Consider the following 228,953-nt stretch of genomic DNA (forward strand, 5'->3'; position numbering starts at 1 on the left):
CCGATCAATCGCCCGTAGCCCCGCTGCTTCCTCTGTCGAATGCGTGCCGAAGTCAGGTCACCGGAAAGCCGATTACGGGACGGGGAGCAGGTCAACGGGGGTGTGGCGCTGGAGTCACCAAGTGCCTTCTAAGCACTTGGCCGCAGGTTCGAGTCCTGCCGGGGGCGCAAGACCGGGACCCTCCTTCGGGAGGGTCTTTTTGCTGGTCAGGGCAGGATTCGGGGTCGTCCGGCCGACCGGGCGCGCGGGTGAGCGTGTCGGCTTGTCGACCGACCGGCCGGCCGAGGGCCCGAGCGACCTTCTCGTCCTCAAGGGCGCGGTTCTGCGTCGCCGGGCGCGGATCGGGTCCGCATCACGGCCGGGTGGCGACTGCCGGGGGGAATCTTCGGGAGCGGCGGCCTCGACCTCGTGGCCTTCGAGCGGGTGCGCTCTCTGCTCGACGAGTCGGCCGAAGTTCGTTGCCGCTGGCGCCCGTTGGCCTCCGGTGGCGGTACGGATGCGCTGCCCCTGGAGGCCGACCGGTACCCATCGCCTGAGCAGGTGACCGGACCCTTGGCGCCCCCTTCCCGCAGCGAACCGGCGCGGCGGGGGGCGAGCGGGCGCGGTGGGACGATGCGCCGCATCGGTCACGTGGATCGACCGCACCGACCCCGCCCGTTACGCGCTCATCCCGGAGGAGCTACGTCCGGCCTGGGCGGGGGCGGAGGCGGAGGCGGAGGCGGAGGCGGATGAAGCGATCACGGAGTCCGTCTCCGCGGTGCGGCTGGCGGACCATGACGTCCTGACGCTCGGCGGCGGGCCGCTGCTCCCGGGCCTTCTCGGGGCGTGGTCGGAGTCGCGGGACGGCGGCGGCGGGGCGTGGTTAGGATCGCGGTATGGGCCTCAGCGTGAGTGACGTGCAGCGGTTCGAGGGCGCGCGGGCGCGGCTGGAGGCCATCGCCTACCGGATGCTCGGTTCGGCGAGCGAGGCCGAGGACGCCGTGCAGGAGACGTTCCTGCGCTGGCAGGCCGCCGACGTCGGGCGGATCGAGGTGCCCGAGGCGTGGCTCACCAAGGTCCTCACCAACATCTGCCTCAACACGCTCACTTCCGCGCGCGTCCGCCGTGAGGCGTACGTCGGCGCGTGGCTCCCCGAGCCGCTGCTCGCCGGGGACCCGATGCTCGGGCCCGCCGACACCGCCGAGCAGCGCGAGTCGGTGTCGTACGCCGTCCTCGTGCTGATGGAGCGGCTCTCGCCCGCCGAGCGGGCGGTGTACGTGCTGCGCGAGGCCTTCGACTACCCGCACCGGGAGATCGCCGCGATCCTCGACGTCACCGAGGCCGCCAGCCAGCAGCTCCTCCACCGGGCGCGCAAGCACGTCGCCGACGGCCGGACGCGCACGGAGGTCGACGAGGCGGCGGCCCGCAGGATCGTCGAGGAGTTCCTGGCCGCCGCCACCAGCGGCCGGACCGAACCCCTCGTACGCCTGCTCACCCAGGACGCGGTCGCCGTCGGCGACGGCGGCGGCAAGGTGCCGGCCCGTACGAAGGCGTTCGAGGGCGCCCTCGCGGTCGCCACGTTCCTGCGCGGCCTGTTCAAGCCCGCCCCCGCGAAGCGGGCCTACGTCGGCGGCGTGCCCGGCATCTACGCCACGACCGCCAACGGCGACCCCGCCATCGTGGCGGTCGTGGACGGCCGGGTTGTCGCCGTCGGCTGCCTGGAGGTCACCGCGGAGGGCATCGCCGCGGTGCGCAACCAGGTCAACCCCGACAAGCTGGTGCGCGCGACCGCCCTGTGGGCCGCCGGGGGCTTCGGCGGGACCCCGCTCCACACGCTCTGACCAGCGGGCCGCACCCCGAGCGGGAGTGTGGCGCGCCTCACATCCTGCTCCTGTCAGGGATCGCGGGGCTGCCCGGTTCAAGGGGCGAGACCGCGCCGGACGGCGTGGAGCCCGCAGACAGGAGCAGGATCATGCAGCAGCACCGCATCGTCGTTCTCGGAGCCGGCTACGCCGGGGCCTCCGCCGCCGGACGCCTCGCCCGTCGGCTCCACCGCCAGGACGTCGCCCTCACCCTCGTCAACGCCGAGCCCGACTTCGTCGAGCGCGTCCGGCTGCACCAGCTCGCCGCGGGGCAGGAACTGCGGCCCCGGCCGCTGCGCGAGATGTTCGGCGGTACGGGCGTGGAACTGCGGGTGGCCCGGGTGACCGCCGTCGACGTGGACCGCAAGACGGTCGCGGTCACCGGCGCCGACGGCGCCGCGCGGGAGGAGATCGCGTACGACACCCTCGTCTACGCCCTCGGCAGCCAGTGGGACCACGGCGGCGTCTCCGGCGTCGCCGAGCACGCCCACGACGTCGCGTCCCACGCCGGCGCCCTGCGGCTGCGCGACCGCCTGGCCGCCCTGGCCGCCGGGCGGCCGGTGGTCGTGGTCGGCGGCGGCCTGACCGGTCTGGAGACCGTGACGGAGATCGCCGAGGCCCGCCCCGACCTCGCCGTCGCCCTCGCCGTCCGCGGCGCCCTCGGCGACTGGTTGTCCGCGAAGGCCCGCACCCATCTGCGGACGGTGCTGGACGGACTCGGCGTCACGGTCCACGAGCACGCCGACGTCACCTCCGTGGAGGCGGACCGTGTGACGACGGCCCGGGGCGCCGACCTCCCCTCCGACGCCACGGTCTGGACGACCGGCTTCGCCGTCCACCCGCTCGCTGCGGCCACCTCCCTGCGGCTCACCGACGCGGGGCAGATCGCCGTCGAGGCGACGACCATGCGCTCCCTCTCGCACCCGGACGTGTACGCCGTCGGGGACGCGGCGGTGACGGCGGGGCCGGGCGGCAAGCCCCTGCGCATGTCCTGCGCCTCGGGCACCCCCATGGCCTGGCAGGCCGCCGACGCCATCGCCGCCCGCCTCACCGGTACCAGGGTCCCCCGGATCCCCATCCGCTACTACCAGCAGTGCGTCTCCCTCGGGCGCCGGGACGGCCTCATCCAGTTCACCACCGCCGACGACCGCGCCGTCGAACGGGCGCTGACGGGCCGTCCGGCTGTCCTCTACAAGGAGCTGGTCTGCAAGGGGGCCGCCTGGGCCGTCGCCCATCCGACGCTGGGTCTGCCCACGCGTCGCCGCCGCGGTGCCGTCCGGGCGGTCGCGACGGAGGGGCGGACGGAAGGACGGACGGAGGAGCGGGCGCAGGGGCGGACGGAAGGACGGACGCAGGGGCGGACGGAGGCAGGGGTCTGAGGCGGGGGTGAAAGGGAGAACGGGGTGAGGGGGCTGAGGCCGGGGTGAGGGGCTGAGGCGGGGTGAGGGGCTGAGGTGGTGCCTCAAGGGGGTTCTGGCCCAGGGTCAGGCGTAGGGGGTCCGCTGCCGGGCGGGCCCCCTAGGGGGGCGCGGGGGTCCGGCGGGGGCGGCGCGGGGGCGGCGTGTGCGGGGGTCCGGGGTGGGGCCGTCCGGTATGAGAGGACGGCCCCCCGGTATGTGGGGAAGTGTGAGAGCCGGGTGCGCGTCCGCACATATCCGTGCCCTGCGCATGAAGCCCTGATGGGGAACGTTTGCAGGTCTTCTTTGCTTTCGCTTCGCACTCATGGTCTCTTTTCGGCCGACTCCTCGTGACGGCCAGTGGCGCACAGCAGGTCCATGGAGCCTCGGGTCGACCGCCTGCGCCCTGACGAGCTGGGGTTGACGGTCACTCACGCACTGTCCGGCCGACGGCCTGATGTGGTGGCGGCGCGTGGCTGGTTCTCAGTTGTTCAGCCTCCTTGCGTAAGTCGCAGCTGCACCGACCCCCTTGATCTGCGCTTGTCAATCGGTCAGGGTTTCGAGCCAGCCCCCGGAGCTGTTCCTCCACGGGGCCCACCCCCCACACCCGATGACGAGGAGTCCCCTCTTCATGGCATCCCACAAGCGCACGAGCCGGATCAAGCTCACCGCCGCCCTCACCGCCGTCACGGCGGCGGCGGGCGCCACCCTGCTCGGCACGTCCTTCGCCGGGGCCGCCGCCCCGGCCGAGGGAAAGATCTACGGCGCGAACGCCGAAGGCGCCGTCTCCGGCAGCTACATCGTCATCCTCGACGAGAAGACCGACAAGGAGGACCTGGCGAAGGAGTACGGCGGCGAGCTGAAGCGCGAGTACGGCTCGGCCCTCAACGGGTTCTCCGCCAGCGGCCTGTCCGAGACGGAGGCCAAGCGCCTCGCCGCCGACCCGGCCGTCGCCAAGGTCGTGCAGAACAAGAAGTTCACCATCAGCGCCACCCAGGACGACCCGCCGTCCTGGGGTCTGGACCGGGTCGACCAGGCCGACACGGCCGGCGACGGCAAGTACACCTACCCGGACGGCGGCGGCGAGGGCGTCACCGCGTACGTCATCGACACCGGTGTCCGCGTCACCCACAAGGACTTCGAGGGCCGCGCCACCCACGGCTTCGACGCCGTGGACAACGACGACACCGCCGACGACGGCAACGGCCACGGCACGCACGTCGCCGGCACCATCGCGGGCGCGGCGCACGGCGTCGCCAAGAAGGCCAAGATCGTCGCCGTGCGGGTGCTCGACGACAGCGGCTCCGGCACCACCGACCAGGTCATCGCGGGCATCGACTGGGTGACCCAGAACGCCCAGGGCCCGTCCGTCGCCAACATGAGCCTCGGTGGCGGCGCCGACGAGGCGATAGACGAGGCCGTGCGCAAGGCCATCGCCGCGGGCATCACCTTCGGCGTGGCGGCCGGCAACGAGTCCTCGGACGCCGGCCAGGGCTCCCCCGCGCGGGTCGAGGAGGCCATCACGGTCGCCTCCTCCACCCGGAACGACGCCCAGTCGGACTTCTCCAACTTCGGTTCGGTCGTGGACATCTACGCCCCCGGCTCCGACATCACCTCCACCTGGAACGACAGCGACGAGGGCACCAAGACGATCTCCGGTACGTCGATGGCGACCCCGCACGTCGTCGGCGCCGCGGCCGTCTACCTCTCCGGCCACCGGGACGCCACGCCCGACCAGGTCGCCACGGCCCTCGTGGGCGGCGCGACCACCGACAAGATCACCAACCCCAGCCAGGGCACGGCGAACAAGCTGCTCAAGGTCGTCGAGTAACCGGCCTGCGGCCGGACCGGGCGACATCCGCGGTCGCCGCGCCCCTCGGGGTGCGGCGACCGCTCCCGTACGTACCGGGCCGCACCTTCCCGAACGCGCCTGGCCACACGGGCGCGAGCGCTTCCGCGCGTACCGGCTCGCACCGGGCGCGGCCGGCCGGAAGAGGGCGGGAGCCCGCCGCGCGGTGGGGTCAGCCGAGGTCCTGGAGGGCCTGCTCGACCGTCCGGTGGAAGGTGGGGTACGCGTACATCATGTGCCGCAGCCGGGGCAGCGGTACCTCCGCGTGGACGGCGACGGCCAGTCCGTAGAGGACCTCGCCGCCCATGGGGCCGGCCGACGTCGCGCCGACCAGGACGTCCCGGTCGGCGTCCGCGACCAGCTTGACCAGGCCCTCGTTGCCGGCCTTGTGGATCCAGCCGCGCGTCGACGACGGTACCCGCGCCAGCCCGGTCCGCACCCGGACGCCCCGCTCGCGGGCGGCCTCCTCTGTGAGGCCCACCGCGCCCACCTCGGGGTCGGTGAACGTGACGCGGGGCAGCGCCCGGTAGTCGGCGTCCGGTCCGGGGTCGCCCAGGATGTCGCGGGCGGCCAGCTCCCCCTGGTACATCGCCACATGGGTGAACGCCCCGTGACCGGTGACGTCCCCGACCGCCCACGCGGCGTCGGCGGCCCGCATCCGCCCGTCCACCTCGACGGCCGAGGCGTCCGGGTCCAGGCCCAGGTGCTCGACCCCCAGCCCGGACAGCGCGGCGCGGCGGCCGGTCGCCACCAGCAGCCGGCGCCCGGTCAGCTCCTCCCCGCCCTCCAGGGTCAGCCGGAACTCGCCGCCCTCGTGCCGTACGGCCGTGGCCCGCGCCCCCGCCCGTACGTCGACGCCCTCCCGCCCGAGGACGCCGGCGACGAGCTCGGCCGCCTCGGGCTCCTCGGCGGACAGCAGCCGGTCGGCCGCCTCCACGAGCGTGACGGCGGTGCCGAACCGGGCGTACGCCTGCGCCAGTTCCGCGCCGATGGGCCCGCCGCCGAGGACGAGCAGCGACGGCGGGGCCTCCTTGGCCGAGACGGCGTCCCGGTTGGTCCAGTACGGCACGTCGGCGAGGCCCGGCACGGGCGGGACGCGGGGACGGCTGCCGGTGGCGAGGACGACGCCGCGCCGCGCGGTGTACGTCCGCCCCTCGACCTCGACGCGCCGGGGCCCCGTCAGGCGGGCCCGGCCCCGCAGGAAACGGCCCCCCTTGCCGGTGAACCGCTCCACGGCGGCCGCGTCGTCCCAGTCGGCCGTGGCCTCGTCGCGGATGCGGGCGGCCACGGGGGCGAAGTCGGCGGTCACCTCCGCGCGGCCGGCCATGCCGGGGACGCGGCGGGCCTCGGCGAGCAGGTTGCCCGCGCGGATCATCATCTTGCTGGGCACGCAGGCCCAGTACGGGCACTCGCCGCCCACCAGTTCGGCCTCCACGCCCAGGACGGCGAGGCCCGCCTCGGCGAGGCGCCCGGCGACGTGCTCGCCGCCCACGCCCATGCCGATGACCACCACGTCGACCGTGTCGGTGCCGGTGTGCCCGGAGCCCGTCATCTGTGCCCTCCTCGGGTCGGTTCGGCCGTGTCCCCCCACCGCCCGATCCTCGCCCCTCCGGCCGGGCTCCGCCTCCGGAACGGTCCTGAACGGCCGTTATCGGTCATGACCGTTCAGGACCGGTCAGAGCCCGGCGGGGCCCCGGCCGCCCGGGAGCGCCGGTCCCACCGGGAACACCCGGGCCGCCGGGCCGCCGGGCCGCCGCGCGAACCCGGTACGCGAACCCGGTACGCGCAGCCGGGCCCGCCGTACCGGCCGCTCACCCCGGTACGCCGTACAGGACCAGGTTCTCCCCGTACGCCCGCGCCTCGGGGTCGAAGGCGCCCGCGCACGTGATGAGGACCAGCCGCGGCCGGCCCTCCGCCGAGAACAGGTCGCCCGGAAGCCCGCCGGACCGGTAGGTGCGGCGGGCCACGATCCGGTACGTGTGCCGGGTCCCGTCCGCCGCCGCCACGTGCGCGAGCGCGCCCAGGGGCAGCGAGTGCAGCGCCTCGAACGGGCCCGGCCCCTCCCGCGCCGAGTCCAGGTGCCCGGCCAGCAGCAGGGTGCCCGCCGCCGCGCCCGGCCGGGCGCCGAGCGCCCACCAGCCGAGCCGCGAAGGGGAGCCGGGCAGGTCCAGCGCTCCGTCCCCGGCGCGCCCGACCGGGTCGACGGGCAGCCGCTCCACATGGCCGGGCACGGTCAGCGCGACCGGCGGGGAGTGGGCGGCCGGTACGCCGGGGCCCGCGGAGGCGGAGCCGGAGGGGACGGCGCCCGCGTCCGGCGGCGGGGCGGGCGGGGCGGCCGCCGGGAGGAACAGCGCCAGGGCCGCCGAGGCGGCGCCCGCGACCCCGGCCCAGACCGGCAGGCGGCCGGGGCCGGGCTCGCCGGTCAGCCCCGGCCGGGGCCGCTGGGACCCGAGCCGGGGATGGGACCCGGGCCAGGCCCCGAGCCGGGCCCAGGGCCAGGGCCAGGGCCGGGACCCGGGCCCCAGCCGGAGCCCGGGCAGGAGCCGGGCTCCGGGCAGGAGCCGGGACCGCGGCGCGGACCGCCGGAGCCCGGCCCCGGACCCGAGCCGGAACCGGGTCCAGGGCCGGGGCCGGGCCCCGGACCCGAGCCGGGGGCCCATGGGTCAGCGGAGGTCGTTGCGGCGGATGCGGTTCGCCGCCCAGAAGGCGCCGCCCGCGACGAGTACCCCGCCGATGGCCATGGCCGGCACGGCGACGAACGCGGGGACGCCCTCGTCGGCGAGGGCGACCTGACCGCCGTTCCCGGCGTGGACGGTCTTCGGGACGGCCGCGGCGGGCTCGTGGCAGGTGCCGCCGCTGACCATCGACAGGTGGTGGGCGACGACCGGGCGGGCGGCCTTCGCGGCGGCCTTGACCTCGGCGTCCTTCCCGTTCGCGAGCTGGTGGTCGATCATGCCGAGGGTCTTGGTGTGCGCGGCGGCCATGGCCTTCAGCCAGTTCGCGTCGTACGAGTCGGCGCCGGCCGCGGCGAGTACGGCGGCGATCAGCTTCTGCTGCTCGGGCGTGGGCGCCGCGGGCAGGTCCACGCCGAGCTTGTCGGCGAGGGCGCGGGCCGCCGCGTCGAGCTTCGTGTGGTCGCGCACGAGGGCGGCGCCGACGTTCTTCACGCAGGCGGCGGTGGCGTTCTTCCGGGCGTGCTCGCCCGCCGCCATCTCGGTGAGGTGGCCCTGGTGCGCGGCGCGCAGGAACGCGTAGTCGACGGGCGGCTGGTCGGCGGCGAGCGCGGGGGCCGCGGCTATGCCGGAGAGGGTGAGGCAGGTGAGGGCCGTCGCGGCCCAGCGGTGCGTACGCATGGCGGTGTCGTCGTCCGTTTCGTGGTGGGGGCGTCTGCGTGGGGTGGGTGGGGTGGGTCGTCGGCGCGGCGGGCTTCGCCGGCCTCTGGCACCCATCCGGGCACGCGGCGGGGCGCGCCGCCATCGGCGGTACTGCGAAGCGGTTGCCCCGTCACCCGGACGGCGGGCGCGCGACCGGCCGAGTGGTGCGCGGGGGCGAACCGTACAGAGTGGCCGCCGCCGCGTGCTCTGCGCAGCGGTTGGCCGGGACTCGCCATCCCGAAGACCCACCCTTGTCACCGTACGGAGTCACGTGAGTACATGGAGTGGCGTACGTGTGTTCCGTGGGATGACGGGGGTGGTCGGCCGTGGCGAACGTCCAGGGCCCGGTACGGGGGCTGGTGGCCCCACGGGAGAGCGGCGAGGGCGCCCCCGCGCGGGCCGCGCCGCCGTCCGCCGCGCGCCCGCCCGGCCAGCCGGTGACGGGCGCGCGCCACATCTGCGCGGCGCTGGCCGCGCTGGTCGAGTCCGCCCGGCGGGAGGTGCTCACCTTCGACGACCCGGCCGTGGGGCTGCGGCGGCCGGTGCCGGAGCCGTTCCCGGAGCTGGCGGGGGCGTGCGTACGGACGGCCTCCGAGCGGGTGCGGACGGTCCGGCAGGTGCTGCCGCGCCAGGCGCTGGCCCGGCTGACGGCGCTCGATCCGGGCAGCGTGGCCCGGCTGCCGGGGCGGGCGCGGCTGACGGACGGCATCCCCTTCAAGATGGTCCTGGTCGACCGGTCGGTCGCGGCGATCCCGCTCGACCTGGAGGTCCTGCACAACGGGCTGCTGCTGGTCCGCGACCCGGTGGTCGTCCACGCGCTGGTCCGGACGCACCACGCCTGGTGGGAGGCGGGCGAGGACGTCGGGGCCGTCCGCCAGCAGGGCGCCGCCCTGCCGCCCCGGCTGCGCCCGGTGCTGGACGCGCTGCTGGCGGGGCTGACCGACGAGACGGCCGCGGCGCGGCTGGGCATATCGGCGCGCACGTACAGCAGACGGGTCGGTGAGCTGCTGAACGCCCTGGGGACGACCAGCCGCTTCCGCGCCGGTGCGGAGGCCGCCCGGCGCGGCTGGCTGTGACGGCCCCACCGGGCGGGCCCGCGGCGGCGCACCCGGCCCCGCGCAGGCGCCGGCCGGGCGCGCGCTCCCGCCTTGCGCGGGGGGGCGCCCTGCCTTTCGTACGGGGCCCAGCCGCTCGTACGGGGCCCAGCCGCCGCACGGGAACCCGCCCGCCGTACGGAAACCCACCAGGCCCGCCCGCCGTACGAAACCCCCGCCCGGCCCGCCCGGCGCGCGGAAGCGAGCCGGCCCGCCGCCGTACGAAAGCCCGCCCCGCGCACGGAAGCCCGCCCGGCGCACGGAAACCGCCCGCCCGGCGCGTCCGGCGCGTCCGGCCCGCCCGGCGCGCGGAGCCTGGCCGCCCGGTCTACGACACGATGTCCTTGCGGGCGAAGCCGCGGAAGGCGAGGGCGAACAGCACCAGCGCGTACGCCGAGGACACGGCCGCTCCCTTCACCATGCCGCCCCACTCCAGCTGCGGCTGGAGCGCGTCCACCCAGGCGTACTGCCAGTGCGCGGGCAGGAAGTCGCGCCAGTCGCCGAGCGCCGTCACGGCGTCCAGGACGTTGCCCACGATGGTGAGGCCGACGGCCCCGCCGACCGCGCCGAGCGGCGCGTCGGTCCGCGTGGACAGCCAGAACGCCAGCCCGGCGGTGACCAGCTGCGAGACGAAGACGAACGCGACGGCGACGCCCAGCCGCCCCAGGCTGTCGGCCGCGGGGAGCGACCCCCCGGTCGGCAGCCGCAGCGGCCCCCATCCGTAGGCGACGGCCCCGGCGGCGAGGGCGACCAGCGGCAGCAGCACCATCGCGGCGGCGCTGAAGGCGAGGGCCACGACGAGCTTGGACCACAGCAGCCGGGCGCGCGGTACGGGCGCGGCCAGCAGGTAGCGCAGGGAGGACCAGCCGGCCTCGGAGGCGACGGTGTCCCCGCAGAACAGCGCCACGGGGATCACCAGCAGGAAGCCGGCGGAGACGAACAGGCACGTCGCCGCGAAGTTCGCGGCGGACGCGGTGGCCGTGTCCATGAGGGTGATGCGGTTGTCCGGGCCGTCGTCCCGGTCGCCGCCGATGGCGAAGGCCGCGATCAGGACGAACGGCAGGACGGCGAGGATCGCGCCCATCACGGCCGTGCGGCGCCGCTTGAGCTGCCGTACCGCCTCGACGCGCAGGGGCAGGGTGTGCCCGGCGCGGTAGCCGGGCGCCGAGTCGAGCAGCGCGGTCATGCGGGTCCTCCTCCGATCAGGGTGAGGAACGCGTCCTCCAGGCGGCGGTGCGGCCCCACCCCGGTGACGGGCACGTCCAGCCGGACCAGCCCGGCGACGAGCGCGGCGGGTGTGCCCGTGGCGTCGAGCCGTACCAGCAGGCCGCCGTCCACGCGGGTCGCGGACGCCACGCCGGGCAGGGCGGCGGCCTTCTCGGCCAGCGGTTCCGCCAGGTCGCCCTCGGTGGTGACGAGCAGCGTGTCGCCGTTGCCGGTGATCTCCGCGACGGGTCCGGCCTGCACGAGGCGGCCGCGGTCCATGACCACGAGGTGGGTGCAGGACTGCTCGACCTCCGCGAGGAGGTGGCTGGAGACGATGACCGTGCGCCCGCCGGCCGCGTAGCGGATCATCACGTCCCGCATCTCGCGGATCTGCGGCGGGTCGAGGCCGTTCGTCGGCTCGTCCAGGATGAGCAGGTCGGGCAGGCCCAGCATGGCCTGGGCGATGGCGAGCCGCTGCCGCATGCCCTGCGAGTAGGTGCGCACGGCGCGGGCGAGGGCGGTGCCGAGCCCGGCGATCTCCAGCGCCTCGTCGATGTGGGCGTCCTCGGCGGGGCGGCCGGTGGCGCGCCAGTACAGCTCCAGGTTCTCCCGGCCGGACAGGTGCGGCAGGAAGCCGGCGCCCTCCACGAACGCGCCGACGCGGGAGAGGACGGGCGCGCCGGGCCGTACGGCGTGCCCGAACACCCGGATCTCGCCGCCGTCGGGCGTGATCAGGCCCATGAGCATGCGCAGCGTGGTCGTCTTGCCCGCGCCGTTGGGCCCGAGCAGCCCGAGGACCTGGCCCTTCTCGACGCGGAACGACAGGTCGCGCACGGCGTAGGCGTCGGCGGAGCGGCTGTACCGCTTCGTCAGGCCGTCGATGACGAGCGGCACGTCGGCGAGCGCGGGGTCGGGCGCGGGGGCGGCGGTCCGGCGGCGGGCGGTCAGCAGCAGCGCCGCCGCGGCGAGGGCGCCCCCGGCGGGCAGGCCCCACACCCACCAGGGCAGCCCGGCGGCCTGGGTGCGCACGGCGGGCGCGGTCGGCACGGACAGCCCGTCGCCGGCGAGGGCGACGGTGTACGCGGCGGGGGCGGCCGGGGAGGCGTAGCCGAGGTCGGTGGCGGCGAGGACCAGGCGCAGCCGGTGCCCGGCCGCCACCTCGTGGTCGATCGCCGGCAGCGTCAGTTCGACGGTCCGCCCGTCCCGTGCGCCGTCGACGCGCACGGGGGCGACGAGCTGGGCCGGGAGGACCTGGCGGCGGCCGTCCGGGCCGACGTCGTAGACCTTGGCGAACAGCACGGCCGTCCCGCTGTCGGAGGCGACCCGGACGCGGACGGTGGGCGTGCCGGTGATCCGCAGGGGCGCGTCGAGCGGGCGGGTGTCGAAGCGGGCGTGCTGGCCGGGGAAGTCGAGGGAGAGGCCGACGCCGAGCGTGGAGAGCTGGGACAGGCCGCCGCCGACGCCGGGGACGGCGGAGATGCCGGGCGGGTTGGCCCCGGCCGGGTTGCGAAAGGTCTGCGGGGGTCCGGCGAGCGGGAGGGTGCGGGTGCCGGCGCGCAGGCCGGGGTAGCGGTCGGCGGTGGCGCCGCGCAGGGTGGACCGGCCGTCCGTGGAGTCGACGCCGCCGCTGCGGGTGACGCGGAAGGCGGGGCCGGGGTCGGCGCCCGTGTCGTCCTTGAGGTACCGGTCGAACCAGGAGGCGACCCGCTCCTGGACGCGGTCCGCCTCGTCGGCGCCGCCGTCGTGGCCGCCGGCGGTCCAGTCGACGGCGACGGGGGCGCCGTTGCGGGCGATGGTGCCCGCCATCGCGTCGGCGTGGCCGAGCGGGAAGAGCGAGTCGGACCGGCCCTGCACGATGAGCGTCGGCACCTTGACGCGGTGGCCCACGGCGGAGGGGCTGCGGGCCTCCAGCAGCGCGCGGGCGGCCTGGTCGGGCACGCCCGTGACGGCGATCCGCTCGTACATGGCGCACAGCTCGGGCTGGAACCGGCCGCAGGCGGTGGCCTTCGGGGCGGCACCCGGCCCGCCGGGGCCCGCGGCCTCACGGGGGTCCGCCGCCGTACCGGGCTCCGCTGCCGTACCGGGCTCCGCTGCCGTGCCGGGGCCGTCGGGGCCCGCCGTGGCGTCTCGGCCGCCGGCCGCGGGGCCTCCGGAGCCCGCCGGCGCACCGGCGCCACCCGTGACCGCGCCCTCGCCCGCGCCCTCGCCGGTCCCCGTGTCCTCGCCCGCCCCCGTGCCCTCGCCGGTGCCCTCGGCGGGCACGGGGCCCGCCGGGCCCGCCGAGCCGGTCGTGAAGAAGATCCCGGCCCACAGCTTCTTGAACACGCCGTCGGGGAAGAGCGCGTCGGCGAGGTTCCAGTACGTGATCTGGGGCGCGATGGCGTCCACGCGCGGGTCGTACCCGGCGGCCAGCAGGGACACCGCGCCGCCGTAGGAGGCGCCGGTCACCCCGACGCGCGGGTCGCCGGCCTTGTCGAGCCGCACCTCGGGCCGCTTGGCCAGCCAGTCGATCAGCCGCTGGACGTCCTTGACCTCGTGGGCGGGGTCGTTGAGGCCGATGCGGCCCCCGGAGCGGCCGAACCCGCGCGCGGTCCAGGTCAGTACGGCGTACCCGTCGCGGGCCAGCCGCTCCGCCTGGGCGCGCACGTCGTCCTTGCTGCCGCCGAAGCCGTGGCCGAGGAGCACGGCGGGGCGGCGCCCGGAACCGGACGTGAAGAACGACGTGTCGATCTTCGCGCCCGGCATGGCGAGCGCCCTGTCCTCGCGGTGCACGGCGGCCTCGCCGTCGGAGGCGACGGCGGTGAAGGTGCCGGCGCCGCCGAGGAGCGCGCCCACCGCGGCGAGCGCCGCCCACCGCCGGGAAAGTCGGATCCGCATGCCTCGACCCTAGACGGCCGGGCGGCGTGTTCCGGCCGCCCGGGGTCGGATCCGGCGTTCTCCTCCGGGAGTACGCCCCGCCCGCCCGTGTACCGCGGACGCGGTACGGGCCGGGCCCGCGAGCGGCGCCGGCACCGGCAGGTACCACCGCACACCGGCCTGCACCCGGCGGTACCGGATCAGGCTGGGCCGCACGCGACCGCCCCGGACCACCCCGGGGTGCATCGCACCGCACCGGACCGCCCCGAACCACCCCGGGGTGCATCGGACCGCCCCGGGGTGCACCGGGCGGTCCGATGCGGCGCCGTGCGCGGTGGCCCGCCCCGGCGGTCGGTCCGGTGGCCCGCCCGGGGTCGGTCCGGCGGCGCGTTCAGTGGCTGCGGGGGAATCCGAGGTCGACGCCGGCCGGGGCCTCGGAGGGGTCGGGCCAGCGGGTGGTGACGACCTTGCCGCGGGTGTAGAAGCGGATGCCGTCGGTGCCGTAGACGTGGTGGTCGCCGAAGAGGGAGTCCTTCCAGCCACCGAAGGAGTGGTAGCCGACGGGCACCGGGATCGGCACGTTGACGCCGACCATGCCCGCCTCCACCTCCAGCTGGAAGCGGCGGGCGGCGCCGCCGTCGCGGGTGAAGATCGCGGTGCCGTTGCCGTACGGCGAGGCGTTGATCAGCGCGACGCCCTCCTCGTACGTGTCGGCCCGCAGGACGCACAGGACGGGCCCGAAGATCTCGTCCCGGTAGGCGCGGGCGGTGGCGGGCACCCGGTCGAGCAGCGACGGGCCCATCCAGTGGCCGTTCTCGTGGCCGTCGACGGTGAGGCCGGTGCCGTCGAGGACGGCCTCGCAGCCGTCGGCGGCGGCTCCGGTGACGTAGGAGGCGACCTTGTCGCGATGGTCGGCGGTGATGAGCGGGCCCATCTCGGAGGCCGGGTCGGAGCCGGGGCCGACCTTGATCTTCTCGGCGCGTTCGCGGATGCGCTCCACGAGCGCGTCGCCGGTGGCGCCGACCGCGACGACGGCGGAGACCGCCATGCAGCGCTCGCCCGCGGAGCCGTAGGCCGCGGAGACCGCGGCGTCGGCGGCGGCGTCGAGGTCGGCGTCGGGCAGGACGAGCATGTGGTTCTTGGCCCCGCCGAGCGCCTGGACGCGCTTGCCGTGGGCGGTCGCGGTCGTGTGCACGTACCGGGCGACGGGGGTGGAGCCGACGAACGAGACGGCGTCCACGCCGGGGTGGGTGAGCAGCGCCTCGACGGCGTCCCTGTCGCCCTGGACGACGTTGAACACCCCGTCCGGCAGGCCCGCCTCGGCGAGCAGTTCGGCGAGGCGGAGCGACGGCGAGGGGTCCTTCTCGCTGGGCTTGAGGACGAAGGTGTTCCCGCAGGCGACGGCGAGCGGGAACATCCACATCGGCACCATGGCGGGGAAGTTGAACGGGGTGATGCCGGCGACGACGCCGACGGGCTGGCGGATCGAGGCGACGTCGACCCGGCTGGACACCTGGGTGGACAGCTCGCCCTTGAGCTGGGTGGTGATCCCGCAGGCCAGCTCCACGATCTCCAGGCCGCGGGCGACCTCGCCGAGGGCGTCGGAGTGGACCTTGCCGTGCTCGGCGGTGATGAGCGCGGCGATCTCGTCGCGGTGGGCGTCCAGCAGGGCCCGGAAGCGGAACAGCACGGCGGTGCGCTGCGCCAGCGAGGAGGTCCCCCAGGTGGCGTAGGCGTCCCTGGCGGCGGCGACGGCCGCGTCGACCTCGCCGGCGGAGGCGAGCGCGACACGGGCGGTGACCGCGCCGGTCGCGGGGTCGGTGACCGGGCCCCAGCGGTCCGACGTGCCCTCGACGGGCTTGCCACCGATCCAGTGGTGGACGGTCTTCGTCATGGGTGCGCACTCCTTCGCAGACGGCGGCGTCGGGCCGATCCCACCACGCTCCGGGGCCGCGCCGCGCCCGACACTGTGTCGGGCGTTGGGGGGCGGCCGTAGACAGGTGCGTGCTGTTCTCCCAACGTGTCACATATGTCACCAAACAGCGGATGTACGGTCACGGCGGTTCAACAGCATGCCTCCGTACGGTCACTCTGCGTCGCCCGATGGGCACAGGGTGGGTGATCACCAGTCCGCGCCGCGGCTCCCCCGACGACCCTCCCCGTGGGTCGCGCCGCGGTGCGCGCAAGGAGGTGCCATCGAGATGACGGACCGCAGCCTCTGGTCGTACAAGGAGATCGCCGCGCACATCCGCGTGCAGCCGGACACCGTCCGCTCCTACCGCAAGCACGGCCTGATGCCGCCACCCGACCACGTGGAGGGAGGCAAGCCCTACTGGTACGCGGACACGGTCCGCACCTGGGTGGCCAACCGCCCCGGCAACCGGTCGAGGAGCACATGACCCGCCACCCCGCGGCGCGGCGCCCCCGCCGGACGGGCGCCGCCCCGCGGGCCCGGCCTCGGACCCGCCCCCCATCCCGGCCCCCGCCGCCGCCCTCGCCCCGCCCCTCGCGCCGGGAAAAGGCGTTGCCCCCGCCGCCCCGCGGGAACTTCCATCGGGGCATGGACGACTTCTCTCACAAGCCCACCCTCACCGGCGACAAGGTGGTCCTGCGGCCCTTCACCGAGGGCGACGCCGAGACGATGGCGGTGATCCTCGACGACCCGGAGACCCTGCGCCTCACCGGCAGCGCGGGCGCGCCGCCGTTCACCCCCGCCCGGCTGCGCGAGTGGTACGGGTCGCGGGGCGCGCAGCCGGACCGGCTGGACCTCGGGCTGGTCGACCGGGCCTCGGGCGCCCTCGTCGGGGAGCTGGTGCTCAACGACTGGGACGAGCCGAACCGGAGCTGCAACTTCCGCGTCCTCGTCGGCCCGCAGGGGCGCGACCGGGGGCTGGGGACGGAGGCGATCCGGCTGCTCCTCGCGTACGGCTTCGAGCGCCTCGGCCTGCACCGGATCCACCTCGGGGTGTACGCCTTCAACCCGCGCGCCCTCCGCGTCTACGAGCGCGTCGGCTTCGTCCGGGAGGGAATGGAGCGGCAGGCTCTGCTGCACGAGGGCGAGTGGATCGACCGCGTGCGCATGGCGGTCCTGGAGCCGGAGTGGGCGCGGCACCGGGGCCACGTTCGCCCTTATACCCCCTAGGGGTATAGAGTTGCGGTCACGGCCGGGGCTCCGCCCCATCCGCCGCCCGTCATCCGTCACCCGCTCCCAGAGGAGAGGCACCATGACCGCCGAGACGAACGCCGACGTCACCACCGTGTACGAGGTCAAGGGCATGACCTGCGGACACTGCGAGGGGGCCGTCACCAAGGAGCTGTCCGCCCTGCCGGGCGTCGCCTCGGTGCAGGCCGTGGCCGCCACCGGCCGGGTGACCGTGACGTCCGCCGCGCCGCTGGACGAGGAGGCCGTGCGCGCCGCCGTGGACGAGGCCGGCTACGAGCTGGCCGGCACGGCCGCCTGACCGGCCACCCGGGAGACCGCCCGGGATACCGGGGCCATCCGGGAGACCACCCGGGTGATCGCGCCACGCGGCGGGGGCCGTACCATGGCAAAGACCGCGATACGGCCCACGCTGCCCGGCGGACCGAACGGACGTTCACGTGAATTCACCTTCACGTGACTCACCAGACCTTCACAAAGAGATCTAGATCACAGATATTTGAGGGTAACCATTCGGGCCGCTCGCGGGTCTGAATGGGTGATGCCACGAACGTCTTGGGGGACGTTCATGGGATGTCTTGGGGGACGTCCCAGGCAAGCGTTGGCCGGGGCACGTGCACCGGGGAGCTTTGAGCGGCCCTCCCGTTCGTACGTACCCCGGCAGATCGCACTCGCGAGCCTCTGCCGGAATCCGGCAGACGCCCGGACCGGATCCCGTGGGGGGAATCCGAACCCGGGGTATGGAAAGCGCCCCGCTCGCCGACCCGTGGGGGGATCGGCAGGCGGGGCGCTTTCGCGTCCGCGGGGAGGCGCGCCGGCACGGAGGCGCCCGGCGCGAGGCGCGCCGGCGTGGGCGTGCCCGCGCCGGAGCCGTACCTCAGCCGAGGCCGTGCCCCGGCGGGACTCGGCCGGCCGGCGGGACTCGGCCGGCCGGCGGGATCCGGTCGGTCAGCGGGACTCGACCGGGACGAAGTCGCGCAGGACCTCGCCGGTGTAGATCTGGCGGGGGCGGCCGATGCGGGAGCCCGGCTCCTTGATCATCTCGTGCCACTGGGCGATCCAGCCCGGCAGGCGGCCGAGGGCGAACAGGACCGTGAACATCTCGGTCGGGAAGCCCATGGCGCGGTAGATCAGACCCGTGTAGAAGTCCACGTTCGGGTAGAGGTTGCGCGAGACGAAGTAGTCGTCGGCGAGCGCGTGCTCCTCCAGCTTGAGCGCGATGTCCAGCAGCTCGTCGCTCTTGCCGAGCGCCGAGAGGACGTCGTGCGCCGCCGCCTTGATGATCTTCGCGCGGGGGTCGAAGCTCTTGTAGACGCGGTGGCCGAAGCCCATCAGCCGGACGCCGTCCTCCTTGTTCTTCACCTTGCGGATGAAGGAGTCGACGTCGCCGCCGTTGGCCTGGATGCCCTGGAGCATCTCCAGCACCGACTGGTTGGCGCCGCCGTGCAGCGGGCCCCACAGGGCCGAGATGCCCGCGGAGATCGACGCGAACATGTTCGCCTGCGACGAGCCGACCAGGCGGACCGTGGAGGTCGAGCAGTTCTGCTCGTGGTCGGCGTGGAGGATCAGCAGCTTGTCGAGCGCCGAGACGACGACCGGGTCGAGCTCGTACTCCTGCGCCGGCACGGAGAACGTCATGCGCAGGAAGTTCTCGACGTACGACAGGTCGTTGCGCGGGTAGACGAACGGGTGGCCGATCGACTTCTTGTACGCGTAGGCGGCGATCGTCGGCAGCTTCGCCAGCAGCCGGATCGTCGACAGGTGGCGCTGCTTCTCGTCGAACGGGTTGTGGCTGTCCTGGTAGAACGTCGACAGCGCGCTGACCACCGACGACAGCATCGCCATCGGGTGGGCGTCGCGCGGGAAGCCGTCGAAGAACCGCTTGACGTCCTCGTGCAGCAGGGTGTGCTGCGTGATCTCGTTGGTGAAGACCTGGAGCTCGTCGGCCTTCGGAAGCTCACCGTTGATCAGCAGGTACGCCACCTCGAGGAAGGTGGAGCGCTCGGCGAGCTGCTCGATCGGGTAGCCCCGGTAGCGCAGGATGCCCTGCTCGCCGTCCAGATAGGTGATCGCGGATTTGTAGGCGGCCGTGTTGCCGTACCCGCTGTCCAGCGTCACCAGACCCGTCTGAGCGCGGAGCTTCCCGATGTCGAAGCCCTTGTCGCCGACGGTGCTCTCGACCACCGGGTAGGTGTACTCACCGTCCGCGTACCGCAGTACTACAGAGTTGTCGCTCACGTCATCCCTCACCGACGTTGTGCCTCTTCTTCGAGGTGCCCTGACTGTCTCTACCATCCCCCACTTGGCTCAGCGGAGTGCACTCGGGGTCGACCATTGGGCCTATTGGCGGCACTGAGTGCCGTCAACCTGCTCATCCTGCCCCCTTCGCCCCGGTTCCGAAAGTCCTAGGTGATGTTTCCCACGGGGCGTCCTCCTGTCAGCCGGTGATCGAGTGCGGTAAAGCGCCGACCGGCGGAAACCGTGCGGACGGCCTGCCCGAGCGCCTTGCGCGAACCGACGAGGACGACGAGCTTCCGGGCGCGGGTGACGGCCGTGTAGAGGAGGTTGCGCTGGAGCATCGTCCACGCGCTCGTCGTGACCGGGATCACGACGGCCGGGTACTCGCTGCCCTGCGAGCGGTGGATCGTCACGGCGTACGCGTGGGCCAGCTCGTCCAGCTCGTCGAAGTCGTAGGGCACCTCCTCGTCCTCGTCGGTCAGCACCGTCAGCCGCTGCTCGTCCGCGTCGAGGGCGGTGACCACCCCGACCGTGCCGTTGAAGACGCCGTTGGCGCCCTTCTCGTAGTTGTTGCGGATCTGCGTCACCTTGTCGCCGACGCGGAAGACCCGGCCGCCGAACCGCTTCTCCGGCAGTCCGGGGCGGGCCGGCGTGACGGCCTGCTGGAGCAGCCCGTTGAGCGTGCCCGCCCCGGCCGGGCCGCGGTGCATGGGCGCCAGGACCTGCACGTCCCGGCGCGGGTCGAGGCCGAACCGGGCGGGGACGCGCCGGGCGGCCACGTCCACCGTCAGCCTGCCGGCCTCCTCCGTGTCCTCGGCCACGAAGTGGAAGAAGTCCGGCAGCCCGCTGGTGACCGGGTACTCCCCCTTGTTGATCCGGTGGGCGTTGGTGACGACGCCCGACTTCTGCGCCTGCCGGAAGATCCGGGTGAGCCGCACCGACGGGACCGGGCTGCCCGGCGCCAGCAGATCCCCGAGCACCTGCCCCGCGCCGACGCTCGGCAACTGGTCCACGTCCCCCACCAGCAGCAGGTGCGCCCCCGGCGCGACGGCCTTGACCAGCTTGTTCGCCAGCAGCAGGTCCAGCATCGACGCCTCGTCGACCACCACCAGGTCCGCGTCCAGCGGCCGGTCCCGGTCGTACGCCGCGTCCCCGCCCGGCTTCAGCTCCAGCAGCCGGTGCACCGTGGACGCCTCGGCGCCGGTCAGCTCCGCGAGCCGCTTCGCCGCCCGGCCGGTCGGCGCGGCCAGCACCACCTTCGCCCGCTTGGCGCGCGCCAGCTCCACCACCGACCGCACCGTGAACGACTTGCCGCAGCCGGGCCCGCCGGTCAGCACGGCGACCTTCCGGGTGAGGGCGAGGCGCACGGCCGCCTCCTGCTCGGGCGCCAGCTCCGCCCCCGTGCGGTCCGCGAGCCACGCCAGCGCCTTGTCCCAGGCGACGTCCCGGAAGGCCGCCATCCGGTCCTCGTCGGCCCGCATCAGCCGCCCGACCGCCGCGGCGAGGGACACCTCCGCGCGGTGGAACGGCAGCAGGAACACCCCCGTGACCGGCTCGCCGTCCGGGCCGGGCACGCGCTCCCGCACGATCCCGCCCTCCTCCTCGTCCGCCGCCAGCTCGGCGAGGCAGTCGATGACCAGGCCGGTGTCGACCTGGAGCAGCTTGACCGCGTCGGCGATCAGCCGCTCCTCGGGCAGGAAGCAGTGCCCCTGGTCGGCCGACTGGGACAGGGCGTGCCGCAGCCCCGCCTTGGCGCGGTCGGGACTGTCGTGGGGTATCCCGACGGCCTGCGCGATGCGGTCGGCGGTGAGGAAGCCGATGCCCCACACGTCGGCGGCGAGCCGGTACGGCTGGTTCCGCACGACGGAGACCGACGCGTCGCCGTACTGCTTGTAGATCCGCACCGCGATCGAGGTGGACACCCCGACGCCCTGGAGGAAGACCATCACCTCCTTGATCGCCTTCTGCTCCTCCCACGCGGCGCCGATCATGCGGGTGCGCTTCGGCCCGAGGCCGGGCACCTCCACGAGGCGCTGCGGCTCGTGCTCGATGACGTCGAGCGTGTCCGTGCCGAAGTGCTCCGTGATCCGGTCGGCCATGCGCGGGCCGATGCCCTTGATCAGCCCGGAGCCCAGGTAGCGCCGGATGCCCTGGATCGTCGCGGGCAGCAGCGTCGTGTAGTTCTCCACTGTGAACTGCCGCCCATACTGCGGGTGGGAGCCCCAGCGGCCCTCCATCCGCAGCGACTCCCCCGGCTGCGCGCCGAGCAGCGAGCCGACGACGGTGAGCAGTTCGCCGCCGCCGCGCCCCGTGTCGACGCGGGCGACCGTGTACCCGGTCTCGTCGTTGCTGTACGTGATCCGTTCGAGGACGCCCTCGACCACCGCCATCTGCGACATGCCCCCGACGCTACCGACCCCCTCCGACACCGCGCCCGCCCTGTGGACAACCTCGTCCACAGGCGGAAACCGGCCAACGGGCCGCCGGTACGCGGGCCTTCCACGCCGCGGCGGAGGGGCGGGGCCCCCGGCGCGGGGCGCGGAGGCCGGGAGCCCCCGGCGCGACCCCGGCGAGGCCGGGAGCCCTCCGGTGCGAACCCGGGGGGCCAGGAGCCCCCGGCACGACCCCGGGGAGGCCGGGGGCCTCTCCGGCGGGGGGTCGGGGAGGCCGGGAGCCCCTCCGGCGCGGGCCGGGGAGGCCGGGGGCGAAAGGCCGGGGCGCGGCCCCCTACAGGACGTGCTCGGCGTACCGGCGCACCGTCTCCTCCAGCACCTCCGCCCCGTCCCGCGCCCACAGCGCGTCGTTGAACAGCTCCACCTCGACGGGCCCCGCGTACCCGGCCGCGTCGACCCGCTCGCGCCACGACCGCAGGTCGACGCAGCCGTCCCCGAGCTGTCCGCGCCCGTTGAGGACGCCCTCCGGCAGCGGTGTCGTCCAGTCGGCGACCTGGAAGGAGTGGAGGCGGCCCTGCGCGCCCGCGCGGGCGACCGCCGCCGGGGCCCGGTCGTCCCACCACACGTGGTAGGTGTCCACGACGACGCCGACCTGGGACGCCGGGAAGCGTTCGGCGAGGGCCAGCGCCTGGTCGAGGGTGGAGACCGCGCACCGGTCCGCCGCGTACATCGGGTGCAGCGGCTCGATCGCGAGGCGCACCCCGCGCTCGGCGGCGTACGGGGCGAGTTCGGCGAGGGCGTCCGCGATCCGCTCGCGGGCGGCGCCCAGGTCCCTCCCGCCGGGCGGGAGCCCCCCGGACACCAGGACCAGCGTGTCCGTGCCGAGCGCGGCGGCCTCGTCGATCGCCGCGCGGTTGTCGTCGAGGTCCGGCGCCGTGGTGAAGAACCCGCCCCGGCACAGGGTGGTGACGGCCAGCCCGGCGTCGCGGACCAGCTTCGCGGCCGCCTCCACGCCGTACAGCCGGACCGGCTCGCGCCACAGGCCGACCCCGGTGACGCCCAGGCGCGCGCACGCCCCGGTCAGCTCGGGGAGCGACAGCTGCCTGACGGTCATCTGGTTGATGCTGAGGCGGGTCGGGTCGGCTGCGCTCACCTGTTCACCCCGTACACGGCCAGGAGGGACGCCATGCGGGCCGCCGCCAGCTCCGGGTCGGGGAACAGGCCGAGCCCGTCGGCCAGTTCGTACGCGCGCGCCAGGTGCGGCAGGGAGCGCGCCGACTGGAGCCCGCCGACCATCGCGAAGTGGTCCTGGTGGCCGGCGAGCCAGGCCAGGAACACCACGCCGGTCTTGTAGAAGCGGGTGGGCGCCCGGAACAGGTGCCGGGACAGCTCCACCGTCGGGTCGAGGAGAGCACGGAAGCCCTCGGTGTCGCCGGTGTCGAGGACGCGGACCGCCTCGGCGGCGAGCGGGCCGAGCGGGTCGAAGACGCCGAGCAGGGCGTGGCTGAAGCCGCGCTCGTCGCCCGCGATCAGCTCCGGGTAGTGGAAGTCGTCGCCGGTGTAGCAGCGGACGCCCTCGGGGAGGCGGCGGCGCAGCTCGACCTCCCGTCCCGCGTCGAGGAGGGAGATCTTGACGCCGTCCACCTTGTCGGGGTGGGTGGCGACGACCTCCAGGAAGGTCTCCGTGGCCGCGTCGAGGTCGGTGGATCCCCAGTAGCCCTCCAGGGCGGGGTCGAACATGGGGCCGAGCCAGTGGAGGATGACCGGTTCGGCGGCCTGGCGCAGCAGATGGGCGTACAGCTCCAGGTAGTCGTCCGGGGTGCGGGCGGCGGCGGCCAGCGCGCGCGAGGCCATGACGATGGCCTGGGAGCCGGTCTCCTCGACGAGGGCCAGCTGCTCCTCGTAGGCGGCGCGGACGGCGTCCAGGCCGGCGGGGCCGGTCAGCGGGCCGGGCAGCTGGTCGGTGCCGACGCCGCAGGCGATCCGGCCGCCGACGGCCTTCGCCTCGGCGGCGGAGCGGCGGATCAGCTCGGCGGCGCCCGCCCAGTCCAGGCCCATCCCGCGCTGCGCGGTGTCCATGGCCTCCGCGACGCCGAGCCCGTGGGCCCACAGGTGGCGGCGGAAGGCGAGGGTGGCGTCCCAGTCGACGGCGGCCGGGGAGTCCGGGTCCGTGTCGGCGTACGGGTCGGCGACGACGTGCGCGGCGGAGAAGACCGTACGGGAGGCGAGCGGGGCGCCGGCCGCGAACGCGCGGGGCGCGGTGCGGGGCCGGTACGCGCGCGTGGTGCCGTCCGGGTTCGGCAGCCGCACCACGGCGGGGGCGGAGGCGGCCGGGGCGGTGCCGACGGGACTGGCGGCGGGGACACTACCGGCCGGGACGGCCGGGGCCGGGACGGCGGCCGGGGCGGCCGAGGCGGTCGGGGCCGAGGCGGCGGCCGGGGCGGGCCCGGGGGCGGCGGGGGTCACAGCGACAGCTCCGGCACCTCGAAGCGGCGGCCCTCGGCGGAGGACCTCAGGCCCAGCTCGGCCAGCTGCACGCCGCGGGCGCCCGCGAGGAGGTCCCAGTGGTACGGCTCGTCGAGGTACACATGGCGCAGGAACAGCTCCCACTGCGCCTTGAAGCCGTTGTCGAACACGGCGTTGTCCGGCACCCGCTGCCACTGGTCGCGGAAGGAGTGGTCGGCCGGCAGGTCCGGGTTCCAGACCGGCTTGGGCGTCATGGAGCGGTGCTGGACGCGGCACTCGCGCAGCCCGGCCACGGCGGAGCCGTGGGTGCCGTCGACCTGGAACTCGACCAGCTCGTCGCGGTGGACGCGCACCGCCCAGGAGGAGTTGATCTGGGCGACGGCGCCGCCCTCCAGCTCGAAGATCCCGTAGGCGGCGTCGTCGGCGGTGGCGGTGTACGGCTTGCCGTTCTCGTCCCAGCGCCGCGGGACGTGGGTGGTGACGTGGGCGCTCACGCCGGTGACGCGGCCGAACAGCTCGTGGAGCACGTACTCCCAGTGCGGGAACATGTCCACGACGATGCCGCCGCCGTCCTGCGCGCGGTAGTTCCAGCTGGGCCGCTGGGCGTCCTGCCAGTCGCCCTCGAAGACCCAGTAGCCGAACTCCCCGCGCACGGACAGGATCTCGCCGAAGAAGCCGCCGTCGACGAGCCGCTTCAGCTTCAGCAGGCCCGGCAGGAAGATCTTGTCCTGGACGACGCCGTGCCTGATCCCCGCCTCGCGCGCGCGGCGGGCCAGCCCGAGGGCGCCGGCGAGGTCGGCGGCGGTGGGCTTCTCGGTGTAGACGTGCTTGCCGGCGTCGATGGCCTTGGTCAGGGCGTCCACGCGCGCGGAGGTGACCTGCGCGTCGAAGTAGACGTCGGTGCGCCCGTCCGCGAGGACGGCGTCGAGGTCGGTGGAGCACTCCTCGAGCCCGTGGCGCTGCGCCAGCTCGCGCAGGGCGTGCTCCCGGCGGCCGACGAGGATCGGTTCGGGCCACAGCACGTCGCCGCCGCCGAGGTCGAGGCCGCCCTGCTCGCGGATGGCGAGGATGGAGCGCACCAGGTGCTGGCGGTAGCCCATCCGGCCGGTGACGCCGTTCATGGCGATCCGCACTGTCCTGCGTGTCACGAAGGTCCCTCCATGTCCGAGTTGGTCGTAGCAAGCGCTTTCTATCGCCGTTGACGCTAGCCTGCGGACAGCGGCCGTCACAAGAGCCGCGCCCGAGTTCCCCGACTGCTCTGCGGAGGGCCCGCGATGACAGTGACCCTGGCCGACGTGGCGGCACGCGCGCGTGTGTCGCCGGCGACCGTCTCGCGCGTCCTCAACGGCAACTACCCCGTCGCCGAGTCCACCCGCGAGCGGGTGCTGCGCGCGGTGGACGAGCTCGACTACGTCCTCAACGGCCCCGCCAGCGCCCTCGCCGCCGCCACCTCCGACCTGGTGGGCATCCTCGTCAACGACATCGCGGACCCCTTCTTCGGGATCATCGCGGGCGCCGCGCAGAGCGCCATCGGGGACACGGGTTCGGGCCGCGCGGGCGGCGAGAAGCTGGCCGTCGTCTGCAACACGGGCGGCTCGCCCGAGAAGGAGCTGACGTACCTGACGCTCCTCCAGCGCCAGCGCGCCACCGCCGTCGTCGTCACGGGCGGCGCGCCGGCCGACCCGGACCACATCGCGGCGCTGACCGCCAAACTGACCCGGCTCGGCGACGCCGGGACGCGCGTCGTCCTGTGCGGCCGGCCGCCCCTGCCGGGCGACGCGGCCACCGCGACGCTCGCCTTCGACAACCGGGGCGGCGCGCGCGGCCTCACCGGGCACCTGCTGGCCCTCGGCCACCGCCGGATCGGATACGTCGCCGGGCCGGCCGACCGGACCACCACCCGCGACCGGCTGGACGGCCATCGCGACGCCATGGCGGCGGCCGGGCTCGCCGGGCCGGAGCTCGACCGGCTCACCGTGTACGGGCAGTACACCCGCGCCTCCGGCTACGAGGCGACGCGGGAGCTGCTGGCCCGCGAACCGTCGCTGACGGCGGTCGTCGCCGCCAACGACACCGTGGCGCTCGGCGCGTGCGCGGCGCTGCGGGGGGCGGGGCTGCGCATCCCGGAGGACGTGTCCGTGGCGGGCTTCGACGACCTGCCGTTCTCGGTGGACGCGGTGCCGTCGCTCACGACGGTACGGCTGCCGCTGCACGAGGCGGGCGTGCGGGCGGGCCGCCTCGCCATGGGCGTGGAGGCGCCGCCGCCGGGCGGCACGGCGGTGATCCCGGGCGAGCTGACCCTGCGCGCCTCCACGGCACCCCCGCGCGCGTAGCGGGGCCGCTCGGGGCGGGCCCTCGCGCGCGTAGCGGGGCGGGGCGGCCCCGTGCGCACGGGGCCGCCCCGCGCGGGGGCCGAGCCGCTACGACCCCGCCCCGCACCGCCCCGATCGCGCCGAACCCCCATCCCGCGGGCGGCCTGTCCGCCACACGCCCCGGCGCCCCGGCTCGCCCTGCCCCGCCCCACGCCCCGCCTCCCCGTCGCGGGGCGGACGGAGCAGCGCATGCCCTCCGAAGAGGGCACGTCGCGGAGTCCTCGTGTCACTTTCGCCAGAACAGATGGTGCGTCACGCCGCTCGGGCTGGGCACGACCTCCAGGTGGAACCGGTCGAGCAGCTCATCGGGGGAGTCCCAGAGCCGCAGTCCGGTTCCGAGCTTCACCGGTGAGACCGCCACATGCATGGTGTCGACGAGGCCGGCGTCAAGGAACTGCCGGATGGTGGTGACGCCGCCGCCGAGTCGGACATCCTTGCCCTGAGCCGCCTCCCGCGCCTGCTCGAGGACCGTGGCCGGATCGCCGGCGACGAAGTGGAACGTGGTGTCGGAGAGCGTGAACGAAGGACGCTCGTGGTGGGTCATGACGAACACCGGGGTGCGGAACGGGGGCTCGTCACCCCACCAGCCGCGCCACTCGTGGTTCTCCCAGGGGCCACGCTGGGGGCCGAACTTGTTGCGGCCCATGATCTCGGCGCCGATGTTGCGTGCGTAGTCCCGCGTCAAGTAGTCGTCGAGGCCACGGCTGCCCCCAGGGGCCGTGCGCATGGGCCAGCTGGCCGTGGCGCCGGCCCACGCGAACAGCTTCGCGGGATCGACGCCGTGGCCGAACGGATTCTCGAGGGTCTGGTGCTCACCGGCACCGATGCCGTCACGTGAGACGTTGAAGTTCTGGACTCTCAGTAGCTGAGCCACGCATTTCCTCCTGCGTTGTCGATGGCGGTGATGAGACTCTCCAGACCGCGCGAACTCATCGCCGTGTCCGGGGCCGGCTCGGATCGTCGTCCGCTCCCGGCAGCTCGGCTCGGCCCCGAAACCCGTCGACCGCCTGTCGGTCTCATAGACCGCACCGTCCACCCGCCGAGCCTTTCACGGCCTCCCTGACCGCCGGGTGAACCAGCCCCGCCCACCGTCGGCGTCCACCGGCGCGGCCCCCCGCTCCGGACGGCCGGGGTGCAAGCCGGACACCTCGACCCGTACGGTCCGCGCACCCTCGTCCCGTACCGGCCGCAGCTCGAAGCCCGACCCCGGAGACCGCCCGTGCGGTGCGGCGTTCGCGGCCGGTTCGGCGACCACCGGCTCCACGGCCCGCCCGAGCCGGCTCCCGCAGGGGTGCCCCGCATGTACAGCCGATGCCCGGCCGGCAGCCGGGGAGCCGCCCCCCTGGCGAGCGGCGGAGAAGCGCTGGACGAACGCGCGGGCGGTACGGGCGCGTCGCTCCTAGGCCCGGCGCGGCAGGATCCGGAGCGCCCTCACCGCTCCTCGGGGTCCCGGAGGCCGACCGCGTCGTGCCGCCAGAACGGCTCCGCGTAGACCAGGGTGCCCGTCATCCACGGCTCGTACGCCGGAAGCCTGACGACCTGGAAGGCGCCGTCCGGGATGCGCAGGGACGGCTTGCGGAAGCCCAGGCCGGCGCCCGGCTCGAAGCCGAGGCGCGGGTAGTAGCCCGGATGCCCCTCCAGGAAGACGAGGGGGACGGCGCGCTCGGCGAGGACCCCCAGCCCGTGCCGGACCAGGGCCGAGCCGGCACCGCGCCCCTGGAACTCCGGCAGCACGGCCAAGGGGCTCAGGACCTGCACCTCGACCAGCCGCCGAGGGGCGTCGAGCAGGCTGCGGGTGAACATGACATGGCCGACGACCCGCCCGTCCCGCTCGGCCACCAGGGACAGGCCGTCCCCGGGCGTGAGGGTGTCGCGCAGGGACTCGACCAGGTCGGCCACGACCAGGCCGTGGTCCCCGAACGCCCGCAGATGCACGTCGCGCACGGCCTGTGCGTCGCCCGCCCGTTCCTCGCGAAGATCCATGCCCGGAGGGTAGGAGCCCCTTCGGCCGGCCCGCACGCGCTTTTCGGCACCGGAGGCGCAGGGCCGCCGGTGGTCTTCGGCTGGCCTGCTGGTCATGTCCTCCGCCTTCACCGGGCCCCGGGGGCACTGCCGCCGGGTGGCGCGCGTCCGCAAGCGGGTACCGCCGGGGCGGCCCCTCCCCGTCGGCCCCCGGCCCCGGTACCGGTACGGCCGGTCGTCCGGGCTCGCGCTGCGGGTGCTCCCCCGGACCCCGCGGGCGCGCCGGGGGGCGCACCGGCCGTAACCTGCCTGCATGAACGCGCAGTTGGTGAAGCCCGGGGAGGCGTGCGGGCCGTTGGCGCCCGCGACCGGCCGGTGGGTGGGGCGGTACCTCGCGCGCGGGGAGCGGATCGCCCGTGTCGTGCCGCTGCGCGGCGGGTGGACGTCCGAGATGCGGCGGCTGGACGTGGTGGGGCCGCAGGGGCGGCGGTCGCTGGTGCTGCGCCAGTTCGTGAAGCCGTTCTTCGTGCGGCACGCGGAGGGGCTGCTCGGACGGGAGGCCGAGGTGCTGCGGCTGCTCGGCCCTACCGGTGTGCCCGCCGCCGAACCGGTCGCCGTGGACCCGGCCGGGGAGCACTGCGCGTACCCGTCGCTGCTGATGTCGCTGCTGCCCGGCGCCGTACGGCTGGACGACGAGGGGGCCGGGGCCCGCGCGCCGCTGCTGGCCCGGCAGTTGGCGGTCATCCACCGGGTGGCCGTGGCGGAGGCCGGGAAGCCGCGCGTCTACCAGGCGTGGACGTCGCCGGAGCGGGTGACCCCGCCCGCCGGTACGGAACGCCCCGGCCTGTGGGCCCGCGCCGTGGACGTCATCCGGGGCGAGGCGCCCGCCTACCGGGGATGCTTCCTGCACCGGGACTTCCACCCCGGGAACGTCCTCTTCAGCGGGGGCGGTGCGCCCGACGGGGAGAGGGGCGGTGCGCCCGACGGTGGGAGGGGCGGTGCGGCGGCGGCCGGGGACGGTGCGGCCCGGATCGGTGATGCTGCCCGGAGCGGTGCGCGGGAGGCGGCGGCCGGGGACGGTGCGCTGCGGGTCAGCGGGGTCGTCGACTGGGTCGAGACCTCCTGGGGGCCCGCCGACCTGGACGTGGCCCACTGCTCGACCGCGCTCACCCTGCTGCACGGCGTCCCGGCGGGCATGGCCTTCGCCGACCTGTACGCGGCGGCGGGCGGCATCCTCGCCGAGGACCCGGCGGCCCATCTGTACTGGCGGCTGGTCGACGCGCTGGCGTACGCGCCCGACGCCGAGAAGGTCGCGGTGCCCTGGCGCGAGCTGGGCCGCACCGACCTGACGCCCGCCGTGCTGGCCGGGCGGCTCGAGGCGTACGTACAGGCCCTTCTGGACCGTTACGGCGGCTGAGACCCGGCGCGGTGGTGCCGCCGAGGGCGAGGCGGCGGCTGGGCTCGTGGTCACGGGCGGGCGGTGCGACGCGGAGGGGCCGCCCGCCACCGACGGCCCCGGCGCACGGCGCCCGGTGCCACGCTCGGTGCCGCGCCCGGTCCACGCCAGGCCCACGGGGCTTGGGGCTCCCGGGCCCCCGATCCCCCATGTGTCCCAGGTACCCGAGGCGCCCAAGACCCCTCGTCCGTCACGCAGTTCCCGCCGGTCTCCGAAAGTTTCCCTCCCGGACAACTGATTGACGTGCCCATGCCTCACTTCTAACTTGGCAAGCGCTTTCTATCGTCGACACCGAGGACGAGGACCCCCCATGAGCACCAGAACCGCACGGTACGCGCTCGCCTGCGCCACCGCCCTGGCCGCCGCCGGCACCGTCGTGATGCTGCCCGCCGCCACCGCCGCGGCCGCCCCCGTCGGGTACGAGGCCGAGCGCTCCCCCGCCACCTGCGACGGCACCCTCGACAGCAATCACGCCGGATACTCGGGCACCGGCTTCTGCAACGGCCGCAACGCCGTGGGCGCCGCCCTCCAGTTCACGGTCGACGCCCCGCAGGCCGGCACGGCGACGCTGACCTTCCGGTACGCCAACGGCACCACCGCGCCGCGCCCCGCCGCCCTCACCGTCGGCGGCGCCTCCGCCGGCCAGGTGTCGTTCGCGCCCACCGGCGCCTGGACCACCTGGGCGACCGCGACCCTGACCGTCCCGCTCGGCGCGGGCGCCAACACCGTCCGGCTCAGCCCCACCACGGGGGAGGGCCTGCCCAACATCGACCGCCTGGAGGTGGAGGCGGGCGGCACGAGCACCCCGCCGCCCGCGGCCGGCGCCCTGTACGTCGCGCCGAACGGCACCGACGGCGCCGCCGGTACGCCGTCGGCGCCCACCACCCTGACCTCCGCCATCAGCCGCGTCGCGCCGGGCGGGACCATCTACGTGCGCGGCGGGACGTACCGCTTCTCGCAGACCGTCACCATCCCGGCCGGCCGGAACGGCACCGCGAGCGCCCGCACCACGCTCGCCGCCTACCCGGGCGAGCGGCCCGTGCTGAACTTCTCCGCCCAGAGCGAGAACTCCGCCAACCGGGGCCTCGCCCTCAACGCCTCGTACTGGCACGTCAACGGCCTCACCGTCGAACGCGCCGGGGACAACGGCATCTTCGTCGGCGGCAGCCACAACGTCATCGAGCGGACGGTCACCCGCTTCAACCGCGACACCGGCCTGCAGCTCTCCCGCATGGCGTCCAGCACGCCCCGCGACCAGTGGCCGTCGCACAACCTCGTCCTCAGCGCCGAGTCGCACGACAACGCCGACTCCGACGGCGAGGACGCGGACGGCTTCGCCGCGAAGCTCACGGTCGGCCCCGGCAACGTCTTCCGGTACGCCGTGGCCCACAACAACATCGACGACGGCTGGGACCTGTACACCAAGTCCGACACCGGCCCCATCGGCGCGGTCACCATCGAGGACTCCCTCGCCTACGAGAACGGCACCCTCAGCGACGGCACGCAGAACTCCAGCGGCGACCGCAACGGCTACAAGCTGGGCGGCGAGGACATCGGCGTCGACCACGTCGTACGGCGCAGCATCGCGTACGACAACGGCAAGCACGGCTTCACCTACAACCGGAACCCCGGCTCCATGACGGTGTCGAACAACCTCAGCGTCGACAACGCCGAGCGCAACTACACCTGGGAGACGGGCTCCTCCGTCTTCCGCGGCAACACCTCGTGCCGCAGCGGCAGCGGCTCGAACGACAAGGTCGTCGGCAACGCCGACTCCTCGAACCAGTTCTGGTCCGGCACGAACGGCTCCCGCTGCTCCTCCTACTCGGGCGCCCTGACCTGGTCGTACGACTCCGACGGCCGCCTCCGCGTCGCCCTCGGCGGCCGCCCGGTCACCCTGTAGCCCCCACGACCCCGCCCCCTGCCCGCCCACACCCCCACCGGGCGGGCAGGGGGCGGGCGGCCACCGTCACGGGCCGGTGCGGGCCGGTGCGGGCCGATGGCGCGAGGGTGCGCCGCGCTCCTAAGCCGCGGCCAGGCCGAACGACCGCAGCACGGGCGCGGGGACGTCCGCGCGTTCCACTTCGTCCACCACACCCAGGATGTGGTCGGCCAGCACCACATCACGCGAGACCGGCGGGATGTCGTCACCGATGCCCCGCAGGTAGGAGGCGATCTTCGCCCAGGAGTAGAAAGCCGTCCCGCCCGTCTCCACCTCCGGCTCCGGGAAACCGCCGCTCCCGCGCTGCCCCCGTGAGAGCTGCACGAGCGACTGGCGAGACCGCGAGCACCTCTGGGCCGCCTCGCCCAGCGTGACGACGTCGTCGTGCCGGACCCCCACCGCGCGCAGACCGGGGATGAGCCGAACGTCCCGCGCGACCCGCGCCACGGCCTCCAGCAGCGTCGGCGCCTCCACGTCGCACATCAGCTCGCGCCGCGCCGGGTCGTCTGCCCTGTGATGCCCGCGGCGGTCAGGGTCCTCGGGGCCGAGCACGTAGGCGACGGAGCCGTCAGCGAAGGCCTCGCAGTGGTCAAACGCGTCGGCCTGCTCGGACGTGAGCGGCTGGTTAAGTCGGAGGACGAAGCTCCACTCGGGCATGGCACACACCTTCCGATCAGTGCTGGTGGGCGTGGACGAACCTGTCGATTCTCTTAGCCTCGTTGCCGGGACTGCGCGGCGTGCCGTGCACGGTGAGCCGGTCACCGCAGCCACAGCAGATCACCCAGCCCCAGCGATGGCCGTTCTTGTCCGGTTGCACCTGTAAGCCGGACTTCTTCGCGCGATCTAACGCGGCGGCGACATCTTGGCTCTGGTGCCGACCTTTGGAAATCACCAAGTCACGATACGCCATCGCGTTGCGAATGTGCAACAAAGTCGCCCTGGTTGGCGACTCCCGTCCGGACACATTCTCGTGAGCCAGTGCCGTCGCGCGGGTAGGTTCGGGGGATGAACTTCGCTTTTTCGACACTCGGGGTGCCCGGCATGGAGGTGCGGGACGTGGTGCGCACGGCCGCCGAGACGGGGTGCCGGGGGGTGGAGCTGCGGGCGCACCCGGAGGAGCCCGTGCATCCCGGCCTCCTCCCGCAGGAACGGCGGTCCGTCGTGCGGGAGTTCGCCGCCGCCGGGGTGGAGGTGCTGGCCGTCGCCGGGTACGCGCGGGTCGCCGCCGAGGGGGACGACGAGGCCGTGTACGAGGAGCTGTACCGGCTCGTCCACCTCGCCGCGGACCTGGGGGCGCCCTTCGTGCGGGTCTTCCCCGGTGGGGGCGGGCGACCCCAGGACGACGCCGACGCCACGGCCGCCCGGCGGCTGGGCGCCGCCGCGGAGGTCGCCGCCGACGCCGGGGTGCGGGTCCTGCTGGAGAACCACGACTCCCACCCCTCGGGCGCCGACACCGCACGGGTCGTCGCCGCCGTGGGCCACCCGCACGTGGGCGCCGTGTGGGACGTACTGCACTCCTGGCGCGCCGGTGAGGCACCCGCGCGGACACATGGGCTGCTGGCCCCGTACCTCGGGTACGTGCAGGTCAAGGACTGCGCCGACCGCGACGACCCGACGCCCCTGCCGCTCGGCGCGGGCACCCTGCCGCTGGGCGCGTGCGTGGCGGCCGCCGGGCCGGACGGCTGGTTCTGCTGGGAGTACGAGAAGCGCTGGTTCCCCGGCGTCCCCGCACTGCCGGGGCTCCTCGCCGCCGGACGCGCCCACGTCGAGGGGCTGCTCGCCGGGGGGTCGCGCTGAAACGCGGCCGGTCCACAGGCCGGGATCCGTTCCGGGGCCTTCCGCGCGTGCACCGTGCCGTGCCGATGCGATAGGAGTGGGGGTGCCGGTCGGCCGCGGGGGCGGCCGGAAGTGTTCGGGAGGGGCGTCGTCGTGGCGTACGGGGGGCAGGGTCCATACGGCGGGGACCCGTACGGGGGGAACCCGCACGGCGGCAGTCCGTACGGGGGGAACCCCTACGGGGCCTCCGGGGGCGGTGGGCCTCACGGCCCCCACGGGGGCGGCCCCTACGGGCAGGGCCACCCGTACGGGTACGGCGCGCCGTACGGCGGGCCCCACGTGCCGGGGCAGCGCCCGCCCTACCCCGGCCCCTACCCGTACCCCCGCCCCGGACGGCCGTCGCTGTGGCAGCGCTTCCGGGACGACGAGTGGCCGACGCTGCGGGAGTTGCTCGGGTACATGAGCGGCGGGCGCGCGCTGCTGTGGGTGCCGCTCCTGTGCTGTGTGTGGCCGGCCGTCGCCGTCCTGGTGGGGTACCCGATCGCCCGGCTGGCGCGCCGGAAGGCCCGGCAGGTCTTCCCGAACGACGGGCGCCGGTTCGGGGACCCGGACATCGCGCGCGTGCAGAAGGCGCGGGCCTGGGCGGCGGCCGTCGCGTCGCTGCTGATCCTCGCCGTCTACGGGACCTCGGAGGACTGGGACCAGGCCCAGGAGCAGTACCTCATGCGGCTCGCGCTCACCCCGTGGCTGCTGCTGCTCAGCACGCCCGTGGTGGTGCTCGTGCTGTTCCGGCTGTCGCCGCCGGAGGCGCGGCCGGTGATGCGGGCGGGGCTGCGGCCCGCCGTGCGGTCGGTGCTCTGGTACTTCGGCGTGCTGACGGCGACGCCGCTGCTGGTGTGGGCGAGCGTCCTGGCGGGCGACGCGGCGCGGGGCGCCGTACCGGGCCTGGTGGCCTCGCTGATCGGGTTCGCCGTGCTGATGGCGGCGGTGGGGACGGGGCTGTTCCTGGTGTTCGCGTCGGGGCGCGCGGTGCGCAGCGCGTTCAACACGACGGAGGTGCACCCCGCGCTGCCGGCGCTGCTGACGGGCGTGCTGGTGTGGGAGATGTCGGCGATCAACCTGTCCGCCGGGGGCCTGCCGCCGGGCCCGCCGCTGGTGCAGATCTGTGCGCTGCTGGGCGGCCCGGCGTCGGTGACGGCCGTGGCGTGGTGGGAGACCCGGCAACTGCGGCTGCGCCACGGGGTGAGGGTGCGGGGCCGGTCCCTGGGGTGAGGGTGCGGCGCCGGGCTCCGGCTCTCGGCACCCGGTCGGCCGGTGCGCGGCCGGTCAGTGGGCGTGGAAGCCGCCGTCCACGAACACCGACTGGCCCGTCACGTACGCCGAGGCGCGGCTCGCCAGGAACACGGCCGCGCCCGCGAAGTCGTCCGGCACGCCGTTCCGCCCGACGAGGGTCCGGCCGGCCAGGGCGGCGACGGTGTCCGGCCGCTCCTGGAGCCGGGCGTTGAGCGGCGTCAGGACGAAGCCGGGCACGAGGGTGTTGCAGGTGACGCCGTACGGGGACCATGCCTCCGCCTGCGAGCGGGCCAGCGACTCCAGACCGCCCTTGGACACCCCGTACGCGCCGCTCTGCACGAACGCCCGGTGCGCCTGCTGCGAGGTGACGTGGATGATCCGGCCGTGCCCGCGCTCCGCCATGCCGGGTCCGAACCGCTGGCCGAGCAGGAACGGGGCGTCCAGGTTCACCGCCATCGTCCGGTCCCACACCTCCTCGTCCAGCTCGCCCATGGGCGGGCGCAGGTTGATCCCGGCGCAGTTGACGAGGATGTCCGGCTCGCCGAAGACGGCGGCGGCGCGCTCGGCGGCGTCCCGGACGCCGGGGCGGGTGGACAGGTCGGCGGCGACGCGGGCGGCCCGGCAGCCCAGGGCCTCCAGTTCCCGGACCGTGTCGTCCAGTTCGGCCTCGCGGCGGGCGACGACCACCGTGTTCGCCCCGGCGCGGGCGAGGGCGGTGGCGACGGCCCGGCCGATGCCGGAGCTGCCGCCGGTGACGAGGGCGGTGTCGCCACGCAGCGAGAACAGTTCGGTGAGGTACGCCTGCGAGTCCATCGGCCCAGCCTAGAGCCCCGGCCCGGGGACGCCGGGCCTGGAAGGCGGCTTGGGGCCGACGGGCCCGGGTCGACGCTCCCGGGCCGACGGGGCTGGGACGACGAGCCTGGGCCGACGAGCCAGGGCCCGACGGGTCTGGCGGGTGGATGCGGGGGGCGGCTCGGGTGCGCCGGAGCTGACGGGGCCAGGCGGGTGGGCGTGCGGGGGGTTGTGTGCTGATGCTTGACCCGGCAGGTGCTTTCGCCTACCTGTGACTCCTCGGCAGTTTCCCCCATCCCCCTGCACCGCACGGCCGGAAGGAGCACCAGTGCACCACCGCGCCACGTCCCGACGCACCGTCCTCGCCGCCGCCACCGCGACGGCCGCCACCGCCACCGCCGCGGTCGCCGCCCCGCTGGCGACCGCCGCCTCCGCCTCCCCCGCCCCGTCCGGCACGGCCGCCCCACCGGCCGGGTCGCTCGACGCCGACGTGGCGGCCGCCGGCACCCTCGACTCCGACGCGCGGGAGCGGGCGCTCGCCCGGATCGTCGCCCGCATGAGCCTCGCGGAGAAGGTCGGCCAGCTCTTCGTGATGCGGGTGTACGGGCACTCCGCCACCCACCCCGACCAGGCCGACGTCGACGCCAACCTCCGCGAGATCGGCGTCCGCACCGCCGCCGAGCTGGTCGCCACGTACCACGTCGGCGGCATCATCTACTTCGCCTGGGCGCACAACACCCGCGACCCGCACCAGATCGCCGACCTGTCCAACGGCATCCAGCGCGCCGCGCTCGCGCAGCGCGTCCCCCTGCCCGTGCTGATCGCCACCGACCAGGAGCACGGCATCGTCGCACGGGTCGGCGAGCCCGCGACGCTGCTGCCCGGTGCGATGGCCCTCGGCGCGTCCGGCGCCCGTGACGCGGCCCGCCGGGCGGCGCACATCGCGGGCACCGAACTGGCCGCCCTCGGCATCCGCCAGAACTACGCCCCGGTCGCCGACGTCAACGTCAACCCGGCCAACCCCGTCATCGGCGTACGGTCCTTCGGCGCCGACCCGCGGGCCGTGGCCCGCATGGTCGCCGCGCAGGTGAAGGGGTACCAGGGCGCCGGGGTCGCCGCGGCGGCCAAGCACTTCCCCGGCCACGGCGACACGACCGACGACAGCCACACCAAGCTGCCGTACATCCGGCACACGCGCGAGGAGTGGGAGGCCCTCGACGCGCCGCCGTTCCGTTCCGCGGTCGCCGCCGGGATCGACGCGGTGATGACCGCGCACATCGTCGTCCCCTCCCTCGACCCGTCGGAGGACCCGGCGACCCTCTCGCGGCCGATCCTCACCGGCATCCTGCGCGAGCGCCTCGGCTACGACGGCGTGGTGGTGACCGACTCGCTCGGCATGGAGGGCGTGCGCACCAAGTACGGCGACGACCGGGTCCCGGTGCTCGCCCTCAAGGCCGGCTGCGACCAGCTCCTCAACCCGCCGGACCTCGACCTCGCCTGGAACGCCGTCCTGGACGCCGTACGCGGTGGCGAGATCTCCGAGGAACGGCTCGACGAATCGGTTCTGCGGGTGCTGCGGCTCAAGGCGCGGCTCGGCCTGCTGCGCGACCCGTACGTCACGCGCGCGGGGGTGGACCGGGTCGTCGGCAGGCGGGCCCACCTCGACGCGGCCGACCGCATCGCGGACGCCACGACGACGCTGCTGCTCAACGAGGGCGGGCTGCTGCCGCTGAACCGGCTCACCCACCGGAACGTGCTCGTGGTGGGCGCCGACCCGGCCTCGCCGTCCGGCACGACGGGGCCGCCCACCGCGACGCTCACCGCCGCCCTCGACGGGCTCGGTTTCACCGCGACCGCCCTGTCCACGGGCACCGCCCCCACCACGGCCCGCATCGAGCAGGCGGTCGCGGCGGCGGCCGGGAAGGACGCGGTCGTCGTCGCCACGTACAACGTGTCGGCGACCAGCACCCAGCGCACCCTCGTCGCACGGCTCGCCGCCACGGGCGTGCCCGTCGTGGTGGTCGCGATCCGCAACCCGTACGACGTCGCCCAGCTGACCGGCCAGCGGGCCGTGCTCGCCACGTACTCCTGGACCGACGTGGAACTGCGGGCCGCCGCACGGGTCGTCGCCGGGCGGGTCCGCCCCGAGGGGCGGCTGCCGGTGCCGGTCCCGCGGGCCGACGACCCGACGCGGGTGCTGTATCCGATCGGGTACGGGCTCTCGTACTGACCGGAGCCCGAGAACGCGTGCGGGGTGCGCGCCCGGCGTCGGCCGCCGGACGCGCACCCCGTCTGTCGTGGCGGCGAGCGCCACAGGTGGTGCGGGTGGTGCTGATGGTGGTGCCCATGGTGCGGGCACGGCGCGTGCCGTTCGCGCCTCGGGTCCTACGGCGCTACGGCGCCGCTACGGCGCTACGGCGCTACGGCAGGAACCGGGGCTCGCGCAGCAGGTCGCGCTTGTCGAGGCGGGCGTCGTAGCGGGCGAGCGGCTCGGCGCGGTCCGGGTTCGCCTTGACGGCGGCCGAGGCGACGCCGGTCCACTCCAGGAGCTTCGCCGTGGCGAAGTCCCGCTCCTTCTCGGTCAGTCCGGCGATGTTCGCGCCGTGGTTGGCGCCCGGCGCGGTGAGGACGTAGCTGTCCTTCGCGCCCCGGCCGACGCGGAACGGCTCGGCGCTCCACGGGTCGCGCTCGCCGTTGACGAACAGCATGCGGGTGGCGTTGTGGCGGACCCACGTGTCCACGTCGCGCATCACCCACGGCTTGAACCGGACCGGGATCTCGTCCGGCACGAAGGTGTGCGCCGGCTGGTAGCCGTAGCGGCTCAGGCCGTCGAGGTGGCGCATGCGCAGGCTGGGCGAGCCCAGCTCGGTGGCCGCCTGGTAGTAGTACGGGGTGTACGGCTCGAGGCCCTGGTCGGTGTAGAAGGACCAGCCGGAGTACGCGTCGATGGTGTCGTACACGGCGTCGTCCGTGGCGGTGGCGGCGTCCGGGATGCTCGCGCAGTCCTGCTCGCCCCAGTACTGCCAGAAGCCCCAGACGAAGTCGAGGACGACCGCCTCGTACGCCTTGTCGAGGCTGCCGACCGTGCGGAAGGTGGCGCCCTCGGCGGCGGCCCACTGCCGGTACTTCTCCTGCAGGGGGGCGCGGCGGACGAGGGCCTCGCGCTGGAGGGCGTTCAGCCGGTCGCGGCACTCCTTGGTGCCGACGGTGGCGAAGAACCGGTCGTACGCCGAGTCCTCGCGGTTGACGACGTCGTTGGGCGCCACGTACGCGACGACGGCGTCCATGTCGCGCGGGTAGAACCGCTCGTAGTAGGTGGCGGTCATGCCGCCCTTCGAGCCGCCGGTGGCGACCCACTTGCGGTCGTAGACCTGCTTCAGCGCGGTGAAGAGGCGGTGCTGGTCGGAGGCGGCCTGCCAGATGTCCAGCTTGGACCAGTCGGCGGGCTGCGGGCGGGACGGGGTGAAGAAGCGGTACTCCAGGGAGACCTGGTTCCCGTCGACGATCCGGGTCGGCTCGGAGCGGCGCGGGCTGGTGCTGAGGCCGTAGCCGCTGGTGAAGAAGACCGTGGGGCGGGTGGTGTCCTTGTGCAGCAGGGTGAGGCGCTGCTGGAAGGTGCCCTTGCCCGGCCGGCGGTGGTCGACCGGCTGGGTGTAGCCGAGGACGAAGAAGCGGTAGCCGGGGTAGGGCTTCTCCTCGATCAGGGACATGCCGGGGATCGCGAGGACGCGGTCCTTGATGTCCTGGCCGGCGGCGTCGGTGCCGGCGGTGTCCCGGCCGGCGCTGTCGGGGCCGGCGGCGGTGGCCGTTCCGGCCGCGCCCATGGTGCCTATCAGCACCACGAGCGACAGCAGCCATCTGAGCGTCGTGCGCATGCGCTGCCTTCCACTGGGTTCGGTGCGGTCGCCGTGAACCTAGCGGTGCGCGCGGGTGCGTGACCAGACCCGCGGGGTGGCCGGTGACGGTGTGTCGGGTGAGCGGCCACCATCCGGGTGTGCGGGGCTGAGGGGCGGTCAGCCGTGCGGGGGCCGGGGGGAGCGGCGGGGAGCGGCCGGCTCGTCGGGGTCGGCCGGCTCGGCGGGGTCGGCCGGCTCGGCGGGGTCGGCCGACCGGCTCAGCAGAGGATCCAGCCGGTGCTGCCGGCGCGTCCCGCCACGGCGCCGGTGGCGCGGACGCAGCGGTTCAGGGCGTGGACGCTGACCGGGCCCGCCTGGCGGGTGAACCGGCCGGAGTCCACGACGGCCCGGCCGCCGCGCGGCTGGAGGGTGACGGTCATGGTGCGCCGGGGGCCCGGCTTGGTGGCGACGGTGACGGCGCAGGCGTACTGGCGGTTCTTGTAGACGCGCAGCTCCCCGGTGGCGAACTTGACGCTCTTGGCGAGCCTGCCGGGGCACCCGCCCGGCGCGGCGGCCTCCGCGGCGGCCACACCGGGCCCGGCCACGCCGAGCACCCCGGCGGCGAGGACGGCGACCGCCCCGACCGCGATCCGCCCGCGCCACGCGCTCGTACTGAACCTGGACAACCGTCGGCCCTCTCGTCTCGCCCCCGTACAGGCGTACGACGCGAGAACGCCCCGGACGGTTGCCCGCCGCTCAAACGGCCCAGGTCAGGACCCACAGGACGGCGACGCAGGAGAAGAGGAGCTGCGCCCGGTACGCGACCCGGCGCACGCGCGCGTTTCGGGCGCCCCGGTCGGGCGCGACCAGCACCGTACAGCAGGCGATGACCACGGCGGCGAGGGCGAACTGCAGGGTCCCCTCCGGCCAGAGGGCGCCGCACACGGGGTCGGCCATCACGCACGCGGTGCCGCGCTCGGTGGACAGCGGCACCACCCAGGCCCCGAGCCACACGGGCACCAGGACGAGGGCCCACAGGAGGGACCTCCTCCTCAGCCGGCGGGCGGACGGGGGGCGGGGGGACGAGGGGCTGGGGGACGGGGACGGGGACGGGGACGGGGGCGGGGACGCGGGTCCGGGGGTGTCGGCACTCATGGCCCCACCCCATCCCGTGCGCGGCGGCCCGGACATGGGCGCGGCTACTCGGACGCGGCCGGGTACGGTACTCAGCCGCCCGGCGTCACCCCACACCCCCGCCCGGCGTCCCCCACGCCCCCGCCCGGCGTCACCCCACGCCCCTCACCGGCCCACTCCGCGCGACCCGCCGCTCCCTCCCGGCTTCCCGCGCCCGCCTCCCCCGCTCACCGCACCCGCGGTCCCCGCACGCCCGGCCCCCGCGCGCCCGGTTCCTCACCCCACGTGCTCGGGCTCCCCGACGAAGGTGCGCCACAGGGCGGCGTAGCGGCCGTCGCGGGCCAGCAGCTCCTCGTGGGTGCCGTCCTCGACGGCCCGTCCGCCGTCCATGACGACGACGCGGTCGGCGCGGGCGGCGGTGGTGAGGCGGTGGGCGACGACCAGGGTGGTGCGGCGGCCGGCGAGGCGCTGCGTGGCCGCGTTCACCTGGGCCTCCGTCGCCAGGTCGAGGGCCGCCGTCGCCTCGTCGAGCAGCAGGACGTCGGGGTCCACCAGCTCGGCGCGGGCGAGGGCGATGAGCTGCCGCTGCCCGGCGGAGAGGTTGCGTCCGCGCTCGGCGACGCCGTGCAGGTAGCCGCCCTCCAGGGTGGCGATCATGTCGTGCGCCCCGACCGCCCGCGCGGCGGCCTCCACCTCGGCGTCGGTGGCGTCCGGCCGCCCGTACGCGATGGCGTCCCGCACGGTGCCGGGGAAGAGGTACGCCTCCTGCGGGACGACGCCGAGGCGGCGCCGGTACGCCGTGAGGTCCAGCTCCCGCAGGTCCGTGCCGTCGGCGGTGACCCGCCCGGACGTCGGGTCGTAGAACCGGGCGACCAGCTTGACCAGCGTCGACTTGCCCGCGCCGGTCTCCCCGACGAACGCGACGGTCTGCCCGGCCGGGATGCGCAGGTCGATGCCGGTCAGGGCCTCCTCCTCGTCGCCGTACGCGAAGGAGACGTCCTCGAAGGCGATCTCGCCCTTCAGGGCCGGCACCGGCCGCGGGTCGGCGGCGGGCGGCGTGGAGGTCGGCTCGCGCAGCAGGTCCTGCACGCGGCGCAGCGACACGGCCGCCTGCTGGTAGCCGTCGAAGACCTGGGAGAGCTGCTGCACGGGCGCGAAGAACAGGTCGATGTAGAGCAGGTACGCGACGAGCGCGCCCGCCGTGAGCGTGCCCGCCTCGATCCGGCCCGCGCCGACGACCAGCACCGCGGCGGCGGCCAGCGACGACAGGAGCTGCACGAACGGGAAGTACACGGAGATCAGCCACTGGCCGCGCACCCGCGCCTGGCGGTACTCCAGGCTCCGCTCGGTGAACCGGTCGGCGCCGGACCGCTCGCGGCGGAACGCCTGCACGATGCGCAGGCCCGCCACGGTCTCCTGGAGGTCGGCGTTGACGACACCGATCCGCTCGCGGGCCAGCTCGTACGCCTTGACGCTGGCGCGCCGGAAGAAGAACGTCCCGATGATCAGCACCGGCAGCGTCGCGAAGACGACGAGGGCCAGCTGCACGTCGATGACGAGCAGCGCGACCATGATCCCGAAGAAGGTGACGACGGAGACGAAGGCGGTGACGAGGCCGGTCTGGAGGAACGTGGACAGGGCGTCCACGTCGGTCGTCATCCGGGTCATGATCCGGCCGGTCAGCTCGCGCTCGTAGTAGTCGAGGCCGAGCCGCTGGAGCTGGGCGAAGATCTTCAGGCGGAGCGCGTACAGCACGCGCTCGCCGGTCCGCCCGGTCATGCGGATCTCACCCGTCTGGGCGATCCACTGCACGACGACGGTGAGCAGCGCCAGCGCGGAGGCCGCCCACACCGCGCCGAGCGCGAGGCGGGTGACGCCCTCGTCGATGCCGTGCCGGATCAGCACGGGCAGCAGCAGGCCCATGCCCGCGTCGACGGCGACGAGGAGCAGGCTGAACAGCAGCGGCAGCCCGAAGCCGCGCAGCAGCCGGCGCAGCCCGTACGACTCCTCGGGCCGTACGGCGGCCGCCTCGTCCACCTCGGGCGTGTCGGCCGCCGGGGGCAGCGCCGCCACCTGGGCGAGCAGCTGCGGGGTGGCGCCGGGCGTCCGGTCGGGGCCGGGCCCGGCGGCGTCGCGGTCCCACAGGGCGGGGGTGATGCCGCGCTCGGCGTCGTACTCCGCGTCCAGCTCGTCGCGTACGGAGGTGTCGCCCTCCTCGTCCGCGCCGGCGGGCCGGAGGTGGCCGGGCGAGACGCCGCCCAGCTCGTCGGGGTCGGTGAGCAGCCGCCGGTACAGGGCGGAGCGCTCCTGGAGCTCCTCGTGGGTGCCGATGTCGGCGAGCCGGCCGCCGTCGAGGACGGCGATGCGGTCGGCGAGGTTCAGCGTGGAGCGGCGGTGGGCGATGAGCAGCGTGGTGCGCCCGGCCATGACGGAGCGCAGCGCCTCGTGGATCTCGTGCTCCACGCGGGCGTCGACGGCGGAGGTGGCGTCGTCGAGGAGGAGCAGCCGGGGGTCGGTGAGGATGGCGCGGGCCAGGGCGATGCGCTGGCGCTGCCCGCCGGAGAGGGTGAGGCCGTGCTCGCCGACGGTCGTGTCGTAGCCGCGGGGCAGGTCGGCGATGAAGCGGTCGGCGCGGGCGGCGCGCGCGGCGGCCTCGATCTCCGCGTCGGTGGCGTCGGGCCGCCCGTAGGCGATGTTGGCGCGGACCGTGTCGGAGAAGAGGAAGCTGTCCTCGGGGACGAGCCCGATGGCGTCGCGCAGGGAGCGCAGGGTCAGGTCGCGCACGTCGTGGCCGCCGACGCGGACGGCGCCGCCGGTGACGTCGTAGAAGCGGGGCAGGAGGAGGGAGACGGTGGACTTGCCGCTGCCGGACGCGCCGACGACGGCGACGGTCTCGCCGGGGCGGATGGTGAGGGAGAAGCCGTCGAGGACGGGCGGCACGCCGTCGCCGTCGTCGCCGTCCGGCCCGTCGCCGCTCCCACTCCTGTCCTTCGCCCCGCTTCCGCCCTGGTAGGAGAAGGTCACGTCGTCGAACTCGACGCCGGCGGGGGCGTCGGCGGGCAGGTCGCGGGCGCCGTCGGCCAGGGACGGCTCGGTGTCGATCAGCTCCAGGACGCGTTCGACGCCGGCGCGGGCCTGCTGGCCGACGGTGAGGACCATGGCGAGCATCCGGACCGGGCCGACGAGCTGGGCGAGGTACGTGGAGAACGCGACGAACGTACCGAGCGTGATCTCCCCGCGGGTGGCCAGCCAGCCGCCGAGGGCGAGCATGGCGACCTGTCCGAGCGCGGGGACCGCCTGGAGGGCGGGGGTGTAGCGGCTGTTGAGGCGGATGGTGCGCAGCCGCGCGGCGAACAGCTCACGGCTCGCCGTGCCGAGCTTGCCGGCCTCCTGGTCCTCCTGGCCGAAGCCCTTGACGACGCGTACGCCGCTGACGGCGCCGTCCACGACGCCCGCGACGTGCCCGGCCTGGGCCTGGGCGTACCAGGTGGAGGGGTGGAGGCGGACGCGGCTGCGCTTGGCGATGATCCACAGGGCGGGCGCGACGGCGAGGACGACGAGGGTGAGGGGGAGCGACAGCCAGGCCATGACGCCGAGGCTGAGGAAGAAGAGGAGGAAGTTCCCGATGGTCATCGGGAGCATGAAGAGCAGGCTCTGCACCAGTTGCAGGTCGCTGGTGGCGCGGCCGACGACCTGGCCGGTGGACAGCTCGTCCTGGCGCCGCCCGTCGAGGCGGGTGATCGTGCCGTACATCTCGGTGCGCAGGTCGTGCTGGACGTCGAGCGCGAGCCGCCCGCCGTAGTAGCGGCGGACGTACGTCAGGGCGTACACGGCGAGGGCGGCGGCGATCAGGACGCCGATCCACAGGCCGAGGGAGCCGCTGCCCTCACCGATCACGTCATCGATGACGATCTTGGTGACGAGGGGGACGAACGCCATGACGGCCATGCCGCCCAGCGAGGAGGCGAGGGCGAGCACGACGTCGAGCCGGTGCCGCCAGGCGTATCCCCACAGCCGCTTGGCCCACCCCTGCCCGGCCGCCCCCGCCGGCTGCCCGGCCGCCGGCTGCCCGGCCGGCCGCTGCCCGGCCGGCAGCGGTCCTGTGCGCTGCCCGGCCGCCCGTTGCCCCGCCGCCTGTTTGTCCCCCGCCGCCGACACCACGTTCCGGCCTCCCGTTTCGCCCGTTTCCGCTGATCTACCGCAAGGCACCAACAGGGCCCGATCCGATTTTCATCCCGGCACGGCCCCGACTCCCCCGAAGACCGTCCTTTCGGCCTAGGTCTCCCGCGGGGCGGGCCGGCCGGACCACCCCACGGAGGAGCCGAGGGCTACTGTCCGGAAGGTTCCGATAAGGGGGATTCGCGCGAACCATGGAGGCCGACCGATGTCCCAGGCACTCACCCCCAAGGGCGAGCTCGCCGTCCGCGCCGCCGCACCCCGGGAGTCGGGCCCCGGCGAGCTGACGGTGGCCCTCTACCCCTACGTCCCGGACCCCCAGCTCTTCCAGGACAAGGTGTCGCAGGCCTGGGCGGCGCTCGGCACGGGGTACGCGCTGTCGTTCCAGACGTACGACCCCTACAGCGGGCCACCGGCACCCACCATCGACGTCTTCGCCTTCGACTGCTCCTTCTCCGGCTCCCTCGTCGGGGAATACGCCGTCTCCCCTCTGCGGCCCGACGAGGTCGACAGCCCGGAGGACCTGTACCGGTTCGCACGGGACGCGGCGACGGGCCCCGACGGCCACTTCGTGGGAATCCCGTACCTGGGGTGCTGCAGCACCCTCTACTACCGGGACGGCGACCAGCCCCTCGGCAAGCCGGAGCTGTCACTCGACGCGCTGTTCGCCGTTCTCGGGGCGGCCCCGTACCCCGAGAAGGAGATTCCCGCGCCCGGACAGGGCCTCATCGTCGAGCTGAGGGGCTCCACCACCGACGCCTGCATGTACCAGCAGGCATGGGAGCAGCTGAACGGCGGATGCGTACCCGAGCCCCCGCTCCCGGCAGCCGACAGGCTCGACACCCGGGCGCTCGACGCGCTGCGCAAGCTCGTCAAGATGGCGGGCGTGGCCCAGGCGGCCTTCAGGGACCCCGGCTCGCAGCGCGTCAAGTGGTTCGAGGCGGGGCTCGGACGGGCGATGGTGGGCTTCACGGAGTGGCTGCCCTCCATGAGCCCCGGTCTGCGCAAGACCGTCGAGCTCCGCGCCCTGCCGCTCGGGCCGGGCAGGCCGACGCCGTGCTACGCGGACGCCATCGGCATCAGGCCCGGCCTCGAAGGCGAGGACCGCGCCGCGGCCGTGCGGCTGGCCAACCTCGTCGCCTCGTCGGACCTCCTCCAGAGCGCCGTGAGCTCCCAGTACCTGGTGCCGGCCCGCGTCAGCGCGCTGAGGAACCTGGCCCAGCGGGATCCGGTGTACGCGAGGATCCAGAGGATGCTGGACGCGGCCGACCCCTGCGGCTTCCGGCTCGGCCCAGGCGGCCGGCTGTGGATCAGGGAAGTGGGGCCGAAGATCGTGAGCGGCCTGCTCGGCATCTCCATGGTCACACCCCCGGTGTCGGCACTCTCCGCCGAGGCGCCGGACGCGTTCGAGTCCACCCCGGCCGGGATCTGGCGCCGCGGCTTCTAGCGTCGCGCCTCACGACGCGGGGCGGGGTCCGGCGCGCGGCCTGGTGAGCCGGGAGCGCGCCGGACCGGGGGCGGCCACGGACTCGCGCGACCGGGCGGGGCCGGGGCCCCGGGATGACGGGCGGCGGGGCGCCGCCACGGGGGGAGTCGCGCCCCACGGCGGGGCGGAGACGGAGGTACGGCGGACCCGGCGGGCGGAGTCGGGGGACGGCCGCCCCGGCGTGGACGGGGCACACCGCTCAGCCCCTCCGGGCCCTCAGCCCCTTCAACCCCTCCCGGCCCTGCCCCCCTTCAGCCCCCTCCCGGCCCTCGGGGCACTGCGGAGCCCTCGGGCACTGCGGAGCCCTCGGGCCCTGCGGAGCCCGCGAGACCCTCAGGGCGCCGTCGCCGCGCGTGCGGACCTGCGCGGCGGACCTGCGCGGCGGACCTGCGCGGCGGACCGCATGCCGCGCCGTCCGAGGCGGCGCCGCAGCCGACGGCGATCTTGCGCGGCGCGCCGCGCCGCACGGCGCGGAGTGCTGCCGCACAGGCCCTCGCGGGGCCATGCTCGCCACGTCCATGACAATGTCACAGGACCGACCCGTCCCGTTCACACGCGGGTCGGCGCCGGCATGGCAGTCTCCCCTTGCCCGGCGGTCAACTCGCGTAGATCGCCGAAACGTTTCCTCGCCGTGTCCCTTCGCGTCCCCCTCGTCCCCCCTCGTCCCCTCGTGTCCCCACCTCGGGAAAGGACTCCCCCATGCCGTCATCCCCGGCCGCCCCCGCCCGCCGCTGGAGGGTTCCCGTGCTGGCCGCCGCCGCGCTGCTGGTGGGCGTGACCGTACCGGGCGCCGCCGCGGCCCCGGCCCCGCTCCCGGCCCCCGAGGCGACCGCCTCGGCCGGCACGGCCACGGCGTCCGCCGCCGTCACCGCGTACGACGACACCTACTACGCGCCCGCCGTCGGCAAGACCGGCAGCAGCCTCAAGAGCGCCCTGCACTCGATCATCCGCGACCAGGCGAAGATCTCGTACTCGGCGGTGTGGACGGCCCTCAAGGAGACCGACGAGGACCCCGCCAACAGCGCCAACGTCCGCCTCCTCTACAGCGGCACCTCCCGCTCCAAGTCCCTCAACGGCGGCGACCTCGGCGACTGGAACCGCGAGCACGTGTGGGCCAAGTCCCACGGCGACTTCGGCACCGCCACGGGCCCCGGCACCGACCTCCACCACCTGCGCCCCGCCGACGTGAAGACCAACAGCATCCGGGGCAACAAGGACTTCGACATGGGCGGCAGCGCGGTCAGCGGCGCCCCCGGCAACTACACCGACTCGGACAGCTTCGAGCCGCGCGCCGCCGACAAGGGCGACGTCGCCCGCATGATCCTCTACATGGCCGTCCGGTACGAGGGCACCGACGGCTGGCCGGACCTGGAGCCCAACAACTCCGTCAGCAACGGCAGCGCCCCGCTCCACGGCCGCCTCTCGGTGCTCAAGCAGTGGAACGAGCAGGACCCGCCGGACGCGTTCGAGCGCAAGCGCAACGACCTGATCTTCAGCAAGTACCAGTACAACCGGAACCCGTTCATCGACCACCCGGAGTGGGTCGAGGCCATCTGGTGACCTCCTCCTGAGTGGTGACGCCCCGTCAGTCCTCCGTGTGGGTCGGCGCGAACATGCGGAGGACCGCCGGGAGCACCACCACCGAAGGACCGGGCGCCGCCAGGGCCTCGCGCAGGTCGCCCTCCAATTCCTCGGGCGTGGTCCGCCTCGCCGGCACGCCGAACGACTCCGCCAGCGCCTCGAAGTCGGGGCGCGCCAGCTCCGTGCCCGTGGCCCGGCCGTACGACTCCGTCATGTACTCGCGCAGGATGCCGTAGCCGCCGTCGTCCACGATCAGCCAGGTCACCGGCAGGTCGTGCTGGCGGGCCGTGGCCAGCTCGGCGACCGAGTAGAGGGCGCCGCCGTCGCCGGAGACCGCCAGGACCGGGCGGTCCGGGTCGGCCGCGGCGGCGCCCAGCGCGGCCGGGTAGGCGTAGCCGAGGCCGCCCGCGCCCTGCGCCGAGTGCATGGTGCCGGGCCGCCGCGGGTCGAACGCCGACCACGCCCAGTACGCCAGGATCGTCATGTCCCAGAAGGACGGCGCCGTGTCGGGCAGCGCCTTCCGCACGGCCGCGAGGACCTGCCGCTCCAGGGTGAGGCCCTGCGCGTCGATCCGCTCGCGTACGGCCTCCAGCACCGCCCGTACGCGCTCCGGCGCGGCCGGGTCGTGCCGCTCCTCCACCGTCTCCAGCAGCGCCGACAGGGCGAGGCGGGCGTCGGCGTGGATGCCGAGCGCCGGGTGGTTGGACTCCAGTTTCCCGAGGTCGGCCTCGATCTGCACGACCCGGCCGCGCGGGTGGAACGTGTGGTAGTTGGACGACAGTTCGCCCAGGCCGGAGCCGACGACCAGCAGGACGTCCGCGTCCTCGAGGAAGTCCGTGGTGTGCCGGTCCTCCAGCCACGACTGGAGCGACAGGGGGTGCTCCCACGGGAAGGCGCCCTTGCCCCCGAAGGTCGTCACGACCGGCGCCGACAGCCGCTCGGCCAGCGCCCGCAGCTTCGTGGCGGCGTCCGACCGCACGACCCCGCCGCCCGCGACGATCGCCGGGCGCTCGGCCCGCGACAGCCAGTGCGCGGCCAGCGCGGTCAGCTCCGGACGGGGCACCAGGTCGTGCGGGGTGGCGTCCGGCGCGGTCACGACCGGCAGGTCCGTCGGCGCGGCCAGCACGTCGGCCGGGATCTCCACCCACACGGGGCCGTGCGGGGCGGTCAGCGCCGACTCCCACGCCGCGGCGACGGCGGAGGGGATCTGGCTCGCCGTACGGGCCTCGTGCACGGACTTCACGACGTCCCGGAACGACGCCCGCTGGTCGCGCAGCTCGTGCAGGTACCCGTGGCGCCCGCCGCCGAGGCCCCGCGCGGGGACCTGCGCGCCGATGGCGACGACCGGTGCCGACGCCGCGGCGGCCTCCTGGAGGGCGGGCAGCGCGGTCAGCGCGCCGGGCCCGGCGGACAGCAGGAGCGGGGCGGCCTCGCCGGTGACCCGGCCGTACGCGTCGGCGGCGAAGCCCGCGTTGTTCTCGACGCGCAGCCCCACGTACGTGAGGTCGGAGCGGCCGAGCGCGTCGAACAGCGCCAGCGCGTGCTGCCCCGGCAGCCCGAACACGGTGGTCGCGCCGAGCCCGCGCAGGGTCTCGATCACGAGGTCCCCGCCGGTGCGGCCGGGCGGGGCGCTCAGCGCCGCGGCCGTCTGGGCGGCGGTGGGCCGCAGAACGAGGTCGTGGTCGTGCGTCATGGTCTCCGGGCTCCTGGGCGGTACGGCGGCACGCGACCGCGCGGCACGGTCCGGCCCCGCAGGGAGCGGTCATCCCCTGCGGGCGTGCCGGTCCTGTGACGGGCGGCCGTCCCGTACGAGGTGCGGGTCCCGTAGGGCCGGCGCGTCCCCTACGGGCGTTCCGGCCCCTAGGGGATGGTGCACCCCCCAAGGGGCGGTACGCCCCCTAGGGGCATGCTGATCCCGTAAGGGCCACCGGTGCCCCAAGAGGCGATCGGTCCCGCAGGGGGCGGGGCGACCCTACAAGACCGGCCGCGACCCGCACGGGAGCCGCGACCGCCCGTACGGCGAGGCGCTCCCCTGCCCGACGGTGTGGCTCACGCCCCGGCGGTGCGGGCCGCCGCGATCTGGCGGGACATGATCGTGGTCAGCTCGTACGCCGTGTGGGACGCGGCGACGGAGGTGATCTCGGCGTGGTCGTACGCGGGGGCGACCTCCACCACGTCGGCGGAGACCAGGTTGCAGGACGCCAGGCCGCGCAGGATCTCCAGCAGCTCGCGGGAGGTCATGCCGCCCGCCTCGGGCGTGCCGGTGCCGGGGGCGTGGGCCGGGTCGAGGCAGTCGATGTCGATGGAGATGTACAGCGGGCGGTCGCCGATGCGCTGGCGGAGCTGGTCGGCGACCTCGTCGACGCCCCGGCGGTACACGTCCGCGGAGGTGACGATGCCGAAGCCCATCTTCTCGTCGTCCGTGAGGTCCTGCTTGCCGTACAGCGGGCCGCGCGTGCCGACGTGGGAGAGCGCCTCGGTGTCGAGGATGCCCTCCTCGACGGCCCGGCGGAACGGCGTGCCGTGGGTGTACTCGGCGCCGAAGTAGGTGTCCCAGGTGTCGAGGTGGGCGTCGAAGTGGAGCAGCGCGACCGGGCCGTGCTTCTTGGCGACCGAGCGCAGCAGCGGCAGGGCGATGGTGTGGTCGCCGCCCAGCGTCATCAGGCGGGCGCCGGTGCCGAGGAGGTCGTCGGCGGCGGCCTCGATCGTCTCGACGGCCTCGTTGATGTTGAACGGGTTGACCGCGATGTCGCCGCCGTCCGCGACCTGGGCGAGCGCGAACGGGGAGGCGTCCTGGGCCGGGTTGTAGGGGCGCAGCAGGCGGGACGCCTCGCGGATGGCGTTGCCGCCGAAGCGGGCGCCGGGGCGGTAGGAGACGCCCGAGTCGAAGGGCACGCCGACCACGGCGACGTCGGCGGTGCCGACCTCGTCGAGGCGGGGCAGGCGGGCGAACGTCGCCGGTCCGGCGTAGCGCGGGACGCGGGAGGAGTCGATGGGACCGCGGGGCGTGCCGCTGGTGCTGCTCATGTGGGGTGCCTTCTTTCCTGCGCTCGCGCCGTACGTCGCACACACGGCGTCCATGGACACGACGGTACGGCCGCCGGACCCCCCGTAGAAGTGTACGTTTCTTCCATTCGGGGGTCGCGGAGTGGAGGAAGCGTCCATGACGGAGCGGACCGAGGCAGCGGAACCGGCGGGACCGGTGGGACCTGGGGGGCCGGCGGGGCCTGCGGAGGCGGTGGCGCCTGCGGGGCCGGCGGAGGCGGTGGTGCCGTTCGGGCCGCCCGTGCGGCTGGCGGCGCTGCTGGCCCGGCGCGAGCTGGGCCTGCGCCTGGTGGCGGGCGATCCGGGGGCCGAGCTGCACTGGGTGCACACCTCGGAGATGGCCGACCCGTACCCGTACCTGCTCGGCGGTGAGCTGCTGCTCACGGCGGGGGTGCAGCTGGCGGACGCGGGGGCGGACCCGGAGCGGTTCGTGGCGCGGGCGGCGCAGGCGGGCGCGGCGGCGCTGGGGTTCGGGGTGACACCGGTGTACGACACGGTGCCGGAGGCGCTGGCGGCGGCGTGCGCGCGGCACGGGCTGCCGCTGGTGGAGGTGGAACCGGGTACGACGTTCGCGGCGGTCGCGCGGGCGGTGTGGCGGCTGAGGGCGGACGCGCGGCTGCACGAGCTGCGCCGGGTGACGGACGCGCAGCGGGCGCTGGCGACGGCGGCGGCGCGGCCCGGTCCGGTGCCGGCGGTGCTGAAGGTGCTGGCGGGGCGGCTGGGCGGGTGGGCCGCGCTGTACGCGCCGGACGGCTCCGAGTACGCGGCGGCCGGGCGGGGGCTCACCCCGGAGGAGGCGGCGGCGCTGTCCCGGCTGGTGGCGGTGGTGGCACGGGCGGAGCGCCGCCCGTCGTCGGCGTCGGACACGGTCGCGGCCGGGGGCGCGGTGGGCCCCGGCGGTGGTGCGGGCGGCGCCGGGGGCGGGGCGGGTGCCCCCGGCACGGCAGGCGGTACGGGTGGCTCCGGTACGGAGGGCGACCCCGGCGCGGTGGCGGCACGCGGTACGGGCGGTCCCGGCACGGCAGGCGGTCCGGCCGGCCCCGGCCCCGGCACGGCAGGCGCTCCGGCCGGCCCCGGCCCCGGTGGCGCCTCCAGGGGCGTGCGGCTCGTCGCGTACAGCCTGGGCACCGGCCGGGAGGGCCTGACGCTCGGCCTGGCGCTGGCGCGGCACGAGGAGGCCGACCAGCGGATCGCCGAGACCGCCATGGTGCTGCTGTCCCTGCTGACCGCGCCCCACCAGGGCGCCGACGAGGCCACCCGGTCGGCCGCGCTGGTACGGCTCCTGCTGGGCGCCCGCCCCGAGGAGGTGGCGCCGCTGCTGGGCGAGGCGCCCTGGACGGTGGTGCACGCGCGCGGCGGCGACGGGCAGGCCCCGCCCGCGCTGGGCACCCCCCTCGTGGACGCGGCCGGGGGCACCGTACGGGCGCTGCTCCCGGCCGGCCGGGAGGCGGAGCCGCAGCCGGGCTGGACCCTGGGGGTGAGCGCCCCGGCCGGGCCCGGGTCGCTGGAGGCGGCCGACGCCCAGGCGGCCCGCGCCCTGCGCCGCGCGGAGGCCGCGCACACGGGCCTGGCCCGCCACCGGGCGGGCGGCCTGGACGCCCTGGTGGATCCGGCCGAGGCGGACGCGCACGCCCGCGCCCTGCTGGGCCCGCTCCTGGACAGCCCGGCCCTGCTGGAGACCCTGCGGGTGTGGCTGTCCCTGCACGGCGGCTGGGACCGCACGGCCACCGCCCTGGGCGTCCACCGCAACACGGTCCGCCAGCGCGTCGCCCGCTGCGCGACCCTGCTGGACGCGGACCTGGAGGACGCGCAGACCCGTATGGAGCTGTGGTTCGCGCTGCGGCGGCTGTGAGGTGGGGCGGGCGGGCGGGGCGTGCGGGGCCTGGCGGACCTGGGACGCCAGCTCCTGTGATCCGGCGAGGGAGAACACCACGTCCGTTCCGGGGTGCCGCCCGCGGGGCGGGCGGTTCGGCCCCTGGCGCGCCGGGAGCCGGACGGTGGCCGGAGGTCGCGCGGGGGCTCAGGTCCCGTGCGTCGCCAGGCAGAAGGGGTGGCCCGCCGGGTCCAGGAGCACCCGCCACACGTCGGGGCGCGGCTGGAAGGAGGGCAGGACGGCGCCCAGGGCGAGCATCCTCTCCTGCGCGGCGTCCAGGTCGTCGACGCCCAGTTCGAGGTGGGCCTGCTTGCTGTGGGAGGGGTCGGGCCAGGCCGGGGGTCGGTAGCCCGCCTGGCGGACGAAGCCCAGCCCCGGGGCCCCCTCCCGCCCCAGCAGGACGAAGTCGTCGCTGCGGTACAGCACGGGCAGGCCCAGGGCCTCGCCGTAGAAGCGGGCCAGCTCGGCCGGGTCGGGGCAGTCGAAGTCGCAGGAGAGGAGACGGATCTCTGGGGTGCTCATGGGACCGGACCGTAGGCCATGACCCTGACAGGACGTGTCCTGGTCGTACGGGACACTGGCTGCTCGTGACCACGACCTCCTCCCGCCTGCTGCGCCTGGTGTCGCTGCTGTCCGCGCGTCCCGAGTGGACCTGCCGCCAGCTGGCCGAACGCATGGCGGTCACCGACCGCACGGTCCGCCGCGACATCGCCCGGCTGCGGGACCTCGGCTACGGGGTCGAGTCCGCCCCCGGCCCCTGGGGCGGCTACCGGCTGAGCCCCGGCACCCGGACGCCGCCGCTGGTACTGGACGACGAGGAGACCCTGGCCGTCGCCGTCGCCCTGCGCGAAGCCGCGCTCAGCGGGGTCCTCGGCACCGGGCAGGCCGCCCTCTCCGCGCTGCTCAAGCTCCGCCAGAGCCTGCCCGCACGCCTCGCGGGCCGGCTGAGCACGATGGACGCGGCCCTCGAACACACCCCCCGCTCCGGCGAACCGCAGATCGACCCGCTCCTGCTGCTGGAACTGGCGCGGGCCTGCCACAGCGCCCTGCGCGTCACCCTCTCCTACCGGGACCACGCCGGCCGGGCCTCCGTGCGGGCCGCCGACCCGTACCGCCTGGTCCACACCGGCCAGCGCTGGTACCTGGTCGCCCGGGACGTCGCCCGACGGGAGTGGCGCACGTTCCGCGCCGACCGAGTGATGGGCGTGCGCTCCACCACCGAACCGGCCGACCTGACCGATCCGCCCGACGCCGCGGCGCTGGTCTCCCACGGGATAGCGAGCGTCGTGTACCCGGTGTACACGACGGTCCGCCTCCCCCTCCCCCTGGACCGCGCCCTGCGGAAGGTGCCCCCCACCATCGGCACCCACCACTCCGACGGCCCCGCGGCCACCGTGGTCCGGATCGGCGGCAACAGCGTCGACCAGCTCGCCGCCTACCTCCTCGGTCTGGCCACCCCGCTCACCGTGCTGTCCCCGGACGAGGTGCGCCAGGCACTCGTCCGCCACGCCCGCGCCCTCCTGGCGGCCAACCGCTGACCGCGACGGACACCGGGGCGGCGAACACCGGCTTCCGCTCGTCGCGTTGCGGTCGGGTGCCCGCCGGGCGAAGCCCCGGCAGCGTGCTGCCCCTCATACCAACCTCGACCTCATTCGTCTTTCTGCGTGAGGTCCCCCATCCACATGCGCCGCCCCAGCTCGTCGAGTTCCGCCTTGCGCTCCTCGTACTCGGGCAGGGCCCGTCCGAGCAGCGCCCAGAAGCCCGGGCCGTGGCCGTGGACCTTCACATGGGCGAGCTCGTGGGCGATGACGTAGTCCACGAGGTGCATGGGGAGCTGGAACAGCGGCCAGCCGAGGCTCATCCGCCCCTTCTCCCGGTTGTCGGGGCCGGGCCGGTAGCTCCCCCAGCGTCCCCCGAGGTCGGACACGTCCAGGGCGGGCTCGGGCACTCCCATGCGGGCCGCCCACGGCTGAAGGCGCCCCACGGCCCACCGACGGCCGGCTCGGCAGTACCAGGCGGTGAGCGCGGCCCGTCCCAGGGCGGCGTCGGAGGCCTGCGTCGCGCTGAGCACGAGCCGTCCGGCGACCAGCCGCACAGGGGCCTCCGCCGCGCACTCGTGGTCAACGGTGAGCCGGTACGTACGCCCCAGGTACCGGAAGACCTCGCCCTCCACGAGGCGCTTGGGCGGAGTCAGCGGACGGGTGCGCTCCCGGAGCGCGACCTTGTCCGCCACCCAGTCCCTATGCGCCCGGACGAAATCCACCGCGTCCGCCTTCGAGCACCCCTGAGGCGCGTGCAGGGTGACCGCGGCATCCAGCTCCACCGTGAGCGCGAACCGTCTGCGCCGGGGACTGACTCGCACTTTCAGCGCCAGACCGTCCACGGCGAGCCGGTCGCCCTCACTGAGGGCGACCGGCGCTGCGGAGTCGAGGATCGGGGCGGTCACCCCGCCTATTCTCCCCGCCCCCTCGCCAGGAACGACTTCCGGTTGCGGTTGGCGTGGGCGGCGAGTCCTTCCGCGAGCGCGCGAAGGGGCCCCCAGTCCGGCCCGGCAGGCAGCACCTGCCCCTGGATCAGCGTCGTCTCGATCTTGTTGGCGAGATGATCGATGTCCTGCCCCTGGCCCTGGTACGAGGCCTTGGACATGGTGCGTGCCGCCGTCTCGCACACCGCCTCGGCCACCTCCCGCAGGTTCACCTCGCTGGTGTTGAGGTCCGGGTTCTCCACCGCGTCCTTGTCCAGCATGCGGTACACCACCTGCTCCAGCGGCGTGAGCCCCGCCAGCCGCGGATCCTCCTCGGTCTCGCGGCGCACCTGCTCGAACAGCGGCCCGAACGCCTGGATCTGCTCCTCGAACCGGCCGGGCATCTCCCGCAGGATCTCCTCCAGCCGCTGCGAGAGCCGGGTGTACTTCTCCGGGTCCTCCCGCCTCACGCGTTCCTCCAGGTGGAAGCGAAGGGCGTGTCCCATCTCGGCGGCAGCCTCACGCGCGGGCATGGCCCGCACCCGCTCGTCGAACAGCGGCGACGCCAGCGACACGGGCGCGATCACCTGGTCGATCTCCGGACCCTCCAGGTGCTCGGCGATCAGAGAGCGGACCTTGCGCCCGTACAGGCGCAGCGTGAAAGCACCGCCCGGAGCGTCGCGGTGGAGCGTACGGATGCGCTTCTGCAACAGGCCCCATCGGCGGGCCTCGCCCACGTAGTCCAGGCCCCGCTCGTGGGGCAGCACCCGCTCCAGTGTGGCGAGGAACTCGTGCAGCACCGTGTCGAAGCCCATGCGGACGGCCTCGTCCTCGAAGGCCAGGGCGGCGGACCGCACGGCGGCGAAGTCGACGAGGTCGGCGTCGATGACACCGGCGTGCTCCTGGAGGTACCGGCGCACCTTCTCCGCCGCCGGTTCCAGGGCGCCGACCTCCACGGACATGCTGAGCATCGTGTCGTCCACGTCGGCCGCCTCGTAGTCGGCGAGCGCGTCGCTCAGATGCTCGAAGACTCCGTAGTAGTCGACGACGTATCCGATCTCCTTGCCCGGCATGGGCCGGTTCACCCGCGCCACGGCCTGGAGCAGTTCGGCGTCGCGGATCGGCCGGTCCAGGTACAGCACCTGCTCGCGCGGGGCGTCGAAGCCCGTGAGCAGCATGGACTTGACGATCAGGAAGGCGATGGGGCTCTCGGGGTGCACGGGGTCGGGCTCGGTCTCCGGCTTGCCCGGGTGTTCCGTGGCTCCCCGGGACCACGGGTTGCCGCCGGTGTTGGCCGGGCCCGACGGCTTGTTCACCGGGACGTGGAAAGGCGTGGTGACGACCCAGTCCGGTTCGGGCGGCAGGACGGGGAAAGCCTGGTGGAAGCGCTCGATGTACGCGGCCTGCCGCACCGGGTCCGTCCAGTGCAGCCACTGGCGCCGCTTGCGCTCCTTCCCGGGTGAGACGACCGGCACGAAGTCGATCCGGCGCAGCAGCGAACGGAACGGGTACGCCTGGAAGAGGTACCGGGTCCGCCGGTCCATCGCCTCGATCGGCGTCCCTGCGACCGACTCGGGACGGAACGCGGCGAGCTCCGCCAGCAGGGCGTCCCGTGCCGCCCGCAGCGCGTGGTGGTACTCGACGGCAGCCTTCCGGCTGACCGCCGCAACCTGCGCCTTGAAGCCGCCGCCCGGCAGCACCGTCGTCACCCAGTGCTCCAGCATGTCCGCGGCCTTGGCCCGGATCATCGGCGTCGATTCGGCGACGTCCCTCTCCGTAGGCCACCGGTGGAGCAGCCGGCGCCGCTCCTCGTCGGTGCGGTCGCGGATGAGGTCCTCGAAGCGCCGGTCCAGACCCTCCTGGTCCAGGACCGCCCCCTCACCGGTGCGGCCCTCGTACCGGATGCGGACGACCACGCCGTCGCGCTCGGCGTCCGCCATCCGGTACTCGTCCAGGAACCCCCGGCCGGGACCGCCGCTGAAGATCCGGCGGGTGTCCTCGGCCTCACCGGTGATGATGGGGGTGCCGGTGAAGCCGATCTTCGCCGCGTTGGGGATCGCCTTGCGCAGCGCGGCATGCAGCAGGTTCGTGTGGGACCGGTGCGCCTCGTCGACGAGGACGAGGATGTCCGGGGAGGTGTTGCACTCGGGGAAGTTCGGCACCTTGGGCCGCTTCGCCGCACGCCGCTCCCGCCGGGCCTTCTCCGCCTCGTCGTACTCCGCGGCGAAGTCCCGGTCGTCGCCGTCCCCCTCTGCCTCGCCCGCGAAGGTGAACCCGCCGGCCCCGTACTTCTGGATCATCGCGAAGACGACCCGCCGGCCGCCGTCCCGCAACAGCCCCTCCATCTGGGCCGCGGTCTTCGCGGTCTCCACCTCGGACTCGCTCAGCCGCAGCGTGCCGGCGAGCTGTTCCTGCAGCTGGGTGCGGTCGGTGACCACGACCACCATGAACTCGCTCAGCCGGTGGTGCAGATGCATCCGGCGGACGAGGAACGTCATGGTGAGGGACTTGCCGGAGCCCTGGGTGTGCCAGATGACGCCCCCTCGCTCGTCCTCGGTGTCCGGGCCGCCGCGCGCCCTGCCGGTGAGGAGCTTGCGGACCGCCTTCTCGGCCGCCCGGTACTGCTGGTGGCGCGCGACGGCCTTGACCGTCCGGGCGCCGCCCGACTCGGTCGGGACGGTCATCGGGATGATGTAGTGCCGGACGATCCTGAGCAGCGCCTCGGGGCGCAGGACTACACCCACCAGCTTGTGCCGCTCGTTGAGCTTGCCCGCACCGCCCGGCAGCTCGGCGGTCAGCGTCGCCGGGTCCTCCGGCTCGACGCTCCGCCAGGGGTGGAAGTGCTCCGGGGAGGAGGTGATCGTGCCGAGGTAGGCGGTCTCCGTCGTCGCGGCCACGAGCAGCTGCACCGTGCGGAAGAGTTCCGGGACCCCGGCGGGAAGCGGCAGGCCGCCGCCCTCCCGTTCGTCGTCGGGCAGGGGGGATCCGGCGTAGTGCCGCAGGTCGAGGACGGCGCTGCGGATGGGGTCCGCGAGGTCCGGGCTCTTGCACTCGAAGGCGACGAGCGGGATGCCGTTCACGAACAGGACGATGTCGAGGACCGACACCTCACCGGACCGGCTGCGGACGCGGAGCTGGTCGACGACGGTGAACTCGTTGCGGTCGGCACGCTTCTCATGCCACTCGACGTACTGGACGGTGGCGGACGACCCGCCGTGCGCGGCGGACGGGTTGAAGAGCGTCAGCCCGCTGAGGAGGAGGTCGGTGGCGGCGAAGTTGGCCCGGTCCACGCCCTCGCCGAGGGAGACGTCGGCCAGGGCGGCGATCGACCGCCTGACGTCGTCCTTCTCATCCATCCACGGCCGGCCGTCGTCGGCACGGAGGTTGATACGCCGCAGCGCCCTGGCGAGCTGGTCAGTGAGGAACGGTGCACCGGCGTCGAGCGTGCCGACGTCCTTGCCGGGGACGTGCTTCCAGCCCATCGCCTGCAGCTGCGCGACGGTCGGCCGCTCCACCTCGTCCCGCTCGGCCTGCAAAGCCGCCATTCCCCCACGCCCCTCGCCCGCTCACGACACCGTGCAGGCGATCCATTCTGCGCGATGGGCGCGGGGCGGGCGAGAGTTCAGGCCGCCGGAGGGTTCCGGCTATTCGGGGTGATCGGCACGAACGGCGGCTCCTTCCAGCCGTGCGCCCCGGCTCAGCGCGACGCGGTGCACGTCACGCAGGGACTCCGCCAGGCGGGCGACGACGTAGCGGAGCTGCTCGGGGGTCGCCGAACGGTCGCCCAGCATTTCCTCGACGTGACCGAGGAGATCGTCCGCCATGTCCAGCTGCACGCTCTCGACGTTGTCGGCGACGCGGGAGATGTATCCCCCACCGTCACCGATGAGGTAGCAGGGCTGGCCCTCGGCACCGGTCCAGGGGAGCAACCGGGCAGCCTCGGTGGCGTACCGGGTCACGACGTGACCTCCCTTCCGTGGATGAGGCGCGGGCCGATGTCGATGCCGTGCACGGCGAGCCAGAGGGCACGGCGGCGGCCTCGCTGGCGGCGGGCTTCCGCCTGGCGGCGCTCGTGCGCGAGGAGGTAGGGCCGAACAAGCGGGCTGTTCTCTCCCCAGAACCACGGCTCGGGCACGGGCGCGGCGGTGGGAGCGGGTGCGGGCGAAGGCGGTACGGGGAGGGGGTGGGCACACGGCTGGCGGTGGCGACCTGGCGGCGGCCACAAGAGCCGCAGCAGCGGGTCGAGCATCCGGGCGATACAGTGCAACACGTCGTCAACTCCTGACTAGTTGAGGGCCACGCCCCCGGACCGTTCACGTCGGTCGCGGGGGTCTCGCACGTTCGGCTCCGGCGGGCGCGCCCACCCACCGGAACTTCAGTCCGTAGCGATTCCCTCACAGCGTGAGACCGACAGGGCTACGCTGACCAGGGGGTTCGAGGTGACAGAGCTTTTGTCGCAGAGGGGTTGACGATGACGAACGTCTACGGGGAGTGGCTGAAAGCGCAGCGGGAGGCGGCCGGCCTCACCCAGCAGGAGCTGGCCGACCTCGCGATCATGACCCGCTCGCACATCGCCCACATCGAGGCGGGCCGCAGGATTCCCTCAGCGGAAGACGCACGGCGGCTGGACGGCGCGCTGGGCACGGGCAACGTCCTGCAAAGCTTCCTGCCGAAGCAGGACGTGGCGGTCGCGGACTACTTCGAGGCGGCGCTGGCGCTTGAGCGGCAGGCGACGGTGATCCGCGAGTTCGCCCTGTCTTTCGTGCCGGGCATCCTCCAGACGGAAAGGTACGCACGTGCGGTTCTGAGCACGTCGTACCCCCCTGTGAGTGAAGAGGAGTGTGACAGGCTCGTCGTCACACGACTGCAGCGCGCGAAGGTGCTAGTGGACCCGGTGAGCCCGGTGGTGTGGGCGCTGATCGACGAGGCGGTGCTGCGCCGGGTCGTGGGCAGTGAGGACGTCATGGCGGAGCAGATCACGCACCTGGTCCGCCTGGTGGAGTCGAGGCGAGTGCGGGTGCACGTGCTGCCGTTCGGAGTCGGCGCCTACCAGCTGCTCCAAGGCATGCTGAGCCTGATGTGGTTCGAGGACCAGCCGCCTCTCGCATACTCGGAGGGGAACAGCGTGGGCACGGTCCACGACTCCCCCGCCCTGGTCACCCGACTCCAAGGTGCCTACGATCTCGCACTGAGCGACGCGCTTCCGCTACGGGAATCGCTCGCCCTCTTAAGGGCAACGGCAAAGGACTACGAAGATCGTGACTGACCACACTATCCCCGACACTTCCACCCGCCAAGGCTGGCGTAAGTCGTCATACAGCGGTCCAGAGGGCGGCAGCTGCGTCGAGGTCTTGAACAGTTACCCCTCGGGGGTCCGTGTCCGCGATTCAAAGACTCCCTACGCCAAGGTCTTGATATTCTCGACGGATAGCTGGAAAAAATTCATCGCCACCATGCAGCCCGCAGACACCGAGACCAGCAATCTCTTTTAGCTCTCCGGTTCGCTCCTAATCGAGTCGGCTATATCAACCAGAGACCCTCGATCCGGAACAAACCATCTGCGTGTCCCTTGGACCGCTTTAGGAACGTCCTTACCCGCTAGTTCAAACATCACTTGCACAAGGCGACTTGGCGAATACCTGCCGCCATCCCACTCCCAGAGCAGCGGATTCGTTTTGTCATCCACCCAGGTCGCCCGCGACCTCCGGGGATCTTCGGACACCCAAGCGGATAGAGCCTTCCTCTCCGGTTTAGTAGCAGGGCGAAATTCGAGATGCACCCCTTCTTCGATTGCACCAGCATCAATAATTACGGTAACCGCGTTCGCTTGACGGGCTCGACGCTCTCGCTCCTCCGCCTTATAGTCAGGAGCGAGCTCGGGTGTCGGCCGTCCCGAAACCCAACCTTGCTTGACGAATTCGACAATCGCTACATACCTGCGCGCGGTCCGGAAGATACTCCACACCTGCAAAGTCTCAGCTGCACCAGAATCAATAGCCGCCATCACCCAGCGAAGGATCTCGCTTACCTGCACAGAAACGTCATCAAGAAGAATCCCCCATTCACTATCCGGGATAGTGGACCATTCAGGATTCTTTTGAAAGAAGAGATGCGAGATTAGGTTCCGGCCTTGATCGGCCAGAGATGCCGCCTTCCCTTCCCTATCAGATTGGGTACCCTGAAGGAATATACCCACTTCTCGAACTACCTGAACTGCACGCCAAGTCTTACGGGCATCTGGGTGGCGAAAAATTTCAAAGTAAGTATCATCACTCCAGATACGCCGCTCCTCCGAGTTAGAGCGGAACGACATCTCGGGGTTCGGGTGAGAGCACGCCAGCGCAACCGCGGCCTCAAGGATCCCGCACCCTTGCGACGCATCCGGCACTGACTCACCACGCTTGTTCGCATACTTCAGATCCAGCACCACATCGAATTCGTAGCGCAACCTAGCCTGGATCTTATCGAGGGCTCGAAAGTCCTGTTGAGCTACGCCATTCTGGGTGTTGGTAGCAACTGTCACTCTGCGATCAAAGTTTTGCGGCGTACCCTGAAGTGGGATCACTCTCACCGAAATGCGCGCCTTAGCCACAGAGGCAGGGTTACGCTCATAAGCTTCATGGATGGACGCAACCGTCTGAGCGCCGTTTACGACACTCGCGCCAAGGAGTTCCAGGTCACCCCTGAGGCCAGCCTCCATTCGATCACAAAGCACAGTAATACCGTTATGGAAGTACCAGAACTTTTCCGGCTCGGAAAGCAAGGTATCCACAATCCCAGAGTTCACCTTAGTCAGTCCAAGAGGGTGCCGAATGTTCCTCCTGAAGAGACGGTGCCTCTCTCCCGAATACCAGCTCGCAATCTGATCGGCAGAGATGTTTCCGAAGTAAGCAAGATAAGGCTCTTCAAGGAACCTCAGGTCGGTCATCTTGGCCCTGAGGTTAACCCTTGGGTCATGGATTCCTGCACGAATTGCAGCAATGAAATCCGAGAGTAGAAGCGGCTCGACTCGCATCACTTCTGGATCAAATTCATTACGCAGCTCCGTCAAGCCGCTTTGCACGTTCGGGGAAATGATTTGATCGCCAGCAAGCGCAGGAACCAGAACAATCTTGACCCGTGGATTATTCAGCGCAGAATCAAGATCCGGAACGAGTGGATCGATTCTTCGATTGAAACGATTATACTCACCCCTGACAAGCTTTCGCAGCCCATCTTCTAGCGCCCTTAGGGCATTCCCGTCAAAAGTCGCGTTTCCCTCCTTGCTCCACTTCGCCTGGATAATCCAAACTTGGGGAACCTCGCTGTCGGCATCGACAGCAATCGCATCGATACCCCAATCATCAAAGCTGTCAATTACACACTTCGCACTTTGCTCTGGGGTCATTCCTGTAAGGACATGCACAGAAAGAGCAGCCAATGCGCGACTAAGGAATGAGGAGCGCTTAATATGCTTCGGTCGATCGGTAAGGTCCGTCAAATCGATGAACTGAGAAAACTGGGCATCAAGTTCTGATTCGAGCTGTCGGACGTGAAGGTCTTTCATGCACTCACTCTCCTGATTTCCTAGAAATCACGGCAACACTGGGGTGCTGTCCACGGCTCCAGATAGAAGATTACCGATTACGCCGAGCTTAACCTCTCTAAGTTTGCTTAGCTCCGACACTTCGACGTCAATCAACCGATCACACGAGCGCAGCAAATCGATCAGCTGCTGCTGTTCACCGAGGCTGGACGGGAAATCAATCTCCAGCTCTCGGAGCTTCGTAGGGTTAACGTTGACCTGCTGGACGGCGACTGTCGAAATCGACCTGACTCTTTGACGAATTACGGGGTGCATGAGCCATTCAACCAGATATTCCGCAGAGAGTTGGGATGTGTCTGGGTTGATCCTTACAAGATAGGATGCGAAGGAAGCTCTTGGCAGTTCCCCTCGCCAAATTGCCGACTTTCCAATATGATCAATACTATTGGTTCGGTTAAACAAAACATCGCGATACTTAAGTTCCAGCTTGGCAGGAACAGGAGTGGGGCTATATCTCAGGTCTGACAACTCAAGTCGTCCGCCTTCAAGGTTGTTCATACGAAGAATGGGAACGCCGCGCGCATCACGGTTTAGAGCTTCGGAAACGCCGTACTCTGCCACAGGAACCACTTCTTTGAGTGGCACCCGGACCCACCCTTTCGGGGGTTCTCCCAGCTGCAAAGGGGACATAGCTGACAGCAGCGTGCCCTGACGCGCACTGCGCAGCTTCGCGATCGAAGTTAGGAGAGCACGCTCCTGCGCCGCCACCGCGTCGATCACCTCGACGATCCGCCGCTGCTCGGATAGGGTCCGCAGAGGGAAGAGCAGGGACCCAAACCGATTTCCGCCCAGGTGCGAGATGCTTGTCTTCTCTGCGATGCTGGCGAAAACTCCTTGCGCCCGCCATCGCACGAATACCGCTTGCGCGTACTCCGGAAGAACCTCGCCCCCCGGGCGAAATCTGATGAGCGTGTTCTGGAAGCAGAACGCTCCCGGCTCACCCGTATAGATGGCGCTCCTTCCCACCATCCGAAGGTTCTCCTGGCCTTCGTTGAGAAGAACGTCCCCGGGGCGCAGCCCGTATACCTCGCGTTCGGCCGACGAAAAGCCCATCGTCTTGACGTCGGACAGGTCGATCCGTCCCTCGTAGACGTTCGCGACTCGCAGGTAAGGGTGCTGCCCCGCCGCCTCCCGGCTGCTCGGCGAGAGCTGCTTGCCCATGCGGACTTCACCGACCTCCCGCACGGGAACCCATCGGATCTCGGCGTCAGTCGACATAGCCCAGCTCCTTCAGGAACCCGTCCAGCGTCGCCGCCGCGCGTTCGCGCTCCGCGCGGATCTCCCGCAGCGAAACCGCGTACTTGTCCGTCCACGCCGCGTACGCGTCGACCAACTCCCGTCGACGCTGCACCACGTGGCCCTCCAGCTTCCCCGCCAGGTCGTCCCGCAGCAGGTTCAGCACCACCCGGCGCTCACCCTCCGGGTCCTCCGCGTACCGCTTCCGCGCCGCGATCAGCCTCGGCGGGTCCTCCACCAGCTTGGACTGGTCCGGCCAGGGGAACCAGAACTCCGCCTCAAGCTTCTTGATGCGCGCCGCGGCCTTCGTCCGTTCCCTCTTCACGTGCGCCAGCTCCGCCAGCTGCTCCACGCTCAGCTCGACCTGTTCCCGTGTGACAGCATCCTCGTCACCCTCGGTCTCGCCGTCCTCCGATGCCTCCGGCTCGGCGTTGAGCTCCTTCCAGCGGGCGTCCAGCTCCGCCTTGCGGGCGTCCGCCTCGGCCAGTTCCGCCAGGAACTCCGGGACGATCGCCGCGACGACCTTGTGGTCGTACGCCTGGCGCCGCTCCGCCGCCGTGCGCTTGCGCAGCTTCCGCGTCTTCGGGTCCTGTTCGGGCGCGAGCATCGTCTCGACGTTCTCCACCCAGCCGTCGAGGACCCCGGCGAAGCCGTTCTCCGACAGGGCCAGCAGGTCGTACTTGGCCTCGTACCACCAGCCGGCCACCGCGCCCGCGAGCGCGTACCGGTCGAGCAGGCCGATCCCGCCGAGCCGCTCCACGAAGGAATCGATCAGCGAGCTCCGTACGGCCATCAGCGCCGCCTTGCGCTCCGAGGCCGTCAGGTCGGCCAGGCGCTCGTCCGTGGCGGCCACGGCCTCCAGGTGGCGGGCCTCCTCGTCCCACCACTTGGCGAAGGCTCGCCGCAGCTCCTCCTCGCGGGGCCGCGCCAGCTCCGCCAGCCGGGCGGCGTCCGGGCGCTCACCCTCCGGGAGGAAGTCCACATATGCCGGGTCCACCGGATCCCGCTCCGCGAACAGGTCCTCCAGCCGGATGCCGTAGGCGTCGAGCAGGTCCCGCCTGGCCTCGATCTCCGCGCGCGGCATGCCGCCCGTCAGGTGGGCCCGCACGTCCTGCGGCTCCGGCGGGGGCGTGTTGTCGACGTAGCGGCGGATGTTGAGGTTGTAGTCGTTCTCCCGCAGTTCCTCGCGCTCGACCACCCGCGCGAAGCCGGGCACGTCCTCGTACGCGCGGAACGTGGTGACGATCTTCTCCGCGTGCTCGGGCAGGAGCACGTTCTGCGCCCGCTCCGCGTGGTACTCGCGGTCGGCGTTGACAAAGAGGATCCGGCCCTCCCGGTCGCGGTCCTTCTTGCCGGGCGGGCGGAGCACCAGGATGCAGGCGGGGATGCCGGTGCCGTAGAAGAGGTTCGGGGCAAGGCCGATCACCGCCTCGATCGCGTCCTTCTCGATCAGCTCGGCGCGGATGTCCCGCTCGCCGCCGCCCCGGAAGAGCACACCGTGCGGCATGACCGTGATGACCATGCCGCCGCGCCCCTCCTGCTTTGTCATCCAGAGCATGTGCTGGAGGAACATCAGGTCGGCCTTGCCGCGCTCGCTCGTCGCGCCGTACTTCGCCCGCTCCGCCTTGTGCGGATAGTTCTCGTACGAGTAGTCCATGGAGAACGGCGGATTGCTGAGCACACCGTCGTACCGGTCGTCGTCCGACCTCGGGACGTGCGCCGGCTCCGACAGGGTGTCGCCGGTGCGCAGGTCGAAGCGGGTGCTGACGCCGTGGAGCACCATGTTCATCGTGGACATGATCCAGGAGCCGCTGTTGGCGTCCTGACCGGCGAAGAACATGTTCTCGGTGTCCCCGCCGTGCTCCTCCACGTACTCCTTGGCGTGGATGAGCATGCCGCCCGAGCCGACGCAGGGGTCGTAGATGCGCGTGCCGTCCTTGGGGTCGAGCAGCTCGACCATCATGCGGACCACCGCACGCGGGGTGTAGAACTCTCCGCCCTTCCGGCCGGCCGTGTCGGCGAACTCCTTGATCAGGTACTCGTAGGCTGCACCGATCAGGTCCGGGAACTCGAAGTCCTCCGTCCGCAGCCGTACCCGCCCGAAGTGGGCGATCAGCATCTTCAGCCGCTGGTCGGCGAGCTTCGCCGCGCCGGCCGTGGCGCCCGAGCCGCCGATACGGTTGAAGTCGAGCTGGTCGAAGAGGCCTCTAAGCTTGGCGTTCTGCCCTTCGAGGGCCTGGAGGGCGGGCCTCAGACGCGTCTCGTTGATGTTGTGGGTGCCGGACGCGATCCTGGCCCAGCGCGCCTCCTGCGGGACGAAGAGGGCCCCGCGCTCGCTGTACGGCGACGGGCGCTCCAGGTAGCCCTCCAGCCGCTCCCCGGTCATGCCCGGCACGGTCTTCGCGTGCTCTCTGATCCGCTCGCGCGCCGCCTCGAACTCGTCGTTGGCCCGCTTCAGGAACAGCAGGCCGAAGATGTAGTCCTTGTACTCGGAGGCGTCCATCGTGCCGCGGAGGATGTCCGCGGCGGCGAACAGATGCCGCTCCAGCTGCGCGAGCGTGAGCTTGGCCACGTCACCGTCTTCCCTACGACCCGATATGACGAGGGAACCCTACGGCGACTCGGGGCGGAGGTGGAAACCGCGGAACCTGCCGGTCGCGATCCGTCAGTATCCGGCGACCCTGAGGCCCTTCTCGACGAACTCGTACACGTCCGTGTACGGGTCGCGCTGGTCCATCGGCACGTGGGCGGGATGCTGCGCGTTGATCTTCTGCGCCCACTTCTTCGCCTGGGCGAAGCTGTTCTCCGGGAGCTCGTCCGGCCGCATGTGCTTGAGCGCCTCGGGCGTCCCCGCGAAGGGGAGCTGCCTCACGACCTCCCCGCACACACCGCTGAACCTGCCGTGCACCGGCTTGTGGTGGAGCAGCCGCCACAGCTCGAAGCACGGGTGCGAGAAGGCGACCCGCACCCCCGCCTCGTCGGCGAGCCTCAGGGCCGCCGGGATCTGCAGGTGTTCGTCGCGGTCGAAGAGGCACCAGACCTCCGGCCACAGCTTCTCGTCCAGCTTCGCCTTTCTCGCGGCCCGCGTCTCCTCGCGCATCAGCCGAACCGCTGCCTCGACCAGCACGATCGGCTTGCGCTGCGAGCCCGGCGCGGACGCGTTCGCGATCCGGACCTCGACACCCGTGTCGGCGGGCTTGCCTCGCACGACCTCGATGTACTCCGGCTCGGTCACCCGGCCCTCGGTGAAGACGTGGACGATCTTGTAGCGCCGTTGCCCCTTCTTCGCGGGGCCCAGCGAGTCCTTCCCCCTCGTACGTGCCATCAGCCGCCGCTCCGCTCCGCCCCGGAATCGCGTTCCCGCTCGGTCGCCGCCAGCAGCCTCCGGGCGATCTGGCCCTCCAGCAGCGAGGGGACCGCCCCGAAGGCGCCGGCCAGATAGGACTTCATCAGGTCCTCGTCCTCACCCGGGGAGGCGGCGGTGAGCGGGTACAGGTCGGTCGCCCCGTCCTCGTCCTTCTCGGTGAGCCACACCTGGGCGGGCTCCAGCAGGCGGCCCCCGCTCGGCGTGGTGAGGACGGAGGGGTCGTGCGAGGTGAAGACGAGCTGCGCCCCCTTGGCGTTGGCCTGGGGGTCGTGGAACAGCCGGATGACCTCGGCGGCGAAGCGGGGGTGCAGGCTGGCGTCGAGTTCGTCGACGAGCAGGACCGCCCCTTCGTCCAGGGCCAGCAGCAGCGGGCCGAGGAGGGCGAACCAGGAGCGGGTCCCATACGACTCGTCACGCCAGTCGAGGGGGACGTCGCCCGTGGCGGACCGGTGGGTGAGCCGGACCTCCGGGCGGCCTCCGGGGCCCTCCACGGACTGCGCGCCGGTGATGCCGAGATCGGCGACCGTCAGCAGCTCGTTGATGCGGCGGGCGCGCCTGCCGGCCAGCTCACGCGTCGTGAACGTCTCCCGTTCCTCCCGCTCGACCTCCGGGTTGACCAGCCAGAGGTTGCGGCGGAACCAGTGGAAGAGGGGGGTGAGCTGCGGGTGGTTGTCCGTGCCGGCGGTGGAGAGCACCAGGGCGTTCGGCCGGGTGCGGCGCTCCAGGCCCGCGCGGTCCCGCACGCGGGCGCCCGGCCAGTCGTAGACCTTGGTGCGCGAGGCGTCCCGGTCGAGCCACACCTGGCGATGGCCGCGCGGGTAGCAGTGCAGCCACTCGGCCTCGACCCGGTCCGGGCCCAGCTCGAAGCCGTACGTCCAGCGCACGCCGTCGAGGACGAGGTCCACCTCGTAGAAGCTGGGCTCCTCGCTCCCCCTGCCGTCCAGCGCGAAGGGGGTCCGGTCCGTCCCGTCGTAGGCGGCCCAGCGGGCGTAGGAATTCTGGACCGCGCCGCTCATGTCGGTCATCGCGGCGAGGACGTTCGACTTGCCGGAGGCGTTGGCGCCGAAGATGCCTACCAGGGGGAGCACGCCGACCGCGCCTCCCGCCAGCTCGACGCGCCGCGCCGCGCCGCCCCGCTCGTCCTCGGACACGACGAACGTCAGCTCCTGCTCGTCGCGCAGTGACCGCACATTGGCCGTGCGGAATCTCAGCAGCATGCCGGCCCCTCTCCGCCGTCAGCGTAGTGGCTGGGTGCGACGGCGTCCCCGTCCGGACGGCGGGCAGGCGCGCCGGGCAGGCGCGCGGAAGGGGTGCGGCCAGCGGTTCGGGACATGCCGGCGACCGTGCCGGACGTCACTCTGGACACCGGAGTGACCGCTGGGTAACTTGACTGTTCGACTGAGCAAGCGCTTAGCCATGCCCTGAGCCGGGGCAACACCAGAACAGCCCAGCCGCATCCAAGGAGGCGTCGGTGCGCCGTACCGTATTCAACGAGGACCACGAGGCGTTCCGGGACACCATCCGCGCCTTCATCGAGGCCGAGGTCGTCCCCGTCTACGACGAGTGGTTCGCCGCCGGCCAGGCGCCGCGCGACTTCTACTACAAGCTCGGCGAGCTGGGCATCTTCGGCATCAACGTCCCCGAGGAGTTCGGCGGCGCGGGCCTGGACACCCACAAGTTCGAGGCCGTCCTGTACGAGGAGACCGCGCGCGCGGGCGTCCAGTTCGGCGGGTCCGGCGTGCACGTGCTGCTCGCCCTGCCGTACATCAAGATGCTCGCCAACGACGAGCAGAAGCGGCGCTACCTGCCGAAGTTCGTCACCGGCGAGGAGATGTGGGCGCTGGCCATGACCGAGCCGGGCACCGGCTCCGACGTCGCGGGCATGAAGACCACCGCCAAGCTCTCCGAGGACGGCACGCACTACGTCCTCAACGGCGCCAAGACGTTCATCACCGGCGGCGTCCACGCCGACCGCGTCATCGTCTGCGCCCGCACCTCCGCCCCGTCGGCCGAGGACCGCCGCTTCGGCATCTCCCTCTTCGCGGTGGACACCAAGTCCGAGGGCTACTCCATCGGCCGCAAGCTCGACAAGCTGGGCCTGCGCACCTCCGACACCGCCGAGCTGGCGTTCGTCGACGTGAAGGTCCCCGTCGAGGACCTGCTGGGCGAGGAGGGCAAGGGCTTCTACTACCTCGGCCACAACCTGGCCTCCGAGCGCTGGGGCATCGCCTTCGGCGCGTACGCGCAGGCCAAGGCCGCCATCCGGTTCGCCCAGCAGTACGTGCAGGAGCGCACCGTCTTCGGCAAGCCGGTCGCGCACTTCCAGAACACCAAGTTCGAGCTGGCCGCCTGCCAGGCCGAGGTGGACGCCGCCGAGGCCGTCGCCGACCGCGCGCTGGAGGCCCTGGACGCCGGTGAGCTGACGCCCGCCGAGGCCGCGTCCGCCAAGCTGTTCTGCACCGAGGTCGCGCACCGCGTCATCGACCGGTGCCTCCAGCTCCACGGCGGCTACGGCTACATGAACGAGTACCCCATCGCCCGCCTGTACGCGGACAACCGCGTCAACCGCATCTACGGCGGCACCAGCGAGATCATGAAGTCGATCATCGCCAAGTCGATGGGCCTGTAACCGCAGGTGGACGAAGCACTCGACTACCTCCTCGACCTGCTCCGCCTGGAGCGGGTCGAGGAGGACATCTTCCGGGGCCGCTCGCGCAGCGCGGTCGTGCCCCGGGTCTTCGGCGGCCAGGTCGCGGCCCAGGCGCTGGCCGCGGCCGGCCGCACCGTGCCCGGGGGCCCCGACGGGCCGGTCGCGCACTCGCTCCACGCGTACTTCCTGCGCATGGGCGACCCGGACGCGCCGATCGTGTACACCGTGGACCGCATCCGCGACGGCCGCTCGTTCACCGCCCGGCGCGTGGTCGCCGTCCAGCACGGGAAGCCGATCTTCCACCTGTCGGCGTCGTTCCAGCGGTACGAGGACGGGCTCGACCACCAGGCGGTCATGCCGTCGGTGCCCGACCCCGAGACCCTGCCGACCGCCGAGGAGTCCCTGCCCCGCTACGCCGACCGGTTCACCGGCCCGGACGTGGTGGACCGGCTGCTGGAGGCCCGCGCGGCGGTGGACCTGCGGTACGTGGGGGCGCCGCCGTACGCCACGGCGGGCGAGCCGCGCGAGCCGCGCTCGCGGGTCTGGTTCCGCGCGAACGGCAAGCTCCCGGACGACCCCCGGCTGCACCTGTGCCTCGCCACGTACGTCTCCGACATGACCCTCCTCGACCCGGTGCTCCTCGCGCACGGGCGGGGCGGCTGGACGACCGGGGACGTGGTCGGGGCGTCGCTGGACCACGCGATGTGGTTCCACCGCCCGTTCCGGGCCGACGAGTGGCTGCTGTACGACCAGGAGTCCCCGTCCTCGTGGGGCGGCCGGGGCCTGGGGCAGGCCCGCATCTGGACGCGGGACGGGCGGCTGGCCGTGAGCGTCGTCCAGGAGGGCGTGATCCGCGTCCCGAAGTGACCGGGGCGGCACGCGGCGCCGTGCGCGCCCGCCCCGCCCTCCCCTGTGGGGCCCGGCGGGGGCCAGGGGCCGCCCTCCCCCGTGGGGCCCGGACCGGGACCCGCCCCCGTCCGGGGCCGCCCGGCGCCGGGCCGCGGACAGGGGCGGGTCCCCGCCGCGGCCCGCCCGGTCAGAGCAGCCCGGCGGCGTCCAGCAGGTAGGCGGTCATCGGCTCGTACGAGCGCGGGTCCAGGACGTGGTCGTCGAGCGGGACGGCGACCTGGAGGGTGCCCTCGGCCTCGCCGATGAAGAGGGCCGGGTCGTTGCAGTCCGCGTAGCCGACCGTGTCGATGCCGCGCTGCGCGGCGCGGCCCGCCCAGCCGTGGTCGGCGACGACCAGGCCGGGAAGCGGCTGGTCCAGGGCGCGCAGCCCGTCGAGGACCGCGTTCATGGGCCCCGGCGAGTGGGTGTGCCACAGGGTGGCGCCCCGCTCGAAGACGGCCACGTCGGCGAACTGGACGACGTACCCCTCGTCGGCGGTGAGCCCGCCGGGGATGCGCACGATGTCGCACCCGGCGGCCCGCAGCGCGGCGGCGGTGCGGGAGTGCACGTCGAGGAGCGCGCCGGGGTGGCCGGTGGCGAAGAGGACCCGGTCGCGGTCGGCGGCGGCCTTGCGCAGGCGGCCGGCCATCCGGTCCAGGGCGTCCACGGTCAGCTCGGGGTCGATGGTGTCCTGCCCGACCCGGTGCGCCGGGTCGTCGTCCACGCCGCACCGCTCGGCCATGACGGCGAGCACGTCCTGCTCGTCGGTCCAGCGGTCGCCCAGCTCCAGGCCGAGCCAGTAGTGCCGGTCGCCGTTCGCGAGCTTGCGGTAGTGGGCGAGGTTGTTGTCGCGGGGGGTGGCGACGTTTCCCGCGATGCGCGTACGGACGAGGTGCTCGACGAGGGCGGCGCGGCTGGGTATCGGCATTCCCCCATTGTGCCGCCCACCACAAGCCGCGGCCGAGGCGTTCCCCGGCGTGTGCGCCCGGCCCGTGCCGCCGTCGCCTCCCTCCGGAGGGGCCCGCCGGGTCCTCGGGCCCTCCCGGAGCGGGCGCCGCCGCACGACGGCCCCGCGGCCGGACGGGGCGGCTCGCCGGTGTTGACGCCCTCAACTCCGCTGCGTATACCGTCTCTTGTCGATACCGGGCAGCCGCCCGCCAGTGGTCCACCCGGTGGCGCGCGCCTGGCCGGTACAGCCGAGACGAACACCGGGGGGTACGTCGATGGTCTCCAAGACTCGTGTCGTGCTGGGCATGCTGGTGCTCGCGGCGCTGGCGTTCGGCTCCATCGCCCTGCTCGCGGCCGTGGGAGCCGGTGCCACCTGGTTCACGATCGTCCCGCTCGGCGTCCTCTCCGCCGGCGCGGTGCTCGCCCACTCACTGGGATGGTTCGACAAGAAGGCCGGTGACTGAGCCGGCGGCTCGCCGGCCGACGCCGCCGGGCACCCTGGTCGGGCGCCGAAGCGCCGGCACCGGGGGCCGTGGCGGGTGCCCGGCTCCCACCATCCCGCCACCGCCCGCGGCCCGGCCGTGCTCCGGCGTGTGCGCCCGGCCCGCGCGGGAGCGCGGAGGCCGCCGGGGCCGGTCGGCCCCCGGAGCGGGCCGCCCGGTCTCCGCCGGGCGACCCGCTCCGTTGCGCGGCGTGGGCGCCGCCGCATCGAGGGCCGTTCGGCCCTCTTCCGGCGAAACCCGCCGGTAGCCCCGTCGCGCACGGGCAGACTGGCGCCCGCCACCCCCACCGCCCGGGACGCGCACGTCCCCGAACGGCCGGGCCGCCGTGCCCGGCGCCGCTGGAGAAAGGCACCTTCTTTGAACCGTGCGATACGCGTCGTCGCCCTGTCGACGGCCGCCCTGTCCCTCGCCGCGCTGCAGTCCCCGGCCCAGGCGGCCTCCACGACGGGCGCGCTCATGATCACGCACGTCCGCCCCAACACCTCGGGCGCGGACGTCAGGAGCGGGACGCAGCTCAACCTGAACGGCGAGTACTTCCTCATCAGGAACGTCACCACGCGGACGGTGAACACGGGCGGATACGTCCCCGACATCACCAGCAACACCTACGGCCGGGCGCTGCCCTCGTACAACCTGCCCGCCGGGGCCAAGGCGTACGTGCACACCGGCAGCGGCCGCAACCACCGCGACAGCAGCGGCTGGCACCACATCTACCGGGGCTACGGGCGGCACGTCCTGCCCAACGACGCCCGGTCCCGCACCCCCGACCTGCGCCTGAAGAAGCCCGGCAGCCGGGACGACAACACGTCCACCGGCTCGATCAGCGCCTGCAACTGGAACCTGGCGAAGGACGGCACGACCTACGCCTGCTGACCCGGCGGGCCGCCGGGCACGACGCCTCCCCGTGCGATGATCTTGGTTCGACCAAGCGACAGGGGGAACTGTCATGCGCCTCACCACCAGGGCGGCCGCCGGGGCCGCCGCTCTCGGGCTTCTCGCGCTCGCCGCGGCGCCGGCGTCCGCCGCTCCGCGGGCCGGGTTCGGCGGCGCCGCGGCGGCTCGGGCGTCGGCGTGCTACGTGTACAACATCTCGGGCGGCGCGGTGAACATCCGCAGCGGTCCGGGGCAGCGCTACACCCAGATCGGCACGCTGGCCAAGGGCGCCAAGCTGCCGTGCGGCACGGACGGCGACTCGGGCACCAAGGGACAGCGGTACACGTCCTGCGGCGGCGGTGACTCCTGGTCCACCATCCGCGTCAACGGACGTGACGGCTGGGTGGCCTCGGAGTGCGTCGCCTTCGGCGTCTGACCGGCGCCGGCCGACGGCCCCGGCGCCCGCGCACCCGCGCGGGCGCCGGGGCCGTTCCGTTCGCGGTGCGGAGCCTTCCGGCATCACCCCGGCACCCCGCCGCACAGTCCCTCCCGGACACACGGGCCCGCAGGGGCAACCCGTACGGCCGGACGCCCGCCTTACGGGGGCACGCCGTACGGCCGGACGCCCGCCTTACGGGGGCACGCCGTACGGCCGGACGCACACCGTACGGCCGGTCGCACCCCGTACGGGTGCACCCCGACGGCCGGTCGCACCCCGTACGGGTCGACGCGCGACCCGCAGGGGTGTCGGAGCACGACCCGTACGGGTCAGGGCGCGGTCGGGACGTCCGGGGGCGCCGCGGCGAAGGCGCCTCGGGCCAGGCGGTGGAGGAGGGCGCCCGTGGTGGGGCGTCCGGTGAGGGCGCCGGCCAGGTGCGGGGTGGAGTTGAGCAGGCCGAAGACGGCGTGGACCGCGGCGCGGGCGTCGTCCTCGCCCAGCGGCGGGTAGGCCCGGCGCACCGCGTCCACCCACAGCTCGACGTACTGCCGCTGGAGCTGGCGGACGCGCTTGCGGTCGGCGTCCCGGAGGCGGTCCAGCTCGCGGTCGTGCAGGGTGATGAGCGACTGGTCGTGCAGGGCGAAGTCGATGTGGCCGTCGATCAGGGCGGACAGCAGGGCCTCGGGGTCCCCGCCGGACTCGGCGACGCGGCGGCGCCCGCCGTCGAGGAGGCGCTCGCTGATCCCGACGAGCAGCTCGGCCAGCATGGCGTCCTTGCCCGCGAAGTGGCGGTAGAGGCCGGGGCCGCTGATGCCGACGGCGGCGCCTATCTCGTCGACGCCCACGCCGTGGAAGCCGCGCTCGGCGAAGAGGCGGGCGGCCTCCCGCAGGATCTGCTCGCGGCGAGTCGGGGCGTCGGTCCTGGTCGTCATGGATCGATTCTAGACAAGGCGGTTAGCGGTCGTTAACCTGAGGAACACACGTTAACGCTCATTAACGCTCTCGTACGGGCAAGGGGGCTCGACACGATGCAGCAGGCACCTGTGCTGGCGAGCGCGGCTGATCCCGCGTCGGCGGCCTGGCAGGCCAACGAGGCGGCGCACCAGGAGCTGGCCGACGACCTCCGGGCGCGGCTGGCCGCCGCCCGGCTCGGCGGCGGCGAGAAGGCGCGCGCCCGGCACACCGCGCGCGGCAAGCTGCTGCCGCGCGACCGCGTCGACACGCTCCTCGATCCGGGCTCGCCCTTCCTGGAGCTGGCCCCGCTCGCGGCGAACGGCATGTACGACGACCAGGCGCCCGCCGCCGGGGTGATCGCCGGCATCGGCCGGGTCAGCGGCCGCGAGGTGGTCGTCGTCGCCAACGACGCCACGGTCAAGGGCGGCACGTACTACCCGATGACGGTCAAGAAGCACCTGCGCGCGCAGGAGGTGGCCCTGGAGAACCGGCTGCCCTGCGTGTACCTGGTGGACTCGGGCGGCGCGTTCCTGCCGATGCAGGACGAGGTGTTCCCCGACCGGGACCACTTCGGGCGGATCTTCTACAACCAGGCCCGCATGTCGGGCGCCGGCATCCCGCAGATCGCGGCCGTCCTCGGCTCGTGCACGGCGGGCGGGGCGTACGTCCCGGCCATGAGCGACGAGGCCGTGATCGTCCGCAACCAGGGCACGATCTTCCTGGGCGGCCCGCCGCTGGTGAAGGCCGCCACGGGCGAGGTCGTCACCGCCGAGGAGCTGGGCGGCGGCGAGGTCCACTCCCGGGTCTCCGGGGTGACCGACCACCTCGCCGAGGACGACGCGCACGCCCTGCGGATCGTGCGGAACATCGTGGCGACCCTCCCTGCGCGCGGGGCCCTGCCCTGGACGGTGGAGCCGGTCGAGGAGCCGAAGGCCGACCCGCTGGGCCTGTACGGGGCGGTGCCGGTCGACCCGCGCACCCCGTACGACGTGCGGGAGGTCATCGCGCGGATCACGGACGGCTCGCGCTTCGCGGAGTTCAAGTCCGAGTACGGGCAGACCCTGGTGACCGGCTTCGCCCGGATCCACGGGCACCCGGTGGGGATCGTCGCCAACAACGGCATCCTGTTCGCCGAGTCCGCCCAGAAGGGCGCCCACTTCATCGAGCTGTGCGACCAGCGCGGCATCCCGCTGCTGTTCCTCCAGAACATCTCCGGCTTCATGGTCGGCAGGGACTACGAGGCGGGCGGCATCGCCAAGCACGGCGCCAAGATGGTCACCGCCGTGGCCTGCACGCGCGTGCCGAAGCTGACGGTCGTCGTCGGCGGCTCGTACGGCGCGGGCAACTACTCGATGTGCGGCCGGGCCTACGGCCCCCGCTTCCTGTGGATGTGGCCCAACGCCAAGATCTCCGTCATGGGCGGCGAGCAGGCCGCCTCCGTGCTGGCCACGGTCAAGCGCGACCAGATCGAGGCGCGCGGCGAGGAGTGGCCGGCGGAGGCGGAGGAGGCGTTCAAGGCGCCGGTCCGCGCCCAGTACGAGCGGCAGGGCAGCGCGTACTACGCGACGGCCCGGCTGTGGGACGACGGGGTCATCGACCCGCTCGACACCCGCCAGGTAGTGGGCCTGGCCCTGACCGCCTGCGCCAACGCCCCCCTCCCCCAGCGGGAGCCCGGGGCGCCCGGCTTCGGCGTCTTCCGGATGTGAGGGACCTGACGACCATGACGATGTTCGACACTGTCCTCGTCGCCAACCGGGGCGAGATCGCGGTCCGCGTCATCCGGACGCTGCGGGCGCTCGGGGTGCGCTCGGTCGCCGTGTTCAGCGACGCCGACGCCGGGGCCCGGCACGTCCGGGAGGCCGACACGGCCGTGCGGATCGGCCCCCCGGCCGCCGGCGAGAGCTATCTGCGCGTCGACCGGCTGCTGGAGGCCGCCGAGCGGACGGGTGCCCAGGCCGTCCACCCCGGCTACGGCTTCCTCGCGGAGAACGCCGCCTTCGCGCGGGCCTGCGCCGACGCGGGGCTGGTCTTCATCGGGCCGCCCGCCGACGCGATCTCCCTGATGGGTGACAAGATCCGCGCCAAGGAGACGGTGCGCGCGGCCGGGGTGCCGGTCGTGCCGGGCTCCTCGGGCAGCGGCCTGACCGATGCCGAACTGGCCGCCGCCGCGCGGGAGATCGGCACACCGGTGCTGCTGAAGCCCTCGGCGGGCGGCGGCGGCAAGGGCATGCGCCTGGTGCGCGACGAGGCCGTGCTGGCCGACGAGATCGCGGCGGCCCGCCGGGAGGCGCGGGCCTCCTTCGGCGACGACACGCTCCTGGTGGAGCGGTGGATCGACCGGCCCCGGCACATCGAGATCCAGGTCCTCGCCGACGGCCACGGCAACGTGGTCCACCTCGGCGAGCGCGAGTGCTCCCTCCAGCGCCGCCACCAGAAGATCATCGAAGAGGCGCCGTCCGTCCTGCTGGACGAGGCGACGCGCGCCGCGATGGGCGAGGCGGCCGTGCAGGCGGCCCGCTCCTGCGGCTACCGGGGCGCGGGCACGGTCGAGTTCATCGTGCCGGGCGGCGACCCCTCCCAGTACTACTTCATGGAGATGAACACCCGCCTCCAGGTGGAGCACCCGGTGACCGAGCTGGTCACGGGCCTGGACCTGGTGGAGTGGCAGCTGCGGGTCGCGGCCGGCGAGGAGCTGCCCTTCCGGCAGGACGGCATCACCCTGACCGGGCACGCCGTGGAGGCCCGGCTGTGCGCCGAGGACCCCTCGCGCGGCTTCCTCCCCTCCGGCGGCACGGTCCTCGCGCTGCGCGAGCCGCAGGGCGCGGGGGTGCGCACGGACTCGGGGCTCAGCGTGGGCACCGAGGTGTCCAGCCTGTACGACCCGATGCTGTCGAAGGTCATCGTGCACGGCCCGGACCGGGCGACCGCGCTGCGCCGGCTGCGCGCCGCGCTCGCCGACACGGTGACGCTGGGCGTGCCGACGAACGCCGGGTTCCTGCGCCGCCTGCTGGCCCACCCGGACGTCGTGTCGGGCGAGATGGACACGGGCCTGGTGGAGCGGGAGGCCGACGGGCTGGTCCCGGACGGGGTGCCGGACGAGGTGTACGAGGCCGCCGCCGCCGTACGGGAGGACGCGCTGGCCGCGCGGCCCGACGCGGGCGGCTGGACCGACCCGTTCTCCGTGCCGAGCGGCTGGCGGATCGGCGGCGAGCGGCTGGCCGTCACCCACCACCTGCGGGTCGCGGGGCACGAGCCCGTGGCGCACCGGGCGCGGGCCGCGGACCGCGCGGTGACCGCCGACCGGGTGACGGTCACCCTGGACGGGGTCACCCACACCTTCCACCGCACGGGCACGTGGCTGGGCCGGGACGGCGACGCCTGGAACGTCCTGGACCACGACCCGGTCGCCGCCTCCCTCACCCGTTCGGCGTACTCGGGGGCCGATTCGCTGACCGCGCCGATGCCCGGCACGGTCACGGTGGTGAAGGTCGCCGTGGGCGACGAGGTGACCGCCGGGCAGGGGCTGCTCGTGGTGGAGGCGATGAAGATGGAGCACGTCGTCTCCGCCCCGCACGACGGCACGGTCGTCGAGCTGGACGTCACGCCCGGCACGACGGTCGCCATGGACCAGGTCCTGGCCGTCGTCGAACCGCACGCCCCGCGGGAGGAGTCGAAGTGAGCGACGGACTGCCGATGCGCGTGCCCGCGCCGGGGCTGCCCGCGCGGGTGCGCATCCACGAGGTCGGCCCCCGCGACGGCCTGCAGAACGAGCCGGGCACCGTCCCGACCGAGGTCAAGGCCGAGTTCATCCGGCGCCTCGCCGGCGCCGGCCTGGGCACGGTGGAGGCGACCAGCTTCGTCCACCCCAAGTGGGTGCCGCAGCTCGCCGACGCCGAGCGGCTGTACCCGCTCGTGAGCGGCCTGGACGTACGGCTGCCGGTGCTCGTGCCGAACGAGCGGGGCCTGGAGAGGGCGCTCGCGCTCGGCGCCCGCGAGGTCGCCGTCTTCGCCAGCGCGACGGAGTCCTTCTCCCGGGCCAACCTCAACCGCACGGTCGACGAGGCGCTCGCCATGTTCGAGCCGGTCGTCGCCCGCGCGAAGGCCGAGGGGCTGGCCGTGCGCGGCTACCTGTCGATGTGCTTCGGCGACCCGTGGGAGGGCCCCGTGCCGCTCGCGCAGGTCGTGCGGGTCACGCGCCGCCTGGCCGACCTGGGCTGCGACGAGCTGAGCCTCGGCGACACGATCGGCGTCGCCACGCCCGGCCACGTGACGGCCCTGCTGACCGCGCTGGACGAGGCCGGGCTGCCCGCCTCCCGGCTCGCCGTGCACTTCCACGACACCTACGGGCAGGCCCTCGCCAACACGCTCGCCGCGCTCCAGCACGGCGTGACCACCGTCGACGCCTCCGCGGGCGGGCTCGGCGGCTGCCCCTACGCCAAGTCCGCGACCGGGAACCTCGCCACCGAGGACCTCGTGTGGATGCTCCACGGCCTCGGCATCGAGACCGGGGTCGACCTGGGCCGGCTCACCGCCACGAGCGTGTGGATGGCCGAGGAGCTGGGCCGCCCGAGCCCGTCACGTACCGTCCGCGCCCTCTCCCACAAGGAGTGACCCCCATGTCCCTGGACCACCGGCTCTCCGCCGAGCACGAGGAACTGCGCCGCACCGTCGAGGAGTTCGCCCACGACGTGGTCGCGCCGAAGATCGGCGACTTCTACGAGCGCCACGAGTTCCCGTACGAGATCGTGCGGGAGATGGGCCGCATGGGCCTGTTCGGCCTGCCGTTCCCGGAGGAGTACGGCGGCATGGGCGGCGACTACCTGGCGCTCGGCATCGCCCTGGAGGAGCTGGCCCGCGTCGACTCGTCCGTCGCCATCACGCTGGAGGCGGGCGTCTCGCTGGGCGCCATGCCCGTGTACCGGTTCGGCACGGAGGAGCAGAAGCGGCGGTGGCTGCCGAAGCTGTGCTCCGGCGAGATGCTGGGAGCCTTCGGGCTGACGGAGCCGGAGTGCGGCTCGGACGCGGGCGGCACCCGCACCACGGCCGTGCGGGACGGCGACGAGTGGGTGATCAACGGCACCAAGTGCTTCATCACCAACTCGGGCACCGACATCACGGGCCTGGTGACCGTGACCGCCGTGACCGGCCGCAAGGCCGACGGGCGCCCGGAGATCTCCTCCATCATCGTCCCGTCGGGCACCCCGGGCTTCACGGTCGCCGCGCCGTACTCGAAGGTCGGCTGGAACGCCTCCGACACGCGTGAGCTGTCCTTCTCCGACGTGCGGGTGCCCGCGGCGAACCTGCTGGGCGAGGAGGGCCGCGGGTACGCGCAGTTCCTGCGCATCCTCGACGAGGGCCGCGTGGCCATCGCGGCGCTGGCCACGGGCCTGGCGCAGGGGTGTGTGGACGAGTCGGTCAGGTACGCGAAGGAACGTCACGCCTTCGGCCGGCCCATCGGCGACAACCAGGCCATCCAGTTCAAGCTCGCCGACATGGAGATGCGGGCGCACATGGCCCGGATCGGCTGGCGGGACGCGGCGTCGCGGCTGGTGCGCGGCGAGCCGTTCAAGAAGGAGGCGGCGCTGGCGAAGCTGTACTCCTCCACGGTCGCCGTCGACAACGCCCGTGACGCCACCCAGGTCCACGGCGGGTACGGCTTCATGAACGAGTACCCGGTCGCGCGGATGTGGCGCGACTCCAAGATCCTGGAGATCGGCGAGGGGACGAGCGAGGTGCAGCGCATGCTGATCGCCCGCGAGCTGGGCCTGTCCGCCTGACGGACCGGCACCCGAGGGCCCCGGCCGGGGCGCGGCCACCCACCGCGCCGCCCGGACCGGGGCCTTCGCGTGGGCGCCCGCGCCTCGGGGGGCCTTCGCGTGGGCGGGGCGCGCCCGCGCGAGCGTGGGCGGCTTCGTCGGAGGCGTACCGGGCCCGCGCGAGCGGTGGGCGGCTTCGTGGGAGCGCACCGGGCCCGCACACAGGCGTACCGGCCCCCGAACGGGCACCCGGGCCGCGCGTGCGGCGTCGCCCGGCGGTCAACGGCCGGGCGGGGCAGGGCACGTGACGTGATCGACACCGGCGCGCCCGATCTGCCCCCTGGACATGACCTGAGGTTAGGCTAACCTACCTTCGAACCAGCCCACTGGCCGGCTTCCGGCCGTACGAAAGCGACTCCGCCATGCCCAGCAGCGCCCGAGCCAGCCACCTGACCCGACGCGGACTCCTCGCCACCGGCGGCGCGCTGGGGCTGGGCGCCGCGCTCGCCGCGTGCGGCGGGGGCGACGACAAGGCGGCCGGGAAGCCGGCGGGCGAGGGCGGCGCGGAGAAGGCCGGTCCGTGGACGTTCACCGACGACCGCGGCGTCACGGCCGAGGCGAAGGCCACCCCGAAGAACATCGTCGCCTTCACCGGCATGGCCGCCGCCCTGCACGACTTCGGCGTCGAGGTGAAGGGCGTCTTCGGCCCCACGAAGACCGCCGACGGCAAGCCCGACGTCCAGGCCGGCGACCTCGACGTGAACAAGGTCGAGATCATCGGCAACGTCTGGGGCGAGTTCGACATCGAGAAGTACGTGGGGCTCCAGCCCGACGTCCTCATCACGGACATGTGGGAGAAGGACGCCCTCTGGTACGTGCCGGACGAGTCCAAGGACAAGATCCTCAAGCTGGCCCCGAGCGTCGCCCTCCGGGCCGCCGACCAGTCGATGCCGAAGGTGATCCAGCGCCACGTCGAACTGGCGGAGAGCCTGGGCGGCGACGTGAGGTCGAAGAAGGTCGCCGACAGCAAGGCCCGCTTCGAGGCGGCGGCGGCCCGGCTGCGCGCCGCCGCGAAGGCCAAGCCGGAGATCCGGGTCCTCATCGGCTCGGCCAGCCCCGACCTGTTCTACGTCTCCTCGCCGGCCCGCCCGACCGACACCCTGTACTTCAAGGAGCTCGGCGTGAACCTGGTCGTGCCCGGCAAGCTCGACGCGGGCGGCTGGTTCGAGAACCTGAGCTGGGAGAACGTCGGCACGCACAAGGCCGACATCATCATGATGGACAACCGCACCTCGGCCATCCAGCCCGAGGACCTCGCCTCCAAGCCGACGTGGGCGCAGCTCCCCGCCGTCAAGGCCGGCCAGGTCATCCCGCGCGTGACGGAGCCCGTCTACTCGTACGAGAAGTGCGCGCCGCTGCTGGAGGACCTCGCCGAGGCGATCGAGAACGCGAAGAAGGTGGCCTGACCCCATGACGACGACCGCCGTGACCGCCGCACCTCCCTTCGGATTCTTCCCCCTCCAGGTCGCGGCGACGCGGCGGCTCGGTCCGTCGCTGGTCCGCGTGACCTTCACCGGCGCCGGCGACGAGGACCTGTCCGGCTTCGCCTCCGGCGGCCGGGACCAGAGCCTGTCGCTGTTCCTGCCGCATCCGGGCCAGCCCGAGCCGGTCCTGCCCCCGGTCGTCGACGGCGACCTGTACGGGGCGCTGGGCGCCTGGCGGGCCATGCCGGACGACGTACGGGCCGTCATGCGCTCGTACACCGTGCGGGAGCAGCGCCGCACGGCGGACGGGGGCACGGAGGTCGACATCGACTTCGCCGTCCACGAGGACGGCGGCCCGGCCTGCCGCTGGGCGCTGCGCGCCGCCGCGGGCGACCGGGTGGCCGTGCTGGGGCCGGCGGTCGCCGACAACACCGGGGTGCGCTTCCGGCCGCCCGAGGACGCCGACGAGGTCCTGATGTGGGCCGACGAGACGGCGCTGCCCGCCGCGTCGGCGATCCTGGAGTGGCTGCCGGCCGGGACGCGGGCGCGGGTGTGGCTGGAGGTGCCGCACGCCGGTGACCGGATCGAGCCGCGCACGGCGGCCGACGCCGCGGTGACCTGGCTGGTGCGGGGCGAGGGCGCGCCCCCGGCCGTCGAGGCGGTCCGCGCGGCCGAGCTGTCGGGCTCGGCGCCGTACGTGTGGCTCGCGGGCGAGGCGGGCGCGGTGAAGGCGCTGCGGCGGCATTTCGTCAATGAGCGCCGGGTGGACCGCCGCCGGGTCACGTTCGTCGGATACTGGCGCGAGGGGATGAGCGAGGACGTCCTGCGCGAGGCCCCGGAGCCCGACACGGAGGCGTAGGCCGCCGGCGGCCTATGCCTCCGTACCACCCGGGCCGCCCCCGTACCGCCCGCCGCGCCGGCGGCCCCCGCGGCCCCGCGCCACCCGCCCGACCGCACCACCCGCCCGAGCGCCCGGCCCGCCCGACCGCACCGCCCGCCGGACCTCACCGGCAGCCCCCGCCGGCCGGCGGCCCCGCGCCACCCCGGCCCCGCACCACCCCCGCACCACTCCCGCGCCGCCCGTGCCCCGCACCACCCGCCCGCACCACCCGCCCGCGCCGGGCGCGGCCGTACGGCGGCCCCGGGCGCCCCCGGGCGGCCCCGCACCGAGAGGGGAGGACGACGTTGCAACATCAAGTTAGGCTAGGCTAACCTAACCACGCACCACGGTCCCTCGCCCCTCACCCTGTCCACGAGGGACGCCCAAGTCCCCGCATCCGGGAGGATGTTCGCATGCGCTCGCACCTGCTCAACGACGCGACGGCGGAGCAGTACCGACGTTCCGTCACCGATGGAGTCGAGCGGGTGGCGCGCAAACTCGCCACCACCCGGCGCCCGTTCACCGGCGCCACCCCCGACGACCTCGCCCCCGCCGTCTCGGCGGTCGACCTCGACCGGCCCCTCGGCGACACCGCCGCCGCCCTGGACGAGCTGGAGGACCTCTACCTCCGCGACGCCGTCTACTTCCACCACCCCCGCTACCTGGGCCACCTCAACTGCCCGGTCGTCATCCCGGCCGTCGTCGGCGAGGCCGTCCTCTCGGCGGTCAACTCCTCCCTGGACACCTGGGACCAGAGCGCGGGCGGCACGCTGATCGAGCGCCGCCTCGTCGACTGGACCGCCGGGCGCATCGGCCTCGGCCCGGCCGCCGACGGCGTCTTCACCAGCGGCGGCACCCAGTCCAACCTCCAGGCCCTGCTCCTCGCCCGCGAGGAGGCGCCGACCGGCGACCTGGCGAAGCTGCGGATCTTCACCTCCGAGTGCAGCCACTTCAGCGTCCAGAAGTCCGCGCGGCTCCTCGGCCTCGGCCGGTCCGCCGTCGTGTCCATCCCGTGCGACGGCGACAGGCGCATGCAGAGCGTCGTCCTCGCCGCCGAGCTGGCCCGCTGCGCCGCCGAGGGCCTCGTGCCCATGGCGATCGTCGCCACCGCCGGCACCACCGACTTCGGCTCCATCGACCCGCTGCCCGAGATCGCCGCCCTCGCCGCCGAGTACGGCGCCTGGATGCACGTCGACGCCGCCTACGGCTGCGGGCTGCTCGCCTCCCCCACCCGCCGCCACCTGCTGGACGGCATCGAGCGCGCCGACTCGGTCACGGTCGACTACCACAAGTCGTTCTTCCAGCCCGTCAGCTCCTCCGCCGTCCTCGTCCGCGACGGCGCGACCCTGCGCCACGCCACGTACCACGCGGACTACCTCAACCCGCGCCGCACGGTGGCGGAGCGCATCCCCAACCAGGTCGACAAGTCGCTCCAGACGACCCGCCGCTTCGACGCGCTCAAGCTGTGGATGACGCTGCGCGTCATGGGCGCCGACGGCGTCGGGCGGCTCTTCGACGAGGTGTGCGACCTGGCCGCCGAGGGCTACGGGCTGCTCGCCGCCGACCCCCGCTACGACGTGGTGGTCCGGCCCTCGCTGTCCACCCTGGTCTTCCGCTACGTGCCGGGCCCCGGCGCCTCCCCCGAGGAGGTCGACCGGGCCAACCTGCACGCCCGCAAGGCGCTGTTCGCGTCCGGAGAGGCCGTCGTCGCCGGGACGAAGGTCGACGGCCGCCAGTACCTCAAGTTCACCCTGCTCAACCCCGAGACGACCGCGCACGACATCGCCGCCGTCCTCGATCTGATAGCCGGCCACGCCGAGCAGTACCTGGGAGAGAACCTTGTCCACGCCTCTTGACCTCATCGGGATCGGACTGGGTCCGTTCAACCTGGGGCTGGCCTGCCTCACCGAGCCCATCGAGGAGCTCGACGGCCTGTTCCTGGAGTCGAAGCCGGACTTCGAGTGGCATTCGGGCATGTTCCTGGAGGGCGCCCACCTCCAGACGCCCTTCATGTCCGACCTCGTCACCCTCGCCGACCCCACCTCGCCGTACTCCTTCCTGAACTACCTGAAGGAGAAGGGCCGGCTGTACTCGTTCTACATCCGCGAGAACTTCTATCCGCTGCGCGCCGAGTACAACGACTACTGCCGCTGGGCCGCCGCCAAGCTCGGCAACGTCCGCTTCTCCACGACCGTCACGCGCGTCGAGTACGACGAGGCCGAGGGGGTGTACGCGGTCCACACGGACGGCGGCGAGACCTTCCGCGCCCGCCACCTCGTGCTCGGCACCGGCACCCCGCCGTACGTCCCGGAGCCCTGCCGCGACCTGGGCGGCGACGTCCTGCACAACTCCCGGTACATGACCAGCCGCGACGCGCTCAAGGCGAAGAAGTCCATCACGGTCGTCGGCAGCGGCCAGAGCGCGGCGGAGATCTACTTCGACCTGCTCTCCGAGATCGACGTCCACGGCTACCGGCTGAACTGGGTCACCCGCTCCCCGCGCTTCTTCCCGCTGGAGTACACCAAGCTCACGCTGGAGATGACCTCCCCCGAGTACGTCGACTACTTCCACGCGCTGCCGGAGGAGACCCGCTACCGCCTGGAGACCGCGCAGAAGGGCCTCTTCAAGGGCATCAACGGCGACCTGATCGACGCCATCTTCGACCTGCTGTACCAGAAGAGCGTCGAGACCGGCGGCCCCGTCCCCACCCGCCTGCTCACCAACTCCGCGCTGGAGTCCGCGTCGTACGACGAGGAGACCGGCACCTACACGCTGGGCCTGCGCCAGGAGGAGCAGGGCAGGGAGTTCGAGCTGCACACCGAGGGGCTCGTGCTGGCCACCGGGTACAAGTACCGCGTCCCCGAGTTCCTGGAGCCGGTGCGCGACCGGCTCAAGTGGGACGGGCACGGCCGCTTCGACATCGCCCGCAACTACTCCGTCGACGTCACCGGGCGCGGGGTCTTCCTGCAGAACGCGGGCGTCCACGCGCACTCCGTCACCTCGCCCGACCTCGGCATGGGGCCGTACCGCAACTCCTACATCATCCGCGAGCTGCTGGGCACCGAGTACTACCCCGTCGAGAAGTCCATCGCGTTCCAGGAGTTCACCGTATGAGCACCACCGGCATAGGCGCGCTCGCCTTCCGCCCGCTCGACCCCCTCGCCGACGCCGAGCTGGTGCACGGCTGGGTCACCCACCCCAAGGCGGCCTACTGGCTGATGCAGGACCACCGCCTGGAGGACGTCGAGCGCGACTACATGGCCATCGCCGCCCACCCGCACCACGACGCGTACATCGGCCTGCACGACGGGGAGCCGGCGTTCCTGATGGAGCGCTACGACCCCCGCGAGGTCGAGCTGGTCGGCCTGTACGAGCCCCTCCCCGGCGACGTGGGCATGCACTTCCTGGTCGCCCCGACCGACACCCCGGTCCACGGCTTCACCCGTGCCGTGATCACCGCCGTGATGGCCGAGCTGTTCCGCGACCCGGCCGTGCGGCGGGTCGTCGTCGAGCCGGACGTCCGCAACACCGCCGTCCACGCCCTCAACGAGGCCGTCGGCTTCGTCGCCGTCGACAAGATCACCAAGCCCGAGAAAGAGGCCCTGCTGAGCGTCTGCACCCGCGAGGCGTTCGAGGCGGCCGTGGGAGCCGCCCGATGAGCACCACCGCACACCCCACCACCGCGCACCCCACCGCCGCCCACCCCACCGACGCCCCGGCCGACGCCGCGCGGCCCACCGGCGCCGCCGCCGGTCCCGACGCCCCGGCCGCGCACCGCGCCGACGGCGCCGTCGCCCACCTCACCCCCGAGCGCTGGGCCCACGCCAACCGCCTCCTGATCCGCAAGGCGCTCGCCGAGTTCTCCCACGAGCGGCTGCTCGACCCGCAGCCCCTCGGCGAGGGCCGCTACCGGGTCCTGAGCGACGACGGCGCCACCGAGTACCGCTTCACCGCCGGCCGGTTCGCCCTGGACCACTGGCAGGTCTACGCCGACTCCGTCAGCCGCCACCGCGACGGCGCCGAGCTGCCGCTCGACGCGCTGGAGTTCGTCATCGAGCTGCGCGGCGCGCTGGGCCTGAGCGACGAGATCCTCCCGGTGTACCTGGAGGAGATCTCCTCGACGCTGGCCGGCGCGGCGTACAAGGCCGCCAAGCCGCCGGTCACCGCCGCCGAGCTGGCGAAGGCCGACTTCCAGGCCGTCGAGACCGGCATGACCGAGGGCCACCCCTGCTTCGTCGCCAACAACGGCCGCCTCGGCTTCGGCGGCGACGAGTACCACGCCTACGCGCCGGAGGCGGCGAGCCCGCTGCGGCTCGTCTGGCTCGCCGCGCACCGGGACCGCACCGCCTTCACGGCCGGCGCGGGCATCGAGTACGACGCCTTCGTCCGCGCCGAGCTGGGCGACGCCGCCGTGGACGGCTTCGCCCGCACCCTCGCCGAGCGCGGCCTGGACCCGGCCGACTACCTGCTGGTGCCGGTCCACCCCTGGCAGTGGTGGAACAAGCTGACGGTGACCTTCGCCGCCGAGATCGCCACGCGGCGGCTCGTCTACCTGGGCGAGGGCGAGGACCGGTACCTGGCGCAGCAGTCCATCCGCACCTTCTTCAACACCTCCGACCCGGCCAAGCACTACGTCAAGACGGCCCTGTCCGTGCTGAACATGGGCTTCATGCGGGGCCTGTCCGCCGCCTACATGGAGGCCACGCCCGCCATCAACGACTGGCTGGCCAGGCTGATCGACCAGGACGGCGTGCTGCGCGCCGCCCGCTTCTCGATCATCCGGGAGCGCGCCGCGGTCGGCTACCGGCACCTGGAGTACGAGGCCGCCACCGACCGGTACTCGCCGTACCGCAAGATGCTCGCCGCGCTGTGGCGGGAGAGCCCGGTGCCGTCCCTGGAGCCGGGGCAGCGGCTGGCCACGATGGCGTCGCTGCTGCACACCGACCACGAGGGCGCCTCCTTCGCGGGGGCGCTGATCGCGGAGTCCGGGCTCGCCCCGGACCGGTGGCTGCGCCGCTACCTGGACGCCTACCTCCTGCCGATCCTGCACACCTTCTACGCCTACGACCTGGCCTGGATGCCGCACGGCGAGAACGTGATCCTCGTCATCGAGGACGGCGCGGTCCAGCGGGCGATCTTCAAGGACATCGCCGAGGAGATCGTCGTCATGGACCCGGAGGCGGTGCTGCCGCCGGCCGTGGAGCGCATCCGGGTGGAGGTCCCCGAGGACCAGAAGCTGCTGTCGGTCTTCACCGACGTCTTCGACTGCTTCTTCCGGTTCCTCGGCGCCACGCTGGACGCCGAGGGCGTGCTGGACGAGGAGACGTTCTGGGCGACGGTCGCCGAGTGCGTCACGGCGTACCAGGCGTCGCGGCCGGAGCTGGCGGAGCGGTTCGCCCGGTACGACATCTTCGCGCCGGAGTTCACCCTCTCGTGCCTGAACCGGCTCCAGCTCCGCGACAACAGGCAGATGGTGGACCTGGCGGACCCGTCGGCGGCGCTCCAGCTCGTGGGAACCCTGACCAACCCGCTCGCCAAGCACCGCCCGTAGGGCGGGCCCACAGGCCCACAGGCCCACGGTCGCGCGGTCGCGCGGTCGCGCGGTCGCGCGGTCGTGGGCGGCGGGCCGCACGGGTCACCGCCCGCGGGAGTCACGCCCGCGGGCGGCCGGACCGGCCGGGGCCGGGAGGAGTACGGTCCTCCTCCGGGCCCCGGCTTTCGCCGTCCTGCGGCACGCGCGGAGGCCGGGACGGCGGCACGCGCACCGGCCCCGGGCGGCGGCCCCGGAAGCGGGCCCGGAGACGACCCGGGCGACGGCCCCGGGGGGCGGCCCGGGCGGCGGTCCCGGAGACGGTCCGGGCGACGGCCCCGGAAGCGGGCCCGGAGACGACCCGGGAGGCGGCCCCGGGGGCGGCCCCGGGGGGGGGCGGCCCGGGCGGCGGTCCCGGAGACGGCCCGGGCGGCGGTCGGGGCCCGGTTCGACGGGGCCCGGAAGCGGCCACTCCACCCCGCCCGGTCTAGACCAAGCGGGTTCTCGCCGCCGATCAAGCGGCTTCCTGCCCGATTACGGGCAGATTTCTTGCGTAGCGGCCCCCTCACCCCTCAGTATCTACGGGTGCTCGATCGCCGCCCGTCGCATGACGACCTCATCGACCACCTGGTGCGCAGCACCGCGCTCCAGCGCGGTGAGGCCGCCCGGGTGGTGCTCGACGTGCTGGCGTACTTCGACGAGACGACCGAGGAGTTCGTCCGCCGCCGCCACCGGGAACTCCAGGCGGCCGGCGCGGTGAACTCCGAGATCTTCGAGCGCATCGCGGCCGAGCTGCCGCACCGCGCGGTGGCGCCGCCGGAGCTGTCGCTCAGGCAACTGCGCCGCATCGTCTACGGCTGACGGCCGGACCGCCCGGTCCGCCACCGGACCACCGGGCACACACCCGAAACCAGGAGGGGTCACCAACTCTATGTGCGGAATTGTCGGTTATATCGGTAAGCGTGATGTCGCTCCGCTGCTGCTCGAAGGTCTGGCGCGGCTGGAGTACCGGGGTTACGACTCCGCGGGCATGGTCGTCACCAGCCCGAAGGCGTCCGGCCTGAAGATGGTCAAGGCCAAGGGCCGGGTCCGCGACCTGGAGGCCAAGCTCCCGAAGCGCTTCAACGGGACCACCGGCATCGCGCACACCCGCTGGGCCACCCACGGCGCGCCGAGCGACGTCAACTCGCACCCGCACCTGGACCCGGAGAACAAGGTCGCCGTCGTCCACAACGGCATCGTGGACAACGCCGCCGAGCTGCGCGCCAAGCTGGAGGCGGACGGCGTCGTCTTCGCGTCGGAGACCGACACCGAGGTCATCACCCACCTGATCGCCCGCTCCCAGGCCACCACCCTGGAGGAGAAGGTCCGCGAGGCGCTGAAGGTCGTCGAGGGCACCTACGGCATCGCCGTGATGCACGCCGACTTCAACGACCGCATCGTGGTCGCCCGCAACGGCTCCCCGGTGATCCTCGGCATCGGCGAGAAGGAGATGCTCGTCGCCTCCGACATCGCCGCCCTGATCGCCCACACCCGCCAGGTCGTCACCCTGAACGACGGCGAGATGGCCACCCTGAAGGCCGACGACTTCCGCACGTACACCACGTCGGGCGCGACCACCACCGCGACGCCGGAGACCGTGGAGTGGGAGGCCGCCTCGTACGACATGGGCGGCCACGACACGTACATGCACAAGGAGATCTCCGAGCAGCCCGACGCGGTCGACCGCGTGCTGCGCGGGCGCATCGACGACCGGTTCTCCACCGTGCACCTGGGCGGGCTGAACCTGGACGCCCGCGAGGCCCGCACCATCCGCCGCATCAAGATCCTGGGCTGCGGCACCTCGTACCACGCCGGCATGATCGGCGCGAGCCTCATCGAGGGCATGGCGCGCATCCCGGCGGACGCCGAGCCGGCCTCCGAGTTCCGCTACCGCAACCCGGTCGTGGACCCCGACACGCTGTACATCGCCGTCTCCCAGTCGGGTGAGACGTACGACGTGCTGGCCGCCGTGCAGGAGCTGAAGCGCAAGGGCGCCCGCGTCCTCGGCGTGGTGAACGTGGTCGGCTCGGCCATCGCCCGCGAGGCCGACGGCGGCGTGTACGTCCACGCCGGGCCGGAGGTCTGCGTGGTCTCCACCAAGTGCTTCACCAACACGGTCGTCGCGTTCGCGCTGCTCGCGCTGCACCTCGGCCGCATCCGGGACCTGTCGGTCACCGACGGCAAGCGGATCATCGAGGGCCTGCGCCGGCTGCCCGAGCAGATCAGCGAGATCCTCAAGCTGGAGGACGAGATCAAGGAGCTGGCCGCCGAGTACGCGGGCGCCCAGTCGATGATGTTCATCGGCCGGGTGCGCGGCTACCCGGTGGCGCTGGAGGCCTCCCTGAAGCTCAAGGAGATCTCGTACATCCACGCCGAGGCGTACCCGGCGTCCGAGCTGAAGCACGGCCCGCTCGCGCTCATCGAGCCGGCGCTGCCGACCGTCGCGATCGTCCCGGACGACGACCTGCTGGAGAAGAACCGCGCCGCGCTGGAGGAGATCAAGGCCCGCAGCGGCCGCATCCTCGCCGTCGCGCACCAGGAGCAGGAGAAGGCCGACCACACCATCGTCGTGCCGAAGAACGAGGACGAGCTGGACCCGATCCTCATGGGCATCCCGCTCCAGCTCTTCGCGTACCACACGGCGCTCGCCATGGGCCGCGACATCGACAAGCCGCGCAACCTGGCGAAGTCCGTCACGGTCGAGTAGGGGGCGCCCCGCGCCGCACCCCGGCCCGCGGCCCGGCCGTCTGGACACGGCCGGGCCGCGGGCCGCTTCGTCTCGGCACCCGCGGGTGTTCCGGGTCAGTCGGCCGGGTTGTTGAAGTGCACCTCCGGGTCGGCCGCCGCGGGGCCCTCCAGGATCGGCTGCGGCACCCCGCGCAGGTGCAGGTCGAAGAAGGCCGCCGTGTAGGCGCGGACCAGCTGCACCGCCCGCTCGGGCCGGATGGTCGGCTGGGTCTCGGCGTCGTACGGGATGCCGAGCTGGTCGAAGAGGACCGGCACGTCGGAGAAGGTCAGGTGGTCGGTGCCCTCGACGGTGAGCCAGCGCTTCCAGCCGTCCAGGTTCCGCCCGGCCTCGTCCCACGTCGGGTCCTGGCCGCCCGGCTCGTGCATGTCCGTGTGCGTGCCCAGCATCAGGAACGGCCGCCCGTCGAGCCCGTCGGCCGGCACCGGGTCCCCGAACGAGCCGTCCATGTTGATCCCGGCCCGCACGCGCGGGTCCCGCGCCATGACGGAGGCCGCGGCGGCGCCGCCCAGGGAGTGGCCGGACGCGCCGATCCGCTTGCGGTCGACGAGGGCGGCGTGCCGCCAGGCCGGGCGCGGCCCGGTGAGGCGGTCCAGCACGAAGGTGATGTCCTGGCCGCGCTGCACGGTGGCCTTGCGCATGTCCTCCAGCGTCTCGGCCTTCTCGCAGGCCACGCAGGTGAGCACCCGGCCGCCGGGGAAGACCGTGCCGAGCGACTCGTGGGCGTGGTCCACGACCGCGACGACGTAGCCCCGGCTGGCGAGGTCCTCGGCGACGGTGGTCAGGGTGTACCGGGGCCCGCCGAAGCCGGGCGACAGGACGACCAGCGGGTGCTTGCCGCGCCGCGGGCGGGCGCCCGCGACACTGTGGGTGCGGGTGGCGGTCAGCTTGGCGAGGGCGCCGGGATCGCTGTCGGGCACGGCCTCCAGCAGCAGCCGCGCCTCGCGCGGGTCGGCGTACGGGGCGGGGCTCCCGGCGGCGGACCGGGCGGGGTAGTACAGGTCGACCATCAGCTCCCGGCGCCGCTCGGGCACCCAGAGGTCGGCGCGGGACCGGTCGACGAGGTGGAGGGTGTCCCGCCCGACCGGATGCGCCCCGGTGGGCCGGGGCAGCACGACCCCGGCGGAGGCGCGGGCGTCCTGGGGCGCGGCGCCGGCGGGGGCGCTCTGGAGGGCGGGCCCGGCGGAGGCCCCCCGCGAAGCGGATCCGGAGGGGGCGGAGACGTCGTGGAGGGCCGCGGCCCGCGCCGGGGGCCGCTTCTGGAGCGGGGCCGGGCTCTGGGCGACGGCGGGGGCGGCGGCGGTGAGCGCGATGACGAGGGCCGCGGCGGCGGCCGTACGCAACGTACGTGGCGACTTCATGGCCAGGACGCTAGACGGGAGGCCGGTCCCGGAACGTCAGCCCCGGGTACGGCGGGGGTCAGCCCTCGGGGTGATCTCCCGTACGCCCGTGGCGGGTTGACGGACCGTCACCGTCCACCCGTGGACTGAGAGCCGCGCTCCGCACCGATCCCGGCGCCGCGCGGGCCCGGTACCGCGCGGCGCGGACCCGGGCGGCACGGGTCGGCGCAGATCAGTGCGGTGGCGCGCGGCCGCGGACAGAGCGGGAGGCACCCATCGCGCCGTCACCCGCGATGGCCTAATTCATTCGTCAACTATGTACGCTGCGCTACGGGATGACGACCAACGGTCGCTGCGCCCGGCGCGCGAGGCGCCCGGCGACGGAGCCGAAGAGGCGGCTGACGAGCCCGTGGGTGGAGCCGACGACGATGGCGTCGGCGGCGTACTCCCGGCCGACCTCCTCCAGCTCGTGGCAGATGTCGCCGCCGCGCTCCACGAGGATCCACGGCACCTCGGACAGGTGGTCGGCGCAGGCCAGCTCCAGGCCCAGGACCTCGGTGCGGTGGTCGGGGACGTCCACGAAGACGGGCGGCTCGCAGCCGGCCCAGACGGTGGTGGGAAGGCGGTTCGCCACATGCACGATGATCAGGCCGGAGCCGGACCGGCGGGCCATGCCGATCGCGTACGCGAGGGCCCGCTCGCTGGAGGTGGAGCCGTCGAAGCCGACGACGACACCGTGCTGGAACGCGGGGTCACAGGGGTGACGCGGGTCTGCCGCCGCCAGGGGGTCCACCGGCGAATCGGCGACCTGCCTGCGGTCGGCTCTCTCAGGGAATTCGTGACCGGCCATGGGTGTCTCGGCGAAGAAGGTCCTTGTGAGGAGGGTTCGAGGGACTGCCCCCAACGGAGCCCTGTCCGGGAATCATCTTCCCAACCCCATACCCCCAAGGGTACGGCGCCACTCCTCTCGTGCCCAGGTTCCGCCACCGCCCTCGCGGCGTTCCAGGGAGCATGCACGAGCCCGCGCCGGGGCGCAACGCCGCTTGGCCCCTACAAAAGTATCCCAGGGTGACCATCGGGCCTCCGACGGTGACCGGAGCGGCCCCCGGTCCGGCACCCCGGCACCCCTCAGACGCCTCCCGCCGCCCCCTCGGCACTTCCCCGGCACTCCCTCCGCGCCCCTCCGGCGCGGGGTCGCGGCGGGCGGCGCCGAGCCGGCGCCGAGCGTCCCCGCAAGGGCCGCACCACCGCCCGACCACCGCCCGGACCGGGCACCCCGAGGCACATCAGGGGCGCACCAGGGGACCGTCAGGGGCGCGACGGGGGTGCGTCCCGCAAGCGGCGGGTCCGGGTGCCGCCCCCGTAAGGGAGGTGTGGGACGGCGGTTCGGGGGCAGCGGGAGTGGCAGCCGGGTGGCGTCCCGGCCGAGGTGCCGGAGGACGTACCGGATCCGGTGACGGCTTCGCACATCCGCACCCATCTGTTTTCAGCCAACTTCTCGGACCCTGCCCATCCGCACCGGAATGGCCGGAGAACCCCCTTGCCACCTGGGAGATAAGGGCCGCAGAGGGCTCGCGCACCCTACGCGGATGGGCCATGAGCGCGAGAGGCACTTTCCTGCGGGCCCCCGAGGGTGAAACGCTTCGTGATCGAATGCTTCGCGCCAAGTTGCCTTGTCGACATAGCGCCGGATGCGGAACTTGTCACTCCGGCGCTGCGGGACCCAGTAGATTCGATCATGACTATCGGAGAACGGGGTCTCGTGCAAAACCGAGGGGAAACGTGCAGGAGCGACAGGACCTAGGAGACGCGAACACCGAGGGGGGCTTAGCGTCATGAGCCAGGACTCCGCCGCACCGGAGACCGGACGCAAACTGTCCGGACGCCGCCGTCGCGAGGTCGTCGCCGTCATGCTGTTCAGCGGCGGCCCCATCTTCGAGAGTTCCATCCCACTGTCGGTGTTCGGGGTTGACCGCCAGGACGCCGGAGTGCCGCGCTACAGGCTGCTCGTCTGTGCGGGCGAGGACGGGCCACTGCGCACGACCGGAGGACTGGAACTCTCCGCACCGTACGGCCTGGAGGCGATCAGCAGAGCGGGCACCGTCGTCGTACCGGCCTGGCGGTCGATCACCTCGCCGCCACCGGCCGAGGCGCTCGACGCGCTGCGCCGCGCACACGAGGAGGGCGCCAGGATCGTCGGCCTGTGCACCGGGGCGTTCGTCCTGGCCGCGGCCGGTTTACTGGACGGGCGGCCCGCCACCACGCACTGGATGTACGCGCCGACGCTCGCCAAGCGCTACCCGTCGGTCCACGTGGACCCGCGGGAGCTGTTCGTGGACGACGGCGACGTGCTGACGTCCGCGGGCACGGCGGCAGGCATCGACCTGTGCCTGCACATCGTGCGGACCGACCACGGCACGGAGGCGGCCGGCGCGCTCGCCCGGCGGCTCGTGGTGCCGCCGCGCCGCAGCGGCGGCCAGGAGCGGTACCTGGACCGGTCCCTCCCGGAGGAGATCGGCGCCGACCCGCTGGCCGAGGTCGTGGCGTGGGCGCTGGAGCACCTCCACGAGCAGTTCGACGTGGAGACGCTCGCCGCCCGCGCGTACATGAGCCGGCGGACCTTCGACCGGAGGTTCCGCTCGCTGACGGGCAGCGCGCCGCTGCAGTGGCTGATCACCCAGCGGGTGCTCCAGGCGCAGCGGCTGCTGGAGACGTCCGACTACTCGGTGGACGAGGTCGCCGGGCGCTGCGGCTTCCGCTCGCCGGTCGCGCTGCGCGGCCACTTCCGGCGCCAGCTCGGCTCCTCCCCCGCCGCGTACCGGGCCGCCTACCGGGCGCGCCGCCCGCAGGGCGACGGGGCGGCGATGGGTGACGCGGTCGTACCGGCGCAGGGCTCCGGCGGACACGGCAACCACGGCCACGGCGGTCCGGGCGGGCCCGGAGCCGGGATGCGGCGCCCCACGGCGGGCGCGGCGGCCGGCATGGGCGGCGAGCCGGGCAAGCCGCACCTGGACGCGCTGGCGTCCGGGCGGGCGTCGCTGCCGGGCCAGCGCAGCGCGCCGTAACGGCGGGACACGGCACGTCCCGAAGGGGCCGCCGGCGGCGAGGCGCGCGAGCGTCCCACCGCCGGCGGCCCCTTTAAGGTGGACGCATGAACGATCGCATGGTGTGGATCGACTGCGAGATGACCGGGCTCTCGCTGACGGACGACGCACTCATCGAGGTGGCCGCGCTGGTCACCGACTCGGAACTGAACGTGCTCGGGCAGGGCGTGGACATCGTGATCCGCCCGCCGGAGGCGGCGCTGGAGACGATGCCGGACGTGGTGCGCGAGATGCACACCGCTTCCGGGCTCCTCGACGAGCTCGCGGGCGGCACCACCCTCGCGGACGCGCAGGCGCAGGTCCTCGCGTACGTCCGCGAGCACGTCAAGGAGCCCGGCAAGGCCCCGCTGTGCGGCAACTCGGTCGGCACCGACCGCGGCTTCCTCGCGCGCGACATGCCCGAGCTGGAGGGCTACCTCCACTACCGGATCGTGGACGTCTCCTCCGTGAAGGAGCTGGCCCGGCGCTGGTACCCCAGGGCGTACTTCAACAGCCCGGAGAAGAGGGGCGGCCACCGGGCGCTCGCCGACATCCGCGAGTCCATCGCGGAGCTGCGCTACTACCGCGAGGCGGTCTTCGTCCCGCAGCCCGGCCCCGACTCCGAGACGGCGAAGACCATCGCCGCCCGCCACGTGCTCCCCGCCGAGCCGCGGAAGTAGCCCGGAGACGACCCGCGGGTCCGGTGCCCGACCAGGCCGGAGACGGCGCCGGACCCGCCCCGGGGAAACGTGTGCGCGAGCACCCTCCGGGACCCTGTACACTTTTTCTCGGCCGGTCAGGAAAAAGACCGGACATGGTGGGTGTAGCTCAGCTGGTAGAGCACCTGGTTGTGGTCCAGGATGCCGCGGGTTCGAGTCCCGTCACTCACCCTGGAGGATCAGCCTCTGACCTGGGAGAACAGGTCAGAGGCTGATCTTGTTTCAGCTCACGGTCCGCCCGTGGCCGCCCAAGCCGCCGCAGGGCCACCCCACGCGCCCGCCGCCTGTGCCCTGCGCCACAGTGTCGGCAGGTCGCCCGTAGGGCGTGTGCACGCAAGTGTCATCCGGGGGCGTCGTGGCGGGTGTTCGCCTCTGTGGTTCCGAGCCCCGTACGCGGAGCCGTTGCCGTGGGTAGCGTTCCCGTGGACGCTAGGAACGGAGTACAGCATGCCCCGCTGGAGTGACTACACCACAGGCGAGCGGATCAAGATCCTTCGCGGCAAGAGCATCCGCCAGTCCGACCTCGCCGAGATGACCGGCCTGTCCCTCCCCACCATCCAGCACGCCGAACAGGACAAGCGCCTCACGCTGCAGACCCTCCTGCTCATCGCCAACGCCCTCGGCGTCGACACCTCCGTGGTCCTCGGCCAGACAGCGCCCCGCCGCACCATGGAGCACGACGACCGCGCGATGATGCGGAACCTGTCGAGGGCGGTGCACGACATCGCCGCGGGGGAACTGCCCGACGATGCCGCCGCCCCCGGTCTCGACGAGATCGCCGCGGGCTGCTCCCACTGCTGGGACCTCTACTGGGCGGGCAGGTACGTCGAGGCCGGAGCGCTGGCGGCGCCCCTGCTGGGCGAGGCGGCGGCCCGGCTCCACGAGCAGCCGGCGGACGAGCGGGCCCGAGCGTGGGGCCTGCTGGCGGACGGCTACCGGCTCGCCGGTTACGTCGCCAACCTGATGGGGGCCCGCGACCTCGCGTACGCGGCCATCGGCCACGCGCAGGCGGCGGCGGAGAAGGCCGGGGACGACCTGCGCCAGGCTCTCGTCATGTCGGGACGCGCCTGGGTGTACCTGCGCGACGCACGCCTTCCCGAAGCGCTCGCCCTGGCCGAGCGGGCCGCCACGGACATCGAGCCCCGCTTCTCCAAGGCCACCACCGACCATCTCGTGGCGTACGGCTCACACATCAACTTCGCGGCGGTGGTCGCCTCGCGCGCGGGCGACAAGGAACGGGTGCGGGACTACCTCTCCCAGTCCCACGCCACCGGTGCGCGCATGGGCGAGGAAGCCCGCGCCCACGGCACGGTCTTCGGCCCGGTCACCGCCACCACCCAGGCGGTCGGCATCAACGTCGCGCTCGGCCAGACGGGCAAGGCGCTTGCCCTCATGAAGGGCATCACACCGGACCACGAAAGGACCCTGGCCGAGGCGTCCCTGCACCGGTACGCCATGGACAAGGCGATGGCGCAGGCCGACGCGAAGATGTGGGACGCGTCGCTCGACACCCTGGAGCAGGCCCTCGTCAAGGCCCCCCAGTGGGCCCGCCACCAGGCACTCCCCTCGATCATCGTCCAGAAGGTCGGCAGGGCGTCCACCGCGCGCCTCCGCCGCGTCTCCGAACTGATCGGCGCCACCGGACGCGGGGCGGGCCCGACCGCCTTCCTCCCGGCCACACCCCGCACGGCCCTCTAGCCGTACGGCCTATGTGAGACAAGGCTGTTGAAGGCCGAACGGCCATACGCCCCGTACGACTCCCAAGCTGATGAATCGTCAGAGTCGTACGGGGCTCTTCTTCGCCTACAGGCTGGCCAGCGGCATCGTGGTCGCATGACCCGAACCCGCCGAACCCACCAGCAGCGCCTCAGGAGAGCGTGCCTCAACGACGCGGCGTATGGCGTCCACCCAGTCGGAGCGAATCGTGTGTCCCGCATCCGCGTCGTCCTCTACGGCACCGCACCGCACAAGCTGCGCGCCTACGCGGATGCTCGCGACTGGACCGTCGTGGCCGAGTTCACGCGCGAGGGGGGCAGCACGGCCGATGCCGCGTGGCCCTACCTCTCCGCGCTGCTCGAAGCCCGCAGGGCTGACGGGGTCGTGACGGACGCCGAGCCGGGTTCCCTGGTCGGCGCCGAGGACCTCGACGTCTTCACCGTCCACGTACCCACTCCCTGACCACGCGACGAAAGACCCCGGCGCCGCTGTCACGGCCCGGGGCATGGCCGACTACGAGGAGTCGACATGTCATCTGTACCACGACCGGGTTCCCCCGGCAGGCGATCCCGGCAGGCGGGCGGAATGACCCTGCGGGTCTACCGCGTCCGGCCGGACGGGAGCACCGTCACGGTCCGCGAGCGCCGGGAGATCGAGCCGGCGGACGACGTACCGTGGGCGCAGGCCCTCCCGCCGTGCTCGTGCCCGCGCTGCACCAGTCGGGTGGCGGACCGGTGACCGGCCGCCTCCGCCACTCCCTGCACCGGGCCCGGTCGGCATCCCAGAGACCACCGCGCGCGCCCTCAACAGCCCGCCCCACACACGACTTGGCCCCCCTCGTAGCACGATCCACCGCGGCTTTCTCGTTCCCCAGACGTAGCACCGCCCCACACGGCAGCATGGCCCCGACACCGCACCCGCATCCCAGGGGAGACCATGCGCACCCGCACCACCACCGCCGGCATCGTCGCCGCTCTCGCTCTCGCCCTCACCGCCTGCGACGACGCCACCAAGACCGACTCAGCGCCACCAGCGAGCACGCAGGAGACCCGCAGCGCCCCTGCTCCCGACAGCGGTACGACGAAGGCAAGCAGCGCACAGCTCCCCGCCTTCACCGGTATGGGCCTGCAGTCTGCGCAGGACAAGGCCCAGGAGCTCGGCTTCTACACCCTCACCTCCCACGACGCTCTCGGCCGAGGACGCAACCAGATCGCGGACCGAAACTGGAAGGTCTGCTCGCAGACCCCGGCGCCCGGCATGCACTCCACCGACACGAAGATCGACTTCGGCACGGTCAAGCTGGAGGAGTCCTGCCCGGCCACGGACACGAGCGACAACACTCCTGCGGCCGGCGACAAGATGCCGAACTTCGCAGGCAAGTCCGTGAAGGTCGCCCGCCAGGCTTTGGACGCGGCCACCAGCCTCACCGTTGAAGACGCGCTGCCCGACGGCCGCATGGTCCTGGTGGAGTCGAACTGGAAGGTCTGCACGCAGACCCCCGCGCCGGGCACGGCGCTCAACGGCCAGCCCATCGCGCTGACCGCCGTGAAGTTCGAGGAGACCTGCCCGTAACGGCCGGTGTGACGCCTGCCAGCAGCGAGCAGCTCGTTCACTCCCCAGCGCCACCGCCAAGGGCTACGACGCCCGCTGGGCACGCATCCGTTCCGCCTGCCTGCGCGCCCCCACTGCTGCGAGCGCGACGAGTCCGAGGCCCACGCTCAAGCAGGAGGCGGGACCGGACCAGGATCAGTCAGCCACCGGCTCCGCCGCGTGGGCGCGGGCGATGGCGTCGATGCGCGCGGCCAGGTCGAAGTCGGCGGCGGTCAGCCGGTTCCCGGCGTCGTGGGTGGTGATGCCGAACCGAACCCGACCCCAGCGCAGGTCGATGTCCGCGTGGTGGCCGATCAGCCGTTGCACGTCCGCCACGTGCACGATCATCGCCACACCGCCGTGATAGCGGATCGCGTACGAGCGGCTGATCTCGTCGCCCGCCCGCCTCCACCCGGGCACCCCCGCCAGGGCGACCCCGATCTCCTCCTCCGTCAACGGAACCGGTGCTTCAGCCACGTCCATTCCCCTCCCGGACAGGCGCCAGGACGTCCGACAGGTCCTGACCGACTCGGGCATCGTGTCATGGCCGCATAGCCTGTCGATTCGTCCCGCCACGCCAGCCTCTGAATGCGTGTACCTCCAACCCGGTTGCCCCCATGGGCGTTTCGGGTCGACCGGGTGGCTGCGCGGGTACCGTTTCCGTGTCCAGCCGCACAGAGGGAGGGCAAGGCCGTGTCATCTGCTGCTACCCCGGACCCGTACGAGGACCCCGTCCGCTTCGGACAGCGCGTTCAGATCCTCCGCAGCCGTCGCGGGATGACCCGCGAGCAGCTGGCCGGGTTTCTCGGTCACCACGCGTCGTGGGTGAAGAAGGTGGAGACGGGCCGGATGAGGATGCCCCGCCTCCCGGAGATCCTGCGTATCGCCGAGGCTCTGCGGGTCCGCAGTCTCAACGAGCTGGTGGGAGATGTCTCCGAGGCGGATGTGCAGCTCTTCATCGGTCCCGGACACGAGAAGCTGCCCGCCGTGGCCGCCGCGATCAACGCCTTCCCGTTCGGCGTGGACGCGCCCCCGCCGCGCACGGACCATCTCCGTGCCCGCCTGGCCATGGCTTGGCGGGCACGGCACTCCTCCCCCAATCACCGGGCCGTGCTGGGGGACCTGCTGCCGGGGCTCATCCGCGACGCCCAGGTCGCCGTGCGGGCCGCCGAGTCGGCCGCCGAACGGCGAGCCGCGCAGGCGGCACTGAGCGAGGTGTACGCACTCGCCCAGTTCTTCCTCGCGTACCAGCCCGATGCGGCGCTGCTGTGGCGGGTGGCCGAGCGGGCTCTCGTGGCGGCACAGGAGTCGGAGGACCCGCACGCGATCGGCGTCACGGCATGGCTGGCCGCGCAGGCACACCGGGACAGCGGCCCGGCGCACTTCGACGCGGCGGACGATGTCGCCGAGCGGACGCTGCGCTTCCTCCGGCCGCTGCTCCCGGACGCGTCGACCGAGGTCCGCGCCATCGCGGGAGCGCTGACGTTCGAGGTCGCGTACACCGCCGCCCGCCGCCTCGAGACCGGGACGGCCTGGGGCTGGTGGGACCGCGCGGCGCGGATGGCGCAGGGCCTTCCCGCCGGCTACGTGCACCCGGTGACGAGCTTCGGGCGGCACATCATGGACGCCCACGCGGTGACCGTGGCCGTGGAACTGCGCAAGGGCGGCGAGTCGGCGAGGCAGGCCGCTCGGGCCGAGGCCGAGGCCATCCAGTCGCGACCGCGCCGGGCCCGGCACCGTATCGAGCAGGCTCGCGCGTACTACCTGGACGGACAGCACGAGACGGCCCTCTCGACGCTGGAGCAGGCGCACGAGGCGGCGCCGGAGACGATCCGCTACAACGGCTACGCCCGGAGGATCGTGCTGGAGGAGGCGGAGTCTCGATTCTCCGAGCGCCGTCAGCGGGCTGCGGCTCTCGCGGTGAGGATCGGTGTGCTCGCCGCATGAGGCATAGGGGCCCGAACCGGGCCCCTCACCCGTCCGCGTAGCTCCTACGGTCGGTGCCGGTCCACTCACCACCGGCACCGACGGAGAGCACATGCCCCACCACCGACGCCCGCCCACGCGTCTCCGGCGCGCCCTGCGCCGGGTCGCCGCCCTCCTGGCCGTGCGTCACACCCCCGCACGGGCCGTCCGGCCCCGTGACGGCAAGCCCGCTCCCGACCGGGCGCTCCACATCGTCGGCCGTACACCGGCGGCCCTGGGCCCCGTGTGCGCGCGGTTACGCCGACCGGCCGCTCAGGCGCCCCGCAGCACCGCCCGGCAACCCGCCCTGTTCGGGGGTGTCCTGTTCGAGGAGGCCTCGCCGGTGCGCCCGTACGTCCTGCCGCCCGCCGAGCGGGCCCGGATGCTGCGCGGGGGCGCCCGGTGACGGCCCCGACGCTTCCCCTGAGCGCCCGCCGCCGCATCCCCGTGCCGGACCGGGCCCGCCTCACCGGCGAGCAGCGGCACGGCACGGCCTGCGTCTGGTGCGCCGTCGTCCTCTCCCCGGAGACCGCCGCCGACCTGGGACACCGGCCCTACACCACGCCGTCCGTCGACTACGTGCTGACCTGGTGGCCGCGCGGCTGCCGGGCGTGCGTCGCGGCACGGGCACCGCTGCCGGTCGACACCGCGACGATGCGCGCCATGGCCCGGCAGGCCCTCGACGTCGACCTCCCGGCAGCCGTCGCCGCTTCCCTGGCCGTCATGTACCGGGGCATGCTGCGCGAGCTCGTCCCCGCCGTCCGGGACGCCGTCGACGGCCTCCCGTACGAGCACGCCGACCGGCGCGCCGCCGAGGCGGACGTCCACCGGGCGCTCGGTGACCTGGACCACCGGCCGCGCGGGCCCGGCGCCGAGGCGGCGCACGCCCTGCGGCTGGCGCACGCGCTGCTGGTCCTCACCGACCGCCTGGACCAGTCGACGCCCGGCCGGACGTCCGCCGTCCCCGGCACGCCGACGTAGCGGCCCCGCCCCGGTCACGCCGGCCGGGGCGGACGGCGGCCGGGGCGTGGCCGTTCACGTACGAAGAGGCGGGCCTGCCTGTGTCGGAGACCTTCACGCTGCACTTCTACGGCGGCGGGCGGCGCCTGCGACACCCGCAGATGCCCGCCTTGCTGCTGACCCGCCCTTGAACAGCTGAACGGGACGATGAGTATCCAGGCACCTCGGTCGGCAGACGGGACGGTCCAGGACAGCGGCTTCATCGGAATGCCTTGTGAGACCGCCCCTGGCAGGGCTCGAGCACTGATCACAGGCCGATGAGAACTTGCGCCGCCATCAACACAACTAGCTTGAAGTCAAAAGGAGTTGACGTCACGTCGACAGACACGACAGGGTTTCGATCGTCCTCGAAACAAATCGATAGGAGAGTCATCTTGCTCACCAAGAGACTGTCGGTCGGAGTTGGGCTCGTCGCCGGTATCGTCATGCTAGGCGTCGCGCCGGCCTCGGCCTACCAGTACATAGCGCTTTCCGGGACAGGCGAAGCGCGGGCCTACAACAACGCTGCGGGCAGCACCTCCGCCTACGCCGGGGCATGGGACAGCAGCCTGGACGGCGACGCCTACAACCCGGTCTACAACACCTACTACCGCACGGCCAGCCCGGACACCGAGCGCAACCTGTGGAACAAGACCGGTGCCGGAACCCTGACCACTTCCGGGTCCGGAAGCCGCCTGTACAAGATGCGCATCTGCGAGTCTGTGCCACTGCAGTTCGACCCCTGCTCCGGCTGGAAGTACATGTAGCACCCGCTGTGGTGGCGGCCTCGGCCGCCACCACGGTTGGTATCCGTTCCCCCACCCCGCAGAAGGCCACTCGGTGATCAACACACCACCCCCCGCCCTTGACATGCACGCCCTGCGCTATGCGGCCGCAGGCAGGACCCTGCTCGACGAGGTGGAGCTGCGCGTCCATCCGGGGGAGTCGGCCGCGGTGACAGGGCCGAGCGGCAGCGGCAAGAGCACGCTGCTCAACTGTGCCCTCGGTTTGATCCGCCCGGACGCCGGGCGGATCTCGATCGCCGGGACCGACCTGGCCGGGCTGAGCTCGCGGGCGCTCGCCCGGCACCGCCGGGACAGCGTGGGCATGGTGTTCCAGTTCGGAGAGCTGCTTCCGGAACTCACTCCGCTGGAGAACGTGGCTCTCGCCGCGCTCCTCGCCGGAGCGAAGCGGTCTGCCGCGTTCCGGCGGGCCAGGGAGCTTCTTGAGCAGCTTGGAGTGCCGGTGGAGGGGACCCCGACCGCGGATCTGTCCGGCGGAGAGCGGCAGCGGGCGGCGGTGGCGAGGGCACTGGTCAATCGGCCGACACTTCTGCTGGCTGACGAGCCCACCGGCTCGCTCGACGCGCGCAACCGCGAGAACGTGGCCGAGTTGCTCTTCTCACTGCCCAGGCGATGGGGATGCGCCGTCCTCGTCGTCACGCATGACGAGACCGTGGCGGCTAGGGCGGACCGCAGGTATGCCTTGGCAGAGGGGCGCCTGATCGAGAACACTTCGGCGACTCGGGTCGGCGGTGCCAGGTGACGCGCGAGGCAACGCTGGCCCGTCAGTTGCTCAGGACCGGGCGTGCCGCAGGCCGTGGCTCCCTGGACGGCCGCATCCGCTTCGTCGCGCTTCTCTGCGCCACGGTGGCACTCGCGTTGGCGCTTGCGGCCATGGCCGCCACATGGGCGACGTATCAGTCGCGCGAGACGCGCGGCGCGGCCCGGTCCCCGCTGCTGAACGCGGCAGAGGGCGGCGTGCAGTCTCCTTCACTGCTGTGGAAGGAGACGGGTGACCATGTGCGTGATCGGCAGTTCTCCGTCATCTTCATCGAGCCACTCGTCGATGGCGCCCCGCTGCCGCCCGGAGTCGAACGCTGGCCGGGACCAGGTGAGGCACTGATCTCTCCCGCTCTGCTGGCAGAAGGGGACGACGAGGGCATCACGACCCGATACGGCAAGCTGGTAGGTGAGATCGGGCCCGAAGGGCTGGCTGACCCCGGTGAGCGTCTGGCCTATGTGCGCCCTGCGGATGGGACGCTCGACGGCGACAGTGCGTACCGCATCCACGGGTTCGGCTCACCGTCGGCCTGGGCCCTCGGAGACGTGGCCTCCGTCAAGTCCCTGAGTGTGTTCCTCAGCCTTCTCATCGCCATGCTCTTGCTCCCGGCCGGACTACTGGCGGTCGTGGCTGCCAGGCTCGGTGCTGTCGGCCGGGACCGGCGTGTCGCGCTGATCGGCGCACTGGGCGGCTCACGGTGGCAGGTCTCCTTGCTCGGCCTCGGGGAAGCAGCAGCACCGATCCTGCTCGGCACCACGCTGATCGGGTCCCTCGTCATGGCCGCCTTCCTGACGGACATCCGGGTGCCGTGGACCGGCTACCTGCTGGCCGCTGCCGATCTCCGCGAGCATGCCCTGGTGCTGGTCGCCGCCGTGATCGCGGCTCCGCTGATCGTCGCGCTCGCCGTCGTGCTACTTCATCCCCCGGCTGTCTCGGGCCGGAGCACCCGCCCGCAGGGGCGTCCCCGCTCACGCGCCGTGAAGGCGCTGGCGTGCCTGTGTCCGCTCTGCCTGCTCGTCCTGAGCTGGTATCCGGCAGCGGCCGCCCGGTCCGGAGCCACCCCCGAGCTCACCCTGGTCCTTGTGGGCGGTTCGGTTGGCACCCTCGCCACCCTCCCCGCAGTCGCCGCGCTCCTGATCTCCGCCGCCGGACGAGGCGTCACCGCGCTCGGCCGGCGACGCGGAGCACCCGGCACCCTCCTGGCCGGGCGCTGGACGCAGGGACGGCCTGGATACCTCACCCGGCTGGTCGCCGGAGTCGTCGTAGCCGTGGGCCTGCTCTGCGTGGTGCAGGTGTATCCGAGTGTCAACGACAGCTTCGTCCGCGGTGCGCGTGAGGCTCGGGCCCAACTCGGCCTGAGCATGCTGATGGTCGATATCCCTCAGGGTGTGCCGCCAGCGCGTACAGAGCAGTGGGTCCGTGCGCTGCCCGTCGGCACACAGACCATCGCATACGGCACCACCATGAGCGGCGAGCGGCCGGACGGAGCCGACGGGTCCGGGACGGGCACCGAGGTACGCATGGACGTCGTCGTACGCGGGCAGTGCCCGGCTCTTGCCGCACTGGGACTCGCCTGCCCCGGCAGCGTGGGAGCCGGCTACATCACGGACCCGAACACGGCCGCACCGGCACTGCGCCGACTGGTGTCCGACTCGGGCACGGACCGGATCAGCGTCGAACGCGGATCTCCCATCGGCGAGGCGGGACAACTCGTGGTGTTCAACCAGGACGGCGAGGACCTGCCCCTGCGGGACCTCAAGCGCACCGCCTATGCCGGCATCGGCCCTCTAGCCACCGTGGAGCCATTGGGACAGAGCTGGATCGGCGGCGCGCAACTCCTCTCCGACCAGCTGCGCTGGATCCCGCTGCTCGGCACCCTCGGCGTGCTGCTCGTCGCCTTCGCCGCCACGATGAACAACCTGGCCGAGGTCATGCGCTTCACCCGTGCCATCGCCCCTGTGAGCGTGCTCGCGGGAAGCCGGAGGGTCTACGCGTCCGTCGCCGCCTGGACGCTGATGGCACCCCTGTGCGTGGCAGCTGCGATCGGCGTGATCGGCGGGGTCTGGATCACCCTGCCACTGACCACACCGCCACGCACCGGTGTGCTGCCGGGCTCCACGCTCGCCCTGGTCTCCGGGGCTCTGGTGACGCTGGCCGGAGTGATGGCGCTGTGTGCCGCTCGCGGTGCGGTACGCGAGTCGGATCGCTGGCGCCCGCATCATGACTGAGGGCGGGGCAGCACAGGGGAAGTGACGCGAGCTTCGGGCGCGACTTCACGAGGAAAGGGCTGGAGTGAGTGGCCCGCACTCGCGAGCGGCGGCGAGGAACTGCTCGGCGGAAGCTGGGGAAGCAGTCCGTGGGCGCTGGTCCACCTCCCATGGGCGGTGCGCGTACGTGCGCGGGCGGTGCGCGTGCGTACCCCGCCGAAGGGGCTTCGCCGACGCGGCAACCCTTCGGCGGGCGGGGGCGACTGGGAGGTACCCCCATCGCCTCTCCCTCCAGGAGGAACCACCGTGCAGCACAGGCGCAGAAGGACCGCCCGCCACGCCCTCGGGGCCGCCGCCCTCGCCGGGACGCTCGCCGGGGCCGCCGCGCTCGCCCTCACCGGACCGCCCGCCGGCGCCTCGGAGGCCGCCCCCGGCGCGGCGCAGCACGGCGCCCGCACCGCGCAGGCGCCCGGCGGGACCGGATCGTCCCCCGGCCGCACCGCGCGGGCCGCCGCCCGGCAGGTCGAGCGGCTGGACCGGGGGCTGGTCAGCGTCCACACCGGCACCGGCAACCTGGTGAGCTGGCGCTGGCTGGGCACCGACCCCGACAGTGTGGCCTTCAACCTCTACCGGGGCGGCACCAAGGTGAACGCCGCGCCCATCACCGGCTCCACGAACCACTTCCACGCCGGCGCCCCCGCCCACGCCGACTACACCGTCCGGGCCGTCGTCGGCGGCGCCGAGCAGGGCGACTCCCCGCACGCCGTCCAGTTCCGCGCCGGGTACCGGGACGTGCCGCTCTCGCCGCCCGCCGGGGGCACCACACCGGACGGGGTGGCGTACACGTACGAGGCCAACGACGCCTCCGTCGGCGACCTCGACGGTGACGGCGACCTCGACTTCGTCCTCAAGTGGCAGCCCACCAACGCCAAGGACAACTCCCAGCGCGGCCACACGGGGAACACCGTCGTGGACGGGATCACCCTGGAGGGCACCCGGCTGTGGCGGATCGACCTCGGGCGCAACATCCGCTCCGGGGCGCACTACACGCAGTTCCAGGTGTACGACTACGACGGCGACGGCCGCGCCGAGGTCGCCATGAAGACCGCCGACGGCACCAGGGACGGCGCGGGGCGCGTCATCGGCAGCGCGTCCGCCGACCACCGCAACGCGAGCGGCTACGTGCTGGCCGGGCCCGAGTACCTGACCATGTTCGACGGGCGCACCGGCGCCGCGCTCGGCACCACGGACTACGTGCCCGCCCGCGGCAGCGTCGCCTCCTGGGGCGACTCGTACGGCAACCGCGTCGACCGGTTCCTCGCCGGCACCGCGTACCTGGACGGGGCGCGGCCGTCGCTGATCACGGCGCGGGGCTACTACACGCGCAGCGTCATCGCCGCCTGGGACTGGCGCGACGGCCGGTTCACCCGGCGGTGGACGTTCGACACCGACTCCTCCACCAACGCCGGGAAGGGCTACGACGGGCAGGGCTCGCACAGCCTGTCCGTCGGCGATGTCGACGGCGACGGACGCGACGAGGTGGTGTACGGCTCCATGGCCGTCGACGACGACGGCCGCGGCCTGTGGACGACCCGCACCGGGCACGGCGACGCCCAGCACCTCGGCGATTTCGATCCGGGCAGGCCGGGCCTGGAGTACTTCAAGGTGTCGGAGTCGAGCGGCCAGCCCGCCGAGCTGTACGTCGACCCGGCCACCGGGGCGATCCGCTGGAAGCTCGCGGCCTGCTGCGACAACGGCCGCGGCGTCGCCGGGGACGTCTGGGCCGGCAACGACGGCGCCGAGGTGTGGTCCACCTCCGGCGGGAGCATCCGCGACGAGGCGGGCGCGGTGAAGGGGCGCCGCCCCTCGGCGGTCAACTTCCTCGCCTGGTGGGACGGCGACACGACCCGTGAACTGCTCGACGGCACCCGTGTCGACAAGTACGGCCCGAACGGCGACACGCGGCTGCTGACCGGGGCGGGCGTGGCGTCCAACAACGGCACGAAGGCCACCCCGGCGCTCTCCGGCGACATCCTCGGCGACTGGCGCGAGGAGGTGGTGTGGCGCACGTCGGACAACCGGGCGCTGCGGATCTACTCGACCCCGCACGCGACGGACACCCGGATCACGACGCTGCTGCACGACACCATGTACCGGACGGGCCTGGCCTGGCAGAACACCGGCTACAACCAGCCCGCGCACCCGAGCTTCCCCATCGGGTCCGGGATGCGCCCCGCACCGCGTCCGGCGGTCACGGCACCGTAGCCGGGGCGGGCCGGCCGGCCGGCACCGTCGCCGGGGCGGGCGGGCGGGCCGGTGACCGGAGCGAGAGGAAGCCGGGTGGGCCGTGCGGCCCACCCGGCTACCGGCGTGCGCGGAGCCGGCGCGGGGCTATTCGAGGAGCTCCGCGTACGCGCCCATGGCGAGCGCGATGTCCGCCTGCGCCCAGAAGCGGTGGTACGTGAAGACCGGCGCGGCGCCGCCCTTCAGGTACGCCTCCACCTTCGACCAGGCCGGGTCGTCCTGGTAGAAGGAGCGGATCGAGGCGAAGGTGGACGAGGAGTCGATCCGGTCGCCGTTCGGCATGGCGCCGGTCCAGCCGCTCGGCACGTACACCGGGTCGTCGAAGCGGTTGTAGTCGGCGCGGGTCTCCGGGACGGCGATGCCCAGCGGGTCCTGGTGGTGCTGCCACATGCCGTCGAGGAGCGCCTTGGCGACCCGCTTGGCCTCCGCGTCACCGGACTTGGCGGCGTAGTACGTCAGGGTCTTGGCGTACGCGCCGGCCACGCCGACGTCGTTGGTGTAGTCCGCGACGGTGACGTGCAGGCCGGCGTTGGGGCCGGGCGCGGCGGCGTTCCACGTGTCGGGCTTGCCGGACCACTGGAGGGTGGACGGGAAGCGGAAGGTGCCGTCGGGGTTGACGGTGGTCTCCGACAGGGCCCAGTCGACCCACTTGTCGAGGACGCTCTCGGCGAGGGCGTCGCCGCTCTGGTGGTAGTACTCGGCGACGCGCTCCATGGACCACGCCTGGAAGCCGAACCACTGGTTGGACGGCGGGTCGTGGTAGACGGGCTTCTCGTCGTAGAAGAGGCCGTGGAAGGTGGGCGTGCCGGCCGGCGGGGTGGCGTAGCGGCCCTGCCAGCTGTTGGTGGCGCCGCCCGCGATGGCGCCCTCGTCGGACTGGAGCCAGCGGTAGAACTCCACCTGCCGGTCCAGGCTGTTCGCCCAGTCCTGGGCGCCGGTCGCCGACTTGGGCTTGAGCGGGGCGTACTCGCTGAGCGCGTACGCGGCGAGCGGGTTCTGGTAGCCGCTGTGGGCGTGGCTGGAGCCGATGCGCCAGGCCCAGCCGGCGGAGGTGTCGGTGGCGCCGCCCCAGGCGTAGTACCAGGACATCAGGTAGTGGGCGCTGTCCTTGCCGGTGCCGGCGGGGCAGGTGGTCGGGCCGACGCAGTTCCCGGCCTTCTTGAAGTACTTGTCGAAGAACGAGTACCGCAGGTAGTCGCCCATCTTGGCGGCCTTGCCGACGACGCCGGAGACCGCGGAGCCCTTGCCCTGCTCCTTGGCCCAGATGTCGGCCCAGTAGGCGGCCTGCACCGCGCGGGCGTCGGCGTCGGGGGCGTTGGTGAACTTCCACTGCTTGGCGTACGAGGCGTCCCCGGTGAACAGGTCCAGGTAGCCGTTGCGTCCGCCGTAGGTGAAGTTGTCGCATGTCGGGTGGGTGACGGTCTCCCAGACGGACTCCTGCGAGCCGCGCTGGAAGGTGTTGATGTACGACGGGCCCTCGGCCGCCGGGCCGGCGGAGCACTTCCCGGGCTCGTTGCCGAAGCCGTAGACGTTGTCGACGTCCTGGAGCCAGTGCATGCCGTACACGTCGGAGGTGCCGTAGGTGGACCTCAGCTCACCGGCGATCGGGTCGCGGCCCGCGGCGACGCCGGAGTCGAGGGGCGCCGGGTACTGCGACGGCAGGTCCAGCTCGGGGGCGTAGGTGGCCGGCTTGGAGGCGTCGTACTTGTCGTTCGTCGGCTGGTCGGCGCGGGTGGGGATCATGTACTTCTCCATGGTGTCCCACGCGCCGTTGAACTTGGTCCAGTCGCCGGTGACCTTGCCGTACATGGCCTGGAGCCAGATCAGGTAGCTGTACGCCTCGGACGTCGTCTCGTGGCCGTGGTCGGGCGCCTCGACGATGAGCGTCTCGACCGAGTGGTACGGGATGCCCTCCGGCGAGAAGTAGCCGTTCGCCGGGTCGGTGATCTTGGCGTGCATGGCCAGGAAGCGGGCGTCGTACGTGGAGTCGCCGTCCAGCAGGGTGGCGGTGACCTCGGCCTTCGTGTGGCCGGGGGCGGTCACGGCGAAGACGGCCGAGCCGGTGCCAGAGGCGGCGCCGGTGACGGTCACCTTCCGGGCGGTGTCCCAGTCGGCCGGGGTGAAGGTGAGCGTGGCCGGGGCGGCGGTGAGCCCGGTGGTGCCCGAGGCGCGGGCGACGGCGACCGTGACGTCCGCGGCCGGGCGGGTGGACAGCCTCACCTCGAACGCGGCCGACTCGCCCTGGCGTACGGCCAGCTGGGCGGGGGTCGCCACGAGGGCGGGCCCGGCGGCGACGGTGATCCCGACGGGCGCCGACTCGGCGGCGGCGCCCCGGCTGTCGTACGCCTTGGCGTACAGCGAGTGGCTGCCCGCGGCCAGTTGCCCGGCGGTGAGGGTGTAGGGCTCGGTCGTGTCGGTGCCCAGCAGGGTCGTGTCGTCGTAGAACTCGACCTTGCTGACGGTGGCTCCGTCGGCGGCCGCCGCGGTGGCGGCCAGCGGGACCGGGTCGCCGGCCGTGTAGGTGGCGCCCGGCTCCGGGCTGGTCAGCACGGCGATGGGCGGCTGGTGGGCGCCCGCGCAGAGGGTGCCGTTGACGGTGAAGGCGGTGGGCGCGGCGTTGGTGCCGCTGTAGGTGAACTGGGCGCCGGTGGTGACGGCCTGGCCGGCGGCGACGGTCTTGTTCCAGTCGGCGTGGGTGACGGTGACGGTCTTGCCGGTCTGGGACCAGACGCCGCTCCAGCCGTTGGCCAGCCGCTGGTCGCCGGTCTGGTCGTAGCGGAGGGTCCAGCCGTCGATGGGGGCGGTGCCCCGGTTGGTGAGGGTGAGCTCGGCGGTGTAGCCGGAGCCCCAGTCGCTGGTCTTGTAGTCGACGCTGCACTGCACGGCCGCGGCGGCCCGTGCCTCGGCGGGGGCGCCGTCGGCCGCGCCCACGCCCAGCGGCAGGGCGAGGATCGCGGCGAGGGCGGTGGTCAGCCGTCTGCGGTGACCCGTACGAGGTCCTGGTGACATGCGGTGTCCCTCCTAGCGGCTCAGCGGGAGGAGCGGTGGGGGTGCTCGGGGTGACAAGCCTTGAACCGGTCGAACCAGTGGGAGCGCTCCCACTATGGGGAGGGGGCCGTGCGGGGTCAAGGTGCTTGAAGAGCCGAAGAAGTTCGAAAGAAAAACTCCGCTCTCCCTCTGTTGCTTGACGGCAGCGGAGCGCTACGGTCGGCGGCACCAGTGGGAGCGGTTCCACCCAGTCGGTGCGTCGTCAGGCACGCGCCAGAGCTGCGAGGAGTCGCTCATGTGACACCCCCCACCACCCCCGCGTCCCGTGGCACTCCCCACGGGACCCGCACACCGTGACGGCCGCGACGGGGCCCCGCGTCCCGTGGCGCTTCCGGCGGGGCCCGCGTCCCGTGGCCCTTCCGGCGGGACCCGCGTCCCGTGGCGCTCGGTCCACCTCCCGTCGCCGGCCGGCGACGCATCCCGTACGCATCCCCCTCGCCGTCCACACCGGCGGGGCGTACGGGGACGGGCGTACCGGCCGGGCCGCGACCAGGGCCGGCCGCGTCCGGGAGCCGTCGCGGTCGCGGCGCCTCCACACCGTCCGGTCCGGAGCCGGCCGCCGCCTGCCCGCGCGCCCTTCCGCGCGCCGGGTGGACCGGTCGGCACCGGCCGCACACCACCCCCACCCCGACCCCCCGGGGCACCGGGACGTCCGGGCGCACCCGCGCCCTCCCGGAGCACACGAGGAACAGCGCCACCGAGAAGCAGCCCAACGCAGAAGACAGCGGAACCAGAGAGGAACCCCACCCCCATGAGCCGCACCAGCACCACCCAGTCACCTCCCCGCCGCAGAACAGCCCTGCTGGCCGCCTCCACCCTGCTCCTCACCGCCGGCGCCACCGCGACCGTGCTGTCCCCGTCCGCCGGCGCCGCCGCCCCGGGCTGCACGGTCGACTACAAGGTCACCAACGAGTGGAGCAGCGGCTTCGGCGCCAACGTCACCGTCACCAACACCGGCGACCCCGTCAGCGGTTGGACGCTGGAGTGGTCCTTCGGCGGCAACCAGCAGGTGACGCAGCACTGGAACGCCGGGATCACGCAGTCCGGCGCGGCCGTCACCGCGAAGAACGTCTCGTGGAACGGCTCCCTGGCGACCGGCGCGTCCGCGTCGTTCGGCTTCAACGCCTCGCACAGCGGGACGAACGCGGTGCCGGCCGTCTTCAAGCTCAACGGCGTGACCTGCAACGGCGGCACCGGGCCGACCGACCCGCCCACCGACCCGCCGCCGGTCGGCAGCCGCGTCGACAACCCCTACGCGGGCGCCAAGGTCTACGTGAACCCGGAGTGGTCGGCGAAGGCCGCCGCCGAGCCGGGCGGCACGAAGGTCTCCGACCAGCCGACCGGCGTCTGGCTGGACCGGATCGCCGCCATCGAGGGCGTCAACGGCGGCATGGGGCTGCGCGACCACCTCGACGAGGCCCTGCGCCAGAAGGGCAGCGGCGAGCTCGCGATCCAGCTCGTGATCTACAACCTGCCGGGCCGCGACTGCGCCGCCCTCGCCTCCAACGGCGAGCTGGGCCCGACGGAGATCGGCCGGTACAAGACCGAGTACATCGACCCGATCGCGCAGATCCTCGCCGACCCGAAGTACGCCGGCCTGCGGATCGTCACGACCGTCGAGATCGACAGCCTGCCGAACCTGGTCACGAACGTCACCCCGCGCCCGACCGCCACGCCCAACTGCGACGTCATGAAGGCGAACGGCAACTACGTCAAGGGCGTCGGGTACGCGCTGGCCAAGCTCGGCGCGGTGAAGAACGTCTACAACTACGTGGACGCCGGGCACCACGGCTGGCTCGGCTGGGACGACAACTTCGGCGCGTCCGCCCAGATCTTCAAGCAGGCGGCGACGGCGGAGGGCTCGACCGTCGCCAACGTGCACGGCTTCATCGTCAACACGGCCAACTACAGCGCCCTGAAGGAGGACCACTTCACGATCAACGACACGGTCAACGGCCAGTCGGTGCGCACCTCGAAGTGGGTCGACTGGAACCGCTACACCGACGAGCTGTCGTACGCCCAGGCCATGCGCAACGAGCTGGTCCGCATCGGCTTCGACAGCAAGCTCGGCATGCTGATCGACACCTCCCGCAACGGCTGGGGCGGCACCGCCCGGCCCACCGGACCGGGCGCGACGACCAGCGTCGACACGTACGTCGACGGCGGGCGCTACGACCGCCGCATCCACCTCGGCAACTGGTGCAACCAGGCCGGCGCGGGCCTCGGCGAGCGGCCGCAGGCCGCCCCGGAGCCGGGCATCGACGCCTACGTGTGGATGAAGCCCCCGGGCGAGTCGGACGGGTCGAGCAAGGCCATCCCGAACGACGAGGGCAAGGGCTTCGACCGGATGTGCGACCCGACCTACACGGGCAACCCCCGCAACAACAACAACATGTCGGGCGCCCTCCCGGACGCCCCCGTCGCGGGCCACTGGTTCTCGGCCCAGTTCCAGGAGCTGCTGAAGAACGCCCACCCGGCGCTCTGACGCCCCGAGCCGGTCCCCGTACCGGCTCCTGAACCGGCCCCCGCACCCGGCGCGGTCCACGCCCGGGCGCGGGGGCTCCCCATGTCGGGGCGCCCGCTTCAGTCCTCTTCCAGTTCCCGCAGCCGCCGGAGGTCGTCCCGGGCCTCGCGCCGTCCGGCGCCGTCCAGGGCGACCGCCCGGGCGCGGGCGAGGGCATCGGCGGCGGTGCGCTCGTCCCCGAGGCGGCGGGCGACGTCGGCGCGCAGGACGAGCAGGCGCAGCAGCTCCACGGCGGTGGGCCGCGGGGCGGCGGGATCGGCGGGCTCCGGGCCGGCGGGCTCCGTACCGGACGGCTCCGGCCCGGCGGGCTCCGTACCGGACGGCTCCGGGCCGGCCGCGTCCCGTGTCCGGCCGGGCACGGGGCCGGGCACGCGGTCCAGAACCCGGTCCAGGACGCGGGCGGCGGCGGCCGGATCCTCCCGCGAGTCGGCGAACAGCGCCGCCTGGTGCAGGGCGCGGGCCACGGCCCCCGGCGGGGCGGGCCGGTGGTGCTGGTCGCCGCCGAGGTCCTGCGCGACGCGCACGCAGTTGCCGCCGGGGTCGGTCATCAGGAACTGCCGCACCCCGTGCGAGGCGGTCCGCAGCGCCCCGAGGCGCGGCAGCCCCCGCGTGGGCACCCGCCCGTACGCCGCCTTCAACCCGGCGCGGAACGCCTCGTGCAGGGCGTCGACGTCGTCGGTGCGCAGGACGCACGTGCTGTACGACGCGGCGGGCTCGTACCTCCGCATCCCGAAGAAGTGCAGCTGCACGGCGCCCCGGCTGACGACGGCGTACGGATTGGGGCTCGACTGGCGGAACGTCACGTCGAAGCCGAGCGCGGTGTAGAAGTCGAGTACGGGCTCAAGGGTCCGGCACGGCAGGACCGGAATCGTCAGCTCTCCCATGCAGGGCAGACTAGTCAAACTTGAGTAGCACCTCCAAGGGGGATACCCGGGACACCCGCAGGGAGATCGGCCGGAAACGCGTGGTCCGAACGATCACCTGCGGCCTAGGGTCGAGGCGTGACTGCCGGGTCGGCCCCGCGAGGGCCTGAGCGAGAGAAGTCCCCGGCCTCCTCGTGAGGGCGGGGCGGGCCAGGGGCCCGCCGGGAAGTGCCGCGCGCCGTCGCAGGCGCGCCGTCGCAGGCGCGCCGCCGTCCGCTCCGACACCCCCGCACACACGCACACACGCACTCACGCACTCACGCAGGAAAGGTCACCCATGGCCGCCGATCTCAACCACACCGTCGTCCACGCGTCCGACAGGACGGCCTCCGCGCACTTCCTCGCCGGCATCCTCGGCCTGGAGGTCGGGGCGCCCTTCGGGCCGTTCCTCCCCGTCGACACCGGCAACGGCGTGACGCTGGACTTCTACGCCGCCGACGGGCCCATCGCCTCGCAGCACTACGCGTTCCTCGTGCCCGACGAGGAGTTCGACACGATGATCGGCCGGCTGGAGGCGGCCGGCGTCACGTACTACGCCGACCCGCACCACAACGAGCCCGGCCGGACCAACAGCCTCTTCGGCGGCCGGGGCGCCTACTTCGAGGACCCCGACGGGCACAACATGGAGATCATCACGCGCCCGTACGCGCGCCCCGCCTGAGCGGCCGACCGGCCGACCGCACCACCGCGCCCGCCGCACCCCGCCCCCACCGGCGGGGCGCGGCGGGCGCGGCACGAAGCAGGGGGGCGGGAGCGGGGGCGCGCCCTACCGGAGCGGGATGCCGGACCCGCGCTCGTCCGCCCGCCGGGGGCCGCGGATGCGCCGGTCGGCCTCGGCGATGGGCGTGTCGTTGATGCTCGCCTCGCGCCGCCGCATGAGGCCGCGCTCGTCGAACTCCCACAGCTCGTTGCCGTAGGCGCGCCACCACCGGTCCTCCGCGTCGCGCCACTCGTACTGGAAGCGGACGGCGATGCGGTCGCCGTCGTACGCCCAGAGGCTCTTGCGCAACGCGTAGTCCCGCTCCCGCTCCCACTTGCGGGTCAGGAAGGCGACGATCTCCTCGCGGCCCTCGAGGAACACGTCCCTGTTCCGCCACACCGAGTCCGGCGTGTAGGCGAGCGCGACCCGCTCCGGATCGCGGGTGTTCCACGCGTCCTCGGCGGCCTGGACCTTGATCAGCGCCGCGTCGCGGTCGAACGGCGGACGAGGCGGACGATCTTCCTGCACGGTGACCTCCTCATGTAGAGAACGCACGTTCTCCACTGGTGCGGACTAAGGTAGGGAACGCCCGTTCTCTACGTCAAGGAGCCCTGGATGCCGGCCCCGATCACCGAGGAGCAGAACCGCCTGGACCGCGAGGCGCTGCTCGACGCGGCCGAGCGGGTCTTCTACGAGCGGGGCATCCAGGCCGTCGGCATGGACGAGGTGCGCGCGGCGTCCGGACTGCCGCTGAAGCGGATCTACCGGTTCTACGCGGCGAAGGAGGACCTGGTCGTCGCGGTGCTGCGGCGGCGCGACCTGCGGTGGAGGGGGGAGCTGACCGCCTCGGTGGAGCGGGTGCGCGACCCTCGGGAGCGGGTGCTGGCGGTCTTCGACTGGCTCGCCGAGTGGTTCGCGCGGCCCGGCTTCCGGGGGTGCGCCTGGATCAACGCCCACGGGGAGCTCGGCTCCTCCTCCCCGGCGGTGCTGGCCGAGGTCCGGGCGCACAAGCGGGCCTTCCACGACCAGGTCGCCGCATGGGTCGGCGCCACCGGGGTGCCGGTGGCCGACGCGGTCTGCCTCCTCGCCGAGGGGGCGATCGTGACGGCGGGCATCAGCGGGGACCCGGCCCCGGCCGGCCACGCCCGCGCGGCCGCCGCGACCCTGCTCGGGACACCCTGACCGGCGGGGCGCGGGGCCGGGCCCGAGCTGCGGAGGACCGGCCGGGCGTGCCTTGACGGGGTCGTAGCCGACGACCTCGTTGACGCCCGACTTGACGTACGTCTTGCCGGTCAGCCACGAGCCGGGGGCCGGGCCCGAGCCGCGGGCGGCCGGCCCGGCACGCGGTCAGGCCGAGTCGCGGACGACCAGCCTCGTGGGGAGCACCAGCTGGCGCGGCTCCGTCGCCGTGCCGGCGATCTCCTGGAGCAGGACGCGGGCCATCACACGGCCCATCTCCTCGATCGGCTGGCGCACGCTCGTCAGCGGCGGGTCCATGTGCCGGGCCACCGCCGAGTCGTCCACGCCGACCAGCGCCACGTCGTCGGGGACCCGCCGCCCCGCCTCCCGCAGCTCCATCCGCGCGCCCGCCGCCATCACGTCCGACGCCGCGAACACCGCGTCCAGGTCCGGGCACCGCCCCAGCAGCTCGCGCATCGCCCGCCGGCCGCCCTCCTCGGTGAAGTCGGCGGCGGCGACCAGCCGTTCGTCGGCCGTCAGGCCCGCCGCCGCCAGGCCCTGGCGGTAGCCGTCGAGGCGGCAGCGCGCCCCGTACATGTCCAGCGGGCCGGTGATCGTGGCGATCCGGCGGCGACCGCCCTCCGCGAGGTGCGCGACCGCCGAGCGGCCCGCGCCCACGTTGTCGGAGTCGACGTACGCCACCGGCTCCGCCTCCGAGCGGCGGCCGTTGAGCACCGCGGGGATGTCCAGCCCCCGCACCACCTCCGGCAGCGGGTCGTCGGCGTGCACCGACACGAGCAGCACCCCGTCGACGCGCTGCGCCGCCAGGTACTGCTCGAACCGCTGCCGCTCCTGGCTGGACCGGATCAGCGTGAGGAGCAGCTGCTTGTCGGCGTCGGCCAGTTCGGCGCTCACCCCGCGGATGATGTCGAGGAAGTAGGGCTCGGCGAACAGCCGGGCCTCCGTCTCCGGGATCACCAGCGCCACCGCGTCCGTACGGGCGCCGGCCAGCGCGCGGGCTGCGCGGTTGGGCACGTAGCCCAGCTCCGCGACGGCGCGGGAGACGGCGGCCTTCGCGCGGTCGCTGACCCGCGGCGAGCCGTTGATCACGCGGGACACCGTGCCCCGCCCGACGCCGGCCCGGGCCGCGACCTCCTCCAGGGTGGGCCTGCCCCCCTGCCGTCCGTTCACCGCCATCGCGTCACGTCTCCCGTCCAGTCCTCAGCCCGCCGGCCCGCCGCCGGGCGGGAGCCGGGAAGCCGCCGCGCGCCCGGCCGGGTCGCGAAGCCTCCGATGCAGTCAAAGTAGAGCCTGCACGCTCCCCGGCCGCAGCGGGAGGCCCGAAGTCCTGACCCTGGGTAGTGGGAGCGCTCCCACGCTAGCGGATCGTGGCGCCCGTCTCCAGTGGCTCCCCCGGAGATCCGAGGGCGGGCACCCCGGAGACCCGAGGGCAGGCACCTCCGAGGACCGAGGGCAGGCACCTCCGAGGACCGAGTGCGGGCGCCTCCGAGAACCGGGAAGGGGCGCCCCGGAGGGCAGAAGGGGGCCCCTCGGGGCAACCGGCCGCGACCCCCGGCGGCGACCCGCACCCCGCCCCTCCCGCACCAATTCGGGCCCATCCCTTGACACCCGCACCCGCCAGGCAGCAACCTTCCGGGCATGCGGTGTGGGAGCGCTCCCACAGCATCCCGTGCCCCTCGGCGTGCGAGCCGCCGCACGCCGCCCCATCCGCGGCACGACACGCGGTTCCCGGCCGCCCCCGGCGCCCGCCCTGCCCACCACACCCGGCGCACAACCAGCACCACCCTGGACGAGGAGAGTGGAGAATGCGCACTACCAGCAGCACCCGTGACCTGGCCCGCAGACGTCGGCCCGCCCTGGCGGCGACCGCCCTCCTGGCCTGCACGGCCCTGATCGCCGGGTGCGGCGGCGGGAGCGGCGACTCCGCCGACGGCGACGGCGGAAGCGGCGACGGCGGGAAGATCACCCTGCGGATCGGCACCTTCGGGTCGTTCGGCTACGACAACGAGAACGGCGCCAAGCTCTACGCCGAGTACGAGAAGCTCCACCCCAACATCAAGATCGTCGAGTCGAACGTCGCCGACGGCCAGAAGTACTGGGACACCCTGAAGCTGCGCCTCTCCCGCAACAGCGGCCTCGCCGACATCCAGGCCGTCGAGGTCGGCTACATCGCCGAGGCGACCGGCCCCACCATGGGGAGCAAGTGGGTCGACCTGTCGAAGACCGGCGGCGCCGACACCTCCGCGTTCCTGGACTGGAAGGTCAGGCAGGCCACCACCCCCGACGGCAAGGTCATCGGCCTGGGCACGGACATCGGCCCGATGGCCGTCTGCTACAACAAGGACCTCTTCGCCAAGGCCAAGCTGCCCACCGACCGCGAGCAGGTCGCGAAGCTGTGGGCGGGCGACTGGGCGAAGTTCGTCGCGACCGGCAAGACGTACCAGCGCAACGCGCCCGCCGGGACCGCCTTCCACGACTCCGCCAGCGGCCTGTTCAACGCCGTGCTGTCCAGCCAGCCCCGGCAGTACGCCGACGACAAGGGCGAACTGGACTGGGAGAACAGCCCCGGCGTGAAGACCGCCTGGAACCTCGCCGTCGACGCCGCCGGCAGCGGCATCACCGCGAAGCTGCGCCAGTTCGACGAGAAGGGCACCTGGAACGCCGGGTTCAAGAACAACCGGTTCGCCACCGTCGCCTGCCCGTCCTGGATGACCGGCATCATCAAGGACCAGGCCGGGCCCGCCAACCAGGGCAAGTGGGACATCGCCGCCCCGCCCGTCGCCGGGAACTGGGGCGGCTCCTTCCTCGCCGTCCCGAAGGCGGGCAAGCACGCCGAGGAGGCCGCCAAGCTGGCCGCCTGGCTGACCGCGCCCGAGCAGCACGCCAAGGTCTTCGGCGTCAACGGCAACATCCCGTCCACCAAGGACACGCTGGCCTCGCCGGCCGTCCAGAACGCCAAGATCGCGTACTTCGGGGACACCCCCGTCGGCCGGATCTACTCGTCGGCCGCGGCCGGGATCACCCCGGCGCCGGTCAGCCGCCACGACGGCCAGGTCAAGACGTTCATCACGGACAACGGCATCCTCGACATCGAGCAGCGCGGCACCTCGCCCGAGAAGGCGTGGGAGAACGTGCGGAAGCTGGTCGAGGACAAGATCGCCCAGTAGGGCGCCCGACCGCCCGCACCGCGCGACCGGCCGTGGGGGGCCGCGCGGTGCGGGCCCACCCCGGAGGACCGGGGGCCGGAGGACCGGGCGCGGGGCCGTACGGCCCACGGTGACCGGGCGCGGCGCCCGAGCGGGCCGGTACGCGCCCCGGTACGCCGCAACGCACCGCGGCGGTACGCCCAGCGCGCGAGCACGCCCCCGCACGCACCGGCCCCACCCCCCGCCGCACAGCCCCACCCGCGCGGACGAAACACCCCCGTGCACCCGGCCCCGTCCGGGCCCGCGCCCACCCGAGCGACGTCCAGACCGGCCCGCGCACCCACCCACCCGAGCGACGTCCAGACCGGCCCGCGCACCCACCCGGACACGTCGTCCAGGCCCGCCCGGACCCACCCGAGCCGGCGCGGGCAGGCACACCCGGACCCACCCGAGCCGGCGCGGGCAGGCACACCCGAGCCCGCGGGCAGTCCCGCCCGCCCCGGCCCTCCCCTCCCGCCCCAGTACGCACCGACCTGGAAGGACGCCCCTCGTGGCCACCTCCGTCCGGGCGGCGGCGGACGGCACCCCGCCGCCCGCCCCGCCTCCGCCCCCCGCATCCCGGAAACCCACACCGACCCCGGCGCACACCGGCTGGCGCAGCAGGCTCTACCGCTGGGACCTCAAGGCGACCCCGTACGCGTTCGTCGCGCCGTTCTTCCTCTGCTTCGCCGCGTTCGGGCTGTTCCCGCTGATCTACACCGGGTGGCTGTCGCTCCACCGGGTGGAGCTGGGCGGCGAGGCCGAGTGGCGCGGGTTCGACAACTACACCGGCCTCTGGGACAGCGACTTCTTCTGGAACGCGCTGGCGAACACCTTCACCATCGGCGTCATCTCCACCGTCCCGCAGCTCCTCATGGCCCTGGGCCTCGCGCACCTGCTCAACTACAAGCTGCGCGGCCGGGGCTTCTTCCGGGTCGCCGTCCTCGCCCCGTACGCCACCTCCATCGCGGCCGCCACACTGGTCTTCGCGCAGCTGTTCAACAGCGACTACGGGCTGATCAACACGGTGCTCGGCTGGGTCGGCTTCGAGCCGGTCAGCTGGGAGTCGTCCCGGTGGCCCGCGCAGATCGCCATCTCGGTGATCGTGACATGGCGGTGGACCGGCTACAACGCGCTGATCTACCTCGCCGCGATGCAGGCCGTCCCCCAGGACCTCTACGAGGCGGCCTCGCTGGACGGGGCGTCCCGCTGGCGGCAGTTCATCAGCATCACCATCCCCTCCATCCGCCCCACCATCCTCTTCACCATCGTCGTCTCGACCATCGGCGCGACGCAGCTGTTCGGCGAGCCGATGCTGTTCGGCGGCAGCCTCGGCGTCAGCGGCGGCAGCGGCAACCAGTTCCAGACACTGAGCCTGCTCATGTACGAGAAGGGCTGGGTGACCGGCGCGCTCGGCCAGGCGTCGGCCATCGCCTGGGTGATGCTGCTGCTCCTGCTGCTCATCGGCGGCCTGCGGCTGGTGGCCGGACGCGTCAACCGCCGGAAGTCGGGGGCCTGAACCATGAAGCTGAAGCAGACCGCCGGGCGCCAGCACCACGCCGGGCCCGTGACGTACGTCCTGCTGGGGCTCGCCGCCCTGGTGTCCCTCTTCCCGCTGTACTGGAACCTCGTCGCCGCCTCCCACTCGGGCGAGCGGGTGGTCGAGGCGCCGGCGCCGCTGCTGCCCGGCCCCCGGCTGTTCGAGAACCTCTCCTTCGCCTGGAACCAGGTGGACATGGGCGAGGCCCTGGTGAACACGACGATCGTGGCGGGGCTCGTGGCCGCCTCCACGGTGGTGTTCTCCACGCTCGCCGGGTTCGCCTTCGCCAAGCTGCCCTTCCGGGGCCGCAACGTCCTGCTCACCCTGGTCGTGGCGACGATGACGATCCCGCCCCAGCTCAGCGTCATCCCGCTCTACCAGATCATCACGGACCTGGGGTGGGTGGACCAGCTCCAGTCGGTCGTGCTGCCGTCGCTGGTCGCCGCGTTCGGCGTGTTCTTCATGCGGCAGTACCTGCTGGAGGCGCTGCCCGTCGAGCTGATCGAGGCGGCCCGCGTGGACGGCGCCCACAGCCTGCGGATCATCTGGCACGTGGTCTTCCCGGTGGCGCGGCCCGCGATGGCGGTGCTCGGCATGCTCGTCTTCGTCCAGGCGTGGAACGACTTCTTCTGGCCGTTCATCGCCCTCACCCCGGACGGCAACCCGACCCTCCAGGTCGCGCTCGCCGGCCTCGGCTCCGGCAACCACACCATCGACCAGGCCATCGTCCTGACCGGCGCCCTGATCTCCACGGTGCCGCTGCTGGTGGTCTTCGCCCTGCTCGGCAAGCACATCGTGGGCGGCATCACCTCGGGCGCGGTCAAGAACTGACGGACGTGTGCCGGCCGCCTGCCGGCCGGCACACGCCCGGTGGCCGCCCCGCCGCACCCCGCCCGTACCCCGTCACTCTCGCGTTGGGAGCGCTCTCCTATGACTGCGTCCGAAGCCCGGCCGCTCACCGCCGTCCGCCAGTTCCCGCCCGGTTTCCTGTGGGGCGCCGCCACCGCCGCGTACCAGATCGAGGGCGCGGCGGCGGAGGACGGCCGCACGCCCTCCATCTGGGACACGTTCTCCCACACCCCCGGCAAGGTGTTCGGCGGGCACACCGGGGACGTGGCCGTCGACCACTACCACCGGTTCCGCGACGACGTACGGCTCATGAAGGAGCTCGGCCTGACCGCGTACCGCTTCTCGGTCTCCTGGTCGCGGGTGCAGCCGACCGGGCGCGGCCCGGCGGTGCAGAAGGGCCTCGACTTCTACCGGGCGCTCGTGGACGAGCTGCTCGCGGCGGGCGTACGGCCCGCGCTGACCCTCTACCACTGGGACCTGCCGCAGGAGCTGGAGGACGCGGGCGGCTGGCCGGAGCGCGCCACGGCGGAGCGGTTCGCGGACTACGCGGCGCTCGTCGCCGATGCCCTGGGCGACCGCGTGGACCGGTGGACCACGCTCAACGAACCCTGGTGCAGCGCCTTCCTCGGGTACGGCTCCGGGGTGCACGCGCCGGGGCGCACGGACCCGGTCGCCGCGCTGCGCGCCGCCCACCACCTGAACCTCGGCCACGGGCTGGCCGTGCGGGCGCTGCGCGCGGCCCTCCCGGCGCGCGCCGAGGTCGGCGTGTCGCTCAACCTCCACGAGGTCAGGCCGCTGACGGCGGCGCCGCAGGACGTGGAGGCGGCGCGGCGCATCGACGCGGTCGGCAACCGCGTCTGGCTCGGCCCGATGCTCCGGGGCGCGTACCCGGAGGACCTCGTGGCGGACACGGCGGGGCTGACGGACTGGGCGTTCGTGCGGCCCGGCGACACGGCGGCGGCCCACCAGCCGCTGGACTTCCTGGGCGTCAACTACTACACGCCGACCCTGGTGTCGGCGCCGGGCGGCGCCGAGCCGGGCATGGCGGACGGCGGGCACGGCGGCGGCCCGTACTCGCCGTGGCCGGCGGCGGACGAGGTGGTGTTCCACCAGCCGCCGGGCGAGCGGACGGCGATGGGCTGGTCCGTGGACGCGTCGGGCCTGTACGACCTGCTGACGCGGGTGGCGCGGGCCCATCCGGACCTGCCGCTGTACGTGACGGAGAACGGCGCCGCCTACGAGGACGCGGTGGGCCCGGACGGCTCGGTCCACGACCCGGAGCGCACCGCGTACGTCCACGCCCATCTGGAGGCGGTGCACCGGGCGGTACAGGACGGCGCGGACGTGCGCGGGTACTTCCTGTGGTCGCTGCTGGACAACTTCGAGTGGGCGTACGGGTACGCGAAGCGGTTCGGCATCGTGCACGTGGACTACGCGGAGCAGACCCGCACGCCCAAGTCGAGCGCCCTCTGGTACGCGCGGGTGGCCCGCACCGGCGTCCTGCACGCCCCGGAGGCGGACGGCGCCCGCACGGCGGACGGCGCCGCGGAGGCGGTGCCGGTGCAGGTGGATGCGGTACCGGGAGAAGCGGTGCCGGTGCCGGTGGAGGCGGTGCCAGTGGAGGCGGTGCCGGTGGAGGCGGTGCCGGTGGAGACCGCCGGGCCCGCGGCCGGCGGCGCGGCGGGGGACGGCGCCCCCTGACACCCGCGGTCCCCGGCCGGGCGCGCCCCGTGCGGGCGTGGCTCCGGCCGGACGCGGCTGACCGGTGCCCGGGACCCTGGACCGCCGGTCACCGGTCACCGGCAACCGGGCCGGACCGCCGGCCGGTGCACCGGGCGGTGCTTGACCTCAACCACGGTTGATGCGCGAGCGTCGCGGCATGAGCGTTCACGAGACGACGACCCTGCTCTTCCGGAACACCATGCGCATCACCGACGGCCACATGGCGGGTTTCCGCGCCGCCGTCGCCCGGGCCGTGGCGTTCGCGGAGCGGCATGGGCCCCAGCTGATGGTGCAGACGTTCGTGGACGAGGAGCGGATGCTCGCCCACAGCTTCCAGCTCTACCGGGACTCCGACGCGGTCCGCGCCCACTGGAGGCTGGCGGACCCGTACATCCGGGAGGTGATGGAGCACTGCCGGGTGGAGTGCTTCGAGGTGTTCGGGGAGCCGGACGCCGATGTGGTGGCAGGCGTGCGGTCGGCGCTCGGCGACCAGTGCGTGCCGGCGTTCAGCCCGCGCGTCGCCGGGTTCGTCCGTTTCGCCACCGCACCCGGCGCCTAGCCCCCGCCTTCCCCGGTGCGGCAGCGGACACGCGTGCCGCACCGGGGCGGGCGCCGGAGCGGGCACGGCGGGGGCCCGTACGGGCGGCCGGGGCGCGGGTCTACGGCTCGAAGGCGGACGGCGGCGGCTCCGGGGACGCCTTCGCGGTGGCGTCGGTCACCGCGGACGCCCCGCCCGTGAAGTCCGCCAGCTCCCGCCCGTGCAGGACCCGCCCCGGATGCGGGTCGCCGGCCACGCGGCGGGTCAGCTCGGCGACCGGCAGGGGGACGGCCGAGGCGGCCAGCACGGCGTTGCCGAAGCGGCGGCCGCGCAGCACCACCGGGTCGGCGGCGAGCGCCAGCTCGGGGAAGACGGCGGCGGCGGTGGCGACCTGACCGCGCAGATGGGCCAGCGGCGGCCCGTCGGTGAGGTTGGCCGCGTACACCCCGCCGGGCCGCAGGACGCGCCGCGCCTCGGTCAGGAACTCGGTGCTGGTCAGGTGCGCGGGCGTGCGGGCGCCGCGGAACACGTCGGCGATCACCAGGTCCGCCCAGTCGTCCGGCACCCTCGCCAGCACGGCGCGGGCGTCGCCGCCGCGCACCCGTATCCGGGCGGCCGGGTCGAGCGGCAGGACCCGCCGCACGAGGCCGACGAGCGGCGCGTCGATCTCCGCGACCTGCTGGGTGGAGCGGGGCCGGGTCGCGGCGACGTACCGGGCGAGGGTGAACGCCCCGCCGCCGAGGTGCACGGCGTGCAGCGGGCGGCCGGGCGGCGCCGCGAGGTCGGCGACGTGGCCGAGCCGCCGCTGGTACGCGAAGTCGAGGCGGGCCGGGTCGTCGAGGTCGACGTGCGACTGGGGGGCGCCGTCGACGAGCAGCGTCCACGCGCGCGGCCGGTCCCGGTCGGGCACCAGCTCGGCGACCCCGCCGTCGACGGCCTCGCTGACCGTCCGATCCGCCGCCGCACGTCCGCCCCGCTGCCTGTTCCTCGCCACCCGCCCATTATCGGCCGCGGGACAGACCCCCGGTGAGGCGGCCACCGGGGCCGCCGTGGGCCGGCCGTCAGCGGCAGTCGTCGGCGACCCGGAGCAGGCGGGCCGCCTCGCCCAGGGCCCGGCGCAGCAGGGCCGGGTCGGTGACCGGTTCGGTGTCCGCCGGAGGGAGGAGCCAGCCGCTGCCGGGCACCGGCGGCTCCGGAGCGGCGCCGTGTCCGGCGTCCGGCGCGGCCGTCAGGCGCAGCCCCCGCCCGTCGGTCCCGGTGCAGGCGCTGCCCGGCACGTCCCAGTCGGCGGCCGTGCCGGGCGGGACGACGAAGCCGAGGGTGCCCCCGGCGCCGTCGTGCAGGACGGGGCCGACCGAGGGGGCGCCGCGCCGCAGGATGTCGACGGCCTCCAGACCCTGCCGCGCGGGGACGGTGACCAGGTCGCAGCCTTGGTGGAGACCCTGCTCGGGGACTTGGCGGGGGTCCTGCTCAGGTCCCTGGTGGGGGCCCTGGTGGGGGCCCTGGTGGGGCGGTGCGGCGGCCCGCCCGCGCGCCTCGTGAGTCCCGGCCTCGTGCACCTCGTGCACCTCGGGGGCCCCGGCCCCGTGCGATGCGCGGGCCGCGTGGGCCGGACGCGCCCCGGGCGCCTCGCACGGCCCGTGGTTGTCGCGGTGCGCGTCCCCCTTGGGGTGCGCGTCCCCCTTGCGCGCCTCGCGGACTTCGTGCGGTGCCCGGGCCTCCCCGTACGCCTCGCGGGTGCCGCGCGGCTCGTATGCCTCCCGGGTGCCGCGCGGCTCGTACGCCTCGTGGGGCGGGTGCTCGCGGGCGTCGCGACCGTCGCCCGGCCCCGGCGGGCGGGCGCTCTCGTCCCGTGTGGGCGCGTGCCGCAGGGTGGTGTGCGGCTCGCCGTCGCCACGCGGACCGGCCTCCATGCCGTCCTCCGACAAGGGATCCCCTCCTCGCTCAAGAGCCCCGTGGGGAGACACGTGCGGTCTCCGGGGGTTCAACGGCGGGAGGCGTCAACAGCTACGGCGAAATCCCGCCGCAAAGGATGGCACTTCATGGCGGATCGCGGGTGAGATATCCGGTTTGTAGCCAAACCACGGGTATGCCCACCACCGCAGCCGGTACGTTCGTGCCCCGCCGGAGCCTCGGCAGCACGCAGGAGAGGGCTCGCCATGACCTCGTCACGGGCAGTTCCGAATCTCGCCTTCCGCCGCCTGCGGGGGCAGCGCTCCCCCGCCGAGTTCGCCGCCGCCGTGCGCCGGGCGGCCCGGGAGATCGGCGAGCACGTGGCGTGCGACGCACGCTACGTCGGCCGGGTGGAGTCGGGGGAGATTCGCTGCCCCAACTACGCGTACGAACGGGTGTTCCTGCACATGTTCCCCGGCCGGTCCCTGGCCGACCTGGGCTTCATGGCGCGGGAAAGCGTCCGGGGCCGGGCCGCTCGCGCGGCGGCCGGCGCCCCGGCGCCCCCCACACCCCTCCGGAACGATGAGGAGAGCGACGTGCTGCGTCGCGCATTCATGACGGGCGGCACGGCCACCGTGGCGGCCGCCTCCCTGGGCCTGGGCCCCTCCCCCGCCCGTGCCCCGTCGGGGCGCGGCGGCGGGGCGGACCCGCTGGCGGTCGTCCCGGCCCCGCGCACGGGCGGCCGGTACGGCGAGACCGAGGCCGCCGCGGTGGAGGAGGCCGTACGGCGCATCCGCGTGCTCGACGACCGGCACGGCGCCGACGGGCTGTACGCGCGGGCCGCGGCCCCCCTGCGGTCGGCGTACGCGCTGCTGGACTCGGGGACGGCGGCCCGGCAGTCGGCCGCGGACCGGCTGCACGCGGGCGCGGGCGAGCTGGCCCTGTCGGTGGGGTGGCTCGCCCACGACTCGGGCCGCCCGGAGGACGCCCGCTCGCACTACGCGGAGGCGCTGGCCACCGCGCGCGTGGGCGGCGATCCGGGGCTGGAGGCGCACGCGTTCTCCAACACCTCGTTCCTGGCGCGGGACGAGGGCCGGTTCCGGGAGGCGGTCCGGGCCGCTCAGGCGGGGCAGCGCGCGGCCCGCCACCTGGCGTCGGCGCGGCTGCTGTCGCTGCTGGCGCTGCGGGAGGCGGGCGGCTGGGCGGGGCTGGCCGACCGCGCGGCGTGCGAGGAGGCCCTGGGACGGGCGCACACCCTGTTCGGGCGGGGCGCGTCGGACGCCGACCCCGAGTGGATGACCTTCTTCGGGGAGCCCGAGCTGGAGTTCCTGGAGGCCCAGTGCTGGTCGCTGCTGGGCGAGCCGGCCCGCGCGGCGCGGCACGCCCGGCGGGCCGCCGCGCTCGACGACCCGCACTTCGCGCGGAACCTCGCGCTGTACCGCGCCCAGCTCGCCGCCGACCTGGCGCTGAGCGGCGCCCCGCAGGAGGCGGCGGAGGCGGGCGGGCAGGTGCTCGACCTGCTGGGGGACGTGCGGTCCTCCCGTATCGAGGCGATGCTCGCCCGGACCGCCCGGCTGCTGCTCCCGCACCGGTCCCTGCCGGCGGTGGCCGCCTTCCTCGCCCGCCGCCGCCCGTCGCCCCCGCGCCGGGGCGCCGGCTAGCGCCGACGGCGCCCGCACCGCGGTGCGGCCGGGGTCAGGGCTCCAGGTGGCCGGTGTCGTTCCAGCGCTCCAGGGCGGGCATCCCGTACGCCCAGCCGAGCACCGACAGGCTCGTCGGGTCGAGCCGGACGCGGGCGCCGAAGGCGATGTCCTCGCCCAGCCAGCGCGCGGCGATGGTGCGCAGGATGTGGCCGTGCGCGAAGACCAGCACGTCCCGGTCGGCGGAGCGGGCCCACTCCACGACCTCGTCGGCGCGCGCCGCCACCTGCGCCGGGGTCTCGCCCTCCGGGACGCCGTCGCGCCATATCAGCCAGCCCGGCCGGACCGCCTGGATCTCGGCCGGGGTCAGCCCCTCGTACGCGCCGTAGTCCCACTCCATGAGCGCGTCCCACTCGGTGGCGCGGTCCTCGAACCCGGCGATCTCGCACGTCTCCCGCGCGCGTACGAGCGGGCTGGTGCGGACCTCGTACCCCTCCAGGCCCGTCCAGCGGCCCCGGTGCAGCCGCTCCCCCAGCAGCTCGGCGCCCCGGCGGCCCTCCGGCAGCAGGGGGATGTCCGTCCGTCCGGTGTGCCTGCCGAGCAGCGACCATTCGGTCTGGCCGTGCCGGGCGAGCAGGATGCGCGGTGCCATGGGGCGTACTCCTGTGGTGTTGCGCGAGAGTGCACACGACGGCGGGTGCAGCGACGTACCCCTCCATCATCCCGTACGCGCGCGACGCGGCCCCGATCGCCCGGCGCCGGCGGGTGGCCGCCTGGCGGCGTCCCGCGCGGGTCCTCCCGCACGGGGTCCGGCACGCGGTCCCGTGCGCGATCCGGCCCGCGGTCCGGCACGCGGTCCGGCACGCGGTCCCGTACGCGGTCCGGCACGCGGTCCGGCACGCGCGCGGGGCGGTCCGGTGGCGGGCCGGCGGCCCGTTCCCGCCCCGGTTGTCAGTGGCGGATGCGAGACTTCCGCGGTGAGCGATTCCCTGGGCAGCGGCCCGCGTCCGGTGCCGCGAACCCCGCAGACCCCGTCCGTCCCGCCGGCCGGGCAGGCGCCGGAGGTGCCGCGGCAGTCCGCGCTGCGGCGGCGCCTGGCCGAGCTGCGCGGCCCCGCCGCGGTGCCGCACCCGCTGGACGCCCGCGCGCTGGCCGCCCTCGCCGCCAATCCGGGCTGCCGCCGCCGGGCGCTGCTGGACGGCGCCGGGGTGGACAAGGCGGCGCTCGCCTCGGCGCTGGGCTCGCCGTCCGGATTCGGGCAGTCGCAGTTCGCGTTCATGCGGGGCAACGCCTTCGAGGCGAAGGTCAAGGCCGACGGCGGCGCCGAGCTGCTGCGGCTCCTGGGGGCCGACGCGCCCGGTGAGGTGAGCACGCCGGACCTGGCGGCGGCCGGGCCCGAGGGGCGGGCGGCGCGGACGGCGCTGGCGCTGCGGGAGGCCGCCACGGCGGGCGGCTGGACGCTCCTCGACCACCCGATGCTGGCCCTGGAGGTCGCCGGCTCGCCGGTGTACCTGGAGCCCGACGCGGTGGTCGTGCGGCCGGACGGGACGTGGACGGTCGTCGAGATCAAGTCGTTCCCGATGATCGACGGAGCGGCGGACGCCTCGAAGGTCGGCGCCGCGGCCCGGCAGGCGGCGGTGTACGTGCTGGCGCTGGAGCGGATCGCCGCCGTCACGGACGGCGCCGAGGTGGCCGACCGGGTGCTGCTGGTCTGCCCGAAGGACTTCTCGAACCAGCCGACCGGCTCGCTCGTCGACGTGCGCAAGCAGCTCGCGGTCACCCGGCGGCAGCTCGCGCGGCTCACCCGTCTGGAGGACATCGCGGCGGCCGTGCCGCGGGGCGTGACCTTCGACGTGTCGGCGTGCTCCACGGAGCAGCTGACGGCCGCCGTCGACACGGTGCCGCACGCGTACGCCCCGGAGTGCCTGGCCGCCTGCGAGCTGGCGTTCCACTGCCGCGACCGGGCCCGCTCGGCGGGCGCGGTGGAGGCGCTGGGCCGGTCGGTGCGGGGCGAGCTGGGCGGTCTGACGACGGTCGGCGACGTCCTGGCGGCGGCGCGCGGCGAGGCGGGCGACCCGCGCGACCCGGCGGTCGCGGCGCTGCGGCGGGCCGCCGCCCTGCGCGCGGAGGCGGTGGCGGAGGCGGTGGCCGGGGCGGGCGGGACCGCTGCCGGGGCGGATGACCTGGGCGGTCGCGGTCGAGCGGATGGTGCGGGCGGTCCCGGCGGTGGCGCGGGCGGTGCCCGTGGCGCGGGCGTGCCGGGGCAGGGGGGCGCGGGGGCGCGCACCGGGGCGGGGGCGGCCTGATGTCGTTGATCACCACCCTGGCGCGGCTGGAGGCCGTGGAGGCCGGGCGGGCCCGCCCGCTGGCCACGGTCCGCCACCGGCACGTCTCGGACGCACCGCTCGTCCTCGTGCCGCTCACCACGTCCGGCGAGGCGGGCGCGCCGCTCGGCGCCCTGGTCGGCACGGACCGCCGGGCGCCGCGCCTCCTCGTCGTACCGCAGCCCCGCGACCGGGACCTGCGGTTCGCGTTCCTCGCCGACCTGGCCGAGGCGGTCCTGCCGTACGTCGACGCGTACGCGGACGCCGTCGAGCCGGTCGAGCAGTCGCAGACCGACCCGGAGACCGGCGGGAAGGTGAAGGTCGAGGTGGAGCTGTGCCTCGACGCGCCGCAGCTCGTGGTGCCGAGCCGGGCGGGCGTCGAGTACGTACGCCTGCTGGGCCGGTCGACGCGGTTCCGGCGGACGGCCGAGCAGGACCCGGAGACGCCGTTCCCCGCGCCGCCGCGCGTCCCGCTGCTGGGCCGGTGGCTGACGCACTTCGGGGAGCGGGCGCGGGTGCCCGGCTCGTCGCTGCTGGTCGCGGCGACCGACCTGCTGAACCGGCACTGGGCGACCGGCCAGTCCTCCCTGGAGGACCAGCACCTGGGCGCCCTGCTGGCGTGGATCGACCCGCCGGACGGCGCCTCGGGCGCGGCGGCGGCCCTCCGCGCGGAGCTGGGCCGGGACCGGGACGGCCAGCTGCTGTGCCCGCCCGCGGGCCCGGCGACGGACCCGGCGTTCGACAACCGGCTGCTGGCGCCCGCGATCGAGCGGTACGACCGGGCGCGGCAGGCGCTGGGCGCGGCGGAGGACGGCGAGGCCGCCGACGAGCGGCTGGGCGAGCTCTACCGGGCGGAGCAGCGGATCCGGGAGCTGGTGCTGGCCCAGCTGCGGCCCACCTGGGACGCGGTGTGGCGGGCGCTGGACCTGGTGCGGGGCCTGCCGCCGGGGCGGCGCGTCGCCGACCGGTGGACGCGGGACCGCTGGTCGTTCACCGGGCACCGGGACCGGGTGCGGGCCGGTGAGCCGCCGCAGCCGCGCCGCGACGACGCGGTGACGGCGGCGCGGAAGCTGGCCGCGCGGGAGGGCGCGCAGACGCAGCTGGAGGCGCAGGAGGCGCTGGACGACCCGCTGGTGATGGCGGGGCGGCGGCTGGCGGGCGAGGCGTTCGCCGGGGAGGTGGTGGACGTGACGATGGAGTGGACGGAGTCCAAGCGCCCGTCGCCGCGCCCGCTGGTGACGGTGCGGACGGACGACGCGCCGCACCTGGGGCCGGGCGTGAAGGCGTACCGGTCGCTGGACGGGCGGCCGCAGACGGCGGAGTTCGTCGGGTACGCCGAGGGCGACGGCCCCGGCGGCGGGGACGGCGGTCCTGGCGCGGACGGCGGTCCTGGCGCGGACGGGGACGCGCGGGCGCACGACTCGGGGCGGGACGGCGACTCGGGACCGGACGGGCGGCAGGGCGGCCTCGCGGACGGCGCCGGCCTCGCCGAGGGCGGGGGCCGGGCCGTCGTGCTGCGGGTGCTGGACCGGATGGGCCGGTCGCGGGAGCCGGCCCCCGGCTCCGTACCGGAGAAGGGCGACCGGATCGTGTGGACGCTGTTCGAGCACGACCAGCGGGTCGGGCCGAAGCTGCCCGACCCGGAGGAGACGCCGTGGACGCACGGCGGCCCGCCCCGCCAGGACGCGGCGGAGGCACCCGACCCCGTGACCCCGGAGGACGTGCTGTGAGCGGGCAGGAGGTGCCGGACCCGTCGTCGGCGGCGGCCGAGGCGACCCGCCTCATCCTGGAGGACACCCTCCACGGGGACGCGCGGGGCGTCGTGGTGGACTCGCCGCCCGGAGCCGGCAAGTCGACGCTGGTGGTGCGCGCCGCCCTGGAGCTGGCGGCGGCGGGCCGCCCCCTGATGGTCGTCGCGCAGACCAACGCCCAGGTGGACGACCTGGTGCTGCGGATCGCCGAGAAGGAGCCCGAGCTGCCGGTGGGGCGGCTGCACGCCAGCGACCCGGACGCCTACGACAAGGCGCTCGACGGCCTCGACTCCGTGGTGACGTCCACGAAGGCGGCGGAGCTGGCGGGGCTGCCGGTGGTGATCTCCACGGCGGCGAAGTGGGCGCACGTGAAGGGCGTCGAGCCGTGGCGGCACGCCATCGTCGACGAGGCCTACCAGATGCGGTCGGACGCGCTGCTGGCGGTGGCCGGGCTGTTCGAGCGGGCGCTGTTCGTGGGCGATCCGGGGCAGCTCGACCCGTTCTCGGTGGTGGGCGCCGAGCAGTGGGCGGGGCTGTCGTACGACCCGTCGGCCAGCGCGGTGTCGACGCTGCTCGCGCACAACCCGGACCTGCCGCAGCACCGGCTGCCGGTGTCGTGGCGGCTGCCCGCGTCGGCGGCGCCGCTGGTGTCGGCCGCGTTCTACCCGTACACGCCGTTCCGCGCGGGTACGGGCCACGGCGACCGGCGGCTGGCGTTCGGCGCCGCGTCGGACGGCTCGGCGGCGGACCGGGTGCTGGACGAGGCCGCAGAGTCCGGGTGGGGGCTGCTGGAGCTGCCGGCCCGGCACACGCCCCGCACGGACCCCGAGGCCGTGCACGCGTGCGCGCTGGTGGTGCGGCGGCTGCTGGACCGGGGGGCGGCGGCCGTCAGCGAGCGCGCCGGGCACCCGCTGCCGGTCACCGCCGACCGGGTGGCCGTCGGCACCGCCCACCGGGACCAGGCGGCGGCCGTCCGCGCGGCCCTGGCGGACCTGGGCGTGCACGGCGTCACGGTCGACACGGCCAACCGGCTGCAGGGCCGCGAGTACGACGTGACGGTGGTGCTGCACCCGCTGTCGGGCCGCCCCGACGCGACGGCCTTCCACCTGGAGACGGGCCGCCTGTGCGTCCTGGCCTCCCGGCACCGGCACGCGTGCGTGGTGGTGTGCCGCGAGGGCGTCACCGACTTGCTGGACGAGCACCCGTCGACGGAGCCGGTCCAGCTCGGCGTGACCGTGAAGTTCCCCGACGGCTGGGAGGCCAACCACGCGGTCCTCTCCCACCTCGCCGAACACCGCGTGGGCTGGCGGCCGTAGGGCGCTGGGCGGTGGGGCGCAGACCCCGCGGGGGTCGTGGGCCGCTCGTCCGGCGGGGCCGGGTGCGGACCGGGCCGGTGGGGCCGGGTGCGGACCGGGCCGGTGCGGCCGGTCGGAGGCACGCCCGCCGGGAGGGCCCAGGGCGGCGGGCGCGCGGTGCCCCGGCGGCGGGCGCGGGCCTCGGCGGCGCGCGCACGCCCAGCGCGGTCCTGGCCCTGGGCGTACCGGGGCGGGCGGCAGGTCGGGCGCGGGAAGCACCGACCCGGGCCGGGGGTGGGCGGGTGCGGAGGCGGGCGGCCGGGGGCGGCCGGTGGGAGGGCCGGCCCGAGGGGGCGCGCCTCGGCCGGCGGGCCGTGGCCCTCACCCGGTCTTGCGGGAGGCGGGACAATGGTCGGTGGCCGTCACCGGAGAGGGGCGGCGGCACGGCGAGCGGGATGGGAGTCCTCCATGGCGGATACCGAGCGGAGCGGGCAGCAGCGGCGGCTCAGGCCGGCGCCCCTGCTCTTCGAACCTGCGCAGGCCGCCGCCGACCCGGAGCACTTCTTCGACCTGGAGTCCATCGAGGACCCGCGCGATCTGCTCGCCCGGTCCACGGAGCTGGCGATGGCGTTCCGCGCCGCCGCCGACCGGGCCGTCGAGTACCAGGCCGTCGCCGCGGCCCGGCTCGCGGACCCGCGCCGCTTCGACCGGCTGTCCACCGCCGACATCGCGCGGCGCGCGGAGTGGACGGAGGACTACGCGGTGCGGATGGTCGAGTTCGGCCGGGACCTGCTGCGCGGCGCGGCCCGCGCGGGCACGGGCGCCGACGACTGAACCACCGCCCCCGGCCCGGTGGGGGAGCCCGGCACGGGAGTCCGGTGGGGCCGGTCCTCCGCGCCCGTCCGGGGAGGACCCGTCCCGGGGAGGGGCCCGTCCGCGGACCCCTCCAGGGAGGTTCCGCGCAAAGAGGGCGGGGCCGGGCAGGTGCCGGGCCGGGCCGGGCCGGCAGAGCCACAGGGCCCGCCCGTCAGGCCCCGGCCCATCGGCTCCCGGCGGACCGGGCAGACAGGGCGGACCGGGCAGACAGGGCGGGGCGGCATATGCCGAGGGCGAAAGATACCCCCCGGGTACCCCTCCTGTCCTCGTTTCCGAAAACTCTGCGAAACCAGATCGTCACCCACGGTACTCCTGGATGTCATGAGTACCTGGCTGCGAGAGAAGACCCCGCTCCGCCCCGCCCCCGCCCGTGCGCGCGCCCACGCGCCCGCCCCGGTCGAGGCCGACCTCGGCACCGAGGCCGTAACCGGCATCGAGGAGCGGCGCACCGGCCTCCTGCGGCGGCTGCGCGACCAGGCGCACCACACCTCCCAGGTCACCGCCGAGGGCGCCGAGTGGCTGGCCTCCGCCTCCCCCGACCGGGCCGCCATGCTCGCCCGGTGGGAGGCCCGCCCGACCGCACCCGCCGTACTGCCCTGCGGCACGGCCTTCGACGTGGTGAACGTCCCGGCGATCTTCGGCCGCCGCCTGCTGGACCGGCTCTGGGAGGAGGGGCCCGGCTCCGGGCCCGTCGCCGCGCACCTGGGGCGGATGCTGCTCTTCACCGCGCCCGGCACCGGTCAGCGGCTGCCGGCCCTGCTCCGCTGGGAGGAGTGGGGCGAGGCGGTCCCGCCCCTGCTGTGCCACGGCACGGGCGACGCGGTGACGATCCCGCCCCTGGCGGGCGCGGCCGAGGACGGCCCGCGCTGGGTCGTGGCCCCCGACACGCGCTGCCCCTGGCTGCCGGGGCCGGAGGTGGTGCTGTGGGCGTGCGTCCGGGTGGCGCGCGCCACGTCCGCCGGTGACGTGCGGGTATCGATTTCTCCTGACCCCGACCGGGGTGCTAATGTCTACGACGTCAGCAGGCGCCGCTAGCTCAGTTGGTTAGAGCAGCTGACTCTTAATCAGCGGGTCCGGGGTTCGAGTCCCTGGCGGCGCACAGACGGAAGAAGCCCCTCGCGGAAGCGGGGGGCTTCTTCGTGCGCCCGGGCGCGAAGGGCGGGCCTCGTGCACCGGGTACGTGCCGGCGCGCGAGGCCGTACCGCGCCTACGGCGTGATCCGCACCGTCCAGCCGCCCGCCGCCGTCCGGTACAGGACCTCGACGCGCACGCCCTCCTCCTGCACGGTCAGCGACTCGCCCTCCGCCAGCGGCGCGTCCGCGAGCGGCGGGTACACCGAGCGGTCCCGGCACGCCTCCGTCAGCGGGTGCGCGTCCACCACCTCCACGGGTCCCGCCCCGGACTCCGTCCCGCCGCGCACCCGGTAGACGAGGACGCCCTCCGCGCAGGTGGCCCGGTCGTTCCCGGCCGCCCCGCGGGCCTCGACCGCCAGGACGGTGCCGGGGCCCGTGCGGACCACCGCCAGGCGGGTGCCCGGCACGGCGCCCTCGCCGGACTCGGCGGCCAGCGGCTGGAGCGTCAGCGTCTCGGACCGCCGCACGCAGCGCACCTGGTGCTCGTCGAGCCAGCCCAGCTTCCACTTGTGCCAGCCGAAGGGCTCGGGGGCCAGTGCGAACTGGCTGCCCATGACGTCCCAGTCACCCACATGGGTGTCCCAGTCGCCCTTGCCGTCGACGGGCCGGTTGTAGAGGTCGGGCAGGTCGAAGACGTGGCCGGTCTCGTGGGCGAGGACGTTGCGGTCCGGCGGGTGCCGTTCGAAGAGGGTGACCACCCGGTCGATGTCCCGGCCGTCCGCGCGCAGCGGCGTCCGCAGGTTCACGACCTTCGTCGCGTCCGAGTCGACGCCCGGCGCGTCCGGGTCCGCCACCAGGTAGACGATGTCGTACCGGGAGAAGTCGACGACCGGGTCCGCCACGGCCAGCGCGTCCCGCAGGTAGGCGGCCCGCCGGTCCGGCGCCCAGTCCCGCTGTATCGCGTAGGCGGTGGACGGGCGCGGCATCCGCAGCCAGCCGTGCCGGGGCTCGGCGCGCAGGGTGAACCGGCCGTAGGAGGCGCGCTCGAAGAAGTCGGCCGTGTCCGGGAAGTAGTCGGCGGCGATGGTCCGCGTCCCGTGCAGCGGCGCGGCGTCGGGGAAGGACAGGAACAGCATCACCGCGTCGAGGGTCCGGTCGGGCCTGGGGTACGCGGCGTTCCAGGTGTCCAGTCCCAGTGAGTGGTGGGCGTCGGTGCGGGGCAGCGCGCAGGGACCGGCCGACGGCTCGCCCGCGGCGGGGCCGGCGACCAGGCCGGTGGCGGCGAACGCGACCAGGGAGAACACTCCGGCGGCCGTCGAGCGCAGACTCGGCCGGTGCACTCCGCCGGGTGGCCGCGCGAGCGGCTGCTGACCCTCCACGTCGACCTCCGGGTGCGAGATACGGGACGCCTCCCACCCTGTGCGGTTTTGGGACGGTACGCCCTGTTCCGGTGCCCCACTCGGGTGAGCGGCCGCCTCGCCGGACCTCATGCGTCACTTCACTGACAGTCACATCCGGTCAGAGGGAGACGGACTGGAACCACACCCGTGCAGAAACGATCGGGCGTGTCCGTTGGGCCGTTCGGCCGTTGTCCACAGGCCGGAGGGTCGCTGGAACGGCCCCACGGCAGCCTCTATGATCGGCACACTTTCCTTGGCTGACCTCGCCCGACCACATCTGTACGTCACAACTGCCCTGCGGGAGCGAGCGGTGAGCGGAACTCCAGAAGGACCGGGACACACAGCAGTCGCACAGCCCAGCACCGCCCTCCGGGTACTCACGGAGCGTGAAGGCGCGGCGGTGGGTGACCGCCGCGGCGGGCGCCCGGCGCGTCAGGGGCCGCCCCCACGCGCGGGCGCCGGGCCCGCACCGGGCCCCGCGTCGAGGGCCGTGCCGGATGCCGCGCCGAGGGCCGTGCCCGCGGCCGGGCCCGCCGGCCCGTCCGCCGCCGAACTGCGGGACGTCCAGGCCGCGTTCAACGCCGCGCAGCTCCCCATGGCCCTGGTCGACGCGGACGGCCTGGTGGTCAGCGCCAACGACGGACTGGGCGCCCTCCTCGGCGCGGACGCCGCCGAGCTGCGCCGCCGCTCCGCCGCCGACCTGGTCGACCTGGCCGGGGACGCCCGCGCCTGGCGCGCGTACCGGGAGGTGCTGCGGGGCCGCCGCTCCCGGCTGCGCTGCACCCGCCGCCTCAAGCACCCCGGCGACGGGCGGCCCCTGTGGGCGGAGGTCACCCTCGCGTCCGTCCCGCGCGGCCGGCACCTGCTGCTGTCCGTCGCCGACGTCAGCGACCGCCGCGAGCTCCAGGACCGGCTGCGCCACCTCCAGATGCACGACCCGGTGACTCGGCTGCCCAACAGGACGCTGTTCTTCGAACGGCTGACCACCGCCCTGGAGAACTCCTCGTACGGCTCCTTCGGGGCGCACGGCGACGGCGGCACCGGCCGCATCGGCCTGTGCCACCTGGACCTGGACGGCTTCAAGGCCGTCAACGACACCCTCGGCCACCCCGTCGGGGACCGGCTGCTCGCCGCCGTCGCCACCCGGCTCACCGAGTGCGCCGGGAGCGACCCCCACGCGCACGGCGGCGGCCACCTGGTGGCGCGGCTGGGCGGCGACGAGTTCGCGATCCTCGTCGAGGACTCGACGGGCACCGAGCAGCTCACCGCCCTCGCCGGGGCCGTACTCGACGCCGTGCAGCGGCCCTTCGACGTGGCCGGGCAGCGGCTGTCGGTCTCGGCGTCCATCGGGGTCGTGGAGCGGCTGGCGGCGGGCACCACGGTGAACGGCCTGATGCAGGCCGCCGAGACCACGCAGTACTGGGCGAAGGCCGACGGCAAGGCCCGCTGGACGCTCTTCGACCCGGAGCGCAACGCCCACCGCATGACCCGGCAGGCGCTCAGCTCCTCGCTGCGGCCCGCCGTGGAGCGCGGCGAGTTCGCCCTGGAGTACCAGCCGCTGGTCGGCATGGCGGACGGGGCGGTGCACGGCGTCGAGGCGCTGGTCCGCTGGAACCACCCCCGGTTCGGCACACTGTCGCCGAATCGGTTCATCGGAATTGCCGAAGAAGACGGGTCGATCGTGCAGCTGGGCCGGTGGGTGCTGCGCACCGCCTGCCGGCAGGCCCGCCGCTGGCAGACCGACCACCCCGAGGCGCGGCCCCCGTTCGTCAGCGTCAACGTCGCCGTACGCCAGGTGTGGGACTCCGACCTGGTCGCGGACGTGGCGGACATCCTGGAGGAGACCGGGCTCGCACCGGGGCTGCTGCAACTGGAGCTGACCGAGTCGGCGGTGATGGGCTCGGCCGGGCGTCCGCTCCAGGCCCTGCGGGCGCTCAGCGAGATGGACGTGCGGATCGCCATCGACGACTTCGGGACCGGCTACTCGAACCTCGCCTATCTGAGCCGGCTCCCCGTCTCGGGGCTGAAGCTCGACGGGTCGTTCGTGCGCGGCTTCCAGGACGAGGCCCACCCGAACCCGGCGGACGAGGTGGTCGTCGAGGCGATGGTGGGCCTGGCGCACCGGCTGGGGCTGACCGTGACGGCGGAGTGCGTGGAGACGGCGGGCCAGGCGGAGCGGCTGCGCCGGATCGGCTGCGACACCGGCCAGGGCTGGTGGTACTCGCGCCCCGTGCCCGCCTCCAGCGTCCCGGACCTCCTCCCCGCCCCCTGCGCCTGAGCGCCCGTGACCCGGCCCCGGCGCGGCCGGAGGCGGACGTGGGCCGGGGCCGGGGACGGGAGCGGGGACGGGGACGGGCGGCTCACGGGTCCGGACGCGGGCCGGGGCGGACGGGAGGCGGAGCGAGCGGCGGACGGGGTCCGGGGGCGGGCCGGACGCGGCGGCGGGCCGGACGCGGGGGCGGGCTCGGGCCGGGGCCTGGGGTACCGCCCCTGACCGGGGGAAGGGCCTCTCCGGTCAGGGGCGGTGGCTCTGCGGGCGGCGGTCCTCCGGGGAACGGCGAGCTCCGCCGCCGGGCAGGGCCCCAAGCAGGTGAGAGCCGTGGAGCGACGGGCAAGGCGCGGGGCGGCCGACCGCGAAGTGCCCTGGCGGGGCGGGCACTTGACGCATTGAAGCCGTTCTGACAGCACCCCGTCAATGGTCTGTACCAAATGGCGGGCAGCTCGTCGGCGCGGCAAAGCCCCTCTTCAGTGGCGCGGGAGCGGAGGCGCTCGGGCGGACCGCTCGCCGCCGGGGGGTGGCGCGCGGTCCGGTGGGCGCGCTCAGGAAGCCCGCGCGTCGCCTCCCCCGGAGAGGCCGCCCGCATCCTCGGCCTCCCCCATGCCGTAGGCGTCCGCGATCAGCTCGTACGACCGCACCCGCGCCGCGCCGCCGTGCACGCTCGCGGTGATCATCAGCTCGTCGGCGCCGGTCCGCTTCTGGAGGTCGTCGAGCCCGGCCCGCACCTCGTCCGGGGTGCCGTGCACGACGTTCGCCAGCCAGCCGTCCACGAAGTCCCGCTCCACGGGGGTGTACGGGTAGGCCTCCGCCTCGTCGGGCGTCGGCACCAGGCCCGGCCGCCCGGTGCGCAGCCGCACCATCGACAGCGCGCCGCTCAGCGCCTGGCGGCGGGCCTCGCGCGGGTCGTCGGCGGCCAGCGCGGAGACCCCGATCAGCGCGTACGGCGCGTCCAGCACGGCCGACGGCCGGAACGACGACCGGTACAGGTCGAGCGCCGGAATCGTGTTGCGGGCCGAGAAGTGGTGGGCGAACGCGAAGGGCAGGCCGAGTGACCCGGCGAGCCGCGCGCTGAACCCGGAGGAGCCCAGCAGCCACACCTGCGGCCGGCCCTCAGGCCCCTGCACGGGGCCCGGCACGGCGTGGACGCGGGCGTACGGATGGCCGTCGGGGAAGTCGTCGTCCAGGAACCCGATCAGCTCCCCGAGCTGCTGCGGGAACGCGTCGGCGCCCTCGTCCAGCCGGTCGGTGCGGCGCAGCGCGGCGGCGGTGGCGCCGTCCGTGCCGGGTGCGCGGCCCAGGCCGAGGTCCACCCGGCCGGGGGCGAGCGCCTCCAGGGTGCCGAACTGCTCGGCGACGACGAGGGGCGCGTGGTTGGGCAGCATCACGCCGCCCGAACCGAGGCGGATGCGGCGCGTGTGGGCGGCGAGGTGGGCGAGGATCACGGCCGGGGAGGACGAGGCGACCCCGGGCATGGAGTGATGCTCGGCGACCCAGTGCCGGTGGTAGCCGCGCCGCTCGGCGAGCCGGGCGATCTCCACACTGGTGGCGAGGGCGCGGGAGGCGGTGGAGCCCTGCCCGACGGTGACCAGGTCGAGGACGGAGAGGGGCACGGGCGCGGTGCCCCGTACGGCACCCCGCACGGGGTCGTCCGGGGCGGGGCGGCCGTGCGCGTCCGGGGCGGGACGGCCGTGCGCGTCCGGGTGGGGGGCGGTCCCGTGGCCCGTCGCCGCCGTCTTCTGTGTCTCGTCGCTCACCGCTGGCCCTCCTGGCACCTGACGTCACTACGGCGCGGATAACAGGAGGGTCCATCCGCTTATTCCCCGGACCATCGCCCGGCCGCCCCCGAAGCCGCCGTCGCCACGCGAAGCCGTCTCACCCCGGCCGCACCGCACCCAAGGGCCGGTTCTCCCCCGCCGCCCTCACATCCCCGGCTCCCACACGTCCCGCGGACCGCGCCGCACGAACAGCGCGCCCAGCCCGTCCGCCCACGCCCCGTGGTGCTCCGCGAGCCGCAGGCCCTCCCACACGGTGACCAGCGTGCCCGTCAGCACCGGCTTGCCCGCCGCCTCCTCCACGCCGGGCACGTCCGCGACCACCGGCACCGAGGTGTCGGGCACCAGCACCGCCTCCGCCCGCGGGTCGTCGGCCGCCCGGACCAGCTCGGGCAGCGGCATCCCGCGCGGCGCCCGCGCCTCGCCCACCACCTCCACGCCCGCGTCCTCCAGGAAGCGGACCACCGCGCCCGCCAGCTCCGGCGGGTACGAGGTGGCGAGCGCGACCCGTGCCGCGCCCACCGACGCGACCGCGTGCGCGAAGCCGATGGCCGTACTGGACGCGGGAAGGCCCGCGGCCCGCGCCAGCGACCTGGCGCGGGCGCGCGCCCCCTCGAAGCCCTCCGCGAACGACGCGCCCGCCGTCGCCCACACGACCGCGTCGGCCGCCGCCAGCCGCAGCCGCTCCGCCCCGGCCGCCAGCAGCTCCATGTCCGCCCCCGGCCCCGCGTACGCGACCGGGTCGACGCGGATCTCGCCGCCCAGCAGCGTCTCGATGCGGCGGTAGTCGTCCTCCGGATGGCCCTCCGGGCGGAGCAGTCCGACGGTGGTCATGCAAGCCTCCAGTTCTGACGGGCGCGGATCGGCATACCCCGCGCCGTACCGGGTAGCGGCGCGCCCATGGCTCGTACAGCTCGTCGCACAGACAACAGGAACAGGGAATCAGGATCGGTGAGACGCCGCTCGTTGCTCCTCGGCACGGCGGCGCTCGGCGTGTCGGGGGGCCTCGGCGCCGCCGGGTGCGCCCGCGTCCCCACGGGCAACGCCCTGGAGCGGCTGAAGGCGCAGGGGACCGTCCGCCTCGGGATCGCCGGCGAGGTGCCCTACGGGTACGTGGACGAGCAGGGCGCCTTCACCGGGGAGGCGCCGGAGCTCGCCAAGGCCGTGTTCGGGCGGCTCGGCATCCCCGGCGTCCAGCCCGTGGCGACCGACTTCGGCTCGCTCATCCCCGGTCTGAACTCCCAGCAGTTCGACGTGGTGTCCGCCGGCATGTACATCACCAAGGAACGCTGCCGGCAGGTCCTCTTCTCCGATCCCGAGTACCAGATGCTCGACTCCTTCGTCGTGCGCAAGGGCAACCCCCTGGGGCTGCGCTCGTACGAGGACGTGGTGCGCCGGCGGGCCCGCCTCGCCACCGGGGCCGGCTACGCGCAGGGGGCCTATGCCGTGGCGGCCGGGTACCCCGAGAAGAGCCTCGTCATTCTCCAGGACCAGGTGGCCGGCCTGAACGCGGTCGAGTCCGGCCGCGTGGACGCCTTCGCCGCGACCGCCCTGACCGCGCGCCAGGTGGTGCGCGGCAGCGGCAGGACACAGGCCACGGAGGCGTTCGCCGCGGTCGTGGACGGGCGCCGCCGGGTCGACGGCGGCGGTTTCGCGTTCCGCCGCACCGACACCGACCTGCGGGACGCCTTCAACGCCGAGATCCACCGGATGAAGAAGAGCGGGGAGCTCTTCCGCATCATGAGCCGCTTCGGCTTCACCCGCGACGAGATGACCACGCTGACCGCCGAGGAGCTGTGCCGATGACCATGGGGCTCTGGCAGAACTGGGTCCTGCCCGGCATCTGGGTCACCGTCCAGCTGCTCGTCTACAGCGCGGCGCTCGCCGCGGTCGTCGCCTTCGGCGTCGGCATGGCCCGCACGCACCGCTCCCGGCCGGTGCGGTTCGCGGCCACCGCGTACACGGAGGTGTTCCGCGGCGTCTCCGCCCTCGTGCTGATGTTCTGGCTGTTCTTCGTGGTGCCGCCGCTGCTGGGCTGGCAGCTGGTGCCGATGTGGGCGGCCGTGCTCGCGCTCGGGCTGTCGTACGGCGCGTACGGCGCCGAGGTGGTGCGCGGCGGGCTCGCCGCCGTACCCGAGGCGCAGCGGGAGGCCGGCATCGCGCTGAGCCTCACCCCCTGGCAGCGGATGCGGCTGGTGCTGCTGCCGCAGGCGGTGCCGGAGATGCTGCCGCCGTTCTGCAACCTGCTCGTGGAACTGCTCAAGGGCACGGCGCTCGTGTCGCTGCTCGGCGTCGGCGACGTGTCGTTCGCCGCGTACCTGGTGCGGCTCGCCACGCAGGACAGCGCGCGGATCTACACCCTCGTGCTCGTCGTCTACTTCGTCCTCGCCCTGGGCGTGACCCGCTCGATGAAGGCGCTGGAGCGCCGGGCGAAGGCCAACCTGGGGGTGGTGGCCAAGTGAACTGGGACTGGTCCGCGGTGGCGGACTTCATGCCGCGCTTCCTCGACGGCCTGCTGGTCACGCTGCAGGTCCTCGTACTGGGCTCGCTGATCTCGTTCAGCCTGGGCCTCGTGTGGGCGGCCGGGCTGCGCGCCCGGACCCGGCTGGTGCGCTGGCCGGTGACCGGCTTCACCGAGTTCGTCCGCACGACGCCGCTGCTGGTGCAGCTGTTCTTCCTGTACTTCGTGCTGCCGGAGTGGGGCGTGCAGTTCTCCGCGCTCGTCACCGGCACCCTCGCCATCGGCCTGCACTACTCGACGTACACGGCGCAGGTGTACCGGGCCGGCATCGAGGCCGTGCCGCCCGGCCAGTGGGAGGCGGCGACGGCGCTCAGCCTGCCCGCGCACCGCACCTGGCTGGCCGTGATCCTGCCGCAGGCGCTGCGCCGCGTCACGCCCGCGCTCGGCAACTACGTCATCGCCATGCTGAAGGACACCCCGCTGCTCGCCGCGATCGGCGTCCTGGAGATGCTCCAGCAGGCGCGGCTGGAGAGCGCCGCCACCTTCCAGTACACCGAGCCGCTCACCGTCGTCGGTGTCGCCTTCGTCCTCATCGCCTATCCGGCTTCCCTGCTGGTCCGCACCCTGGAGCGCCGTCTTGTCCACTGAACTGATCCGCTTCTCCGAGGTGACCAAGCGCTTCGGGGAGAACACCGTCCTGGACGACCTGTCGTTCACCGTCGACGCGGGCCGGCACGTCACGCTGATCGGCCCGTCCGGCTCGGGCAAGACGACGATCCTGCGGATGCTGATGACGCTGGAGCGGCCCGACGACGGCACGATCGAGGTGGGCGGTCAGCGGCTGTTCCCCGCCGACGAGAAGCGCCGCCGCGAGGTGCGCAAGGGCATCGGCATGGTGTTCCAGCAGTTCAACCTCTTCCCCAACATGTCCGTGCTGCGCAACATCACCGAGGCACCCGTGCGGGTGCTGGGGATGAGCCGGGACGAGGCCGCCGAACGGGCCCGCCGCCTGCTCGACATGGTCGGCCTCGCCGACAAGGAGGACGCCCGGCCGTCGCAGCTCTCGGGCGGTCAGCAGCAGCGCGTGGCCATCGCGCGGGCGCTGGCGATGCGGCCGAAGGTGCTGCTCCTGGACGAGGTCACCTCGGCCCTCGACCCCGAACTGGTCGCCGGCGTCCTGGACCTGCTGAGGGACATCGCGCGGAGCACGGACATCACCATGCTCTGCGTCACCCATGAGATGAATTTCGCCAGGGACATCTCGGACGAGGTTCTCATGTTCGACTCCGGGCGGGTGATCGAATCCGGTCCGCCGGAGAAGATCTTCACCGCCCCGGACCACGAGCGCACCCGCGAGTTCCTCGGCGCGGTGCTCTGACCTCGTACTCCTCCGCCCCGCCGTGCCGCCGGCACATACCGGGCGGGTACGCCATGGCGCGCACGGCGGGGCGGAGCGGCCTTCTGGCCAACGGGTGGCCCGTAAGCGGCCCTTGGCGGTTATCGTGGTACGGAAGCTTGCGGTCACAACCTGGTAGGGGGAAACCGTGGCGCTGAAGCCCGAGCCGACCGCCCCGTTCCATTCGGTGCAGTACGCCCTGCGCGTGCTCGAGACGGTGTCCCGGCACGGTGGCGGGGTCACCGACGCGCAGATCGCGCGCGAGACGGGCCTGCCGGCCGCGCACCTGACGCCGCTCCTGCGGATGCTGCGCCGGGAGGGGTACGTCGAGCAGGTCGCCGACGGCGCGTACATCGTCGGCGACTCGCTGGTGCTCCTCGGCTCCGGGATCACGCGGCGCGAGGCGCTGGAGGCGAAGCTCCAGGAGACCCTCACGGAGCTGCGCGACTCGGTCGGCGCGGCGGTCTACATCAGCCGGTACATCGACGGCGAGGTCAAGATCACGCAGATGGCGGACGGGCCGCACACGCCGAAGGTCAACGAGTGGGTGGACTTCCGCTCGGCGGCCCACGCCAGCGCGGTCGGCAAGTGCCTGCTGACCCAGCTCGACCAGAACGGCCGCCGCGACCACCTGGCCCGGCACAAGATCGCCCGGCTGACGTCGCGGACGATCACCAGTGAGCGGGGGCTCTTCTCCAAGCTGGACAGCCAGCCGCCGACCGTCCCCGTCCTGGACCTCCAGGAGTACGCGGTGGGCACGGTCTGCGCGGCGGTGCCGCTGACCGCCGGGTCGTCGGTCGGCTGCCTCGCGCTCTCCCTGCCGATCGAGCACGCCCACCGGCTCCGCTCGGCGGCCGACACCCTGAACCGCAAGGCCGCCCCGGTGGTGCTGTCGCTGGCCCTGTGAGGGGGCGGGGGCGGTACGGCCTGGGTGGGTGGGGCGCGGGCGTTTCTGGGGCTGGGGCTGGGGCTGCGGCTGTGGGGCTGTGGGGCGGGCGGGAGCCGTGGGGCGGGTGGGCGCTGAGAGGGGGGCGGAGCCTGTGGGACGGACGGTGGTCGGGAGCACTCCTGAGGACCGGGTAATATTACTTCCGTCAGCAGGCGCCGCTAGCTCAGTTGGTTAGAGCAGCTGACTCTTAATCAGCGGGTCCGGGGTTCGAGTCCCTGGCGGCGCACAGACAGGTGGGGCCCCTCGCGGAAGCGAGGGGCCCCACTGCTTGTCCGGCGGGCCTCAGCCCGTCGGCTCGGCCGAGGCGCCGACCGGCAGGGCGTGGCCCTGGTAGAACGCCACGGACAGGTCCCGCACGAAGTCCTTGCGCTCGTAGTCGTCCAGGTCGACCAGGCCCCGCTCGGTGAGCCGGCGCACCATGTCGTCCACCGCGTCGACGACGGAGCCGAGCACCACGTCACGGTGCTGGGCGTCGATCGCGGCGATCCGGCGGCGCCGCATCGCGGACGCGATCTCCGGGGCGTACTCGATGCCGGTCGGCTGCACCGAGAACACCTCGATGCCGGCCGGCGCGCACTCGGCGGCCACCATCCGCGTCATCGCCTCGCCGACCGCGTCCGCGTCCCGCAGCGTCGGCTCGCCCCCGTGGAACACGTCGGCCGGCAGCCGGGACAGGACCCGGGCCAGGGCGGCCTCCACCTGCTCGCGCAGGTACCGCTCGTGGTCGTCGACCGCGAGCGCCGCCCGCAGCGTGTCCCGCACCCGCCACACCACCAGCACGACGACCCGCAGGGCCGTTCCCTTCGCGTCGACGGCCGGCAGCGGTTCGCTGCGCCAGTGCCGCAGCCGCACGTCCAGGCGGCGGCGCAGCAGCAGCGGGCTCACCCACAGCAGCCCGGTGCGGCGCACGGTACCCCGGTAGTCACCGAACAGGGTGAGCACGGAGGCGTACCCGACCTGGCCGCGCACCAGCCCGCCGAACGCGAACAGCACCAGCAGCACACTGAGCGCCAGCAGCACCGCCGGGCCGGCGGTCGGCCCCTCGTACACGTGGAACGGCAGGCCCAGCAACCGGCCCACCCCCTCCGGCAGGGCACCCGACCACCAGGCGACGAGCCCGCACGCCGCGAGCGCGAGGGCCCCGGCGGCCAGGCCCACCCATCCGGGCAGCGCCAGCGCGTCCCGCTCGACCGGCCCGCCTTCGGCGCGGGCGGCCCCGCGCCGCTCCCCCGCGTGCCGCCCCCGCCTCCCCCGGCCCACGCCCCCGCCTCCGGTGCCCCGCGCCAGGGGCGCGGCGTCGGCGGTACGGGAGAGGAGCCGGGGGGCGGTGCTGCGGTGGCCCTGGAAGGCCGCTTGGGGGGTGGCGGTGGGAGTGGGGGCGTGAGTGGGGGTGGAGGTGACGGCGTGGGTCGGGGTGAGGGCTGGGGTGGAGGTGACGGCGTGGGTCGGGGTGAGGGCTGGGGCGGGGGTGGCCTGGGGGGTCGGGAAGGTGTGGGGGGTGTCGGTGGTGCGGGGGTGGTCGGCAGCGCGGGGGATGTCGCCGGTGTGGGGGGCTGAGGCCGCTTCGGTGGTGCGGGGCGGGTTCGGGGTGGCGGCGGGGCTGGACAGGACGGTCCGCAGGGGGGCCGTGTCCCGCGCGGTCACCGGCTGGACGGCGGCGGGCCGGACCGGGGCGGAGGGGGTGCCGGCGGGGCGGGGGCGCTCACCGCGCTCCTCCCCCGCCTGGCCGGTGGGGTCACCGGGCGCCGGGTTCCGGTGCGGTGCCCGGTGTCCGGGCTCCGGGTTCCGGTCCGGTGCCGCGGCCTCGGCCTCGGCCTCGGCGGGCACGTTCCGGGGCCCGGCGGCCTCCGGGCTCGCGGGCGCGTCGCTCCGCTGTGCGTCCGCCTCGGGGCCCGGCGCGGGTGGGGCACTGGGGGTACCCGAGGGCGCTTCGTGCCGGGTGCCGGGCGGGTCCGGCGGACCGACCGGGCCGACCGGGCCGACCGGGCCGACCGGGCCGGGCTCGGGGGCGGCCGCCCGGCGCGCGGGGTGCGGGGCCGCCGTGCGGGTGGGCTCGGGCGCGGGGGCGGCTCCGTCGGCCGGGGGCAGGCCCGACTCCACCGGGCCGGGGGCCGTGAGGGTGGCTGCGGCCGCTGCCGGGACGGCTGCGGCCTGGTGCCGGGCGTCCGGTGCCGCCGTCCGTACGGGAGGGGGTTGCCGTTCCGGACCCGCTTCGGGGGTGGGCGCCGGGCCGGGACCGGTACGGGGCGGTTCCGCCGCCGTGGCCGCGGTACGGGACGTCTCCACCGGGGTGACCGGCCCCAGGGGCTCGGGCTGCTGTGACGGGAGGGGTTCCTCCGCGGGTGGGGCGGCATCCGCCGGCGGGGCGGAGGGCGCCGAAGGCGCGGGGCCGTCCGCGGGTGCGGGGCGCGTCGCCGTGGCCGGGCCCTCCGGCGGGGTGGGGTGGGTCATCGGGGCGTGGGTCGCCACCGGGGCCTGGCCCGTCGGCGCGTGGGCCGTCGGCGCGTGGCCTGTCGGCGCGTGGCCCGCCGTGGGGGCGGAGGCCGCCGTAGGGGTGTGGCCTTCCGGCGAGGGCGGGGATGCCGTCGTGGCGGAGGCCACCGAGGCCGGAGCCGCCGTACCGGGCGCCGCCGCGGTGAGCGCCGTCGTCAGGGGTGCCGGACGGGGAGCCGGCGAGGGTGCTTCCGGTGACAGGGCCGAGGCGGCCGGCGCCGGGGTGGCCGGGGCGGGGGCTTCCGGCGCGGGGGCGGGCCGCACGGGGGCGGCCGAGGGTGCCGGGGATTCCGTGCGGGCCTGCGGGTGGGGCGTGCCCGGCGCCTGGGCCTCCGCCTGGGGCTGCTGGTGGGGCGTGTCCGGCGCCTGGGCCTGTGGGCGGGGCGTGTCCTGCGCCTCGGCCTGCGGGTGCGCCGTGTCCGGCGCCTGGGCCGCGCCGTGGGGATGCGTGTCCCGGGGGTGGGCCGCTGGCGGGGTCGGCGCGGGTTGCGGGGTGGGGGGCAGGAGGGTGGGACGGTCGGTGGTGGGCGGGGCCGGGGGTGTGCGGGGGCCCTCCACCAGTACCGACGGGGTCGGTTCGAGGAGGTTGGGGACCTCCGCCGGGGGCGGGGCCGTCCTGCGGGTGTGGTGCTCGGTCATCGGAAGAGCCGCCTCCATGTCTCCGGGCCCGGGTGGCCGTCGGCCGCGCCGCCGCGCCAGCCCTGGGCGCGCTGGAAGTCCTGGACGTTGCGCCGGTCCGCCTCGCTCCAGGTGCGGCTCGGGCCGGTGCCGTAGTGCCTGCCGTAGCCCAGCCGCACGAGTCGGCGGCCGAGCGTCTCGACGTGCTGGTTCGACTGGCCGGGCCGGAAGTGGGCCCGCCCCGGGTACGGCGGCGGGGACTGGCCGGTCAGGGGTGGGATGTCGCTGCCCGCACCGGTGGTGAGCAGCCGCCAGGTGTGCGGCCCCGGCAGCCCGTTCGCCTCCGTCCCGCGCCAGCCCTGCGCCCGCTGGAACGCCGCCGTCGCCCTGCGGTCCGCCTCCGTCCAGACCGGGCCGGGACCCGTCTCGTAGAACCGGGCGCCGCCGCGCTGGGCGAGCAGCCGGCCCAGGCGGGCGACGTGCTCGCCCACCGCGCCGGGGCCGAAGTGCCCGGCTCCGGGGTACGCCGTGGAGGAGGGGGCGCCGGCCGACAGGGCGCCGGCCGCGGTGGCGCCGGCCGGGGCCGGGTCGGCGCCGGCCGCCGGGGCGTCCGCCGTGGCGCCCTCCTCGACGAGCCCGAGGTACCGGTAGCCCACGTACCGGTCGGAGTTCGTCCAGTAGGCCAGCGGGGTCGGCTGCTTGCGGGCGTGCGGCTTCGTCTGCTCGTACGCCAGGTAGTGGGTGCGCCGGTCGTCGGTCCAGCCGCCGAACAGCGTGACGTGGGAGCCCGTCGTCGGATTGTCGGGGTTGTGGAACAGCAGCATGTCGCCCGGCTGGAGGTCCGCCCAGGCGATCTTGTTCGCGTACTGGTGGAGGCTGCCGGTCCACTCGTTCGCGGGCAGCTTCCACGCCATGGAGACGTAGCCGGAGCAGTCCTGGCGGTAGCCGTCCGTCCAGTACTTCGCCATCGAGTACGGGACCTTCTCGGCGACCCACCGCTCGGCGCGGGCCATGATCTCGGCTCGGGTGACCTGGGGCAGCGTCGCCGAGAGCGACCCGGCCGCCGGGCCCGCGAGCGGTCGGCCGTGCAGGCCGGCCGTACCGCCCTGGGGGTTGCCGGACGGCTCGTCCGTGTCCGGCCCGGCCGGGCCCGCCGGATGCGGGGCGCCCGGCGGGTGCGGGGCGCCGACCGCCGCCGGCGCGCCGCCGCCCAGGACGACGCCCGCCGCGGTGAACAGGACCAGGGCGCGCCGCGCTCCGTGCGCCGCGGGGTGCCCGCCCTCCCGGACGGCCCGGCGCAGGGCGGACTCCCGCCGCCGGTGGGCGCATCCGGGACAGGGGCAGTCGGCGGCGGGTTCGTACTCCTCGAAGACCGGAACGGGCATGCGGTTCCCCTCGACACTCGACGAAATCTCTCCGCGCATACCGCATTTTGACCGTCAAAGGGGAAAAAACGACCATCCGACAGGCCCGGCGAGCCGGGAATTTCTCGGCCGGGCGGGCGGGCGGTCCTGAGCACTCCCCGGCGTCGGGTAAAGTTGTGCAGGTCAGCAGGCGCCGCTAGCTCAGTTGGTTAGAGCAGCTGACTCTTAATCAGCGGGTCCGGGGTTCGAGTCCCTGGCGGCGCACAGACGGAGGAAGCCCCTCGCGAAAGCGGGGGGCTTCTTCGTGTGCGCGCCCGGCCCCCGTGGGTCCGGGCGCGGGCGGTCTCCGGGCACGGGCGGGGGCGCGGGTGGGGCGCGGACGCGCGGGGCCGGGCGGCCCGGCGACCGGGTCAGTCGGTGCGCTCGCCACGGCGGCGGCGCGCCGCGGCGCGCACCGCGACGGCGACGGCGGCCACCGCCGCGAGGACCAGGCCGACCACCGAATGCGGGGTGCCGGGTCCCTGGCCGGCGACGCTCGGCACGTCCGCGAGCGGCAGCGTGAAGCCCCCGTCGCCCACCCGGACGGGGGCGCGGGGGCCGGTCGGCGACAGGCTCTCGGAGACGAGGCCGACCGGGTGCGGGTCGCTCGCGCGGTCACCGCATGCCGCGGCTCGCGGGTGCGCGGCGGGTGCCGCCACGGCCGCGCCGCCGCGCGGGGTGCCGCCCTCGCCTCCGGCGCCGCCCGGCGGCTCGGCATACGGGGAGTACGGGACGTGCGGGGAGTACGGGGTGAGCGTGCGGGGGGTGGCCGCCCCGTCCGGGTCGGCCGGGCCCACCGGGGCCGTCCGGCCCGCCGGGCCTTCCGTGTCCGCGCAGCCGTCGGCGCGCGCACCCGTGGCTCCGCCCGGCCCGCCCGATCCGACCGGTCCGCCGGCCCCGGCCGCCCCGCCCGCCGGAAGGCCCCCCGCCAGGGCCGGGCCCGCCGCCGGTCCGAGGGCGAGGACGGCCGCGGCCACCGCCGCGCGGAGAGCAACCACACCTCGACGCATCGTGAACCTCCTCGGAGGAAGATTCACCCGGATCGCCGCGCCCCGCATCCGCAGCGACCGCCCGAAACGCCCCCTACCAGCCGGTAGGGGGCGTCGGACCTGCGGTCTTCGCCGGTCAGACCCGATCGACCAGATCGGCGATGGAGTCCACGACCGACGACGGCCTGAACGGGTAGCGGTCCACGTCCCCCGGCGAGGTCAGTCCGGTCAGGACGAGGAAGGTCTCCATCCCCGCCTCCAGACCCGCCAGCACGTCGGTGTCCATCCGGTCGCCGATCATCGCGCTGGTCTCGGAGTGCGCGCCGATCGCGTTGAGGCCGGTGCGCATCATCAGCGGGTTCGGCTTGCCCGCGAAGTAGGGGTCGCGGCCGGTCGCCTTGGTGATGAGGGCCGCGACGGAGCCGGTCGCGGGGAGCGGGCCCTCGGTCGACGGGCCGGTCTCGTCCGGGTTGGTGCAGATGAAGCGGGCGCCGCCGTTGATGAGCCGGATCGCCTTGGTGAGCGCCTCGAAGCTGTACGTGCGGGTCTCGCCGAGGACGACGTAGTCCGGGTCGTGGTCGGTGAGGACGTACCCGATGTCGTGCAGGGCGGTCGTCAGGCCCGCCTCGCCGATGACGTACGCGGTGCCGCCGGGCCGCTGGTCGTCCAGGAACCGGGCGGTGGCCAGCGCCGACGTCCAGATGTTCTCGACCGGCACGTCGAGCCCCATGCGGTACAGGCGGGCGTGCAGGTCCCGGGCCGTGTAGATCGAGTTGTTGGTGAGGACCAGGAAGGGGCGTTCACGGTCCCGCAGCTTCCGGATGAAAGCGTCGGCGCCGGGGATCGGAACGCCCTCGTGGATGAGGACGCCGTCCATGTCGGTCAGCCAGGACTCGATCGGCTTGCGCTCTGCCATGGGGCGGGACTCCTGCCGTACAGATACCGCTTGCGTGCTGGGTGCGCCGCGACAGCGCTGTGGCGGCGCCCCCAGGGTAGTCACGTCGTACGGATCACGACCCCGCCGACCACCTGGTATCGCGGCTCCGGGCCCTGTCGAGGGGGAGCGCGAACGGCCCGCGGACGGGGGCGGGGCCCGGGGCGGATGGGGCCGGCGGCCGGGCGGGGTCCCGGCGGGGGCCAGGGGTCGGGAGCCGGGGTCGGGCCAGGGGCCGGAGGCAGGTGCGGGGCGGCGGGGGCCTGCGGGCGGGGGCCAGGGGGTCAGCGGCGGCGGTGGCGGGTGAGGGCCAGGGCGGCCGCCCCGGCGGCCAGGCAGCCGGCGGCGCCCGCCGCCAGGGGGAGGAGGCGGGGCGTGGCCCGGTGGCCCGTGCCGGCCAGCTCCCGCGACTCGGCCGGATGCGGGGACTGACCGGGCGGATACGGGGCCGGGGTCGGGGTCGGGGGCGAGGTCGGGGGCAGGGTCGCGGGGGGTGGTGAGGGCGGGGGCGTGAGCGGGTGCGGGGTGCCGGGCGGGGGCGGGGTCGCGGGCGACCGCCGGGGCGTGGGGGGCGGGGGCGCGGAGGGGGTCGCGGGTGGGTGGGCCGGCGGGGTCTCGGGCGGGCTCGCGGACGGGTGGGCCGGCGGGCTCGCGGACGGGTGGGCGGGCGGGCTCGCGGGCGGGTGGGCGGGGCCGGTGAGGGTGAAGCGGTACGGCGGGGAGGTGCCGACCCAGTCGCCGTCGTCGCCCCGGCGCTGCACCACCGCCGCGGTGGCCGTCACCTCGTCGGGGCCCGCGCCGGGGGCGAAGGCCAGGCGCACCGGGACGCGGAGCGTGCCGCCCGCCGGCACGGTGAAGCCGGCGAAGGCCGGGTCGGTGGCGTCGTCGAGGACGCCGACGACCTCCCGGTGGTCGGTGTGCTCGGGCCGTACGGGGCGCTCGGCGACACCGGGCGGGGCGGTGAAGGCCATGCGGACCTGCGCCGGCACGAGCCGGCCCGACCGGTCGGTGAGGACGACGACGGGGTGGATGCCCCGGCACGGCCGCAGGGTGGTGTTGGTCAGCTCCACGTACCAGGTGCGGGGCGGGGCCCCCGGTTCGTACGCCGCGGGGCCGCCGGTGATGCGCGTACGGAGCGGGAACGCCGTCATGCCCCGGTCGCCGCAGCTCGGCTCCGGGTGCGCCGCCGCGTCGGCGGGCGGGGCCGGGGGCGTCCCGGCCCCGGCCGGCGGGGCGGCGAGGCGCGGGGCCAGGGACGGGGACGACGGGACGGCGACGGGCGCGGCGGCGAGCCCCACATCGGACGCGGGGGTGGGGGGGACCTGGGCGGCGGGTGGGGCCGCACGGGCGGGGGCGGGGCACGGGGACGTGAGGGCCGCGAGGGCCGCCAACGGGGCTGCGGCCAGGGCGGTGCGCACGCGCATGGGGGCTGCCTCCGCTGCTCGCCGGGCGGTCGTCCCCGGATGTCTTCCACCGGCGCGGCGCCCCTCCCGCGTACGCACGGCCGGGTCCGCCCGAACGGCCCACGCCACGGCCGACCCGGTCAGCGGCCGAACACCGGGGCCAGGACGAGCTGGGCCGCGCCCTCCGCCACCAGGTGGGGCGTGCCGGGGGCGAGCGCGGCCGGCACCTCGGGCCCGCCGGCCAGCCGGGCGCGCTCGGCCAGGGCGGCGCCCACGCCCCGTACGAACCGCTCCGGCGCCTTCGCCACCACCCGGCCGCCCAGCAGCACCCGGTCGATGTCGAGGAGCCCGGCCAGGTTCGCGACGCCCACGCCCAGTACGCGGGCGGCCCCGTCGAGGTCGCCGCGCGCGACGGCGGCCAGGCACAGGGCCTCCAGGCAGCCGCGCCCGCCGCAGCCGCAGGGCGCGCCGTCCAGCTGTACCGTCTGGTGGCCGAACTCCCCCGCCCCCGTCCGCGCGCCCCGGTACACCGCCCCGTCCAGCACGAGCCCGGCGCCCAGCCCCGTACCGGCGTGGACGTACGCGAACGAGGACCCGCCCGGCTCCCGCAGCGCCAGGGCCAGCGCCGCCGCGTTCGTGTCCTTGTCGACCGCCACGGGCGGCACCCCGGCGCCCGCGACCGCCCCGGCGCCCTCCCCCGGCCCCGCGCCTGCGCCGCCGCCCGCCTCCGTCGCGGCGACCGCGCCCGGCGGCCCACCGCCCGGCCCCGCCCCGCCCGTCGTCGGCCCACCGCCCGTGTCCGCGCCGCCTTCCGCCCGCTTCCCGGCCACCCTCCGCCCGGCGGCCGGCCGGCCGGGCGGGGCGCCGCCCGCGACACCCGCCCCGGCGCCCTCCACGCCGCCTTCAAGGGCCTCTCCCGAGCCGGCGTCGCGCAACGCGGCGCGCAGGGCGTCGCGCAGGGGGTAGCCGTCCCAGGCGGGGAAGCCCGTCACCCGGTGCGGCACCCCGGCCACGTGGTCGAGGGGGCCGGGCATGGCCACGCCCACACCCATGAGCGTCCCGCCGCCGCGCAGCGCGGCCACCTCGGCGGCGGCCACCGCCACCACGTGCGCGGGGCCCGCGCCCAGGTCCAGCGGGCCGGTGCGCACCGCCACGGTCACGCCCGCCAGGTCGACCAGCACGGCCGTGAGCCGGTCGCGGTCCAGGTGCAGGCCCACCGCGTGGGCGGCGCCCGGGACGAGGCGCAGCAGCGTCCGGGGCTTGCCGCCCGTGGCGGGCCCGCGCCCGGCGCCGGCGACGAGGCCCTCCTCCCGCAGCCGGGCCGCGATCTTGCTGACGGCCTGTGGGGTGAGCCCCGTCCGCTCGGCGAGCTCCAGGCGGCTCACCCCGTCTCCGCCCGCCGCGCGGAGCAGGCCGAGGACACGGGCGGTGTTGTGGCTGCGGAGGCCGGAGAGGTTCACGTTCCGCATTGTGCGGGCGGCGCTTGCGGTAACGCAACAGCGTTGCTTAAGTGGCACGCATGACCACTCCTCCCCCGGCACCCGCACCCGCGCCCGACTCCCCGGCCGCCCCGGCCGCCCCGATCACCCCGGCCGCCCCGATCACCCCGGCCGCCCCGATCACCCCGGCCGCCCCGGTCTCCCGGACGACAGCGGACGCCCCGGTCCCGGCCCCCGTCCCGGACCTTGCCCCGGCCCCCACGCCGTCGGCCGGCCACCCCACCCCCGTCGCGTCCGCGCCGGCCCCCGTGCGGGTGGGTCTGGTCGGCTACGGCCTCGCGGGGTCGGTGTTCCACGCGCCGCTGATCGCCGCGACCCCCGGCCTGGTGCTCGACACGGTCGTGACGTCGAACGCCGAGCGGCGGGAGCAGGCCCGCGCCGAGTTCCCGGACGTGCGGTTCGCCGCGTCGCCGGACGAGCTGTGGGCGCGGGCGCACGAGCTGGACCTGGTCGTCGTCGCGTCGCCGAACAAGACGCACGTGCCCCTCGCGACGGCCGCGCTCCGGGCCGGGCTGCCGGTCGTCGTGGACAAGCCGGTGGCGGGTACGGCGGCCGAGGCGCGGGCCCTCGGGGCGCTGGCGCGGGAGGCGGGCCTGCTGTTCTCGGTGTTCCAGAACCGCCGCTGGGACAGCGACTTCCTGACCCTGCGCGCCCTGCTGGAGCGCGGCGAGCTGGGCGCCGTACGGCGGTTCGAGTCCCGGTTCGAGCGGTGGCGGCCCCTGCCGAAGGGCGGCTGGCGCGAGTCGGGCGCCCCGGAGGAGATCGGCGGGCTCCTGTACGACCTGGGCAGCCATGTGGTGGACCAGGCGCTGGCGCTGTTCGGCCCGGCGGTGCGGGTGTACGCGGAGGTGGACGTGCGGCGGCCGGGTGCCGAGGCGGACGACGACACGTTCGTCGCGGTCACCCACGCGGGCGGGGTGCGCTCGCACCTGTACGTCAGCGCGACGGCGCCGCAGCTCGGCCCGCGCTTCCGGGTGCTGGGCGAGCGGGCCGGGTTCGTGAAGTACGGTCTCGACCCGCAGGAGGCCGCGCTGCGGGCGGGGGCCCGGCCGGCCGCCGGGGAGCCGTGGGGCGTGGAGCCCGAGGAGCTGTGGGGCAGGGTCGGCGCGGGCGAGTCTCCGGTGACGGGCGGCGGGCGGCCGGTGCCGTCGCTGCCGGGCGCCTACCCGGCGTACTACGCGGCGGTGGCGGCGGCCCTGCGCGACGGTACGGCCCCGCCGGTCACCGCCGAGGAGGCCGCGGCGGCGCTGGACGTCCTGGAGGCGGCACGGCGCTCGGCGCAGGAGGGCGTGGCGGTGGACCTGGTCTGAAGGCCGGGCCGGGCCCGGCGGGCGTACCGGGCCCGGCGGGCCGGGGCGGGGCGGGTGAGCCGCCGGGCACGGCGGGCGGCGGGCGGCGACCGCGCGGGACGAGGGCCGTACCCCCGCCCCTCCGGCACGGGACCGCGCCCTCCCGGACGGGGACGTCGCGGGCCGGGCCGCACGCCCGTGCCGATCAGGCCGCACGGTCACCCCGGCCGGCCCGACCGTCGTACGGCCGCCGCCCCCGGGAGGGCGACCGGTCCGGCCGCCGGGGCGCCGGCACCGGCGTCGCGCGCGCGGCCCCGGTGGCTCAGCCCGACGCCCTGGCCGGCCCCGGCGGCCGGCGGTCGGCTCCCCCGGCGGCCGGGCGGTGCAGCACGGCGCGCTCGGCCGCGGTCCAGGTGGTGCTGGTGACCACGTACAGCGCGGCGGCCAGCGGCACGACGGCGACGGTCACGAGCGTCGCGAACGGCATCAGCGGCAGCAGCCGGGACATCGCGCCCATGCCGGGCACCGCCGGCTCCGCGCCCAGGGCGCCCATCTGCGTACGGGTGGTGCGGTAGGTGTACGTGGCGACGGCGGCCACCAGCGCGAACAGCGCCCCGTACACCAGCCCGGCCTGCCCCAGCACCCCGCCGTGCGCGAGGGCGTCCGCCCACCGGCCGCCGAGCGGCGCGCCCAGCAGGGCGTGGCCGGACAGCTCGTCGCGGGAGAACAGGTGGTACAGCAGGAAGAAGACCGGCACCTGGAGCAGTCCGGGCAGGCACCCGGCGAGCGGTGAGACGTTCTCGCGCGCGTGCAGGTCGAGCACGGCCCGCTGGAGGCGGTCCGGGTCCTTGGCGTACCGCTTGCGCAGGGCCGCCACCCGCGGTGCGAGGCGGGCGCGCTCCCGCTGGCCGCGCGCGGCGGCGACGGCGAGCGGGAGGAGCGCGGTGCGGACGAGGACGGTGAGGAGGACGATCGCGGCGGGGGCCGGGACGATCCCGGAGAGCCACGTGAAGAAGGCCACGAGCATGGACAAGGGGAACCTCTGAGTCGTCGCGCCGCCCTGAGGGCGGCGAATCCGGAGTGGTGGTCGGCACACGGAGGGGCGGCGAGGCGGTACGGGCGCGGAAGGGCCCGCGGCACCCGGAATCCGACGCACGGGCCGGAGAGCACCGGGCCACCCGAGGGCCCTCGGGGCTGCCCGCAGCCCGGACTCAGGCCCCCGGGGGCGGCCTTCGGGCCGGAGAAGACCCGGACCCCCCTGGGACCCGGACGGCACCCCGGACACGCCCCCTACGGGACCGGCAGCCGCACCGGAGCGTCCGCCCGCATGCGCCCGCGCACGGCCGCGTACGCCCGCGCACGGGACGTACCGCGGACGGGACGCGCGCGCCGCGAGGACGGAGCCGGCCGCAACGGCCGCCGAGAGGTCACCGGAGGCCGGCCGGAAAGCCCAGGCCCGGTCAGGAAGCCCAGACCCGGCCAGGCAGCGCAGAGCCGGTCAGGAAGCCCAGACCCGGTCAGGTAGAGCTGTCCCGGTCAGGAAGCCCAGACCCGGCCAGGCAGCGCAGAGCCGGTCAGGCAGCGCAGAGCCGGTCAGGTAGGTGGCGCTGTCCCGGTCAGGATGCCGGGGCCGCGATCGCCGCCGAGGCGCGGCGTCCGGGGGCGCGGGGGCGGCGGCGGCCGGGGGCGTCGGGGTCGCGCTGCGGCAGGAACGCCGTACGCCGGTCCCGCTCGCGCAGGGCGGTGCGCACCCGCGTGGACGGCACGGAGGGGACGGCGCGGGCACTGACGACGGCGCAGGCGACGAGCGCGGCGGCGGCGAGCGCCACGGCGGAGAGGGAGGGCCCGTCCGCGAGGAGGACGACGGCGAGCAGGAGCGGCAGCAGCAGGCGCAGGAACGTCCCGTACACGTGCTTCCCCCTTCCCGGAGACTTGCCGAGGACCTTCCCGAAGACCTGCCCGGGACCTGCCCGGGACCTTCCGGAGGCCGTCCGACGGCCGGCCGATGGCCCTTCCGCCCCTCACCGTACCGGAGTTCGCCCGGCGGACGGTGGTGCGGTCCCGCGTTCGCGGCACGTCCGTCCACAAGCCCACCGGAGGCGGGACGCACAGCAGTACGGTGGTGGGCATGCGCCTCGACACGCCTGCTGACCACACCAACGAAGCCGAGCGCCTGCTGCGCACCGCGGAGCAGTACCCGGGGGACCGGGAGCCGCTGCTCCTGCGGGCGGCCGCGCACCTGGAGCTGGCCGGTGACCGCGCCCGCGCGACGGCCCTGTACGACACGCTGCTGTCCACGCCCCCGGAGCCGGAGAGCCCGCACCTGGTGCGGGCGCTGAAGGCGGCGAACCTGTGGGAGTACGGGCACGAGGCGGAGGCCCGCGCCATCCTGGACGGGCTGCGGGCGGCGGTTCCGTCGGACGCGGCGGCCTGGGAGATCGCCGGGGAGACGCTGGAGGCGCACGACGAACTGGAGGCGTCGGAGGAGACGTTCACGGCGGCGGCGCGGGCGCTGGTGCCGCTGCCCCACGAGCAGGAGGTGCCGTACGCGGCGCAGTCGCTGCTCATGTCCCGGCACCGGGTGCGGCGCCTGCTGGCGCGGGGACACGACGACTGGGACGTGCTGGCGGACCGGCTGCACACGGGCGCGGTGCCGCTGGACGAGCTGCACGACCCGAACCGGACCTGGGCGCTGGGCTCGTCGGACCCGGCGGAGCTCCGGGCGGAGATCACCCGCCTGCGCAGCGAGCTGGGCGCGTACCGGACGGCGCTGTCCCGCCCGTTCCCGGTCGCCGTGCTGCTGTGGCCGCGCGAGGAGCTGGCCGAGCTGCTGGCGGCCTACCCGGAGCTGGAGGCCGAGTACCCGACGCACGAGGCGCACCTGACGGACCTGGAGGCGTCGCTGCGCGAACTGGCCGCGGCCGGCACGCCGAACCTGGGCGTCGTGCGCGGCACGGTCCCCTCCTACGAGGCGTTCGCGGCGTCCGAGGGGGCGTCGCCGTCCGACGCGGAGCTGCTCCCCCAGTACGCCACGACCCTCGCCGCGCGGGGCCGCGCCCTCCCCTGGCCCCCGCCCCGCACCTCGCCCTGCTGGTGCGGCTCGACGGCCCCCTACGCCGACTGCCACGGCAAGGCCGAGCTGTAGGGCGCGCGCCCGGGTGCGGCGCCCGAGGCGCGACCGGGCACGCGGGGCGACCGGGTGACGCACCGTCACCCGTACACACGTTCACCTGTTCTCCATGATTGCGGTGCAGTAGTTTCACCTTGCACCACCGCCGGCTGGCTCGACCGTCCCCCCACGCATCCCCAGTCCCGTGTGCGCGAGGGAGACGTGTGCCATGAGCAATCCGTACGAGCCCCACCAGTCCTACCAGCCCCACCAGCCCTACCAGTCCCACCCCGTTCCGCCGCCCGCCGCGCCCGCGTCCGGCGCGGCGGCGCAGCGGCCGCTGTATCGCATGAAGCGGGTGTGGGCCGGCGGGGTGCTCCTCCTGCTGATCGGCACCGGCTGCGGCGCGATGGGCGCCGGGGACGGCACCGAGCCGGCGGCCAAGGCGGCCCCGGCCGCCACGGTGACCGCCACCGTCACGGCCTCGCCCTCCGCCTCCGCGGCCCCCGCGCCCGCGGTCACCGTCACCACCACGGCGACGGCGACGGCGACGGCGACCGTGGAGACGACGGCCACCGTGACCGCGACGGCCACGGTGACGCGCCGGGCGGCCTCGTCGAGCGACGACGGCGGCTCCGGCGACTCGGGGGGCGGCTCGTCCGGCGGCGGCAGCACCTACTACGCGAACTGCTCGGCCGCCAGGGCGGCGGGCGCCGCCCCCGTCCGCGCGGGCGACCCCGGCTACGGCCGCCACCTGGACCGGGACGGCGACGGCGTCGGCTGCGAGGGCTGACCCGGCCGCCGGCTTCCCCGCGGCCACCCGCCTCCGGCCCGCCCCGCGCCGGCGGCCCGGCACCCCGCCCCGCGCCCGGCTCCGCGCCCGGCTCCGGACACGCGTCCGCCCCGGTGACCCGGCGAGGCGGCCTTCCGGGGGCCGAGGCGGGCGGTCGGGGGCGCCGGGGCGGGGCGGGTTAGCCTCGGGGTGTCGTCGATGTGGCAGGAGGGTTCTCGTATGGGCAGGGTTCCGGTGGCCGTGGTGGCCGCGGGCGGGCTGATCGGCGGTTACGGCGTCGCGCGGTGGACCGGGAAGCGGCCGCTCGGCGGTGTGGCGCTGGCCGCCGCCGGCGCCGTGGCCGCGCGGGAGTGGCGGCGGCGCGGCGGGAACGCCGCGGCGGCCGGGCTGAGCGCCGCGTACGTGGCCGCGTTCGCCGGGTCGCACCCGCTGGCGAAGAAGGTCGGCGCCTGGCCGGCCGTGTTCTCGGTCGCCGGGGGCATGGCCGCGGCGTCCTGGGCGGTCACCCGCCGGGAGCGGACCGGCGCCTGAGCGGTGGCCCCCCGGCGTCGTGGCGCCGGGGCGGGTGGACGACGTCGTCCCGGCCTCGGCGCCCCGGGCCCAGGCGTCACGGCCTCATGGGCCCGGCGTCACGAGCCCCGGAGCGCAGGCCCGGAGCGCAGGCCCGGAGTGCAGGCCCGGAGTGCAGGCCCCGGAGCAGGCCCTGACGCCGTGGGGCGCGCCGCCATCCCGGCCCGGCCGTGGCGCGCGCCGCCAGGACGCCCTGGGGCGGGGTCGGCGTCCGGCCGGACCCCCGCCCCACGCCCGGCCGGAATCACCCCCGCCCCACGCCCGGCCGGACCCCCGCCCCACCCCGGCCGGGCGTCGGCCCGCCCGCGCCCCACGGCCGGACCGAGGGCGGCCGACCGGCTCCCGCGCCCGCCGCCGGGCCGGGGCCCGGCGGGCCCCGCGGTCACCTCACCCGCCCAGCGAGTGGGAGACCGTGTAGATCACCAGGCCCGCCAGCGCGCCGACCACCGTGCCGTTGATGCGGATGAACTGCAGGTCCCGGCCGATGTGCGCCTCGATCTTGCGGGACGTCTGGTCCGCGTCCCAGCTCGCCACGGTGTCGGTGATCAGCGAGGTGATCTCCGAGCGGTACGTCGTCACCACGTACGCCGCCGCGTCCTCCAGCCACCCCTCGACCTTCCGCCGCAGCTGCGCGTCGGTCGTCAGCCGCGCGCCCAGCGCCAGCAGCGACGCCCGCGCCCGCTGCCGCAGTTCGCTGTGCTCGTCCTCCGCGGCCGACACGATCATCGCCCGCACGGAGCCCCACACCGAGGCGATGACGTCCTGCACCTCGGGCCGCGCCACCAGGTCGGACTTCAGGCGCTCCACGCGCGCCCGCGTCTCCGTGTCCCCCTGGAGGTCCGCCGCGAAGTCCACCAGGAACCGGTCGATCGCCCCGCGCGCCGGGTGCCCCGGCATGTCGCGCATCTCCGTGACGAACCGCAGCAGCTCCTTGTAGACCCGCTCCCCGACCTTCCGGTCCACGAACCGGGGCGTCCACCCCGGCGCGCCGCCCTGCACCGCGTCCATCACCGAGTCGCCGTGCAGCACCAGCCAGTCGTGGGCGCGGGCGCAGACCAGGTCCACCGCCCGGTGGTGCGCCCCGTCCGCGACGACCCGGTCGAGGGTCTGGCCGATGCCCGGCGCGACCTCCACCGCCTCCGCGCGGCGCGTGATCACCTCGCCGACGACCGCCTGCACATCGGCGTCGCGCAGGACGGTCAGCGCGCCGCGCAGCGCCGTGGACAGCTCCGCCGTGACCCGGTCGGCGTGCGCCGGCTCCGACAGCCACGCGCCGAGGCGCCCCGCGATGTCCAGCGCGTGCAGCCGGGTCCGCACGACGTCCGCCGACAGGAAGTTCTCCCCGACGAACGTGCCCAGCGACGCCCCCAGCTGGTCCTTCTTGGTCGGGATGATCGCCGTGTGCGGGATGGGCAGGCCCATCGGGCGGCGGAACAGCGCGGTCACCGCGAACCAGTCGGCGAGCGCGCCGACCATGCCCGCCTCGGCCGCCGCCGCGACGTAGCCGGGCCAGCCGGTCACGCCGGCCGCCCCGGCCCAGGTCGCCAGCGCGTACACCACCGCCACCAGGAGCAGCAGCGCCGTCGCCGTGGCCTTCATCCGGCGCACCCCGCGGCGCTTCTCCTCGTCCTCCGCCGTGTACGCGAAGCCGCCGGCGCCCGCCGTGCGCGGCGCCCGTCCGCCCGTTGTGCTCATCCGCTCCGCCCTGTTCCGCCTGCGGGGCCCGCTCCGCCCGGTGTCGGCTCCGGGCCCGCACGGCCTCCCCGTCCTCTTCCTGCTGGTACTCCCGAGGAGGGGAGCTGGTTCCCCGAGCGGCTACTTTTCCAGGCTGTTGCGGCTTTTCTCACCTTTTCGCGGCTTGCGTTTCACCTCGACGCCTCCCATCAGGGCGAGCCCGGTGATGCGGACGCGCGGCGAGCCGGGCGTGCCGGGTCCGGTGGCCCGGTCGTCGAAGCCGCCCATGAGGCCGATGCCGCTCACCTCGACGTCGAGGTCCGGCGGGACGACGACGGAGACACCGCCCATCAGGGCGAAGCAGCGGATGACGATCTCCCGGTCCTCGAAGTCGGCGTCCCGCAGGTCGATGTCGCCGCCGCCCATGACCGCGACGGCCGTGAAGGCGCGGCCCACGCTCCACCGGCCGCCCCGCCCGAAGCCGCCGAACACGGCGACGCCGCTGCGGGACGTGGCCGGCCGCCCGATGCGGGCCGCCCAGCCGCCCGACGGCGCGTGCGCGGGGGCCGCCGGGCCGCCGGCGGGGGCGGGCAGGTCGCGGACGAGCGGGACGAGCTCGCCGTGCGTCTTCGCCCGGTACGCCGCGTCCAGCCGCTCGTCGAACTCGGCCATGTCCAGGCGGCCCTCCGCGAGGGCATCGCGCAGCCGCTCGGCGACCGCCTCCCGCTCGGTGTCCGACGCGCGCATCGCCCCGGGCCCGGCGGGCAGGGGCGCCTCGGCGGGCACGGGGGCGCCCGGCACGTCCGGGGCGCCGTGCGCGGACGCGCCGGGGGCGGGGTCACCGGAAGAGGGCCCACCAGAGGCGGGACCACCGGAGGCGGTACCACCGGAGGCGGGCCCGTCGGGAGCGGGTCCCGTGGGCGCGTCCGACGCGGGTGTGCCCGACGCGGGGGCGCCGTGCGCGGGCGCGTCGGGGTTCACCGGCCGGTCGGGGCCGGGGTCCTCGGGGTGCTGGGGGCGGCCGGGAAGCCGTTCCGGGTCCGTCATACGCCCAGCCTAGGCCGACCGCCGTCCGGCGTACATCCGCGCGATCACCGCCTCGATGTCCGGCTCCCGCACGGACAGGTCGACCAGCGGGTACGCCGCCGCGACCGCCGCCACCAGCGGCGCCGCCGACGCCGACGCGGGGAACGCCAGCCACTGCCGGGGCCCCTCGACGCGGACGACACGGGTGCCCGGCACCTCGACGGGCGGCAGCTCCCGCTCCAGGTCCACCACGAGGGTCCGCTCCCCCGCCCCCGCCTCGTGCAACCCGCCCAGCGAGCCGTCGTACACGAGCCGCCCGTGGTCGATGACCATCACGCGCGAGCACAGCTGCTCGATGTCGGTCAGGTCGTGGGTGGTGAGCAGCACCGTGGTGCCGCGCTCGGCGTTGAGGTCCCGCAGGAACTCCCGCACCTTCGCCTTCGACACGACGTCCAGCCCGATCGTCGGCTCGTCCAGGTACAGCACGTCCGGGTCGTGGAGCAGCGCCGCCGCGATGTCGCCGCGCATCCGCTGGCCCAGGGAGAGCTGCCGTACGGGCACCTCCAGCAGGTCGGCGAGGTCGAGGAGCTCGACGCACCGGTCGAGGTTCTCCCGGAAGCGGGCGTCCGGGACCCGGTACATGCGGTGCACCAGCCGGTACGAGTCGCGCAGCGGCAGGTCCCACCAGAGCGTCGTACGCTGCCCGAACACCACGCCGATGCGGTGCGCCAGGCGGGTGCGCTCCCGCGCGGGGTCGATCCCGGCGACCCGCAGCCTGCCGCCGCTGGGCGTGAGGATGCCGGTGAGCATCTTCACGGTGGTGGACTTGCCGGCGCCGTTCGGGCCGATGTAGCCGACCATCTCGCCGCGCGCCACGCGGAAGGTCAGCTCGTCCACGGCCCGCACCCGCCGCCTCTCCCGGCGCAGCAGCCCCACGCGGCGCCGCACGTCGAAGGACTTCTCGACCCCGTCGAGGGCGATGAAGTCCGCGTCGCGCGGATCGCGCGCGTCGCGGGGGCCGGGCTCGTCGCGGAGGCCGGGCTCGTCGCGGAGGCCGTCCGGGCGGTCCGGGCGCCCGGGATCCGGCCCGGCGCGGTCAGGCCCCGCGCCGTCAGGCCCCGTGCGGTCGGGTCCGGTCGTCGTCATGTGCTCAGCTCCCCGTGCTCCGGTACGAACGGATGCCCACCCGCCACGCCAGCCCGGCCAGCGCCACGCACACGGCGGCCACCAGCGGGGAGGCGAAGGCCGCCCAGGGCGGCAGCCCGGCCGGCGCCTCGCGGCCCAGCACGTACAGGGCGGGCACCCAGTTGACGAACGCCAGCGGCACCACGTACACGACCCCCCGCACCAGCTCGGCGCCGAAGACGGACGGCGGGTACTGGAGGAGGGTGTTGCCGCCGTACGTGAAGGAGTTGGCCACCTCCGCGCCGTCCTGCGCCCAGAACTGGAACGCCGCCCCGAACGTCATCAGCGACCCGAAGATCAGCGCCCCGGTCACCACCATCAGCGGCACCAGCAGCACCTTCACGGGCGTCCAGTCGACCCCCTCCAGCACCACCAGGGACCACACCAGCACCAGCAGCCCCTGCGCCACCCGGCCGAGCCGCCGCAGCGCGAACCGGTCGGCCGCCACCTGCGCCAGCACGGGCGCGGGGCGCACCAGGAACGTGTCGAGCGTGCCGTCCCGCACCCGCCGCCCCACCCTGGCGGTCTGGCCCATCGCCAGGTCGGCCAGCCCGAAGGCGGTGCTCGTCGTCCCGTACAGGAACGCCACCTCGCCGAAGGCGAACCCGCCGAGGCCCCGCACATGGCCGAACATGATCATGATGACGACGAAGTCGAAGAAGTTCACCGTCAGGTTGGACAGCAGCGTCATCGCGAAGGAGAAGCGGTACGTCATCGTGGAGCGGATCCACATGACGGCGATCAGCCCGTACGCGCGCAGCCCCTCCGCCGCCAGGGCCACCCGCCCGCGACGACGCCCGAGCCCGCCCCCGGCCCACCCGCCGCCGGCCGTCTCCCCCGCGTACGGCTCCGGCCCCGGCGCCCCGGCCCGCCCGCTACCCACCCTGCACCACCACCCGGCGCGTCGCGACGGCCTGGAGGGCCCGCCCCGCCGCCAGCAGGGCCACGGCCCAGCCCGCCTGGAAGCCGTACGCCCCCAGCAGGGCCCGGCCGGTCCGCCGCTCCAGGAACACGTCGGCCGGGACCTGGAGCATCGACGCCCAGGGCAGCGCCCGCGCGACCTCGCCGAGGGCGCCGGGGAAGACGGTCAGCGGGAGCAGCATCCCGGAGAAGAACACCCCGGACAGCCAGGCCACCTGCACCACCCCGGCCCCGTCGAGGAGCCAGAACACCGACAGGGCGACCAGGTACCACAGGGCGAAGCTCACCGCGATCGCGAGCAGCACCGAGACGAGGAAGGCCGCCCAGGTCGCGGGGTGTTCGGGCAGGGCGATGTCGAAGGCGAGCGCGCCGGCCGTCATGGGGACCACGCCCCGGCCGAGGAGCTGGAAGGCGGCGCGCCCGAGGTTGGCGGAGAACCACCAGAGCTGGAGGTCGGCGGGCCGGTACAGGTCGACGGCGATGTCACCGGTCTTGATCCGCTGGATCAGCTCGTCCTCGAACCCGCCGCCCATCAGGGAGGTGACGGCGAGCAGGGCCTGGCCGAGCCAGACGTACGCGAGGGCCTCGGCCATGTCGTAGCCGCCGAGGCGCGGACGCTCCTCCCACAGGGCCATGTAGGTGAACGCCAGGATGAAGCCGAAGACGGTGTTGGTGAAGACCCCGGCGGCGGTGGCGACCCGGTACGTGGCGTGGCGGCGGAAACTGCCCGCGAGGACCGCCCAGTAGAGCCGCATGGCGCCGCCTCCCCCTCCCGCCGCTCGGTCCGGTGCCGTCCGGCACTCCGTCAAAGCGGCCGAGCCTAGCCACCGTCGGGGTGGGTTCGCGACTTCTTTTCCCGTCGCGGCTACGCGGCCGGGCGCCCGGCGCGGTGCACTATGAAGGCAAGGTATAAAACATCACAATTCGGACAGTGATCACGTCCATGACCGCGACCGTGCCGGAGACCCAGTGAGCGACGCACCGCCGCAGCCCCCCGCCGGGGGCTGGGAGCCCCGTGACCCCACCGTCCAGGAGCCGGGCGGCGCCGACGCCGCGCCCGCCCCCGCCGAAGGCCGCACACCCGGCCGGCCCGACCGGCCGGGGACCCCGCCCGGCCGGGAGGCCCGCTCCGGGCGGCGCGCCCCCCGCTCCGGCACCGGCCCCGAGCCCGGCCACGGCACACCCCCCGGCGAAGGCCCCGCCCCCGGCAGAGCCCCGGACCCGGCCCCGGACACCGGCCAGGCCCCCGGCCCCGGCCCCGTCGGCCACCCCACCGGCCGACGCGCCCCCGGCACCGGCCCCGGATCCGGCACGGGCACCGGCACGGGCACCGGCACCGGCACCGGCACCGGCACCGGCCCCGGATCCGGCCCCACCGGGCCCGACCGGCCCAGAGAACCCAAGGGCCGCAAGCGGCGCCGCCGCACCGGCTGGCGGCGCGCCCTCCCCACCTGGCGCATGCTCCTCGGCGGCCTGCTCCTCCTCGTCCTCCTCCTCGGCGGCGGCTTCCTCGCCGGATACCACCTCATCGAGATCCCCCCGCCCAACGCCGCCGCCACCGCCCAGGCCAACGTCTACCTGTACGCCGACGGCAGCCCGCTCGCCCAGGGCGGACAGGTCAACCGCGAGAGCGTCCCGCTCGAACGCGTCCCCCGCCCCTTCCGGCAGGCCGTCCTCGCCGCCGAGGACCGCGACTTCCACACCGAGCCCGGCGTCGACCCCGGAGCCCTCCTGCGCGCCTCCTGGAACACCCTCACCGGCAAGGGCACCCAGGGCGGCTCCACCATCACCCAGCAGTACGTGAAGAACTACTACCTCGGCCAGGAACGCACCGTCACCCGCAAGGTGAAGGAGTTCTTCATCGCGATCAAACTGGACCGGGCCACCTCCAAGGACGAGATCCTCGAGGGCTACCTCAACACCAGCTACTACGGCCGCAACGCCTACGGCGCCCAGGCCGCCGCCCAGGCCTACTTCGGCAAGGACGTCCAGGACCTCGACACCGCCGAGGGCGCCTACCTGGCCTCCCTCCTCAACGCCCCCAGCGCCTACGACGTCGGCGCACGCCCCGCCAACCGCCCCCGCGCCGCCGCCCGCTGGAACTACGTCCTGGACGCCATGGTCCAGGAAGGCTGGCTGAGCCGCCCCGACCGCGACGCCCTCGAGTTCCCCGCCGTCCTCCCCTCCCACCCCACCGCCGGCCTCGCCGGGCAGCGCGGCTACGCCGTCCAGGCCGTCAACACCTTCCTCGCCCGCCACGGCGTCCTCACCGAGAAGGCCCTCGCCGCCGGCGGCTACCGCATCACCACCACGCTCCGCAAGGACCGCGTCGACGCCTTCGCCGAGGCCGTGAAGGCCCAGGTACTGGACCGCCTCGACCCCCAGAACAACCCCACCGACCAGTACGTACGCGTCGGCGGCGCCTCCATCGAACCCTCCACCGGCAAGGTCGTCGCCCTCTACGGCGGCGTCGACTACACCCGCCAGTACGTCAACAACGCGACCCGCCGCGACTACCAGGTCGGCTCCACCTTCAAACCGTTCGTCCTGGCCGCCGCCGTCGCCCAGGGCGCCGCCACCCAGCGCGGCGAACGCATCACCCCCAACACCGTCTACGACGGCACCAACAAGCGCCCCGTCCAGGGCTGGACCGGCGCCGCCTACGCCCCCGCCAACGAGGACGACGCCTCCTACGGCGGCATCCCCCTGCACACGGCCACCGACCGGTCCGTGAACGCCGTGTACGCCCAACTCGCCGTGGACGTCGGCCCCGAGAAGGTACGGCGCACCGCCATCGCCCTCGGCCTGCCCGCCGACACCCCGGACCTCACCGCGTCCCCGTCCATCGCCCTCGGCCCGGCCACCGCCAGCGTCCTCGACATGGCCGAGGCGTACGCGACCCTCGCCAACCACGGGAAGCGCGGACTGTACTCACTCGTCGAGAAGGTCGAACGCATCGACCCCGCCGGCGACCGCGAACTCCCCCTCCCCGCAGCCGGGTCCGACGCCCGGCAGGCCGTGAGCCGCGCCGCCGCCGACACCACCACCGCCGTCCTGCGCGGCGTCGTCGAGGGCGGCACCGGCACCGCCGCACGCGCCGTGGGCCGCCCCGCCGCCGGCAAGACCGGCACCGCCGAGGACGACAAGGCCGCCTGGTTCGCCGGCTACACCCCCGACCTGGCCACCGTCGTCGCCCTCATGGGCCAGGACCCCAAGACCGGCGCCCAGAAACCCCTCTACGGCGCGATGGGCCTCGCCCGCGTCAACGGCGGCGGCGCCCCGGCCGAGGTCTGGGCCCACTACACCGGCACCGCCCTGGACGGCACACCCGCCCGCGACTTCGACCTGGAACTGCCGAAGGGCTCCGAGATCAAGAAGAAGGACGAACGGGAGACGGAGGAGGGGACCGAAGAGGAGACCGGGGAGCGCACCGAGGAAGCGGGCGCCGAGGACGCCACCGGGGCGACGGCCGGCGACCGGCCCCACCCCGCCGAAGGCCCCCAGGCCCCGCAGGGACCCCAGGCCCCGCCCGGCACCCCGGCCCCCGCGCGGCCGGCCACCGACACCCTGGTCATCGAGTGACGGCGGCACCCCGCACGGGGTGCCGCCCCACCCGCGCCGAGGGCCCCACCCGGGCCGCACCGGCCCACCCGGCCGGCCACACCCGCAAGGCCCCCGGGCCCCCGAACCCCAGACCCGCCGGGGCCCACCGCCCCCACCACGCCCACCCGGCCGACGGCCCCGCCAGGCGGCCCGCCGGCTCAGTGGCCCGACGTGGCCTTCAGCCCCACCACGGCGACCAGCAGCAGACAGACGAAGAAGATCCGCGCGGCGGTCACCGGCTCACCCAGCACGAGCATCCCCACCACCGCGGCCCCCGCCGCACCGATACCGACCCACACCCCGTACGCCGTACCGATCGGCAGCGTCCTCACCGCCTGCGCCAGCAGCACCATGCTCGCCACGATCCCCGCACAGGTCAGCACGCTCGGCCACAGCCGCGTGAACCCCTCGGTGTACTTCATCCCGATCGACCAGCCCACCTCCAGCAGACCGGCGACGATGAGCAGCACCCAGGCCATGACGACACACACCCCTTCACGACGGAGGAAATCCGGTGTGCGTCGTCTTTGCCTTGTGACCCGGTACGGCGCGTCTCGTCGGGTTCCCCCAAAGGTAGCAAAGGGCGCGACCGCCCACGAGGGACGGCCGCGCCCGGCCACGGCGGCGGCGGAGGGATCAGAGATAGAGCCCCGTGGAGTCCTCGGAGCCCTCGAAGCGATCGGCGGCCACCGCGTGCAGGTCACGCTCCCGCATCAGCACGTACGCCACCCCCCGCACCTCCACCTCGGCACGGTCCTCCGGGTCGTACAGCACCCGGTCACCGGGCTCCACGGTCCGGACGTTCTGCCCGACCGCGACCACCTCGGCCCAGGCCAGCCTCTTGCCGACAGCGGCGGTCGCCGGGATGAGGATGCCGCCTCCCGAGCGCCGCTCGCCCTCGGGAACGTCGGACCGGACCAGCACCCGGTCGTGCAGCATCCGGATGGGCAACTTGTCGTGGGTGTTCTCGCTCACCCCACGAACCTACCTGCCCCGGCGACCCCGCCCCGCCCAGGGGGCCCGGCCCGCCCTCAGTGCCGATGCCTGCGCGACGACGACACCGCGATCAGACCGATCACCCCGACCGCGAGCAGCGCCACCGGAACCACCCGCTCCAGGCGCGGCGCGCCCTGCTCGTCCACGAAACGGGACCGCACGTCGGTCACCACCCGGTTGACCGCGACGAACGCCCGGCCGGCCGTCTCGTCCACCGTGGACGCCACCTTGGCCTTGGCGTCACCGATGATCGTCTTCGGGTGCAGCCGTACGCCGATCTCGTCGAGCGTGACGGCGAGCTGGGCGCGCCGGCGGACGATGTCCGCCTCGATCTGCGCGGGAGTCCTGGCGTCCGACACCGGGCTGCCTCCGTTGGTGGTCGTGATCGTTCGGTCGCTGCGTCAGGGACAGTCTGTCAGCTCGACCGGCCCGGGGCCCTCCCAGACCCCCGTTAGGCTCGGTCGGGTACCGCCCGCACCCGCCCCGAGGAGAGCCACAGCCATGAGCGAGCGACTGCAGCCCGGCGACACCGCCCCCGACTTCACCCTCCCCGACGCCGACGGCAACGACGTCTCGCTCGCGGACCGCAGGGGCCGCAAGGTGATCGTGTACTTCTACCCCGCGGCGCTCACGCCGGGCTGCACCAAGCAGGCGTGCGACTTCACCGACAACCTGGACCTCCTCGCCGGCGCCGGGTACGACGTCATCGGCGTGTCGCCGGACAAGCCGGAGAAGCTGGCGAAGTTCCGGGAGAAGGAGGACCTGAAGGTCACCCTGGTCGGCGACCCGGAGAAGAAGGTCCTGGAGGCGTACGGCGCGTACGGCGAGAAGAAGCTGTACGGCAAGACGGTGACGGGCGTCATCCGCTCGACCGTCGTCGTGGACGAGGAGGGCAGGGTCGAGCGCGCCCTCTACAACGTCAAGGCCACCGGCCACGTCGCCAAGATCATCAAGGACCTCGGCATCTGACCACCCCGCGAACGGCCCGTACCGCCCCACCGGACGGCACGGGCCACCCCACCCCCGCCCCCACCCCAGCACCCGCGGCCGCGGCCGCGGCCGCCCGTAACCGCCCCACCTCCGCTCCGTTACTCCGTACGAGGCCACGAACAGACGGCCGGGTGGGAGGGGATCGATGCGGGTCAGCCCGTACACGAAAGAGCGCCTGGAGGAGGCCGCCCGAGGGGCGCGGACCCTGTCGGAGGCGCTGGAGCGGCTGGGGGTGGACCCGGCGAGTCCGACACGGCGCTACGTGCGCGAGCGGATGAGGCGGCTGGGGGTGGAGACCTCGCACTTCGAACGGGAGACGAAGTGGACCAGGGACGTCCTCCGGTCCGCGGTCGCGGCCTCCACGAACATGTGCGACGTCCTGCGCCACCTCGGCCTCGGGGTCGTCGGCGGACACCACACGCACATAAGCCGACGCATCAGGGCGTACGGCATCGACACCTCGCACTTCCGGGCGCCGGACCGCCGCGGCGTGCCACGGCGCTCCGGGACCGAGCACCTGCTCGTCAGGCAGCCCGCCGACCGGGCCCGGCGTGTTCCGAGCGACCGGCTCAAGTCCGCCATGGCGGCGCGGGGTGTCGCCGAGCGCTGCGCGCTGTGCGGCACAGGACCGGTCTGGCGGGGCCGCGCCCTGCCTTTGGAGGTCGACCACGTCGACGGCGACTGGCGAGACAACCGCATCGAGAACCTTCGCTACCTCTGCCCCAACTGCCACGCCACGACGGACGGCTACCGCGGCCGCGCCAAGAGGCGCGCCGCCGAGGGGGCCGTGTGAGCGGCGGCGCGCGGTACCCCCGTGAGCGCCCGGACCCCGGCGAACTGCGCCGGGCGGTCGCGGAGTCGGTCTCGCTCGCCGGGGTACTGCGCCTGCTGGGCCGTCCGGACAGCGGCACCCAGCGGCGCAGGCTCCGCCAGTGGGTGGCCGAGGACGGCCTCTCGACCGAGCACCTCCTGGGTCAGGCCCACGGTCGTGGCAAGCCGGGCGCGACGCCCGTCAGGCGGGCCGAGGACATCCTGGTGAGACACGGCGGCGCGCGGCGCACCAGGACCGTCCTCCTGCGCCGCGCGCTGCGCGAAGTGGGCGTTCCCGAGGAGTGTGCCGAGTGCGGAGTGGGGCCCGTGTGGCTGGGGAAGCCCATGACGCTGGAGGTCGACCACGTCAACGGTGACTGGAGTGACGACCGGCGCGAGAACCTGCGGCTGCTCTGCCCCAACTGCCATGCCGTCACCGGCACCTGGTGCCGCGGCGGGCGCCCCCGGGGCGCTGGCCGGCAGCTCCCTCCCGACCGGGCGGCCGGGCCAGTAGAGTAGTGCGCGGCCGGGCGCCCGTACGCCAAGGGCTGAGCGGCGATCTTTAGGTGGTCGTGTTTGTCGGTTCGAATCCGACCGGGCGCACAGGGCGAGAGGGCCCCGCACCTTGGAATCCAAGGTGCGGGGTCTTCTTCGTTCGGTCAGCCCAGCAGGTCGCGGACGGCCGGGACGAGGGCGCGGAAGGCCTTGCCGCGGTGGCTGATGGCGTTCTTCTCGGCGGGGGTGAGCTCCGCGCAGGTGCGGGTCTCGCCTTCGGGCTGGAGGACCGGGTCGTAGCCGAAACCGCCGGTGCCCGCGGGGGTGTGGCGGAGGGTGCCGTCGAGGCGGCCCTCCACGACGCGTTCGGTGCCGTCGGGCAGGGCGAGGGCGGCGGCGCAGGCGAAGTGGGCGGCGCGGTGGGCGTCGTCGATGTCGGAGAGCTGGGCGAGGAGGAGGGCGAGGTTGGCCTGGTCGTCGCCGTGGCGGCCGGCCCAGCGGGCGGAGAAGATGCCGGGGGCGCCGCCGAGGACGTCGACGCAGAGGCCGGAGTCGTCGGCGACGGCGGGGTGGCCGGTGGCCTGGGCGAGGGCGCGGGCCTTGAGCAGGGCGTTCTCCGCGAAGGTGACGCCGGTCTCCTTGACGTCGGGGATGTCGGGGTAGGCGTCGGCGCCGACGAGTTCGTGGGTGAGTCCGGCGTCGGCGAGGATGGCGCGGAGTTCGGTGATCTTCCCGGCGTTGCGGGTGGCGAGGATCAGGCGGGTCATGGCGTCCAGTATCGCGGGGGCGCGCCCGCCGTCGTCGGCCGGTGGGGTGCGGGCCGTTCGCGTGCGGCTACGGGGTGCAGACCTTGCCGACTTCGGCGGCGGCGTCGGTGACGGGCTTCAGGTCGGGGGTGGTGTCGCCGGCGCGGACGGAGGTGCGGACCTGTTCGACGCCCGCGGCGAGGTCGTCCACGGCCTTGGAGAGGTCGGCGTCGCCGGTCTTGGCGTCGAGGGCGGCGAGTTCCTTGTCGATGGCGCTCAGGGACTCCTCGAGCTGGGTGGGGTCGCCGGCGTTGGAGGCCGCCTGGGTGAGGCGGTCGACGCTGGTCGCTATGGCGTCGGCGGTCTGGACGCAGCCCAGCGCCTTGTCGACCGCGCCGCAGCCGGTGAGGGTGAGGGCGGCGAGGGCGGCGGAGGCGATGAGGGCGGTGGTGTGGCGACGGCGCATGAGCGGGTGTCCTCCCCTGGTGGTCACGGGCGTACGGTACCTTCCGCACGCCCGTGTCGGGTGGGACGCCGTCGGGGGCGGCGTGGTTGCGGCGGGTGTCAGAGGGTGGCGTCGAGGGCTTCGCGCTGGAGGGCGGCGAGGTCGGCGCAGCCGCCGGTGGCGAGGTCGAGGAGCGCGTTGAGCTCCTTGCGGTCGAAGGGTTCGGCTTCGGCGGTGCCCTGGACTTCGACGAAGCGGCCGTCGCCGGTGCAGACGACGTTCATGTCGGTGTCGGCGCGCACGTCCTCCTCGTAGCAGAGGTCGAGGAGGGGGGTGCCGTCGACGATGCCGACGGAGACGGCGGCGACGGTGCCGGTGAGCGGCTTGCGGCCGGCCTTGACGAGCTTGTGCTGCTGGGCCCAGGCGACGGCGTCGGCGAGGGCGACGTAGGCGCCGGTGATGGCGGTGGTGCGGGTGCCGCCGTCGGCCTGGAGGACGTCGCAGTCGAGGACGATGGTGTTCTCGCCGAGGGCCTTGTAGTCGATGACGGCGCGGAGGGAGCGGCCGATGAGGCGGGAGATCTCGTGGGTGCGGCCGCCGATCCTGCCGCGGACGGATTCGCGGTCGCCGCGGGTGTTGGTGGAGCGGGGGAGCATGGAGTACTCGGCGGTGACCCAGCCTTCGCCGCTGCCCTTGCGCCAGCGGGGTACGCCCTCGGTGACGGAGGCGGTGCAGAGGACTCTGGTGTCGCCGCAGGAGATGAGGACGGAGCCCTCGGCGTGCTTGCTCCAGCCTCGCTGGATGGTGACGGGGCGGAGCTGTTCGGGTGTGCGGCCGTCGATACGGGTCATGGGGGCAGCCTAGGCGGTGCGGGGCGCTGCCCGGGCGGGGGCCGGGGGCGGGTGGGGGCCGGGCGGCGCGGGCGGGGCGGCGCGGGCGGGGCGGCGCAAGCGAGGTGGCGCGGGCCTGGCGCCGGGGCGGGGCCGGGCGGCGCGGGCGGGGCCGGGCGGCGCGGGCGCTGCGGACGGGCGATGGCCGGGGCCGCGTGGCGCGGGGGCGGGGCCGGGCCGGGCGGCGCGGGGCGAGTGGCGCGGCGCCGGGTGGCGCGGGGCGGGGCCCGCCTCGTGCCGGTGGGGCGTTCGGGGCGGGCCTCGTCGTCAGGGGCGGGGGCCGGTCACATCATGTCCTCGATGTCGGCGGCGATGGGGTCGGCGTCGGTGCCGATGACGACCTGGATGGCGGTGCCCATCTTGACGACGCCGTGGGCGCCGGCGGCCTTGAGGGCGGCCTCGTCGACGAGGTCGGGGTCGCTCACCTCGGTGCGCAGGCGGGTGATGCAGCCTTCGATCTCTTCGATGTTGTCGATCCCACCGAGCCCGGCGACGATCTTCTCAGCCTTGCTGGCCATGTCTTTCTCCCTGGTGTCCACGGGGCGCGGGGTGGGCGCCGCCGTACGTCCGCGTTCGTCACGGTAACTCACGGTTGGCCCATCTACGCGGGCGGGCCGCCACCCGGTCCGCGATCATGACGATCACCGGCACTCGCCCGCGGCCGGGCTCCGGCCGAGCGTATCGCAACTGGTCTACACCAGTCTGTCCCGGGAGGACTCGGATGAGCAACGACCGCTCGACGGACGGCGGTGGCGCGAAGGCCGCCCCGCCCCGCCGGTCACGGCGGAGCGCCCTCTTCCAGGGGCTCCAGAAGGTGGGTCGGAGCCTGCAGCTGCCGGTGGCGGTGCTGCCGGCCGCCGGGCTGCTGGTGAGTCTGGGCAACCTGTTCTCCGCGTCCCTGCACGGCGACTTCTGGGACAAGGTGTCGAGCGTCCTGCTGCAGGGGGGTACGGCGATCCTCGACGGGTCGTTCGGGCTGCCGCTGCTGTTCTGCATCGGGGTGGCCATCGGCTTCGCGAAGAAGGCGGACGGTTCGACGGCGCTCGCGGCGGTGGTGGGCTTCCTGGTGTACTTCAACGTCCTCAAGGCGTTCCCACGCGCGGGGACGGTGACCGAGGACGTGCCGGAGGGGCTGCCGCAGAACCCGGGGGTGCTGGGCGGCATCCTGATCGGGCTGCTGACGGCCGTGGTGTGGCAGCGGTTCCACCGCACGAAGCTGGTGGACTGGCTGGGCTTCTTCAACGGGCGGCGGCTGGTGCCGATCCAGATGGCGTTCCTGTGCGTGCTGCTGGGGGTCGCGTTCGGGCTGCTGTGGGAGCCGGTGGGGGCCGCGCTGGAGTGGTTCGCGCGGCAGCTGATCGGGCTGGGCGCGTGGGGCGCGGGGATCTTCGGTGTGGCGAACCGGCTGCTGATCCCGGTGGGGATGCACCAGTTCCTGAACACGTTCTTCTGGTTCCAGGCGGGTGAGTTCACCAAGCCGGACGGCACGGTGGTGCGGGGGGACCTGACGCGGTTCTTCGCGGAGGACCCGACGGCGGGGCAGTTCATGTCGGGGTTCTTCCCGATCATGATGTTCGGGCTGCCCGCCGCGGCGCTGGCCATCGCGCACACGGCGCGGCCGGAGCGGCGGGCGGAGGTGTCGGGGCTGATGGTGTCGGTGGCGCTGACGTCGTTCGTGACGGGGGTGACGGAGCCGATCGAGTTCTCGTTCATGTTCGCCGCGCCGCTGCTGTACGGGCTGCACGCGCTGCTGACCGGGGCGTCGATGGCGATCACCTGGGGGCTCGGGGTGCACGCGGGCTTCAGTTTCTCGGCGGGTCTGATCGACTACGTCGTGAACTGGCATCTGGACACCAAGCCGTGGTTGATCATTCCGATCGGTCTGGGTTTCGCGGTCGTGTACTACGTGGTGTTCCGCTTCGCGATCACCCTGTTCGGTCTGGCGACGCCGGGGCGGGAGCCGGAGGAGGTGGAGGAGGAGATGGCGCGGGAGGTGACGAAGCCGTAGCGGCGGGGCGTACGCCTGCGCCCGGCGCGGCGGGCGTACCGGCACATGCGGGCGTCCCGGCGAGGGGCGTCCCCGCGCGAACGGGTGTCCCGGCACAGGCGGACCTCCCGGTGCGAGCGGGCATCCCGGCGAGGCCGTCCCGGCGAAGGCGTCCCGGTGCGAGCGGTGCGCCGCTGCGCGCCGCCCTCCGGCCGGCCTGTCGCCTCCGGCCCTCGCAGACCCCCGGCCGGCCGGTGCGGGGGTCTTCGCGCGTAGTCCGCGAGGCGTCCGGCGCGGGGGGGCGGAAGAGGCCCCCGGGTCCGCCGCGCTTCGTGAGCCAGGCGTTATCTATTCGCAGGTTCCTTATCTATCCCCGACCGTGCTACAACAGGTCTACACCAGCAATGGTGTAGACCACGCGGCCTTCTCCCGTGCCGCGTCACCCCGAGAAAGACGCCGCCGTCCCCCGTATTTCCTTCCCCGGGCGGCGCCTTGCCCACTGGAGGAAGTCTATGAGTACGGCCAGCACCGCCCCCGCGGCGGAGAAGAAGAAGGGCGCGGGCGCGATGGCTGTCATGCAGCGCATCGGCCGCAGCCTGATGCTGCCGGTCGCCGTGCTGCCGGCCGCCGCACTCCTGGTGCGGTTCGGCCAGCCCGACATGCTCGGCAGGGAGTCGTTCCCGGAGTTCATCACCAAGATCGCGGGCTATATGGCCGCGGGTGGTGGCGCCCTGCTCGACAACATGGCGCTGCTCTTCGCCGTCGGTATCGCGATCGGCTTCGCGAAGAAGTCCGACGGGTCGACCGCCCTGGCGGCGGTGACCGGTTACCTGGTCTTCAAGAACGTGCTGGCCACCTTCACCGACAGCAGCCTGCCGAAGAAGGAAGCCATAGTCGACGGCAAGATCGTCATGGTGGAGCAGGCGGTCGACGCCAAGGTGCTCGGCGGCGTGGTCATGGGCCTCATCGTCGCCCTGCTCTACCAGCGCTTCTACCGCACCAAGCTGCCGGACTGGGCGGGCTTCTTCGGCGGCCGCCGCCTGGTCCCGATCCTCTCCGCCTTCGCCGGCCTGCTCGCCGGCATCGTCTTCGGCCTCATCTGGCCGTGGCTCGGCGCGGGTCTGCACTGGTTCGGCGAGAGCCTGGTGAACTCCGGCGCCGTCGGCGCGGGCATCTTCGGTGTCGCCAACCGCGCGCTGATCCCGGTCGGCATGCACCACCTGCTGAACTCCTTCCCGTGGTTCCAGGCGGGCGAGTACAACGGCAAGAGCGGTGACATCGCCCGGTTCCTGGAGGGCGACCCGACCGCCGGGCAGTTCATGACCGGCTTCTTCCCGATCATGATGTTCGCCCTTCCCGCGGCCTGCCTCGCCATCGTCCACTGCGCCCGCCCGGAGCGCCGCAAGGTCGTCGGCGGCATGATGTTCTCGCTCGCCCTGACCTCGTTCGTCACGGGCGTCACGGAGCCGATCGAGTTCACCTTCATGTTCATCGCCCCGGTGCTGTACGCCGTGCACGCGGTGCTGACCGGTGTCTCGATGGCGCTGACCTGGGCGCTCGGGATGAAGGACGGCTTCGGCTTCTCGGCCGGCGCGGTCGACTTCCTCCTCAACCTGGGCATCGCCACCAACCCGTGGGGGCTGGCCCTGGTCGGCCTGTGCTTCGCGGCGGTGTACTACGCGGTGTTCCGCTTCGCGATCACCAAGTTCAACCTGCCGACGCCGGGCCGCGAGTCCGACGAGGAGCTGGCCGAGCTCCAGAAGGCCGAGGCGAAGTAGTCACGCCCCGCCCTTCCGCTTCCGCCCGAGGCCCGGCCGTCACCGAGACGGCCGGGCCTCGGCCGTGTCCGGGCCCCGTCCGTGTGGGGGGCTACAGCTCGTAGACCGCGCCGGGGCGGGCCAGTTCCGCGGGGCCGTCGTACACCTCGCGGGCGTCGGCCAGGTTGCGCTCGGCGTCCGTCCACGGCGGGATGTGCGTCAGCACGAGCCGCCCGGCGCGGGCCCGGGCCGCGTGGACGCCCGCCTCGCGCCCGTTGAGGTGCAGCTCGGGGATGTCCTCCTTGCCGTGCGTGAACGACGCCTCGCACAGGAAGAGGTCGGTGCCGGCCGCCAGTTCGTCGAGCGCGTCGCACACACCCGTGTCACCGGAGTACGTGAGGGCGCGGCCCGCGTGCTCGATCCGGATGCCGAACGCCTCGACGGGGTGGCACACCCGCTCGGTGCGCACCCGGAACGGGCCGACGTCGAAGGAGGCGGGCTTCAGCGTGCGGAAGTCGAACACCTCGCTCATCGCCGTGGGGGACGGCAGGTCCGCGTACGCCGTGGCCAGCCGCTGCTCGGCGCCCTCGGGCGCGTACACCGGGATCGCGTCGCAGGCGCCGCCGTACCGGTAGTACCGGGCGACGAAGTAGCCGCACATGTCGATGCAGTGGTCGGCGTGGAGGTGCGACAGGAAGATCGCGTCGAGGTCGTAGAGACCGCAGTGGCGCTGCAGCTCGCCGAGGGCGCCGTTGCCCATGTCGAGGAGCAGCCGGAAGCCGTCGGCCTCTACGAGGTAGCTCGAACAGGCCGATTCCGCGGACGGGAACGACCCGGAACAGCCGACGACGGTGAGCTTCATGGAGCGTGAACCTCCGTGGACGGGAGCGGGGAAGCGCTGGCGGGGGGAGGTCGTGCGGTGCGACGAGCGTACGGCGCCGGGCGGCGGGTCGCGCCTCCGCGGCGGCCCGTTGTGGGGGAACTCACCCGCGCTGTCACCGGTTCGGATGGACGTGCCGCGGTGGCGGTGCGGGTTCGGGCGGGGCGGGTGCGGGGGCGGCGGTGGGGCTCCGGGCGGGCGGGCCGGTCACGGGCCGGGGGCGGACCGGGCGCGGACCGGGGCGGGCGAGGGACGGGGCGGGCGCGGGCCGGGTCGGCGGGGGAAGCCCGGCCGGCCGGCGGACGGGCGCGGGTGGCGGGGCGGTGGGATGCGGGGGGCGGTAACGTCCGGGGGTATGGACACGTCCTGGTGGCCGGCGCTCGTCGCCGTCGTGGTGGTCGCGCTCGTCGCGGCGGTGGCCGACGGGTGGGGGCGCTCCGGGCGCCGCCCCGGTGGCGGCGCGGCCGGTGGCGGCCGGCCGGGGCGCGGGCCGGGTGGGCGGACGCGGCCTCCCGGCCGGCCTTCGGTGCGGCGGCCCGGCGCGGCGCCCGCGCGGCGGCCGGAGCCGGGTGAGATCTGGTGGGCCGACGTGCCGTTCGAGGACGGGCCGGGGTCGAAGGACCGGCCGTGCCTGGTGCTGGCGGTGCGGGGGGACGCGGCGCTCGTCGCGAAGATCACCAGCAGGTACCGGGAGGAGCGGGCCGGGGTGATCGTGCTGCCGCCGGGGTCCGTGGGGGACGCGCGGGGCCGCCCGAGCTTCCTGGAGACCGGGGAGCTGCGGGACGTGGGCCTGGGGGAGTTCAGGCGGCGGGTCGGGTCGGTCGACCCGCTGGTGTGGGAGCAGGTCAGTCACCTGGCCGCCGAGTGACCGGCCGCTGACGCCGGCGGGCCGGCCCGCACCGGGCGCCGCCCCGTACGCGGGCCGGCCCGCCTCCGGCCGGGTGGGCGGCGGGGGCGGGCCGGTGGGTGGGCGGGCCGGGGCGTCAGGCCCAGAGCTGGCCCTGGAGGGTCTCGATCGCCGCTTCCGTGGTGGGCGCGGTGTACACGCCCGTCGACAGGTACTTCCAGCCGCCGTCGGCGACGACGAAGACGATGTCGGCGGCCTCGCCCGCCTTCACCGCCTTGCGGCCGACGCCGATCGCGGCGTGCAGGGCCGCGCCGGTCGAGACGCCCGCGAAGATGCCCTCCTGCTGGAGGAGGTCGCGGGTGCGGGTGACCGCGTCGGCGGAGCCGACGGAGAAGCGGGTGGTCAGGACGGAGGCGTCGTACAGCTCGGGGACGAAGCCCTCGTCGAGGTTGCGCAGCCCGTAGACGAGGTCGTCGTAGCGGGGCTCCGCGGCGACGATCCGGACGTCGGGCTTGTGCTCGCGCAGGTAGCGGCCGACGCCCATGAGGGTGCCGGTCGTGCCGAGCCCGGCGACGAAGTGCGTGATGGACGGCAGGTCGGCGAGGATCTCGGGGCCGGTCGTCTCGTAGTGGGCGGCGGCGTTGTCCGGGTTGCCGTACTGGTAGAGCATCACCCAGTCCGGGTTCTGGCCGGCCAGTTCCTTGGCGACCCGGACGGCGGTGTTGGAGCCGCCCGCCGCGGGCGACGAGATGATCTCGGCGCCCCACATGGTGAGCAGGTCGCGCCGCTCCTGGGAGGTGTTCTCGGGCATGACGCAGACGATGCGGTAGCCCTTGAGGCGGGCCGCCATCGCGAGGGAGATGCCCGTGTTGCCGCTGGTCGGCTCCAGGATGGTGCAGCCCGGCTGGAGCCGGCCGTCCTTCTCCGCCTGCTCGATCATGTGCAGGGCGGGGCGGTCCTTGACGGAGCCGGTCGGGTTGCGGTCCTCCAGCTTCGCCCAGATGCGCACGTCCTCCGAGGGGGACAGGCGCGGCAGGCGGACGAGCGGGGTGTTGCCGACCGCGGCGAGGGGGCTGTCGTAGCGCATCAGTACATTCCGCCGGCGACCGCCGGGAGGATCGTGACGTTGTCGCCGTCGGCCAGCTTGGTGGAGATGCCGTCCAGGAAGCGGACGTCCTCGTCGTTGAGGTACACGTTCACGAAGCGGCGGAGTTCACCGCCGTCCACGATGCGGTCCTGGATGCCCGTGTGGCGGGTCTCGAGGTCGGCGAACAGCTCGGCGAGGGTCTCTCCGCTGCCCTCGACGGCCTTGGCGCCGTCGGTGTAGGTGCGGAGGATGGTCGGGATGCGGACCTCGATGGCCATGGTGTGGACTCCTGTGAGGGCTGGTGCGGGAGGGCTGGTGCGGGCGGCGGACGGGCCGGGGCGTGCCGGATGCCGCCTGGCCGGGGGTGTCCGCCGCGGGCGTGCGCGGTGGCGCGGGGACGTGCGGTGCGGCGGGTCGTGCGCGTCGGGCCGCCGCTCAGGCGGCGGCGCCGCGGGGACAGATGGCGCTGGCGAGGCGGCACAGGTCGACGTGCAGCCGCGCGACGAGCAGGACGGGGCCCGGCGTCTTTTCGCTCACGTCGATGGAAACCATGCGGTCATGGTATCGATTCCCGCTCGCCCGACCCGAGTGTGATCTCGTATGGCGGACGGAGCCCGCTCACCATGCGGGCCCCGTGCCGGGGTGCCGCAGGTCAGTACGTTTCGACGACCTCGACCTCTTCCTCGGTGATCTCGCCGTCCACGATGCGGTACGAGCGGAACTGGAAGGGTCCGGCGCCGTCGGTGTCGGCGGTGGAGACGAGGACGTAGTGGGCCCCGGGCTCGTTGGCGTAGGTGACGTCGGTGCGCGACGGGTACGCCTCGGTGGCCGTGTGGGAGTGGTAGACGACCACCGGCTCCTCGTCGCGGTCGTCCATCTCGCGGTAGAGCTTGAGCAGGTCGCCGGAGTCGAACTCGTAGAAGGTGGGCGAGCGGGCGGCGTTCAGCATGGGGATGAAGCGCTCGGGGCGTCCGGTGCCGGCCGGCCCGGCGACCACTCCGCAGGCTTCGTCGGGGTGGTCGGCGCGGGCGTGCGCGACGATCTGGTCGTACAGGGCCCGTGTGATGGTCAGCATGGGCATCAGGATAAGCAGACGGGCCCGCCCGTACCGAGGGATGGTACGGGCGGGCCCACATGCCGGACAGCGGCGCGGTGTCAGCGCTTGAAGGCGGCGTTCTCCGGGTCGCGCGAGCGGAGCATCCGGTAGGAGACGCCCAGGATGAGCGCCCAGATCGGGGCGCAGTACAGGGAGACCCGCGCCTCGGCGTCGAGGGCCATCAGGACGATGACGCCGAAGATGAACAGCAGGGCGAACCAGCTGGTGTAGGGGGCGCCGGGGGCCTTGAAGGGGGACTGCGGCAGCTCGCCCCGGTCGGCCTTGGCGCGGTAGCGGATCTGCGAGATCAGGATCATGATCCAGGCCCACATGCCGGAGATGGTCGCGAAGGAGACGACCTTCTCGAAGGCGTCGCCCGGCCACTGGTAGTTGATCCAGACGCCGACGAGCATCAGGGCGGCCGAGAAGGTGGTGCCGAGCAGCGGTGTGCCGGACTTCGTCAGCCGGGTGAACAGGCGGGGGCCCTGCCCGTTGAGGGCGAGGTCGCGCAGCATGCGGCCGGTGGAGTACATGCCGGAGTTGCAGGACGACAGGGCGGCGGTGAGCACCACGAAGTTGACGATGGCGGCACCGACGCCGAGGCCCATCTGCTCGAAGGCGGCGACGAACGGCGAGACGCCCGGCTTGAAGTGCGTCCACGGGACGACCGACAGGATCATAACGAGCGCGCCGACGTAGAAGACCGCGATGCGCCAGGGGACGGTGTTGATCGCCTTGGGGAGGGTCGTCTCGGGGTCCTTGGACTCGCCGGCGGTGACGCCGACCAGCTCGACGGCCATGAAGGCGAACATCACGATCTGCAGGGTGACGACGGTGCCGCCGATGCCCTGCGGGAAGAAGCCGCCGTGGGCCCACAGGTGGGTGACGGACGCGGTGTCGCCGGCGTCGGAGAAGCCCAGGGTGAGGATGCCGGCGCAGATCAGGATCATGCCGACGATGGCGGTGACCTTCACCATCGAGAACCAGAACTCCAGCTCGCCGAAGAGCTTCACGGAGATCAGGTTCGCCCCGTAGAGGACGACGGTGAAGACGAGGGCCGAGATCCACTGCGGGATGTCCCACCAGTACGTCATGTACGTGGCGGCGGCGGTGACCTCGGTGATGCCGGTGACCACCCAGAACAGCCAGTACGTCCAGCCGGTGACGAAGCCGGCGAACGGGCCGATGAACTCGCGGGCGTACTCCGAGAAGGAGCCGGACACCGGGCGGTACATGAGCAGTTCGCCCAGGGCCCGCATGATGAAGAAGATGACGAGTCCGGCGATCGCGTACGCCAGGATCAGGCTCGGGCCGGCCTTGGAGATGGCCTTGCCCGCGCCGAGGAAGAGCCCGGTGCCGATGGCTCCGCCGATGGCGATCATCTGGATCTGCCGGGCGCCGAGGCCCCGCTGGTAGCCCTCGCCGACGGCCTCGTCGCCGCCGTGGTCGGTTGCGACCTTCGATGAGGTCATGGTCTTCGGTGCGCCTTTCTCCACGCTGATCCCCCCGGAACTTGGCTGGAGTGCCGCCGGCGGTCGGCCGGCTGTGGCGCCCCCGGGAGCATGGGTGGCGCTCCCGGCGGTCGTGCAGATGTATCACAGCCGATTACCTGTGTGAGCGCCCGCTTTGTGGCCTGCGACACAACCAAAGAGCGGCACTTCGGCCATTACCTGGCGGAAAAGGGCGTCTCATCATTAACAGATCGTTATATGGAGTTGAGCATCCGCTGAGCGAACGGTGGAGCGGAGGTGGCCGGCGCGTGAACGCGCCCCCGCACCGGGTCGGTGCGGGGGCGCGTGGGCCGTACGGGGCCGGGCCGGACCGGGGTCCGGCTGGGGGACCGGCCCGGCGCCGGCGGTCAGAGGGCCTTGGCCGGCTCCTCGTCCCGCTTCTCCGGCTCGGTGCCGGCCTTGCGGGCCTTGACGTGGTCGAGGAAGGAGTTCAGCTCGCGCTTGACGATCGGCGCCAGCAGGTACAGGCCGATGATGTTGATGACGGCGAGCATGAACAGCACCGCGTCGGCCATGTCGATCAGGGTCTGCAGGGTGAGCAGGGAGCCCGAGACGGCGAAGACGGTGTAGACGACCTTGTAGGTGATCTCGCTGGCGCGGCTGCGGCCGAAGAGGTGGGTCCACGCCTTCAGGCCGTAGTACCCCCAGGTCAGCACGGTGGAGATGGCGAACAGCATCACCGCGAAGGTGAGGATGTACGGGAACCAGGGCAGCACCGTCGCGAAGGCGTCGGAGGTGATCGTGACACCGCCGATGGACTCGCCCTGGCGGGCCTCGTTCCAGCTGGCCGGGTTGGCGATGACGATGGTCAGCGCGGTCATGGTGCAGATGACGACGGTGTCGATGAACGGCTCCAGCAGGGCGACCAGGCCCTCGCTGGCGGGGTGCTTGGTCTTGACCGCGGAGTGGGCGATCGGGGCGGAGCCCAGGCCTGCCTCGTTGGAGAAGGCGGCCCGCTTGAAGCCGATGATCAGGGCGCCGAGGACACCGCCGGCGACACCCTGCGGGTTGAAGGCGCCCTCGATGATCTGCGCGACCGCGGACGGCACGGCGGTGACGTTGACCAGGATGACGACGAGGCAGCCGGCGATGTAGATGCCCGCCATGGCCGGGACCAGCCGGCTGGTGACGTTGGCGATGGAGCGGATGCCGCCGAGCAGGACGACGCCGACGAGCGCGGCGATCAGGATGCCGAAGAAGAGGGCGCCGGCGGAGGAGCCCATGACGCCGTCCTCGCCGCCGGTGACGGAGACGAGCTGGGCGTACGACTGGTTGACCTGGAAGAGGTTGCCGCCGAAGAGGCCGAAGAACAGGACCATGGCGGAGGCCAGGACGGCCAGGACCTTGCCGAACTTCTTGCCGGTGGCACCGAAGCGCTCGGCGAAGCCCTTGGGCAGGTAGTGCATCGGGCCGCCGGAGACCGTGCCGTCGGCGTGCTCCTCGCGGTACTTCACGCCGAGGGTGACCTCGACGAACTTGGTGGCCATGCCCAGCAGGCCGCAGATGATCATCCAGAAGGTGGCGCCGGGGCCGCCGATGGAGACCGCGACGGCCACACCGGCGATGTTGCCGAGGCCCACCGTGCCGGAGACGGCGGCGGTCAGCGCCTGGAAGTGGTTCACCTCGCCGGCCGCGCCGTGGTCGTCGTACTTGCCACGCACCACATCGATGGCGAGGCGGAACTTGCGGAGCTGGACGAAGCCGAACCAGCCGGTGAAGACGAGACCGGCGACCACGAGCCAGGCGACGATGAGCGGGAGCTGCGTGCCGGCCACGGGGACGGAGTAGAAGACGACCTCACCCAGCCAGGCGGCTATGGGTTCCACGAAGTCGCTGACGCCTTCGTCGATCGATGTGGTGATGGAGTCCAGAGACATCTGACTACCTCAATGGCGCAGGGGACCTGCTGGGCACACGGCCGCAGCAGCAGAGGGGGTGCGGGTTGAGCGAACGCCGTTGTCCGGTCCGGCGATGTGCCACCCGTCGTCCGCGGACTCGGACGAGGTGGGTCACACATGTCATGCGTAGGTGGCTGGATTAATCCACTCGTCCGCCGGCGTTTGCCGTAGTTCACCGGCGGAGTTGCGAAGTTTTACCACGTGCTTCACTGATCGTTGCGTGACCTGGGTCACACAATGGCGACTGAATCCGGCCACGCGGAAGAGAAGTGCAGGAGCGGTGATGCGATCGTTATCTGGGACGCGCCGTTCGATCAGCGGACAGCGGCGCGGCGCGGAGGAGCCGGTAGGAGACGGCTCCTGCCTGCACCCATTACGGCGGGTGACCACGGAAGGGGCCCGGTCCGGCACCCCGCGAAGGCCCGGCGGGCGCCCGGCGAGGATGCGCGGAGGGGCGGGTGCGCGTGCGCGCGGAGGGGCGGGTGCGGGGGGTGCGCGGAGGGGCGGGTGCGGGGGTGCGCGGAGGCGGGTGCGCGTGCGCGCGGAGGGGCGGGCGGGGACGCGGGTGTGTGCGGGGGTGCGGTGGGGATGCGTGCGGCGGGTGCGGTGGGGGTGCGCGGAGGCCGGGAAGGGCGGGGGCGGGAAGGCGGGGCGCGGGGAGGAGTGCGCGCGGGACGCGCGGATGGGGTGCGGCGCGGGAGGCGGGTGACGGCCGCCGGGGGCGCGGGAGGCGGGCGCGCGGATGGGGTGCGGCGCGGGAGGCGGGTGACGGCCCCCGGGGGCGCGGGCGGCGGTCAGGCCGCCGGGGAGGCGGGAGCGTGCGGGGCCCGTGGTGCGTCACGGGTGGCAGGGGCCCGGCTGCGAGGACGGCCCCGCCCGCCACGGCGTCCGCGGTCCTCGCGCCCGCGGCGCCCGCGGCCGTACGCTCAACCCATCAGGGCCTCGACCAGCGTCTCCTGGAGGGCGCCCAGCCAGAGGTAGGCCATCACCATCGGCTTGCGGGGATCGGTGTCCGGCAGCCGGTACAGGTCCTCGTTCTCGTCGTCGTCGGAGACGTCGAGGCGGGCGCCGATGGTGAGGCGGAGGTCGTTGAGCGCGCCGAGCCAGCGGCGGGACTCCTCGGCCGACAGCTCCAGGCGCCCGCCGCCCGTACCGTCCCCGGCGCCGGGCATGGCGTCGAGGGAGCGGACGACGGCGAGGGCGTCCTCGCGCTTGCGGGTGCGCAGGTCGTTCTCGGTGTAGCGGCGGAACTCGGCGGACGCGGCCCGCGCCTCGTCGTCGCCGTCCCCGTACGCGTCGGGGAAGAGGCGCGCCAGCGCCGGGTCGGCCGGCTTCTCGCTGGGGCCGTCCTTGAAGAGGGCCGCGAGCGGGTCCTCGTCCGGGCCCGGCTCGTCGCCCGGCCCGATCAGCTCCAGCATCTGCACCGCGAGGGAGCGCAGGATGGAGACCTCGACCTCGTCCAGCGGGACGGCGGCGCCGCCGCCGGGCAGCGCCTCGAAGTGCCCGCTCATCAGCCGCGGTCCTGGGAGAGGGTCGCCCACAGCCCGTAGCCGTGCATCGCCTGCACGTCGCGCTCCATCTCCTCGCGGGTGCCGCTGGAGACCACGGCCCGGCCCTTGTGGTGCACGTCGAGCATCAGCTTGTGCGCCTTGTCCTTGGAGTAGCCGAAGTACGTCTGGAACACGTACGTCACGTAGCTCATGAGGTTGACCGGGTCGTTGTGGACGATCGTCACCCACGGCACGTCGGGTTCGGCGACGGCGTGGCCCTCTTCCGCCGGGGCCGTGCGTTCGATCTCTACGGGAGCAACACTCACCTCCCCAATGCTGCCACTGCCCAGGGGCCGCCGCATAAACGGACCCCCTTATTCCGCCACGCCCCCTCCGCCGGGCCGCGGGGGCGGCCCCGGGGCGCGGCGCGGGACCGCCACGAGGCCGGTCACGGGAGCGGTCGCCGGGGTGGTCGCGGAGGGGCCGCCGCGGGGGCGCGGAAGCGGTCGCGGGGGTGGCGCGAAGTGGGTGTGGAGGGGGCGCGGAGGAGGGCGCGAAGGGGGGCGCGGAGGGGGGCGCGGAAAGGCCGGCAGGACTATTCGTCATTCTGACGAGTATTCGGGGTACGATCCTGGCATGAACGCTGCGGACCTAGGGCTTCCGGTGGCTGTGCCGTCCACCGCGCTCTTCACCGACCAGTACGAGCTGACCATGCTGCAGGCGGCCCTGCGGGGCGGCACCGCCGAGCGCCGCTCGGTCTTCGAGGTCTTCACCCGGCGCCTCCCCGAGGGCCGCCGGTACGGGGTCGTGGCCGGTACCGGCCGGGTCCTCGACGCCGTGGAGAACTTCCGCTTCGACGACGCCGTGCTCGCCTTCCTGCGCGAGCGGGGCATCGTCGACGAGCCGACGCTCGCCTGGCTCGCCGACTACCGCTTCCGCGGGGACGTCCACGGCTACCCCGAGGGAGAGGTGTACTTCCCCGGCTCGCCGATCCTGCGCGTCGAGGGCACCTTCGCCGAGTGCGTGCTGCTGGAGACGGTGATCCTCTCCATCCTCAACCACGACTCCGCCATCGCCGCCGCCGCGTCCCGCATGTCGAGCGCCGCGGGCGGGCGCGGCCTGATCGAGATGGGCGCCCGCCGCACCCACGAGCTGGCCGCCGTCGCCGCCTCGCGCGCCGCCTACGTGGGCGGCTTCGACTCCACCTCCGACCTGGCCGCCGGCTTCCGGTACGGCATCCCGACCGTCGGGACCTCCGCGCACGCCTTCACGCTGCTGCACGACACCGAGCGCGACGCGTTCCGGGTGCAGGTGGACGCGCTGGGCCGGGGCACGACACTGCTGGTCGACACCTACGACGTGGCCGAGGCCGTGCGGACCGCCGTCGAGGTGGCCGGGCCGGAGCTGGGCGCGGTGCGCATCGACTCCGGCGACCTGCTGCTGGTGGCGCACCGGGTGCGGCAGCAGCTCGACGAGCTGGGCGCCCGCTCCACGCGGATCGTCGTCACCTCGGACCTCGACGAGTACGCCATCGCCTCGCTGGCCGCCGCGCCGGTGGACGCGTACGGGGTGGGCACCCAGCTCGTGACGGGCAGCGGCCACCCGACCTGCTCCATGGTCTACAAGCTGGTCGCCCGCGCCGACTCGGCCGACCCCGCCGCGCCCCTGCGGCCCGTGGCGAAGAAGTCGCTGGGCGGCAAGGCGTCGGTGGGCGGGCGCAAGTGGGCGGCGCGGCGGCTGGACGCCGACGGCGTCGCCGAGGCGGAGGTCGTGGGCACCGGGCCCGTACCGGCGGAGCTGGCCGGCCGGCAGATGCAGCGGCAGCTCGTCAAGGCCGGCGAGGTCGTCGCGCGGGAGCCGCTGGACGCGGCGCGGCGGCGGCACATCGCGGCCCGCGCCGGGCTGCCGCTGTCGGCCGTGCAGCTCTCGCGGGGCGAGCCGGTGCTCCCGACGGAGTACGCGACGCCGTAGGCCGTCCGTTCCCCTCCCGCCGGGCCGGGGAAGTCTCTACGCTCGAACACGTCCGCACGACCCGTATGACCCGCACCTCCCGCACCTCCCGCGCGGCCCGTGCGTCCCCCGCGACCCGCACGATCCGTGCGTCCCGCACGACCCGCACGACCCGTGCGTCCCCACCGAGACCGCCGACCGCTCCCCCACCGTAAGGACACCCGCCATGCACCGCGCATTGATCGTCGTCGACGTTCAGAACGACTTCTGCGAGGGCGGCAGCCTCGCGGTGGTGGGCGGCGCGGACGTCGCCGCCGCCATCACGGACCTGGTCGGTGAGACGGCCGGGACCGGCTACCGGCACGTCGTGGCCACCCGCGACCACCACGTCGACCCGGGCGACCACTTCGCCGAGCACCCCGACTTCGTCCGGTCCTGGCCGGCGCACTGCGTGGCCGGGACGGAGGGCGTAGGCTTCCACCCGAACTTCGCGCCCGCCGTCGCCTCGGGCGCCGTGGACGCGGTCTTCGACAAGGGCGCGTACACGGCGGCGTACAGCGGTTTCGAGGGCACCGACGAGAACGGGACCTCCCTCGCCGACTGGCTGCGCGCCCACGACGTGGCGGAGGTGGACGTCGTCGGCATCGCGACCGACCACTGCGTGCGGGCCACGGCCCTGGACGCGGTCGCGGAGGGCTTCCGTACGCGGGTGCTGCTGGACCTCACCGCGGGCGTCGCCCCGGAGACCACGCGCACGGCCCTGGAGGAGCTGCGGGCGGCCGGCGTCCAGCTCACGGGCAAGCCGGTCGTCTGAGGGCGGGCGGTCCCGCGCCGGGCGCCCCGGGCCGCGGAGGGCGCCCGGAGGGGCCTCAGGCCGGGCCCGGGGCCAGGAGGGACCGTATGGGGCGCCACAGCTCCGGCTCGCGGCTCGGGGAGGTCCGCCACAGCAGGCCGTCCGGGTGGTGGAGCACCGCCGTGATCTCGTCCGGGGTCGGCGGGTGGGTGTTGCCCCGCAGGTAGACGCGCAGGCCCAGGTTGCGCAGCCGGGTCAGGGCGCGCGGGCGGTTCACCGCGTGCACCAGGATGCGGACCTCGCCCTCGCCGCCGGGATGGGGCAGGCTCAGCGCGACGACCATGCTGCCGCCGGGCAACGTGCAGAAACCACCACCGGGCATGCCGAAACGCTCCCCCGTCGAAGGCGTGTCCATGAGGACTCGGTCGCCTGCACCTAAACACGACCGGCCGCCGCCCCGCCAGGGGGCGGCGGCCGATCAGGCTGTGACCTGCGGCTTAACGGGTCACTTGGTGGAGGGGCCCACCTGGACGGTGATCGTCTGGCCGTTGCGCGGCTGGTGGACGATCGCGATCCGGGTGTTGGTGTCGTTCACCTTCACACCGGCGCGCGGGTTGCTCTCGAACCAGTACACGCCCTTGCGGTCGTCGAAGACCGGGTTGCCGGGCAGGCCGCCGATCCGCTGCGGCTCGTCCGCCTTGTGCAGGGTGATGCGGTCGGTGCGGAACCGGCTGAACGGCGCGTCGTGCGACTGCACGCGGTTGCGCATCAGCGTGCCGTCGGCCCAGGTCAGCGGCTTGGCGTGGGCGTCGATCGGGAGGACGAGGCCCTCACCCGGGTGGACGGCGGTGTTGTTGTCCTTCTGGGAGGTGTCCCACTTCCAGATCAGCAGGCCGGTCTGGTACGGGTAGTGCTCCACCCAGCTGGCCTTGTCGCCCCCGAAGCCGAAGTTGTAGGGGCCGACCTTCAGCGTCGCGTCGTAGGAGACGTACTGGCGGTTCTCCGCGATGTAGTACTGCGGGTAGTCGTCGCTGATCGACTCGCCGATGCGGGAGAAGCCCTTCGACTCCCAGCCCGCGGCCTCGGTCTCGGCGTCGTCGGAGAAGACCGGGGCGCCGTCGGCGGTGACGGTGATGTTGTCCGCCGCGAAGCCCTTCTGGGCCACGCCGCCGTCCGTCTGGTAGCGGAAGCGGATGTCGACCTTCTTGCCCGCGTACGCGTCGAGCGGGTACACGAGCTTCTTGAACGCGCCGGACACACCCGTCAGCCCGGCGGAGCCGCCGGCGTCCTTGGTGATCGGCGTGCCGTCGGCGGTGCCGTCGAGGGCGGTCCACCGGGCGCCGCCGTCCGTGGAGACCTCGGCGTACAGGTAGTCGTACTCGTCCTCGATGTCCCACCAGCCGTCCAGGGAGAGCTGGGCGGTGGACTTGCCCGTCAGGTCGACGGAGCGGCTGAGGGTGTTCTTCAGGTCGTCACCCATGTCGCTCCACCACTGGGTGGCGCCCTGGGCCGGCTTGACGATCGGGGTGGTGACCCGCTTCTTCGGCAGCTCGACGATGAGCGCCTGCGGGTTCTTCGTGTTGTACTCCGAGACGCCCAGCTTGTGGCGGGACTTCGTGGCGGCCTTGGCCTTCTCGTAGTCCAGCCAGCCGAGCTGCAGCTTGTCCCACGAGGTCATGTCGCCCGGCATGTCGCCGATGGAGTCCTTGCCCGTGCCCAGCCAGGAGCCGGAGGACATCAGGGACCAGAAGCCCGTGGAGTTCTCGGCGCCCGCGCGGCCGGAGGTGTCGTACAGGTCCGGCAGGCCCAGGTCGTGGCCGTACTCGTGGGCGAAGACGCCGAGGCCGCCGTTCTCCGGCTGCATCGTGTAGTCGCCGACCCAGATGCCGGTGCTGCCGATCTGGGTGCCGCCGGCCTTGTTGTTCGCCGGGCCGGTCTTGCCCGCGTCGGTGCCGTACGCGTACCAGCGGTGGGCCCACAGGGCGTCGCCGCCCTGGGCGCCGCCGCCCGCCGACTCGTCCTCGCCCGCGTGGACGATCTGGAAGTGGTCGATGTAGCCGTCGGCCTCGTTGAAGTCGCCGTCGCCGTCGAAGTCGTAGCGGTCCCACTGGTCGTACTCGGCCAGCATCGCCTTGATCTCGGCGTCCGACTTGCCCTTGGCCTTCTGGTCGTCCGACCAGGCGGTCACGCCGTCGCGGACGGCGTCCCAGACGTTGGAGCAGTTGGACTGGCCGCAGAAGTTGGAGCCGTAGCGGGCCTCGTTGTACTCGACCTTGACCCAGTCGGAGACGGTGCCGTCGACCGAGTAGCGGCCGGACGAGGTGCGCTCGTAGTAGGTCTTGAGCGAGTGCTTCTGGTTGCCCCGCTCGTCCTTGCCGGTGCCGAAGTACAGGTCCTGGAAGTGGTCCCGGTCGTAGTCGGCCTGCCAGGCGGTGGAGTTGTCCTTCTTCCGGTCCGGCTTCGCTATCTGGTTGTGCAGCGGGCCGGGCGTGCCGCCGTACTTCGGCTTCAGCTCGTCGGTGTCGTCGTCCTTGCGGTCGACGAGCGTCTCATTGTCGACCTTGTCGCCGAACTCCACGAGGATGGTGAAGATCTTGTCGGTCTTCTCCCGGCCGAGCTCGACGTACTTCTTGGCGTCGAGCTTGACGACCTTGGAGGCGCCGCGGCGCTCCACCTTGGTCTCGCCGGAGAGCACCTGCTCCAGGGCGGCCTCGCGCTGCTTGGCCTGCTGCTCGGAGAACGGGCCCTTCAGGTCGTGGTCGACGGCCGCGGCCTTCTCGTGGGCGTGGCCGTGGTGGTCCGCGCCCGGCGCCGGGTCGTGGCGCTCGATGCCCGTCTCCGGGCGGTTGTCGGCCTGGGCCGTCGTCAGGGCTCCGGCGGTGGCGGCGGTCGCGGCCATGGCCACGAGCACCGCGGACGTGCGGAACGCCCGTCGTCTGCTGGTCACTTGTAAGTTTCCTCCCCTGCGAACCGCCGACGCGGATGGGGGGTCACGTGTTTATCCGCGTGCGGTGTCGCGCCACAAGTGACGACATTCGACCGGACTTACGCGAGAAAAGACAGTCTTGACTTGTGCAGGCCAAGTGCCCTATGTGGACAGCCCGATCCGTATAGCGGACACCGCCCGTGACCCCGTGCGCCCTTGACGCACCGGAACCCCGTGCCGGGTGGCGCTTGCCCTTGGCGCATGCCGGACACGGGGCTCCCCGGGGCCGTAACCTCGATGGCGACCGCGTCGCGAGAGACTCACCACGAGGACGGAAACCGTCATGCCGCGTCCGAACGCCGCACATCTCGCCCTGGGTTCGGCGGCCGTCGTCTGCTCGGCGATCGCCCTGCTGCTGACCGGCACGACGAGCGGCGCCGGGATCGCCCTGGTGGTGCCGGTCTCCCTGGCCCTCGGACTCGCGACGACCCTGGCCGCCGCGCGGGGCGCGGCCGGACGGGGCGCCGGCGGGCGGGGCGTACGCGTGTCCGCGGGGCCCGCATCCGGGCCGCGGACGGCGCCGAGGGGGCGCGCGGGCGCCGGGGCGCCGGGCGCCAGGAGGCCCTGAGCGGAGGCCGCCGGCGCGCCCCGCGGGCGGGGGCGGGAGCCCGGCGGGGGCGGGCGGGCGCCCGACGGCCCGCCCGGCCCGCACGGCGGCGGTACGCGCCGGGTGCTACGGGGTGGCCGAGACCACGACGGTCTTCGCCGCCTTGTCGTGGAGGCCCTGCTTGTACGGCTTGTCCACCAGGATCAGCACGAGGAGGAGCAGCGGCCACAGGCAGGCGCAGCAGATCAGTGTGGGCAGCCACAGCACCACCGCACGGGTGAGCGCGGCACTCACCGGGGGGACGCTGCCGTCGTTGAGCATCGCGACCCGAAGACCCGTCATGCGTTTGCCGAGCGTCTGGCCGTTGCGCTTCGCCGTCATGTAGGTGTCGTAGCCGACGTACGCCGCGATGGAGATGAGCTGGAACAGCCACTGACCGCCGCCGCCGCTCGACACCCAGATGTCGTTGAAGTCGCCGGTCTCGTCGCCCACCCGGTCGTAGACGCCGAAGGGGATGCCGAGGAGCCCCAGCGGCACGGCGATGATCAGCCAGTCGACGACGCGCGCGAGCACGCGCTTGCCGGAGTCGGCCAGCGGCGGCATCCCGCTGAGCGGGTCGGTGCCGCCGGGGCCGTAGGGGCCGCCGCCCCCGTAGGGACCACCCCCGTACGGGCCACCGCCCCCGTACGGGCCGCCCCCGTAAGGGCCGCCCGGGCCCGGCGGTTCGGCGCCGTACGGGCCGCCGGGACCGGGCGCGCCCCCCGCGCCGGGCGGGGCGCCGGGAGGGGGCCCCTCACCGCCGGGCGGCGGCGGAGGCGGAGGAGTACCGCCGCCCTCCGGATGGCGCGGCGGTTCCTGCGGGCGCTTGCGGAACGGGTCGTCGTCGGGCGGCGGGCCGGGCGTGGGCGGTTCGTTGCTCATGGGGGCAGTGCATCCCGGCCCGCCGACGCCCGCATCCCGTCATGTGCCGTTCGGGGGACGGCGTCAGCGCCCCGCCACGAAGGTGCCAGCCGCCTTGTCGTGCCAGCACTGCCGCCACGGCCGGTCGAACAGGCACCACAGGACGCCCAGCACGCCGACCCCGGCCAGGCCCAGCACCCCGTACACGAGCCAGCGGCGCAGGGCCGCGCCGAACGACGGCGGCTCGTGCGACTCGATGCCCCGCACCTCCGTGCCGCACAGCTGCTTGCCGAGCGTACGGCCCCACTTGGCGGTCGGCACCGCCTCGTAGAGCACGCCGAGGACCAGCAGGATGCCGAGCGCGATCCCGAACTGGACGGACGTCGTGCCGTCCACCAGCCACACGGTGACCGTCTCGCCGGACCGTTCTGCCTGCTCGATCTTGCCGGTGATGTGGTCGACGGCGCTCCGTACGAAGGGCGTGGCCGCCGCGCCCGCCAGCGCGCCCAGCACGAGGGTGTCCACCAGCCGGGCGGCGAACCTCCTGCCGAGCCCGGCCGGACGGGCGGCGGCCCGCTCCTGGGCGGCGCGCAGGAACGGGTCGCTGACCGGCGGCTTCCACGGGACGACCGGCTGCGCCTCCGCCGCGGGGTCGGCCGGCCCGGCGCCGGGACCCGGCTGCGGCAGGGTCGGCGCCGGTACGGGGGCGGGCTGGGCCAGCTGGTGGACCTGCTGGGCCCAGGAGGCGGCCTGCCCGCCGGGCCCGCCGGCCGCCGGCGCGGCATGCGCCGGGGCGGCGCCCTGCGGTGGGACGAGGTGCGCGGGGGGCGGCTGGGGCGAGGGGTGGGGCTGGAGCGGTGCGTGCGACTCCACGGGGGCCGTCGGAGCCAGGACCTGGCCGTGGCCCTGGGCCTGCGGGGCCGGGGCCGGGGCCGGGGCGGGCTGGGCTCCGGCCGGAGGGTGCTGGGGCGCGTGGGGCTGGGGCCCGTGGTGCTCCGGAGCGGAGGGGCCGCCCGACGGGCCGTACGCCGCGCGCGGCTGGACCTGGGGGCCCTGCGTCTGCGGGCCCGGCTGGGAGCGGGGGCCGTGCGGGTCCGCTCCGTCCGGCCCGCCGGGCGCCCGAACGTCCGCGGTGCCCTCGGGGCCGGGGCCCTCGGGGCCGGGGCGCCGTTCCGGTCCGGGTTCCGCCTGACGGGCCGCCGGGAGGGCCGCGCCCGCCGGGCCGCCGGCGGCCGGGACCCGCGGATCGGCCTGACCGGGCGTGCCCCAGGCCACGTCCGGGCCCCCGCCCACGCCGCGCTGGCGGGAGAGGTCCGCCTGCCAGGCGGACGCCGGCTCGGGCGCCCCGCCCGTGGCCGCCCCGCCCGTGGCCGCCCCGCCCGTGGCCGCCCCGCCCGTGGCCGCCCCGCCTTCCGCCCCGCCTTCCGCCTCGGCTCCCGGTCCGGGCTCGGACGCGATGCCCGGCTCCTCGTCGAGGAACACGGGACCGGTCTCCTCCACGGCCGGGACGGGCGCGGGCGCGCCGGTGCGCGGGGATGCCGCGGGGGCCGGCGGGCCCGGTTCGGCCTCGCCCTCGCCGGGCGCCGGACGGCTCGTGCCGGGCACCCACGCGGCACCGTTCCAGTACCGGATGTAGCCGGGAATGGAGGGGTCCGGGTAGTACCCGGCTTCGGGGCTGCCGTCACCGGTGGCCGGGGTGGGGGCGCTCATCACCGTGGTCCCGTATCTCCTCGAGGGCCTTGACTCAAGGCACCACATCTACCAGACCGCCGGACCCGCCAGGGGCGGTCCGCCGCAGACGCCCCCCATCCGGTCACACGACCGTCACGGAAAGTAGTGGGGATTCGTTGGTGAAAGTCGCGTCATGACGGCGCGGGAAGCCGCTCTCTCCTTGCGGGCGGGCCCGCGCCGGGCCCCTGCCGACCGGCGAGAGAGAGGAAGGGCCATGGAGGAGACCATCGTGGAACGGGAGCTGGAGATGCGGTTGGTGCTGTCCGCCGAGCAGAGCGTGCCCGTACCGGCGCGGCTGACCTACCGGACGGGCGACCCGTACGCGGTCCACGTCGCCTTCCACATCGGCTCCGAGCACCCGGTGTACTGGACGTTCGCGCGGGAGCTGCTGGTGGAGGGGGTGTTCCGGCCCTGCGGCCACGGGGACGTGCGGATCTGGCCGTCGAAGGCGGACGGGCGGAACGTGGTGCTGATGGCCCTGACCTCCCCGAACGGGGACGCCCTGCTGGAGGCGCCGTCGTCGCAGGTGTCGGCGTGGCTGGAGCGGACGCTGCGGGTCGTGGTGCCGGGCACGGAGCGGGAGCTGCTCGGCATCGACGACGGCCTGGCCGCGCTGCTCTCGGCGGAGGCGTGAGTCAGGGTGCCGGGGTGGGGCCGGGAGCGGGGGGTGGGTGCGGGCCGGGGGCGGGTGCAGGCCGGGGGGCGGGGGCGGGCTGGGGGGCGGGGGCGGGCTGGGGGCGGGCTGGGTCAGAACAGCTTGCCCGGGTTGAGGAGGTTCAGCGGGTCGAAGGTCCTCTTGATGCCCCGTTGCAGTTCGAGGCCGACCGGGCCCAGCTCGCGGGCGAGCCACTCCTTCTTGAGCAGGCCGACGCCGTGCTCGCCGGTGATGGTGCCGCCCAGCTCCAGGCCCAGCGCCATGATGGCGTCGAACGACTCGCGGGCGCGCCGGGCCTCGTCGGCGTCGGCGGGGTCGAAGCAGACCACGGGGTGGGTGTTCCCGTCGCCCGCGTGGGCGCAGACGCCGATGGTGAGCCCGTACGTCCGCGCGATGGCGGCCGTCCCGTCGAGCATGTCGGCGAGCCGGGAACGGGGCACGCACACGTCGTCGATCATCGTGGCGGGGGCGAGGGTCTCCAGGGCCGGCAGGGACATCCGGCGCGCCTGGAGCAGCAGTTCGGACTCGGCCGGGTCGTCGGCGGGGACGACCTGGGTGGCGCCGGCGGCGGTGCACAGCTCGCCCACGGCGGCCAGGTCGGCGGCGGGCTCCGGGGTGTCGAACGCCACCAGCAGGAGCGCGGCGGTCGTATGGGGCAGGCCCATGTGCCCGAGGCGGTCCACCGCCCGGACGGTGGTGCGGTCCATCAGTTCGAGCAGCGAGGGCGTATGGCCGCGCTCCATGATGGCGCAGACGGCGGCACACGCCTCGGCGGTGGAGGCGAACTCGGCGGCGAGCACGAGCCCGGCCGGCGGCTTGGGCCTGAGCGCGAGGACGGCGCGGACGACGATGCCGAGGGTGCCCTCGGAGCCGACGAACAGCCGGGTCAGGTCGTATCCGGCGACGCCCTTGGCGGTGCGGCGGCCGGTGGTCAGCAGCCGCCCGTCGGCGAGGACGACGTCGAGGCCGAGGACGTACTCGGCGGTGACCCCGTACTTGACGCAGCACAGGCCGCCGGAGGCGGTGCCGATGTTGCCGCCGATGGTGCAGGTCTCCCAGCTCGAGGGGTCCGGCGGGTAGTACAGGCCGTGCTCGGCGACCGCGCGGGAGAGCGCGGCGTTGACCACGCCGGGTTCGACGACGGCGGTCCGGTCGACGGGGTTGACCTCCAGGATGCGGTCCATCCTGACCAGGGACAGCACGATGCACCCGTCGGTGGCGTTGGCCGCGCCCGACAGCCCGGTGCGGGCGCCCTGCGGCACGACGGGGACGCGCAGCGCGGTGGCCGTGCGCATCACGTGCCGCACCTGGTCCACGGTGCGGGGCAGCACCACGACGGCCGGGGTGCCGGCCGGGCAGAGGCCCGCCATGTCCGCGGCGTACGAGGGCGTCACGTCGGGGTCGGTGATGAGGGCCTCGGCGGGGAGGCCGGCGCGCAGCCGGCGCAGCAGCTCGTCCATGATCCCAGCGTGGCACCCGGGGCCATCGGTGTGAACCGGGCGTGTACGGGCCGGGCGCGCCGGGACCGCCCCGCCGGGCGCACGCACAGTGAGCGGCATGAGCGGTGTGAAGAAGGAACGGTTCTTTGGGGGGTTGCGGGCCCTCGGGGGCTTGCGGGGCCTCAGGTGCCCGGGGCGCCCGAGGGGCTCGGGGGGCCCGAGGGGCTCGGGGCGCCCGAGGGGCTCGGCAGGCTTGCGACGTATGCGGGGCTTGCGGCGCATGGGGGGTGTGCTGCGCGTGCGGGGCTCCGCCCGCGAGGCGCGGGGCTCGGCCTGGGAGGCGCGGGGCTCGGCCTGGGAGGCGCGGGGCTCCGCCCGCGACGTGCGCGGCCCGGCCCGGGAGGGTGGGGGCTCCGCACGGAAGACGCGGGGCTTTCGGGTCTCCCGCCTGGGCGTGCTCGCCGCGGTGGGCGCGGTGCTGGTCGGCACGGTGCTGGCGGGCGCGTCGCTGGGCCTGTTCCCGCCCGGCGGGCCGGAGGCACCTCCGGGCGGGGTGCGGGCCGGTGGCGCGGGCGTGCCGGAGGGCCTGGCGGGTCCCGCCGCGCGGGCGGCGGCCGGGGTGGAGGCGGGCGCCGGGGCCTCGCCGCGGGACCTCGCGGCGCTGATCGCCGACCGGGAGGCGTGGCTGCGCGGACACCCGGACGACCACCTGTCGTGGGCGGTGCTGGGCACGGCGTACGCGGAGCGCGGGGCGCGGGCCGGCGCCCCGGCGGCGTACCCGGCGGCGGAGCGGGCGCTGCGGCGCTCCCTGGAGGCCCGCCCCGCCGCGGAGGGCAACACCGCGGCGGTGCTCGGCATGGGCGAGCTGGCGCTGGCCCGCGGCGACTTCGCGGCCGTGCGGCGCTGGGCGGAGGAGGCGCGGCGGCGGCAGCCCGGGGCGTGGCGGGCCGAGGCGCTGCTGGTCGACGCGCACCGGGGGCTCGGCGACGACGCGGCGGCCGGGAAGGCGCTGGAGCGGCTGCGGAAGCTGCGCCCCACCGGTGCGGCGGCGCTGGCCCGCGTGGTGGAGCTGTACCGGGACCGGGGGTGGCGGGAGGACGCCGCGGCCGTCGCGCACGACGCGGTCGCGCGGGCGCGGACGCCCGCCGAACGGGCGGCGGCGCTGCGGCGGCTGGGCGACCTGGCGTGGGAGCGGGGGTACGCGCGCGAGGCGCTGGGGCGGTACGAGGCGGCGCTGCGGGCCGTGCCCGGTAACGCCCCTGCGCTGGCGGGCCGGGCGAGGGCGCTGGCCGCGCTGGACCGGGCGGAGGAGGCGCTGGCGGTGTACGCGGCGGCCTGGAAGGCCCGGCCGCTGCCGGAGTACGCCCTGGAGGCGGGCGACCTGTACGCCGCGCTGGAGCGGCCCGCCAAGGCGCGGGAGCGGTACGGCGCGGCGGCGGTCGCGGCGGAGCGGGCGGCCGCGCACGGGGTGAACCAGGCGCTCGCGGTGGGGCGCTACGAGGCCGGGCACGGCGACCCCGGACGGGCGGTGGAGGTGCTGCGGGCCGAGTGGCGGCGGGGGCACCGGTCGGCGGACACGGCGGACGCGCTGGGCTGGGCGCTGCTGCGGGCCGGCGAGGCGCGGGAGGCGCTGCCGTACGTCCGGGCGGCGACGGAGCGGGGCGTGCGCAGCGCCCTGTTCGCGTACCACCGGGGCGAGGTGGAGCGGGCGCTGGGCCGGGAGGGCGCGGCGCGGCGGCACCTGGAGGAGGCGCTGCGGATCAACCCGCACTTCTCGCCGCTGTACGCCCCGGCGGCGCGGCGGTCCTTGGCGGAGCTGGGCGAGCCGTCGGCGGGCCCGCCGGAGGGGTGAGGGCGGGGGCGGGGGGGCGGGACCGCCGGGCCGGGGCGGAACCGGGCCGGGGCGCCTGCCGGCCGGTCGGGGGCGCGGCGGCACGGGGGCCACGGGACGGGCGGGGTCGCGGCGAGGCCGGGCGGGGCGGCTGAGGCGCCCGAGCCGGGCCGAGGCGGCCGGGCCGGGGCCGGGAACGGCCTGCGGCCCCGCGGGTCAGGGGCCGCGGGGCCGCAAGTGCCGGGGGCCGCAGGTGCGGCCGGCGGTGCCGGGTACCGGGCCCGGGGAAGGACCCGGCCGGCCCGGACGGCCTACAGGTTGCCGCGCTTGGCCTGCTCGCGCTCGATCGCCTCGAACAGGGCCTTGAAGTTGCCCTTGCCGAAGCCCATCGACCCGTGGCGCTCGATCAGCTCGAAGAAGACGGTCGGGCGGTCCTGGACCGGCTTGGTGAAGATCTGCAGCAGGTAGCCGTCCTCGTCGCGGTCGGCGAGGATCTTCAGCTCGCGCAGGGTGTCGACCGGGACGCGGGTGTCGCCGACCCACTCGCCGAGCGTGTCGTAGTACGAGTCGGGGGTGTCGAGGAACTGGACGCCCGCCGCCCGCATGGTGCGCACGGTGGCGACGATGTCGTTGGTGGCGAGCGCGATGTGCTGGACGCCGGCGCCGCCGTAGAACTCCAGGTACTCGTCGATCTGCGACTTCTTCTTCGCGATCGCGGGCTCGTTGATCGGGAACTTCACCTTGAGGGTGCCGTCCGCGACGACCTTCGACATGAGCGCGGAGTACTCGGTGGCGATGTCGTCGCCCACGAACTCCTTCATGTTGGTGAAGCCCATGACCTTGTTGTAGAAGGCCACCCACTCGTTCATCCGGCCCAGCTCGACGTTGCCCACGCAGTGGTCGATGGCCTGGAAGGTGCGCTTGGCGGGCGGCTCGACCATCGGGGACGCGGCGACGTAGCCGGGCAGGTACGGGCCGGTGTAGCCGGAGCGGTCGACCAGCGTGTGGCGGGTCTTGCCGTACGTGGCGATGGCGGCGAGGACGACGGTGCCGTGCTCGTCCTCGACCTCGTAGGGCTCCTCGACGCCGGTGGCGCCGTGCTCCACCGCGTACGCGTACGCCTTGCGGGCGTCGGGGACCTCGATGGCGAGGTCGATGACGCCGTCGCCGTGCTCCGCGACGTGGTCCGCGAGGAAGCGGCCGCGGTCGGTGGACGGCTTGATGACGGAGGTCAGCACGAAGCGGGCGGCGCCGTTCGTCAGGACGTAACTGGCGGTCTCGCGGCTGCCGTTCTCCGGTCCGGAGTAGGCGACGAGCTTCATGCCGAAGGCCGTGGAGTAGTAGTGCGCGGCCTGCTTGGCGTTGCCGACGGCGAAGACGACCGCGTCCATGCCCTTCACCGGGAAGGGGTCGTCCTGCCGGGCGGTTCCGGGGGTGTCATGCAGGGTCTCAGTCATGGCGGCAGGTTCTCTCCGTTCCACAAGCTGCGCAATACTTCGTACTTCCTCTGGTCAATGTGCACAGCGGGGCCCCAGGATGGTCGGGCGATCTGTACAGGATGACCACTGGGAGGCGGCCGTGGCGATCGATCATCTGGACGGCAGGCTCATCGCCCTGCTCGCGCGCGAGCCGAGGATCGGGGTGCTGGAGGCGTCGAGGCGGCTCGGGGTGGCCCGCGGGACGGTGCAGGCGCGGCTGGACCGGCTCCAGTCGAACGGCGTCATCCGGGGCTTCGGACCGGAGGTGGACCCGGCCGCGCTGGGGTACCCCGTGACCGCGTTCGCGACGCTGGAGATCAAGCAGGGGCAGGGCGCGGACGTACGGGAGCACCTGGCGGGCGTGCCGGAGGTGCTGGAGCTGCACACGACGACCGGCCACGGCGACATGCTGTGCCGCCTGGTGGCCCGCTCCAACGCGGACCTCCAGCGGGTGATCGACCGGGTGGTGGGCTTCGAGGGGATCGTCCGCGCGTCCACGGCGATCGTGATGGAGAACCCGGTACCGCTGCGGATCATCCCGCTGGTCGAGCAGGCCGCCGCGGACGGCGACCTGCGACGGGGCTAGCCCGCCGGACGCAGGTGCCGCTACGGGGTGTACGAGGCTGCACGGGCGGGGCACGAGCCGACCGCCGGGGGTCAGCAGGAAGGGACGCGGGCCCCGTCCCCGAGCGCCTTCAGGGAGGCGACGGCGTCCTTCAGGGTCGTCACCGGGATGAGCCGCAGCCCCTCGGGGCGGGCCGCGCGGGCGTCGTCGCACTCCGCCTTCGGCACGAGGAAGACGGTCGCCCCGTCACGCGCCGCGGCCTGCGTCTTGAGGGACACGCCGCCGACCGCGCCGACCGCCCCGTCGGGGGTGATCGTCCCCGTGCCGGCGACGACCTTGCCGCCGGTCAGGTCGCCGCCCTCGCCGTCGCCCGCCAGCTTGTCGACGATGCCGAGCGAGAACAGCAGACCGGCGCTGGGTCCCCCGACGTCGGCGAGGTGCAGGGTCACCCGGACGTCCTCCGCGCTGTCGCCGAGGTAGCCGAGCGCCGCGTCCACGGCGTTCTGCTGCGACAGGCGCATCTGGCCGAGGTTGCGCTTCTCGATCTCCCGGTCCGTCTTGCCGACCGGGTAGACGGAGTCGTGCGGCAGCACGGCCCGGTCGGTGCGGAACCACGCCTCGGCCACGTCGTCCAGCCGGACGTCGGTGCGGGGCGCGGTGGCCACGATGGTGGTCATCCGCAGCTCCCCCGTGGTCTCGCGGACGGGCGCGCCGGAGATGGTGATCACCTGCCGCCCCTTGTCCACCCCGAGGACGTCGGCCGTGGAACCGGGCAGCGCGATCGTGAACGGCAGCGGCGCGAAGGCGGCCACCGCGAGGAGGGCCAGCACGGGCACGGCGCACAGCAGCAGCGTGCGGGGCAGCGAGAGACGGGAGAGGCGGGAGAGCACGCCCCGACTCTAGCGGCCCGGCCCCACCGGCCCGGCTCGATCAGCCCGGCCCCACCGGCCCGACCGGATCAGCCCGGCCCCACCGGCCCCACCGGCCCGGCTCGATCAGCCCGGCCCCACCGGCCCGGCCTCAGCGCAGGGCGTCGGCGACCTCGCGGGCGGCGTCGACCACGCGCGGCCCCACCCGCTCCGGCACGGCGTCGCTCAGCATCACCACGCCGACGCTCCCCTCGATGCCGGTCACCCCGAGCAGCGGCGCCGCCGCCCCGCTGGCGCCCGCCTCCAGTTCACCGTGGGTGAGGGTGTACGCGGGGTCGGGCGCCCCGCCCGCCTGCCGGGCCTGCAGGATGGCCCGCCCCGCCGCGCCCCGGTCCAGCGGGTGGCGGAAACCGGCGCGGTACGCCACGTGGTAGTCCGTCCACGTCGGTTCGACCACGGCGACGGCCAGCGCCTCGGCGCCGTCCACGAGGGTGAGGTGCGCCGTCGCCCCGATGTCCTCGGCGAGCGAGCGCAGCGCGGGCAGCGCGGCCTCCCGCACGAGCGGGTGGACCTGGCGGCTCAGCCGGAGCACGCCGAGCCCGACACGGGCCCGGCCGCCCAGGTCGCGCCGTACCAGCGCGTGCTGCTCGAGCGTGGCGAGCAGGCGGTAGACGACCGTGCGGTTGACGCCGAGCCGGTGGGACAGCTCGGTGACGGTCAACCCGTGGTCGGTGTCGGCGAGCAGCTTGAGGACGCGCAGTCCCCGGTCGAGCGTCTGGGAGGTTTCCGCGGTCACGACGCCCCCTCCTTCGGAGTGAGTGACGGCGGACACTCTCAACGCGGAGGCGGCGCCCGTCCCGTTGGGCGTCGCACCGAGAGGCCGCCGGCAGGCCATGGCACACCGGCTGCGCTCCGCGGCGGCGCTGCCACGGGGCGTTTGCATGTGCCCGGACAGTAACCACCCGATCCGCTCAGCGGAAGACCTCGTCCAGAATCCGGGCGCGGATGGGGAGTTGATCCGGGAATGCCCCCTTTCTCACGCCGCGGGGGTGAAGCCGTACCCAAAACCCCCGAAGCGGCGCGGAAACGCCCCGGAGCCGCACCCCCGAACGGGGAGGCTCCGGGGCGCACACCCCGTACCCGGCGAATCCCCCACCACACCGCGGCACCGCGCACCGGCACGCCGGGCGCGCCGGCCCGCTGGGCACGGTCGTGACGCCGAGCGCGGCGCGCCCACCCCTCCCGGCACACCGGGCACCGCCCGTACCGCCCCGCCTCAACCGCCCCGACCCAGGGGCGCGACCTCAAGCGCAGTCTGAAGCACGCGGTCTCAAGCGCGCGGTCTCAAGCACGCGGTCTCAAGCGCGCGGCCTCAAGCACGCGGTCTCAAGGCCCCGTTTCCGGCGGCGCACCCGCGGCCGACCGCCCAGCCGCCCCGCCTCGGGTGCCCCGCCTCCGGCTCAGCGCATGCGGGTGGCCCACTCCTGGACCTTCTTGATCCGCTCCCGGATCTGCCCGGCCGTCGCCTCCGCGCTCGGCGGGCCGCCGCACACCCGGCGCAGCTCGGTGTGGATCACCCCGTGCGGTTTGCCGCTCTGGTGGACGTACGCGCCCACCATCGTGTTGAGCTGCTTGCGCAGCTCCATCAGCTCCTTGTGGGAGACGACCGGCCGCCGCTCCGCGGGCAGTTCGAGGAGGTCGGCCTCCTCGGCGGGCTTCTGGCGGCTGTGGGCGATCTGCCGGGCCTGCCGCTTCTGCAGCAGCAACTGCACCTGGTCGGGCTCCAGGAGGCCGGGGATGCCGAGGTAGTCCTGCTCCTCCTGGCTGCCGGGGTGGGCCTGCATGCCGAACTCGGCGCCGTTGTACATCACCCGGTCGAAGACGGCGTCGGACTCCAGCGCCTCGAAGGGCAGCATGTCCTGCTCGCCGGTGTCCTCGTCCTGCTCCCTGTTCGCCTCGTCCAGTTCCTTCTCGGACTCGGCGTACGGGTCCTCCTCGCCCTCCTTCTTCGGCCGGTCGAGGACGTGGTCGCGCTCGACCTCCATCTCGTTGGCGAAGCCCATGAGCATGGGGATGGTCGGCAGGAAGACGGACGCGGTCTCGCCGCGCCTGCGGGACCGCACGAAACGCCCGACGGCCTGCGCGAAGAACAGCGGCGTCGAGATCGTCGTCGCGTACACGCCGACGGCGAGGCGCGGTACGTCGACGCCCTCGGACACCATGCGGACCGCGACCATCCACCGGTCGTCGCCCTCGCTGAACTCGTCGATCCGCTTCGAGGCGCCCACGTCGTCGGAGAGGACGAGCGTCGCCCCGTGCCCGGTGATCTCGCGGATGAGCTTGGCGTACGCGCGCGCCGACTCCTGGTCGGAGGCGATGACGAGTGCGCCGGCGTCCGGGATGGCCTTGCGGACCTCGGTGAGGCGCTGGTCGGCGGCGCGCAGCACGTTCGGCATCCAGTCGCCGCGCGGATCGAGCGCCGTGCGCCAGGCCTGCGAGACGGCGTCCTTGGTCATCGGCTCGCCGAGCCGGGCGGCGACCTCGTCCCCGGCCTTGGTGCGCCAGCGCATGTTGCCGCTGTAGCTGAGGAAGATCACGGGGCGGACGACGTTGTCGGCGAGGGCGTTGCCGTAGCCGTACGTGTAGTCGGCGGCCGACCGCCGGATGCCGTCGTTGCCCTCCTCGTAGGTGACGAAGGGGATCGGGTTGGTGTCGGACCGGAAGGGCGTACCGGTCAGCGCGAGCCGCCGCGTCGCCGGCTCGAACGCCTCCAGGCACGCCTCGCCCCACGACTTGGAGTCGCCCGCGTGGTGGATCTCGTCCAGGATCACCAGGGTCTTGCGCTGCTCGACGCGGTTGCGGTGCAGCATCGGGCGGACGCCGACGCCCGCGTACGTGACGGCGACGCCCTGGTACTCCTTGCTCAGCGGGCCCGCGCTGTACTCCGGGTCCAGCTTGATCCCGATCCGCGCCGCGGCGGCGGCCCACTGCTTCTTCAGGTGCTCGGTCGGGGCGACCACGGTCACCTGCTGCACGATGTGGTGGTGCAGCAGCCAGGAGGCGAGGGTCAGCGCGAAGGTGGTCTTGCCGGCGCCGGGGGTGGCGACGGCCAGGAAGTCCCGCGGCTGCTCCTGGATGTACTTGTCCATGGCCGCCTGCTGCCAGGCGCGCAGCTTGTTCGCCGTGCCCCAGGGGGCGCGGCCGGGGAAGGCGGGAGAGAGGTGATGGGAGGCGGTAGTAGTCACGGTCTCCGATTCGGTGCTCTCGGGCGGGCGCGGGGGGCGCGCGGGGGTGCGCGCGCCACGACAACCGGGCCACCCTACCGGGGGCCCGGCGCCCACCCGGGCGGAACGAGGCCGTGACCTCGGGGACTGCGACGGGGGTCACACCGCGCCCGGCGGCGACCCCCGGCGCCCTGCTCAGCGCACCGCGAACCGCGGGAGCTGCGCCGCGATCTTCGGCACGTCGAGGGCGCCCTGGCAGACGTCCAGGACGAACCGCTCGGCCTCGTCCACGTCGAACGCCCCGTCCAGGGGATGGCCGTTCACATGCAGGAAGACCCAGGTCGCGTACCAGGCGAGGGGCTTGTTGCCGTCGACGAGCCCGTGGGTGCGGGCGATCGACTCCATGAGGGCGGCGGCCTTCTGCCAGACGTCGGGGTAGGCGTCCTGGCCGAAGACGCTGGACCGGGGCCGGGCGAGCGCGGAGTCCAGAAGGCCGTAGTCGCGCACGTCGGGGGTGCCGAGCCGCTCGGCGAGGTTGAGCAGCTCGGGCAGGGTGAGGTAGCGCATCAGGCGAGCCTCCGGTTGAGCTCCTCACTGACCTTGAGGACGTGCTCGGCGGCTTCGTCGAACAGCCGCGAGTGCTCGTTGACGGACCGCATGACGGCGTCGTGCGCGAAAGCCTGCATGCTGCGGCCCTCCGCTTCGGCGCGCTCGCGCAGCGCGGTCAGCTCTTCCTCGGAGAACCTCACGTTCAGACCAGCCATGACCAACGGCACCGCGCGGTACCACATGGTGTCACCGCCCCGGCGGAGCCGCCCGCACCCGGGACGCCACCCACGCCCCCAGCAGCGCGACCCCCGCCATCGGGAGGAACACGGCCGCGAACGCCGCCGGGTGCGAGGCGGCCGCCCCCGCGACCGCCGCGCCGTGGCCGCCGCCCACGGAGCCGCCGCCCAGGGCGGCGAAGGCCGCGCCGCCCGCCGCGAGGAGCAGCACGTTCGCCAGGCCGTCGGAGATCTGGAGCGCCGCCGAGTTGGTCCCGGCCTCCTCCGGCGCGGACAGCTTCAGCAGCATCACGCTCGTGGAGGCGATCACCATGCCCATGCCGAGGCACCCGAAGCCCCACGCCACGGCCACCACCCACACCGGCACCCACGGCAGCAGCACGGTCGGCGCCCCCGCGATGGCCGCCGCGACCAGCACCATCCCGAGCACCATCAGCCGCTCCCGGTACGGCTCCACGCGCGGACGCGACTGGATGAAGGAGCCCAGCGCCCACGTCGCCCCGCCCGCCGCGAGCGACAGCCCCGCGAGCGTCGGGCTCAGCCCCCGCTGCGTGACCAGCATCAGCGGCACGAACGACTCGGCGGAGATGAACGCGCCCGCGGCGACGCCCCGCAGCAGCACCACGGACGGCAGCCCGCGCGCCGCCCGGTACGTACCGCGCGGCAGCAGCCCCAGCACGGCCGGTACGAGCAGCGCGAAGCCGACGGCCGCGGGCAGCAGCGACAGCCAGCGCAGGTCCTGGCCCGCGTACTGGAGGAGCCCGGCGCCCACCGAGATCGCCAGCGCCAGCCGCAGCCGCCGCCGGTCGAAGGCCGCGGCCGGCGCGCCCGGCTCGGCGGGCCCGGAGGCCCGGCGCCGGATCGCCGGGAGGGCGAGCACCAGGGGCGGCACCACGAGCGCCGGTATGCCGAGGAACACCCACCGCCAGCCCAGCCGCTCGGTCACCGTCCCGGCCGCGAGCGGCCCCACGATCGACGGAATCACCCAGCTCGCCGCGAACGCCGCCATGATCGCGGGCCGCAGCCGCTCCTCGTACGCCCGGCTGACCACCACGTACAGCGCGACGATCACCAGCCCGCCGCCCAGGCCCTGCACGGCCCGCCCGGCGATGAACAGCCACATCGTGCCCGCCGTCCCCGACAGCAGCAGCCCCGCGCCGAACGCCGCGATCCCGGACGCCAGGGCACCGAGCGGCCCGCTGCGGTCGGCCCACTGCCCGGCCAGCACCATGCCGAAGAGGCTGGTCGTGAAGTACGCCGAGAAGGCGAACGCGTACAGCGGCACGCCGTCCAGCTCCCGCGCCGCGACCGGCATCGCCGTGCCGACGGCGGTCGCCTCGAACGCGATCAGCAGCACCACGGAGACGATGCCGATGCTGAGCGCCCGGTGCTCCCGGTCCATCACACCGCCGCCGCCCTTCTCGGGGGCGGCGGGGTGGGGGGCTGCGGCGGCTGCGGTGCCGGGGGGTTCCAAGGCGCTCATGACCTCCAGGGTAAGAGGCATGGACCGGTTTGACTCCTGTAATTCGGCCGGGCCCCGCTCAGCCCTTGGCCGTACGACCAGGGGCGGTACCGGACGCCGTACGCGCCCGTGCCGACGCCGTACGGCCCGGCACCGGCCGCCCGCGCGACCCCCTGCCCACGCGCCGTACGGCCGGGGGCGGTACCGATGGCGCAGGCCCTCGGCGGGCCCCCGGCCGGGGGCCCGCACCGGGGCAGGTCCACGGGCTCAGGAACGCGCGCCCGCTCCTTCCCCCGCGCCCTCGAACGCGTCCCGCAGGGCCCGCACGTCGAGCTTCTTCATGCCCATCATGGCCTCGGCGGCGCGCCGGGACTTCGCGGGGTCGGGGTCGCGCATCATGTCCTCCAGGACGCGCGGGGTGATCTGCCAGGACAGCCCGTACCTGTCCTTGAGCCACCCGCAGGGCCCCTCCTCGCCGCCCTCGGAGAGCCGTGACCAGAAGTAGTCGACCTCCTCCTGGTCCTCGCACCCCACCGACAGCGAGATCGCCTCGCTGAAGGTGAACTCGGGTCCGCCGTTCATCGCCACGTAGCGCTGCCCGGCGAGCTCGAACTCGACGGTCATGACCGATCCCGCCGGCATCGGCGTGCCCTCGGGGTAGCGGTCGACCCTCACGATGCGCGAGTCCTCGAAGATCGAGGTGTAGTACGCGGCCGCCTCCTCCGCCTGGCCGTCGAACCAGAGGTACGGCGTGATCTTCTGCTGCATGTCGGGCTCCTTCCCTTCCGTCCGCCTACACACGAGTAGACCGGCGGAAGCCCCGGAACTCATCGCCCACTACGCCGGACGCCGCAACGATCAGCCGCGGGAGGTGTCGCCCTCCGCCGGCGCGGCGACGAACGATCCCTGGCCGAGGACGGTGTAGAGCCGGCCCTCGGTACGCAGGGCGGCCACGGCCTTCTGCACCGTGGAGGGAGCGACGTCCAGCTCCGCCGCGAGATCGACGACGGCCGGGAACCGCGCACCCGCCGCATACACGCCTGCGTCGATCCGGCGACGCAGTTCGTCCGCGATCTTGGGCCACACGGGCCTGCTCCGGTCGAGATCCATACGCCCTCCCAGGGTGTGACGACGAACGTGACCCACGCACGGTTCCGCCCGCTACCGGGCTCGACCCCCCGCACCGACCGGGGCGTCAGTAGGGCAGCCCGAGCCCACTCTCACGCCCCGGAGGCGTCAGGCAGCTTCTCCACCACGAACGATCCCCTCGCCCGTACGGTCACGACCAGCTTCCGCTCGCGCAGGATGTCGAGCGCCCGGCGCACCGTGTTGGAGCCGACGCCGTACTCCTGGGAGAGCAGCATCTCTCCGGGCAGCCGAGTGCCGAGCGCGAACTCGCCGCTTCTGATCTTGCGCTCCAGAATGTTCGCGAGCTGCTCGTAGTGATAGGCGGCCGCACTGGGGTTGATCTTCTCCGTCACGGAAGCGAACGTAAACGTCCAGCAACAGCCGCGCATCATCAACAACTGTCAACCACTGCCTACCGCTGCCGACAACTGTCGTCAGCGGCTAGCGTGAGTGCACATCAAAGCCCCGGCGAGTCGGCCAGGACTCCCGGGGCATGGCCACCAACCCGATGGAGGTTGACGACGGTGAGCATTATCCCCGCACTCGCGCGCTTGCTGCTGGGCGTACTCGCCCCCGGCTCGGGACGCAGGCGGGCCGGCGCGGGCCCGTTCCCCGCCACCGCCTTCCCCACCGACACCCGGCGGGAGGCCCCTCGCACCCGCCTCCCGCGACTCCGCTCCCCCTACGGGCTGCCCGAACCGCTCGACGGCGACGCCTCCGCGCTCGTCCGCCCCTACCTCCTCGCGCACGAACGCCAGGAGGCCCAGGCCCGGCGGAGGCTCACCCTCGTCCTCGCGGCCGACTTCGGCATCGACCTGGACACACGGCTCCTGCACGGAGCGACGCGATGAGCGCGGCCCGAAAGCCGGTCCGGATGTGCGTGCGGTGCGCCCGGATCACGGACGACCCGGTGGTGGTGTCCGAGGTCCATCAGGCCACCGGCCCCGGCTTCAACGTGTACGCGTGCTCCACGTGCGCACCGCACTTCCCCCCGGTCCCCGACGTACTCGACCTCCTGGAGGAGGCGCTGGCGTCCCGACGCACGACGGAGGAGATCACCGCGGACTCGAGGGCGTCCGGCCGAACCCAGGAGTGCGAGTCCGGCGAGCACGACGAGTGCACCCCCATGGAGGTCTACGAGTCCGACGACCCAGCCCCCGACGAGCTCCCGTTCTTCTCCATCACCTGCACCTGCCACAGCGCCTGACCGGAGGCGGGGCCTTCCTCCCATGTCCCGGAAGGAAGGCCCCGCCAGCTCCACGTCGTTCCCGCTCACCTCTTGCCCGGCTGCACCACCGGCTCACCCTGAAGGGGCTCGTTCTCGCACCCCAGCGCCTTCACCGCCTTCTGCGCCATCAGGTACGCCAGAGTGACGTGCCGTACGTCCATGGCTTCCCGGGACTCACCCGGGCCCTCCGCGGTGAATGCGGCGCGTCCCACCAAATGCAGTTGACGGGACTTCATTCGGTTGTCTCCCGGCATGAAGCACGGGAAGGTGACCTCGGACCGAATCTCGTTGACCTGCGCCGGAACACCGTTCACCACGTAATCAGTCGCGTCCCTCAGGTCACGCTTCCGCGATTCACTCCGGGAAATCCATTGAAAGCTGATCCGCACCGAACGATCCCCCTCCGCCGCATGACGCTGGAAGAGGCACACGTCGGTGGGCAGCGCACCTTCCTCGGCCGTCCACTCCCGCAAACCGTCCTCCATTCGCTGCACCAATCGGGAAGGCACCGCGAAGATCGTCGTTTCAACCTCGCTGTGGCCGAGCGTCTTCCTCACCGCGTCACCCGCGGGAGAACCGACCGAAACGTCACAGAGCAGATCTGACGCTAGCCCCTCTTCCTCGCCACTCGTGCCGCACGAGGACCCGAGCAGGCATGCCAAGGCAACGAATGTCGCCCATTTACCCACACGGCTCAGGAAACGGCCATCAAAGGTGCGCTGCAGCGGCATCCCGCCCCGATGCGAATCCCTCGTTCGCTTCATCCTTCGCAGAACTGAAGGCCCCGTCATCAGCGATCCCCCTACCTGCGCCCCACTTGTCCACCAATCTATTGGTGCCTTCCGAACCCGCCGCATAATTCTTGCTGGAGTCACGCTTTTCTTCGCCTTCCGCCATGGCGGTGACGTCCTTGATCCATTCGTACTTGACGCTGTCGATGAGCGCGCCGCCCACGGTACCGACGATCGGGATCTCGCCGATCAGGCCGTTTGCGCCGGTCGCCGTGTACTCGGCCGTATCCTCCGCCCATTCGATCTTGTCGTCCATCTTGCCCTTGTACACGTCGGCGCCGACTCCGTTGAGCGCGCCCATCGCCGCACCCATCTCCCGGGCCCGATGGTCCCAGTCGGCGCTACTGCCGTGCACCTTGTCACCAGGGAAGTCCGGCGCCTTGGCGAGTTGTTCAGCCGAGTACGCCCGCTCCGCTTCGTAGAGAAGGGCGTAGGAAGGTCCGTCGTCCGCGATCCCCCGCATGACGCGGACGAGGCTTCCCTGACCCACGGCGATCTGCGCCTTGTCGCCGGAGCCGTGAACGGAGTCGCTGCCCGCCACGCCTCCGAGGTCGGACTCCTGCCCGCCCAGGATCTGGTGGGTGTCCGCCACGTAGTCCGCGAGCGCCCTGGCCATGGGCTGGCGGAGGTTCTCCAGGTGCTCGGGGAACTCGTCGCCGCCCGCGTCCTTGTCCAGGAAGCGGATGGCGTGGTGCATCACCCGGGCCTGGCCCTCGGTGTGCGGGCCGGGAGGGCCGAGTTTCTCGCCGGGTTCGTGGCCCGTGGCGGCGGCCTGGATGGCGGCGCCCAGACCCGACGCCTGGGACGGATCGTGCATCTCGCGCGGCGCGTCGGGCAGCGTCGCCATGTACGAGGTGCTCCACTCGCGTTTGGTGAGCAGGTACTCGAGGTGGCCGTTCTCGTTGCCCTTCGCCTGCGGGTCGAGGAAGTACTCCGCGGCGGCCGGGTCCTTGCTCATGGTCTGGAGCAGGCTCTCCAGAGGGTCGGTCACCAGGTTGGGGCGCTCCATGTCGTAGGCGTGATCCCAGATGCGGGGGTTGTCCGTCTCCGTGGCGATGATCGCAGCGCCCATGTCGTTGAGGAACTGCTTGCCGTACCCCTCCCCGTGGGACATCAGCGTCGCGAGCGCCTGGTAGCCGCGCAGGGGGGTGGACCCGCCCCACGAGTCGTCGCCGAAGGACTTGAGGCCGTCGACGAACGGGCGGTACGCGTACCCGGTCGGGTCCTTGGTGCCGGACGCGATGGTCGCGGCGAGGCCGGCGTTGACGGACTCGTACAGCTTCCGGTCCGCTGCCGACACTCCGCGCTCGTGGGCCGCCAGGTTCATCTGGTCGGACAGCAGCACGGTCTCCTTGCCTCCGAGGGAGTGGAGAAGCGCCTCGCTGAAGTGCTTGTCGTGGGAGTGGTGGCGCAGGAGGTCCCTGAACTCCGCCAGCTCCCGCGGTGTCGCCTCCCCCGCCCTGACCTTCTCGGCGAGGCCGGCGGCAGCGGCCGCCTCGACATCACCGACCGCCCTGCCGTTGAAGCCGAGCGGTGAGGTGCCGTCCGGTGCCGTCTCGCTGACGAGGGCGCGCTTCACGTACGCGTCGAAGTCGTCGACCGCCTTGACCGCGTTGGTGATGTTCCTCGTGTAGGACTGCTCGACCTCGCGGAGGTCGGGCTGGTGGCGGACGCTGTGGGCCGTGGCGGCGTCGACCTTGCCGAAGTCGTAGGACGCGACGCCGCCCTCCGAGACCTTCATTCCGGCGGCGACGGCGTCGGCCACCGCCGACCTGAGCTGCCCCTGCAACCGCACGAAGGTGCTGTGCGCGTCCCGGAGAAGGGACTCCATCGCGAGGGCTTCGCGCTGCGCCGCGGCGTACTCCTGGCGGGTGACCCCCAGGGGCTTGAGGGAGGCGTTGGCGCTCTCGCCGCGCCAGTCCGTTCCGACGGAGAGGCTCTTCACGCCGTCGGCGAAGACGCCCTCCAGCTTCTTGAACCTGGCGGCGGTGGTCTTCCAGGCGTCCGCGGCACCGGCCAAGGCGGAGAAGTCCATGTCCAGGATCTGCTGATACGTCGGCACGCGGGTCTCCTCACAGTCCCGACAGGTTCGACGGCGGTCGCCGCAGGGTCTGGCCCACGTCCAGGTCCGTGTTGACCAACTGGTTCGCGGCGCCGCGCAGTTGTGTCTTGTGGGAGGCGAGCCGCCCCTGGAGGCGCTTGGCCTTGCCCTCCCACCTCTCGTGGGACTTCTTCAGGCCGGCGGCGGTGTCCCAGCCGGCGAACGCCTTCGCGGCGGTGCTCATGGCGCCGTCCGCGATGTCCCCCGCCGCGCATGTCGGGCCCTCGAGTTCGGTCTCGATGGTGTTGGCGAACTTCCGCTTTCTCGCCGGCGCGGTCTTCAGGTCGGGCGCCGCCCCGCCGCCTCCCGCCTCGGGTGCCAACTGGTTGAGCCGCATGCTCGTCTGGCGCTCCAGCGCCGTCCTCTTGAGACCGCTCCACTCTTCCTCGAACGACATCTGTCCCCCTTTGCGTCCCCCGCGGGGCTCACCCTAGGGGCGGGTCGAGCCCCCGCCCGCGGGTTTCACGGCCGGCGGGCGTGGCGCCGGCTTCGGGTTGACCGAAACGCTCCGGTCGCAGGCTCGATCGGCGCGTGTCGGCCGCCACGACCCGGGGGCGGCTCCTCGCGCGGGCCGCGTCCTGCGACGGGACGGGACGGGTGCGGGCCCCTCCGGTGCTGCCGGGTGTCTATGAGTACGCGTACTCAGAGCCGTATGCGCCCACCGTCGATACTGTGGCGCGGAAGCACCGCCGGGCCGTAGGACAGACCCATCCGTGGAGGGGCGTCGATGTCGTGGGACGAGTGGGAACAGCTCAAGACCGCAGCCGCTGAACGCCGGTCGACTCGGACGCAGCTCAACCAGCTGCCGGCCGAGGACCCGTTCGGTGGCGGAGGCGGCGGCCCCTCCGGGGAGCTGCGGACCCAGCGGAGGGCCTGGACGCAGGCGGGCGAGGGCGTCAGCGGTCTGAAGGGCGACATCGGCAAGGGCCTGAAGAGCCTGGAGGACGGGCAGGCGGGGGTGGCGGACACGTCCGGGTGCGCGTCGGCGGCGGCCCAGAAGGAGGTGTACGACTCCTGGAAGGCGTACCTCGGCAAGGTGAGCGGGCGGTGCGGGACGCTGGGCGGGCTGCTGGAGCGGGCCGGGCGCGATCTGACGATGACCGACCAGGCGATCGGCGAGGAGATCGCCAAGGCCAAGGTCCAGTACGCCGACACCGAGGCCGTCGGCGGCCAGGCGAAGGGCAGGTGACCGGCGGCCATGGACCTGGGGACTCTGCGCACGTTCAAGCCGGCCTCGTTCGAGGACGCCGCCGACGGCTACCGCGCCGCGGGCGAGATGGCCGGGAAGGCCAAGGACAGCGTCGACATCCGGATCGCCTCCGGCATCCGCGCGCGACTCGACGGTGAGGCGGCGACCGCTGCACTGGCCGAGCTGAAGGAGCTGGCGGAGAACTTCCACTACGCGCAGACCGAGTGCGCCCTGGTGAGCACCGCGCTGAACGGCTTCGCGCACGACATGGCCGCGGCCAAGCGGAAGCTGGAGGCGGCCGAGGCGGACGCGCGGGCGGCCGGCTGCACGGTGCACCCCGACGGCTCGGTCGGCTACCCCGCGGGCGGCCAGGAGGTCGACGGGAAGGTCCCCGAGGGCGGCACGGTCAGGGGCTCGGGCGGCCCCACCTCCCCCCTGGCCGACGCGCTCTACCGCCAGGCGGCCAACGCCCACCCGAACCCCAACTACGGCAAGGCCCTGGAGTTCGCCAACCGGGTCGCCGACGCCGTGAAGGAGGCCGCCGACGCCGACGCCAAGTGGGCGCCGAAGCTGCGCGCGCTGAAGGCCGACGACGACCTGACCGTCTCCGACCGGGACTGGACGGACGCGCAGTCCGACACGAGCGGGGTCCACGACGCGGGCAAGGGCTACCTCGACTCCCTCCCCCACCCCCCGAAGGACGGCAGCCCCAAGGACAACGCCGCCTGGTGGGACGGGCTCACCCCCGAGGAGCGCACGGCGTGGCTCTCGCTGGAGCCGGCCGCCGTGGGGAGGCTCGACGGGCTGCCCTCCGCCGTGCGCGACGACGCCAACCGCGTCGTCTTCGACGAGCGGTACGCCCAGTACCGGCTGGAACTGGCCTCGATCCCCAAGCCCCCCGCCAACGAGTGGACGTGGATCGTCGCGGGCCGGTACCCGGCCAAGGTGCACACCGACGAGTGGATGGAGTGGCACCGGCAGTACGGCGATCGCTACGAGCAGCTCACCAAGTCCCTCAAGGGCATGGACAGGATCCAGCAGCGCTTCGACCAGACCGGGAAGCAGGGTCTTCCCGAGGCCTACCTCCTGGGATTCAGTCCCGACGGAAACGGCCGGGCGATCATCGCCAACGGAAACCCGGACACAGCCGCCCACCAGGCCGTCTACGTACCGGGTACGACGGCGAGACTGGAGAGCATCGGCGGCGATATCGACCGGATGGTCCGCGTATGGCGTACGGCCCAGGACGAAGCCGACGGCAAAGCGGTTTCCACCATCACATGGCTCGGATACGACGCGCCCCAGGACATCGTCAAGGACGCTCCCTTCCGTCACTACGCGGACGACGGCGCACCGGCCCTCAACAGGTTTCTCGATGGCCTGGAGACATCGCACGCCGGCGACTCGGGGACACACCGCACGGTGATCGGTCACTCATACGGAACGACCCTCGTCGGCTCCGCGGCGGACCACGGCACGCTGAACGCGGATGACGTGATCACCGTAGGAAGCCCTGGCGTCACCGTCGCCACGGCCGAGGAGCTGGATGTTCCTCGGGGACATGTCTGGAATCAGGAGGCGGACGGTGACGTCGTCCCGGACATCGGCCGATGGGGACATGGCGGGAACAGGTGGAGACACTATGCGGTGGTCCCCAGCGACGCATCGTTCGGTGCCAACCAGATGGCCACGGACACCGAAGGTCACAGCGGATACTGGGACGAAGGCTCCGAGAGCCTGGTGAATCAGGCCCTGGTCGTGGCCGGACGGTACGACAAGGTGCAACTGGACTAGTCGGTGAACCCGCGGACGCAAGGCCACTGGAGCAACCACCGTACTGTGCCGGTCGACTAAGCGAGGCTTCTCAGCGTGAACACCAGACTGGGCGCATGGACGCTCCCCGTCTTCATCCTTCTGACCACTCTCACCGGATGCGGCATGAACCAAGAACCGAACGACATCCCCTCTGCCGGCACCAGCACGTCCAGCGCCGCCTCCGATGAACTGGAGAAGGTGTCCAACGAGATCTACAAGATGATCGCCGTCAAGGGGGAGGCGTCCGACAGTCACGCGGGCGTCATGGACTGCGCGGGTAAGGATCGGGAGCAGTACTTCCGGGTCTTCCATCCGTGGAGCTTCTACCCCGCCTCACCGGATCAGCTCGACGAGGCGATGAAGCACCTCAAGCAGGAGCTGCCGAAGCACGGGTGGAAGATCGTCCAATACGGCCCTGATCGCAGTCGGAACAAGAACCTCACCCTCACGGCCGACAACGACGAGCGGAAGTCGAGTGTCAAGATCACCCAGGACGCGAAGAACGACCGCCCGAAACTGAGTCTGATGCTCATCTCGGGCTGCTACCAGATCCCGGCCGGCCAGGAGATCGAGCGGTTCTGAGCCGAAGGGCAGGCACCCTGGTGCCGCTGGTCCACCAGACCAACGATGCCGGGGCGCCAGTTCGGCGGGCCCGCTCTTCGGGGGCGATGCCCCGGAGGGCCCGGCGTACGGGTCGGCCGGACGTCCCGCACGCCCCCGCGTCGAGGCGACGCCCGACGGGGGCGTGCGGGGCCGGTCTGACGCCGGTCAGTTGACCACCGCCGCCTGGGGGCGGATGGGCAGCCGGTTGACGGGGCGGCCCGTCGCCGCGCGGACCGCGGAGGCGACGGCGGCCGGGGAGGTGACCACCGGGACCGCGCTCGCCGCCTTCGCGCCGAAGGGGGCGACCACGTCCCGCTCCTCGACCAGCTTGACGATGCGGATGTCCGGGGTGTCCAGGGCCGTCGGCAGGGCGTAGCCCGTCAGGTCCGGGTGGCGGACCAGGCCGCGCGGGGTGCGGAGGTTCTCGGTGAGCGCCGCGCCCAGGCCCTGGGTGACCCCCGCCTCGATCCGGGTGGCCAGCTGGGCCGGGTTGAGGACGCGGCCCACGTCCTGCGCGACCGCCAGCTCCACGACCCGTACGGAGCCCAGCTCCACGTCCACGTCCACCACCGCGCGGATCGCGCAGAACGCCAGGCCCACGAACGCGTCGCCCTGCCCCGCCTCGTCCAGCGGCTCCGTCGGGTGCGGGCGGCACTGCGCGGTCGCCCACAGCTCCTTGCCGGCCAGCTCCTGGGCCACCGTCGTGGACAGCACGCCGTCGTACGAGGTGATCCTGCCGTCCGCGATCTGGAGCAGCTCCGTCGACATGCCGAACTTGTGGGCCAGCGGCTGGAGCAGCTGCGTGCGCACCATCTTCGCCGCGCGCTCCACCGCGCCGCCCGACACCCACGTGTGGCGGCCGTGCGCCGCCGGGCCCGCCGACGGCTGGTCCGTGTCCACGGGCGCGACCCGCACGTCCTCCACGCCCAGGACCTCCTGGACGATCTGGCGGGCCAGCGTCGAGAAGCCCTGGCCGGTCTCCACGGCCGCGCACAGCACCGTCGCCACGCCGCCCTCGACCTTGACCGTCGCCGTCGACACCTCGTCCGTGCCCTCGGCGCCCAGCATGTGGACCATGCCCAGCGCGTACCCGACGCCCCGCCGCACCGCGCTCGGCTCGCCCGCGCCCTCCGGACCGCCCGGCAGCAGCCACTCCGCCGCCGCGGCGTCCGCGGGCAGCGGCGGCAGCGGGAACTCCCGTACGGCCTGGAGCAGTTCGGCGACCGGCGCGGGGCAGGTCACCGTCTGGCCCGTGGGCAGCAGGTCGCCGGTCGCCAGGACGTTGCGCATCCGCAGCTCCGCCGGGTCCATGCCCAGCTTCGCCGCCAGCTTGTCCATCTGGCCCTCGTACGCGGCGCACACCTGCATCGCGCCCTCGCCGCGCACGTGGCCGCTGGGCGGGTTGTTCGTGCGCACCACCCAGCCCTCGACGAAGGCGTGCGGCACGACGTACGGGCCGCAGGCGAAGGAGACGGCCGCGGCCAGGGAGTCGGCGGAGGCGTCCGCGTACGCCCCGCCGTCCAGGAGGATCTGCGCCTCCACCTTCACCAGGCGGCCCTCGGTGTCGGCGTGGTGGCGGTAGCGCAGCAGCGTCGGGTGGCGGTGGGCGTGCCCGAGGAACGACTCCTCGCGCGTGGCGGCCAGCTTCACCGGCGCGCCCGTGCGCAGCGCCAGCAGGCCCAGCGGGATCTGGAAGCCCGGGTCCTCCCGGTCGCCCATCGCGCCCGGCACGCCCGTCACGACGATCTTGACCTGCTCCGGCGGGAGCCCGAAGCAGGCGGCGGCCAGGTCGCGGTCGGTGTGCGGGTCGGTGGAGGCGGTGTAGATCTCGACGCCGCCGTCGGGGCGCGGCACCGCGAGGCCCGCCTCCGCGCCGATGGGCGCGGGGTCCTGGCGGCCGATGCGGTACAGCCCCTCGACGATCACCTCGCCGGTGGCCTCGGGGTCCCCGTAGCGCAGCGGGATGTGGCGGATCAGATTGCCGTCGGGGTGCAGCGGCGGCGCGGAGAACGCCTGCTCCGGGTCGGTGACCGGCTCCAGCACCTCGTAGTCCACGATGATCGCCGCCGCGGCGAGGCGGGCCGCGTCCGGGTGGTCGGCGGCCACGGCGGCGATGGCCTCGCCGTGGTGGCGGACCACGTCGGCGGCGAACACCGGGCGGTCGGCGACGTTCCTGCCGTACGCCGCGTCGCCCGGCACGTCCGCGTGGGTCACCACGGCCCGTACGCCCGGCATCGCGGCTGCGGCCGACGTGTCGACGGACCGGATGCGCGCGTGCGCGTGCGGGGAGCGCAGGATCGCCGCCCACAGCAGTCCCTCGGCCCACAGGTCGGCGGCGTAGGGGAAGGTGCCCTCCGCCTTGGCGCGGGCGTCGGCCGGCGGCAGCGACGCGCCGAGCCCCCGGGTGGGCCGCTCCTGCTCCTTCGCCTGCTCCTGCCGGGGGAGTTCGACCGCCGGGATGGCGGTGGCCGCGTCGTTGCTCACGCCGTGCCTCCGTCGTGCGGGTGGGGGACCTGGTGCGGGATGCGGACGTCGGGGTCGTGGCCCTGGTGCGGGCCGCCCGCGGGCGGGGGCGGGGTGCCGGGGGCGGGGCCGGGCGCGTTCGCGCCTGCGGGGGCGGGCGGTGCGGGCCTGGCGGCGGCGCGTTCGGCGACGACCTCCCGTACGGCCCTGAGGGCGCCCTGGTAGCCGGTGCAGCGGCACAGGTTCCCGGAGAGGGCCTGGCGGGCCTCCACGTCGCTGGGCGCGTGGTTGCCCTCCAGCAGGTCGTGCACGGTCATGGCCATGCCGGGGATGCAGAAGCCGCACTGGACGGCGCCGCAGCGGGTGAGGGCGCGCTGCACGTCGGAGGGGCGGCCGTCGGCGGCGAGGCCCTCCACAGTGCGGACCTCGCTGCCCGCGGTGGTCGCGGCGGGCACCAGGCAGGACGCCACGAGGCGGCCGTCGACCTGGACGTTGCACGCGCCGCACTCGCCCTGCGAGCAGCCGTCCTTGGCTCCGGCGAGGCCGAGGCGCTCGCGGAGCACGTACAGCAGCGACTCGCCGATCCACGCGTCGGTGACGGGTCGGTCCACTCCGTTGACGCGCAGCGTGTACGAGGTGTGCGGGTGCTCGTCGCTGGGGGCGGGGACGGCCTCGGGGGCGGCGGGCTCGGGGTCGGGGCCGGGGTCGGGGCCGGTCTGCGGGTCGGACTCCGGGGTGGGCCGGGGGCCCGCCTCGGGGTCGGGCTGAGGGCTCGCCCCGGGGTCGGGCTGAGGGCTCGCCCCGGGGTCGGGCTGAGGGCTCGCCCCGGGGTCGGGCTGAGGGCTCGCCCCGGGGTCGGGCTGAGGGCTCGCCCCGGGGTCGGGCTGAGGGCTCGCCCCGGGGTCGGGCTGGGGGGCCTGGGGGTCCGCCTGAGGGGCGGCCTGGCCGGCGGCCTCGGAGGTCGCCTGGGGGGCGGCCTCGGGGGTCGCCTGGGGGGCAAGCCCGGGTGTCGCCTGGGGGGCTGCTTCTTCGGTACCTGCTTCGGGGGCCGCCTGGGGGGCCGCCTCCGGGGCGGTCGCTTCGGGGGCGGGGGCCGCGTCGGGGGCCGCGTCCGGGACGGGGGGCTCCTCGGGGGCCTCGGGGCTCTCCGGGGCCGCCTGGGCCTCGGCGGGCGCCGGGACTTCGGGGGCCTGGGAGGGCTGGGGGGCCGGGCCCGCCTCGGGCGCGGGGGCGTGGCCGTCGGCGCGGGCGCCGTCGACGGGTGCCGGCCCGGACCCGTCGGCGCGGGCGGTCCCGTCCGCGTCGGGCCCGTCGGGCCGGTCGTGCGGCTGCGTCTCGGGGGCGGGCGCGGGGACGGCCTCCACCGGGGCGTCGTGCGCCGGTGCGGCGGGCGCGGGAGCGTCCTGGACCGGCGACGGGACCTGGTACACCGGCACCTGACGCTCCGGGACCTGCGGGCCGGGATGCGGGGTGAGCGCCCAGGGCGCCGGTGCGCCGCCCGGCAGCGTCGCGGGCGCGTCGGCGCCGTCCGACCACGCGGGCGTCCCGCCTCCGTGCGCGGGCGCGCCGGCGGCGTGGCCCGGCGCGTACGCGGCGGCGCCGGGCCCATGCGTGCCGTGCCCGAGCGCGCCGTACTCGGGCGCCTCCTGCCCGGCGCCGTGGACCGGCGCGTCCTGCCCCGTCCCGTAAGGGGGCGTCATGCCGCCCGGCACCGTCCCGGCGGGCGTGCCGTGCGCGGGCGTCCCGTAGGGGGAAGCGTCCGGAGTGCCGTACCCGTGCGCGCCGGGGCCCTGCGCGCCCGCGTCCTGCGCCGGTGTCCCGTAAGGGGGCGTCATGCCGCCGGGCACCGCGTCGGCGGGCACCGCGTGGACGGGCGTGCCGTGGGCGGGCGTCCCGTAGGGAGCGGTGCCCGCAGTGCCGTACCCGTGCGCGCCCTGACCGGGCGTGGCCCCGCCGTCGTACGGGGGCGTGCCGTACTCCGGGGCGTACCCCTGGGCCGTACCGTACGCCTGGCCGTCCCTCCGGTACTCGCCGGACTCCTCCGGCAGCTCGCCCTGTGCGACCGGGACCGTCCACTGGCCGGTCAGGTCGGCGGGGCCGGGCGCCGGGGGGTGCTCGGCGGCCGGGGCGTGGTGGAAGTTCCACTGCGCGGTCGCGTGCGGGTCCTCGATGTGCGGGGGCACGTAGCCGTGGCCGGGCGCCTCCAGCGGGATGCCGTCCAGGCCCACGTCGGGCGGGAGCTGGACGAACGCCGTGGCGTCGCCGTCGTACTCGCCCTGCGGCGTCGGCTGCCAGCCGCCGCCGCGCGCGTGCCCGCCGTCTCCCGTGCCGTGCCCCCGGCCGTGGCCGTGGCCGGTCTCGTTGCCGGTGCCGTTGCCGGACTCGTCGGTGGTCACGACAGCGCCCTCCCCAGTGCTCGTCGGGCCAGCACGGAGACCGTGCGGCGCAGTTGCAGTACGGCGGGCGGCAGCGGGGGCGGCTCCTCGCCCTCGGCGGCCGGCGGCTGGTCCGGGATGCAGGCCGCCGCGACGTACTCGCCGAACGCCACCAGGGCCTCCGGCGCCAGCCCCCGCTCGCCGTCCCAGTCGACGAGCGAGGCGATCCAGTGCTCCGCCTCCAGCGGGCGCAGCGGCATCGGCGCGATCGCCCCGACCGCGCAGCGCACCGCGCGCCGCGCCGGGTCCAGGACGACGGCGACGGAGGCGAGGGCGCGGCCCGGTCCGGTGCGCCCGGTGGCCTTGAGGAACACCTGCGGGGCGTGCAGCAGCGGGACCCGTACGAAGGCGACCAGTTCGCCCGGTTCGAGCATCGCGCGGCCGGCGAGCAGGTGCGAGACGGGCACCTCGCGCCCGCCGGACGGGCCGGCGACGACGAGGTCGGCCTCCAGGGCGGCGAGGACGGGCAGCGAGTCGCCGGTCGGCGCGGCCGTGACGATGTTGCCGCCGAGGGTGCCGGCGTTGCGGATCTGGGGCGGTCCCGCGGCGCGGGCGGCGGCGGCGAGCGCGGGGATGAGGGCGGCGAAGTCGGGGCGGCCCATGCGGGCGTGGGTGAGGCCGGCGCCGAGGAGGGCGTGGCCGTCCTGGTACTGCCAGCCGCGCAGTTCGTTGATGCGGCCGAGGCCGACCAGTCCGGCGGGGCGCAGGCGGCCCTTGTTGACCGCGGCCATCAGGTCCGTGCCGCCGGCGACGGGGACGGCGGCGGGCATGGCGGTGAGTGCCGCCACGGCCTCGTCGAGCGAGGCCGGCAGCGTGACGGAGTGCGCCGTCCTCGGTGCGTGCGTGGTCAACCCAGCTGCCCCTTCCCGGTCTCCCGGCTGTCCCGGCCGTCCCGCCTGTGCTGGCCGTACCGTACGTGCTCACAGCCCGGACGTGGAAACTGTGGCACATCTTCGGAGGCGGCGGTCGCGAGGGTCCGCGAAGGGGTGTTCCGCCCGCGACCTCCCGTGACCTCCCGCGACCGGGCGGATGGTCCGCTTGGGGAGGGTTCGCCGGCACGGGGGCGGCGGCGCGGCGCGGGAGTGGCGGGTGCGGCGGAGTCACACGTTCGGGGGCTTGCCCTCGATCGGGCGTCCGAGGACTCCGGGGCGGCGCTGCCACGGCGCCGGGCCGGCCGGCGGCCGGTACTCGACCCCGAGCGCGTCGAGGCGCAGGAGGTGGCCCTCCATGCGCCGGGCGAAGCCGTCGTAGTCGCGGGCCTCCGGGGCGGGGAGGGTGGTGGACCACGCGACCTCGGCGAAGGCGGCGAGGCGCGGGAAGGTCTGGTAGTCGACGCGGGCGCGGCTGTCGAGTACCTCGGCCCAGACGTTGGCCTGGGCGCCGAGGACGTGCGCGGCGGCCTCGGGCGACAGGCCGGGCGGCACGGGCTCGAAGCGGTACACGTCCTCCAGCGTGCGGACGTACCCGATGGGCACGGGCTCGTCGGGCCCGCCGTCCTGGCGGTGGTCGAGGTACACGTGCTGCTCGGGGCACATGACGACGTCGTGCCCGGCCTCCGCGGCGGCGACCCCGCCCGCGTAGCCGCGCCAGGAGGAGACGGCGGCGCCGGGGGCGAGGCCGCCCTCCAGGATCTCGTCCCAGCCGATGAGGCGGCGGCCCCGGTCGGCGAGCCAGCGGTCGAAGTGCCGGACGAACCACGCCTGGAGGCCGTCCTCGTCGCCGACGCCCAGTTCGCCGACGCGGGCCCGCGCGGTGGCCGAGGCGCGCCACTGCTCCTTGGGGCACTCGTCGCCGCCGATGTGGACGAACGGCGAGACGGCGGCCGGGAAGAGGTCGAGGACCTCCTCGAAGACACCCTCGTAGAAGCGGAGTACGGCCTCGGTGGGGGCGAGGACGTTCGGGCTGACGCCCCAGGTGTCCCAGACGCCGAGCGCGGAGGTGTCCACGACGTCGGTGTTGCCGAGGTGCGGGTAGGCGGCGATGGCGGCCTGCGAGTGGCCGGGGACGTCGATCTCGGGGACGATCCGGACGTGCCGCTCGGCGGCGTACGCGACGATCTCGCGGATGTCGTCGTGGGTGTAGTGGCCGCCGTGCGGGGTGTCGTCCCAGAGCGGGGACGCGCGGTGGCCGCGCCTGGTGCGGGGGCGCCAGGCGCCGACCTCGGTGAGGCGCGGGTGGCGGCGGATCTCCAGGCGCCAGCCCTGGTCGTCGGTGAGGTGCAGGTGGAGGACGTTCAGCTTGTGCGCGGCGAGCAGGTCGAGCTGGCGCAGCACGTCGTCCTTGGGGCGGAAGTGCCGGGCCACGTCGAGGAGCATCCCGCGCCACCCGAACCGGGGCCGGTCCTCGATCCGCCGGGCGGCCAGGGCGAGGGGCGCGCCGGGGCGGACCGGGGCGCGGCGGTACGCGTCGGGGCCGAGGAGCTGGCGGAGGGTCTGGGCGGCCCAGAACACCCCGGCGGGGTCGCCGCCCGCGAGGTCCACCGCCCCGTCGGCGACGGTGAGGCGGTACGCCTCGGGCCCGAGCCCGGCCTCGACGCGGAGCCGCACGACGGCGGGGGCGGACGCGGGGGCGGACGCGGGGGCGGGTCCGGGCGCGGGGCCGGCGGCTCGGGGGGCGGAGCCGGCGGCGGGTCCGGGTGCGGGCTGCGCAGCGTCGTCGCGGGGGGCCGGCCGGAGGGGCAGGGCGAAGGCGGCGCCGAGCACGGTCCGCAGCCAGCGCTCCGTCCCCTCGGTGCCGGGGGCGGCGGCCAGGACCGTGCGGGCGTCGAGCACCGCGCCGGGGCGGTCCGGGTCCGGTACGTCGGACGCGGGCGCCGGAATGAGGTCCATCACGTCAACTCCCCCCCGGGCGTTGCATCCTGCGCAACGGGCGTTTCGAGTACGGCAACCGCCGAGGAGCCTAGGCGCGCCCCGCATCGCGGGCAAGGGGTCGAATACCGGCCAGGTCTCCGGGGGCGGGGCCGCGGACGCGCCACGGGCACGCGGGCACGCGGGCACGCGAGAGCCCCCGGCGCGGCGGTGGCGCGCGCGTTCCGCCCGCGCGCGGGGCGCGGGGGTGTCGCGGACGCGCCCGGTCGGCACCGGGGGCTTCTCGTACGGACGGACCGGCGGGACGGACGCACCGGCGGGGCAGGCGGCCCGGGGACGGACCGCGGGGCCGGCGGCGTACGGCCGGCGCCCGCGGCGGGGGCCGGTGGAGTGGCGCACCGGCGGGCCGGGGGCCCGGCACCACGGGCCCGGCAGGACCAGAGGTGCCCCCCCAGGACCCGGGAGTGGACCGGCGAGAACAGGGGCGGACCGGGGGCGGACCGGCGGGAACGGGAGTGGACCGGCGGCGGACCGGCGGGACCGGTGTCCGGCCGCGCGGCCCGGGCGCCTCCGCCTACTTCTTGTCCTTGCCGCCCTTGTCCTTGTCGCCGCCCGCGCCCATGGACTCGTAGATCTCCTTGCACATCGGGCAGACCGGGTACTTCTTCGGGTCGCGCCCGGGGACCCAGACCTTGCCGCACAGCGCGACGACGGGAGTGCCGTCGAGGGCACTCGCCATGATCTTGTCCTTCTGGACGTAGTGGGCGTAGCGCTCGTGGTCGCCGTCGCCGTGCGACACCTGCGGCGTCGGCTCTACGAGGGTCCCCGTACCTGCCCCGCGCTCGGGCTCGAGAGTGCTCATAACAGCCAAGGGTACTCACCCCGGCCCGGCTTCAGTTCAGGCTCGGGTCGTCCGGGTACGTCGCGATCATGGCCAGTTCGCTGCGCTGCCGCCGCAGTACGGCCCGCCACAGGTTCTCGGGGCGCGGGGACGACACGTCGCCGGGCTCCGACTCGACCACGTACCAGGCGCCCTCCCCCAGCTCGTCCTCCAGCTGGCCGGGGCCCCAGCCCGCGTAGCCGGCGAAGATCCGCAGGCTGCCCAGGGCGGGGCCGAGCAGCTCGGGCGGGGCCTCCAGGTCGACCAGCCCGATCGCGCCGTGCACGCGGCGCCAGCCGAGCGGGCCCTCGTCGCCGGGGATGACGGCCAGGCCCAGCGCCGCGTCGAGCGAGACGGGGCCGCCCTGGAAGACGACGCCGGGCTCCCCGGCGAGCGGCGCCCAGGGCTCCAGGATGTCGCCGACGCCGACCGGGGTCGGCCGGTTGAGGACCACGCCGAGGGAGCCCTCGTCGTCGTGGTCGAGCAGCAGCACCACCGCGCGGTCGAAGTTCGGGTCGGCCAGCGCGGGGGTGGCGACGAGCAGCCGGCCCGCGAGCGAGGACACCTCCGTCATGCGCCCATGATCCCGCATCTTCGCCCGGCGCGGAGGGTGCGCGCGGCGGTCGGCCGAACCGCTGCGTCGCGTGGCCGTTTCCGGTGCGTCGCCGCACACGCCCCGTAGGCGGCCCGTACGCGTCCCGTGCACGCCCCGGCGGGAAACGGACGGTGACGCTCCGCGAGGCGCGGGGGACACAGGGTGTTGTGCCGAACTCATTACACGCTCCGCCCCTCCGCCGCCTTACGGGGCAGGGGTGGATGCCCCTTACGCTTTTCCCTGGCCCCTGCCCGACTCCATCCGGAACGCGAGATACATGACCGGCACAGACGATGTACTGCTTGTCCACGGCGGCACCCCGCTGGAGGGCGAGATCCGCGTCCGCGGCGCGAAGAACCTCGTGCCCAAGGCGATGGTCGCCGCACTGCTCGGCAGCGAGCCAAGCCGGCTGCGCAACGTGCCGGACATCCGCGACGTGCGCGTGGTGCGCGGGCTGCTCCAGCTCCACGGCGTGACCGTCCGCCCCGGCGACGAGCCGGGCGAGCTGGTCATGGACCCGACGTACGTCGAGTCCGCGAACGTCGCCGACATCGACGCCCACGCGGGTTCCTCGCGCATCCCGATCCTGTTCTGCGGCCCGCTGCTGCACCGGCTCGGGCACGCGTTCATCCCCGGCCTGGGCGGCTGCGACATCGGCGGGCGGCCGATCGACTTCCACTTCGAGGTGCTGCGGCAGTTCGGCGCGAAGATCGAGAAGCGCGACGACGGCCAGTACCTGGAGGCCCCCCGGCGGCTGCGCGGCACGAAGATACGCCTGCCCTACCCGTCCGTCGGCGCGACCGAGCAGGTCCTGCTGACGGCCGTGCTGGCGGAGGGCGTGACGGAGCTCTCCAACGCGGCCGTCGAGCCCGAGATCGAGGACCTCATCTGCGTCCTGCAGAAGATGGGCGCGATCATCGCCATGGACACCGACCGGACCATCCGGATCACCGGTGTCGACAAGCTGGGCGGCTACGCCCACCGCGCGCTCCCCGACCGCCTGGAGGCGGCGTCCTGGGCGTCGGCGGCCCTCGCCACCGAGGGCAACATCTACGTGCGCGGGGCGCAGCAGCGCTCGATGATGACCTTCCTCAACACGTACCGGAAGGTCGGCGGCGCCTTCGAGATCGACGACGAGGGCATCCGCTTCTGGCACCCGGGCGGCGCGCTGAACGCCATCGCCCTGGAGACGGACGTGCACCCGGGCTTCCAGACGGACTGGCAGCAGCCGCTGGTGGTCGCCCTGACGCAGGCGGCCGGCCTGTCGATCGTGCACGAGACGGTGTACGAGTCGCGGCTCGGCTTCACGTCGGCGCTGAACCAGATGGGCGCGCACATCCAGCTGTACCGGGAGTGCCTGGGCGGCTCCGACTGCCGCTTCGGCCAGCGCAACTTCCTGCACTCCGCGGTCGTGTCGGGCCCCACGAAGCTCCAGGGCGCCGACCTGGTCATCCCGGACCTGCGCGGCGGCTTCTCGTACCTGATCGCGGCGCTGGCGGCGCAGGGCACGTCCCGCGTGCACGGCATCGACCTGATCAACCGCGGCTACGAGAACTTCATGCAGAAGCTGGTGGAGTTGGGCGCGAAGGTCGAACTCCCGGCCGCCAAGCCCGTCTGACGGCCCACACCCCCGGCACGCCACCTGCCGGGGGTCCGGGGGTCACCCCCGGGCTGACACAGCATGCAGAAGCCGGTGGAGTCGGGCGCGAAGGTCGAACTCCCGGCCGCCAAGCCCGTCTGACGGCCCACACCCCCGGCACGCCACCTGCCGGGGGAGGGCACCGGACCGGGGGTCTGGCCGTCAACTCCCCGCCGTGACAGTGAACTGACGGTCCGTCACCCTTGCGTTCGTAACGACGACGGCCCCCCGCGTGAACGGGGGGCCGTCGTCGTACGTGTGCCGCGTACGGCCCTGGAAAGGGGCGTACGCGGGCCGGAAGAAGGGCGTCCGCCCCCTACGGGGTGGACGCCCTCTTCACGCGCCTGTGGGGGCTTACTTGCCCTTGGCGGCTTCCTTGAGCTTCGAGCCCGCGGAGACCTTCACGCTGTAGCCGGCCGGGATCTCGATCGGGTCGCCGGTCTGCGGGTTGCGCGCGGTGCGAGCGGCACGGTGGGTGCGCTCGAAGGTCAGGAAGCCGGGGATGGTGACCTTCTCGTCGCCCTTGGCGACGACCTCACCGACGGTCTCGGCGAGCGCGGCCAGCACGGCGTCGGCGTCCTTGCGGGTCACCTCGGCGCGGTCGGCCAGGGCGGCCACCAGCTCACTGCGGTTCATGTTGTTACTCCCGTGTTCTTCTTGCCTGTGAGGCGTGAGATCGAAGCCGATGCTGCCAGGGCCCTAGGACAGTTCTCGGACCCGGGTCTGCTGTCAGACCCTCGCGCCCGAATACGCATCCTGCCCCCACCAGCGGCGGGAAAGCCAATCCGGCACCCTCCGGAGTCACACGAAAAGCGCCACAGCCCCGTCCTGGTGGTGTCCGGTCGGCCGCGCACCGGCCGCGCG

195 protein-coding genes, 5 tRNA genes and 1 riboswitch (1 of these 201 cut by a window edge) are annotated in these 228,953 nt (G+C 74.2%); of the genes, 99 read left to right on the forward strand and 101 right to left on the reverse strand.

The window, feature by feature from the left end; translation table 11 throughout:
• The 5 genes from CP974_RS09885 to CP974_RS09905 all read left to right on the forward strand — a co-directional run.
• Positions 1–18 carry the final stretch of a GntR family transcriptional regulator gene (locus CP974_RS09885; protein ID WP_031130317.1) on the forward strand. It extends 741 nt beyond the left edge of the window, so 18 of the gene's 759 nt are visible here — the last part of the coding sequence; its start codon lies off the left edge, out of view; it ends in the stop codon at positions 16–18.
• 586 nt (positions 19–604) lie between these two features.
• Positions 605–895 (forward strand): hypothetical protein, encoded by a 291-nt coding sequence (locus tag CP974_RS09890; RefSeq protein ID WP_031130318.1) that lies wholly within the window; start codon positions 605–607, stop codon positions 893–895.
• Positions 876–1,820: an RNA polymerase sigma factor SigJ gene (sigJ, locus tag CP974_RS09895; RefSeq protein WP_031130319.1), complete on the forward strand. Its 945-nt coding sequence runs from the start codon at positions 876–878 to the stop codon at positions 1,818–1,820. The genes CP974_RS09890 and sigJ overlap by 20 nt, the downstream gene beginning before the upstream one ends.
• 131 nt (positions 1,821–1,951) lie before the next feature.
• The gene (locus CP974_RS09900; RefSeq protein ID WP_078915518.1) at positions 1,952–3,220 is read left to right on the forward strand and encodes an NAD(P)/FAD-dependent oxidoreductase; all 1,269 of its coding nucleotides are present in this window, start codon (positions 1,952–1,954) and stop codon (positions 3,218–3,220) included.
• A gap of 649 nt (positions 3,221–3,869) precedes the next feature.
• Positions 3,870–5,069: a S8 family peptidase gene (locus tag CP974_RS09905; RefSeq protein ID WP_031133377.1), complete on the forward strand. Its 1,200-nt coding sequence runs from the start codon at positions 3,870–3,872 to the stop codon at positions 5,067–5,069.
• A gap of 190 nt (positions 5,070–5,259) precedes the next feature.
• Here CP974_RS09905 and CP974_RS09910 read toward each other — a convergent pair whose 3' ends face one another.
• From CP974_RS09910 to CP974_RS09920, 3 genes are all read right to left on the reverse strand, one after another.
• The gene (locus tag CP974_RS09910; RefSeq protein ID WP_031133375.1) at positions 5,260–6,639 is read right to left on the reverse strand and encodes a dihydrolipoyl dehydrogenase family protein; all 1,380 of its coding nucleotides are present in this window, start codon (positions 6,637–6,639) and stop codon (positions 5,260–5,262) included.
• A 259-nt stretch (positions 6,640–6,898) separates the two neighbouring features.
• The gene (locus tag CP974_RS30685) at positions 6,899–7,747 is read right to left on the reverse strand and encodes a class F sortase (protein WP_051839639.1); all 849 of its coding nucleotides are present in this window, start codon (positions 7,745–7,747) and stop codon (positions 6,899–6,901) included.
• Between the two features lie 3 nt (positions 7,748–7,750).
• Positions 7,751–8,440, reverse strand: coding sequence for a DUF4142 domain-containing protein (locus CP974_RS09920; RefSeq protein WP_078915716.1), 690 nt, complete (start codon positions 8,438–8,440; stop codon positions 7,751–7,753).
• 347 nt (positions 8,441–8,787) lie between these two features.
• Here CP974_RS09920 and CP974_RS09925 point away from each other — a divergent pair, with 347 nt between their 5' ends.
• On the forward strand, positions 8,788–9,537 hold the full coding sequence (locus CP974_RS09925) for a helix-turn-helix domain-containing protein (RefSeq protein WP_031133369.1): 750 nt from the start codon (positions 8,788–8,790) through the stop codon (positions 9,535–9,537).
• Between the two features lie 346 nt (positions 9,538–9,883).
• Here the strand turns inward: CP974_RS09925 and CP974_RS09930 are convergent, their stop codons facing one another.
• The 3 genes from CP974_RS09930 to CP974_RS09940 all read right to left on the reverse strand — a co-directional run bounded on the left by CP974_RS09930 (position 9,884) and on the right by CP974_RS09940 (position 15,511).
• A complete protein-coding gene (locus CP974_RS09930) occupies positions 9,884–10,741 on the reverse strand; it encodes an ABC transporter permease (protein ID WP_031133367.1) in 858 nt (285 codons plus the stop codon).
• Complete coding sequence (locus CP974_RS09935) at positions 10,738–13,638, reverse strand: alpha/beta fold hydrolase (RefSeq protein ID WP_031133365.1); 2,901 nt, start codon at positions 13,636–13,638, stop codon at positions 10,738–10,740. Before CP974_RS09935 ends, CP974_RS09930 begins: the two co-directional genes overlap by 4 nt.
• A gap of 370 nt (positions 13,639–14,008) precedes the next feature.
• Positions 14,009–15,511, reverse strand: coding sequence for a CoA-acylating methylmalonate-semialdehyde dehydrogenase (locus CP974_RS09940; RefSeq protein WP_031133363.1), 1,503 nt, complete (start codon positions 15,509–15,511; stop codon positions 14,009–14,011).
• Positions 15,512–15,818: 307 nt separating this feature from the next.
• On the opposite strand from CP974_RS09940, the gene CP974_RS09945 reads away from it, so the two are divergent.
• From CP974_RS09945 to CP974_RS09955, 3 genes are all read left to right on the forward strand, one after another.
• Entirely contained in the window at positions 15,819–16,016 is a 198-nt protein-coding gene (locus CP974_RS09945) for a helix-turn-helix transcriptional regulator (RefSeq protein ID WP_031133361.1), read from the forward strand.
• Between the two features lie 161 nt (positions 16,017–16,177).
• The gene (locus CP974_RS09950) at positions 16,178–16,759 is read left to right on the forward strand and encodes a GNAT family N-acetyltransferase (protein ID WP_031134371.1); all 582 of its coding nucleotides are present in this window, start codon (positions 16,178–16,180) and stop codon (positions 16,757–16,759) included.
• A gap of 82 nt (positions 16,760–16,841) precedes the next feature.
• Complete coding sequence (locus CP974_RS09955) at positions 16,842–17,078, forward strand: heavy-metal-associated domain-containing protein (RefSeq protein ID WP_051839777.1); 237 nt, start codon at positions 16,842–16,844, stop codon at positions 17,076–17,078.
• Positions 17,079–17,725: 647 nt separating this feature from the next.
• On the opposite strand, the gene CP974_RS09960 is transcribed toward CP974_RS09955, so the two are convergent.
• The 5 genes from CP974_RS09960 to CP974_RS09985 form a co-directional block, all read right to left on the reverse strand.
• Positions 17,726–19,015, reverse strand: a complete 1,290-nt coding sequence (locus CP974_RS09960; protein ID WP_031134367.1) for a citrate synthase — start codon at positions 19,013–19,015, stop codon at positions 17,726–17,728.
• A gap of 167 nt (positions 19,016–19,182) precedes the next feature.
• Positions 19,183–21,414, reverse strand: coding sequence for an SF1B family DNA helicase RecD2 (gene recD2 / locus CP974_RS09965; protein WP_031134365.1), 2,232 nt, complete (start codon positions 21,412–21,414; stop codon positions 19,183–19,185).
• 328 nt (positions 21,415–21,742) lie between these two features.
• Positions 21,743–22,561: a sugar phosphate isomerase/epimerase family protein gene (locus tag CP974_RS09970; RefSeq protein ID WP_031134363.1), complete on the reverse strand. Its 819-nt coding sequence runs from the start codon at positions 22,559–22,561 to the stop codon at positions 21,743–21,745.
• Positions 22,558–23,721, reverse strand: a complete 1,164-nt coding sequence (locus CP974_RS09975) for a dihydrodipicolinate synthase family protein (RefSeq protein ID WP_031134361.1) — start codon at positions 23,719–23,721, stop codon at positions 22,558–22,560. The genes CP974_RS09970 and CP974_RS09975 overlap by 4 nt, the downstream gene beginning before the upstream one ends.
• Positions 23,722–23,870: 149 nt before the next feature.
• Complete coding sequence (locus CP974_RS09985; protein WP_031134359.1) at positions 23,871–25,022, reverse strand: Gfo/Idh/MocA family protein; 1,152 nt, start codon at positions 25,020–25,022, stop codon at positions 23,871–23,873.
• Positions 25,023–25,148: 126 nt separating this feature from the next.
• Between CP974_RS09985 and CP974_RS09990 the strand changes: the two genes are divergently transcribed.
• Positions 25,149–26,207 carry a LacI family DNA-binding transcriptional regulator gene (locus CP974_RS09990; protein ID WP_031134357.1) on the forward strand — a complete coding sequence of 353 codons (1,059 nt, stop codon included), beginning with the start codon at positions 25,149–25,151 and terminating at the stop codon, positions 26,205–26,207.
• Between the two features lie 265 nt (positions 26,208–26,472).
• Here CP974_RS09990 and CP974_RS09995 read toward each other — a convergent pair whose 3' ends face one another.
• Together CP974_RS09995 and CP974_RS10000 are read right to left on the reverse strand one after the other, a co-directional pair.
• Positions 26,473–27,120: a dihydrofolate reductase family protein gene (locus tag CP974_RS09995; RefSeq protein ID WP_031133022.1), complete on the reverse strand. Its 648-nt coding sequence runs from the start codon at positions 27,118–27,120 to the stop codon at positions 26,473–26,475.
• A gap of 557 nt (positions 27,121–27,677) precedes the next feature.
• A complete protein-coding gene (locus tag CP974_RS10000; protein ID WP_031133018.1) occupies positions 27,678–28,229 on the reverse strand; it encodes a GNAT family N-acetyltransferase in 552 nt (183 codons plus the stop codon).
• Positions 28,230–28,521: 292 nt separating this feature from the next.
• Between CP974_RS10000 and CP974_RS10005 the strand changes: the two genes are divergently transcribed.
• Together CP974_RS10005 and CP974_RS10010 are read left to right on the forward strand one after the other, a co-directional pair.
• Positions 28,522–29,625: a phosphotransferase family protein gene (locus CP974_RS10005; protein ID WP_051839594.1), complete on the forward strand. Its 1,104-nt coding sequence runs from the start codon at positions 28,522–28,524 to the stop codon at positions 29,623–29,625.
• 349 nt (positions 29,626–29,974) lie between these two features.
• Positions 29,975–31,567: a right-handed parallel beta-helix repeat-containing protein gene (locus tag CP974_RS10010; RefSeq protein WP_031133012.1), complete on the forward strand. Its 1,593-nt coding sequence runs from the start codon at positions 29,975–29,977 to the stop codon at positions 31,565–31,567.
• A 120-nt stretch (positions 31,568–31,687) separates the two neighbouring features.
• Here the strand turns inward: CP974_RS10010 and CP974_RS10015 are convergent, their stop codons facing one another.
• Together CP974_RS10015 and CP974_RS10020 are read right to left on the reverse strand one after the other, a co-directional pair.
• The gene (locus CP974_RS10015) at positions 31,688–32,263 is read right to left on the reverse strand and encodes a hypothetical protein (protein ID WP_037938262.1); all 576 of its coding nucleotides are present in this window, start codon (positions 32,261–32,263) and stop codon (positions 31,688–31,690) included.
• 16 nt (positions 32,264–32,279) lie between these two features.
• Positions 32,280–32,498 carry a hypothetical protein gene (locus CP974_RS10020; protein ID WP_223844415.1) on the reverse strand — a complete coding sequence of 73 codons (219 nt, stop codon included), beginning with the start codon at positions 32,496–32,498 and terminating at the stop codon, positions 32,280–32,282.
• A gap of 113 nt (positions 32,499–32,611) precedes the next feature.
• On the opposite strand from CP974_RS10020, the gene CP974_RS10025 reads away from it, so the two are divergent.
• A complete protein-coding gene (locus CP974_RS10025; RefSeq protein ID WP_031133010.1) occupies positions 32,612–33,403 on the forward strand; it encodes a sugar phosphate isomerase/epimerase family protein in 792 nt (263 codons plus the stop codon).
• A 318-nt stretch (positions 33,404–33,721) separates the two neighbouring features.
• Entirely contained in the window at positions 33,722–34,654 is a 933-nt protein-coding gene (locus CP974_RS10035; RefSeq protein ID WP_223844416.1) for a hypothetical protein, read from the forward strand.
• 54 nt (positions 34,655–34,708) lie between these two features.
• Here the strand turns inward: CP974_RS10035 and CP974_RS10040 are convergent, their stop codons facing one another.
• Positions 34,709–35,488, reverse strand: a complete 780-nt coding sequence (locus CP974_RS10040) for an SDR family NAD(P)-dependent oxidoreductase (RefSeq protein ID WP_031133006.1) — start codon at positions 35,486–35,488, stop codon at positions 34,709–34,711.
• 307 nt (positions 35,489–35,795) lie between these two features.
• Between CP974_RS10040 and CP974_RS10045 the strand changes: the two genes are divergently transcribed.
• Positions 35,796–37,697 carry a glycoside hydrolase family 3 protein gene (locus tag CP974_RS10045; protein ID WP_031133004.1) on the forward strand — a complete coding sequence of 634 codons (1,902 nt, stop codon included), beginning with the start codon at positions 35,796–35,798 and terminating at the stop codon, positions 37,695–37,697.
• Between the two features lie 190 nt (positions 37,698–37,887).
• Here the strand turns inward: CP974_RS10045 and CP974_RS10050 are convergent, their stop codons facing one another.
• The 4 genes from CP974_RS10050 to CP974_RS10070 all read right to left on the reverse strand — a co-directional run bounded on the left by CP974_RS10050 (position 37,888) and on the right by CP974_RS10070 (position 44,532).
• Positions 37,888–39,342, reverse strand: coding sequence for a S28 family serine protease (locus CP974_RS10050; RefSeq protein WP_031133002.1), 1,455 nt, complete (start codon positions 39,340–39,342; stop codon positions 37,888–37,890).
• A gap of 239 nt (positions 39,343–39,581) precedes the next feature.
• Complete coding sequence (locus CP974_RS10055) at positions 39,582–39,989, reverse strand: hypothetical protein (protein ID WP_031132999.1); 408 nt, start codon at positions 39,987–39,989, stop codon at positions 39,582–39,584.
• A 70-nt stretch (positions 39,990–40,059) separates the two neighbouring features.
• Complete coding sequence (locus CP974_RS10060) at positions 40,060–40,458, reverse strand: hypothetical protein (protein ID WP_159311450.1); 399 nt, start codon at positions 40,456–40,458, stop codon at positions 40,060–40,062.
• 255 nt (positions 40,459–40,713) lie between these two features.
• Positions 40,714–44,532, reverse strand: coding sequence for an ABC transporter ATP-binding protein (locus CP974_RS10070; protein ID WP_051838900.1), 3,819 nt, complete (start codon positions 44,530–44,532; stop codon positions 40,714–40,716).
• 289 nt (positions 44,533–44,821) lie between these two features.
• Here CP974_RS10070 and bcmE point away from each other — a divergent pair, with 289 nt between their 5' ends.
• The gene (gene bcmE, locus CP974_RS10075; protein WP_031128521.1) at positions 44,822–46,060 is read left to right on the forward strand and encodes a thiamine pyridinylase; all 1,239 of its coding nucleotides are present in this window, start codon (positions 44,822–44,824) and stop codon (positions 46,058–46,060) included.
• A gap of 738 nt (positions 46,061–46,798) precedes the next feature.
• A complete protein-coding gene (locus tag CP974_RS10080; RefSeq protein WP_031128522.1) occupies positions 46,799–47,659 on the forward strand; it encodes an endonuclease I family protein in 861 nt (286 codons plus the stop codon).
• A gap of 25 nt (positions 47,660–47,684) precedes the next feature.
• On the opposite strand, the gene CP974_RS10085 is transcribed toward CP974_RS10080, so the two are convergent.
• Both CP974_RS10085 and speB read right to left on the reverse strand, forming a co-directional pair.
• Positions 47,685–49,373 carry a thiamine pyrophosphate-binding protein gene (locus CP974_RS10085; RefSeq protein WP_031128523.1) on the reverse strand — a complete coding sequence of 563 codons (1,689 nt, stop codon included), beginning with the start codon at positions 49,371–49,373 and terminating at the stop codon, positions 47,685–47,687.
• 356 nt (positions 49,374–49,729) lie between these two features.
• A complete protein-coding gene (speB, locus tag CP974_RS10090) occupies positions 49,730–50,707 on the reverse strand; it encodes an agmatinase (protein ID WP_031128525.1) in 978 nt (325 codons plus the stop codon).
• A 136-nt stretch (positions 50,708–50,843) separates the two neighbouring features.
• Here speB and CP974_RS10095 point away from each other — a divergent pair, with 136 nt between their 5' ends.
• Positions 50,844–52,577 carry a PucR family transcriptional regulator gene (locus tag CP974_RS10095; RefSeq protein WP_078915314.1) on the forward strand — a complete coding sequence of 578 codons (1,734 nt, stop codon included), beginning with the start codon at positions 50,844–50,846 and terminating at the stop codon, positions 52,575–52,577.
• A gap of 168 nt (positions 52,578–52,745) precedes the next feature.
• On the opposite strand, the gene CP974_RS10100 is transcribed toward CP974_RS10095, so the two are convergent.
• A complete protein-coding gene (locus CP974_RS10100; protein WP_031128529.1) occupies positions 52,746–53,120 on the reverse strand; it encodes a VOC family protein in 375 nt (124 codons plus the stop codon).
• Positions 53,121–53,185: 65 nt separating this feature from the next.
• On the opposite strand from CP974_RS10100, the gene CP974_RS10105 reads away from it, so the two are divergent.
• The gene (locus tag CP974_RS10105) at positions 53,186–54,136 is read left to right on the forward strand and encodes a helix-turn-helix transcriptional regulator (RefSeq protein WP_031128530.1); all 951 of its coding nucleotides are present in this window, start codon (positions 53,186–53,188) and stop codon (positions 54,134–54,136) included.
• Between the two features lie 110 nt (positions 54,137–54,246).
• Here CP974_RS10105 and CP974_RS10110 read toward each other — a convergent pair whose 3' ends face one another.
• The 4 genes from CP974_RS10110 to CP974_RS10125 all read right to left on the reverse strand — a co-directional run bounded on the left by CP974_RS10110 (position 54,247) and on the right by CP974_RS10125 (position 59,332).
• Positions 54,247–55,044 carry a M48 family metallopeptidase gene (locus CP974_RS10110; protein ID WP_031128531.1) on the reverse strand — a complete coding sequence of 266 codons (798 nt, stop codon included), beginning with the start codon at positions 55,042–55,044 and terminating at the stop codon, positions 54,247–54,249.
• Positions 55,045–55,049: 5 nt separating this feature from the next.
• The gene (locus CP974_RS10115; RefSeq protein ID WP_031128533.1) at positions 55,050–58,607 is read right to left on the reverse strand and encodes a type I restriction endonuclease subunit R; all 3,558 of its coding nucleotides are present in this window, start codon (positions 58,605–58,607) and stop codon (positions 55,050–55,052) included.
• 99 nt (positions 58,608–58,706) lie between these two features.
• A complete protein-coding gene (locus CP974_RS10120) occupies positions 58,707–59,021 on the reverse strand; it encodes a hypothetical protein (RefSeq protein ID WP_031128535.1) in 315 nt (104 codons plus the stop codon).
• Complete coding sequence (locus CP974_RS10125) at positions 59,018–59,332, reverse strand: hypothetical protein (protein WP_031128536.1); 315 nt, start codon at positions 59,330–59,332, stop codon at positions 59,018–59,020. Before CP974_RS10125 ends, CP974_RS10120 begins: the two co-directional genes overlap by 4 nt.
• A gap of 201 nt (positions 59,333–59,533) precedes the next feature.
• Here CP974_RS10125 and CP974_RS10130 point away from each other — a divergent pair, with 201 nt between their 5' ends.
• Together CP974_RS10130 and CP974_RS10135 are read left to right on the forward strand one after the other, a co-directional pair.
• Complete coding sequence (locus tag CP974_RS10130) at positions 59,534–60,328, forward strand: helix-turn-helix domain-containing protein (RefSeq protein WP_031128537.1); 795 nt, start codon at positions 59,534–59,536, stop codon at positions 60,326–60,328.
• A complete protein-coding gene (locus CP974_RS10135) occupies positions 60,321–60,554 on the forward strand; it encodes a DUF397 domain-containing protein (RefSeq protein ID WP_078915315.1) in 234 nt (77 codons plus the stop codon). Before CP974_RS10130 ends, CP974_RS10135 begins: the two co-directional genes overlap by 8 nt.
• On the opposite strand, the gene CP974_RS10140 is transcribed toward CP974_RS10135, so the two are convergent.
• From CP974_RS10140 to CP974_RS10160, 5 genes are all read right to left on the reverse strand, one after another.
• Positions 60,551–62,608 carry an AIPR family protein gene (locus CP974_RS10140; protein ID WP_078915316.1) on the reverse strand — a complete coding sequence of 686 codons (2,058 nt, stop codon included), beginning with the start codon at positions 62,606–62,608 and terminating at the stop codon, positions 60,551–60,553. The two genes, CP974_RS10135 and CP974_RS10140, sit on opposite strands and share 4 nt — an antisense overlap.
• 27 nt (positions 62,609–62,635) lie before the next feature.
• Positions 62,636–63,865, reverse strand: coding sequence for a restriction endonuclease subunit S (locus CP974_RS10145; protein WP_078915317.1), 1,230 nt, complete (start codon positions 63,863–63,865; stop codon positions 62,636–62,638).
• Positions 63,855–66,455 (reverse strand): type I restriction-modification system subunit M, encoded by a 2,601-nt coding sequence (locus CP974_RS10150; protein WP_031128539.1) that lies wholly within the window; start codon positions 66,453–66,455, stop codon positions 63,855–63,857. The genes CP974_RS10145 and CP974_RS10150 overlap by 11 nt, the downstream gene beginning before the upstream one ends.
• Positions 66,456–66,548: 93 nt before the next feature.
• Positions 66,549–67,208, reverse strand: a complete 660-nt coding sequence (locus CP974_RS10155; RefSeq protein WP_031128540.1) for an RloB family protein — start codon at positions 67,206–67,208, stop codon at positions 66,549–66,551.
• Positions 67,208–68,467 (reverse strand): AAA family ATPase, encoded by a 1,260-nt coding sequence (locus tag CP974_RS10160; protein ID WP_031128542.1) that lies wholly within the window; start codon positions 68,465–68,467, stop codon positions 67,208–67,210. The genes CP974_RS10155 and CP974_RS10160 overlap by 1 nt, the downstream gene beginning before the upstream one ends.
• 254 nt (positions 68,468–68,721) lie before the next feature.
• Here CP974_RS10160 and CP974_RS10165 point away from each other — a divergent pair, with 254 nt between their 5' ends.
• A complete protein-coding gene (locus tag CP974_RS10165) occupies positions 68,722–69,879 on the forward strand; it encodes an acyl-CoA dehydrogenase family protein (protein WP_031128543.1) in 1,158 nt (385 codons plus the stop codon).
• Between the two features lie 6 nt (positions 69,880–69,885).
• Positions 69,886–70,767, forward strand: coding sequence for an acyl-CoA thioesterase (locus CP974_RS10170; protein ID WP_031128545.1), 882 nt, complete (start codon positions 69,886–69,888; stop codon positions 70,765–70,767).
• Positions 70,768–70,936: 169 nt separating this feature from the next.
• On the opposite strand, the gene CP974_RS10175 is transcribed toward CP974_RS10170, so the two are convergent.
• Complete coding sequence (locus tag CP974_RS10175) at positions 70,937–71,716, reverse strand: phosphatase (RefSeq protein WP_031128547.1); 780 nt, start codon at positions 71,714–71,716, stop codon at positions 70,937–70,939.
• Positions 71,717–72,011: 295 nt separating this feature from the next.
• On the opposite strand from CP974_RS10175, the gene CP974_RS10180 reads away from it, so the two are divergent.
• From CP974_RS10180 to CP974_RS10190, 3 genes are all read left to right on the forward strand, one after another.
• The gene (locus CP974_RS10180; protein WP_031128549.1) at positions 72,012–72,200 is read left to right on the forward strand and encodes a hypothetical protein; all 189 of its coding nucleotides are present in this window, start codon (positions 72,012–72,014) and stop codon (positions 72,198–72,200) included.
• A gap of 396 nt (positions 72,201–72,596) precedes the next feature.
• A complete protein-coding gene (locus tag CP974_RS10185) occupies positions 72,597–73,112 on the forward strand; it encodes a lamin tail domain-containing protein (protein WP_031128551.1) in 516 nt (171 codons plus the stop codon).
• 73 nt (positions 73,113–73,185) lie between these two features.
• Entirely contained in the window at positions 73,186–73,548 is a 363-nt protein-coding gene (locus CP974_RS10190) for an SH3 domain-containing protein (RefSeq protein WP_031128552.1), read from the forward strand.
• A gap of 332 nt (positions 73,549–73,880) precedes the next feature.
• Here the strand turns inward: CP974_RS10190 and CP974_RS10195 are convergent, their stop codons facing one another.
• On the reverse strand, positions 73,881–74,483 hold the full coding sequence (locus CP974_RS10195) for an SACE_7040 family transcriptional regulator (RefSeq protein WP_031128553.1): 603 nt from the start codon (positions 74,481–74,483) through the stop codon (positions 73,881–73,883).
• A 96-nt stretch (positions 74,484–74,579) separates the two neighbouring features.
• Here CP974_RS10195 and CP974_RS10200 point away from each other — a divergent pair, with 96 nt between their 5' ends.
• From CP974_RS10200 to glmS, 12 genes are all read left to right on the forward strand, one after another.
• Positions 74,580–76,211, forward strand: a complete 1,632-nt coding sequence (locus CP974_RS10200) for a carboxyl transferase domain-containing protein (RefSeq protein ID WP_031128555.1) — start codon at positions 74,580–74,582, stop codon at positions 76,209–76,211.
• Positions 76,212–76,231: 20 nt separating this feature from the next.
• Positions 76,232–78,184 (forward strand): acetyl/propionyl/methylcrotonyl-CoA carboxylase subunit alpha, encoded by a 1,953-nt coding sequence (locus CP974_RS10205; protein WP_373276726.1) that lies wholly within the window; start codon positions 76,232–76,234, stop codon positions 78,182–78,184.
• A 14-nt stretch (positions 78,185–78,198) separates the two neighbouring features.
• A complete protein-coding gene (locus CP974_RS10210) occupies positions 78,199–79,116 on the forward strand; it encodes a hydroxymethylglutaryl-CoA lyase (protein ID WP_031128558.1) in 918 nt (305 codons plus the stop codon).
• A gap of 5 nt (positions 79,117–79,121) precedes the next feature.
• Entirely contained in the window at positions 79,122–80,282 is a 1,161-nt protein-coding gene (locus CP974_RS10215) for an acyl-CoA dehydrogenase family protein (RefSeq protein ID WP_031128560.1), read from the forward strand.
• Between the two features lie 401 nt (positions 80,283–80,683).
• Complete coding sequence (locus tag CP974_RS10220; protein ID WP_031128561.1) at positions 80,684–81,727, forward strand: ABC transporter substrate-binding protein; 1,044 nt, start codon at positions 80,684–80,686, stop codon at positions 81,725–81,727.
• Between the two features lie 4 nt (positions 81,728–81,731).
• The gene (locus CP974_RS10225; protein ID WP_031128563.1) at positions 81,732–82,604 is read left to right on the forward strand and encodes a siderophore-interacting protein; all 873 of its coding nucleotides are present in this window, start codon (positions 81,732–81,734) and stop codon (positions 82,602–82,604) included.
• 434 nt (positions 82,605–83,038) lie between these two features.
• Positions 83,039–84,481: a pyridoxal phosphate-dependent decarboxylase family protein gene (locus CP974_RS10230; RefSeq protein WP_031128940.1), complete on the forward strand. Its 1,443-nt coding sequence runs from the start codon at positions 83,039–83,041 to the stop codon at positions 84,479–84,481.
• Complete coding sequence (locus CP974_RS10235) at positions 84,465–85,739, forward strand: lysine N(6)-hydroxylase/L-ornithine N(5)-oxygenase family protein (RefSeq protein WP_031128939.1); 1,275 nt, start codon at positions 84,465–84,467, stop codon at positions 85,737–85,739. The genes CP974_RS10230 and CP974_RS10235 overlap by 17 nt, the downstream gene beginning before the upstream one ends.
• Complete coding sequence (locus CP974_RS10240; protein ID WP_031128938.1) at positions 85,736–86,284, forward strand: GNAT family N-acetyltransferase; 549 nt, start codon at positions 85,736–85,738, stop codon at positions 86,282–86,284. Before CP974_RS10235 ends, CP974_RS10240 begins: the two co-directional genes overlap by 4 nt.
• Positions 86,281–88,176 carry an IucA/IucC family protein gene (locus CP974_RS10245; RefSeq protein ID WP_223844418.1) on the forward strand — a complete coding sequence of 632 codons (1,896 nt, stop codon included), beginning with the start codon at positions 86,281–86,283 and terminating at the stop codon, positions 88,174–88,176. The genes CP974_RS10240 and CP974_RS10245 overlap by 4 nt, the downstream gene beginning before the upstream one ends.
• A gap of 564 nt (positions 88,177–88,740) precedes the next feature.
• Positions 88,741–89,016: a hypothetical protein gene (locus tag CP974_RS10250; protein ID WP_010472110.1), complete on the forward strand. Its 276-nt coding sequence runs from the start codon at positions 88,741–88,743 to the stop codon at positions 89,014–89,016.
• A 70-nt stretch (positions 89,017–89,086) separates the two neighbouring features.
• Complete coding sequence (glmS, locus tag CP974_RS10255) at positions 89,087–90,904, forward strand: glutamine--fructose-6-phosphate transaminase (isomerizing) (protein WP_031128936.1); 1,818 nt, start codon at positions 89,087–89,089, stop codon at positions 90,902–90,904.
• A gap of 95 nt (positions 90,905–90,999) precedes the next feature.
• Here glmS and CP974_RS10260 read toward each other — a convergent pair whose 3' ends face one another.
• Both CP974_RS10260 and CP974_RS10265 read right to left on the reverse strand, forming a co-directional pair.
• Positions 91,000–92,304 carry an alpha/beta hydrolase family protein gene (locus tag CP974_RS10260; RefSeq protein ID WP_031128935.1) on the reverse strand — a complete coding sequence of 435 codons (1,305 nt, stop codon included), beginning with the start codon at positions 92,302–92,304 and terminating at the stop codon, positions 91,000–91,002.
• A gap of 307 nt (positions 92,305–92,611) precedes the next feature.
• Positions 92,612–93,133: a universal stress protein gene (locus CP974_RS10265; protein WP_031128934.1), complete on the reverse strand. Its 522-nt coding sequence runs from the start codon at positions 93,131–93,133 to the stop codon at positions 92,612–92,614.
• A gap of 985 nt (positions 93,134–94,118) precedes the next feature.
• Here CP974_RS10265 and CP974_RS10270 point away from each other — a divergent pair.
• The 7 genes from CP974_RS10270 to CP974_RS10295 all read left to right on the forward strand — a co-directional run bounded on the left by CP974_RS10270 (position 94,119) and on the right by CP974_RS10295 (position 99,373).
• Positions 94,119–95,348 carry a helix-turn-helix domain-containing protein gene (locus tag CP974_RS10270; protein ID WP_031128933.1) on the forward strand — a complete coding sequence of 410 codons (1,230 nt, stop codon included), beginning with the start codon at positions 94,119–94,121 and terminating at the stop codon, positions 95,346–95,348.
• An 86-nt stretch (positions 95,349–95,434) separates the two neighbouring features.
• On the forward strand, positions 95,435–96,046 hold the full coding sequence (gene orn / locus CP974_RS10275) for an oligoribonuclease (protein WP_031128932.1): 612 nt from the start codon (positions 95,435–95,437) through the stop codon (positions 96,044–96,046).
• A 137-nt stretch (positions 96,047–96,183) separates the two neighbouring features.
• Positions 96,184–96,256 (forward strand) — tRNA-His (locus tag CP974_RS10280).
• A 276-nt stretch (positions 96,257–96,532) separates the two neighbouring features.
• A complete protein-coding gene (locus CP974_RS10285) occupies positions 96,533–97,783 on the forward strand; it encodes a helix-turn-helix domain-containing protein (protein ID WP_031128931.1) in 1,251 nt (416 codons plus the stop codon).
• Between the two features lie 228 nt (positions 97,784–98,011).
• Positions 98,012–98,263, forward strand: coding sequence for a hypothetical protein (locus tag CP974_RS10290; protein WP_031128929.1), 252 nt, complete (start codon positions 98,012–98,014; stop codon positions 98,261–98,263).
• A 123-nt stretch (positions 98,264–98,386) separates the two neighbouring features.
• Positions 98,387–98,539, forward strand: a complete 153-nt coding sequence (locus tag CP974_RS29580) for a hypothetical protein (protein WP_158100700.1) — start codon at positions 98,387–98,389, stop codon at positions 98,537–98,539.
• Positions 98,540–98,737: 198 nt separating this feature from the next.
• Positions 98,738–99,373 (forward strand): PASTA domain-containing protein, encoded by a 636-nt coding sequence (locus CP974_RS10295; protein WP_031128928.1) that lies wholly within the window; start codon positions 98,738–98,740, stop codon positions 99,371–99,373.
• Positions 99,374–99,547: 174 nt separating this feature from the next.
• Here CP974_RS10295 and CP974_RS10300 read toward each other — a convergent pair whose 3' ends face one another.
• Positions 99,548–99,868 carry a 4a-hydroxytetrahydrobiopterin dehydratase gene (locus CP974_RS10300; RefSeq protein WP_373276727.1) on the reverse strand — a complete coding sequence of 107 codons (321 nt, stop codon included), beginning with the start codon at positions 99,866–99,868 and terminating at the stop codon, positions 99,548–99,550.
• Between the two features lie 216 nt (positions 99,869–100,084).
• Here CP974_RS10300 and CP974_RS10305 point away from each other — a divergent pair, with 216 nt between their 5' ends.
• From CP974_RS10305 to CP974_RS10335, 7 genes are all read left to right on the forward strand, one after another.
• Complete coding sequence (locus CP974_RS10305) at positions 100,085–101,338, forward strand: helix-turn-helix domain-containing protein (protein ID WP_031128926.1); 1,254 nt, start codon at positions 100,085–100,087, stop codon at positions 101,336–101,338.
• Between the two features lie 91 nt (positions 101,339–101,429).
• Positions 101,430–101,762, forward strand: coding sequence for a hypothetical protein (locus CP974_RS10310; protein ID WP_031128925.1), 333 nt, complete (start codon positions 101,430–101,432; stop codon positions 101,760–101,762).
• A complete protein-coding gene (locus CP974_RS29585; RefSeq protein ID WP_031128924.1) occupies positions 101,759–102,337 on the forward strand; it encodes a DUF6415 family natural product biosynthesis protein in 579 nt (192 codons plus the stop codon). The genes CP974_RS10310 and CP974_RS29585 overlap by 4 nt, the downstream gene beginning before the upstream one ends.
• 413 nt (positions 102,338–102,750) lie before the next feature.
• Entirely contained in the window at positions 102,751–103,122 is a 372-nt protein-coding gene (locus tag CP974_RS10320; protein ID WP_037936641.1) for a hypothetical protein, read from the forward strand.
• 103 nt (positions 103,123–103,225) lie between these two features.
• Positions 103,226–103,900, forward strand: a complete 675-nt coding sequence (locus tag CP974_RS10325) for an ABC transporter ATP-binding protein (protein WP_031128920.1) — start codon at positions 103,226–103,228, stop codon at positions 103,898–103,900.
• Positions 103,897–106,146, forward strand: coding sequence for an ABC transporter permease family protein (locus tag CP974_RS10330; RefSeq protein WP_031128918.1), 2,250 nt, complete (start codon positions 103,897–103,899; stop codon positions 106,144–106,146). Before CP974_RS10325 ends, CP974_RS10330 begins: the two co-directional genes overlap by 4 nt.
• A 285-nt stretch (positions 106,147–106,431) precedes the next feature.
• Positions 106,432–108,390 (forward strand): rhamnogalacturonan lyase, encoded by a 1,959-nt coding sequence (locus CP974_RS10335; protein ID WP_031128916.1) that lies wholly within the window; start codon positions 106,432–106,434, stop codon positions 108,388–108,390.
• A gap of 126 nt (positions 108,391–108,516) precedes the next feature.
• Here CP974_RS10335 and CP974_RS10340 read toward each other — a convergent pair whose 3' ends face one another.
• Complete coding sequence (locus tag CP974_RS10340; RefSeq protein WP_031128915.1) at positions 108,517–111,438, reverse strand: glycoside hydrolase family 48 protein; 2,922 nt, start codon at positions 111,436–111,438, stop codon at positions 108,517–108,519.
• A gap of 790 nt (positions 111,439–112,228) precedes the next feature.
• On the opposite strand from CP974_RS10340, the gene CP974_RS10345 reads away from it, so the two are divergent.
• Entirely contained in the window at positions 112,229–113,962 is a 1,734-nt protein-coding gene (locus CP974_RS10345) for a glycoside hydrolase family 6 protein (RefSeq protein ID WP_031128913.1), read from the forward strand.
• 98 nt (positions 113,963–114,060) lie between these two features.
• Here CP974_RS10345 and CP974_RS30110 read toward each other — a convergent pair whose 3' ends face one another.
• On the reverse strand, positions 114,061–114,885 hold the full coding sequence (locus tag CP974_RS30110) for a bleomycin resistance protein (protein WP_031128912.1): 825 nt from the start codon (positions 114,883–114,885) through the stop codon (positions 114,061–114,063).
• A 316-nt stretch (positions 114,886–115,201) separates the two neighbouring features.
• Between CP974_RS30110 and CP974_RS10355 the strand changes: the two genes are divergently transcribed.
• On the forward strand, positions 115,202–115,585 hold the full coding sequence (locus CP974_RS10355) for a VOC family protein (RefSeq protein WP_031128910.1): 384 nt from the start codon (positions 115,202–115,204) through the stop codon (positions 115,583–115,585).
• 105 nt (positions 115,586–115,690) lie between these two features.
• Here the strand turns inward: CP974_RS10355 and CP974_RS10360 are convergent, their stop codons facing one another.
• Entirely contained in the window at positions 115,691–116,152 is a 462-nt protein-coding gene (locus CP974_RS10360) for a nuclear transport factor 2 family protein (RefSeq protein WP_031128909.1), read from the reverse strand.
• 87 nt (positions 116,153–116,239) lie between these two features.
• Between CP974_RS10360 and CP974_RS10365 the strand changes: the two genes are divergently transcribed.
• Positions 116,240–116,806 carry a TetR/AcrR family transcriptional regulator gene (locus CP974_RS10365; protein WP_031128907.1) on the forward strand — a complete coding sequence of 189 codons (567 nt, stop codon included), beginning with the start codon at positions 116,240–116,242 and terminating at the stop codon, positions 116,804–116,806.
• Positions 116,807–116,971: 165 nt separating this feature from the next.
• On the opposite strand, the gene CP974_RS10370 is transcribed toward CP974_RS10365, so the two are convergent.
• Positions 116,972–118,000 carry a LacI family DNA-binding transcriptional regulator gene (locus tag CP974_RS10370; RefSeq protein ID WP_031128905.1) on the reverse strand — a complete coding sequence of 343 codons (1,029 nt, stop codon included), beginning with the start codon at positions 117,998–118,000 and terminating at the stop codon, positions 116,972–116,974.
• Between the two features lie 629 nt (positions 118,001–118,629).
• On the opposite strand from CP974_RS10370, the gene CP974_RS10375 reads away from it, so the two are divergent.
• The 5 genes from CP974_RS10375 (at position 118,630) to CP974_RS10395 (ending at position 124,679) form a co-directional block, all read left to right on the forward strand.
• Positions 118,630–119,991, forward strand: a complete 1,362-nt coding sequence (locus CP974_RS10375) for an ABC transporter substrate-binding protein (protein WP_031128903.1) — start codon at positions 118,630–118,632, stop codon at positions 119,989–119,991.
• A 529-nt stretch (positions 119,992–120,520) separates the two neighbouring features.
• Entirely contained in the window at positions 120,521–121,528 is a 1,008-nt protein-coding gene (locus CP974_RS10380) for a carbohydrate ABC transporter permease (protein ID WP_150485793.1), read from the forward strand.
• A 3-nt stretch (positions 121,529–121,531) separates the two neighbouring features.
• Entirely contained in the window at positions 121,532–122,380 is an 849-nt protein-coding gene (locus CP974_RS10385) for a carbohydrate ABC transporter permease (RefSeq protein WP_031131465.1), read from the forward strand.
• Positions 122,381–122,479: 99 nt separating this feature from the next.
• Positions 122,480–124,099, forward strand: a complete 1,620-nt coding sequence (locus CP974_RS10390) for a GH1 family beta-glucosidase (protein WP_078915585.1) — start codon at positions 122,480–122,482, stop codon at positions 124,097–124,099.
• Positions 124,100–124,277: 178 nt separating this feature from the next.
• On the forward strand, positions 124,278–124,679 hold the full coding sequence (locus CP974_RS10395; protein WP_031131469.1) for a hypothetical protein: 402 nt from the start codon (positions 124,278–124,280) through the stop codon (positions 124,677–124,679).
• 100 nt (positions 124,680–124,779) lie between these two features.
• On the opposite strand, the gene CP974_RS10400 is transcribed toward CP974_RS10395, so the two are convergent.
• Positions 124,780–125,652 (reverse strand): spermidine synthase, encoded by an 873-nt coding sequence (locus CP974_RS10400; protein ID WP_031131472.1) that lies wholly within the window; start codon positions 125,650–125,652, stop codon positions 124,780–124,782.
• A gap of 67 nt (positions 125,653–125,719) precedes the next feature.
• Positions 125,720–126,217 (reverse strand): hypothetical protein, encoded by a 498-nt coding sequence (locus CP974_RS10405; RefSeq protein ID WP_373276729.1) that lies wholly within the window; start codon positions 126,215–126,217, stop codon positions 125,720–125,722.
• 600 nt (positions 126,218–126,817) lie between these two features.
• Between CP974_RS10405 and CP974_RS10410 the strand changes: the two genes are divergently transcribed.
• Entirely contained in the window at positions 126,818–128,212 is a 1,395-nt protein-coding gene (locus tag CP974_RS10410) for an NsdA family TPR-like regulatory protein (protein ID WP_031131476.1), read from the forward strand.
• Positions 128,213–128,246: 34 nt separating this feature from the next.
• Here CP974_RS10410 and CP974_RS10415 read toward each other — a convergent pair whose 3' ends face one another.
• Positions 128,247–128,843 carry a histidine phosphatase family protein gene (locus CP974_RS10415; RefSeq protein ID WP_031131478.1) on the reverse strand — a complete coding sequence of 199 codons (597 nt, stop codon included), beginning with the start codon at positions 128,841–128,843 and terminating at the stop codon, positions 128,247–128,249.
• 325 nt (positions 128,844–129,168) lie between these two features.
• Here CP974_RS10415 and CP974_RS10420 point away from each other — a divergent pair, with 325 nt between their 5' ends.
• From CP974_RS10420 to CP974_RS10445, 6 genes are all read left to right on the forward strand, one after another.
• A complete protein-coding gene (locus CP974_RS10420) occupies positions 129,169–130,497 on the forward strand; it encodes a hypothetical protein (RefSeq protein WP_031131481.1) in 1,329 nt (442 codons plus the stop codon).
• Positions 130,497–132,245 (forward strand): hypothetical protein, encoded by a 1,749-nt coding sequence (locus tag CP974_RS10425; RefSeq protein ID WP_031131483.1) that lies wholly within the window; start codon positions 130,497–130,499, stop codon positions 132,243–132,245. Before CP974_RS10420 ends, CP974_RS10425 begins: the two co-directional genes overlap by 1 nt.
• Positions 132,242–133,582 carry an AAA family ATPase gene (locus CP974_RS10430; protein ID WP_031131485.1) on the forward strand — a complete coding sequence of 447 codons (1,341 nt, stop codon included), beginning with the start codon at positions 132,242–132,244 and terminating at the stop codon, positions 133,580–133,582. Before CP974_RS10425 ends, CP974_RS10430 begins: the two co-directional genes overlap by 4 nt.
• 447 nt (positions 133,583–134,029) lie before the next feature.
• On the forward strand, positions 134,030–134,395 hold the full coding sequence (locus tag CP974_RS10435; RefSeq protein ID WP_031131487.1) for a DUF8844 domain-containing protein: 366 nt from the start codon (positions 134,030–134,032) through the stop codon (positions 134,393–134,395).
• Positions 134,396–134,758: 363 nt separating this feature from the next.
• A complete protein-coding gene (locus tag CP974_RS10440; RefSeq protein WP_031131489.1) occupies positions 134,759–135,472 on the forward strand; it encodes a bifunctional DNA primase/polymerase in 714 nt (237 codons plus the stop codon).
• Positions 135,463–135,536, forward strand: a tRNA-Lys gene (locus tag CP974_RS10445). The genes CP974_RS10440 and CP974_RS10445 overlap by 10 nt, the downstream gene beginning before the upstream one ends.
• A 108-nt stretch (positions 135,537–135,644) precedes the next feature.
• Here CP974_RS10445 and CP974_RS10450 read toward each other — a convergent pair.
• Positions 135,645–136,889, reverse strand: coding sequence for a M6 family metalloprotease domain-containing protein (locus CP974_RS10450; protein WP_031131491.1), 1,245 nt, complete (start codon positions 136,887–136,889; stop codon positions 135,645–135,647).
• Between the two features lie 331 nt (positions 136,890–137,220).
• Between CP974_RS10450 and CP974_RS10455 the strand changes: the two genes are divergently transcribed.
• A complete protein-coding gene (locus tag CP974_RS10455; RefSeq protein ID WP_373276728.1) occupies positions 137,221–139,188 on the forward strand; it encodes a putative bifunctional diguanylate cyclase/phosphodiesterase in 1,968 nt (655 codons plus the stop codon).
• A gap of 542 nt (positions 139,189–139,730) precedes the next feature.
• Here CP974_RS10455 and CP974_RS10465 read toward each other — a convergent pair.
• Both CP974_RS10465 and CP974_RS10470 read right to left on the reverse strand, forming a co-directional pair.
• On the reverse strand, positions 139,731–140,828 hold the full coding sequence (locus CP974_RS10465) for an LLM class flavin-dependent oxidoreductase (RefSeq protein WP_051839976.1): 1,098 nt from the start codon (positions 140,826–140,828) through the stop codon (positions 139,731–139,733).
• A 279-nt stretch (positions 140,829–141,107) separates the two neighbouring features.
• The gene (locus tag CP974_RS10470; RefSeq protein ID WP_031135870.1) at positions 141,108–141,794 is read right to left on the reverse strand and encodes an aspartate racemase/maleate isomerase family protein; all 687 of its coding nucleotides are present in this window, start codon (positions 141,792–141,794) and stop codon (positions 141,108–141,110) included.
• Positions 141,795–141,860: 66 nt separating this feature from the next.
• Between CP974_RS10470 and ehuB the strand changes: the two genes are divergently transcribed.
• The 6 genes from ehuB (at position 141,861) to CP974_RS10500 (ending at position 145,992) form a co-directional block, all read left to right on the forward strand.
• Complete coding sequence (gene ehuB / locus CP974_RS10475; RefSeq protein ID WP_078915863.1) at positions 141,861–142,766, forward strand: ectoine/hydroxyectoine ABC transporter substrate-binding protein EhuB; 906 nt, start codon at positions 141,861–141,863, stop codon at positions 142,764–142,766.
• Positions 142,763–143,422: an ectoine/hydroxyectoine ABC transporter permease subunit EhuC gene (gene ehuC, locus CP974_RS10480; protein WP_031135866.1), complete on the forward strand. Its 660-nt coding sequence runs from the start codon at positions 142,763–142,765 to the stop codon at positions 143,420–143,422. The genes ehuB and ehuC overlap by 4 nt, the downstream gene beginning before the upstream one ends.
• Positions 143,419–144,069 (forward strand): ectoine/hydroxyectoine ABC transporter permease subunit EhuD, encoded by a 651-nt coding sequence (gene ehuD / locus CP974_RS10485; protein ID WP_031135864.1) that lies wholly within the window; start codon positions 143,419–143,421, stop codon positions 144,067–144,069. Before ehuC ends, ehuD begins: the two co-directional genes overlap by 4 nt.
• Positions 144,020–144,799, forward strand: coding sequence for an ectoine/hydroxyectoine ABC transporter ATP-binding protein EhuA (gene ehuA, locus CP974_RS10490; protein ID WP_037939398.1), 780 nt, complete (start codon positions 144,020–144,022; stop codon positions 144,797–144,799). The genes ehuD and ehuA overlap by 50 nt, the downstream gene beginning before the upstream one ends.
• A 166-nt stretch (positions 144,800–144,965) precedes the next feature.
• Entirely contained in the window at positions 144,966–145,724 is a 759-nt protein-coding gene (locus CP974_RS10495; RefSeq protein ID WP_031135860.1) for an IclR family transcriptional regulator, read from the forward strand.
• A gap of 194 nt (positions 145,725–145,918) precedes the next feature.
• A tRNA-Lys gene (locus CP974_RS10500) sits at positions 145,919–145,992 on the forward strand.
• Between the two features lie 56 nt (positions 145,993–146,048).
• Here the strand turns inward: CP974_RS10500 and CP974_RS30690 are convergent.
• The gene (locus CP974_RS30690) at positions 146,049–147,593 is read right to left on the reverse strand and encodes an SPFH domain-containing protein (RefSeq protein WP_263407029.1); all 1,545 of its coding nucleotides are present in this window, start codon (positions 147,591–147,593) and stop codon (positions 146,049–146,051) included.
• Between the two features lie 1,301 nt (positions 147,594–148,894).
• Positions 148,895–150,262, reverse strand: coding sequence for a peptidoglycan-binding protein (locus CP974_RS10510; protein ID WP_031136708.1), 1,368 nt, complete (start codon positions 150,260–150,262; stop codon positions 148,895–148,897).
• Between the two features lie 169 nt (positions 150,263–150,431).
• Here CP974_RS10510 and CP974_RS10515 point away from each other — a divergent pair.
• Positions 150,432–150,505, forward strand: a tRNA-Lys gene (locus CP974_RS10515).
• Positions 150,506–150,651: 146 nt separating this feature from the next.
• Here the strand turns inward: CP974_RS10515 and CP974_RS10520 are convergent.
• The 4 genes from CP974_RS10520 to CP974_RS10535 form a co-directional block, all read right to left on the reverse strand.
• On the reverse strand, positions 150,652–151,278 hold the full coding sequence (locus CP974_RS10520; protein WP_140160837.1) for a hypothetical protein: 627 nt from the start codon (positions 151,276–151,278) through the stop codon (positions 150,652–150,654).
• Positions 151,279–151,405: 127 nt separating this feature from the next.
• Complete coding sequence (locus CP974_RS10525; RefSeq protein ID WP_031136705.1) at positions 151,406–152,185, reverse strand: HAD-IIA family hydrolase; 780 nt, start codon at positions 152,183–152,185, stop codon at positions 151,406–151,408.
• Positions 152,186–152,487: 302 nt separating this feature from the next.
• Positions 152,488–153,627, reverse strand: a complete 1,140-nt coding sequence (locus tag CP974_RS10530; RefSeq protein ID WP_150485795.1) for a hypothetical protein — start codon at positions 153,625–153,627, stop codon at positions 152,488–152,490.
• Positions 153,628–153,746: 119 nt separating this feature from the next.
• On the reverse strand, positions 153,747–155,075 hold the full coding sequence (locus CP974_RS10535) for an ROK family transcriptional regulator (protein ID WP_085921265.1): 1,329 nt from the start codon (positions 155,073–155,075) through the stop codon (positions 153,747–153,749).
• Positions 155,076–155,125: 50 nt separating this feature from the next.
• Here CP974_RS10535 and CP974_RS10545 point away from each other — a divergent pair, with 50 nt between their 5' ends.
• The gene (locus tag CP974_RS10545) at positions 155,126–156,415 is read left to right on the forward strand and encodes a Gfo/Idh/MocA family protein (protein ID WP_223844646.1); all 1,290 of its coding nucleotides are present in this window, start codon (positions 155,126–155,128) and stop codon (positions 156,413–156,415) included.
• Between the two features lie 301 nt (positions 156,416–156,716).
• On the opposite strand, the gene CP974_RS10550 is transcribed toward CP974_RS10545, so the two are convergent.
• On the reverse strand, positions 156,717–157,421 hold the full coding sequence (locus tag CP974_RS10550; RefSeq protein WP_078915852.1) for a YidC/Oxa1 family membrane protein insertase: 705 nt from the start codon (positions 157,419–157,421) through the stop codon (positions 156,717–156,719).
• A gap of 589 nt (positions 157,422–158,010) precedes the next feature.
• The gene (locus CP974_RS10555; RefSeq protein ID WP_031135728.1) at positions 158,011–158,304 is read right to left on the reverse strand and encodes a DUF6412 domain-containing protein; all 294 of its coding nucleotides are present in this window, start codon (positions 158,302–158,304) and stop codon (positions 158,011–158,013) included.
• Positions 158,305–158,522: 218 nt separating this feature from the next.
• Between CP974_RS10555 and CP974_RS10560 the strand changes: the two genes are divergently transcribed.
• The 3 genes from CP974_RS10560 (at position 158,523) to CP974_RS10570 (ending at position 160,827) form a co-directional block, all read left to right on the forward strand.
• Positions 158,523–159,539, forward strand: a complete 1,017-nt coding sequence (locus CP974_RS10560) for an SEC-C domain-containing protein (protein ID WP_031135729.1) — start codon at positions 158,523–158,525, stop codon at positions 159,537–159,539.
• Positions 159,540–159,732: 193 nt separating this feature from the next.
• Positions 159,733–160,296: an excalibur calcium-binding domain-containing protein gene (locus CP974_RS10565; protein WP_373276781.1), complete on the forward strand. Its 564-nt coding sequence runs from the start codon at positions 159,733–159,735 to the stop codon at positions 160,294–160,296.
• 219 nt (positions 160,297–160,515) lie between these two features.
• A complete protein-coding gene (locus tag CP974_RS10570; RefSeq protein ID WP_031135731.1) occupies positions 160,516–160,827 on the forward strand; it encodes a hypothetical protein in 312 nt (103 codons plus the stop codon).
• A gap of 426 nt (positions 160,828–161,253) precedes the next feature.
• Here CP974_RS10570 and CP974_RS10575 read toward each other — a convergent pair whose 3' ends face one another.
• The 5 genes from CP974_RS10575 to CP974_RS10595 form a co-directional block, all read right to left on the reverse strand.
• Entirely contained in the window at positions 161,254–162,561 is a 1,308-nt protein-coding gene (locus tag CP974_RS10575; protein WP_031134411.1) for a DUF445 domain-containing protein, read from the reverse strand.
• 120 nt (positions 162,562–162,681) lie between these two features.
• On the reverse strand, positions 162,682–163,287 hold the full coding sequence (locus CP974_RS10580; RefSeq protein WP_031134409.1) for a DUF1707 SHOCT-like domain-containing protein: 606 nt from the start codon (positions 163,285–163,287) through the stop codon (positions 162,682–162,684).
• A 309-nt stretch (positions 163,288–163,596) separates the two neighbouring features.
• Positions 163,597–164,712, reverse strand: coding sequence for an ABC transporter ATP-binding protein (locus CP974_RS10585; RefSeq protein ID WP_223844647.1), 1,116 nt, complete (start codon positions 164,710–164,712; stop codon positions 163,597–163,599).
• Between the two features lie 4 nt (positions 164,713–164,716).
• A complete protein-coding gene (locus CP974_RS10590; protein WP_031134406.1) occupies positions 164,717–165,532 on the reverse strand; it encodes an ABC transporter permease in 816 nt (271 codons plus the stop codon).
• A 94-nt stretch (positions 165,533–165,626) separates the two neighbouring features.
• Entirely contained in the window at positions 165,627–166,427 is an 801-nt protein-coding gene (locus CP974_RS10595; protein ID WP_031134404.1) for an ABC transporter permease, read from the reverse strand.
• A 214-nt stretch (positions 166,428–166,641) separates the two neighbouring features.
• Between CP974_RS10595 and CP974_RS10600 the strand changes: the two genes are divergently transcribed.
• Positions 166,642–169,254, forward strand: a complete 2,613-nt coding sequence (locus CP974_RS10600; protein WP_051839780.1) for a transglycosylase domain-containing protein — start codon at positions 166,642–166,644, stop codon at positions 169,252–169,254.
• A 179-nt stretch (positions 169,255–169,433) separates the two neighbouring features.
• Here the strand turns inward: CP974_RS10600 and CP974_RS10605 are convergent, their stop codons facing one another.
• The 3 genes from CP974_RS10605 to CP974_RS10615 all read right to left on the reverse strand — a co-directional run bounded on the left by CP974_RS10605 (position 169,434) and on the right by CP974_RS10615 (position 170,630).
• On the reverse strand, positions 169,434–169,754 hold the full coding sequence (locus CP974_RS10605; RefSeq protein WP_031134402.1) for a DMT family transporter: 321 nt from the start codon (positions 169,752–169,754) through the stop codon (positions 169,434–169,436).
• 36 nt (positions 169,755–169,790) lie between these two features.
• A riboswitch (guanidine-III (ykkC-III) riboswitch) is annotated at positions 169,791–169,864 on the reverse strand.
• A 47-nt stretch (positions 169,865–169,911) separates the two neighbouring features.
• Entirely contained in the window at positions 169,912–170,250 is a 339-nt protein-coding gene (locus CP974_RS10610; RefSeq protein ID WP_031134400.1) for a GroES family chaperonin, read from the reverse strand.
• 56 nt (positions 170,251–170,306) lie between these two features.
• The gene (locus CP974_RS10615) at positions 170,307–170,630 is read right to left on the reverse strand and encodes a DUF3618 domain-containing protein (RefSeq protein WP_031134399.1); all 324 of its coding nucleotides are present in this window, start codon (positions 170,628–170,630) and stop codon (positions 170,307–170,309) included.
• Between the two features lie 142 nt (positions 170,631–170,772).
• Here CP974_RS10615 and bcp point away from each other — a divergent pair, with 142 nt between their 5' ends.
• The 4 genes from bcp (at position 170,773) to CP974_RS10635 (ending at position 172,674) form a co-directional block, all read left to right on the forward strand.
• Positions 170,773–171,240: a thioredoxin-dependent thiol peroxidase gene (gene bcp / locus CP974_RS10620; protein WP_031134397.1), complete on the forward strand. Its 468-nt coding sequence runs from the start codon at positions 170,773–170,775 to the stop codon at positions 171,238–171,240.
• Positions 171,241–171,406: 166 nt separating this feature from the next.
• Complete coding sequence (locus CP974_RS10625; RefSeq protein ID WP_031136793.1) at positions 171,407–172,054, forward strand: HNH endonuclease signature motif containing protein; 648 nt, start codon at positions 171,407–171,409, stop codon at positions 172,052–172,054.
• A complete protein-coding gene (locus CP974_RS10630; protein WP_051840092.1) occupies positions 172,051–172,590 on the forward strand; it encodes an HNH endonuclease signature motif containing protein in 540 nt (179 codons plus the stop codon). The genes CP974_RS10625 and CP974_RS10630 overlap by 4 nt, the downstream gene beginning before the upstream one ends.
• A gap of 11 nt (positions 172,591–172,601) precedes the next feature.
• A tRNA-Leu gene (locus CP974_RS10635) sits at positions 172,602–172,674 on the forward strand.
• A gap of 56 nt (positions 172,675–172,730) precedes the next feature.
• Here the strand turns inward: CP974_RS10635 and rdgB are convergent.
• From rdgB to CP974_RS10655, 4 genes are all read right to left on the reverse strand, one after another.
• A complete protein-coding gene (gene rdgB, locus CP974_RS10640) occupies positions 172,731–173,333 on the reverse strand; it encodes an RdgB/HAM1 family non-canonical purine NTP pyrophosphatase (RefSeq protein WP_031136797.1) in 603 nt (200 codons plus the stop codon).
• Positions 173,334–173,400: 67 nt separating this feature from the next.
• The gene (locus CP974_RS10645) at positions 173,401–173,778 is read right to left on the reverse strand and encodes a DUF8711 family protein (protein ID WP_031136799.1); all 378 of its coding nucleotides are present in this window, start codon (positions 173,776–173,778) and stop codon (positions 173,401–173,403) included.
• 98 nt (positions 173,779–173,876) lie between these two features.
• Positions 173,877–174,608, reverse strand: a complete 732-nt coding sequence (gene rph, locus CP974_RS10650) for a ribonuclease PH (protein ID WP_031136800.1) — start codon at positions 174,606–174,608, stop codon at positions 173,877–173,879.
• Positions 174,609–174,931: 323 nt separating this feature from the next.
• Positions 174,932–175,186: a PTS sugar transporter subunit IIB gene (locus CP974_RS10655; protein WP_257787045.1), complete on the reverse strand. Its 255-nt coding sequence runs from the start codon at positions 175,184–175,186 to the stop codon at positions 174,932–174,934.
• Between the two features lie 182 nt (positions 175,187–175,368).
• Here CP974_RS10655 and CP974_RS10660 point away from each other — a divergent pair, with 182 nt between their 5' ends.
• Positions 175,369–176,655, forward strand: a complete 1,287-nt coding sequence (locus tag CP974_RS10660) for a PTS transporter subunit EIIC (RefSeq protein ID WP_031136459.1) — start codon at positions 175,369–175,371, stop codon at positions 176,653–176,655.
• 491 nt (positions 176,656–177,146) lie between these two features.
• On the forward strand, positions 177,147–178,412 hold the full coding sequence (locus CP974_RS10665) for a PTS transporter subunit EIIC (RefSeq protein WP_031136460.1): 1,266 nt from the start codon (positions 177,147–177,149) through the stop codon (positions 178,410–178,412).
• Between the two features lie 91 nt (positions 178,413–178,503).
• Here the strand turns inward: CP974_RS10665 and CP974_RS10670 are convergent, their stop codons facing one another.
• Positions 178,504–179,253, reverse strand: a complete 750-nt coding sequence (locus CP974_RS10670; RefSeq protein ID WP_031136462.1) for an MBL fold metallo-hydrolase — start codon at positions 179,251–179,253, stop codon at positions 178,504–178,506.
• A gap of 373 nt (positions 179,254–179,626) precedes the next feature.
• Here CP974_RS10670 and CP974_RS10675 point away from each other — a divergent pair, with 373 nt between their 5' ends.
• Positions 179,627–180,139 (forward strand): type II toxin-antitoxin system PemK/MazF family toxin, encoded by a 513-nt coding sequence (locus tag CP974_RS10675; RefSeq protein WP_069976576.1) that lies wholly within the window; start codon positions 179,627–179,629, stop codon positions 180,137–180,139.
• A 115-nt stretch (positions 180,140–180,254) separates the two neighbouring features.
• Here the strand turns inward: CP974_RS10675 and CP974_RS10680 are convergent, their stop codons facing one another.
• The 8 genes from CP974_RS10680 to clpS all read right to left on the reverse strand — a co-directional run bounded on the left by CP974_RS10680 (position 180,255) and on the right by clpS (position 187,562).
• Complete coding sequence (locus CP974_RS10680) at positions 180,255–181,205, reverse strand: PLP-dependent cysteine synthase family protein (RefSeq protein WP_031136059.1); 951 nt, start codon at positions 181,203–181,205, stop codon at positions 180,255–180,257.
• Entirely contained in the window at positions 181,205–181,483 is a 279-nt protein-coding gene (locus tag CP974_RS10685; protein ID WP_031136061.1) for a MoaD/ThiS family protein, read from the reverse strand. The genes CP974_RS10680 and CP974_RS10685 overlap by 1 nt, the downstream gene beginning before the upstream one ends.
• 157 nt (positions 181,484–181,640) lie before the next feature.
• Positions 181,641–181,757, reverse strand: coding sequence for a putative leader peptide (locus tag CP974_RS30835; protein WP_310587663.1), 117 nt, complete (start codon positions 181,755–181,757; stop codon positions 181,641–181,643).
• 100 nt (positions 181,758–181,857) lie between these two features.
• Positions 181,858–182,280 carry a M67 family metallopeptidase gene (locus CP974_RS10690; RefSeq protein WP_031136063.1) on the reverse strand — a complete coding sequence of 141 codons (423 nt, stop codon included), beginning with the start codon at positions 182,278–182,280 and terminating at the stop codon, positions 181,858–181,860.
• Between the two features lie 80 nt (positions 182,281–182,360).
• Positions 182,361–183,773: an amino acid permease gene (locus CP974_RS10695; protein ID WP_031136064.1), complete on the reverse strand. Its 1,413-nt coding sequence runs from the start codon at positions 183,771–183,773 to the stop codon at positions 182,361–182,363.
• A 386-nt stretch (positions 183,774–184,159) separates the two neighbouring features.
• Positions 184,160–185,689 carry an alanine/glycine:cation symporter family protein gene (locus CP974_RS10700; protein ID WP_031136066.1) on the reverse strand — a complete coding sequence of 510 codons (1,530 nt, stop codon included), beginning with the start codon at positions 185,687–185,689 and terminating at the stop codon, positions 184,160–184,162.
• 947 nt (positions 185,690–186,636) lie between these two features.
• A complete protein-coding gene (locus CP974_RS10705; protein WP_031135632.1) occupies positions 186,637–187,221 on the reverse strand; it encodes a DUF2017 domain-containing protein in 585 nt (194 codons plus the stop codon).
• Entirely contained in the window at positions 187,221–187,562 is a 342-nt protein-coding gene (gene clpS, locus CP974_RS10710; protein WP_051839948.1) for an ATP-dependent Clp protease adapter ClpS, read from the reverse strand. The genes CP974_RS10705 and clpS overlap by 1 nt, the downstream gene beginning before the upstream one ends.
• A gap of 274 nt (positions 187,563–187,836) precedes the next feature.
• Between clpS and CP974_RS10715 the strand changes: the two genes are divergently transcribed.
• Both CP974_RS10715 and CP974_RS10720 read left to right on the forward strand, forming a co-directional pair.
• On the forward strand, positions 187,837–189,171 hold the full coding sequence (locus tag CP974_RS10715; protein WP_031135635.1) for a nicotinate phosphoribosyltransferase: 1,335 nt from the start codon (positions 187,837–187,839) through the stop codon (positions 189,169–189,171).
• A gap of 205 nt (positions 189,172–189,376) precedes the next feature.
• Entirely contained in the window at positions 189,377–189,964 is a 588-nt protein-coding gene (locus CP974_RS10720; protein WP_031135637.1) for an isochorismatase family protein, read from the forward strand.
• A gap of 55 nt (positions 189,965–190,019) precedes the next feature.
• Here CP974_RS10720 and CP974_RS10725 read toward each other — a convergent pair whose 3' ends face one another.
• Positions 190,020–190,325, reverse strand: coding sequence for a hypothetical protein (locus CP974_RS10725; protein ID WP_031135639.1), 306 nt, complete (start codon positions 190,323–190,325; stop codon positions 190,020–190,022).
• Between the two features lie 123 nt (positions 190,326–190,448).
• Complete coding sequence (locus CP974_RS10730; RefSeq protein WP_031135640.1) at positions 190,449–192,890, reverse strand: immune inhibitor A domain-containing protein; 2,442 nt, start codon at positions 192,888–192,890, stop codon at positions 190,449–190,451.
• A 322-nt stretch (positions 192,891–193,212) separates the two neighbouring features.
• On the opposite strand from CP974_RS10730, the gene CP974_RS10735 reads away from it, so the two are divergent.
• On the forward strand, positions 193,213–193,497 hold the full coding sequence (locus CP974_RS10735) for a hypothetical protein (protein ID WP_085921352.1): 285 nt from the start codon (positions 193,213–193,215) through the stop codon (positions 193,495–193,497).
• Positions 193,498–193,602: 105 nt separating this feature from the next.
• On the opposite strand, the gene CP974_RS10740 is transcribed toward CP974_RS10735, so the two are convergent.
• Both CP974_RS10740 and CP974_RS10745 read right to left on the reverse strand, forming a co-directional pair.
• Positions 193,603–194,397 (reverse strand): RDD family protein, encoded by a 795-nt coding sequence (locus CP974_RS10740; RefSeq protein ID WP_031136834.1) that lies wholly within the window; start codon positions 194,395–194,397, stop codon positions 193,603–193,605.
• 63 nt (positions 194,398–194,460) lie between these two features.
• On the reverse strand, positions 194,461–196,086 hold the full coding sequence (locus CP974_RS10745) for an RDD family protein (protein ID WP_031136832.1): 1,626 nt from the start codon (positions 196,084–196,086) through the stop codon (positions 194,461–194,463).
• Between the two features lie 235 nt (positions 196,087–196,321).
• On the opposite strand from CP974_RS10745, the gene CP974_RS10750 reads away from it, so the two are divergent.
• Positions 196,322–196,741 carry an SsgA family sporulation/cell division regulator gene (locus CP974_RS10750; protein WP_037939944.1) on the forward strand — a complete coding sequence of 140 codons (420 nt, stop codon included), beginning with the start codon at positions 196,322–196,324 and terminating at the stop codon, positions 196,739–196,741.
• A 113-nt stretch (positions 196,742–196,854) separates the two neighbouring features.
• Here CP974_RS10750 and CP974_RS10760 read toward each other — a convergent pair whose 3' ends face one another.
• The gene (locus CP974_RS10760; RefSeq protein ID WP_031136837.1) at positions 196,855–198,222 is read right to left on the reverse strand and encodes an FAD-binding oxidoreductase; all 1,368 of its coding nucleotides are present in this window, start codon (positions 198,220–198,222) and stop codon (positions 196,855–196,857) included.
• Positions 198,223–198,463: 241 nt separating this feature from the next.
• On the opposite strand from CP974_RS10760, the gene CP974_RS10765 reads away from it, so the two are divergent.
• Positions 198,464–200,053: a tetratricopeptide repeat protein gene (locus tag CP974_RS10765; protein WP_223844587.1), complete on the forward strand. Its 1,590-nt coding sequence runs from the start codon at positions 198,464–198,466 to the stop codon at positions 200,051–200,053.
• 290 nt (positions 200,054–200,343) lie between these two features.
• Here the strand turns inward: CP974_RS10765 and hppD are convergent, their stop codons facing one another.
• Positions 200,344–201,489 (reverse strand): 4-hydroxyphenylpyruvate dioxygenase, encoded by a 1,146-nt coding sequence (gene hppD, locus CP974_RS10770; protein ID WP_031131110.1) that lies wholly within the window; start codon positions 201,487–201,489, stop codon positions 200,344–200,346.
• A gap of 121 nt (positions 201,490–201,610) precedes the next feature.
• Between hppD and CP974_RS10775 the strand changes: the two genes are divergently transcribed.
• Positions 201,611–202,096, forward strand: coding sequence for an Lrp/AsnC family transcriptional regulator (locus tag CP974_RS10775; protein ID WP_031131112.1), 486 nt, complete (start codon positions 201,611–201,613; stop codon positions 202,094–202,096).
• 71 nt (positions 202,097–202,167) lie between these two features.
• Here the strand turns inward: CP974_RS10775 and CP974_RS10780 are convergent, their stop codons facing one another.
• The 9 genes from CP974_RS10780 to CP974_RS10820 form a co-directional block, all read right to left on the reverse strand.
• On the reverse strand, positions 202,168–202,965 hold the full coding sequence (locus tag CP974_RS10780) for a S16 family serine protease (RefSeq protein ID WP_031131114.1): 798 nt from the start codon (positions 202,963–202,965) through the stop codon (positions 202,168–202,170).
• 130 nt (positions 202,966–203,095) lie between these two features.
• On the reverse strand, positions 203,096–203,740 hold the full coding sequence (locus CP974_RS10785) for an IclR family transcriptional regulator (protein ID WP_031131116.1): 645 nt from the start codon (positions 203,738–203,740) through the stop codon (positions 203,096–203,098).
• Between the two features lie 664 nt (positions 203,741–204,404).
• Positions 204,405–206,189 carry a DEAD/DEAH box helicase gene (locus tag CP974_RS10790; protein ID WP_078915563.1) on the reverse strand — a complete coding sequence of 595 codons (1,785 nt, stop codon included), beginning with the start codon at positions 206,187–206,189 and terminating at the stop codon, positions 204,405–204,407.
• 174 nt (positions 206,190–206,363) lie between these two features.
• Positions 206,364–206,735 (reverse strand): type II toxin-antitoxin system death-on-curing family toxin, encoded by a 372-nt coding sequence (locus tag CP974_RS10795; protein WP_031131120.1) that lies wholly within the window; start codon positions 206,733–206,735, stop codon positions 206,364–206,366.
• Positions 206,735–206,932, reverse strand: a complete 198-nt coding sequence (locus tag CP974_RS10800; protein ID WP_031131122.1) for an Arc family DNA-binding protein — start codon at positions 206,930–206,932, stop codon at positions 206,735–206,737. The genes CP974_RS10795 and CP974_RS10800 overlap by 1 nt, the downstream gene beginning before the upstream one ends.
• 31 nt (positions 206,933–206,963) lie before the next feature.
• A complete protein-coding gene (locus CP974_RS10805) occupies positions 206,964–208,436 on the reverse strand; it encodes an MFS transporter (protein ID WP_031131125.1) in 1,473 nt (490 codons plus the stop codon).
• A gap of 246 nt (positions 208,437–208,682) precedes the next feature.
• Entirely contained in the window at positions 208,683–209,183 is a 501-nt protein-coding gene (locus tag CP974_RS10810) for a VOC family protein (RefSeq protein ID WP_031131127.1), read from the reverse strand.
• Between the two features lie 90 nt (positions 209,184–209,273).
• Positions 209,274–209,525, reverse strand: a complete 252-nt coding sequence (locus CP974_RS10815; RefSeq protein WP_031131129.1) for a GntR family transcriptional regulator — start codon at positions 209,523–209,525, stop codon at positions 209,274–209,276.
• Positions 209,526–209,635: 110 nt separating this feature from the next.
• Positions 209,636–209,896 carry a GntR family transcriptional regulator gene (locus tag CP974_RS10820; protein ID WP_031131131.1) on the reverse strand — a complete coding sequence of 87 codons (261 nt, stop codon included), beginning with the start codon at positions 209,894–209,896 and terminating at the stop codon, positions 209,636–209,638.
• 171 nt (positions 209,897–210,067) lie between these two features.
• Here CP974_RS10820 and CP974_RS10825 point away from each other — a divergent pair, with 171 nt between their 5' ends.
• Together CP974_RS10825 and CP974_RS10830 are read left to right on the forward strand one after the other, a co-directional pair.
• Complete coding sequence (locus tag CP974_RS10825; RefSeq protein ID WP_031131133.1) at positions 210,068–210,394, forward strand: hypothetical protein; 327 nt, start codon at positions 210,068–210,070, stop codon at positions 210,392–210,394.
• Complete coding sequence (locus tag CP974_RS10830) at positions 210,391–210,750, forward strand: hypothetical protein (protein ID WP_037937727.1); 360 nt, start codon at positions 210,391–210,393, stop codon at positions 210,748–210,750. Before CP974_RS10825 ends, CP974_RS10830 begins: the two co-directional genes overlap by 4 nt.
• A gap of 65 nt (positions 210,751–210,815) precedes the next feature.
• On the opposite strand, the gene CP974_RS10835 is transcribed toward CP974_RS10830, so the two are convergent.
• The 3 genes from CP974_RS10835 to CP974_RS10845 are packed head-to-tail and all read right to left on the reverse strand — an operon-like array spanning position 210,816 to position 214,060.
• Entirely contained in the window at positions 210,816–211,502 is a 687-nt protein-coding gene (locus CP974_RS10835; RefSeq protein WP_031131135.1) for a hypothetical protein, read from the reverse strand.
• Positions 211,480–213,624 carry a hypothetical protein gene (locus CP974_RS10840; protein ID WP_031131137.1) on the reverse strand — a complete coding sequence of 715 codons (2,145 nt, stop codon included), beginning with the start codon at positions 213,622–213,624 and terminating at the stop codon, positions 211,480–211,482. The genes CP974_RS10835 and CP974_RS10840 overlap by 23 nt, the downstream gene beginning before the upstream one ends.
• 10 nt (positions 213,625–213,634) lie before the next feature.
• Positions 213,635–214,060, reverse strand: coding sequence for a hypothetical protein (locus tag CP974_RS10845; protein ID WP_031131139.1), 426 nt, complete (start codon positions 214,058–214,060; stop codon positions 213,635–213,637).
• A 330-nt stretch (positions 214,061–214,390) separates the two neighbouring features.
• Here CP974_RS10845 and CP974_RS10850 point away from each other — a divergent pair, with 330 nt between their 5' ends.
• The 3 genes from CP974_RS10850 to CP974_RS10860 all read left to right on the forward strand — a co-directional run bounded on the left by CP974_RS10850 (position 214,391) and on the right by CP974_RS10860 (position 217,249).
• Entirely contained in the window at positions 214,391–214,852 is a 462-nt protein-coding gene (locus CP974_RS10850; RefSeq protein WP_031131141.1) for a hypothetical protein, read from the forward strand.
• Between the two features lie 9 nt (positions 214,853–214,861).
• A complete protein-coding gene (locus tag CP974_RS10855; protein WP_031131143.1) occupies positions 214,862–216,646 on the forward strand; it encodes an alpha/beta hydrolase in 1,785 nt (594 codons plus the stop codon).
• Between the two features lie 144 nt (positions 216,647–216,790).
• The gene (locus CP974_RS10860) at positions 216,791–217,249 is read left to right on the forward strand and encodes a hypothetical protein (RefSeq protein ID WP_223844588.1); all 459 of its coding nucleotides are present in this window, start codon (positions 216,791–216,793) and stop codon (positions 217,247–217,249) included.
• Between the two features lie 186 nt (positions 217,250–217,435).
• On the opposite strand, the gene CP974_RS10865 is transcribed toward CP974_RS10860, so the two are convergent.
• The 6 genes from CP974_RS10865 to CP974_RS10890 all read right to left on the reverse strand — a co-directional run bounded on the left by CP974_RS10865 (position 217,436) and on the right by CP974_RS10890 (position 226,429).
• A complete protein-coding gene (locus CP974_RS10865; protein WP_031131147.1) occupies positions 217,436–219,754 on the reverse strand; it encodes a xanthine dehydrogenase family protein molybdopterin-binding subunit in 2,319 nt (772 codons plus the stop codon).
• Positions 219,751–222,129, reverse strand: coding sequence for a (2Fe-2S)-binding protein (locus CP974_RS30125; RefSeq protein WP_150485796.1), 2,379 nt, complete (start codon positions 222,127–222,129; stop codon positions 219,751–219,753). Before CP974_RS30125 ends, CP974_RS10865 begins: the two co-directional genes overlap by 4 nt.
• Positions 222,126–223,019 carry an FAD binding domain-containing protein gene (locus CP974_RS10875; protein WP_031131409.1) on the reverse strand — a complete coding sequence of 298 codons (894 nt, stop codon included), beginning with the start codon at positions 223,017–223,019 and terminating at the stop codon, positions 222,126–222,128. Before CP974_RS10875 ends, CP974_RS30125 begins: the two co-directional genes overlap by 4 nt.
• Positions 223,020–223,268: 249 nt before the next feature.
• Positions 223,269–224,996, reverse strand: coding sequence for a beta-N-acetylhexosaminidase (locus CP974_RS10880; protein WP_031131407.1), 1,728 nt, complete (start codon positions 224,994–224,996; stop codon positions 223,269–223,271).
• Between the two features lie 553 nt (positions 224,997–225,549).
• The gene (locus tag CP974_RS10885; RefSeq protein ID WP_023588437.1) at positions 225,550–225,837 is read right to left on the reverse strand and encodes a DUF3039 domain-containing protein; all 288 of its coding nucleotides are present in this window, start codon (positions 225,835–225,837) and stop codon (positions 225,550–225,552) included.
• 31 nt (positions 225,838–225,868) lie between these two features.
• Positions 225,869–226,429 (reverse strand): YqgE/AlgH family protein, encoded by a 561-nt coding sequence (locus CP974_RS10890; RefSeq protein WP_031131405.1) that lies wholly within the window; start codon positions 226,427–226,429, stop codon positions 225,869–225,871.
• 298 nt (positions 226,430–226,727) lie between these two features.
• On the opposite strand from CP974_RS10890, the gene murA reads away from it, so the two are divergent.
• Positions 226,728–228,068, forward strand: coding sequence for a UDP-N-acetylglucosamine 1-carboxyvinyltransferase (gene murA, locus CP974_RS10895; protein ID WP_031131403.1), 1,341 nt, complete (start codon positions 226,728–226,730; stop codon positions 228,066–228,068).
• Positions 228,069–228,443: 375 nt separating this feature from the next.
• On the opposite strand, the gene CP974_RS10900 is transcribed toward murA, so the two are convergent.
• Positions 228,444–228,725 (reverse strand): HU family DNA-binding protein, encoded by a 282-nt coding sequence (locus CP974_RS10900; RefSeq protein ID WP_010470168.1) that lies wholly within the window; start codon positions 228,723–228,725, stop codon positions 228,444–228,446.
• Positions 228,726–228,953: the final 228 nt, after the last annotated feature.

Origin of the sequence: Streptomyces fradiae ATCC 10745 = DSM 40063, assembly GCF_008704425.1 — a bacterium.
Lineage (GTDB): Bacteria > Actinomycetota > Actinomycetes > Streptomycetales > Streptomycetaceae > Streptomyces > Streptomyces fradiae.

What these genes read in the sequence shown, in the direction of transcription:
- sigJ (WP_031130319.1), top strand. Translation starts at nt 876, where the DNA reads ATGGGCCTCAGCGTGAGTGACGTGCAGCGGTTCGAGGGCGCGCGGGCG.
- CP974_RS09900 (WP_078915518.1), top strand. Translation starts at nt 1,952, where the DNA reads ATGCAGCAGCACCGCATCGTCGTTCTCGGAGCCGGCTACGCCGGGGCC.
- CP974_RS09905 (WP_031133377.1), top strand. Translation starts at nt 3,870, where the DNA reads ATGGCATCCCACAAGCGCACGAGCCGGATCAAGCTCACCGCCGCCCTC.
- CP974_RS09910 (WP_031133375.1), bottom strand. Translation starts at nt 6,639, where the DNA reads ATGACGGGCTCCGGGCACACCGGCACCGACACGGTCGACGTGGTGGTC.
- CP974_RS30685 (WP_051839639.1), bottom strand. Translation starts at nt 7,747, where the DNA reads ATGGGCCCCCGGCTCGGGTCCGGGGCCCGGCCCCGGCCCTGGACCCGG.
- CP974_RS09920 (WP_078915716.1), bottom strand. Translation starts at nt 8,440, where the DNA reads ATGCGTACGCACCGCTGGGCCGCGACGGCCCTCACCTGCCTCACCCTC.
- CP974_RS09930 (WP_031133367.1), bottom strand. Translation starts at nt 10,741, where the DNA reads ATGACCGCGCTGCTCGACTCGGCGCCCGGCTACCGCGCCGGGCACACC.
- CP974_RS09935 (WP_031133365.1), bottom strand. Translation starts at nt 13,638, where the DNA reads ATGCGGATCCGACTTTCCCGGCGGTGGGCGGCGCTCGCCGCGGTGGGC.
- CP974_RS09940 (WP_031133363.1), bottom strand. Translation starts at nt 15,511, where the DNA reads ATGACGAAGACCGTCCACCACTGGATCGGTGGCAAGCCCGTCGAGGGC.
- CP974_RS09945 (WP_031133361.1), top strand. Translation starts at nt 15,819, where the DNA reads ATGACGGACCGCAGCCTCTGGTCGTACAAGGAGATCGCCGCGCACATC.
- CP974_RS09950 (WP_031134371.1), top strand. Translation starts at nt 16,178, where the DNA reads ATGGACGACTTCTCTCACAAGCCCACCCTCACCGGCGACAAGGTGGTC.
- CP974_RS09955 (WP_051839777.1), top strand. Translation starts at nt 16,842, where the DNA reads ATGACCGCCGAGACGAACGCCGACGTCACCACCGTGTACGAGGTCAAG.
- recD2 (WP_031134365.1), bottom strand. Translation starts at nt 21,414, where the DNA reads ATGTCGCAGATGGCGGTGGTCGAGGGCGTCCTCGAACGGATCACGTAC.
- CP974_RS09990 (WP_031134357.1), top strand. Translation starts at nt 25,149, where the DNA reads ATGACAGTGACCCTGGCCGACGTGGCGGCACGCGCGCGTGTGTCGCCG.
- CP974_RS10000 (WP_031133018.1), bottom strand. Translation starts at nt 28,229, where the DNA reads ATGGATCTTCGCGAGGAACGGGCGGGCGACGCACAGGCCGTGCGCGAC.
- CP974_RS10005 (WP_051839594.1), top strand. Translation starts at nt 28,522, where the DNA reads ATGAACGCGCAGTTGGTGAAGCCCGGGGAGGCGTGCGGGCCGTTGGCG.
- CP974_RS10010 (WP_031133012.1), top strand. Translation starts at nt 29,975, where the DNA reads ATGAGCACCAGAACCGCACGGTACGCGCTCGCCTGCGCCACCGCCCTG.
- CP974_RS10015 (WP_037938262.1), bottom strand. Translation starts at nt 32,263, where the DNA reads ATGCCCGAGTGGAGCTTCGTCCTCCGACTTAACCAGCCGCTCACGTCC.
- CP974_RS10025 (WP_031133010.1), top strand. Translation starts at nt 32,612, where the DNA reads ATGAACTTCGCTTTTTCGACACTCGGGGTGCCCGGCATGGAGGTGCGG.
- CP974_RS10040 (WP_031133006.1), bottom strand. Translation starts at nt 35,488, where the DNA reads ATGGACTCGCAGGCGTACCTCACCGAACTGTTCTCGCTGCGTGGCGAC.
- CP974_RS10050 (WP_031133002.1), bottom strand. Translation starts at nt 39,342, where the DNA reads ATGCGCACGACGCTCAGATGGCTGCTGTCGCTCGTGGTGCTGATAGGC.
- CP974_RS10060 (WP_159311450.1), bottom strand. Translation starts at nt 40,458, where the DNA reads ATGAGTGCCGACACCCCCGGACCCGCGTCCCCGCCCCCGTCCCCGTCC.
- bcmE (WP_031128521.1), top strand. Translation starts at nt 44,822, where the DNA reads ATGTCCCAGGCACTCACCCCCAAGGGCGAGCTCGCCGTCCGCGCCGCC.
- CP974_RS10080 (WP_031128522.1), top strand. Translation starts at nt 46,799, where the DNA reads ATGCCGTCATCCCCGGCCGCCCCCGCCCGCCGCTGGAGGGTTCCCGTG.
- CP974_RS10085 (WP_031128523.1), bottom strand. Translation starts at nt 49,373, where the DNA reads ATGACGCACGACCACGACCTCGTTCTGCGGCCCACCGCCGCCCAGACG.
- speB (WP_031128525.1), bottom strand. Translation starts at nt 50,707, where the DNA reads ATGAGCAGCACCAGCGGCACGCCCCGCGGTCCCATCGACTCCTCCCGC.
- CP974_RS10095 (WP_078915314.1), top strand. Translation starts at nt 50,844, where the DNA reads ATGACGGAGCGGACCGAGGCAGCGGAACCGGCGGGACCGGTGGGACCT.
- CP974_RS10100 (WP_031128529.1), bottom strand. Translation starts at nt 53,120, where the DNA reads ATGAGCACCCCAGAGATCCGTCTCCTCTCCTGCGACTTCGACTGCCCC.
- CP974_RS10115 (WP_031128533.1), bottom strand. Translation starts at nt 58,607, where the DNA reads ATGGCGGCTTTGCAGGCCGAGCGGGACGAGGTGGAGCGGCCGACCGTC.
- CP974_RS10130 (WP_031128537.1), top strand. Translation starts at nt 59,534, where the DNA reads ATGACGAACGTCTACGGGGAGTGGCTGAAAGCGCAGCGGGAGGCGGCC.
- CP974_RS10140 (WP_078915316.1), bottom strand. Translation starts at nt 62,608, where the DNA reads ATGAAAGACCTTCACGTCCGACAGCTCGAATCAGAACTTGATGCCCAG.
- CP974_RS10145 (WP_078915317.1), bottom strand. Translation starts at nt 63,865, where the DNA reads ATGTCGACTGACGCCGAGATCCGATGGGTTCCCGTGCGGGAGGTCGGT.
- CP974_RS10155 (WP_031128540.1), bottom strand. Translation starts at nt 67,208, where the DNA reads ATGGCACGTACGAGGGGGAAGGACTCGCTGGGCCCCGCGAAGAAGGGG.
- CP974_RS10160 (WP_031128542.1), bottom strand. Translation starts at nt 68,467, where the DNA reads ATGCTGCTGAGATTCCGCACGGCCAATGTGCGGTCACTGCGCGACGAG.
- CP974_RS10175 (WP_031128547.1), bottom strand. Translation starts at nt 71,716, where the DNA reads ATGCCGATACCCAGCCGCGCCGCCCTCGTCGAGCACCTCGTCCGTACG.
- CP974_RS10180 (WP_031128549.1), top strand. Translation starts at nt 72,012, where the DNA reads ATGGTCTCCAAGACTCGTGTCGTGCTGGGCATGCTGGTGCTCGCGGCG.
- CP974_RS10190 (WP_031128552.1), top strand. Translation starts at nt 73,186, where the DNA reads ATGCGCCTCACCACCAGGGCGGCCGCCGGGGCCGCCGCTCTCGGGCTT.
- CP974_RS10195 (WP_031128553.1), bottom strand. Translation starts at nt 74,483, where the DNA reads ATGACGACCAGGACCGACGCCCCGACTCGCCGCGAGCAGATCCTGCGG.
- CP974_RS10200 (WP_031128555.1), top strand. Translation starts at nt 74,580, where the DNA reads ATGCAGCAGGCACCTGTGCTGGCGAGCGCGGCTGATCCCGCGTCGGCG.
- CP974_RS10205 (WP_373276726.1), top strand. Translation starts at nt 76,232, where the DNA reads ATGTTCGACACTGTCCTCGTCGCCAACCGGGGCGAGATCGCGGTCCGC.
- CP974_RS10210 (WP_031128558.1), top strand. Translation starts at nt 78,199, where the DNA reads ATGCGCGTGCCCGCGCCGGGGCTGCCCGCGCGGGTGCGCATCCACGAG.
- CP974_RS10215 (WP_031128560.1), top strand. Translation starts at nt 79,122, where the DNA reads ATGTCCCTGGACCACCGGCTCTCCGCCGAGCACGAGGAACTGCGCCGC.
- CP974_RS10220 (WP_031128561.1), top strand. Translation starts at nt 80,684, where the DNA reads ATGCCCAGCAGCGCCCGAGCCAGCCACCTGACCCGACGCGGACTCCTC.
- CP974_RS10225 (WP_031128563.1), top strand. Translation starts at nt 81,732, where the DNA reads ATGACGACGACCGCCGTGACCGCCGCACCTCCCTTCGGATTCTTCCCC.
- CP974_RS10230 (WP_031128940.1), top strand. Translation starts at nt 83,039, where the DNA reads ATGCGCTCGCACCTGCTCAACGACGCGACGGCGGAGCAGTACCGACGT.
- CP974_RS10240 (WP_031128938.1), top strand. Translation starts at nt 85,736, where the DNA reads ATGAGCACCACCGGCATAGGCGCGCTCGCCTTCCGCCCGCTCGACCCC.
- CP974_RS10245 (WP_223844418.1), top strand. Translation starts at nt 86,281, where the DNA reads ATGAGCACCACCGCACACCCCACCACCGCGCACCCCACCGCCGCCCAC.
- glmS (WP_031128936.1), top strand. Translation starts at nt 89,087, where the DNA reads ATGTGCGGAATTGTCGGTTATATCGGTAAGCGTGATGTCGCTCCGCTG.
- CP974_RS10260 (WP_031128935.1), bottom strand. Translation starts at nt 92,304, where the DNA reads ATGAAGTCGCCACGTACGTTGCGTACGGCCGCCGCCGCGGCCCTCGTC.
- CP974_RS10265 (WP_031128934.1), bottom strand. Translation starts at nt 93,133, where the DNA reads ATGGCCGGTCACGAATTCCCTGAGAGAGCCGACCGCAGGCAGGTCGCC.
- CP974_RS10270 (WP_031128933.1), top strand. Translation starts at nt 94,119, where the DNA reads ATGAGCCAGGACTCCGCCGCACCGGAGACCGGACGCAAACTGTCCGGA.
- orn (WP_031128932.1), top strand. Translation starts at nt 95,435, where the DNA reads ATGAACGATCGCATGGTGTGGATCGACTGCGAGATGACCGGGCTCTCG.
- CP974_RS10285 (WP_031128931.1), top strand. Translation starts at nt 96,533, where the DNA reads ATGCCCCGCTGGAGTGACTACACCACAGGCGAGCGGATCAAGATCCTT.
- CP974_RS29580 (WP_158100700.1), top strand. Translation starts at nt 98,387, where the DNA reads ATGACCCTGCGGGTCTACCGCGTCCGGCCGGACGGGAGCACCGTCACG.
- CP974_RS10295 (WP_031128928.1), top strand. Translation starts at nt 98,738, where the DNA reads ATGCGCACCCGCACCACCACCGCCGGCATCGTCGCCGCTCTCGCTCTC.
- CP974_RS10310 (WP_031128925.1), top strand. Translation starts at nt 101,430, where the DNA reads ATGCCCCACCACCGACGCCCGCCCACGCGTCTCCGGCGCGCCCTGCGC.
- CP974_RS10325 (WP_031128920.1), top strand. Translation starts at nt 103,226, where the DNA reads ATGCACGCCCTGCGCTATGCGGCCGCAGGCAGGACCCTGCTCGACGAG.
- CP974_RS10340 (WP_031128915.1), bottom strand. Translation starts at nt 111,438, where the DNA reads ATGTCACCAGGACCTCGTACGGGTCACCGCAGACGGCTGACCACCGCC.
- CP974_RS10345 (WP_031128913.1), top strand. Translation starts at nt 112,229, where the DNA reads ATGAGCCGCACCAGCACCACCCAGTCACCTCCCCGCCGCAGAACAGCC.
- CP974_RS30110 (WP_031128912.1), bottom strand. Translation starts at nt 114,885, where the DNA reads ATGGGAGAGCTGACGATTCCGGTCCTGCCGTGCCGGACCCTTGAGCCC.
- CP974_RS10355 (WP_031128910.1), top strand. Translation starts at nt 115,202, where the DNA reads ATGGCCGCCGATCTCAACCACACCGTCGTCCACGCGTCCGACAGGACG.
- CP974_RS10365 (WP_031128907.1), top strand. Translation starts at nt 116,240, where the DNA reads ATGCCGGCCCCGATCACCGAGGAGCAGAACCGCCTGGACCGCGAGGCG.
- CP974_RS10370 (WP_031128905.1), bottom strand. Translation starts at nt 118,000, where the DNA reads ATGGCGGTGAACGGACGGCAGGGGGGCAGGCCCACCCTGGAGGAGGTC.
- CP974_RS10375 (WP_031128903.1), top strand. Translation starts at nt 118,630, where the DNA reads ATGCGCACTACCAGCAGCACCCGTGACCTGGCCCGCAGACGTCGGCCC.
- CP974_RS10385 (WP_031131465.1), top strand. Translation starts at nt 121,532, where the DNA reads ATGAAGCTGAAGCAGACCGCCGGGCGCCAGCACCACGCCGGGCCCGTG.
- CP974_RS10390 (WP_078915585.1), top strand. Translation starts at nt 122,480, where the DNA reads ATGACTGCGTCCGAAGCCCGGCCGCTCACCGCCGTCCGCCAGTTCCCG.
- CP974_RS10395 (WP_031131469.1), top strand. Translation starts at nt 124,278, where the DNA reads ATGAGCGTTCACGAGACGACGACCCTGCTCTTCCGGAACACCATGCGC.
- CP974_RS10410 (WP_031131476.1), top strand. Translation starts at nt 126,818, where the DNA reads ATGACCTCGTCACGGGCAGTTCCGAATCTCGCCTTCCGCCGCCTGCGG.
- CP974_RS10415 (WP_031131478.1), bottom strand. Translation starts at nt 128,843, where the DNA reads ATGGCACCGCGCATCCTGCTCGCCCGGCACGGCCAGACCGAATGGTCG.
- CP974_RS10425 (WP_031131483.1), top strand. Translation starts at nt 130,497, where the DNA reads ATGTCGTTGATCACCACCCTGGCGCGGCTGGAGGCCGTGGAGGCCGGG.
- CP974_RS10435 (WP_031131487.1), top strand. Translation starts at nt 134,030, where the DNA reads ATGGCGGATACCGAGCGGAGCGGGCAGCAGCGGCGGCTCAGGCCGGCG.
- CP974_RS10440 (WP_031131489.1), top strand. Translation starts at nt 134,759, where the DNA reads ATGAGTACCTGGCTGCGAGAGAAGACCCCGCTCCGCCCCGCCCCCGCC.
- CP974_RS10470 (WP_031135870.1), bottom strand. Translation starts at nt 141,794, where the DNA reads ATGACCACCGTCGGACTGCTCCGCCCGGAGGGCCATCCGGAGGACGAC.
- ehuB (WP_078915863.1), top strand. Translation starts at nt 141,861, where the DNA reads ATGGCTCGTACAGCTCGTCGCACAGACAACAGGAACAGGGAATCAGGA.
- ehuC (WP_031135866.1), top strand. Translation starts at nt 142,763, where the DNA reads ATGACCATGGGGCTCTGGCAGAACTGGGTCCTGCCCGGCATCTGGGTC.
- CP974_RS10510 (WP_031136708.1), bottom strand. Translation starts at nt 150,262, where the DNA reads ATGCCCGTTCCGGTCTTCGAGGAGTACGAACCCGCCGCCGACTGCCCC.
- CP974_RS10525 (WP_031136705.1), bottom strand. Translation starts at nt 152,185, where the DNA reads ATGGCAGAGCGCAAGCCGATCGAGTCCTGGCTGACCGACATGGACGGC.
- CP974_RS10530 (WP_150485795.1), bottom strand. Translation starts at nt 153,627, where the DNA reads ATGCGCGTGCGCACCGCCCTGGCCGCAGCCCCGTTGGCGGCCCTCGCG.
- CP974_RS10535 (WP_085921265.1), bottom strand. Translation starts at nt 155,075, where the DNA reads ATGCGGAACGTGAACCTCTCCGGCCTCCGCAGCCACAACACCGCCCGT.
- CP974_RS10545 (WP_223844646.1), top strand. Translation starts at nt 155,126, where the DNA reads ATGACCACTCCTCCCCCGGCACCCGCACCCGCGCCCGACTCCCCGGCC.
- CP974_RS10550 (WP_078915852.1), bottom strand. Translation starts at nt 157,421, where the DNA reads ATGCTCGTGGCCTTCTTCACGTGGCTCTCCGGGATCGTCCCGGCCCCC.
- CP974_RS10560 (WP_031135729.1), top strand. Translation starts at nt 158,523, where the DNA reads ATGCGCCTCGACACGCCTGCTGACCACACCAACGAAGCCGAGCGCCTG.
- CP974_RS10565 (WP_373276781.1), top strand. Translation starts at nt 159,733, where the DNA reads ATGAGCAATCCGTACGAGCCCCACCAGTCCTACCAGCCCCACCAGCCC.
- CP974_RS10570 (WP_031135731.1), top strand. Translation starts at nt 160,516, where the DNA reads ATGGGCAGGGTTCCGGTGGCCGTGGTGGCCGCGGGCGGGCTGATCGGC.
- CP974_RS10575 (WP_031134411.1), bottom strand. Translation starts at nt 162,561, where the DNA reads ATGAGCACAACGGGCGGACGGGCGCCGCGCACGGCGGGCGCCGGCGGC.
- CP974_RS10580 (WP_031134409.1), bottom strand. Translation starts at nt 163,287, where the DNA reads ATGCGCGCGTCGGACACCGAGCGGGAGGCGGTCGCCGAGCGGCTGCGC.
- CP974_RS10585 (WP_223844647.1), bottom strand. Translation starts at nt 164,712, where the DNA reads ATGACGACGACCGGACCCGACCGCACGGGGCCTGACGGCGCGGGGCCT.
- CP974_RS10595 (WP_031134404.1), bottom strand. Translation starts at nt 166,427, where the DNA reads ATGCGGCTCTACTGGGCGGTCCTCGCGGGCAGTTTCCGCCGCCACGCC.
- CP974_RS10605 (WP_031134402.1), bottom strand. Translation starts at nt 169,754, where the DNA reads ATGGCCTGGGTGCTGCTCATCGTCGCCGGTCTGCTGGAGGTGGGCTGG.
- bcp (WP_031134397.1), top strand. Translation starts at nt 170,773, where the DNA reads ATGAGCGAGCGACTGCAGCCCGGCGACACCGCCCCCGACTTCACCCTC.
- CP974_RS10625 (WP_031136793.1), top strand. Translation starts at nt 171,407, where the DNA reads ATGCGGGTCAGCCCGTACACGAAAGAGCGCCTGGAGGAGGCCGCCCGA.
- rdgB (WP_031136797.1), bottom strand. Translation starts at nt 173,333, where the DNA reads ATGACCCGCCTGATCCTCGCCACCCGCAACGCCGGGAAGATCACCGAA.
- CP974_RS10645 (WP_031136799.1), bottom strand. Translation starts at nt 173,778, where the DNA reads ATGCGCCGTCGCCACACCACCGCCCTCATCGCCTCCGCCGCCCTCGCC.
- rph (WP_031136800.1), bottom strand. Translation starts at nt 174,608, where the DNA reads ATGACCCGTATCGACGGCCGCACACCCGAACAGCTCCGCCCCGTCACC.
- CP974_RS10660 (WP_031136459.1), top strand. Translation starts at nt 175,369, where the DNA reads ATGAGCAACGACCGCTCGACGGACGGCGGTGGCGCGAAGGCCGCCCCG.
- CP974_RS10665 (WP_031136460.1), top strand. Translation starts at nt 177,147, where the DNA reads ATGAGTACGGCCAGCACCGCCCCCGCGGCGGAGAAGAAGAAGGGCGCG.
- CP974_RS10670 (WP_031136462.1), bottom strand. Translation starts at nt 179,253, where the DNA reads ATGAAGCTCACCGTCGTCGGCTGTTCCGGGTCGTTCCCGTCCGCGGAA.
- CP974_RS10675 (WP_069976576.1), top strand. Translation starts at nt 179,627, where the DNA reads ATGGACACGTCCTGGTGGCCGGCGCTCGTCGCCGTCGTGGTGGTCGCG.
- CP974_RS10680 (WP_031136059.1), bottom strand. Translation starts at nt 181,205, where the DNA reads ATGCGCTACGACAGCCCCCTCGCCGCGGTCGGCAACACCCCGCTCGTC.
- CP974_RS10685 (WP_031136061.1), bottom strand. Translation starts at nt 181,483, where the DNA reads ATGGCCATCGAGGTCCGCATCCCGACCATCCTCCGCACCTACACCGAC.
- CP974_RS30835 (WP_310587663.1), bottom strand. Translation starts at nt 181,757, where the DNA reads ATGGTTTCCATCGACGTGAGCGAAAAGACGCCGGGCCCCGTCCTGCTC.
- CP974_RS10690 (WP_031136063.1), bottom strand. Translation starts at nt 182,280, where the DNA reads ATGCTGACCATCACACGGGCCCTGTACGACCAGATCGTCGCGCACGCC.
- CP974_RS10695 (WP_031136064.1), bottom strand. Translation starts at nt 183,773, where the DNA reads ATGACCTCATCGAAGGTCGCAACCGACCACGGCGGCGACGAGGCCGTC.
- CP974_RS10700 (WP_031136066.1), bottom strand. Translation starts at nt 185,689, where the DNA reads ATGTCTCTGGACTCCATCACCACATCGATCGACGAAGGCGTCAGCGAC.
- CP974_RS10705 (WP_031135632.1), bottom strand. Translation starts at nt 187,221, where the DNA reads ATGAGCGGGCACTTCGAGGCGCTGCCCGGCGGCGGCGCCGCCGTCCCG.
- clpS (WP_051839948.1), bottom strand. Translation starts at nt 187,562, where the DNA reads ATGCGGCGGCCCCTGGGCAGTGGCAGCATTGGGGAGGTGAGTGTTGCT.
- CP974_RS10715 (WP_031135635.1), top strand. Translation starts at nt 187,837, where the DNA reads ATGAACGCTGCGGACCTAGGGCTTCCGGTGGCTGTGCCGTCCACCGCG.
- CP974_RS10720 (WP_031135637.1), top strand. Translation starts at nt 189,377, where the DNA reads ATGCACCGCGCATTGATCGTCGTCGACGTTCAGAACGACTTCTGCGAG.
- CP974_RS10725 (WP_031135639.1), bottom strand. Translation starts at nt 190,325, where the DNA reads ATGCCCGGTGGTGGTTTCTGCACGTTGCCCGGCGGCAGCATGGTCGTC.
- CP974_RS10735 (WP_085921352.1), top strand. Translation starts at nt 193,213, where the DNA reads ATGCCGCGTCCGAACGCCGCACATCTCGCCCTGGGTTCGGCGGCCGTC.
- CP974_RS10740 (WP_031136834.1), bottom strand. Translation starts at nt 194,397, where the DNA reads ATGAGCAACGAACCGCCCACGCCCGGCCCGCCGCCCGACGACGACCCG.
- CP974_RS10745 (WP_031136832.1), bottom strand. Translation starts at nt 196,086, where the DNA reads ATGAGCGCCCCCACCCCGGCCACCGGTGACGGCAGCCCCGAAGCCGGG.
- CP974_RS10750 (WP_037939944.1), top strand. Translation starts at nt 196,322, where the DNA reads ATGGAGGAGACCATCGTGGAACGGGAGCTGGAGATGCGGTTGGTGCTG.
- CP974_RS10760 (WP_031136837.1), bottom strand. Translation starts at nt 198,222, where the DNA reads ATGGACGAGCTGCTGCGCCGGCTGCGCGCCGGCCTCCCCGCCGAGGCC.
- CP974_RS10765 (WP_223844587.1), top strand. Translation starts at nt 198,464, where the DNA reads ATGCGGGGCTTGCGGCGCATGGGGGGTGTGCTGCGCGTGCGGGGCTCC.
- hppD (WP_031131110.1), bottom strand. Translation starts at nt 201,489, where the DNA reads ATGACTGAGACCCTGCATGACACCCCCGGAACCGCCCGGCAGGACGAC.
- CP974_RS10795 (WP_031131120.1), bottom strand. Translation starts at nt 206,735, where the DNA reads ATGCGCTACCTCACCCTGCCCGAGCTGCTCAACCTCGCCGAGCGGCTC.
- CP974_RS10800 (WP_031131122.1), bottom strand. Translation starts at nt 206,932, where the DNA reads ATGGCTGGTCTGAACGTGAGGTTCTCCGAGGAAGAGCTGACCGCGCTG.
- CP974_RS10805 (WP_031131125.1), bottom strand. Translation starts at nt 208,436, where the DNA reads ATGAGCGCCTTGGAACCCCCCGGCACCGCAGCCGCCGCAGCCCCCCAC.
- CP974_RS10810 (WP_031131127.1), bottom strand. Translation starts at nt 209,183, where the DNA reads ATGCAGCAGAAGATCACGCCGTACCTCTGGTTCGACGGCCAGGCGGAG.
- CP974_RS10815 (WP_031131129.1), bottom strand. Translation starts at nt 209,525, where the DNA reads ATGGATCTCGACCGGAGCAGGCCCGTGTGGCCCAAGATCGCGGACGAA.
- CP974_RS10830 (WP_037937727.1), top strand. Translation starts at nt 210,391, where the DNA reads ATGAGCGCGGCCCGAAAGCCGGTCCGGATGTGCGTGCGGTGCGCCCGG.
- CP974_RS10835 (WP_031131135.1), bottom strand. Translation starts at nt 211,502, where the DNA reads ATGCCGCTGCAGCGCACCTTTGATGGCCGTTTCCTGAGCCGTGTGGGT.
- CP974_RS10845 (WP_031131139.1), bottom strand. Translation starts at nt 214,060, where the DNA reads ATGTCGTTCGAGGAAGAGTGGAGCGGTCTCAAGAGGACGGCGCTGGAG.
- CP974_RS10850 (WP_031131141.1), top strand. Translation starts at nt 214,391, where the DNA reads ATGTCGTGGGACGAGTGGGAACAGCTCAAGACCGCAGCCGCTGAACGC.
- CP974_RS10855 (WP_031131143.1), top strand. Translation starts at nt 214,862, where the DNA reads ATGGACCTGGGGACTCTGCGCACGTTCAAGCCGGCCTCGTTCGAGGAC.
- CP974_RS10860 (WP_223844588.1), top strand. Translation starts at nt 216,791, where the DNA reads ATGAACCAAGAACCGAACGACATCCCCTCTGCCGGCACCAGCACGTCC.
- CP974_RS10880 (WP_031131407.1), bottom strand. Translation starts at nt 224,996, where the DNA reads ATGGACCTCATTCCGGCGCCCGCGTCCGACGTACCGGACCCGGACCGC.
- CP974_RS10885 (WP_023588437.1), bottom strand. Translation starts at nt 225,837, where the DNA reads ATGAGCACTCTCGAGCCCGAGCGCGGGGCAGGTACGGGGACCCTCGTA.
- CP974_RS10890 (WP_031131405.1), bottom strand. Translation starts at nt 226,429, where the DNA reads ATGACGGAGGTGTCCTCGCTCGCGGGCCGGCTGCTCGTCGCCACCCCC.
- murA (WP_031131403.1), top strand. Translation starts at nt 226,728, where the DNA reads ATGACCGGCACAGACGATGTACTGCTTGTCCACGGCGGCACCCCGCTG.
- CP974_RS10900 (WP_010470168.1), bottom strand. Translation starts at nt 228,725, where the DNA reads ATGAACCGCAGTGAGCTGGTGGCCGCCCTGGCCGACCGCGCCGAGGTG.